201 protein-coding genes, 1 tRNA gene and 26 pseudogenes (2 of these 228 only partly in view) are annotated in these 229084 nt (G+C 65.8%); 94 read left to right on the forward strand and 134 right to left on the reverse strand.

The features are described 5' to 3' along the window. From KZO24_RS22930 to KZO24_RS22945, 4 genes are all read left to right on the forward strand, one after another. Window positions 1-1691, forward strand: the 3' portion of a protein-coding gene (locus KZO24_RS22930; RefSeq protein WP_486487274.1) for a DUF6519 domain-containing protein. 103 nt of this gene lie to the left of the window's left edge; 1691 of the gene's 1794 nt are visible here — the last part of the coding sequence; the start codon falls outside the window, past its left edge; the stop codon is at window positions 1689-1691. Next, window positions 1655-1894, forward strand: coding sequence for a hypothetical protein (locus KZO24_RS22935; protein ID WP_486487275.1), 240 nt, complete (start codon window positions 1655-1657; stop codon window positions 1892-1894). Before KZO24_RS22930 ends, KZO24_RS22935 begins: the two co-directional genes overlap by 37 nt. Continuing rightward, window positions 1849-2778, forward strand: coding sequence for a hypothetical protein (locus KZO24_RS22940; RefSeq protein ID WP_486487276.1), 930 nt, complete (start codon window positions 1849-1851; stop codon window positions 2776-2778). Before KZO24_RS22935 ends, KZO24_RS22940 begins: the two co-directional genes overlap by 46 nt. 91 nt (window positions 2779-2869) lie before the next feature. Next, complete coding sequence (locus KZO24_RS22945) at window positions 2870-3376, forward strand: hypothetical protein (RefSeq protein WP_486487277.1); 507 nt, start codon at window positions 2870-2872, stop codon at window positions 3374-3376. 41 nt (window positions 3377-3417) lie between these two features. Here KZO24_RS22945 and KZO24_RS22950 read toward each other — a convergent pair whose 3' ends face one another. The 8 genes from KZO24_RS22950 to KZO24_RS22985 form a co-directional block, all read right to left on the reverse strand. Next, window positions 3418-3822: a RidA family protein gene (locus KZO24_RS22950; protein ID WP_008831705.1), complete on the reverse strand. Its 405-nt coding sequence runs from the start codon at window positions 3820-3822 to the stop codon at window positions 3418-3420. A gap of 22 nt (window positions 3823-3844) precedes the next feature. Next, window positions 3845-4336, reverse strand: coding sequence for a VOC family protein (locus tag KZO24_RS22955; protein WP_271184447.1), 492 nt, complete (start codon window positions 4334-4336; stop codon window positions 3845-3847). Window positions 4337-4560: 224 nt separating this feature from the next. Next, on the reverse strand, window positions 4561-5961 hold the full coding sequence (locus tag KZO24_RS22960) for an FAD/NAD(P)-dependent oxidoreductase (RefSeq protein WP_271184446.1): 1401 nt from the start codon (window positions 5959-5961) through the stop codon (window positions 4561-4563). Continuing rightward, window positions 5958-6251, reverse strand: coding sequence for a (2Fe-2S)-binding protein (locus KZO24_RS22965; protein ID WP_271184445.1), 294 nt, complete (start codon window positions 6249-6251; stop codon window positions 5958-5960). The genes KZO24_RS22960 and KZO24_RS22965 overlap by 4 nt, the downstream gene beginning before the upstream one ends. A gap of 11 nt (window positions 6252-6262) precedes the next feature. Continuing rightward, window positions 6263-7477, reverse strand: a complete 1215-nt coding sequence (locus KZO24_RS22970; RefSeq protein ID WP_271184444.1) for an NAD(P)/FAD-dependent oxidoreductase — start codon at window positions 7475-7477, stop codon at window positions 6263-6265. 2 nt (window positions 7478-7479) lie between these two features. Next, on the reverse strand, window positions 7480-8406 hold the full coding sequence (locus KZO24_RS22975) for a dihydrodipicolinate synthase family protein (protein WP_271184443.1): 927 nt from the start codon (window positions 8404-8406) through the stop codon (window positions 7480-7482). Window positions 8407-8633: 227 nt separating this feature from the next. Next, entirely contained in the window at window positions 8634-10088 is a 1455-nt protein-coding gene (locus KZO24_RS22980) for a sodium:solute symporter family protein (RefSeq protein WP_271184442.1), read from the reverse strand. Further along, window positions 10085-10318 (reverse strand): DUF3311 domain-containing protein, encoded by a 234-nt coding sequence (locus KZO24_RS22985; protein ID WP_271184441.1) that lies wholly within the window; start codon window positions 10316-10318, stop codon window positions 10085-10087. Before KZO24_RS22985 ends, KZO24_RS22980 begins: the two co-directional genes overlap by 4 nt. A gap of 20 nt (window positions 10319-10338) precedes the next feature. Between KZO24_RS22985 and KZO24_RS22990 the strand changes: the two genes are divergently transcribed. Next, window positions 10339-10512 (forward strand): hypothetical protein, encoded by a 174-nt coding sequence (locus KZO24_RS22990; protein WP_486487278.1) that lies wholly within the window; start codon window positions 10339-10341, stop codon window positions 10510-10512. 24 nt (window positions 10513-10536) lie between these two features. On the opposite strand, the gene KZO24_RS22995 is transcribed toward KZO24_RS22990, so the two are convergent. The 7 genes and pseudogenes from KZO24_RS22995 to KZO24_RS23025 form a co-directional block, all read right to left on the reverse strand. Continuing rightward, entirely contained in the window at window positions 10537-11454 is a 918-nt protein-coding gene (locus tag KZO24_RS22995; protein WP_155986432.1) for a LysR family transcriptional regulator, read from the reverse strand. 131 nt (window positions 11455-11585) lie between these two features. After that, window positions 11586-13178, reverse strand: coding sequence for a glycoside hydrolase family 3 C-terminal domain-containing protein (locus KZO24_RS23000; RefSeq protein ID WP_486487279.1), 1593 nt, complete (start codon window positions 13176-13178; stop codon window positions 11586-11588). A gap of 47 nt (window positions 13179-13225) precedes the next feature. Next, window positions 13226-14113: a glycoside hydrolase family 3 protein gene (locus KZO24_RS23005; protein ID WP_486487280.1), complete on the reverse strand. Its 888-nt coding sequence runs from the start codon at window positions 14111-14113 to the stop codon at window positions 13226-13228. Window positions 14114-14208: 95 nt separating this feature from the next. Further along, window positions 14209-16437, reverse strand: coding sequence for a TonB-dependent receptor (locus tag KZO24_RS23010; protein ID WP_271184439.1), 2229 nt, complete (start codon window positions 16435-16437; stop codon window positions 14209-14211). A 245-nt stretch (window positions 16438-16682) separates the two neighbouring features. After that, window positions 16683-17729 (reverse strand): helix-turn-helix transcriptional regulator, encoded by a 1047-nt coding sequence (locus KZO24_RS23015; protein WP_486487754.1) that lies wholly within the window; start codon window positions 17727-17729, stop codon window positions 16683-16685. Beyond that, window positions 17726-18688, reverse strand: a complete 963-nt coding sequence (locus KZO24_RS23020; RefSeq protein ID WP_486487281.1) for a winged helix-turn-helix domain-containing protein — start codon at window positions 18686-18688, stop codon at window positions 17726-17728. The genes KZO24_RS23015 and KZO24_RS23020 overlap by 4 nt, the downstream gene beginning before the upstream one ends. A gap of 269 nt (window positions 18689-18957) precedes the next feature. Continuing rightward, window positions 18958-19383 (reverse strand): annotated as a pseudogene (locus tag KZO24_RS23025) (P-loop NTPase family protein); the annotation flags it as partial. Window positions 19384-19609: 226 nt separating this feature from the next. Here KZO24_RS23025 and KZO24_RS23030 point away from each other — a divergent pair. The 3 genes from KZO24_RS23030 (at window position 19610) to KZO24_RS23040 (ending at window position 22839) form a co-directional block, all read left to right on the forward strand. Next, window positions 19610-20506 carry a LysR family transcriptional regulator gene (locus KZO24_RS23030; RefSeq protein WP_430098822.1) on the forward strand — a complete coding sequence of 299 codons (897 nt, stop codon included), beginning with the start codon at window positions 19610-19612 and terminating at the stop codon, window positions 20504-20506. Window positions 20507-20644: 138 nt separating this feature from the next. Beyond that, window positions 20645-22411 carry a M14 family metallopeptidase gene (locus KZO24_RS23035; protein WP_486487282.1) on the forward strand — a complete coding sequence of 589 codons (1767 nt, stop codon included), beginning with the start codon at window positions 20645-20647 and terminating at the stop codon, window positions 22409-22411. Window positions 22412-22572: 161 nt separating this feature from the next. Continuing rightward, the gene (locus KZO24_RS23040) at window positions 22573-22839 is read left to right on the forward strand and encodes a c-type cytochrome (RefSeq protein ID WP_486487283.1); all 267 of its coding nucleotides are present in this window, start codon (window positions 22573-22575) and stop codon (window positions 22837-22839) included. Window positions 22840-22909: 70 nt separating this feature from the next. On the opposite strand, the gene KZO24_RS23045 is transcribed toward KZO24_RS23040, so the two are convergent. After that, window positions 22910-24631: a hydantoinase B/oxoprolinase family protein gene (locus tag KZO24_RS23045; protein WP_486487284.1), complete on the reverse strand. Its 1722-nt coding sequence runs from the start codon at window positions 24629-24631 to the stop codon at window positions 22910-22912. Beyond that, the gene (locus KZO24_RS23050) at window positions 24628-26643 is read right to left on the reverse strand and encodes a hydantoinase/oxoprolinase family protein (RefSeq protein ID WP_486487755.1); all 2016 of its coding nucleotides are present in this window, start codon (window positions 26641-26643) and stop codon (window positions 24628-24630) included. Before KZO24_RS23050 ends, KZO24_RS23045 begins: the two co-directional genes overlap by 4 nt. A 227-nt stretch (window positions 26644-26870) precedes the next feature. On the opposite strand from KZO24_RS23050, the gene KZO24_RS23055 reads away from it, so the two are divergent. Both KZO24_RS23055 and KZO24_RS23060 read left to right on the forward strand, forming a co-directional pair. Further along, on the forward strand, window positions 26871-28187 hold the full coding sequence (locus KZO24_RS23055) for a purine-cytosine permease family protein (protein ID WP_271184432.1): 1317 nt from the start codon (window positions 26871-26873) through the stop codon (window positions 28185-28187). A gap of 11 nt (window positions 28188-28198) precedes the next feature. Next, window positions 28199-28576 carry a nuclear transport factor 2 family protein gene (locus KZO24_RS23060; RefSeq protein WP_271184431.1) on the forward strand — a complete coding sequence of 126 codons (378 nt, stop codon included), beginning with the start codon at window positions 28199-28201 and terminating at the stop codon, window positions 28574-28576. 69 nt (window positions 28577-28645) lie between these two features. Here the strand turns inward: KZO24_RS23060 and KZO24_RS23065 are convergent, their stop codons facing one another. The 11 genes and pseudogenes from KZO24_RS23065 to egtB form a co-directional block, all read right to left on the reverse strand. After that, window positions 28646-29587: a sugar phosphate isomerase/epimerase family protein gene (locus KZO24_RS23065; protein ID WP_271184430.1), complete on the reverse strand. Its 942-nt coding sequence runs from the start codon at window positions 29585-29587 to the stop codon at window positions 28646-28648. Next, window positions 29587-30954, reverse strand: coding sequence for a GMC oxidoreductase (locus KZO24_RS23070; protein WP_486487285.1), 1368 nt, complete (start codon window positions 30952-30954; stop codon window positions 29587-29589). The genes KZO24_RS23065 and KZO24_RS23070 overlap by 1 nt, the downstream gene beginning before the upstream one ends. After that, complete coding sequence (locus KZO24_RS23075) at window positions 30891-31259, reverse strand: FAD-dependent oxidoreductase (RefSeq protein ID WP_486487286.1); 369 nt, start codon at window positions 31257-31259, stop codon at window positions 30891-30893. Before KZO24_RS23075 ends, KZO24_RS23070 begins: the two co-directional genes overlap by 64 nt. Further along, complete coding sequence (locus tag KZO24_RS23080) at window positions 31259-31828, reverse strand: gluconate 2-dehydrogenase subunit 3 family protein (RefSeq protein ID WP_486487287.1); 570 nt, start codon at window positions 31826-31828, stop codon at window positions 31259-31261. The genes KZO24_RS23075 and KZO24_RS23080 overlap by 1 nt, the downstream gene beginning before the upstream one ends. A 69-nt stretch (window positions 31829-31897) precedes the next feature. After that, window positions 31898-32632, reverse strand: coding sequence for a TonB-dependent receptor domain-containing protein (locus KZO24_RS23085; protein ID WP_486487288.1), 735 nt, complete (start codon window positions 32630-32632; stop codon window positions 31898-31900). Continuing rightward, window positions 32569-33339 (reverse strand): annotated as a pseudogene (locus tag KZO24_RS23090) (TonB-dependent receptor domain-containing protein); the annotation flags it as partial. The gene KZO24_RS23085 and the pseudogene KZO24_RS23090, both read right to left, overlap by 64 nt. After that, entirely contained in the window at window positions 33227-33967 is a 741-nt protein-coding gene (locus tag KZO24_RS23095) for a TonB-dependent receptor plug domain-containing protein (protein ID WP_486487289.1), read from the reverse strand. The gene KZO24_RS23095 and the pseudogene KZO24_RS23090, both read right to left, overlap by 113 nt. Window positions 33968-34224: 257 nt before the next feature. Beyond that, window positions 34225-35190: a dihydrodipicolinate synthase family protein gene (locus tag KZO24_RS23100; RefSeq protein WP_271184426.1), complete on the reverse strand. Its 966-nt coding sequence runs from the start codon at window positions 35188-35190 to the stop codon at window positions 34225-34227. Between the two features lie 128 nt (window positions 35191-35318). Beyond that, on the reverse strand, window positions 35319-35657 hold the full coding sequence (locus KZO24_RS23105; protein WP_271184425.1) for a DUF2322 family protein: 339 nt from the start codon (window positions 35655-35657) through the stop codon (window positions 35319-35321). 188 nt (window positions 35658-35845) lie between these two features. Next, entirely contained in the window at window positions 35846-36832 is a 987-nt protein-coding gene (gene egtD / locus KZO24_RS23110) for an L-histidine N(alpha)-methyltransferase (protein ID WP_271184424.1), read from the reverse strand. A 3-nt stretch (window positions 36833-36835) separates the two neighbouring features. Then, entirely contained in the window at window positions 36836-38095 is a 1260-nt protein-coding gene (gene egtB / locus KZO24_RS23115) for an ergothioneine biosynthesis protein EgtB (RefSeq protein ID WP_271184423.1), read from the reverse strand. Window positions 38096-38353: 258 nt separating this feature from the next. On the opposite strand from egtB, the pseudogene KZO24_RS23120 reads away from it, so the two are divergent. The 5 genes and pseudogenes from KZO24_RS23120 (at window position 38354) to KZO24_RS23140 (ending at window position 41484) form a co-directional block, all read left to right on the forward strand. Beyond that, window positions 38354-38910: pseudogene (locus KZO24_RS23120) on the forward strand (peroxiredoxin). A gap of 45 nt (window positions 38911-38955) precedes the next feature. Continuing rightward, the gene (locus KZO24_RS23125) at window positions 38956-39948 is read left to right on the forward strand and encodes a protein-disulfide reductase DsbD family protein (RefSeq protein ID WP_486487290.1); all 993 of its coding nucleotides are present in this window, start codon (window positions 38956-38958) and stop codon (window positions 39946-39948) included. Beyond that, window positions 39864-40211 (forward strand): thioredoxin family protein, encoded by a 348-nt coding sequence (locus KZO24_RS23130; protein WP_486487291.1) that lies wholly within the window; start codon window positions 39864-39866, stop codon window positions 40209-40211. Before KZO24_RS23125 ends, KZO24_RS23130 begins: the two co-directional genes overlap by 85 nt. A 126-nt stretch (window positions 40212-40337) precedes the next feature. Continuing rightward, window positions 40338-40862 (forward strand): RNA polymerase sigma factor, encoded by a 525-nt coding sequence (locus KZO24_RS23135; RefSeq protein ID WP_486487756.1) that lies wholly within the window; start codon window positions 40338-40340, stop codon window positions 40860-40862. After that, window positions 40855-41484 carry an NrsF family protein gene (locus KZO24_RS23140; RefSeq protein ID WP_271184419.1) on the forward strand — a complete coding sequence of 210 codons (630 nt, stop codon included), beginning with the start codon at window positions 40855-40857 and terminating at the stop codon, window positions 41482-41484. The genes KZO24_RS23135 and KZO24_RS23140 overlap by 8 nt, the downstream gene beginning before the upstream one ends. A 50-nt stretch (window positions 41485-41534) precedes the next feature. Here the strand turns inward: KZO24_RS23140 and KZO24_RS23145 are convergent, their stop codons facing one another. Further along, a complete protein-coding gene (locus KZO24_RS23145; protein ID WP_271184418.1) occupies window positions 41535-42464 on the reverse strand; it encodes a LysR family transcriptional regulator in 930 nt (309 codons plus the stop codon). A 122-nt stretch (window positions 42465-42586) separates the two neighbouring features. Between KZO24_RS23145 and KZO24_RS23150 the strand changes: the two genes are divergently transcribed. Continuing rightward, the gene (locus tag KZO24_RS23150; RefSeq protein ID WP_271184417.1) at window positions 42587-43285 is read left to right on the forward strand and encodes a pirin family protein; all 699 of its coding nucleotides are present in this window, start codon (window positions 42587-42589) and stop codon (window positions 43283-43285) included. A gap of 90 nt (window positions 43286-43375) precedes the next feature. On the opposite strand, the gene KZO24_RS23155 is transcribed toward KZO24_RS23150, so the two are convergent. Together KZO24_RS23155 and KZO24_RS23160 are read right to left on the reverse strand one after the other, a co-directional pair. Next, window positions 43376-46150, reverse strand: coding sequence for a bifunctional aconitate hydratase 2/2-methylisocitrate dehydratase (locus KZO24_RS23155; RefSeq protein ID WP_271184416.1), 2775 nt, complete (start codon window positions 46148-46150; stop codon window positions 43376-43378). Window positions 46151-46345: 195 nt separating this feature from the next. After that, complete coding sequence (locus KZO24_RS23160) at window positions 46346-47101, reverse strand: SDR family oxidoreductase (protein WP_271184415.1); 756 nt, start codon at window positions 47099-47101, stop codon at window positions 46346-46348. A gap of 71 nt (window positions 47102-47172) precedes the next feature. Between KZO24_RS23160 and KZO24_RS23165 the strand changes: the two genes are divergently transcribed. Beyond that, window positions 47173-47838 carry a TetR/AcrR family transcriptional regulator gene (locus KZO24_RS23165; RefSeq protein WP_271184414.1) on the forward strand — a complete coding sequence of 222 codons (666 nt, stop codon included), beginning with the start codon at window positions 47173-47175 and terminating at the stop codon, window positions 47836-47838. Here KZO24_RS23165 and KZO24_RS23170 read toward each other — a convergent pair. From KZO24_RS23170 to KZO24_RS23180, 3 genes are all read right to left on the reverse strand, one after another. Then, complete coding sequence (locus KZO24_RS23170) at window positions 47820-48059, reverse strand: hypothetical protein (RefSeq protein WP_271184413.1); 240 nt, start codon at window positions 48057-48059, stop codon at window positions 47820-47822. The two genes, KZO24_RS23165 and KZO24_RS23170, sit on opposite strands and share 19 nt — an antisense overlap. Window positions 48060-48172: 113 nt before the next feature. Then, window positions 48173-48640: a hypothetical protein gene (locus tag KZO24_RS23175; RefSeq protein ID WP_486487292.1), complete on the reverse strand. Its 468-nt coding sequence runs from the start codon at window positions 48638-48640 to the stop codon at window positions 48173-48175. Continuing rightward, entirely contained in the window at window positions 48552-50831 is a 2280-nt protein-coding gene (locus tag KZO24_RS23180; protein ID WP_486487293.1) for a TonB-dependent receptor, read from the reverse strand. The genes KZO24_RS23175 and KZO24_RS23180 overlap by 89 nt, the downstream gene beginning before the upstream one ends. Before the next feature lie 445 nt (window positions 50832-51276). On the opposite strand from KZO24_RS23180, the gene KZO24_RS23185 reads away from it, so the two are divergent. The 10 genes and pseudogenes from KZO24_RS23185 (at window position 51277) to KZO24_RS23230 (ending at window position 61946) form a co-directional block, all read left to right on the forward strand. After that, window positions 51277-51936, forward strand: coding sequence for a hydrolase (locus KZO24_RS23185; protein ID WP_271184411.1), 660 nt, complete (start codon window positions 51277-51279; stop codon window positions 51934-51936). Between the two features lie 120 nt (window positions 51937-52056). After that, entirely contained in the window at window positions 52057-52893 is an 837-nt protein-coding gene (locus tag KZO24_RS23190) for an alpha/beta fold hydrolase (RefSeq protein ID WP_271184410.1), read from the forward strand. A 119-nt stretch (window positions 52894-53012) separates the two neighbouring features. Continuing rightward, a complete protein-coding gene (locus KZO24_RS23195; RefSeq protein ID WP_271184409.1) occupies window positions 53013-53264 on the forward strand; it encodes a DUF1427 family protein in 252 nt (83 codons plus the stop codon). 92 nt (window positions 53265-53356) lie between these two features. After that, entirely contained in the window at window positions 53357-55201 is a 1845-nt protein-coding gene (locus KZO24_RS23200; protein WP_271184408.1) for an amidohydrolase, read from the forward strand. Between the two features lie 155 nt (window positions 55202-55356). Beyond that, entirely contained in the window at window positions 55357-56232 is an 876-nt protein-coding gene (locus tag KZO24_RS23205) for a VOC family protein (RefSeq protein WP_271184407.1), read from the forward strand. A 3-nt stretch (window positions 56233-56235) separates the two neighbouring features. Beyond that, window positions 56236-56693 (forward strand): annotated as a pseudogene (locus tag KZO24_RS23210) (DoxX family protein). A gap of 34 nt (window positions 56694-56727) precedes the next feature. Further along, the gene (locus tag KZO24_RS23215; RefSeq protein ID WP_271184485.1) at window positions 56728-58059 is read left to right on the forward strand and encodes an alginate export family protein; all 1332 of its coding nucleotides are present in this window, start codon (window positions 56728-56730) and stop codon (window positions 58057-58059) included. Window positions 58060-58166: 107 nt separating this feature from the next. After that, a complete protein-coding gene (locus KZO24_RS23220) occupies window positions 58167-58868 on the forward strand; it encodes a YoaK family protein (RefSeq protein ID WP_271184484.1) in 702 nt (233 codons plus the stop codon). Between the two features lie 148 nt (window positions 58869-59016). Then, on the forward strand, window positions 59017-60111 hold the full coding sequence (locus tag KZO24_RS23225; protein WP_486487294.1) for a ligand-binding sensor domain-containing protein: 1095 nt from the start codon (window positions 59017-59019) through the stop codon (window positions 60109-60111). 56 nt (window positions 60112-60167) lie between these two features. Further along, entirely contained in the window at window positions 60168-61946 is a 1779-nt protein-coding gene (locus KZO24_RS23230) for an ATP-binding protein (RefSeq protein WP_486487295.1), read from the forward strand. 108 nt (window positions 61947-62054) lie between these two features. Here the strand turns inward: KZO24_RS23230 and KZO24_RS23235 are convergent, their stop codons facing one another. Then, the gene (locus KZO24_RS23235) at window positions 62055-62687 is read right to left on the reverse strand and encodes a response regulator transcription factor (RefSeq protein ID WP_271184404.1); all 633 of its coding nucleotides are present in this window, start codon (window positions 62685-62687) and stop codon (window positions 62055-62057) included. Window positions 62688-62794: 107 nt separating this feature from the next. Here KZO24_RS23235 and KZO24_RS23240 point away from each other — a divergent pair, with 107 nt between their 5' ends. From KZO24_RS23240 to KZO24_RS23265, 6 genes are all read left to right on the forward strand, one after another. After that, window positions 62795-63451, forward strand: coding sequence for a response regulator transcription factor (locus KZO24_RS23240; protein ID WP_271184403.1), 657 nt, complete (start codon window positions 62795-62797; stop codon window positions 63449-63451). Window positions 63452-63620: 169 nt separating this feature from the next. Further along, window positions 63621-65765, forward strand: a complete 2145-nt coding sequence (locus KZO24_RS23245; RefSeq protein WP_271184402.1) for a TonB-dependent receptor — start codon at window positions 63621-63623, stop codon at window positions 65763-65765. Window positions 65766-65886: 121 nt separating this feature from the next. Continuing rightward, window positions 65887-66561: a DUF1826 domain-containing protein gene (locus tag KZO24_RS23250; RefSeq protein ID WP_271184401.1), complete on the forward strand. Its 675-nt coding sequence runs from the start codon at window positions 65887-65889 to the stop codon at window positions 66559-66561. A 74-nt stretch (window positions 66562-66635) separates the two neighbouring features. Continuing rightward, window positions 66636-68687 carry a TonB-dependent receptor domain-containing protein gene (locus KZO24_RS23255; protein WP_486487296.1) on the forward strand — a complete coding sequence of 684 codons (2052 nt, stop codon included), beginning with the start codon at window positions 66636-66638 and terminating at the stop codon, window positions 68685-68687. Between the two features lie 161 nt (window positions 68688-68848). Further along, complete coding sequence (locus KZO24_RS23260) at window positions 68849-69577, forward strand: GntR family transcriptional regulator (RefSeq protein ID WP_271184399.1); 729 nt, start codon at window positions 68849-68851, stop codon at window positions 69575-69577. Window positions 69578-69664: 87 nt separating this feature from the next. After that, window positions 69665-70084 (forward strand): GlcG/HbpS family heme-binding protein, encoded by a 420-nt coding sequence (locus KZO24_RS23265; RefSeq protein WP_271184398.1) that lies wholly within the window; start codon window positions 69665-69667, stop codon window positions 70082-70084. Between the two features lie 126 nt (window positions 70085-70210). Here the strand turns inward: KZO24_RS23265 and KZO24_RS23270 are convergent, their stop codons facing one another. Beyond that, the gene (locus tag KZO24_RS23270; RefSeq protein ID WP_271184397.1) at window positions 70211-71134 is read right to left on the reverse strand and encodes an SMP-30/gluconolactonase/LRE family protein; all 924 of its coding nucleotides are present in this window, start codon (window positions 71132-71134) and stop codon (window positions 70211-70213) included. A 131-nt stretch (window positions 71135-71265) separates the two neighbouring features. Between KZO24_RS23270 and KZO24_RS23275 the strand changes: the two genes are divergently transcribed. The 7 genes and pseudogenes from KZO24_RS23275 (at window position 71266) to glgX (ending at window position 82509) form a co-directional block, all read left to right on the forward strand. Next, the gene (locus KZO24_RS23275) at window positions 71266-72246 is read left to right on the forward strand and encodes a hydroxyacid dehydrogenase (RefSeq protein WP_486487297.1); all 981 of its coding nucleotides are present in this window, start codon (window positions 71266-71268) and stop codon (window positions 72244-72246) included. Next, the gene (locus KZO24_RS23280) at window positions 72243-72965 is read left to right on the forward strand and encodes a 4-carboxy-4-hydroxy-2-oxoadipate aldolase/oxaloacetate decarboxylase (RefSeq protein ID WP_271184395.1); all 723 of its coding nucleotides are present in this window, start codon (window positions 72243-72245) and stop codon (window positions 72963-72965) included. The genes KZO24_RS23275 and KZO24_RS23280 overlap by 4 nt, the downstream gene beginning before the upstream one ends. 219 nt (window positions 72966-73184) lie before the next feature. Further along, window positions 73185-75614 (forward strand): glycogen/starch/alpha-glucan phosphorylase, encoded by a 2430-nt coding sequence (locus KZO24_RS23285; protein ID WP_271184394.1) that lies wholly within the window; start codon window positions 73185-73187, stop codon window positions 75612-75614. Then, window positions 75611-77785, forward strand: coding sequence for a 1,4-alpha-glucan branching protein GlgB (gene glgB / locus KZO24_RS23290; RefSeq protein WP_271184393.1), 2175 nt, complete (start codon window positions 75611-75613; stop codon window positions 77783-77785). The genes KZO24_RS23285 and glgB overlap by 4 nt, the downstream gene beginning before the upstream one ends. Window positions 77786-77963: 178 nt before the next feature. Next, window positions 77964-79226 carry a glucose-1-phosphate adenylyltransferase gene (gene glgC, locus KZO24_RS23295; RefSeq protein ID WP_008831502.1) on the forward strand — a complete coding sequence of 421 codons (1263 nt, stop codon included), beginning with the start codon at window positions 77964-77966 and terminating at the stop codon, window positions 79224-79226. A 24-nt stretch (window positions 79227-79250) separates the two neighbouring features. After that, window positions 79251-80716 (forward strand): annotated as a pseudogene (glgA, locus tag KZO24_RS23300) (glycogen synthase GlgA). Beyond that, entirely contained in the window at window positions 80713-82509 is a 1797-nt protein-coding gene (gene glgX / locus KZO24_RS23305; protein ID WP_271184391.1) for a glycogen debranching protein GlgX, read from the forward strand. Before glgA ends, glgX begins: the two are co-directional and overlap by 4 nt. A gap of 140 nt (window positions 82510-82649) precedes the next feature. Here glgX and KZO24_RS23310 read toward each other — a convergent pair whose 3' ends face one another. The 11 genes and pseudogenes from KZO24_RS23310 to cpaB form a co-directional block, all read right to left on the reverse strand. Further along, window positions 82650-83678, reverse strand: coding sequence for a response regulator (locus tag KZO24_RS23310; RefSeq protein ID WP_430098798.1), 1029 nt, complete (start codon window positions 83676-83678; stop codon window positions 82650-82652). Window positions 83679-83705: 27 nt separating this feature from the next. Continuing rightward, window positions 83706-84167, reverse strand: coding sequence for an A24 family peptidase (locus KZO24_RS23315; protein WP_271184389.1), 462 nt, complete (start codon window positions 84165-84167; stop codon window positions 83706-83708). Window position 84168: 1 nt separating this feature from the next. Next, the gene (locus tag KZO24_RS23320) at window positions 84169-84609 is read right to left on the reverse strand and encodes a TadE/TadG family type IV pilus assembly protein (RefSeq protein ID WP_370425189.1); all 441 of its coding nucleotides are present in this window, start codon (window positions 84607-84609) and stop codon (window positions 84169-84171) included. A gap of 16 nt (window positions 84610-84625) precedes the next feature. Continuing rightward, entirely contained in the window at window positions 84626-84796 is a 171-nt protein-coding gene (locus KZO24_RS23325) for a Flp family type IVb pilin (protein ID WP_271184388.1), read from the reverse strand. An 81-nt stretch (window positions 84797-84877) separates the two neighbouring features. Further along, entirely contained in the window at window positions 84878-86719 is a 1842-nt protein-coding gene (locus tag KZO24_RS23330; protein WP_271184387.1) for a TadG family pilus assembly protein, read from the reverse strand. Then, on the reverse strand, window positions 86716-87399 hold the full coding sequence (locus tag KZO24_RS23335; RefSeq protein ID WP_271184386.1) for a tetratricopeptide repeat protein: 684 nt from the start codon (window positions 87397-87399) through the stop codon (window positions 86716-86718). Before KZO24_RS23335 ends, KZO24_RS23330 begins: the two co-directional genes overlap by 4 nt. After that, a complete protein-coding gene (locus tag KZO24_RS23340; RefSeq protein WP_271184385.1) occupies window positions 87396-88307 on the reverse strand; it encodes a type II secretion system F family protein in 912 nt (303 codons plus the stop codon). Before KZO24_RS23340 ends, KZO24_RS23335 begins: the two co-directional genes overlap by 4 nt. Then, complete coding sequence (locus KZO24_RS23345) at window positions 88307-89209, reverse strand: type II secretion system F family protein (RefSeq protein ID WP_271184384.1); 903 nt, start codon at window positions 89207-89209, stop codon at window positions 88307-88309. The genes KZO24_RS23340 and KZO24_RS23345 overlap by 1 nt, the downstream gene beginning before the upstream one ends. After that, window positions 89203-90554, reverse strand: a pseudogene (locus KZO24_RS23350) (TadA family conjugal transfer-associated ATPase). The gene KZO24_RS23345 and the pseudogene KZO24_RS23350 overlap by 7 nt, the downstream one beginning before the upstream one ends. After that, the gene (locus KZO24_RS23355; protein ID WP_271184382.1) at window positions 90551-91717 is read right to left on the reverse strand and encodes a CpaE/TadZ family protein; all 1167 of its coding nucleotides are present in this window, start codon (window positions 91715-91717) and stop codon (window positions 90551-90553) included. The pseudogene KZO24_RS23350 and the gene KZO24_RS23355 overlap by 4 nt, the downstream one beginning before the upstream one ends. A 1-nt stretch (window position 91718) precedes the next feature. Beyond that, the gene (gene cpaB, locus KZO24_RS23360; protein ID WP_486487298.1) at window positions 91719-93878 is read right to left on the reverse strand and encodes a Flp pilus assembly protein CpaB; all 2160 of its coding nucleotides are present in this window, start codon (window positions 93876-93878) and stop codon (window positions 91719-91721) included. Window positions 93879-94675: 797 nt separating this feature from the next. Here cpaB and KZO24_RS23365 point away from each other — a divergent pair. Beyond that, window positions 94676-95653 carry a sensor histidine kinase gene (locus KZO24_RS23365; protein WP_271184379.1) on the forward strand — a complete coding sequence of 326 codons (978 nt, stop codon included), beginning with the start codon at window positions 94676-94678 and terminating at the stop codon, window positions 95651-95653. A gap of 7 nt (window positions 95654-95660) precedes the next feature. On the opposite strand, the gene KZO24_RS23370 is transcribed toward KZO24_RS23365, so the two are convergent. From KZO24_RS23370 to KZO24_RS23380, 3 genes are all read right to left on the reverse strand, one after another. Further along, window positions 95661-96524, reverse strand: a complete 864-nt coding sequence (locus KZO24_RS23370) for a sensor histidine kinase (RefSeq protein WP_271184378.1) — start codon at window positions 96522-96524, stop codon at window positions 95661-95663. Continuing rightward, a complete protein-coding gene (locus KZO24_RS23375) occupies window positions 96521-96937 on the reverse strand; it encodes a response regulator (RefSeq protein WP_271184377.1) in 417 nt (138 codons plus the stop codon). The genes KZO24_RS23370 and KZO24_RS23375 overlap by 4 nt, the downstream gene beginning before the upstream one ends. A gap of 506 nt (window positions 96938-97443) precedes the next feature. After that, window positions 97444-98865, reverse strand: coding sequence for a hypothetical protein (locus KZO24_RS23380; RefSeq protein WP_486487299.1), 1422 nt, complete (start codon window positions 98863-98865; stop codon window positions 97444-97446). 35 nt (window positions 98866-98900) lie between these two features. Here KZO24_RS23380 and KZO24_RS23385 point away from each other — a divergent pair, with 35 nt between their 5' ends. Then, complete coding sequence (locus tag KZO24_RS23385) at window positions 98901-99926, forward strand: hypothetical protein (protein ID WP_486487300.1); 1026 nt, start codon at window positions 98901-98903, stop codon at window positions 99924-99926. A gap of 334 nt (window positions 99927-100260) precedes the next feature. On the opposite strand, the gene KZO24_RS23390 is transcribed toward KZO24_RS23385, so the two are convergent. The 6 genes from KZO24_RS23390 to KZO24_RS23415 all read right to left on the reverse strand — a co-directional run bounded on the left by KZO24_RS23390 (window position 100261) and on the right by KZO24_RS23415 (window position 105255). Further along, the gene (locus KZO24_RS23390) at window positions 100261-101256 is read right to left on the reverse strand and encodes a ParB/RepB/Spo0J family partition protein (RefSeq protein ID WP_486487301.1); all 996 of its coding nucleotides are present in this window, start codon (window positions 101254-101256) and stop codon (window positions 100261-100263) included. Window positions 101257-101407: 151 nt separating this feature from the next. Further along, window positions 101408-102337: an autotransporter outer membrane beta-barrel domain-containing protein gene (locus KZO24_RS23395; protein ID WP_486487302.1), complete on the reverse strand. Its 930-nt coding sequence runs from the start codon at window positions 102335-102337 to the stop codon at window positions 101408-101410. Window positions 102338-102935: 598 nt separating this feature from the next. Then, window positions 102936-103496 (reverse strand): 2OG-Fe(II) oxygenase, encoded by a 561-nt coding sequence (locus KZO24_RS23400; RefSeq protein WP_271184372.1) that lies wholly within the window; start codon window positions 103494-103496, stop codon window positions 102936-102938. Window positions 103497-103550: 54 nt separating this feature from the next. Further along, on the reverse strand, window positions 103551-104690 hold the full coding sequence (locus KZO24_RS23405; RefSeq protein WP_486487303.1) for a ShlB/FhaC/HecB family hemolysin secretion/activation protein: 1140 nt from the start codon (window positions 104688-104690) through the stop codon (window positions 103551-103553). 8 nt (window positions 104691-104698) lie between these two features. Continuing rightward, window positions 104699-105013, reverse strand: a complete 315-nt coding sequence (locus KZO24_RS23410; RefSeq protein WP_486487304.1) for a POTRA domain-containing protein — start codon at window positions 105011-105013, stop codon at window positions 104699-104701. Window positions 105014-105015: 2 nt separating this feature from the next. Continuing rightward, a complete protein-coding gene (locus tag KZO24_RS23415; protein ID WP_486487305.1) occupies window positions 105016-105255 on the reverse strand; it encodes a hypothetical protein in 240 nt (79 codons plus the stop codon). Between the two features lie 467 nt (window positions 105256-105722). Between KZO24_RS23415 and KZO24_RS23420 the strand changes: the two genes are divergently transcribed. From KZO24_RS23420 to KZO24_RS23430, 3 genes are all read left to right on the forward strand, one after another. Then, entirely contained in the window at window positions 105723-108017 is a 2295-nt protein-coding gene (locus KZO24_RS23420) for a putative bifunctional diguanylate cyclase/phosphodiesterase (protein ID WP_370424648.1), read from the forward strand. A 176-nt stretch (window positions 108018-108193) separates the two neighbouring features. Next, a complete protein-coding gene (locus KZO24_RS23425; RefSeq protein ID WP_486487306.1) occupies window positions 108194-108439 on the forward strand; it encodes a hypothetical protein in 246 nt (81 codons plus the stop codon). Window positions 108440-108451: 12 nt separating this feature from the next. Then, the gene (locus KZO24_RS23430; protein ID WP_486487307.1) at window positions 108452-108607 is read left to right on the forward strand and encodes an energy transducer TonB family protein; all 156 of its coding nucleotides are present in this window, start codon (window positions 108452-108454) and stop codon (window positions 108605-108607) included. Between the two features lie 25 nt (window positions 108608-108632). Here KZO24_RS23430 and KZO24_RS23435 read toward each other — a convergent pair whose 3' ends face one another. Beyond that, window positions 108633-108893: a hypothetical protein gene (locus KZO24_RS23435; protein ID WP_271184368.1), complete on the reverse strand. Its 261-nt coding sequence runs from the start codon at window positions 108891-108893 to the stop codon at window positions 108633-108635. A 202-nt stretch (window positions 108894-109095) separates the two neighbouring features. On the opposite strand from KZO24_RS23435, the gene KZO24_RS23440 reads away from it, so the two are divergent. After that, window positions 109096-111018 carry a potassium transporter Kup gene (locus KZO24_RS23440; RefSeq protein WP_370424651.1) on the forward strand — a complete coding sequence of 641 codons (1923 nt, stop codon included), beginning with the start codon at window positions 109096-109098 and terminating at the stop codon, window positions 111016-111018. A 15-nt stretch (window positions 111019-111033) separates the two neighbouring features. On the opposite strand, the gene KZO24_RS23445 is transcribed toward KZO24_RS23440, so the two are convergent. The 7 genes and pseudogenes from KZO24_RS23445 to KZO24_RS23475 all read right to left on the reverse strand — a co-directional run bounded on the left by KZO24_RS23445 (window position 111034) and on the right by KZO24_RS23475 (window position 121784). Then, window positions 111034-111729, reverse strand: coding sequence for a response regulator (locus KZO24_RS23445; RefSeq protein WP_036527905.1), 696 nt, complete (start codon window positions 111727-111729; stop codon window positions 111034-111036). Further along, a pseudogene (locus KZO24_RS23450) lies at window positions 111726-114417 on the reverse strand (DUF4118 domain-containing protein). The gene KZO24_RS23445 and the pseudogene KZO24_RS23450 overlap by 4 nt, the downstream one beginning before the upstream one ends. After that, a pseudogene (kdpC, locus tag KZO24_RS23455) lies at window positions 114414-115015 on the reverse strand (potassium-transporting ATPase subunit KdpC). Before kdpC ends, KZO24_RS23450 begins: the two co-directional pseudogenes overlap by 4 nt. 204 nt (window positions 115016-115219) lie before the next feature. Continuing rightward, on the reverse strand, window positions 115220-117256 hold the full coding sequence (gene kdpB, locus KZO24_RS23460; protein ID WP_271184365.1) for a potassium-transporting ATPase subunit KdpB: 2037 nt from the start codon (window positions 117254-117256) through the stop codon (window positions 115220-115222). Between the two features lie 10 nt (window positions 117257-117266). After that, on the reverse strand, window positions 117267-118970 hold the full coding sequence (gene kdpA, locus KZO24_RS23465; protein ID WP_271184364.1) for a potassium-transporting ATPase subunit KdpA: 1704 nt from the start codon (window positions 118968-118970) through the stop codon (window positions 117267-117269). 12 nt (window positions 118971-118982) lie between these two features. Then, window positions 118983-119072 carry a potassium-transporting ATPase subunit F gene (locus KZO24_RS23470; protein WP_008829858.1) on the reverse strand — a complete coding sequence of 30 codons (90 nt, stop codon included), beginning with the start codon at window positions 119070-119072 and terminating at the stop codon, window positions 118983-118985. A gap of 309 nt (window positions 119073-119381) precedes the next feature. Continuing rightward, window positions 119382-121784 (reverse strand): TonB-dependent receptor, encoded by a 2403-nt coding sequence (locus tag KZO24_RS23475; RefSeq protein WP_271184363.1) that lies wholly within the window; start codon window positions 121782-121784, stop codon window positions 119382-119384. Window positions 121785-121966: 182 nt separating this feature from the next. Between KZO24_RS23475 and KZO24_RS23480 the strand changes: the two genes are divergently transcribed. Together KZO24_RS23480 and KZO24_RS23485 are read left to right on the forward strand one after the other, a co-directional pair. After that, window positions 121967-122245 (forward strand): LysR family transcriptional regulator, encoded by a 279-nt coding sequence (locus KZO24_RS23480; RefSeq protein WP_486487308.1) that lies wholly within the window; start codon window positions 121967-121969, stop codon window positions 122243-122245. Window positions 122246-122280: 35 nt separating this feature from the next. Then, window positions 122281-122859: a substrate-binding domain-containing protein gene (locus KZO24_RS23485; RefSeq protein ID WP_486487757.1), complete on the forward strand. Its 579-nt coding sequence runs from the start codon at window positions 122281-122283 to the stop codon at window positions 122857-122859. Window positions 122860-122875: 16 nt separating this feature from the next. On the opposite strand, the gene KZO24_RS23490 is transcribed toward KZO24_RS23485, so the two are convergent. The 3 genes from KZO24_RS23490 to KZO24_RS23500 all read right to left on the reverse strand — a co-directional run bounded on the left by KZO24_RS23490 (window position 122876) and on the right by KZO24_RS23500 (window position 125336). After that, window positions 122876-123940, reverse strand: coding sequence for an LLM class flavin-dependent oxidoreductase (locus KZO24_RS23490; protein ID WP_271184361.1), 1065 nt, complete (start codon window positions 123938-123940; stop codon window positions 122876-122878). Window positions 123941-123946: 6 nt separating this feature from the next. Continuing rightward, window positions 123947-124795 carry an MFS transporter gene (locus tag KZO24_RS23495; protein WP_486487309.1) on the reverse strand — a complete coding sequence of 283 codons (849 nt, stop codon included), beginning with the start codon at window positions 124793-124795 and terminating at the stop codon, window positions 123947-123949. A 61-nt stretch (window positions 124796-124856) separates the two neighbouring features. Next, complete coding sequence (locus KZO24_RS23500; RefSeq protein WP_486487310.1) at window positions 124857-125336, reverse strand: MFS transporter; 480 nt, start codon at window positions 125334-125336, stop codon at window positions 124857-124859. Between the two features lie 131 nt (window positions 125337-125467). Between KZO24_RS23500 and KZO24_RS23505 the strand changes: the two genes are divergently transcribed. From KZO24_RS23505 to KZO24_RS23520, 4 genes are all read left to right on the forward strand, one after another. Next, window positions 125468-126352: a LysR family transcriptional regulator gene (locus KZO24_RS23505; protein ID WP_271184359.1), complete on the forward strand. Its 885-nt coding sequence runs from the start codon at window positions 125468-125470 to the stop codon at window positions 126350-126352. Between the two features lie 107 nt (window positions 126353-126459). Next, entirely contained in the window at window positions 126460-127491 is a 1032-nt protein-coding gene (locus KZO24_RS23510) for an alpha/beta fold hydrolase (protein ID WP_271184358.1), read from the forward strand. Next, window positions 127488-128492: an alpha/beta fold hydrolase gene (locus KZO24_RS23515; protein WP_271184357.1), complete on the forward strand. Its 1005-nt coding sequence runs from the start codon at window positions 127488-127490 to the stop codon at window positions 128490-128492. Before KZO24_RS23510 ends, KZO24_RS23515 begins: the two co-directional genes overlap by 4 nt. A gap of 13 nt (window positions 128493-128505) precedes the next feature. Further along, window positions 128506-129861 carry an LLM class flavin-dependent oxidoreductase gene (locus tag KZO24_RS23520; RefSeq protein WP_486487311.1) on the forward strand — a complete coding sequence of 452 codons (1356 nt, stop codon included), beginning with the start codon at window positions 128506-128508 and terminating at the stop codon, window positions 129859-129861. Here KZO24_RS23520 and KZO24_RS23525 read toward each other — a convergent pair. Next, the gene (locus KZO24_RS23525) at window positions 129858-130256 is read right to left on the reverse strand and encodes a hypothetical protein (RefSeq protein WP_271184355.1); all 399 of its coding nucleotides are present in this window, start codon (window positions 130254-130256) and stop codon (window positions 129858-129860) included. The genes KZO24_RS23520 and KZO24_RS23525 overlap by 4 nt on opposite strands. 118 nt (window positions 130257-130374) lie before the next feature. Between KZO24_RS23525 and KZO24_RS23530 the strand changes: the two are divergent. Continuing rightward, window positions 130375-131036 (forward strand): annotated as a pseudogene (locus KZO24_RS23530) (5'-methylthioadenosine/S-adenosylhomocysteine nucleosidase). Between the two features lie 69 nt (window positions 131037-131105). On the opposite strand, the gene KZO24_RS23535 reads toward KZO24_RS23530, so the two are convergent. From KZO24_RS23535 to KZO24_RS23580, 10 genes and pseudogenes are all read right to left on the reverse strand, one after another. Beyond that, window positions 131106-131558, reverse strand: a complete 453-nt coding sequence (locus KZO24_RS23535; protein ID WP_271184353.1) for an EF-hand domain-containing protein — start codon at window positions 131556-131558, stop codon at window positions 131106-131108. A 29-nt stretch (window positions 131559-131587) separates the two neighbouring features. Then, complete coding sequence (locus tag KZO24_RS23540) at window positions 131588-132379, reverse strand: DUF4198 domain-containing protein (RefSeq protein WP_271184352.1); 792 nt, start codon at window positions 132377-132379, stop codon at window positions 131588-131590. 17 nt (window positions 132380-132396) lie between these two features. Beyond that, the gene (locus tag KZO24_RS23545) at window positions 132397-132618 is read right to left on the reverse strand and encodes an energy transducer TonB family protein (protein WP_486487758.1); all 222 of its coding nucleotides are present in this window, start codon (window positions 132616-132618) and stop codon (window positions 132397-132399) included. After that, window positions 132615-133202, reverse strand: a complete 588-nt coding sequence (locus KZO24_RS23550) for a hypothetical protein (RefSeq protein ID WP_486487312.1) — start codon at window positions 133200-133202, stop codon at window positions 132615-132617. The genes KZO24_RS23545 and KZO24_RS23550 overlap by 4 nt, the downstream gene beginning before the upstream one ends. Window positions 133203-133217: 15 nt before the next feature. Then, complete coding sequence (locus KZO24_RS23555) at window positions 133218-135209, reverse strand: TonB-dependent receptor plug domain-containing protein (RefSeq protein ID WP_271184350.1); 1992 nt, start codon at window positions 135207-135209, stop codon at window positions 133218-133220. 209 nt (window positions 135210-135418) lie between these two features. After that, a complete protein-coding gene (gene ssb / locus KZO24_RS23560) occupies window positions 135419-136021 on the reverse strand; it encodes a single-stranded DNA-binding protein (RefSeq protein WP_486487313.1) in 603 nt (200 codons plus the stop codon). 186 nt (window positions 136022-136207) lie between these two features. Next, complete coding sequence (gene feoB / locus KZO24_RS23565; RefSeq protein ID WP_271184348.1) at window positions 136208-138067, reverse strand: ferrous iron transporter B; 1860 nt, start codon at window positions 138065-138067, stop codon at window positions 136208-136210. Further along, window positions 138064-138303, reverse strand: coding sequence for a FeoA family protein (locus tag KZO24_RS23570; protein WP_271184347.1), 240 nt, complete (start codon window positions 138301-138303; stop codon window positions 138064-138066). The genes feoB and KZO24_RS23570 overlap by 4 nt, the downstream gene beginning before the upstream one ends. A gap of 250 nt (window positions 138304-138553) precedes the next feature. After that, window positions 138554-139209 (reverse strand): annotated as a pseudogene (locus KZO24_RS23575) (COQ9 family protein). Window positions 139210-139220: 11 nt separating this feature from the next. Continuing rightward, window positions 139221-139862: an ankyrin repeat domain-containing protein gene (locus KZO24_RS23580; RefSeq protein ID WP_370424662.1), complete on the reverse strand. Its 642-nt coding sequence runs from the start codon at window positions 139860-139862 to the stop codon at window positions 139221-139223. A gap of 75 nt (window positions 139863-139937) precedes the next feature. Here KZO24_RS23580 and KZO24_RS23585 point away from each other — a divergent pair, with 75 nt between their 5' ends. The 7 genes and pseudogenes from KZO24_RS23585 to KZO24_RS23615 all read left to right on the forward strand — a co-directional run bounded on the left by KZO24_RS23585 (window position 139938) and on the right by KZO24_RS23615 (window position 145383). Further along, window positions 139938-140555 (forward strand): SCO family protein, encoded by a 618-nt coding sequence (locus KZO24_RS23585; RefSeq protein WP_486487314.1) that lies wholly within the window; start codon window positions 139938-139940, stop codon window positions 140553-140555. Then, window positions 140543-141061 (forward strand): YcgN family cysteine cluster protein, encoded by a 519-nt coding sequence (locus tag KZO24_RS23590; protein ID WP_271184345.1) that lies wholly within the window; start codon window positions 140543-140545, stop codon window positions 141059-141061. Before KZO24_RS23585 ends, KZO24_RS23590 begins: the two co-directional genes overlap by 13 nt. Window positions 141062-141066: 5 nt before the next feature. Further along, the gene (locus KZO24_RS23595; protein WP_486487315.1) at window positions 141067-141792 is read left to right on the forward strand and encodes a M48 family metallopeptidase; all 726 of its coding nucleotides are present in this window, start codon (window positions 141067-141069) and stop codon (window positions 141790-141792) included. 77 nt (window positions 141793-141869) lie between these two features. Further along, a complete protein-coding gene (locus tag KZO24_RS23600; protein ID WP_271184344.1) occupies window positions 141870-142310 on the forward strand; it encodes a hypothetical protein in 441 nt (146 codons plus the stop codon). Beyond that, window positions 142307-143293, forward strand: a complete 987-nt coding sequence (ribD, locus tag KZO24_RS23605; protein WP_486487316.1) for a bifunctional diaminohydroxyphosphoribosylaminopyrimidine deaminase/5-amino-6-(5-phosphoribosylamino)uracil reductase RibD — start codon at window positions 142307-142309, stop codon at window positions 143291-143293. The genes KZO24_RS23600 and ribD overlap by 4 nt, the downstream gene beginning before the upstream one ends. A gap of 3 nt (window positions 143294-143296) precedes the next feature. Next, window positions 143297-143915: pseudogene (locus tag KZO24_RS23610) on the forward strand (riboflavin synthase). 142 nt (window positions 143916-144057) lie between these two features. Beyond that, entirely contained in the window at window positions 144058-145383 is a 1326-nt protein-coding gene (locus KZO24_RS23615) for an MFS transporter (protein ID WP_486487317.1), read from the forward strand. On the opposite strand, the gene KZO24_RS23620 is transcribed toward KZO24_RS23615, so the two are convergent. From KZO24_RS23620 to KZO24_RS23635, 4 genes and pseudogenes are all read right to left on the reverse strand, one after another. Continuing rightward, on the reverse strand, window positions 145380-146381 hold the full coding sequence (locus KZO24_RS23620) for a Gfo/Idh/MocA family protein (RefSeq protein ID WP_486487318.1): 1002 nt from the start codon (window positions 146379-146381) through the stop codon (window positions 145380-145382). The two genes, KZO24_RS23615 and KZO24_RS23620, sit on opposite strands and share 4 nt — an antisense overlap. Window positions 146382-146486: 105 nt before the next feature. Next, the gene (locus KZO24_RS23625) at window positions 146487-147029 is read right to left on the reverse strand and encodes a GNAT family N-acetyltransferase (RefSeq protein ID WP_271184339.1); all 543 of its coding nucleotides are present in this window, start codon (window positions 147027-147029) and stop codon (window positions 146487-146489) included. Between the two features lie 2 nt (window positions 147030-147031). Then, entirely contained in the window at window positions 147032-148207 is a 1176-nt protein-coding gene (locus tag KZO24_RS23630; RefSeq protein ID WP_271184338.1) for an amino acid aminotransferase, read from the reverse strand. Window positions 148208-148287: 80 nt separating this feature from the next. Beyond that, window positions 148288-149090: pseudogene (locus tag KZO24_RS23635) on the reverse strand (DUF1134 domain-containing protein). A gap of 279 nt (window positions 149091-149369) precedes the next feature. Here KZO24_RS23635 and KZO24_RS23640 point away from each other — a divergent pair. The 3 genes from KZO24_RS23640 to KZO24_RS23650 all read left to right on the forward strand — a co-directional run bounded on the left by KZO24_RS23640 (window position 149370) and on the right by KZO24_RS23650 (window position 150749). Continuing rightward, window positions 149370-149461: transfer RNA gene (locus KZO24_RS23640), tRNA-Ser, on the forward strand. Between the two features lie 143 nt (window positions 149462-149604). Then, the gene (locus tag KZO24_RS23645; protein WP_271184336.1) at window positions 149605-150024 is read left to right on the forward strand and encodes an Arm DNA-binding domain-containing protein; all 420 of its coding nucleotides are present in this window, start codon (window positions 149605-149607) and stop codon (window positions 150022-150024) included. 74 nt (window positions 150025-150098) lie between these two features. Continuing rightward, complete coding sequence (locus KZO24_RS23650) at window positions 150099-150749, forward strand: tyrosine-type recombinase/integrase (protein ID WP_430098768.1); 651 nt, start codon at window positions 150099-150101, stop codon at window positions 150747-150749. Window positions 150750-150896: 147 nt separating this feature from the next. Here the strand turns inward: KZO24_RS23650 and KZO24_RS23655 are convergent, their stop codons facing one another. Together KZO24_RS23655 and KZO24_RS23660 are read right to left on the reverse strand one after the other, a co-directional pair. Beyond that, window positions 150897-152105, reverse strand: a complete 1209-nt coding sequence (locus KZO24_RS23655) for an LL-diaminopimelate aminotransferase (RefSeq protein WP_271184334.1) — start codon at window positions 152103-152105, stop codon at window positions 150897-150899. A gap of 35 nt (window positions 152106-152140) precedes the next feature. Continuing rightward, entirely contained in the window at window positions 152141-152764 is a 624-nt protein-coding gene (locus tag KZO24_RS23660; protein ID WP_486487759.1) for a DMT family transporter, read from the reverse strand. A gap of 105 nt (window positions 152765-152869) precedes the next feature. On the opposite strand from KZO24_RS23660, the gene KZO24_RS23665 reads away from it, so the two are divergent. Then, complete coding sequence (locus tag KZO24_RS23665; RefSeq protein ID WP_059150834.1) at window positions 152870-154081, forward strand: IS256 family transposase; 1212 nt, start codon at window positions 152870-152872, stop codon at window positions 154079-154081. A gap of 54 nt (window positions 154082-154135) precedes the next feature. On the opposite strand, the pseudogene KZO24_RS23670 reads toward KZO24_RS23665, so the two are convergent. Then, a pseudogene (locus KZO24_RS23670) lies at window positions 154136-154432 on the reverse strand (EamA/RhaT family transporter); the annotation flags it as partial. A gap of 158 nt (window positions 154433-154590) precedes the next feature. Here KZO24_RS23670 and KZO24_RS23675 point away from each other — a divergent pair. After that, window positions 154591-155961: an aminotransferase-like domain-containing protein gene (locus tag KZO24_RS23675; protein WP_370424674.1), complete on the forward strand. Its 1371-nt coding sequence runs from the start codon at window positions 154591-154593 to the stop codon at window positions 155959-155961. Between the two features lie 255 nt (window positions 155962-156216). On the opposite strand, the gene KZO24_RS23680 is transcribed toward KZO24_RS23675, so the two are convergent. From KZO24_RS23680 to KZO24_RS23705, 6 genes and pseudogenes are all read right to left on the reverse strand, one after another. Continuing rightward, complete coding sequence (locus tag KZO24_RS23680; RefSeq protein ID WP_486487319.1) at window positions 156217-156339, reverse strand: hypothetical protein; 123 nt, start codon at window positions 156337-156339, stop codon at window positions 156217-156219. Between the two features lie 191 nt (window positions 156340-156530). Continuing rightward, window positions 156531-156647, reverse strand: a pseudogene (locus KZO24_RS23685) (oxidoreductase); the annotation flags it as partial. Then, window positions 156645-156853, reverse strand: a pseudogene (locus KZO24_RS23690) (oxidoreductase); the annotation flags it as partial. The pseudogenes KZO24_RS23685 and KZO24_RS23690, both read right to left, overlap by 3 nt. Before the next feature lie 128 nt (window positions 156854-156981). Then, window positions 156982-157116 (reverse strand): hypothetical protein, encoded by a 135-nt coding sequence (locus tag KZO24_RS23695; RefSeq protein ID WP_271184330.1) that lies wholly within the window; start codon window positions 157114-157116, stop codon window positions 156982-156984. 10 nt (window positions 157117-157126) lie between these two features. Beyond that, window positions 157127-157420 (reverse strand): putative quinol monooxygenase, encoded by a 294-nt coding sequence (locus KZO24_RS23700; RefSeq protein WP_271184329.1) that lies wholly within the window; start codon window positions 157418-157420, stop codon window positions 157127-157129. 71 nt (window positions 157421-157491) lie between these two features. Beyond that, complete coding sequence (locus tag KZO24_RS23705) at window positions 157492-158292, reverse strand: type 1 glutamine amidotransferase domain-containing protein (RefSeq protein ID WP_271184328.1); 801 nt, start codon at window positions 158290-158292, stop codon at window positions 157492-157494. Between the two features lie 115 nt (window positions 158293-158407). Between KZO24_RS23705 and KZO24_RS23710 the strand changes: the two are divergent. Beyond that, window positions 158408-159315, forward strand: a pseudogene (locus KZO24_RS23710) (LysR family transcriptional regulator). Between the two features lie 520 nt (window positions 159316-159835). Here the strand turns inward: KZO24_RS23710 and KZO24_RS23715 are convergent. Then, on the reverse strand, window positions 159836-160732 hold the full coding sequence (locus KZO24_RS23715) for an AraC family transcriptional regulator (protein ID WP_271184326.1): 897 nt from the start codon (window positions 160730-160732) through the stop codon (window positions 159836-159838). Between the two features lie 189 nt (window positions 160733-160921). Here KZO24_RS23715 and KZO24_RS23720 point away from each other — a divergent pair, with 189 nt between their 5' ends. Next, window positions 160922-161653: an SDR family oxidoreductase gene (locus KZO24_RS23720; RefSeq protein ID WP_271184325.1), complete on the forward strand. Its 732-nt coding sequence runs from the start codon at window positions 160922-160924 to the stop codon at window positions 161651-161653. Between the two features lie 373 nt (window positions 161654-162026). Here KZO24_RS23720 and KZO24_RS23725 read toward each other — a convergent pair whose 3' ends face one another. Next, complete coding sequence (locus KZO24_RS23725; protein WP_271184324.1) at window positions 162027-162863, reverse strand: outer membrane protein; 837 nt, start codon at window positions 162861-162863, stop codon at window positions 162027-162029. A gap of 135 nt (window positions 162864-162998) precedes the next feature. Beyond that, window positions 162999-164734, reverse strand: a pseudogene (locus tag KZO24_RS23730) (cytochrome c biogenesis protein DipZ). Between the two features lie 182 nt (window positions 164735-164916). Between KZO24_RS23730 and msrA the strand changes: the two are divergent. The 5 genes from msrA (at window position 164917) to KZO24_RS23755 (ending at window position 168743) form a co-directional block, all read left to right on the forward strand. Then, entirely contained in the window at window positions 164917-165657 is a 741-nt protein-coding gene (msrA, locus tag KZO24_RS23735) for a peptide-methionine (S)-S-oxide reductase MsrA (RefSeq protein WP_271184479.1), read from the forward strand. 76 nt (window positions 165658-165733) lie between these two features. Then, window positions 165734-166264: a sigma-70 family RNA polymerase sigma factor gene (locus KZO24_RS23740; RefSeq protein WP_486487320.1), complete on the forward strand. Its 531-nt coding sequence runs from the start codon at window positions 165734-165736 to the stop codon at window positions 166262-166264. Beyond that, window positions 166257-166943 carry an anti-sigma factor gene (locus KZO24_RS23745; protein WP_271184321.1) on the forward strand — a complete coding sequence of 229 codons (687 nt, stop codon included), beginning with the start codon at window positions 166257-166259 and terminating at the stop codon, window positions 166941-166943. The genes KZO24_RS23740 and KZO24_RS23745 overlap by 8 nt, the downstream gene beginning before the upstream one ends. An 82-nt stretch (window positions 166944-167025) precedes the next feature. Continuing rightward, window positions 167026-167586 carry a fasciclin domain-containing protein gene (locus tag KZO24_RS23750; RefSeq protein WP_271184320.1) on the forward strand — a complete coding sequence of 187 codons (561 nt, stop codon included), beginning with the start codon at window positions 167026-167028 and terminating at the stop codon, window positions 167584-167586. 322 nt (window positions 167587-167908) lie between these two features. Continuing rightward, window positions 167909-168743 (forward strand): IS5 family transposase gene (locus tag KZO24_RS23755; RefSeq protein WP_037517694.1). Its coding sequence is split into 2 segments (ribosomal slippage): window positions 167909-168664 and window positions 168666-168743, totalling 834 coding nucleotides; the frame shifts between segments, so codons are not numbered across the junction. A 39-nt stretch (window positions 168744-168782) separates the two neighbouring features. Here KZO24_RS23755 and KZO24_RS23760 read toward each other — a convergent pair. Then, the gene (locus tag KZO24_RS23760; protein WP_486487321.1) at window positions 168783-170090 is read right to left on the reverse strand and encodes an IS701 family transposase; all 1308 of its coding nucleotides are present in this window, start codon (window positions 170088-170090) and stop codon (window positions 168783-168785) included. A gap of 173 nt (window positions 170091-170263) precedes the next feature. Here KZO24_RS23760 and KZO24_RS23765 point away from each other — a divergent pair, with 173 nt between their 5' ends. Together KZO24_RS23765 and msrB are read left to right on the forward strand one after the other, a co-directional pair. Beyond that, on the forward strand, window positions 170264-170548 hold the full coding sequence (locus KZO24_RS23765) for a hypothetical protein (RefSeq protein WP_486487322.1): 285 nt from the start codon (window positions 170264-170266) through the stop codon (window positions 170546-170548). 26 nt (window positions 170549-170574) lie between these two features. After that, window positions 170575-170910, forward strand: a pseudogene (gene msrB / locus KZO24_RS23770) (peptide-methionine (R)-S-oxide reductase MsrB); the annotation flags it as partial. Window positions 170911-170928: 18 nt separating this feature from the next. Here the strand turns inward: msrB and KZO24_RS23775 are convergent. Continuing rightward, window positions 170929-171333, reverse strand: a complete 405-nt coding sequence (locus tag KZO24_RS23775; RefSeq protein WP_271184319.1) for a DoxX family protein — start codon at window positions 171331-171333, stop codon at window positions 170929-170931. Window positions 171334-171864: 531 nt separating this feature from the next. Here KZO24_RS23775 and KZO24_RS23780 point away from each other — a divergent pair. Together KZO24_RS23780 and KZO24_RS23785 are read left to right on the forward strand one after the other, a co-directional pair. Further along, window positions 171865-174186, forward strand: coding sequence for a glycosyltransferase family 4 protein (locus tag KZO24_RS23780; RefSeq protein ID WP_271184318.1), 2322 nt, complete (start codon window positions 171865-171867; stop codon window positions 174184-174186). Continuing rightward, a pseudogene (locus KZO24_RS23785) lies at window positions 174173-175482 on the forward strand (glycoside hydrolase family 130 protein). The gene KZO24_RS23780 and the pseudogene KZO24_RS23785 overlap by 14 nt, the downstream one beginning before the upstream one ends. Before the next feature lie 352 nt (window positions 175483-175834). On the opposite strand, the gene KZO24_RS23790 reads toward KZO24_RS23785, so the two are convergent. The 5 genes and pseudogenes from KZO24_RS23790 to KZO24_RS23810 all read right to left on the reverse strand — a co-directional run bounded on the left by KZO24_RS23790 (window position 175835) and on the right by KZO24_RS23810 (window position 182163). Further along, window positions 175835-176371 carry a TonB-dependent receptor gene (locus KZO24_RS23790; RefSeq protein WP_486487323.1) on the reverse strand — a complete coding sequence of 179 codons (537 nt, stop codon included), beginning with the start codon at window positions 176369-176371 and terminating at the stop codon, window positions 175835-175837. 14 nt (window positions 176372-176385) lie between these two features. Further along, window positions 176386-177420: a Ca2+-dependent phosphoinositide-specific phospholipase C gene (locus KZO24_RS23795; protein ID WP_271184315.1), complete on the reverse strand. Its 1035-nt coding sequence runs from the start codon at window positions 177418-177420 to the stop codon at window positions 176386-176388. A 102-nt stretch (window positions 177421-177522) separates the two neighbouring features. Then, window positions 177523-180171 (reverse strand): TonB-dependent receptor, encoded by a 2649-nt coding sequence (locus KZO24_RS23800; RefSeq protein ID WP_271184314.1) that lies wholly within the window; start codon window positions 180169-180171, stop codon window positions 177523-177525. Between the two features lie 96 nt (window positions 180172-180267). Then, window positions 180268-181043 (reverse strand): annotated as a pseudogene (locus tag KZO24_RS23805) (IS5 family transposase). Between the two features lie 275 nt (window positions 181044-181318). Beyond that, a pseudogene (locus KZO24_RS23810) lies at window positions 181319-182163 on the reverse strand (oxidoreductase). A 94-nt stretch (window positions 182164-182257) separates the two neighbouring features. On the opposite strand from KZO24_RS23810, the gene KZO24_RS23815 reads away from it, so the two are divergent. After that, window positions 182258-182803, forward strand: coding sequence for a TetR/AcrR family transcriptional regulator (locus tag KZO24_RS23815; protein ID WP_486487324.1), 546 nt, complete (start codon window positions 182258-182260; stop codon window positions 182801-182803). 251 nt (window positions 182804-183054) lie between these two features. Here KZO24_RS23815 and KZO24_RS23820 read toward each other — a convergent pair. From KZO24_RS23820 to KZO24_RS23845, 6 genes and pseudogenes are all read right to left on the reverse strand, one after another. Further along, window positions 183055-183183 (reverse strand): annotated as a pseudogene (locus KZO24_RS23820) (FecR domain-containing protein); the annotation flags it as partial. Window positions 183184-183241: 58 nt separating this feature from the next. Next, a pseudogene (locus KZO24_RS23825) lies at window positions 183242-184002 on the reverse strand (IS5 family transposase). Between the two features lie 29 nt (window positions 184003-184031). Continuing rightward, complete coding sequence (locus tag KZO24_RS23830; RefSeq protein ID WP_271183675.1) at window positions 184032-184520, reverse strand: FecR/PupR family sigma factor regulator; 489 nt, start codon at window positions 184518-184520, stop codon at window positions 184032-184034. Then, window positions 184513-184908 carry a sigma-70 family RNA polymerase sigma factor gene (locus tag KZO24_RS23835; protein ID WP_271183674.1) on the reverse strand — a complete coding sequence of 132 codons (396 nt, stop codon included), beginning with the start codon at window positions 184906-184908 and terminating at the stop codon, window positions 184513-184515. The genes KZO24_RS23830 and KZO24_RS23835 overlap by 8 nt, the downstream gene beginning before the upstream one ends. Window positions 184909-185113: 205 nt before the next feature. Then, window positions 185114-185557 carry a hypothetical protein gene (locus tag KZO24_RS23840; protein ID WP_486487325.1) on the reverse strand — a complete coding sequence of 148 codons (444 nt, stop codon included), beginning with the start codon at window positions 185555-185557 and terminating at the stop codon, window positions 185114-185116. Further along, a complete protein-coding gene (locus KZO24_RS23845; RefSeq protein WP_486487326.1) occupies window positions 185547-185855 on the reverse strand; it encodes a hypothetical protein in 309 nt (102 codons plus the stop codon). The genes KZO24_RS23840 and KZO24_RS23845 overlap by 11 nt, the downstream gene beginning before the upstream one ends. Before the next feature lie 392 nt (window positions 185856-186247). On the opposite strand from KZO24_RS23845, the pseudogene acpA reads away from it, so the two are divergent. Continuing rightward, window positions 186248-187896, forward strand: a pseudogene (gene acpA / locus KZO24_RS23850) (acid phosphatase). Between the two features lie 36 nt (window positions 187897-187932). On the opposite strand, the gene KZO24_RS23855 reads toward acpA, so the two are convergent. The 7 genes from KZO24_RS23855 to KZO24_RS23885 form a co-directional block, all read right to left on the reverse strand. Continuing rightward, a complete protein-coding gene (locus tag KZO24_RS23855; RefSeq protein ID WP_271183671.1) occupies window positions 187933-189081 on the reverse strand; it encodes a class I SAM-dependent methyltransferase in 1149 nt (382 codons plus the stop codon). Then, window positions 189078-189410, reverse strand: coding sequence for a hypothetical protein (locus KZO24_RS23860; RefSeq protein WP_271183670.1), 333 nt, complete (start codon window positions 189408-189410; stop codon window positions 189078-189080). Before KZO24_RS23860 ends, KZO24_RS23855 begins: the two co-directional genes overlap by 4 nt. Before the next feature lie 23 nt (window positions 189411-189433). After that, window positions 189434-190801 (reverse strand): MFS transporter, encoded by a 1368-nt coding sequence (locus KZO24_RS23865; RefSeq protein ID WP_271183669.1) that lies wholly within the window; start codon window positions 190799-190801, stop codon window positions 189434-189436. Window positions 190802-190864: 63 nt separating this feature from the next. Further along, window positions 190865-191413, reverse strand: coding sequence for a hypothetical protein (locus KZO24_RS23870; protein ID WP_486487327.1), 549 nt, complete (start codon window positions 191411-191413; stop codon window positions 190865-190867). 14 nt (window positions 191414-191427) lie between these two features. Further along, window positions 191428-192285, reverse strand: coding sequence for a phytanoyl-CoA dioxygenase family protein (locus KZO24_RS23875; protein ID WP_486487328.1), 858 nt, complete (start codon window positions 192283-192285; stop codon window positions 191428-191430). A gap of 13 nt (window positions 192286-192298) precedes the next feature. Beyond that, complete coding sequence (locus tag KZO24_RS23880; protein WP_271183666.1) at window positions 192299-193381, reverse strand: DUF3089 domain-containing protein; 1083 nt, start codon at window positions 193379-193381, stop codon at window positions 192299-192301. A 137-nt stretch (window positions 193382-193518) separates the two neighbouring features. Beyond that, the gene (locus KZO24_RS23885; protein WP_271183665.1) at window positions 193519-194445 is read right to left on the reverse strand and encodes a LysR family transcriptional regulator; all 927 of its coding nucleotides are present in this window, start codon (window positions 194443-194445) and stop codon (window positions 193519-193521) included. 189 nt (window positions 194446-194634) lie between these two features. Between KZO24_RS23885 and KZO24_RS23890 the strand changes: the two are divergent. Then, a pseudogene (locus KZO24_RS23890) lies at window positions 194635-194877 on the forward strand (LLM class flavin-dependent oxidoreductase); the annotation flags it as partial. Here KZO24_RS23890 and KZO24_RS23895 read toward each other — a convergent pair. Then, window positions 194817-195017 carry a hypothetical protein gene (locus tag KZO24_RS23895; RefSeq protein WP_486487774.1) on the reverse strand — a complete coding sequence of 67 codons (201 nt, stop codon included), beginning with the start codon at window positions 195015-195017 and terminating at the stop codon, window positions 194817-194819. The pseudogene KZO24_RS23890 and the gene KZO24_RS23895 sit on opposite strands and share 61 nt — an antisense overlap. On the opposite strand from KZO24_RS23895, the gene KZO24_RS23900 reads away from it, so the two are divergent. The 5 genes from KZO24_RS23900 to KZO24_RS23920 all read left to right on the forward strand — a co-directional run bounded on the left by KZO24_RS23900 (window position 194973) and on the right by KZO24_RS23920 (window position 198660). Continuing rightward, window positions 194973-195800 carry an LLM class flavin-dependent oxidoreductase gene (locus KZO24_RS23900; protein ID WP_486487760.1) on the forward strand — a complete coding sequence of 276 codons (828 nt, stop codon included), beginning with the start codon at window positions 194973-194975 and terminating at the stop codon, window positions 195798-195800. The two genes, KZO24_RS23895 and KZO24_RS23900, sit on opposite strands and share 45 nt — an antisense overlap. 8 nt (window positions 195801-195808) lie before the next feature. Continuing rightward, window positions 195809-196393: a cupin domain-containing protein gene (locus KZO24_RS23905; protein ID WP_486487329.1), complete on the forward strand. Its 585-nt coding sequence runs from the start codon at window positions 195809-195811 to the stop codon at window positions 196391-196393. Window positions 196394-196418: 25 nt separating this feature from the next. Next, window positions 196419-196709: a DUF1330 domain-containing protein gene (locus KZO24_RS23910; RefSeq protein WP_036527016.1), complete on the forward strand. Its 291-nt coding sequence runs from the start codon at window positions 196419-196421 to the stop codon at window positions 196707-196709. A 312-nt stretch (window positions 196710-197021) separates the two neighbouring features. Next, window positions 197022-197411: a c-type cytochrome gene (locus tag KZO24_RS23915; RefSeq protein ID WP_271183662.1), complete on the forward strand. Its 390-nt coding sequence runs from the start codon at window positions 197022-197024 to the stop codon at window positions 197409-197411. A 52-nt stretch (window positions 197412-197463) separates the two neighbouring features. Next, a complete protein-coding gene (locus KZO24_RS23920) occupies window positions 197464-198660 on the forward strand; it encodes an MFS transporter (protein WP_486487330.1) in 1197 nt (398 codons plus the stop codon). Here the strand turns inward: KZO24_RS23920 and KZO24_RS23925 are convergent. Further along, window positions 198646-199545: a LytTR family DNA-binding domain-containing protein gene (locus tag KZO24_RS23925; protein WP_081799074.1), complete on the reverse strand. Its 900-nt coding sequence runs from the start codon at window positions 199543-199545 to the stop codon at window positions 198646-198648. The genes KZO24_RS23920 and KZO24_RS23925 overlap by 15 nt on opposite strands. Before the next feature lie 229 nt (window positions 199546-199774). On the opposite strand from KZO24_RS23925, the gene KZO24_RS23930 reads away from it, so the two are divergent. The 3 genes from KZO24_RS23930 to KZO24_RS23940 all read left to right on the forward strand — a co-directional run bounded on the left by KZO24_RS23930 (window position 199775) and on the right by KZO24_RS23940 (window position 203550). Further along, the gene (locus KZO24_RS23930) at window positions 199775-200146 is read left to right on the forward strand and encodes an FAD-dependent oxidoreductase (protein ID WP_486487331.1); all 372 of its coding nucleotides are present in this window, start codon (window positions 199775-199777) and stop codon (window positions 200144-200146) included. A gap of 62 nt (window positions 200147-200208) precedes the next feature. Further along, window positions 200209-201231 (forward strand): flavin monoamine oxidase family protein, encoded by a 1023-nt coding sequence (locus KZO24_RS23935; protein WP_486487332.1) that lies wholly within the window; start codon window positions 200209-200211, stop codon window positions 201229-201231. A gap of 126 nt (window positions 201232-201357) precedes the next feature. After that, window positions 201358-203550, forward strand: a complete 2193-nt coding sequence (locus KZO24_RS23940; RefSeq protein ID WP_430098747.1) for a TonB-dependent receptor — start codon at window positions 201358-201360, stop codon at window positions 203548-203550. Between the two features lie 141 nt (window positions 203551-203691). On the opposite strand, the gene KZO24_RS23945 is transcribed toward KZO24_RS23940, so the two are convergent. From KZO24_RS23945 to KZO24_RS23970, 6 genes and pseudogenes are all read right to left on the reverse strand, one after another. Continuing rightward, window positions 203692-204696, reverse strand: a complete 1005-nt coding sequence (locus tag KZO24_RS23945) for a zinc-binding dehydrogenase (RefSeq protein ID WP_271183658.1) — start codon at window positions 204694-204696, stop codon at window positions 203692-203694. Beyond that, window positions 204696-206315 (reverse strand): FAD-binding oxidoreductase, encoded by a 1620-nt coding sequence (locus KZO24_RS23950; RefSeq protein ID WP_271183657.1) that lies wholly within the window; start codon window positions 206313-206315, stop codon window positions 204696-204698. The genes KZO24_RS23945 and KZO24_RS23950 overlap by 1 nt, the downstream gene beginning before the upstream one ends. A 36-nt stretch (window positions 206316-206351) precedes the next feature. Further along, window positions 206352-206600 carry a hypothetical protein gene (locus KZO24_RS23955; protein WP_486487333.1) on the reverse strand — a complete coding sequence of 83 codons (249 nt, stop codon included), beginning with the start codon at window positions 206598-206600 and terminating at the stop codon, window positions 206352-206354. A gap of 140 nt (window positions 206601-206740) precedes the next feature. Next, a pseudogene (locus KZO24_RS23960) lies at window positions 206741-207748 on the reverse strand (FAD-dependent oxidoreductase); the annotation flags it as partial. A 38-nt stretch (window positions 207749-207786) separates the two neighbouring features. After that, a complete protein-coding gene (locus KZO24_RS23965) occupies window positions 207787-208146 on the reverse strand; it encodes a hypothetical protein (protein WP_271183655.1) in 360 nt (119 codons plus the stop codon). Further along, window positions 208146-209357: a class I SAM-dependent methyltransferase gene (locus KZO24_RS23970; RefSeq protein WP_486487334.1), complete on the reverse strand. Its 1212-nt coding sequence runs from the start codon at window positions 209355-209357 to the stop codon at window positions 208146-208148. Before KZO24_RS23970 ends, KZO24_RS23965 begins: the two co-directional genes overlap by 1 nt. Window positions 209358-209435: 78 nt before the next feature. On the opposite strand from KZO24_RS23970, the gene KZO24_RS23975 reads away from it, so the two are divergent. Both KZO24_RS23975 and KZO24_RS23980 read left to right on the forward strand, forming a co-directional pair. Next, window positions 209436-209744 (forward strand): REDY-like protein HapK, encoded by a 309-nt coding sequence (locus tag KZO24_RS23975; protein WP_271183653.1) that lies wholly within the window; start codon window positions 209436-209438, stop codon window positions 209742-209744. Continuing rightward, the gene (locus tag KZO24_RS23980; protein WP_271183652.1) at window positions 209741-210565 is read left to right on the forward strand and encodes an SDR family NAD(P)-dependent oxidoreductase; all 825 of its coding nucleotides are present in this window, start codon (window positions 209741-209743) and stop codon (window positions 210563-210565) included. The genes KZO24_RS23975 and KZO24_RS23980 overlap by 4 nt, the downstream gene beginning before the upstream one ends. Window positions 210566-210785: 220 nt before the next feature. Here KZO24_RS23980 and KZO24_RS23985 read toward each other — a convergent pair whose 3' ends face one another. The 5 genes from KZO24_RS23985 to KZO24_RS24005 form a co-directional block, all read right to left on the reverse strand. Beyond that, window positions 210786-212162, reverse strand: coding sequence for an MmgE/PrpD family protein (locus KZO24_RS23985; RefSeq protein WP_271183651.1), 1377 nt, complete (start codon window positions 212160-212162; stop codon window positions 210786-210788). Next, window positions 212162-213178: a zinc-dependent alcohol dehydrogenase family protein gene (locus tag KZO24_RS23990; RefSeq protein WP_486487335.1), complete on the reverse strand. Its 1017-nt coding sequence runs from the start codon at window positions 213176-213178 to the stop codon at window positions 212162-212164. Before KZO24_RS23990 ends, KZO24_RS23985 begins: the two co-directional genes overlap by 1 nt. A gap of 86 nt (window positions 213179-213264) precedes the next feature. Continuing rightward, the gene (locus KZO24_RS23995; protein ID WP_271183649.1) at window positions 213265-214026 is read right to left on the reverse strand and encodes a GntR family transcriptional regulator; all 762 of its coding nucleotides are present in this window, start codon (window positions 214024-214026) and stop codon (window positions 213265-213267) included. A gap of 294 nt (window positions 214027-214320) precedes the next feature. After that, window positions 214321-216576: a TonB-dependent receptor gene (locus tag KZO24_RS24000; protein WP_486487336.1), complete on the reverse strand. Its 2256-nt coding sequence runs from the start codon at window positions 216574-216576 to the stop codon at window positions 214321-214323. 187 nt (window positions 216577-216763) lie between these two features. Next, entirely contained in the window at window positions 216764-217957 is a 1194-nt protein-coding gene (locus tag KZO24_RS24005) for an MFS transporter (RefSeq protein ID WP_486487337.1), read from the reverse strand. 153 nt (window positions 217958-218110) lie between these two features. Between KZO24_RS24005 and KZO24_RS24010 the strand changes: the two genes are divergently transcribed. The 5 genes from KZO24_RS24010 (at window position 218111) to KZO24_RS24030 (ending at window position 223524) form a co-directional block, all read left to right on the forward strand. Beyond that, window positions 218111-219184 (forward strand): alpha/beta hydrolase, encoded by a 1074-nt coding sequence (locus KZO24_RS24010; RefSeq protein ID WP_486487338.1) that lies wholly within the window; start codon window positions 218111-218113, stop codon window positions 219182-219184. 67 nt (window positions 219185-219251) lie between these two features. Beyond that, a complete protein-coding gene (locus tag KZO24_RS24015; protein ID WP_486487339.1) occupies window positions 219252-219776 on the forward strand; it encodes a hypothetical protein in 525 nt (174 codons plus the stop codon). Then, complete coding sequence (locus KZO24_RS24020; RefSeq protein ID WP_486487340.1) at window positions 219773-221101, forward strand: MFS transporter; 1329 nt, start codon at window positions 219773-219775, stop codon at window positions 221099-221101. Before KZO24_RS24015 ends, KZO24_RS24020 begins: the two co-directional genes overlap by 4 nt. A gap of 1 nt (window position 221102) precedes the next feature. Continuing rightward, complete coding sequence (locus KZO24_RS24025) at window positions 221103-222695, forward strand: FAD-binding oxidoreductase (RefSeq protein ID WP_271184094.1); 1593 nt, start codon at window positions 221103-221105, stop codon at window positions 222693-222695. Between the two features lie 7 nt (window positions 222696-222702). Beyond that, on the forward strand, window positions 222703-223524 hold the full coding sequence (locus KZO24_RS24030; protein ID WP_271184095.1) for a cupin domain-containing protein: 822 nt from the start codon (window positions 222703-222705) through the stop codon (window positions 223522-223524). A 125-nt stretch (window positions 223525-223649) separates the two neighbouring features. Here the strand turns inward: KZO24_RS24030 and KZO24_RS24035 are convergent, their stop codons facing one another. The 7 genes from KZO24_RS24035 to KZO24_RS24065 all read right to left on the reverse strand — a co-directional run. Continuing rightward, window positions 223650-224378 (reverse strand): DUF3108 domain-containing protein, encoded by a 729-nt coding sequence (locus tag KZO24_RS24035; RefSeq protein ID WP_271184096.1) that lies wholly within the window; start codon window positions 224376-224378, stop codon window positions 223650-223652. 24 nt (window positions 224379-224402) lie between these two features. After that, complete coding sequence (locus tag KZO24_RS24040) at window positions 224403-224669, reverse strand: hypothetical protein (RefSeq protein WP_486487341.1); 267 nt, start codon at window positions 224667-224669, stop codon at window positions 224403-224405. A gap of 410 nt (window positions 224670-225079) precedes the next feature. Continuing rightward, window positions 225080-225919, reverse strand: a complete 840-nt coding sequence (locus KZO24_RS24045; protein ID WP_271184097.1) for an alpha/beta fold hydrolase — start codon at window positions 225917-225919, stop codon at window positions 225080-225082. A 24-nt stretch (window positions 225920-225943) separates the two neighbouring features. Beyond that, complete coding sequence (locus tag KZO24_RS24050; RefSeq protein WP_271184098.1) at window positions 225944-226840, reverse strand: VOC family protein; 897 nt, start codon at window positions 226838-226840, stop codon at window positions 225944-225946. A gap of 91 nt (window positions 226841-226931) precedes the next feature. Continuing rightward, window positions 226932-227546, reverse strand: a complete 615-nt coding sequence (gene leuD / locus KZO24_RS24055; protein WP_271184099.1) for a 3-isopropylmalate dehydratase small subunit — start codon at window positions 227544-227546, stop codon at window positions 226932-226934. Continuing rightward, complete coding sequence (locus KZO24_RS24060; RefSeq protein ID WP_271184100.1) at window positions 227543-228943, reverse strand: 3-isopropylmalate dehydratase large subunit; 1401 nt, start codon at window positions 228941-228943, stop codon at window positions 227543-227545. The genes leuD and KZO24_RS24060 overlap by 4 nt, the downstream gene beginning before the upstream one ends. Continuing rightward, window positions 228940-229084 carry the 3' end of a CaiB/BaiF CoA transferase family protein gene (locus KZO24_RS24065; protein WP_271184101.1) on the reverse strand. The gene runs 1100 nt beyond the window's last position, so only the last 145 of its 1245 coding nucleotides appear in the window; its start codon lies beyond the right edge, outside the window; it ends in the stop codon at window positions 228940-228942. Before KZO24_RS24065 ends, KZO24_RS24060 begins: the two co-directional genes overlap by 4 nt.

A 229084-nucleotide genomic window follows, 5' to 3' on the forward strand; every position in this document is an offset into this window, starting at 1 on the left:
CCAGCGCGATCCAGCTCCACCGCGACAGGCGCACCGCCGCAGACCTGATCGGCCCATCCGGCGCGCCGCAGGGCGATGCCGGGTTCGCGATCACCGTCGAGGCGGCAGGCAAGCTGGGGGTCGGCGCGGGCACGCTCTACGTCGACGGCGTGCGCTGCATGAACCCCGGCAAGTTCCTTCACGACGCGCAGCCCTTCCTGCCTGCCGGAGCGCCGGTCTTCGTCACGGCGGACGGCAGCCGCTCGGCCAGCCCGGCGGACGGGCGCTACATCGCCTTCGTCGACGTCTGGCACCGCCACGTCACCGCGATCGAGGACGATGAACTCGTCGAGGAAGCGCTGGGCGTGGATACCACGACGCGGCTGCAGGTGGTCGAGCAGGTCGGTTTCCTTCGGGCAGGCGATGCGGGCGACGGCGCGGTGACCTGCGACGCGGCGGTGCCGGGGTGGACCTCCTTCATCCAGCGCCCGAACGGCACGATCGCCGCGCGCGGCAAGCCCGCCGACACCGAGGCCAACCCTTGCGCCTTTCCCGAGACCGCAGGCTATCAGCGGCTCGAAAACCACCTCTACCGCGTCGAGATCCACAAGCCCGGCACGGCAGGCGGAGGGGCGACCTTCAAGTGGTCGCGCGACAATGCTGCCTTCGCCACGCGCTGGCTGGAAAGCAATGGCGATACCCTGACCCTCGCCGAGACCGGCCGCGACGCGGTAAGCGGCCTGAGCCCCGGCCAGTGGATCGAACTGATCGACGACGACGCCGAACTTGCCGGCCGCCCCGGAACGCTGGTGCGCATCGTCAGCCTGACCGGCAACCGCGTCCGGCTCGACGCGCCGACTGCCGACGGGCCGATCGCGATCAACTCCTTCGGTCGCAATCCCAAGGTCCGCGCGTGGGATTCGCCCGGTGCCGTTGCCATCACCGTGCCCGGCACCAACGACGGTTTCCTGCCGCTGGAAAGCGGGCTGGAGGTCGCCTTCCTCGCCGGGGGCGCCTATCGCTCGGGCGACTGGTGGGTGATCCCTGCCCGCAGCGGCAGCGGGATCGACTGGCCCGAGAGCAGCGGTGTCCCCGCACAGCAGTCACCGCAGGGCATCGAACATGCCTATGCCCGCCTCGCCGTGCTCGACTGCACCGGCGGCGCGTGGACTTTCGTGGGCGACTGCCGCCCTCTGTTCCCGCCGCTTACCCGGATGCGCCAGTTGGCGCTACTCGGCGGCGACGGGCAGGAGGCAATGCCCGATCCGACCCAGCCGACGCGCCTGTGTCCCCTCGCCGACCTGCTGCGCGTCGGCGTGTTTCGCGGGACCACGCCGGTCCAGAATGCCCGCGTACGCTTCAAGGTGCTGACGGGCAGCGGGGGCTCAACGTCATTCCGCCCGCGAGCGGCTTCTCCAGCGTCATCGCCCTCACCGACGACAAAGGTGAGGCGACCGTCGCCTGGGCACTCGACGCCGCTACCGCGACCCAGCAGGTCCGCGCCGAACTCATCGATTCCACCGATGCGCGGGTGGGCCTTGCCGTCACCTTCGGGGCCAGCCTCTCCACCGCCGCGCGCGTGTCCTACGACCCGGCGGCCACGCCCAGCCTCGCCGGGATCGTCACCGTCCAGCGCGCGATCGAGGAACTGGCCAATCGGGTCGGCGGCGGCTGCGTGGAAGTCACGCTCTCGCCCGGCACCGACTGGGTGAAGACCCTCAGCGAACTGCCCAAAGGCGAGGACGTCACCATCTGCTTCCGGCAGGGCCGGTTCGAGACCGGGGAGCCGGTGATCCTGACCGGCCTCGGCCACGTCGTCATCCACGGCGGCGGAGCGGCCAGCCAGGTGCTGTGCAGCGAGGGGAGAGCGTGCTGGAGTTCATCGACTGCGCCAGCCTCTCGATGCGCGAGCTGACCGTCGCCGCGACCGCCGATCTCCTCGACCACAAGCCCCGCCGCCGGGGCGCGATCACCGCCATCGGGGTCGATACCGTGACGCTCGAGGACCTGACCGTCACGTGCGGCACCGCGCGCGGAAACGAGCGGACCTGCGTGACCGTGTCCGGCACGCAGCGCGACGGCAAGCCCGTTCCGGTCAGCTTCGTGCGGATCGTCGATTGCGCCTTCACTTGCGGCTTCGGGCAGGACGGCGTGCTGGTCACCGACGCCATCGACTCCGTTATCGAGGGCAACCGCCTGCGCGTCTCGCCCCTGCCGGAGCCGTTCACGCTGGAGGAACTCGCCGCCGATCCGCGTCGCCACGGGATGCTGGCAAGGCACCTTGCCCGCGACTTCACCCCGGCCGAGACGCGCACGCCGGTGCCGGGCAATGCAGTCCTCGTCGGACCATACGCGGTGAGCATGGCCTCGATGGTCGAGGCCCCCGAATGGCGCAAGCTGGTCGCCGCCGAACCGCCCGCCGCCGCCGACACGGCCAGCGCCGACGCGGTGCAAGCCTACATGCGCCGCCTGACCGACAAGGCGCTGGCGGACACTTCCGCCACGTCCGCCTTCCGCGCGCCCGCCGACCGCGTGCGCAAGGTCATGGGGCGACAGACCGGCATCCAGCTATCGCCCGAACTGCTCGGCGACCTCATCCGCGGCGGCGAGATGACGGTGGCCGAGGCACCGAAACCCGCTGCCACGGACAGCAAGGGCCTGATCACCATTCCCGCCGGGCAATGGCGCGTCGCCTTCGAGATCCGAGATCGATCAGGAAACCTGGATCCGCATCGCCCGCGAATTCGCGCAGGAGATCACCGCGGAAACCGAGGAGCGCACCTGGGACGCTATCGCTGACCTGACCCGCCGCTTCGTCACCGATCCCGACCTGCGCGCCAAGTTCCCCGCCGTCGCGGCGTGGTTCGAGCGACTGCGCAAAGGTCTCGGCGTGGTCGGCGGACAGGCGATCGTCGTCGCCGGTGGCCAGGGGCGTACAACCCGCATCGCCCGCAACGACATCGCCGCCTTCCTCGAAGGCGCCCACGTCGCGCTGGCCCGCGAGGGCGACGGCCCCGGGGACCACCGGGACTTCGCCAGCGTCGCCGTCATCGCCAACCGCATGGCGCTGCGCCTGCCGGTCGAGTACTTGTGGGGCGGTCACGGCATCTACGTGGGCAATGCCGCGCAGGTGCGGGTGAACGAGAACGAACTGGACTTCGCCCCCGGCAACGACCGCCGCTTCCACGAGGGCATCCGTATCTGGGGCTGGCTCGGGCGGTTCCTGCACGCCAATGCCAACGCCATCACGCTGGCCCGCATCGGCATCCGCGTGGTCTCCGAAGGCAAGCCGCAGGACGAGACGGTGCAGTGGCTCGCGGCGGACAACCTCGCCGTGGGGGCGGGGGTCTGTGTCGAGGCGCCGGGCTGGATGCGGCTGCGGGACAACGTGCCGTGATGATCGTCGTCCCGGACTTGCTCCGGGACGACGAGTGCACCTTACTTCACCGTAGCGATGGCCTCTATCTCGATCAGGAACTCGGGCATCGCCAGCGCCGAGACACCGACCACGGTGTTCGAGGCGGGCACCACATCACCGTAGAACGCGCCCAGTTCCGGCCCGATCGCGGCCAGCATCGAGACGTCGTAGTTCACGATGAAGGTACGCAGGCGCAGCACCGCTTCAGGGCCGACGCCCTGCGAAGCCAGCACGTCCTTGATGTTCGCCAGCGCCTGACGCGCCTGAAGGCCCACGTCCGATCCGCCGACCACGTTGTAGTCCTTGTCCCAGGCCACCTGGCCCGAGAGGTGCAGGGTGCCGGTCGCCTCGTCGAGCGTGGCGTGCGAGAAACCGTACTGGACGCTGGGATAGAGCGTCTCGGGATTGATGCGGGTGCTGGTCATGGCAGGCTCCTGTCAGAAAAGGTCAGTCGACGATCTCGAGCTGGTGGCCCCAGGGGTCGAGAATATAGAGGTTCTTCTTGCCCGCCAGCGGACCCTCGGTGATGTCGATGGTCTCCATCGGCGTGCAGCCATGAGCGGCGAGATAGGCCTTGGCCTTCTCCACATCGTCCACCTTGATGCCGAGGTGATGCCCGCCCGCGTCGCAGTTGCGCGGCAGGGTCGCGGAGCGATCGGCGGGCTTGTCGTACTGGACGAGCTGGAAGTTGAGGTTCGCCGTCAGCTTGAGCATGATGAGCGTCAGGCAGGCGCCGGGCACGTTGACGTGGCTTTCCATCCAGTCGCGGCCGTCCTCGCCCACCGGGATCTGCGCGGCGTCGAGCGGGCCCATGCGGAACAGTTCGGTGGCGCCGAAGACGTCCTTGTACCACTGCGCGACGATGTCGGCATCGGCCACGGTCCAGGATACGTGATCGGCCTCGATGAAGATGGGGCGGTCGGACGCGGCGTCGGTCATGGGAATCTCCGGCTGGGAAGCGGCCAGCCTACGCCGCACGAGTGTTCCGGCAATGGCGTGGACTGAGCGAAGATGTTGCGATGGACGCAACGTAAGCAGAATCAGATCCTACGCATCCCCAAACGTCGTCATTGCGAGCGCAGCGAAGCAATCCAGGGCGGCCTCATACTGCCCTGGATTGCTTCGCTGCGCTCGCAATGACGGCGTGTGGGCCGCGAGGTGCTCTATGCCGCGCCTTCCAGCAAGTCCGCCACCGACACCGCGCGTGCCGGGAAACGCGGGCGGAAGCCGGTCACCTCGGCTTCTCGGCAGCCCCGCGCCGAGGCGATGCGGCGCACCAGCGCATGTTCGCAGGTCCGCCCCTGGCACAGCCCCATGCCCGCCCGGCAGCGCAGCTTGATCGCGCTTGCCCCGAACGAGGGACCGACTTCCAAGGCATCGGCAATCGCGCGATCGACAGTCCCGGCGGAAATGTCCTCGCACCGGCAGAGCAGGGTTTCCGGTTCCGGCTCCGGCAGCCATGGGCGGGGATCGGCGACCCCGCGCAGAAGATCGATGAAGCCCTGCATCGCCTGTCGCTCGGCCTGAGGCTTGCGTATAGCCGCAGCCGCTTCCTCGGCCGACAGAGCGCCCGCGTCCTGCGCGATGGCCACCCCCGCCAACGCGCCCTCGGCCATCGCCGCATCGCTGCCCGCGACACCGGTAGTCTCGCCCGCGACGTAGAGGCCCGGCACGGTCGAACGCATGGCTTCGTCATGGATGGCTTCCCAGCCTCCGGCGGGGTCGGACCAGCGTACCTCGGCGCCGATCTGGCGGATCAGGTCGGCTTGCGGCAGGAAGCCGTAGCACATCGCGGCGACGTCGCAGGCGATGCTTTCGCCGTTGCTGAAGACGATGCGCTCCACCGCGTCGGTGCCTTCGCAGCGCAAGGCCTGCGCGCCGTAGCGGACCGGCACTCCGGCCCGGCGCAGCGCCATGATCCCGGCGGCAGCGGCTAGCAACGGGCCGGGCGTCCGCAGCGCGCGCGGCAGATGCGCCAGCGCCGTGCGCGCCATGGCGGCAAAGGGCTGCGCGAAGCAGACGGCGGCGACTTCACCGCCTGCCTCGACGATCTGCTGCGCGAGGACGATCATCAGCGGATGGGTGCCGAACAGGACGATCCGTTGGCCGGGCAGCACTTGTTGCGCTTTGATGAGCGTCTGCACCGCGCCCGCGCTCATGACGCCGGGCAGCGTCCAGCCCGGCAGCGCCACCGGCATGTCGTAGCAGCCCCCAGCCACCAGCACCCGCCGCGCCCGCACCTGTTCGATACCGCCCGCCGTGCCCGAGAGGGTCAGCGCGAAACCCTCGCCATCAGGCATGACGCCCAGCACCGAGCGACCGCCCAGCCACTGCAGCCGCGCGTCGCCGCTCACCCGGTCGAGCAGTGCGCGGCCCTTGCGATAAGGCGCGCCGCCGAGCCATCCGGGGACGGAGAACGTCGCGGGAGGCTGGCGCAGGATCTGGCCGCCGGGCCGCTGCTGCTCGTCGATCACGCATATCGAGAGGCCCGCCGCCAGCGTGCGCTCCGCAGCAGCCAGGCCCGCCGGGCCACCGCCGACGATGGCGATGTCGTAAGTGCTCATGCTTCCGGCCTTTCGGTGCGGATGCGCAGGCCCGGCTCTACGGGCACGAGGCAGCCGCGCAGGCGCCGCCATGGCGCATCCCCGCGCGCGACCCAGACGGTGCATTCACTACAGGTGCCCATGTTGCAGAACATCCCCCGCGCCTGTCCCGAACGGTCGTCACGAAAGCGCGGCGCGGTCGAGAGCACGGCGACGGCCACCGTCTCGCCGGGATGTGCCATGACCGGCGCGCCGTCGAGTTCCACCGCGACCGGCGCGGGCCGGGTGACGCCCTGTTCGACGCGCTTCACGCCAGCCTCTTTCATGGAAGCACCGCGAAGGCATCGAGGTGTGCGAAGCGGCGCGGCGTGAACATCGTCAGTTCCTCCGGCGCGGCGCCTTCCGCGATCGTGCGCGCGAGCAGCCGCGCCAGCACCGGGCCAAGCGTGAACAGCGATCCGCCCGCCGCGACGAACAGCCCCGGCGCGGCGGCAACCTCACCGACGATCGGAAGCTGGTCGGCGGAAATGCAGGTGGTGCCGGTCCATGTCCGCAGCAAGGAGCGCTCGGCCAGCCCCGGCATGACCCGCGCGCCGACGTCCAGGTTGGCGCGCAAGTTGGCAGGCTCGACGATCGCGGGGCGGTCGAGATCAGGGGTGCCGTCGGCGCGCTTCGCAAGGCGTGAGGGCCAGCCGCCGCCGATCAGCAAGTTGCCGTCCTCGGTCTGCTTCATCGACAGCCGCCGCCCGACGTGCTGGATGAGGAAGGGCAGCACCGGCTCGGTGCGGTCGGTCACGCTCATCATCAGCGGCGCAGGATAGAGCGGCACGTTGAGGCCCAGCAGCCCGGCAAGGCGCGGCACCCAATGCCCCGCCGCCAGCAGCACGCGCGGCGTGTTCACCGTGATCTCGCCGTCGGGTCCGTGCAGCGTGGCACGGTAGGTCCGGTCGCGCTGCATCGAGAGTCCGGCAAGCGCGGTGCCCGTCTGCACCACCGCCCCCTGCCCCCGCGCGCCATCGGCGAAGGCATCGACGAGGGTGCGCGGGTTGGCATGGCCTTCGTCCTCCAGCCAGGCGGCTCCGGCAAGGTTGGGGGACAGTGCGGAGGCCTTATGGTGCAGTTGGGTGCCGCTGAGTACCCGTGTTTGCAGCCCCAGTTCGTTCTCGCGGGCCACCTTGAAGGCGAGGAGGTCCATCTCCGCCTCGGTCTCGGCCACCATCAGCCCGCCGTGCATGGCGACGTCGAGGGGGCGGCCGAGCATGTTCTCGATGCCCTTCCACTCCTCGATCGCGAGGCGGTTGAGCGAGACGATGCGCGCGCCGTCGGCGGCGGCCTTCTCGCCCTGTTCGAGGAAGCGCCGCTCGATCTGGAAGTGCAGCGAGCCCGCGTTCTGCCCGGAGGCACCCGAATTGAGGTGCCCCCGCTCAGCCAGCAAGGCCTTGAATCCCAAGCGGGAAAGGTGCCAGGCCGTAGCGCAGCCGACGAGTCCGCCGCCGACGATCAGGATATCGCAGTGGGTCGTCGTCGGCATGCTCATGGTCAGAGCATATCGAGCTTTCGCAGCGTCTCGGCAATGCTTTCGCGGTCCTTGCCGGTGACGCCGATCAGCGGCTTGCGCACCGGACCGCCGGGCAGGCCCATAGTATCGAGCGCGGCCTTGAGGATCGCCGGGCCGGAACCGAAGCGGCCGACGAGGTCCGGCGTATACCATTCCTCCATCAGCACCCGGTCCTTGCGCCCGCATTCACGCGCACCCTCGATGTCGCCGGCCCACAGCTTGTCGTAGAAGCCGGTCTGGTTGCGGCCGAGCACGCCACCCGCGCCCATCGTGCCATCGCCGCCGTGGACGCGCAGCATCGTCAGGCCCAGTTCGTCCATCGGGTAGCCGAATACGCGGACCTGCTCGCCCAGCGCGAAGACGGTGTCCATGAAGTGCGTGAAGCGCGGGGTGGACTGCTTGATGGCGACGATCGCGTCGATGTCGGCAAGGCGGCGCAGCGTCTCCAGCGGCATGTCGATGCCGGTGCCCGGAGGCCAGTTGTAGACGCAGATCGGCAGGTCGATGGCGGCGCCGACTTCCTCGTAGAACGCCACGATCTCGTTCGGTAGCGGACGCACGTAAGGCGGCGGGGTGATCAGCACGCCCTCGAAACCGGCCTCTGCGGCGGCCTGCGCATAAGCAATCGTCTCGCGCGCGGTGAAGCTGGAGCAGCCCGCGATGAGCGGCACCTTCTTCGCCATCTGGGCACCCGCCAGCGCGAACAGGCGCTTGCGCTCGTCGGGGCGCATGCTGGTCCATTCGCCGGTGGTTCCGGCGAGCACAAGGCCGTGCATGCCCTGATCGACGAGCCACTCCAGCAGCAGGCCGAGGCCCTTTTCGTCGAGCGTGTCCTCGTCGATGAAGGGGGTCGTGATGGCGGGAATATAGCCCTGCCAGTTCACCCGTGACCGCTTGCTGACCGTCATTGCTTCGTCCTTGTTCCTGACCTGCGGAAATTCCTGCTGCAGCGGCGCGATCTTTGTCCCGCTCTCTGCCTTCAGACGATCGATGCCAGCGGGGTTGTTTTCCAACAATGGCGCGCATCGGGCGAAAACGTTGCGCTGGCTGCAACGTCGGACATGGCCCGGACACGAAGACGCCGCGCCCGGTCGGAACCGGACGCGGCGTTGTCTTGCGCCTCAGTCGCCTGTCGTCAGGCGGGTTGAGCGACGAGCACCTTGCGCGGGCTTGCCAGAGACAGGCCCACGGTGACCGCGGCATTGGCGACCAGCGCGACGAGGCCGATCTCCCAGTGCGGGAACCATGCGGCGGCAAGGCTCGACAGCGCGGGCACCCAGAGTACCGCATAGCCCGTCAGCAATCCGCACAGGACGGCGGCGGCGCTCGTGCGGCGCAGCAGGAAGGCGCAGTAGACGCCCGGCGCCAGCATACCGATCGCTGCATAGGCGGACAGGCCGATCTCGACCAGCGAGCCGCTCGCACCCAAAGTCAGGTAAAGCGCGATCGCGGCGAACACGACCATGGCGAGGCGCGAGACCAGCAGTTCGGTGCGGTCGTCTATGGTCGGCACCAGCGGGCGCACGATGTTGCGGCCAAAGATCGACCCGCAGGTCAGCAGCAGCACCGAGCCGGGCACAAGCGCCAGCAGCGAGGCCGTCCCCGCCAGCACGCCGAGCATCCACGCCGGATAGCGCTGCTCCACGAAGGCCAGCAGCAGCGCATTGGGGTCGCCGCCGGGGGCCTTGGTCCCGGCCAGCAGCGCCGCGAAGCCGAGCAGGATGATGAAGAAATACGAGAGCGAGTAGATCGGCTGGAACACCGCGTTGCGCCGGATCGTCGTGCCGCTGTCGGCCGAGTAGCACAGCTGGAACATGTGCGGGAAGATGTACGTCCCCAGCGCCACGTTGATCGCCGAGGTCACCAGCCAGGTCACGTCGAGGCCGAGTTCGGGCTTGAGACCGGGGAAGCGGGTGGCCTGCGGGAAACGCTCGCCGACGGTGCGGAAGACGTCGAGCACCGAAGCCTCGCCCACCACGTTCGCGACGGTCCAGGCCAGCACGATCACCACGATCAGCATCAGCACGTCCTTCACGCCCGCGGCGAAGGCGGCGGAGCGCAGGCCCGCGAGGAACACGAAGAGCAGCATCAGCACGACCGAAAAGCCCGCCGCCGCGCCCTGGCTCACCCACGGCCCTGCGGCGAGGCGCACCACCAGAGTCAGCGCGGTGACCTGGATCTGCACGTAGACCACCAGCGCGATCAGCCCCGCCGCCGCCACGCAGACGCCCAGCCAGCGCGCCTGATAGCGGTGCGCGAAGAAGTCCGCCTGCGTGACAAGGCCGTGGCGCCGCCCATAGGCATGGATCATCGGCGTCAGCCAATAGCCCAGCGCCGCCGACAGCGAGACCGAGCAGAACGCCAGATAGGCAGGCGCGCCATAGGCCCAGGCAAAGCCCGAAATACCGAGCACGGCGAAGGTCGTGTAGATCTCACCGGCGTTGAGGAACCAGAACACCAGCGTACCCAGCTTGCGGCCACCAAGCGCCCATTCCTCCATGGTCTGCGCGCGCTTCTGCTTGCGGCGGCCATAGAGCATCGATCCGGCGACGGTGCCGCACACGATCAGCAGGATGAGCGAGAGGATCATGCCCCGCCCTTCCTGTTGCGCGTGTCGAGCATGAAGCGCAGGCCCAGAACGGCGGTGGCGAAGAGGATGCCCGCCATCTGCCAGACCATCCCGAACGGCAGGCCCAGCGGTGCCCACTCGACGCCGTTGGCCCATGGCGCGAAGCCCAGTTGCCACACGAACGGCAGCAACAGCAGCAGGTCGGCGCGCGACAGGCCGGTGTCTTCGGGGTCGTCGGTCGGGTCAGTCATCAGTGCTCTCGGATGTTGCAATGAGCAGCGTGGACGCCGTCAACGTTGCATTCAATGACGAGATCAATGCTCGAAACGTTGCGAAAAACGAAACGCCGACCCGTATGATTACCTTCCACCCATCTCGTCATTGCGAGCGTAGCGAAGCACTCCAGGGCGATCTACTGCCCTGGATTGCTTCGCTGCGCTCGTGATGACGATCCGAAGGTAACCTGACATCACCGTTCCCGCCCCACCGGCCGGTTCCACTGCCGCAGCTGCGCCTCGATACGCTTGAGCAGACGCAGCGGGGCGCCTTCCAGCTGGCGGCCGGAGCGCAGGACGAGGCTGGTGGTGGTTTCCTCGATGCTGTCGTCGGCAATCGGCACGCTGACCATCGCGCCCTCGGTAAGTTCGGACCATACGGAAATCTGCGGCAGGATGGCAACGGCGATCCCGGCGCGCACCATGTCCTGCATGACGTGGATCGAGTTGGAGGTGATCGCGGGCTGGAAATAGGTCTTCGAATTGGCCTCGGCCGCGCTCAGGATCTGGCGGATGCGGAAGTGGGCGGGCGGCAGCACCAGCGGCACTTGCGCCAATTGGGCAATGGTGACGCTCGGCTGTGCGGCCAGCGGGTTGTCCGGCAGCATGATCGCCATCAGTGGCTGCGCAATCACCGAGCGGACGTGGATCTTCATGTCGTTCGGGGTCGAGAAGACGAGGCCGAAATGCGCCTCGTCATCCGCGATCATGCGCAGGATCTCGGTTGTGGAGCCGGTGAGGATCTCCAGCCGGATCAGCGGGTTCGCCTGCGAGAACTGGCTGACGATCGAGGTAAAGCTCTGCCCCGCGAAGCCGTCGCCGATCGCCGCAGTCACTTGGCCCGTCCGGACCGAGCGCAGTTCCTCCAGCTTGGCACGCAGCGCCTCGCGGTCGGCCAACTGGTTGCGGTAGTGGGCGATCACGATCTCGCCCGCATGGGTCAGTCGCACGCCGCGCCGCCCCTTCTCTATCAGGGCGAGGCCGTACTGGCTCTCCAGCTGCGCGATCTGGCGGCTGATCGAGGACGGCGCGACGTTGAGCCTATCCCCCGCCGCGCGCATCGATCCGGCGCTGAGCGCTTCCAGCAGGTATCGCATTCCGGCTTCGGACAAATCGAACTCCTTTGGGACTCGCACACCGCTCGTCATTGCGAGCCCCGAAGGGGCGCGGCAATCCAGGGCAGCACTACACCGCTATGGATTGCTTCGCTGCGCTCGCAATGACGAAGCCAGTCCCTAGCAGGTCACCGCGCCGGATCGAAGTCCTTGCCCAGCGGCAGGTCGCGCGAGCTGGAACCGATCTGGACGCGGTAGCTGCCCTTGGCCAGTTGCCAGTCGTGCGCGGTCTCGTCCCAGTAGGACAGCGCGCGGCGGTCCAGCGGGAATTCGACCGTGGCCGACTTGCCCGGCTGCAGCGAGACGCGCGCGAAGCCCTTTAAATGCCGCGGCGGTTCGTTGGCGGCGGCGGGCATCGAGACGTAAAGCTGCGCCACTTCGTCGCCAGCGACCTTGCCGGTGTTGCGCACGGTGGCACGCACCGACCAACCATCGCCCGATTTCGCCAGCTTCAGCCCGCTGTAGGCGAAGCGGGTGTAGGACAGACCGTGGCCGAAGGGATAGAGCGGCGCGATGCCCTTGGCGTCGTACCAGCGGTAGCCGACGAGAATGCCTTCGTCATAGCGCGCGGTGGTGCCGATGCCGGGGTAGCGGGCGGGCTGGTCGGCGGGGCCGTTGACCTCGTCCGCCGGGAAGGTAACGGGCAGCTTGCCCGAGGGGTTGGCCTTGCCGGTCAGCAGCGCGGCGATGGAATCGGCCGCTTGCTCGCCCGGATACCAGGCGGCGAGGATGCCCGCGACCTTGTCGCGCCACGGCATCAGCACCGGGCCGACGGTGTGGAGCACGACGACGGTGTTGGGGTTGGCCGCAGCGACCGCCTCGACCAGCGCGTCCTGATCGCCCGGCAGCTTGAGATCGGTGCGATCCGCGCCTTCGGAAACGTGATCGGCGACGAAGACCACAGCCACTTCCGCCTTCTTCGCGGCGGCGACCGCCTCGTCGATCAGCGTCGAATCCGGCGCCTGCCAGCCGAGGCGCAACTCGTTGGCCGAGAGCGTCGGCGCGTTGGAATAATCAAGCTGCAGCGCCACGCGCTTGCCCGCTTCGAGCCAGACGGTGCCGTGAGTGGCAAGGCGGAAGCTCTGCTTGGGCACGTAGGCCACGCGCTTGCCGTCGATCAGCAGCGCGATCTCGCCGCCGCCGTTGAGCGAGAAGCGATAAGTGCCGGTCTTCGGCGGCACGAAGCCCGCCGTCCAGCACGCCGACCACAATGAGGGCAAGCCCTGCACGCCCGCCTTGGGACCGGCCTCGGCGTAGTCGATCGACGCTTCCTTGCGGGTGACGAGCGGCTCGCCCTTCCAGTCGGGCGAGGCGTAGTAACGCGCCGTCAGGCCCTCGAAGGCCGAGGCCGGCATGGCGGGCAGCGGCGCGATGCCAAGGGTGCCGCGCGCATATGTCACGCTCGCCTTGTCGCCGAGCGCCGCCTTGATCGCATCGACCGGGGCCTTGAGCGTGCCGACGTCCTCGGTCTTCACGAAACCGCCGTAGCGTTCGGACGTCTGGACGTTCGCGCCCGCATCGTCGCCGATCACGGCGATAGTCTTCGCCTTCAGGGGCAGTACGCCGCGCTCGTTGCGCAGCAACACGGTGCCTTCCTCGGCGATCTTTTCCGAGAGAACGAGGTGCGCCGGATCGCGCACGTTCGCATTGGCGTCGGCCGCCGCGATCGGATGATCGACGAGGCCGAGGCGGAACATCGGGGTGACGATGCGCTTCACCATGCCGTCGATGTCGGCCTGCGTGATGGCGCCGCTCGCCCGCGCGGCTTTCAGTTCCTTGACCCCGTAGAACTCCGCGAACCCGAAGGGCTGACGCCGCCGGGCATGGAAATGTCCAGCCCCGCCTTCACCGAGGGCGCGGTGGAGCGGTGGGCGAAGTACCAGTCGGCAACGACGAACCCGTCGAAGCCCCAGCGCTTGAGATTGCCCAGCGTGCCGGGGTTCTCGCAGGCGTACTCACCGTTGACGCGGTTGTACGCGCACATGATCGAGCCGGCCTTGCCCTGCTTCACCACCGCCTCGAAGCCGGGGTAGTAGATCTCGCGAAGCGCGCGCTCGGGGACGATGGCGTCCACCGCCTCGTAGGCGGGACCGTCGCCCAGACGCAGCCATTCCTGGTTGTTCGCCGCGAAGTGCTTGGGCGTGGCGATCAGGCCGAGCGACTGGATACCGCCGGTGATCGCGGTGCCCAGTTGCGCGGTCAGGTAGGGGTCCTCACTCAGCGTCTCGGCAAGGCGGCCCCACTTGGGGGTGCGGATGATGTTGATGGTGGGGGCGAGCACCACGTTGCGCCCCTTGCCCGCGTGCTCGGCGCCCAGCGCCTTGCCGTAGGCGGTCATCAGGTCGCGGTCGAAGGTCGCCGCGCCCATGACGGGGGCGGGGAACTGCGTCACGCCCTTCATGCCGTTGCCGACGCCCGCCGGGCCATCGCCCATGCACAGGCGCGGCAGGCCGAGGCGGGCGATGCCGCTGATGTGGCCGACGCAGGCGTTGACGCCGGTGCCGTTGGCATCAAGCTCGGTATCGCCCTGAAGGAGCTTCAGCTTCTCGTCGTCCGTCATCGCCGCGACCACCAGCTCCGCCCGCTGTTCGGGCGTGCGGGCGGCGTCCAGCCACGGCTTGTCGGCCGGGGCTGCGAAGGCGGGAGCGGTCGCCACGGCACAAAACGCGATCCCGGAGAGCAAGGCTCTCCGGGATGCGACTGCCGTACGGTGCGACCCGAGGACGAACTTCGAGACAGCAGAGGTCATGATCAGAACTTCACCATTCCCGACAGGCTGACGGTGCGCGGACGGTTCATGTAGTAGCCCAGCGGGTACACGCCCGGGACGATCTCGTTGTAGTTGATCGTGGTCTGGTCGTTGAACAGGTTGGTGACGTTGAGGTTCACCTGCCACGGACCCTTGCTGATGCCGGCGTGCATGCCGACCAGCCAGTAGGAGTCGAGTGGCTGGTAGTTGTCGATGGTCGGGTTGAACTTGGTCGCCATCGAACCCTGATAGCTCACGTCCGCACCGAAGGAAGCGTCCACGCCCAGCGCGTCCACGAAAGTGGTGTAGTTGACGCTGCCCGCGCCGGTGAATTCCGGCACGTAGGGGATGCGGTCGCCCTTGTTGCCGGTGCCCGCGACGGGGTTGTCCTGCGCCAGCTTGGCGGTGTTGTAGTTACCCGACAGGTTGATCTGCAGGCCCGGGACCGGACGCGCATCGAGCGTCATTTCGATGCCCTTGACCTCGGCTTTGCCGCCGTTGCCGGTGTAGCCGAACGACACGGTGCCGTCGGTCGCCTGCTGCGAGACCTGAATGTCCGACCAATCGATGTAGTAGACTGCGCCGTTCAGGAACAGCTTGCGGTCGAGCAGCGTGGTCTTCACGCCCCACTCGTAGGACCACAGCGAGTCCGAGCCGTAACCGTCGGGGATGACGACGTTGGCGATGGCGGCGGCGGTCTGGTCGTTGGTGCCGCCCGAGCGGTAGCCCTGCGCGACCTGAACGTAGGTGTTGACCTGATCGCTCAGCTTGTACGCCAGATTGAAGCGGCCGATCAGGCCGTTGTCCTTGGTGTGCAGCACCGGACCGGCGCCCGCGCCGGTGCCGCCGCCGAACGCGACGTTGGCGACCGACTGCTGCTCAAGCTTGAAGTCGAACAGGCGGCCGCCTGCGGTGAAGGTCAGGTCCGGCACGATCTCGTAGCTGAGTTCGCCGAACAGCGCGCGTTCCTTGATGCGGGTGTCGACGGTGCGGTCGAGCAGCATGTCGGCATCGGCGGGCAGGTTGCCGTTTACGTCAGCCTTGGGCCACGAGCTGTTGAAGAAGCGGTTCTCGTTCTGGAAGAAGCCGCCGACGAGGATCTGGAACGGACCGTCGAAGTCGGACGCGAAGCGCAGTTCGCCGCTGTCCACCCGGCGGTGCTTGTCCTGCTTCAGAGCGCTGCGGCCGGTGGTGTCGTGCGGCAGGCCAAGGAACGCCTGCGCCGCCAGCGAGGCGTCGCGCACGAAGCTGGTGTCACGCACGAAGCGCGAGACGGTGCCGGTGAACGTGCCGAAGGGCTGCTTGTAGTTGACGGTCGCGTTGTAGATTTCGCTCTTGTCGCTGTAGGGCGCGCGCACTTCGTCGGCCTGATAGTTCGAGGGCAGCGCGTTGCCGTCGTAATCCAGCTTGTTGTAGAAGTTCTTCGCGTCCTGATGGACGTCCTGATACATCGCGGTGAGGTCTACCGTCAGGTCGGGCGTTGCCTGCAGGCGGGCGGTCAGGCGGCCGGCCTTGCTCTTTTCGGCATTGGCGCCCTTCTCGAAGCGGTTGTCGATCCAGCCCGGCAGGTCGGCATAGAAGCCCGACGCCCGCACGGCGAGGACGCCGGGGATGACCGGCAGGTTGACGGCGCCGTCGGTCTGCATGCCCAGCGATGCGCCCTTGGTGGCGCGCAGGGCCGACTGGACGTAACCGTTTACGCCGCCGTCGGGATCGGCCTTCTTGGTGATGTAGCGGATCGTGCCCGCCATCGAGCTGGCGCCGAAGGTGGTGCCCTGCGGGCCTTTCAGCACTTCGACGCGGTCGATGTCGAACAGCTTGATGTCGGGAGCCTGGCCGCCACCGTCCTGCGCGTTCTCGCCGGTGATGACGGTCTCGTCGAGGTACATGCCCACGGTGCTGGCACCGGCCGAGTTGACGCCGCGAATGACGTAGCGCTTGTCGCCGGGGCCTTCGTCCTGAACCGACAGGGCCGGAATCGCGTGGTAGAAGTCCGCGAAATCGACCGCACCCTTGTCCTTCAGCGCGTCGCCGCCCAGCGCCTGCACGGCGATCGGGGTATCCTGAACGGTCGAGGACGTACGCTTGGAAGCGGTGACGACGATGTCGCCGCCGGTGCCCTCAGCGGCCGTCGCTGCGTCCTGCGCGAGTGCAGGCACGGCGCAGAGCGCGGTGCCGGCCATCATGCCGGTTACGAAAAGCTTCAGCGCAGTGCTCGTCTCGATCTTCATGGAACCCCTTTCAACCCGATTGTGCTTTAACCGGCGCGACAGCAAGTGTCCCCGCATCGCCGGATGACAGAAACGTCACACGAGCGCGGTTGCCCTTCAATGCAGCCAATCCGTGAGGTTCGTTGCGATGAGCGCAACGCTGTATCCGCCTGTTGCCCGATAATTTCGCGTAATAGCACGGAGTTATGCCAGTAATCGTTTACACGAATACCCACATCCAGACCCGCACCCATCGACGGCGGCTCTCAGGTCGCGACGCCGCGACGCTGGGCTTCGACGACCGCTTCGGAGCGCTTGTTGACGCCCAGTTTGCGGTAGATATTGGCAAGGTGGAACTTGACCGCGCTGGCCGACAGCCCCAGCTCGCGCGCGATCGCCTTGGTGGACTGGCGCTGCGTCAGGCAATGGAGCACCTGCAATTCGCGCGGGACGAAGGCCACCCCGCCGTCCGCGTCCTGCGTGCGGGCCGCGATCGCACGCCCGAGGGCGGCGCAGAACCCCCGCGTGCCGCGCCCCGCCGAGCGATAGGCCGGCGCCGCCTTCATCGCCTCCAGCACCATCAGCAGGACCGGGCCGTGCTCGGCAAAGGGCTGCACGATCTCCTCGGCCTCGGCCAGAGCGACCGCCTTTCGAAGGCTCTGCACCGCCTCTGCCACGTGATCGTCGCCGAATGCGCCCACCGCCGAAAGCAGCAGCGCGCGGATCGCCGTGATCCGCCGCCCGGATGCGCCCGCCTGCTCCTGCAACCGGGCAACGATGCCGCCAAGACGGGCATGGTCCCCGGCTTCCAGCGCCTCGCGCCCGTCCAGGAGGGCCGTCTCGTCGCTCTCGCGCCAGGCGATCCAGTTCGGCGTGACGAGGTTGGCGGCTACATCACGCGAGCGCCAGCCTTGCGCACCGCCCGCGTCGTCCGCGACGATGCCCGCGCGCAGGATGCGGCAATACCGCTCGATGTCGCTGAGGCCGCGCCCGCGCATCAACCGGATCGCCCGGTCGAGCAAGCCCAGCGCGCGGTCCTCCTCCCCTGCCGCCAGAGCGGCCCGTGTGCCGACGCGGTAGCCGATGACGAAGGCATCGGGCCAGCCGTCGCAAGCCTCAAGATCGCGCAACGCGGCATCGACCCGGTCGAACAGACCATCGGCGTGGCCATGCTCGAACTCCACTTCGCACAGGACGCATTCGGCCACGGCCATCAGGCCCGCATCGTCCGGCATGGCGCGCGTGATCAGCACCTGCGCCTCGGTCGCCAGCGCCGCCGCCCGCTCCAGCCGCCCGCCCGCCAGCGCGATCATGCCGTCCACCAGCAGCGCGGAGCCCAGACCGTAATAGCTCGTCGCCCGTTCATACTTGGCGCGGGAAATCTCGATCTGGTCCTGGGCCAGCGCGATCTCCCCCGGCGCAGGTAGTGCAGGCTGCGCAAGGCGTAGACGAAAGCCGCGTTGGTCAGGTCGTTGGTGTAGGTCGACCAGAAATATCCTTCCGAAAGCTGCGCCTCGGTCAGCTCGGTATGGGCGTGGAACGCCAGAACGTGCTGGGCGATGACGAAATCGGTATAGACGCGCGAGAGCGACGGCGACTGGTAGGCCATGTCCTCGCTCAACATCTCGCGCGCGGATTCGAGCAGTCGCCGCGCTTCGGGAAAGCGCCCTTCCTTCATCGCCACGACTGCCTGCGTGATGCGGATCTGCCCCGATTGCTCGGCGGCTTCGGGGCTCAGCTGCGCCATCGCCGAGCGCAGGCGGTTGTAGCCCGAGGCGCGCAGCAGTTCGGTGCTGGTGAAAGTCTCGAAGGCCATGCGCGCAAGGCCGTGGTCTCCGGTATCCTGCACCAGCGCGATCGCCGCTTCCGGCGCGCGGCGCTCGGCATGATGGAGCAGCGCCTGCCGGTATGCCCGGTCCCTGCGGGCAGGCTCACCGCGCTCCAGCTGGCGCAAGGCGAAGGCGCGCAGCAGCGGATGGAGCGAGAAACCGCCGCCCGCTCCGCGCCTGACCTGCCCGAGCGGTGCCAGCGTGGCGATCTCGTCGAGGACCGGATAGGCCGGCAACGGCGCGGCGATGTGCGGCAGCAGCCGCGCGTCCACCCTCTCGAGCATTGCAGTCTGCGCCAGCAAATCGCGGGTCGTGGCCGAAAGGCCCTGCCAGATGCCTTCCCGGATCGCCGCTTCCAGCAAGCCGCCGGCATGATCGAGCAGCCGGTCGGCGTCCGCTTCCCCGGTGACAACGCTGCGACGACCGCCTCGGCCAGCGGCCACCCTTGCGCGATGCCCTGGCCCAACACCTCATCCGCATCGAACAGCAGCGCCCCGGGATCGAGCGTGCGCACGAGATGCGGCGAGCGCAGTTCGGCCAGCATCGCCGCATTGGGCCGGCGCGAGATCAACCAGACCTGCAGTTCGGTCCCGGTCCAGTGCACCAGTTCTCCCAGCACTTTGCCAAGCGGCCCCGGCTCCAGCGCACCGGCATCGACCACCAGCACCTGATCGCCGCGCCCGCGAAGGACGGCCCGAATGCGATCGAACGCCGTCTCGCCCGGATGACCGAGCGCCTCCGCCAGCGTCTGCCGAAAGGCGTCCTCGTCCCGCAGATGCGCGGGATGCAGGCCCAGCCAGCGGAACTGCCGCTGCACCGCCCCGCGAGCCAGCGCGTAGTTGGCGATCAGGGTCGTCTTGCCGAGGCCGGTGGGGCCGTAGACCTGCAGCACCCGCTCCGTCCCAGCGGGTTCGATCAGCTTGGCCAGCCGCCCCAGACGTACTTCCACGGTAAAAGGCGTCGGCGGGACCGGGAGAGGAGAAAGCTCCGGGGAGGGAGGCCGATTTTCGACACGCGCTGTCGCGGATACGTCATCCGGCGGCGTTAGAGGGCTGACGCGCCCCGATGCGGTCATGCCGTCCCGCCCGACGACGGCCGGGCCGTTCCGAGGACTGACGTTCCGGAGGTTTCGGGCCATGAGAGGGAGCACACAGGCTTTCGCATGTGCGAAAGGCTAACGTCTTTGGCGCTTCCCGCGCAAGCCCCGCGAATGCGCTGCCATACGCCGGACAGCGCCAAAGCGCAGGGCCTACTGGCCGAATCTGCACGATCCTGTCCATTTCCCGCAGGTGCCAGACGGCAGCCCTCGGTTATCCTCCTTCCTGTTGCCCGAGGGTGGTGGAAGGGTCTGCACGAAGATGTTGATGGACGTGGCGATGCGCTATTTCTACGAGGCGGCGAGCCAGGGCTCGATGCGCCTCGCCAGCGAGAAGCTGGGGGTGGCGGTCTCCTCGATCAGCCGCCAGATCGTGCAGCTCGAAGGCTATCTCGGCGTCAACCTGATCGAGAAGGGTCGCCGCTCGGTGAAGCTGACCGAGGCGGGACAGCTCACTTACGACTTCCACCGCACCCACATCGCCGAGTTGGACGCGCTGCGCTCGCGCATCCAGGACTTGCGCGGGGTGCGCAAGGGCTCGATCCGGCTGGCGGTGGGCGAAGGGTTCCTGACCAGCGCCTTCTTCCAGACCATCGACGCCTTCCACAAGAAGAACCCCGGCCTGCACATCGACACCCACGTCGGCTCCACCAGCGAGATCGTGCGGATGGTAGAGGAGGACGAGGTGCATGTCGGCCTCGTCCTGCAGATCGAACCGGAGCCCAAGGTGCGCGTGCGCCTGTCGGTGGCGCAGCCGCTGATGATCCTGGTCCATCCCTCGCACCCGCTCACGCGCAAGAACCAGGTGTCGATCGCCGACCTGTCGCAGCATGACTTGTGCCTGCCGCCCAAGGGCTTTCGCATCCGCCAGATCCTCAGCCACATGGAGGCCGCCGCAGGCGCTTATCTCGAACCGGCGCAGACGACTTCGTCGATCGTGATGATGCGTGATCTCGCCTGCGAGGGCCGCTTTGCGACGGTGCTGCCGCAGATCGCCGCCTTCGGCGAGATCGCCAGCCGCCGCCTGATCGCCATCCCCTTCGCCGAGACCGAGGCGGAGCCGGTATCCGTCCACCTCATCACCCGCCTCGGCCGCCAGCTGGAAGGCGCGCCGGCCAAGCTGCTGACGGTTCTCGAAGCGAAGATGCGCAGCTGGACGCATTGAGTCTGTCAGGAAATTCGCCTGCGGCGAATTTCGCGGCACCGGCCCACGCCCCGCTCAACCGAACCCCCACGCAACGTCTTGTGCCCGCGCACGCAACGAACGGGCGGTAGCGTGTTGCCGACCTGTGAAAGGAAGACGATGAAGCCCGCCTACTGGCCGCCGGAGCGCCGCGCCCCCTCCCCCGTGCAGCCCTGGACCGGGCCGAGCGAAGCACTGATCCGCCAGCCGTCCGACCCCTGGGTGACTCCGGCCGAGATCGACGATCTCCAGACCACGCCGACGTACGAGGAGACCCGCGCGTTCCTCGTCCGGCTGTCGGAGGCCTCGCCGCTGATCCGGCTCTACGAATACGGCACTTCCGCCGAAGGGCGGCCGCTCACGCTGGTCATCGCCAGCACCGATCTCGACCGCGCCGCTGCGGCTCCGGACGGAGAAGGCCCGGTCCGCGTCTTCACCGAATGCGGCATCCACCCCGGCGAGATCGACGGCAAGGACGCCGGCCTCATGCTGCTGCGCGACATCGCGGTGGGCGGCAAGGCGGACCTGCTGGACGGCTGCGACTGGTACTTCGTGCCGGTGCTCAATCCCGACGGGCACGAGCGCCGCTCGGTCTACGCGCGCCCCAACCAGCGCGGGCCCGAGGAACAGGGCTGGCGCGCCTCGGCGCAGGGGCTGAACCTCAACCGCGATTTCGTCAAGGCGCATTCGCCGGAAATCCGCGCGATCATCAAGCTGCTGGGCTGCATCGATCCCGACCTGTTCATCGACCTGCACGTCACCGACGGCCTCGATTACCAGTACGACATCACTTACGGTTTCCAGGAAGCCCGCTACTCCGCCTCGCCCGAACTGAGCGCCTGGCTGGAGGACAGCTACCGCCCGCTGGTCGATGCGCACATGCGCGCCCTGGGGCACCTGCCCGGTCCGCTGATCCTTGCCGCCGACGATCGCCGGCCCGAACTCGGGCTGATGCTGCCCGCGTTCCCGCCGCGTTTTTCGCATGGTTACGGCGACATTCGCCACATCGCCACGGTGCTGGTGGAGAACCACTCGCTCAAGCCGGTGCGCCAGCGCGTTTTGGGCACGTATGCGCTGCTTGAGGCGTCGTTGAGTGCCGCTAGGTGCCGCTCGGTGCCGCTGCGCGCCGCCTCCCGCGCCGACCGGGAACGCCGCGTGGCGGAGCCGGTCCTCACCTGGGACATGGCGCCCGAGCCGGTGCGGACCACGATGTTCCACCCGATCGCCTCGGAATTCTACGATTCCCCGGCAAGCGGTGCGCGCGAAGTACGCTGGCTCGGCACACCGCTTCCCGCACTCGAAACCCCCGTTCTGGGCTCGATTCCGGGCCAGACGATCGCCCGCCCACGCGGCTACTGGGTGCCCGCCAGCGAGTTCGACGTGCTCGACCGCCTGCGCGCCCACGGCATCGCGATGGAGATCGCCGAGGCATGGACCGAGGTGGAAGTGGACATGCTGCGCCTCGCGGATCTGGAGATGGCGGGCGGTGTCTCCGAACGCCGGATCGTCCTGAAGGCCAGCGTCGCAGGCGTCGAGCGGCGCGTCGAGAAATTCGCCCCGGGATCGGCTTTTGTGACTACGGATCAAAGGCTTGGCGATCTGGCGATCCACATGCTTGAGCCAGTCTGCGCCGATTCACTGTTCGCGCAAGGCTACGTCGCGGGCATGCTCGACCCCGTCGAATACCTCGAAGCCTACGTCATCGCGCCAATGGCCGACGAGATGCTGGCGACCGACCCCGACCTCAGCGCGGAATTCCACGCGAAACTGGCTTCGGACAACGCCTTCGCCGCCGACCCGATGGCGCGGCTGAAGTGGTTCTATCTGCGTTCACCCTACCGCGACGAACGTCACATGCTCTACCCCGTGGCACGCTGCCCCGCGTGACCGCCTCCCCGGACCATGACCCGGAAAAACCGTGAGGAAACAACAGTGAAGACTTTCCCCATCGCCGCAGCGGCACTGGCCGCCGCCGGTGCGCTTGCCGCCGCCCCCGCCTTCGCCGCCCCGCCCCCGCCGGCGCGCAGGTCTTCGCACGCAGCTGCGCGATGTGCCATACGACCAATACGGGCGGCGCCAACAAGCTGGGCCCTAACCTCGCAGGCGTTTCGGGCCGAAAGGCGGGCAGCATCCCCGGTTTCCGCTACTCGCCGGCGATGGCCAAGGCCGGCGTGACCTGGAATGCCAAGACGCTCGATGCTTTCCTGGCGAAGCCCTCCGGCATGGTGCCCGGCAATCGCATGGGCTTTGCCGGGGTCAAGGATCCGGCGCAGCGCGCCGCGCTGGTGGCGTACTTGGCCTCGCTGCCGAAGTAACCCTCTGCCGAAACACAAAAAGGCCCGCCGGAGCGATCCGGCGGGCCTTTGCTTTGCGTCGTCCGAACCCTCAGCCCCCGCGCAGAGCCTCGGTCGCAGCCACATCGACGGCGCTGCCGACGATCGCCACCTTGTACAGTTCCCGCGCCGCCTCGACGGAGACGTAGCCGTCGAGCACGTCGTCCAGCACCGCCGCCGGATCGCGCTCGGTCGCAAGGCCGTAGCCCGCGCCGCCCGCACCGCGCGCGATGGCGCGATCGCCGATCGCCACCGGCATGCGGTAGGTGCCCACGCGCTTTTCGGCATCGGTGCCCGCGCGCACGATCAACTCGTTCGTCTCGGGCTGCGCGCCGCCGCCCAGCGACCACGGCTTTTCCTTCGAACGCTTGGTGATCGACAGGAACTCGCCGTCCTGCGTGAAGCGGATCAGGCGCTCGGTGCCCATGCCGCCGCGGCGCTTGCCGGCGCCGCCCGGATCGGGCTTGATCTCGAACTGCTCCATCATCATGCCGGTCTTCATCTCGATGACCTCGATCGGCGTGTTACGCACGAGGCTGCCCGAGATGTGGTTGGTGGCATTGATGCCGTCGAACTCGGCGCTGCCGCCCCAGCCCACCGGCTCGTTGTTCGAAACCGCGTACATCGACTTGGTGACCGGATCGGTGCCGATCATCATGAAGCCCAGCGTGTCGCCGCCCGAACAGGCCGCGATGCGTTCGGGCATGCCCTGCGCCAGCGCCTTGTAGACCAGTTCCAGCGCGAGGTGCGCAGGCCACTGGGTGAAGGTGGCGGCGGGGTACACCGCGTGGAACAGGTTGCCTTCGGGCGCGATCACCTTGAGTGCACGGAACGAGCCCGCATTGTTGCGCTGCGAGGCGGAGGTCAGCGATTTCAGCACGAACTTGCAGATCGTCTCGGTCAGGCCGATCGGGATGTTGATCGGGCCCGGCACCGCCGGGGAGGAGCCGGAGAAGTCGCAGGTGAGGCCCTCCTCGTCGATGGTGACCTTGACGTGGATCGGCACCGGATCGTCGCTGATGCCGTCGTCGTCGACCACATCGCCCGCTTCCCAGGTGCCGCGCGGCAGGTCGGCCAGCGCGCGGCGGACCAGCGCTTCGCTCGCTACCTTGATGCGGCCTACCGCCTCATCGAAGGCGGGGCGACCGAACTTGCCGAGGATCGCGTTCAGGCGCTCGACGCCGGTGCGGGTAGCCGCGACCTGCGCATCAAGGTCGCCCATCACCGGCCCGGGCATGCGCGAATTGAACTTGATGATGTCGATGATGTCCTTCACCGGCGCGCCATCCTTGTAGATGCGGGTGCCGGGGAAGATCAGGCCTTCCTGGTGCATGTCGGTGGAATCGAGCACGTAGCCCGGATCCTTGGCGCCAAGGTCCATCCAGTGCGCGCGGATGCAGGTATAGGCAAAGGGCCTGTCCTCGCCGTCGGCGAAGACCGGCGCGAACAACGTAGCATCCAGCGCATGCGCCGAATTCCAGTACGGGTAGTTCATGATGAAGATGTCGCCGGGGCGCATCGTCTCCGCGCCCGCGAACTCCACGCCCTTGCGGATTGCGTAGTCGTTGGCGCCCAGGAAGAATGCGAGGCCCGGCGCGTCCGAAATCAGTTCCAGATCGGCGTCGTAGATCGAGATGCCGAAGTCCAGCACCTCGTAGATCACCGGGTTGAACGCGGTGCGGATCAACGTGCGGCGCATCTCCTCGGCGGCGGAGACGAGGTAGCTGCGGATGACCTCTACGGTCGCGCCATCAAGCTTCGTTTCGGTGCTCATGCGGACTTCCTGCGAACGATGAGGTGGCCGTGCGGATCGACGGCGACGGTCTGGTCGGAATGGATGACGGTGGTGGTGGTGCCTTCCTCGACGATCGCGGGGCCGTCGAAGGTGTGGCCCGCGCCCAGCAGCTTGCGATCGTAGACCGCAAACGGGGTGCGCTCGCGGCGGGCGAAGCAGAACGCCTCGCGCGCGCCGATCTGCGCGTCCGACGCCGGGCCGGTGGCCTCGGGCACGATCGGCAGGGTGGGCTTGGGCATGACCGCGCTGGCGCGCACGCGCAGCGTCACGATCTGAACCGGCGCGGCGATGGCGTGGCCGTAGCGCTCGCGGTGGAGGTCGTCGAAGCGGGCGCGCAGCGAGGCGAGATCCTCACCCTCGGGCAGTTCGATCTCCAGCGCGTGTTCCTGCCCGGCATAGCGGCATTCGACGAGGCGCAGGAAGCGGCGCTCGGTCTGGGTGCCGCTCTGCCCTTCAAGCTGCGCGCGCGCGTCCTCGATGAGCGTCGCGAACGCCTCTTCCACCGGGCCCTGCGCCTCGGGTTCGAGCAGGCGCAGCTGGGTCAGCGCGACGTCGGTGACGATATCCGACATCAGCATGCCCCAGGCCGAGAACACGGCCGGGTTCTGCGGCACGATCAGTTCGGCGTTCATCACCTCGCGGGCGATCAGCGGAGCGATCAGCGGCCCGGCGCCGCCGAAGGCGAGCATCGAGAAGTCGCGCGGATCGCGGCCGCGCTCGACAGTGATCTCGCGGATGGCACCGGCGGTACGGGCGACGAGAACGTCGAAAATGCCCGCCGCCGCGCGGTCGATATCGATGCCGAGCGGCCCGGCAACGCGGTCCTGCATGCCCTGCCTCGCGGCGGGAACGTCGAGGTCGACGGTACCGCCCAGGAACGTCGAGGGATCGAGGAAGCCCAGGATCAGCGCCGCGTCGGTGGTGGTCGGCTCGTTGCCGCCGCGACCGTAGGCGATCGGGCCGGGCTGCGAACCGGCGCTCTGCGGGCCGACTTGCAATAGCCCTTCCTGCACCCAGGCGATCGAGCCGCCGCCCGCGCCGATGCAGCGGATGTCGAAGATCGGGATCAGCGCGGGGAGGTCGGCCAGCGGCGCCTCGTGCATCACCAGCGGCTCGCCGTCCTCGATGACAGCGGCGTCCAGCGAGGTGCCGCCGTAATCCAGCGTCAGCACCCGGTCGCGGCCGATCGCCTTGGCCAGCTGGCCCGCGCCGATGAGACCGCCGGCAGGGCCGGACAGCACGGTGTAGATCGGCGCCTGCCGCGCGGTCTGCGCGGTCATCGCCCCGCCTGCCGAACGCATGATCAGCAGCTTGCCGCAGAACCCGTTCTCGACAAGCCCGTTCTCAAGACGGCCGACGTAATCGTTGAAGATCGGGTTGATGTAGGCATCGACCACGGCGGTCGCGGTACGCTCGTACTCGCGGTATTCGCGGGTGATCGCGCTGGAAGCGGAGACCGCCAGCTGCGGATAGGCTTCGCGGATGACTTCGGCGGCGCGCGCCTCATGCACCGGGTTGCGGTAGCTGTGCAGGAAGCAGATCGCGACCGAACGGATGCCCGCCTCGACCAGCTTGCCCGCAGCGTCCAGCACGGCGGCTTCGTCGAGCGGTTCCACCTCGTTGCCGTGCGCATCAATGCGGCCGCCGACGCCGAAGCGGTGGCGGCGCTTCACGATGCTCGCCTCGCGCTGGTAACGGTAGTCGTACATCGAGGCGGCTGGAACGTCGGCGCGGCCGATCTCGAACACGTCGCGGAAGCCCGCATTGGTGATGATGCCGGTCTCGACCCCGCGCCGTTCGATTACCGCGTTGAGGCCCAGAGTGGTGCCGTGGACGAACAGTTCGGTGTCGTTCAGTGACACGCCGAGGCGGTCGAGCGCGGCCAGAACGCCGCGCACCGGTTCGTCAGGGGTGGTCGATGCCTTGGCGAGCCTTGTCGTTCCCGTTTCGGAATCGAACAGGATCAGAATCCACGAATGTCCCGCCGATATCGACGGCGACGCGAAATCTCTTCATGCACTGCTTTCCCGGATGTGAATCCCTGAACTCGCCGCCGATGATATTGCGCAAACGGCACAAGTCTTCGCGAAGTCATTGCATCACGCGCAAGACCCGCCCTCTCCCCTTTGCCCTGCCCGATACGTCTGACACCATTGAGCCATACCCGCCCTTCCGCCGCGCCTCCCCGTGGCGGCGGGCACTGGAGACATTTTCGATAATGAAGCTGCTGCGCAAGATCGCCGGGATCGTCGAACGCAATCCCGAACGCCCGCCCCAAGAGGGGGAACTGCGCCGCTGGCCGTTCCTGACGATGGTGCTGATCGGCGTCTCGATCTCCGTCCCGTTCTTCGCGTTCGGTGGACAGCTGGGCCAGCATGCGAACTTCACCACCGTCGCCATCGGCGTGATCCTGGGCAGCGCGCTGCTGGGCCTGTGGGGCGTGCTGACCGGCTATGTCGGTCTCGTCGCCCGCCTGCCCACCGCAATGATCATCCAGCGCACTTTCGGGCGGCGCGGGTCGATGGCGATCGTGGGCATGATGGTGCTGACCTCGTTCTGCTGGTTCGGTCTGCAGACGCAAATCCTCGTCAAGAGCCTCGCGGCGATCCTGCGCACCCAGCTGGCCTATGAACTGGACGAGCGGATCGGCGTCGTCCTCGTCGGCGCGCTGATCGCCTCGACGGCGGTGATCGGGGTCAAGGCGATGGGCAAGGTCGCCGTGGTCAGCGTGCCGCTGCTGCTGATGGCGACGCTGGTACCGCTGGCGATCGGGCTGGACCGGCACGGCATGGCGGGACTTTTCGCTGCTCGCCCGATCACAGAGCCGATGGGGCTTGGAATGATCGTCTCGGTGGTCGTCGGCGCCGAAGTGTTCGGCTGCTCGATCAACCCCGACCTGAGCCGCTTCCTGAAGACCGCGGGGGACAATGCGACGGCGATGACGATCAACTACGCCATCGCCTTTCCGCTGCTGCTGATCCTCGCCGCCGCGCTCGGTACGCTCTACGGCAACGCCGATCTCGTCGCGACGATGCTGGCGGCGGGCATCGCGCTGCCGGGCACGCTGATCATCATCCTCGCCACCTGGACCAGCAACGACAAGAACCTCTACGCCTCGGCGCTGGCGCTTTCGGCGCTGTTCCCGAAGGTTGAGCGCTGGCAACTGGCGGTCGTCGCGGGCGTGCTGGGCACCTGCCTCGCCGCGGCCGACATCCTTGGCCACTTCATCGTCTGGCTGACTTTCATGGGCCTGCTGATCGCGCCGATGTCGGGCGCCTATGTCGCCGACTTCCTGATGAAGCGCAGCCGCTACACCGACGCCAATGCACCGATCCCGGCGTTCCGCGCCGCGCCGCTGATGGCATGGGTGTTCGGCATAGCAGTCGGCGTGGCGGCGCTGCCGCGCGCGAACGTCGGCCTCGGCCTGTTCGAGATCACCCATGCCCCCACCGTCGATGCCCTGCTGGCGGCGATGGTCTTCCTCTTCGTGGCCGACCGGGTGACCGGCTCGCGCCCCGCCGCAGCCCTTACCTGAACGGAGCTTTCATGACCGATACCCTCAGCCCCATCACCCGCATGTTCGACTGGTGGAACGGGGCCTTCCGCGAACACGCCTTTACGCCCGACGCCTTTGCGGCGCACTACACCGACGATGCCCAGTTCATCGTCGACGGCGGCGTGCGCGGCACCGGCCCCGAAGCCATCTGCGCCCACTTCGCCCGAATTCGCGAGCGTTGCGATGCGGTCGAACTGGTCACCCCTGTGATCGCGACGCTCGCCGACGAGACACAGGGCTTCGTGCAATATCGCTGCACCTTCACCGCCAAAGGCAAGTCCGGTTCCGAAGTCTGCATGGCCCATGCCCGGTTCCGCGACGGCAAGATCGCCCGCTTCGAGGTCATCGGACGGCCCGAAGCCAGCTGATCGGCATCAAAAAGGCCCGGCCGCTTCATGCGACCGGGCCTTTTCTTATTTCATTATCCCGCTGGCAGGTCACATCAGCGGCGCGAGGTACTTCTGGGCATCCGCTGCGGTGCGTAGCGGGTCGGTGGGCACGTCGTATTCCACGAAGAAGTGCTCGACCCCCGCCTTCTCCGCAGCCGGAATGATGCGGCGAAAGTCCACCAGACCCGTGCCCGGATCGCGCACGCTGCCATCGGCGGCGACGTCCTTCATGTGGACCATCCGGAACCGGCCGGGATGGCGCTTGAAGTAGGCCACGGGATCGACGCCCGCCTTGGTCGCCCACGCAAGGTCGAGTTCGAACTTCAGTTTGTCGGGGTCGGTGCCTTCGATGATCAGGTCGTAGGGGACGTCGGAGCCGACCTTTTTGAATTCCTGATCATGATTGTGGTACGCCAGCTGGAACCCGCGATCGTGAGCAGCCTGCGCGGCGCGGTTCAGCGCGGCGATGAGTTGCTTGATCTGCTCCAGCGACTGCAGCTGCGAGGGCCAGCTGATCTGCCACACGATGTACTTCTGGCCGAGCGGCCGGGCCTGCTTGGCGCAGGCGTCGATCAGGCCCTCGACCTGATCGAAGTCGAACGCCTCGATGAACTTGCGCTCGAAGGTGGCGCGGTCGATGCGGCCCGCCACGCCATCGTCGAACACTTCGTACAAGCCCGGCGGCATGATGTGCTGAGAGGGCGAAACGAGGCCGTTGCGATCGAAGACCTCGCGGACGAAAGCCGGGTCGCGGCCGAAGCTGCCGAGCGTCTCGACCTCGCGGTATCCCATCTTCGCGACCTTCGCCACGGTGCCCTCGAAGTCGGCATCCAGCAGCGTCATCAGGGTGTAGAGCTGGATGCCCAGCGGCCGCTTCGGCGGGCGGGCAAAGGCGCCGGCGCCGCCCAGCATGGAGCCTGCCGCCAGCCCAGTCGCCAACAGGGCCGTACCGCCCAGCAGGCCACGGCGGGAAAGGGCGAAGTCGGTCATCACAGCACTCCTTGCTTCATCTGGTCGGCCGCGAAGGCGGCAGCGCGCGCTGTCAGCGCCATGTAGGTCAGCGACGGGTTCTGCGCGGCCGAAGCGGTCATGCAGGCGCCGTCCGTCACGAACACGTTCGCCGCGTCATGGCACTGGTTGCGCGCGTTGAGAACCGCCTGCGCCGGATCGTCGCCCATTCGCGCGGTGCCCATCTCGTGAATGGCGAGGCCACCCGGCCCGAGGGTATCGCCGACCATGATGTCGGTAGCCCCGGCGGCCTCCAGCATGGCTTTCGCCTCTGCGGCCATGTCCCTGGCCATCGCCAGTTCGTTCTCGTGCCAGTGGAATTCGACGTGCAGCTGCGGACGGCCCCAGTTGTCGGTCTGGCTGGAGAGCGTAGCGCGGTTGTCGGCATAAGGCATGCATTCGCCCATGCCGCCGATGAACATCTGCCACGGCCCCGGCTGGCGCAGACGGTGCTTGAGCGACAGGCCGATGTCGTCGCCCTCTCCTCCCCGCGTCCACATCTGGCGCGAGGCGCTGCCCTGGTAGCCGTAGCCGCGCCGGAACTGCCGGTCGCTGCCGTCGAGGTTCTGGAAGCGCGGGATGTAGATGCCGCTCGGCCGGTTGCCCATCGGCATCCGGTCGGTGAAGCCGGGGATCGTCGCCAGACCGAATGGTCCCATGACGTGATCCATCAGGTAGCGGCCGAGTGCGTCGGAACGGTTCGCGAAGCTGCGTCCGGTCTGCGTATCGAGGGAATTGAGCAGGATCTGCGTCGACCCCAGCGTCGAGGCATTGAGGAACACCACCCGCGCCGAAACGGTGCTGCGCGTGCGGCTTTTCGCGTCGATGATCCGCACGCCGGTGACGCGGTTCGTCGCCGGATCGTGGATGAGCGAGTCCACCACCACGTCAGTCATCACCTTGAGCCGCCCGGTCGCCTTCGCGGCCGGAAGCGTCGAACTTTCGCTGCTGAAGTAGGAACCGGTGGAGCAGCCCCGGATGCACGGGCCGCAGTAGTGGCACGGCTGGCGGTCGCCGATCGGCTGGGTCAGCACGGCGCTGCGTTCGTTGATGATCGGGCGCCCGCCGAACTTCGCGGCAACCGCACCCTTCACGTGCTCCTCCACGCAGTTCATGCCGTGCGGGGGCATGAACTCGCCGTCGGGCAGAGAGGGAATGCCGTCCGCATCGCCGTTGACGCCGATGAAGCGCTCTACGTGCGAATACCACGGCGCAAGGTCATCGTAGCCGATCGGCCACGGAATGCCGTGGCCGTCCTTGCCCGCTTCGGAGAAGTTGAGCGGGCTCAGCCGAAAGGAAGCGCGCCCCCAGGTGATGGAGCGCCCCCGAGGTGATAGCCGCGTATCCACGCGAAGTCCGCCTCGGGTGCGGTCTCGTAGGGGTTTTCGGCATCATTGACGAACCAGTGTTCGTTAGCGTCCGAAAGTCCCGCCATGCGCGACTGGACCTTGTAGTCGCGCTGATAGCGGTGGCGGTCGCCGAAGCCGCGATAGGGCAGCTCGTAAGGGGCGAGGTGCTCGGTGACGTAGTCGCTGGTAGGATCGACGTCGCGGCCACGCTCCAGCAACAGCACAGAGAAGCCGCGCTCAGTCAGTTCCTTCGCGGCCCAGCCGCCCGAAATGCCCGAGCCGACGACGATGACGTCTGCGTCCATCAGGCGCCCGCTCCGTTCGCAAGGCTCATCGAAATTCCCCAGACGTAGAGAGAGGGCGCCTTATCGTCGGCGCCCAGTGCCGCGCAGGCGTCGTAGGCGCCGGGCACGAGGTTGAGATCAAGCTCCTGGCTCGCGCCGATCTCGCTGGTGTAATAGCCGTAGACGGTCAGTTTGCGCAGCGTCGGCGCCTTGAAGCGCGTGCCGTCGTAGAGCGTGACCACCGGATCGCCCCCGGCAGCGAAGGCGGCCAGCACGAGATCGAGTTCGGCGTCGCAGCGGCGGCGCTCCCCGACGTTCATCCAGTGCTGGTGCATCAGTTCGATGAAACCAGTCACTCCCGCATCCTTGGCGCCGGACGTGTCGTCGGCAGGGATGACGAGGTCCACCAGCCGCTCCAGCGCTGCGTGGCGCTCAGGCGGAAACGGCGTGTAGGTCGGTGGCGGCGGCACCGAAAGGGCTGCATCGCCACCGCCCATCATGTGCCCGGCATGCTCTGCCATGCCCTGCGCCATCGCCGGCGTGCTGAACGCGGCGGCGGCGATCCACTTCAGAATGTCCCTGCGGTGCAATGCCTTGCCTTATATACTGTGACCCGAACGAACCGGGCCGGTGGGGGCACCCCCACCGGCCCTGTCCGATCAGAACTTCACGCCGACCTCGACGCCGTACTGGCGCGGGCTGTTGTAGCTGGCAAGCGTCGAGGTCCCCAGTGCGTGGGGTCCGACCGCCATCGGCGTTCTCTCGTTGCTGAGATTGCGGCCGATCGCGGAGAGCGACCACATGCCCTTCTGCAGCGTAACCTTGGCGTTGAAGAACGTCTTCGGCCCGGTCTCCAGCGAGTTCTGGACGTCCCAGTAGACGTTGCCGCGATGCGACATGTCACCATGCGCGACAAGCTTCAAATCGTCGGTCAGATCGGCTTCGTAGTCGATGCCGAGCTGCGCCGTGAAGCGGTAGATCTGCGGGATTACGTTGTTGTGATAAGCGTCCTGATCCTCGGGCACGAAGTTCTTGATCTTCACATCCGAGTAACCGACCGAGCCGTTGATGCTGAGCCCGCGCGTCGGCCGGATCGACAGCTCGGCTTCTGCACCCATCACTTGCGTCTTTCCGATGTTGGAGATGGCAGTGTAGATACCGTCACCCTCCAGCACGCGCGAGGTGGAGAACTGCTGCCCCTTGAAGTCGGTGTAGAACAAGGCGCCGTTCAAGGTCATCAGGCTGCCGCCAAAGTTGCTCTTGAACCCGGCTTCGAAGTTGTCGGCCGTTTCGGGGCGTAATACAACAGCGTTTCGGCGCTGCTGCTGGGGTTGAACCCGCCCTTGCGATAACCGCGCGAGTAGGTCGCATAAGTGAACAGGTCCGGGCTCCATTTGTAGGAGACAGATGCCTTGCCCTGCGGCTCGCTGAACTTCTGCTTGAGGATCTGGCCGCTCAGGCGATCGAAGTAGGACTGGTTTTCCCAGTCGTAGCGGAAGCCGCCGGTCAGTTCGAGGCGGTCGGTCAGTTCGTAGGACGCCTGACCGAACAATGCGAACGTCTCATAGTGCCTCAGGCTGTCGTTCAGGCCCGGCGTGCCGCCGACAGGACCGTAGCTGCTCTGATAATCGCGCTTTTCGTCCTGGTAATAGCCGCCGACGTTCCACTTGAACGGCCCTTCGCCGGTCGAAGTCAGGCGCAGTTCCTGCGACCAGGTCGTATCGACGAAGTGCACGGTCTGCGTATAGGCATCGACCGCCGTGAAATCGCCATCCGCCGTGGTGTAGTCGCGCCCGCGCGAATAGGCGGTGACGGAGGTGAGCGTCGCCCCGCCAAGTGCCCAGTCGCTTTTCAGCGAATAGCCGCGCAGCTTGGTCTTCACGATGCCCGCCTGGTTCTCGCTCGGATCGGGGATGGTATCCTTGAAGTCCACATCCGGCACCGGGGCCAGCCAAAGGCCGCCGGTCTTGCTATCGGTCGTCGTGGCGCTAAGGGCGAAAGTCAGGTCTTCGGTCGGCGTGAACAGCAGTTGCGCGCGCGTGGTCAGGCCCTTGCCGAAATCGACGTTCTTCGGATCTCGCCAGATTCTTGATGAGGCCATCGGTATCGTAAGCCGATGCGCCGACCGAGAAGTACAGCTTATCCTTGATGATCGGACCGGACAATCCGACCAGACCGCGCTTTTCGTCACCGTTGAAATACTGGAACGAAGCGTTTCCGGTGTATTCGTTGGTCGGCTTGCGCGTCACGATGTTGATGGCGCCCGCGATCGCGCCGCCGCCGTAGAGCGTGCCCTGCGGACCGCGCAGGATTTCGATCTGCTGGACGTTGACGAGGTCCTGCTGGAAGAACATCTGGCCCGGCTGGACGACACCGTCGACGACGGTGGCGAAGGGAAACTCGCCGTCACGGCCGAGCGTGGTGAAACCACGGAACGACACGGTCTTGTAGCCCGGATAGAGGCCGTCGAGCACGACGAGGTTCGGGGTCAGGCGCACCGCGTCCTGCAGCGTGCGCAAGTCGGCATTACCGATCTTCGCGGCCGTCACGACGCTGATCGGGTCGGCGACGGTTTGCGCGGTCTCGTTGCGCTTGCGGGCGGTGACGGTGATCTCGTTCGGCGCGCTCGGCTCGTCGGCGGTCTGGGCCATGGCGGGCGCGGAGAAGGCGGCGAACGCCCCGGAGACCAGTCCGGCACAAACCAGCGCCTTGGTCGAAATGGCAGTCATGTATCGTGTCTTCATGGATCAAACCCTCATGCGCTGAAAGGCCGGGCGCCACCGCGAAAATGCGATAACGCGCCAACTGACTTCCTCCTGGTTGCCTGCATTCGTGCCGCGCTCGTTCCGGCGCGGTGCTCTTGTCTTCTCTGCGGGCCTTGCGGCCGGTCCTGATGCTTCCATTTCAGCCCGGTGCGATCAATGCGATCGCCATCCCGGTTTCATTGTCGCTGACGCAAATTAGCGCCCGCGATCGCCGCGAAATATCAGCCCACGCCCTCCATCGCCCGCTGCACGCCTGGCGTGTCACCCAGGCAGCCGAGCCCGGCAAGCGTAGCCGCGATGCGCCCGGCGTCCGCGGCGCTCACGTCCTGGAACGGCGAACGCACCCGCCCGCCGGGGACGCCGCGCGCATTGAGCGCCGCCTTGAGGATGGCGGCGGCGGAACCGAAGCGCCCGACCAGCGAAGGTGTGAACCATTCGCGCATGATGACGCGATCCTTCGCCCCGCAGGCAAGCGCCCGGTCGAAGTCGCCCTGCCATGCCAGGTTGTAGAAATCCGGCTGGTTGTGGCCCAGCACACCGCCCGCGCCCATCGTTCCGTCCGCATCGTGCAACCGCACCATCGTGAGGCCCACTTCGTCCAGCGGCAGGCCGAACACGCGGACCTCGCCGTGAAGCGCGAAAAAGGTCGCCATGAAATGCGCCATGTCACCCGTCGAATGCTTGATCGCTACCACCGCGTCGAGAGCGGCGATGCGCTCCAGCAGCGGCAGGGACATGTCGATCCCGGTGCCCGGCGGCCAGTTGTAGACGCAGATCGGCAGGCGACTGTGCCGCGCGATCGTCGTGTAGAAAGCAAGGATGTCCTCGTCGCCGGGCCGCGCATAAGGCGGCGGCGTCACCAGCGCGCCGGAGAACCCGGCGGCATGGGCCTGCTCGATGTGCGCCAGCACTTCCGCAGGCGTATAGGCGCTGCATCCCGCGATCAGCGGCAGCCGCTTGCCCATCTGCGCGCCCGCCGCCGCGAACAGCGCATGGCGTTCGCCGGCGTCTAGGCTGAACCACTCGCCGGTCGTCCCCGCGACGACCAGCCCGTGCATGCCTTCCCCATGAAGCCATTCGAGCAGAGTGCCGAGAGCATCGAAGTCGAGGTTGCGCTGGTCGTCGAACGGGGTCGTGATCGCCGGGAGGTATCCCTTCCAGCCAACTCGGTCACGCTTGCAGGCCACGAATGCTCCTTCCAGTAGTACGGCGGGTCATCTGACCTGCCGCACCCTGGTCGTAGCCGGGCGTTGCACCGTTCGCCGAAAACTTGTGTGCGCGCGCCGCAATCAAGCAGCCAGTGCGCACTGCGCCCTCAACCGAGCGGCTGGGGTATAACTTCGATGGCAAGCGTGCCGCCGCCCGCCGCGACTTCCAGAAGACGGTCGATGTTGGGATGCGCGCCGGGGCGGTTGCGGGCATCGGCAGTGTGCTCGGCGAATACGTCGAGGCCATGCTCCGCCGCGCGGGCGTCGAGCGTGCCGAACGACTGCTTGAGGTACTGGTAGACCGCGAGCGAACCCTGCTTGCCCGGCTGATTCTCGATGCTGGCGACCACCGCGCCGTCAATCCCGACGAGATCGATGCGATCCACCCCCGCGATCGGCGGAAGCTGCTGCAGATTTTCCTTGAACGTCGGGCCGGCCTGAATCATCGAATTGGGTTCCTGTGCTGGTTGCCCGGGCTGGAAGCCCGTGCTGCTCCTGCGCCCCTAGCACCGTGCACCGACATCGGCCAACTGGGATGCCGGCCCAGGCACGCGAGACCGCCCCGCCCCCCGTTGAGGCAGCTCGGACCGTGACTTCGCCTTAAACTGGCAACGCGCTCAGCCCGTTTCCACCGTCAGGCGGTGAGGTCATCGCCGATCGCGCGGGCGAGGATGACCATGAACTTGTCATCCGCATCGCCGAAGCCCTGCAGCGGTTCCCAGCCCCCTGCCAGCAGCAGCGTGTCGGCGCTGCGCGGATCGTACTTGTGGCTGTTTTCGGTGTGGATCGTCTCGCCCGCCGCCATCGTGAAAGAGCGACCGCAGACCTCGAAATCGATGTCGCGCGTCGCCGCGATGTGCATCTCGATCCGGGCGCGATCGTCGTTCCAGACCGCCCGGTGCGCAACCCCGTCACGCGGAATCGTGCCGCCAAGCTCCTGGTTGATGCGCTCCGCCAGATTGAGGTTGAACGCCGCCGTCACGCCTTGCGCATCGTCGTAGGCGCGGACGAGTTCCGCCTCCGCCTTGATGCGGTCGAAGCCGATCAACAACAGGCTGCCCGCGCCCAGCGTCTCGCGCATCGAACGCAGCAAGTCGGCGGCCGCCATCGGCTCCATGTTGCCGATCGTGGAGCCGGGAAAGAAGCCCAGGCGCCGATGATCGCCCACTTCGGCGGGCAGCGCGGTGGGCACGCTGAAGTCCGCCTCGACCGGGTGGATCGGCAGGTCGGGATAGCGCGCCGCCAGCGCCTCGCAGGATTCGGAAAGGAATGTACCCGAAATGTCGATCGGCACGTAAGCGGCGGTCCAGATCGCATCGAGCAGCAACGGCGTCTTGGTCGCGCTGCCCGCGCCGAACTCCACGACGACGTGATGCCGTGATCCGACCATGCGCCCGATCCGCGTGGCGTGGGCCATGAGGATGCCGGTCTCGACGCGGGTAGGATAGTATTCGGGCAGCCGCGTGATCTCCTCGAACAACTGGCTGCCGCGATGGTCGTAGAACCAGCGCGCCGGGATCGCCTTGCGCGGCTGCGAGAGGCCGGTCAGCACGTCGCGGCGGAACTGCGCGCGCAGGGCATCGCGGGAGGTATCGATCAGTTCGCGGACGGCGGTGGCCATGGTCTACAAGTCCTTAGCGAGGCGCACGCCGGTGAACTGCCAGCGCTTGTCGGGGGGAAAGAAATTGCGGTACGTGGCGCGCGAGTGCCCGCGCGGCGTTGCGCAGCTGGCGCCCTTGAGCACGCACTGCCCGGACATGAACTTGCCGTTGTACTCACCCACCGCGCCCGCCGCAGGGCGGAAGCGCGGATACGGCAGGTAGGCGGAGCGGGTCCATTGCCAGCAGTCCCCGAACAGCCCGGGCGAACCTTGGGGGTGGATTCCGAACGCTCCGGCCCCCGCGTCGAGTTGGACGCCAACCGACGGATCATGCCCCGCCGCCGCGACTTCCCATTCGAATTCGGTCGGCAGGCGGTGCCCCGCCCAGGTGGCGAAGGCGTCGGCCTCATAGAACGAGACATGCGCAACCGGCGCATCGGGCAGGATCGGCTGGAGACCGGACAGCGTGAAGGCCATGTCCTCGCGCCAGTAGAGCGGCGCCGTCAGCCCCTCTGCATTGATCCAGGCCCACCCGTCCGACAGCCACAGCGCCGGGTTGCGATAGCCGCCGTCGGCAACGAACTCCGCCCATTCGCGGTTCGTCACGAGACGACGGGCAAGAGCGAAAGGTTCGAGCAGCACCTCATGCGCCGGGCCTTCGTTGTCGAACGCGAAGCCAGCTTCCCCGCCGCCATGGCCGATCCGATGAAGGCCGCCTTCGTGCCGGTGCCAGTCCATCGGCACGGCGGACGCCGTCCCGCTCTCCGGCGCGCGCGGATAGGCATAGGCGGGAGCCAGGGGGTTCAGCGAAAGCGCATGCTTCAGGTCGGTGAGCAGCAGTTCCTGATGCTGTTGCTCGTGGTTGAGCCCCAATGCGATCAGTTCGGCAAGATCGGCGCGATGCAAAAGCAGTTCCACATGCGCATCGACATGAGCGCGGTAGGCCAGCACCTCGTCCAGCGCGGGTCGCGAGAGCATCCCGCGCTGCGGGCGCGCGTGGCGCGGCCCTTCCGCCTCGTAATAGGAATTGAACAGGAAAGGCCAGGCGTCGTCGAAAAGCCTGTAGCCGGGCAGGTGGTCGCGCAGCACGAAAGTTTCGAAGAACCACGTCGTATGCGCCAGATGCCACTTCGCCGGAGAAGCGTCCGGCATGGACTGAATGGTGGCGTCGGCATCGGACAGCGGCGCGACAAGCGCCTCGGTAAGACCGCGGACCATAGCGAACCGGGCTGCCTGGCATGAAGCTGAGGCCACCGGGGGCGAACGGTCGGTCATGGAGGCCATGCCGCTCTAACGACCGGTGCCGTCAGCGGATGCATGACGAAACGAATATTGCGACGAATTGCGCTCGCCCGCATTTGATCCGGGACGAGCGGCGCCGGTCGGAGAATGAATACGCAGCAGAGCCGCGCCGTTAAAAAAGCGGCGAGCAAATTTCCGGACCGCAACTTTTTGCCACCCACCAGCGAACAGCGATGGGAAGGCGCTCGATCAGAGCGCTTTCGCCTTGAACCCGTTGGAGCCCCCGTTGGAGCAGAGCCGATGAAAATCCGGAAGAATTTCGCCTTGTCGCTGGCCGTTGGTCTATTCATGGCCGCCGTGCCGAGCCAGAGCTTCGCCGCCCTGCCGCAAGGCGCGAAAGCCCCCGACTTCACCCTGAACGCCGCGCTGGGGGCAAGCCCTTCGATCTCTCGCTGGCCAAGGCGCTGAAGAAGGGGCCGGTCGTGCTTTACTTCTTCCCCGCCGCCTTCACGTCCGGCTGCACGGTCGAGGCGCACCTCTTCGCCGAAGCGACCGGCGATTTCAAGAAGCTGGGCGCCAGCGTGATCGGCGTGACCGCGGGCAATGTCGAACGTGTCGCCGAATTCTCGAAGTCGGAATGCCGCAACCAGTTCGCCGTCGCCGCCGACCCGAACGCCAAGGTCGCCGCCAAGTTCGACGCGACGATGCAGGGCGGCAAGCAGACGATTTCCAACCGTACCTCGTTCGTGATCGCCCCCAACGGGACGATCCTGCTCAGCTACACCGACATGAACCCGCAGGCCCACATCGAGAAGACGATGGCGGCAGTGCGCGCATGGAAAGCCAAGCACGGCTGACCTTTTCCCCACGATCGATCCTTCCCGTCGCCAAGAGGCCCCGTCATGCTTGTTGCCCTGTTGTCCGCCTTCCTCGGCGGGCTGATCCTCAACCTGATGCCCTGCGTCTTTCCGATCATCTCGCTGAAAGCGTTCGGGCTGGCCCGCCAGGGCGGCGATCCGCAGCGGATGCGGCATGAGGGGCTGGCGTTCCTCGGTGGAACCCTGCTGGCGATGCTGGCCCTCGCCGGCACGCTGATCGCCCTGCGTGCCGGCGGGCAGGCGGTGGGCTGGGGCTTCCAGCTCCAGTCCCCGCTCGTGGTCGCCGTGCTGGTGCTGGTGCTGCTGGGTTCGGCGCTCAACCTTGCCGGTCTCTTCGAGTTCGGCCTGGGCCTGCAGCGCATGGGCCAGACGCTCGACGGGAAGGACGGGATGCTGGGTGCGGCGCTCACCGGCGCGCTGGCCGTGGTGGTGGCGACGCCCTGCGCCGGACCGTTCATGGCAGGGGCCATCGGCTTCGCGCTCGTCCAGCCGCCGCTGGCCGCGCTCGCCATCTTTGCGGCGCTGGGCCTGGGCGTGGCCGCGCCCTTCACGGCGCTGTCCTTCAGCCCGGCGCTGGCGAGGCGCCTCCCGCGACCCGGAGCATGGATGACGACGCTAAAGCATGCGCTGGCCTTTCCGATGCTGGCCGCCGCCGCATGGCTGCTATGGGTGCTGGCACAGCAGACCGGAAGTGCGGGCCTGGCCCTGATGCTGGGTTGCGCCCTGCTGCTGGCCTTCACATGCTGGATCTACGGCATGGCGCAAAGGCGCGCGATGGCCGGTCGCCCCGCCCCTGTCCTGCAAGGGCTCACGATCGCAGGCGCGGCGGCGATCGCGGCGCTCTGCGCCCTGCCGGGCAATGCGCTGCGGGCCTCTCCCCGGCCGCGCAGATGCAGGCATCCGCTGGCAGCATACGGACCGACATCGCGCCGGTGCCCTGGTCGCCTGAAGCGGTCGCGAAGGCGCGGGCGGCCGGTCACGCGGTCTTCGTCGATTTCTCGGCCGAATGGTGCCTGACCTGCAAGGTCAACGAAAAGGCAGTGCTTTCCACCGCCGCTTTCAAGGACGGCATCGCGCGCACCGGCACCACCTACATGGTGGCGGACTCCACCAACTATGATGCGCGGATCGAACAGGCTATGATGGAACTGGGCCGCTCCGGGCTGCCGCTCTACCTCGTCTATCCGGCCAAGGGCGGCGATCCGGTGATATTGCCGCAAGTGCTGGACACGAAGACCACGCTCGATGCACTGCAGGCCGCGTCCGGCAAGAAGGTTTGACGAGACGATGCATACGATCCCGCCCGTTCATCCCGGAAGCCGCGTGGCCCCTGAGTGAACGATACACTGTCGTCGGAGAAGGTGGCGCCGGAGAATGCCGCGCCGCAGGATGCATGGCCCGCCCTCATGCGGCGGGCGCAGGACGGCGACCAGCGCGCCTACCGGCTGGTCCTGCGCGCGCTGGTGCCGGTCGTTCGGGTCAGGGTGCGCCGCCGCATCTTCGACGACGCGCTGGCCGAGGACGTCGTGCAGGACGTGCTGATGACGCTGCATCGCCTGCGCCATACCTATGATCCGGCGCTGCCGCTGCTGCCGTGGGTCTCGGCCATCGTCTCGGCAAGGGCGGTGGATGCGCTGCGGCGGCAGGGTAGGTCGCGCGGAAGGGAGATCAACCGGGACGAAACCCTTTCCGGCACCGTCGATCCCGGCGCTGCGGCGGCTTTCGACGCCATCGGCGCCGAACGGGAACTCGCGGGGATGCTCAACATCCTGCCCGATCGCCAGCGCCAGATGATCGAGCTGGTGAAGCTGCAGGAGATGACGCTCGATGCCGCCGCGCAGGAAAGCCGGCTCTCCGTCTCCGCCGTAAAGTCCTTGCTGCACCGCGCGATCACCAGACTGCGCGAACATGGAAAGCAGACACATGGTTGACCATGACACCCTTATCGACACGCTTTGCGACGAGGCAGCGCCGGTACGGCGCGTGGCTCCGGCCTGGCGCCGGGCGCTCGGCTGGACCCCGGTTGCGCTGGGCGTCGGCTGGCTCATGACGCAACTGCTCCATCGCGCCAGCACCGACTGGACCGGCCCCCTTGCCGGGGTCGCGGCCGCGAACATCCTGCTTTCGCTTGGCCTGGGGATCGCCGCGCTCATGGCCGCCCTGTCGGTCAGCGTGCCGGGCCGGGTCGCGCGGGTAAGCGGCTGGTTCGTGGCCTGCCTCGCTATGTGGTTGGGACTGGCAGTCTATAGCATCGGCATAGCCCGCCATCCCGTCGGGCAGCTGGGCCACGGCAGCTACTGCTTCACCTTCGTGCTGGTCGCCGGAGCCCCCATGATCGCGGTCACCGTGCTCGCGCTGCGCCGCACGCGGTCGCTCCATCCGGTCCGTTCCCTGACGTTCGCCGGGGCGGGAGCGGCATTTTTGTCGTTCGGACTGCTGGCGTTCTGCCACCCGATTGCGATGTCGGCGATCGACTTCGCCGGCCATCTCGCCGCCGGCATACTGCTCGGCGCACTGACCATTGCGATCGGCCGCAAGGCGATCGCGGCCTGAGAAATACTCGCGTATGCAGCGCATAATACCCGGCTTGACGAAGGCGTCCGTCAGAGGTCGCCCAATCCCTCCATTTCACGGTCATCCCGGCCAAGAGTGACGAAGCTGTCCAGAAGCCAGCTCGCCGCTGGCCCTGGTGGCGTATCACGCCGCCATATCCCCGAGAAGCGGTACGTGCCTCCGACATGGTCCGGCATAGCCAGCCGCACGAGCGTCCCGGCTACGAGATCGGCCTCGATCATCGGCAGCGGCATGTTCCCCCAGCCTATTCCCTGCCGCAACAGGGCGTGCTTTGCGCCTAGGTCGGCCAGGCGCCAGGTCTTGGGACTGAATACCGAATAATCGCTGCCCTCGGTGAAACGGGAGCGGTCCGTCAGCACCAGCTGCGTATAGTCCCGGCCTGCTCCCGGCGCGATTGCCATCATGCGACCGAGTGGATGGTCGGGAGCCGCCACAGGCACCATCGGCACAGACCCTGCCGAGCGGCTGTCGATGCCTTCGACCCCGGCGGACAATGGCCCGGACAGCCCGACCACGGCCTCCTTGTCCAACACCAGGGCGGTAACCGCGCCGAGCGCCTCGACATGGAGACGAAGCTGCACCGTGGGGAAGGTCGTGGCGAAATCGCGCAACACCTGACCGACCCGCTCGGCAGGCAGCATGACATCGACCGCCAGGTTCACCTCCGCCTCGAGCCCGTCGAGCATGCCCTTCACCTTGGCGCGCAGCCCGTCCACACCCTGCGAAATCGCCTTTGCTTCGGCCAGCACCGCACGGCCCTGTTCGGTCAGTTGCGGCCGCCGGGTGCCCTCGCGCTCGAACAGCATGACGCCAAGCTGCACCTCCAGATTGGCGATCCCGTAGCTGATAACCGAGACCGCGCGATTGAGCTTGCGTCCCGCCCCCGCGAAACTGCCGACTTCCACGACGGTCAGGAAGATCGTCAACTGATCGAGCGTCGGCGTGCCTGGATTACTCACTTTTCCATTTCCTCGAAAAGAACGATGGGTTTTATCTATCTGAACGGAAAAGATCGCAACCCATACAAAAGGCTCAACGAAGCGGCCCCTCTCACTCACCGCCGCTTTACCGGAGACCCAAGATGATCGAACTGCGTCCCTTCGACAGCCTCGGCGGCGCCAATCATGGCTGGCTCGACGCCAAGCATCACTTTTCTTTCGCCGACTACCACGATCCGGCCCGCATGCACTGGGGGAACCTGCGCGTGTGGAACGACGACGCCATCGCGCCGAAGACCGGCTTCCCGCCCCACCCCCATCGCGACATGGAAATCATCACCTATGTTCGCGAAGGCGCGATCACTCACGAGGACAGCCTGGGCAACAAGGGTCGCACCGAAGCGGGCGACGTCCAGGTCATGAGTGCGGGCACCGGCGTGCGTCACTCCGAATACAACCTCGAGGACGTGACGACGAAGATCTTCCAGATTTGGATCCTGCCCACTCGCAACGGCGAAGCCCCAAGCTGGGGCGCAAGACCCTTCCCCAAGGGTGAGCGTGCCGGGCACTTCGAGACGCTGGCCTCGGGCTACGAAGGTGACGGCGACGCCCTGCCGATACGCACCGATGCACGTATCGTCGCCGCGACGCTGCAAGCTGGCGAGACGGCCGAGTACCCGATCGGTGCCAACCGCAAGGCCTATCTGGTCCCTGCGACCGGCGCGGTGGAGATCGAGGACGTGCGCGTCAATGCCCGCGACGGCGCTGCAATCCGTGACATCGACGTAATTCGTGTCACCGCCATCGAAGACAGCGAAATCGTCCTCGTCGACGCTGCCTGAGACGATCGCTCGAGAAAGTTCGCCTCAAAATGAAAATGGCGGCGCATGCAGAGTGCATACGCCGCCATTTTCTCAACCGGTCCGTTTCGGTCAGGCGGCGGTTGCGGCCTGCTGCGGCGCGAACTTGGTCAGGTCGATGCCTTCGACGGCCGCCTTGTACTCGTCCGCGCTCGGCGTACGGCCGAGGATGGTCGAGAGCACGACCACCGGGGTCGAGGCGAGCAGCGATTCGCCCTTCTTCTCTGCGGTGTCCTCGACGACGCGGCCCTGGAACAGGCGGGTCGAAGTGGCGAGGACGGTGTCGCCCTTCGCGGCCTTCTCCTGGTTGCCCATGCACAGGTTGCAGCCCGGGCGCTCGAGATAGAGGATGTTCTCGTACGCGGTGCGGTTGGCGGTCTTCGGGTTGATGTCGTCGAATTCGAAGCCCGAGTACTTCTGGAGGATTTCCCAGTCGCCCTCGGCCTTGAGTTCGTCGACGATGTTGTAGGTCGGCGGGGCGACGACGAGCGGCGCCTTGAATTCGACCTTGCCCTCGGTCTTCTCGATGTTCTTGAGCATCTGGGCGATGATCTTCATGTCGCCCTTGTGCACCATGCACGAGCCGACGAAGCCGAGGTCCACCTTCTTGGTGCCGCCGTAGTACGAGACCGGGCGGATCGTGTCGTGGGTGTAGCGCTTGGAGACGTCCGGGTTGTTGACGTCCGGGTCGGCGATCATCGGTTCATCGATGATGTCGAGGTCCACGACCACCTCGGCGAAGTACTTGGCCGAAGCGTCCGGCGACAGCGCCGGCTTCTCGCCCGAGCGGATCTCGGCGATGCGGGCGTCGGCCTTGGCGATCAGGCCCGCAAGGGTGCCTGCCGCGTTCTCCATGCCCTTGTCGATCATGATCTGGATGCGCGACTTGGCGATTTCCAGCGAGCCGATCAGGGTCTCTTCGTCCGAGATGCAGATCGAGGCCTTGGCCTTCATCTCCGCGGTCCAGTCGGTGAAGGTGAAGGCCTGGTCGGCCAGCAGCGTGCCGATGTGGACTTCGATGATGCGGCCCTGGAACACGTTCTCGCCCGCGCACTGTGCCAGCATCTGCTGCTGGGTAGCATGGACGACGTCGCGGAAGTCCATGTGGGGCTGCATCTTGCCCTTGAAGGTCACCTTGACCGACTGCGGGATCGGCATGGTCGCTTCACCGGTGGCCAGCGCCAGCGCGACGGTGCCCGAGTCCGCACCGAAGGCGACGCCCTTCGACATGCGGGTGTGGCTGTCGCCGCCGATGATGATCGCCCAGTCGTCCACGGTGATGTCGTTGAGCACCTTGTGGATCACGTCGGTCATCGCGTGATAAACGCCCTTCGGGTCGCGCGCGGTGATGAGGCCGAAGTTGTTCATGAAGGACATGAGCTTCGGGATGTTCACCTGGGCCTTCTTGTCCCACACCGAGGCGGTGTGGCAGCCCGACTGGTAGGCACCATCGACCAGCGGCGAGATGACGGTGGCCGCCATCGCTTCCAGTTCCTGCGCGGTCATCAGGCCGGTGGTGTCCTGCGAACCGACAATGTTCACCTTGACGCGCACGTCCGAACCCGCGTGCAGGACCTTGCCCGGGGTGACGCCGACGGCGTTGCGGTTGAAGATCTTCTCGACCGCGGTCAGGCCCTGGCCCTCGACCGTGATTTCCTTGTTCGGCGCGAACACGGTGGGTGCCTCGACGCCCAGCGTTTCGGCGGCGAAGGTCTGGAGCTTCTTGCCGAAGACGATGGCGTAGGAGCTGCCCGCCTTCATGAACTCCATCTTCTGCGGGGTGAAGGCGGCGGCGACGTCGACCAGTTCGTTGCCGGCCTCGTCGGTCAGCTTCTTGTTCTTGACGTCGATCTTGAGGATCGTGCCGGTCTCGACCGAGAACTTCTCTTCAAGCACCGGGTTGCCGTCGTTGTTGAGGATCGGCTTGCCGTCCTCGCCGATCTGCTTGACCCAGTTCTTGAGGTTGATGCCGATGCCGCCGGTCACGTCCACGGTGGTCGCGAAGATCGGCGAGATGCCGTTGGTGCCCGCGACGACGGGGGCGTAGTTGACGAAGGGAACGTAGGGGCTGGACTGCTTGCCGGTCCACAGCGCCACGTTGTTGACGCCCGACATGCGCGAGGAGCCGACGCCCATCGTGCCCTTCTCGGCGATCATCATCACGCGCTTGCCCGGGTGCGCGGCCTTGAGCGCCACGATCGCCTGCTGGCCTTCGGGCGAGATCATGCACTGGCCGTGCAGTTCGCGGTCCGAGCGCGAGTGCGCCTGGTTGCCCGGCGAGAGCAGGTCGGTCGAGATGTCGCCTTCACCGGCGATGAAGGTGACGACTTCGATCTCGTCCTCGACGTCGGGCAGCTTGGTGAAGAATTCGGCCTTGGCGTAGCTTTCCAGCACGCCCTTCGCCACGGCGTTGCCGGCCAGAAGCGCGTCACGCAGGCGGAACATGTCGGCGTCGTAGAGGAACACTTGGGTCTTGAGCACTTCGCCCGCCTCGGCGGCGATGGCCGCGTCATCGCCGAGCGCGATGTCGAGCAGCACCGAGATCGAAGGACCGCCCTTCATGTGCGAGAGCAGTTCGAGCGCGAAAGCCGGGGTGATTTCGGCGACGGTGGCTTCGCCGAGGATGATCTTCTTGAGGAACGCCGCCTTCACGCCGGCCGCGCTGGTGGTGCCGGGAAGCGTGTTGTAGATGAAGAACTTGAGAGCGTCGGCGCGGTATTCGCTGCCGGTATCCTCGATGAGGGTGATGATTTCCGCGATGAGCGCGCCGTCGTCGATCGGCTTGGGCGCGAGCCCCTGATTTTTCCTGCTTTCGATTTCGGCGAGGTAATCTAGGTATAGGCTCATCGTGATCCCTACGTCATGGAGTGGGCGGGAGCCACCATGACAGGTATCGTTGACCGGCCTAGTGGCTGATGGCGCCCCGGTACGCCAACCGGGGCCGACTGGCAAGGCACCGAATGCCTAGGAAAACGGCATTTTCAAATCTGCTTCAAATCTGGGTGAAGCAACTCGAAGAATGCCCGCTCCCGCCCGATTCGCCTATTCCCCGTTTGCCCAGGCCAGGGCATCGGCGCCCGCCGGCAGCACCAAAGGGCAATCCGCATCGGTCGCGGCGCGGTAGACCGCCTCCGCCACGTCCCGCGCCGTGGTGACCGGGCCTTGCCCCGCGCTCTGCATCATCGCCAGCGTCTCGCCCGCGAATGGCGCGTAAGCCTCCGGAAAACCGCCCGCTGCGGCGATCTGCTCCTGCGCCGTCGCCGCGAAGGCGGTCGAGGGGGCCATGCCGGGCATGACGGTCCGGGCCTTGATCCCGAACTGCGCCAGTTCGAGAGCGATCGATTCCGTCAGCGCATTCATCGCCGCCTTGCTCGCGCGGTAGACCGAAAGCAGCGGCAGAGGCTTGTAGAGCGAACTGGAACTGACGTTGACGATCATGCCGGAGCGCCGCTCGCGCATGCCGGGCAGGACCGCCTGCATCATCGCGATCGTGCCGAACAGGTTCGTCTCGAAGATGCCGCGCACCGTGTCCAGCGACGTGCCCTCGAGCGCATTGAGCCAGCCTATGCCCGCGTTGTTGACGAGCACGTCGATCGGCCCGGCCTGCGCCACGGCATCGGCGATGCTGGCCGGATCGGTGACGTCGAGCGCCAGCACCTGCATCCTCTCGGACACGGGCAGGGTGCTGGCGGCGGGATTGCGCATGGTCGCGGCGACATGCCAGCCCTCTGCGTGGAAATACTCGGCAATGTCGCGGCCGAACCCGGTCGAACTGCCGGTAACGAGAACTCGGTTCATCATGAAGCTCCTTGCGGGGAAGGTTGGGAGACCCCAAGATATGAACGATCCTTCAGTTTCGGAATTCGCATATGAACCGTCCCGCACCCGACCTTCTCAAGCCCCGGAAAACCCCGCAACAGGCGCGCTCTGCCGTGACGATCGAGGCGATCCACGTCGCCACCATTCAGGTTTTGCTGGCGGACGGAGTCGGGCGGCTGACGACCACGCGGGTCGCCGAGCGCGCCGGGGTGTCGGTGGGCACGATGTACCAGTATTACCCGCATAAGCAGGCGCTGCTGTTCGCCCTCGTCGAGCGCCAGTTCGCGATGATCGAAAGCGCGATGCGGGACGCGGCCGAGCGCCTTGCCGGAAGCGACCTGGAGACGATCGCCAACGGCCTCGCCATCGCCTGGCTCGATGCCAAGATGGCGGACCGGGTCGCATCGCGGGCCATCTACGGCATAGCGGCCGAGTTCGACATGTCGCAGCACATGAAAAGAGCCGCGACATGCATGACGGGGATGATCGAGGACCTGCTGGCCGCCGCTCCCGGTGCGAAGTTCGCGGACCCGGCCTCGGCCGCATTCATGCTCGCGGCGCTGCTGGGGGGATCAGTGCGCGTGGTCATGGAGGCGGAAGGCTCCGAAGAAGCCTTCGCCTGCCTGCGGCGGGAACTGCCCCGGGCCTGCCACGCCTATCTGATAGCGGCCGGTGCGGGCGTGGCGGACATTATGGATCAGGCCGTAGGCGGATAGGGATGATGTCCGAAGACCCACTGCGGCCGGGGCGAACTATTGGTTTCAATCAAAAGGACCTGCGCCTCCCTGCCCTGCATGCCGATCTGGTGCGCGGCGTCGATCGCGCGGTTGAGCGCGGCCTTCTGGCTGGCGAAGACGTCGAGAGCGACCCCGTGCAGGCTGACGGCCCATTCGAGACCGCGACGGAAAACATGGAAATCGTTGCGGGACGTGGGCATCCGAGCTTCCTTTCGCATATTTTCGATCGAAACCCAGCCGCGCGACTGCGACGGGATGACGATCTGAGATATTCTCAAGTTATTTGATTGAGAATATCTGTCAAGCCCATCTCTCAGAAGATGCGCCGCAGCGACAGCAGGATCGTGCGACCCATCGGATCGAGATAATCGCGCTGGTAGGCGTAAGGCGTCGCGCCGGTGTCGTCGGTGACCTTCTGCCGCTGGTTGAACAGGTTCTCCACCCACAGGCTCACCCGCGTGCCCCGTGCCCAGTCTTTACCCCGGAAGCGGTTCTGGAGATTGGCGAACACACGCAGGTCCACCGTCGCCAGCGAGGCGAAATGCAGGTTGCCCGAGGCCGAGCTGCTGCCGGTGACGTCCGCCGAACTCTGCCAGTTGCCCTCCAAACGCAGGCCGAGGCCGTTGTCGATCAGGCCGAGGCTGCCCTGCACCTTGTGACGCGGCGTGGACGAGCCGGTGATCGTGCCGCCGTCAAGCAGGTCGATCGTCGGCCCGCCCTCGGTCAGCTGGACGTCCTGACGCAGCACCCAGGTGTGGTAGAGCGAGGCGAGCAGGCGCACGCCGTTGTCGCCGCCTCCGCCGAAGCCCCTGCCGCCGGGACCGCGCGGACCACCTCCGAAGCCGCCCGGACCGCCGCCGGGACCTTCTCCCGGGGAGGCCCCATGCCGTCAGGCGGCGGACCCATGCCATCGGGCGGTCCCCTGCCCTCGTCGAAGCCCCGATCGCCCGGCGGTCGGCCGAAGCCCGGATCTCGGCGCCGCGCTCCCGATCGCCGTTGACGGTGATTTCGTTGCCGGTGCCGTCTTCGGGGCTGTGCCCATCGGCCGGACGCTCCTCGCCGGCGGGCGGTGCGGGCGGTGTCTCTCCGCCGGTTTCGGCCCGGCCGCCCGGCCCTCGCCTGCCCCACGTACCCGCAGGCGGGCGCGGCGGACGCGTAGGCTTGCGCAGCTGCGCCGAAAGGTTGAAGCCCCAGCGCACCTGCTCGCTGCGCTGGCGGTAGACGTTGACCGGCCGCGCATCGACCGAGAGCAGATTGCCGTCCTCGTCGCGGATGAAGCGATCGGGATAGGCGTCCTCGACCGCCTGCGTCACGCCGCCCAGCGATAGCACCGCGTTGCGGTTGCGGCTGTTGACGTAAGTGGCGCTGAAATTGAGCTTGGGCGTGCTCATCACTTGCGCGTTGAGCCCCAGCTTGAAACTGCGACGGTCGTCGGCCTTGAGGTTCGGGTTGCCGCCGGTGATCGCCGTCACCAGCACGGTCTGGCCGGTCACGTAGTCGTAGATGCGCTGGTTGCTGGTGGTCACCGTCGGATCGCCAAGATTGGCGACGGTGGGCGCGCTGCGGTCCTGGTTCATCGCCGCGATCACCGTGATCCCGTCACGCGGGCGCCAGTTGAGGCCATAGCCGAAAGTCGCAAGGCTGCCGTAGTCGGACACTTGCGTCACCCCCGCATTGAGGTTGACGCTGAGCGTCCCGATCGCGCCGAGCACGCCCCTGCTGCGGCTGGTGAGCGGAATGTCGACGCTCAGGCGCGCGCTGCCGTTGGTGCGATCGGCATCGCCGCTGCTCGCCATGCCGTCCCGCACGCTCGTGGAGGACTGTGCGGTGAAATCGCCCCCCAGCTTCAGGCTGACGCCAAGGTCGCCGGCGGGCAGCGGCAGCACCTTGCCCGAGACGAGCATGCTGGCGCTGCCGGTGTCGGAGTTCGACTTCGCGCGATTGACGATCATGTTCCCCAGCAGCGCGGGCGAAAGCGTACCATAGGGATCGACGCCCGCAGTCCCCGCATCGAGGGCATCCTGCAGCATCGTCACGTCATAGCCGTTGTCGGCCCGCGTGTCCGATCCTGAATGTGCGTAGCTGCCGATCACCGAGAGCTTCCAGCGGGTCGAAAGATCGACGTTGACCGTGCCGCCCGCCGAGACACCGCCGCTATTCACCGCCTTGCGCAGCGGGTCCTGCGACAGATAGCGGGTGAACGTGTTCTCGGTGCCGTCCGCATAGGGGCTGTCCGCCGGGACCGTCAGCTCCCCGGTCGCCAGTCCATCGAGCGAACGGCTGGTCTGGTATGTCCCCTTGACGTTGAACGAGGCCGTCGCGTTCGAACTCAACTGATGCGCGAGGCTGGCGCCCAGCGCATAGCTGAGGGTCGATGCCTGGACGGTGCGGTAGTCGCTCTCGCCCGGAATCGAAGCAACGGGGGTGACGGTGCTGTCCGGATCGGCGGTGATGTCGCGGTCGCTTTCGCGGATCGCGGCCTGGCTGGTGGCCTTGCCGGTGATGTTGAGCCGGTCGTTGTCGCGGATCTTGGTATAGGTGAAAGCCCCCGTGCCCTGCCCGCCGCCGCCCTCGCCCGACATGCCGCCGCCCAGGTTCACGACCTTGGACTGGAAGCGCCGCTTGAGGATGATGTTCACGACCTTGGACTGCGCGTCGTAGCCGTATTTAATCGCGACTTCCTCGGGCAGGATATCCACGCGCAGCACGGATTCCACCGGCAGGTCACCGACTTCGTTGACGCCCGAAACGCGCTTGCCGTTGACCAGCACCACCGGCCCGCTCGAGGCATCGCGCCCGGCGATGCTGGTGGTCTGGTCGGCCAGTTCGTCGAGCAGTTCGGCGATGGAATCGACCCCGTAGGAGGCGATCTCGGCCTGGCCCAGCTTGTTCTCCGGCGGAATGTCGCCGATCACAGCGCCCGGCAGGGCTTGGCCGGTAACGACGATGTCATCCCCGTCGCCGGAACTCACCTGAGCCGGCGCTCCCCGCCCGTCTGAGCAGCCTGCTGCTGCGCCTCGGCTCCCTGCGGCGCCATGATCGCAGCGGAGGTCAGGAGGGCGCCGAATGCGCGGTGACGGAGCGGGATGGGAGACGCGAATGTCATGCCATCCGGCTACGACTACGATCGCACGCAGCCCATCCGCAAATCGTGAGAAATTGTAATCAGGCGTCGCAGCGACCGACCCCCGAACCGAAGCTATCCCCTCGATAGGGTGTAATACGAAGGGTTGGTTTCGACCCGCGGCGGTTCCGCCCATAAGCCTTTCCCAAGCCGGCCATAACCGACCTGATCCATTTCCACTTTTCAATTCTATCGAAAACTTGGATCGATTTTATACGCCTTTCTGAAAACATGGCTTGGCTTCAGAATGCATCTCGACGGGCAAGGACGCCCAGCAACAGGAGGACTTACCAATGACGATCACCGCCACAGCCACCCCCGGAAAGTCGCTGATCTCGCCCGACAATCACGCGCTCGTCCTGATCGATTTCCAGTCGCAGATGAGCTTCGCGACCAAGTCGATCGCGCCCGAACTGCTGCGCAACAACGCTGCGCTGATCTCGCGCGGGGCCAAGTCGTTCAACGTTCCCACCATCCTCACCACCGTCGCCGAGAAGAGCTTCTCCGGCCCGATGTTCGACGAGATCACCGACGCCTTCCCGGGCCAGGAACTGCTCGACCGCACCAGCATGAACACCTGGGAAGACGAAGCCGTGATCTGCGAAATCAACCGCATCGGCAAGCAGCGCATCGTCTTCGCAGGGCTCTGGACCTCGGTGTGCATCGTCGGCCCGGTGGCATCGGCGATCGAGCAGGGCTTCGAGGCCTACGTCATCACCGACGCCTGCGGCGACATCTCGGAAGAAGCGCATGAGCGCGCCGTGGCCCGCATGATCCAGCTTGGCGCCGTGCCGATGACCTCGCTGCAGTACCTGCTCGAACTGCAGCGCGACTGGGCGCGCACCGAGACCTACGACAGCACCACCGGCATCGCGAAGGTCTGGGGCGGCGCTTACGGCCTGGGCATCAAGTACGCCAAGACCATGTTCGGCGCGTCCGAAGGCGGTCACTGATCTGAGTTCGGAGCCGGCGGTTCGTCTCCCCCGACTCTCATCGGGCCGCCGGTTCCACCCTTATGCGCACCTTGTGGTACCTTTGAGTGCCGTTGTGCACCTTTCATGGAGTTATTCGACATGGCCTATGTAACTACTTCTGATGGCGTGGAAATCTTCTACAAGGACTGGGGTCCGAAGGATGCGCAGCCCATCGTCTTCCACCACGGCTGGCCGCTCTCGTCGGACGACTGGGACGCGCAGATGCTCTACTTCCTGTCGAAGGGCTTCCGCGTCGTCGCCCATGACCGCCGCGGCCACGGCCGCTCCGCACAGGTCAGCGAGGGTCACGACATGGACCACTACGCCGCCGACGCCGCCGTGGTGATGGAGCGCCTCGACCTTCGTAATGCCGTCCACATCGGTCACTCGACCGGCGGCGGTGAAGTGGCCGCTTACGTCGCGCGCTACGGCATCCCACAGGGCCGCGTCGCCAAGGCCGTACTGGTCAGCGCCGTGCCGCCGATCATGCTCAAGACCGAAGCGTATCCGGGCGGGTTGCCGATCGAGGTGTTCGACGGGTTGCGCGCCGGCCTTGCCGCCAATCGCGCGCAGTTCTTCCGCGATGTCGCCGCAGGCCCCTTCTACGGCTTCAATCGCGAAGGCGCCGAGGTGAAGAGCGCCGTCATCGACAACTGGTGGCGCCAGGGCATGATGGGCAGCGCCAAGGCCCATTATGACGGCATCAAGGCCTTCTCCGAAACCGACCAGACCGAAGACCTGAAGGCGATCACCGTCCCCACCCTCGTCCTGCACGGCGATGACGATCAGGTCGTGCCCTACAAAAACGCCGGTGTGCTGCAGGCCGAGATCCTGCCGAATGCGACGCTCAAGATCTACGAGGGCTTCTCGCACGGCATGCTCACGGTGAACGCCGAGACCATCAACCCCGATCTGCTCGCCTTCGTGCAGGGCTGATATCTCCCCGTTCGTCATTGCGAGCGAAGCGAAGCAACCCAGGGCGACCCACGCAGCGCTGGATTGCCGCGGGCCTTCGGCCCTCGCAATGACGAACTGTGGGGAAAAGGAGACTCCCGATGAAAGCCTACCTTCTCTCCATCGCCGCCGGGTTGCTGGTGGGTGTCGTCTACAGTCTCCTCGGCGTCCGTTCGCCTGCGCCGCCGATGATCGCGCTGGTCGGCCTGCTGGGAATCCTGCTCGGCGAGCAGATCGTGCCGCTGGCGAGCCGGTTCGTGACGAAAAACAACGTCGCGCAGTTCGTCATAACCGAGTGCCGCGATCACGTCCTCGGCCGCCTGCCGGGCGACGCCGATAAGCACGACGCATGATCTCGCGTCGCCACACGTTTCTGGGAGCCGCCGCCGCGTCGCTCCTGCCTCAAACTCTCGCGGCCCGAGCGGGTCGAACCAAGGATACGAGCATGACCGACACGATCATCATCAACGCCAAGGTGACAACCCTCGACCGTGAGAACCCGCAGGCGCAAGCGGTGGCGATCCGGGGCGGCAAGTTCCTCGCCGTCGGCAGCGAGCAGGAAGTCCGCGCTGCCGCGCCCGAAGCGACCGTGATCGACGCCAAGGGACACCGCCTGATCCCCGGCCTAATCGACAGCCACATGCACATCATCCGCGGCGGCCTCAACTTCAACATGGAGCTGCGCTGGGACGGCGTGACCAGCCTGTCCGAAGCGATGGCGATGCTCAAGAAGCAAGTCGACAACACCCCCGCCCCGCAATGGGTGCGCGTGGTCGGCGGCTTCACCGAGCACCAGTTCGCCGAAAAGCGCCTGCCCACGATTCAGGAACTGAACGCCGTCGCCCCCGACACGCCGGTGTTCATCCTGCACCTCTACGACCGCGCGCTGCTCAACGCCGCTGCCCTTCGCGTGGTGGGCTACACCAAGGACACGCCCAACCCGCCGGGCGGCGAGATCATGCGCGACAGCCAGGGCAACCCCACCGGCCTGCTGCTGGCCCAGCCCAATGCGACAATCCTCTATTCGACGCTGGCCAAGGGCCCCAAGCTGCCGCCCGAATACCAGCTCAATTCCACCCGCCACTTCATGCGCGAGGTCAACGCGCTGGGCGTGACCGGCGTAATCGACGCAGGCGGCGGCTTCCAGAACTATCCCGACGACTACGACATCATCGAGAAGCTGCATCAGGACGACCAACTTACGGTCCGCATCAGCTACAACCTGTTCACCCAGAAGCCGAAGGAGGAACTCGCCGACTTCGCCGGGTGGGCCAAGCAGGTCACGCCGGGCCAGGGCGACGACACCTATCGCCACAACGGCGCGGGCGAGATGCTCGTCTATTCCGCCGCCGACTTCGAGGACTTCCGCCAGCCCCGCCCGGACATGGCGCCGAGCATGGAGGGCGACCTCGAACCCGTCATCCGCCTGCTCGCCGAGAACCGCTGGCCCTGGCGCCTCCACGCTACCTATGACGAGACGATCGGCCGCGCGCTCGACGTCTACGAGAAGGTCAACGCCGATATCCCGCTGCAGGGCATCAACTGGTTCTTCGACCACGCCGAAACCATCAGCGACCGCAATATCGACCGTATCGCGGCGCTTGGCGGCGGGATCGCCGTGCAGCACCGGATGGCCTATCAGGGCGAATACTTCGTCGAACGCTACGGCGCCAAGGCGGCCGAGCGCACCCCGCCGATCGCCCGCATGATCGCCGCCGGCATCCCGGTGGGCGCAGGCACCGACGCCACCCGCGTCGCCAGCTACAACCCGTGGGTTTCGCTCTCGTGGCTAGTGACGGGGCGCACCGTGGGCGGCCTTTCGCTCTATCGCGGCGACAACCGCGTCAGCCGCGAGAAGGCGCTGCGCATGTGGACGCACGAGAACACTTGGTTCTCCACCGAAGTGGGCAAGAAGGGCCAGATCAAGGCGGGCCAGCTGGCCGACCTCGCGCTGCTGTCCGACGACTACTTCGCGGTGCCGGATAACGAGATCGTCCACATCCGCTCGATCCTGACGATGCTGGGCGGCAAGGTGGTTCACGGCGACGGCGACTTCGCCCCGCTCGCCCCCGAATTGCCGCGCCCGATGCCGGATTGGTCGCCGGTCGCGACGTTCGGCGGCTACTACCAGACGCCCGAAGCGAAGCAGAAGCTGGCCTCGGCCTGTGGCTGCGCCAGCAGCTGCGGCGTCCATGGTCACGACCACGCCGCGGCGCTGGGGGCCAACGTCCCCGCCGCCGATGTCCAGACGTTCTGGGGATCGCTCGGCTGCGGCTGCTGGGCCGTCTAAGCCGAAGCGTAGTTTTCCAGAATATCGAACAGACCGGACGATTTTATTCGGATCGTTGGGAGTTCGATCACGCCGTAAACCGTTCTGGACCGGCCGCTGAAGCACAGACGGACCGGTTCCTGACGATGATGAAACTCGCCCCCAAGGAGCCCCCGATGAAGCGCTTCACCTTCCTGATCGCCGCCGCCGTCCTCGCCTCGGCCCCGGCCTATGCCGCCGAGACCGCCGATTATGCGGTCGGCGCGCAGTACGACACCACCCACGTCTACGTGCCGCAGGAGCAGTTCGACACCTTCGTTTCCAGCTTCGTCGCCACTTTCGGCGGCACCACCAGCAAGCAGGGCGAATTCCAGGTGACGCCCACCAAGAGCCTCACCAAGTCGCAGCTGGTGCTGACGCCTTCGGGCACCGTCTCGGTGTTCGGCTTCAAGACGCCGATCCCCTATCCCTTCGGCGACGAGCGCACCGGCTACCTCGTCACCGACATCGACGCGGCGGTGGCCTCGGCCGTGAAGCACGGCGCGGTACGCCGCATCGCCACCTTCCCCGATCCCATCGGCCGCGATTCGGTGGTGCAATGGCCGGGCGGCGTGAACATGCAGATCTACTGGCACACCGCCAAGCCGAACTACGCGCCGCTCGCCAGCGTGCCCGAGAACCGTGTCTACCTGACGCCCGACGCCGCCGATGCCTTCGTCAAGAGCTGGACCGGCTACGCCCACGGCAGGATCACCGCCGACGACAAGACCGCCTCCGGCGCCGAGATCGGCGAGCCCGGCAAGACCGTGCGCCGCGTCTCGATCGAGAGCGGCTACGGCAAGATGGTGGTCTTCGTCTCGGACGGCCAGTTGCCCTGGCCCTATGGCCGCGACATGACCGGCTATGCGGTGAGCGACCTTTCCGCCACGCTGGCGAAAGCCACGGCGGCGGGCGTCGAGACCCTCGTGGCGCCGTTCGAAGTGGGCAAGCGCCAGACCGCCATCGTGCGCTTCCCCGGCGGCTACGTCGCCGAGATCCATCAGGGAGCCTGAGCCATGGCCAGCCTGCCCCCGATGAACCGCACGCCTTCATTCGTCGGGGCAGTGCTGGACTTCACTCCCACCGCCTTCCTCGCCCGCCTCGCGCTGGTGAGCGCCTACCTCGTAGGCGGCGTGACCAAGCTGGGCGACTGGCCCTCGGCGCTGGCGGAGCAGGCCCACTTCGGCCTGACCCCGCCCGCGCTGTGGGCGGCGCTGACCATCGCGGTCGAACTGGTCGGCGCGTTCCTTGTTCTGGCTGGGGGCTGATCCTCTCGGGCCGTCTGGTCTGGCTGGGTGCGGGGATGCTCGGCGTGTTCACGTTCTTCGCCGCGCTGGTGGCGAACGCCTTCTGGAGCATGCCCGAAGGACCGGAGCGCTTCGGCGCGATGAACGCCTTCTTCGAGCACATGGGCCTCGTCGGCGGCTTCGTGCTGGTCGCGGTGCTGGCGCGCAGGGGGCAGTCAGGTGCCTAGGCTTTGCAGCCTCGCTTCGCTTGCGGCAACGGCGGTGGGCGCGCTGCTCCCCCACACCGCCCTTGCCGCGCCGAAGGAAGCATGGGAAGCCCCGACCCTCACGATCACCCGCTACGACGAGGACTGGTCCGACCTCGAAAGCGCCGAAAAGCGCGGTCATCACTGGACCGGCCCGTTCAAGAATATCCCGCTGGGAGACGATGCCTGGCTCTCCACCGGCATCGAACTGCGCGCCCGCAGCGAGAACTACGAAAACAACCTGTGGGGCAGCGCCGACGCGCCGAACGACAGCTACGTCTGGCTGCGCGCGCTGCCTTACGCGGACCTCCACGTCGGCAAGCTTCGCGCCTTCGCCCAGCCGATCCTCGCCACCTCGGTCAGCGTCGCGCCCTCGCCCGGGCCGGTGGACGGCACCGGCGTGGACCTGCTGCAAGGCTTCGTCGAGGCCGACTTCGGCCCCGTCACCCTGCGCGCCGGGCGGCAGATGCTCTCGCTCGGCACCGAGCGGCTGGTCGGCACGCGCTACGGCCCCAACGTGCCGCTGGCCTTCGACGGGCTCCGCGCCAACGTGACGGCCGGGACGGCGAAAGTCAGCCTGCTGGCGGTGCGTCCCGTCCAGCCCGGCAAGGGCAGCTTCGACGACCGCACCTCGTCGCAGAAGGCGCTGTGGGGCGCTTATGCCGCGATGCCCGAACTGGACCTCTACTACCTCGGCTACCGCAACGACGCGGCGCGCTGGGGTGGAACTCAGGGCGGCGAGACGCGCCACACCCTCGGCGCGCGGTGGCACGCGAAGCGCGGCGACTGGCACTGGAACGTCGAGGGCGCCTACCAGTTCGGCCGCTTTGCTGGCGGTTCGATTTCCGCCTGGACGGTCGGCACCGAGTTCGGCCGCGCCTTCCCCGACCTGCCGCTCTCGCCCGACCTGACATTGCGCGCCAATGTGGTGAGCGGCGACCATAACGCCGCCGACACCCGCCTCGGCACCTTCAATGCGCTGTTTCCCAAGGGCAAGTACTTCGGCGAACTCTCGCCGGTCGGCCCGTACAACATCATGAACCTGCACCCGGCGATCGGCCTGCAACTGGCGCCGACCGTCTCGGCAGGCGTCGCGGCGGCGGCCTACTGGCGCCAGTCGCTGGACGACGGGATCTACGACATCCCCGGCAACCTCGTGCGCGCCGCCGGAGACAGTCGCGCACGCTTCATCGGCAAGGAAGTAGAAGCCACGCTGGCCTGGCAGGCGACGGCGGAACTTGAACTGTCGATGTCGGTCTCCGCCTTCGCGCCCGGCGCCTTCATCCGCGACACGGGCAGCGCCAGGACCATCCGGATGCTGGGCCTCGAAAGCAATTTCCGGTTCTGATGGTCTTTTCGAGATCATCGAACGAAACGACGCACTTTATTCCAATAACCCGGCAGGTCTTCGCCCGGTAGACCGTCTGCATCACTCAGGAGATCGCCCCCGTGTCTATCCAAACCTCTACGCCCGCACCCAAGTCCGGCCTGCTTCCCTGCCTGCTCCTGCTGCTTTCGGCCACGACCGGCCTTGTCGACGCAGCCTCGGTGCTGGGGCTGGGCAAGGTCTTCACCGCCAACATGACCGGCAACGTCGTGTTCCTCGGCTTTGCCGCTGCGGGGACGCCGGGGTTCAAGGTCATCCCTTCGGTGCTGGCGCTTCTCGCGTTCATGGCGGGGGCCTGGGGCGCCGGGCACCTCGCCCGTGCGCATGTCGAGCGGGCGCTCGGGCGCTGGCTGATGTGGGCCGCCGTGGTCGAGGCCGCGCTGCTGTGGATCGCCGCGCTGATCGCGCTCGACATCGACGTCGCCGCGCAGGCACCCAAGGCGGGCGTGATGGCGGTGATCGCCCTGACCGGCTTCGCGATGGGCCTGCGCAACGCCACCGTGCGCCAGCTCAAGGTGCCGGACCTGACGACCACGGTGCTGACCCTCACCATCACCGGCATCGCCGCCGATCAGGTGGGCAGACGCACGCCCAACTTCGCCCGCCGCTTCGGCGCGGTGCTCTCGATCTTCGCGGGCGCGGCGGTAGGCGCGCTGCTGCTTATGCACGGCGGACTGGCCCTGCCGCTGGCTCTGGCCGGAGCCATCGTGCTGGGCGGCACGCTGCTATTCCTGCGCGACCCCGCCGCCACCATGCCGCACCGGCCCTGACAACACCTCGTCATTGCGAGCGCAGCGAAGCAATCCAGGGCGGTTCAAGACTGCCCTGGATTGCTTCGCTGCGCTCGCAATGACGAAGATGGGAAGACAAACGAAAGGTTACCTTGTCGCCCGCGCGGGCGCATGCAATGCGCGGGCGATGCGTCCCGTCCGTGTCGCCCGCCCGCTTTTCCGCGCCATCGCCGCCCTCGTCGGCGCGAGCCTCTGCGCGCCCGCGCTGCTGGCCTCTCCCGCAACCGAGATCCCCGGCTACGCCAGCCGCTACTGGTCGCTGGCGGACGGCGCCCCGCCCGATATCCGCGCCATCGCCCGCACCCGCGACGGGTTCCTGTGGCTCGGCTCGGGCGACGGGCTCTACCGCTTCGACGGATTGAACTTCCTGCGCGTCGAGCCCGAGGACTTCGACAACTTCCGCGCCCGGCAGGTCACCGCGCTGGCTGCAGGGCCGGACGGCAGCCTATGGGTGGGCTATGCCTTCGGCGGCATCGCCCGGCTCAGGGATGGGCACTTGCGCGGCGCCAACCCGGAAAAGCCGCGCGGGCGCATCACCGACATCATCGCCGCGCCTGACGGCTCGATCTGGGTTTCTACCTGGAGCGGCTTCGGCTCGCAGCTGCGCCATTGGGTGAACGGCCGCTGGGACGTGATCGACGTCGACGGCCCGCTGCTGCGCATGTACCGCCAGAGCAACGGCGCCATCTGGATCGCCTCCAATCCCGACTTGCGCCGTCTGGCCCCCGGCAGCCGCAAGCTGGAAACGGTGCCCGCGCTCATGAACCTCGGCCCCGCCTTCCGCGAGGACCGCACCGGCGCGATGTGGTTCTATTCGAGCGACGGCCTCCAGCGCCTGACCGCGAAGGGTTTCGCGCAAACCGACGTCGGTTTCGGCGAGCCGCTGAACGGCGGCGACGGCTGGCGCGAGATGCTGTTCGACGACGATGACCTGCTGTGGATCGCAGGCAATGCCTCGGGCCTCGCGACAGTACCACGCGGCGCGCTGAGCATGGACCACGCGCAGACCTACCCCGTCGGCATGTTCACCCTGATGCGCGACGGCGAGGGCACCATCTGGGGCGGCGCGCCGGACGGCCTGCACCGCTTCGTACGCACCCCGGTCGTGCGCTACGCCGCGATCAAGGGAGTGCGCACCGGCATCGCCACCGGCCCGGACGGCTCTTCTACATCGGCGGGGACGAGGGCCTCTACCGCATCGTCGACGGCAAGGCGCAGCTGATCCTGCGTTCGGGGCTGGTTTCCGAGGTCTGCTCGGTTTCGGGCGTCGGTGCCTATGTGCTCACGTACAAGAACGAATATCTCGTGCGCGGCGCCGCCGTGACGCGGATCGTCGGTCCGCTGGAGCATGAGCGCCAGTTCGCCCAGGCCTGCGCCTCCGATCCGCAGGGGCGGCTGTGGGAATCGGTATCGGCCTCCGGCATGTTCCGGCTCGACGGCACCCGCTGGACCAAGGACGAGAGCCTCCCGCCCGCGACGACCTTCATCGCGCCGGGTCCAGCCACCTTCATCGTCAACCAGCCGCTGCGCCTGCTTGCCCGCGTCCATGACGGCAAGACCACGCCCATCTGGCCCGAAGGCGACGGCGCAGGCAGCAAGGGCGGCGTCGGCTTCGTGCGCATGCTCAAGCAGATGGACGGCGAAACATGGATCGGCGGCGAGGCGGGTCTCGCCCGCTACGACGGCCGCCGCGCGCAGCAGCTGAGCGCGCGGACGTATCCGTGGCTGGCAGGGGTGATGGGCATCGTGCGCGTCGCCGGACATTACTGGCTGATATCGTCAGGCGGCATCATCCGCGTGGCCGAGGCGGACCTCGATGCCGCCTTCGCGAAGCCCGGCACGCCGATCCCGCTCGCCCGCTTCGGCCAGAGCGGCGTGATCCGCGCACGCACCGAATCCTACTCCGCCAACGATGCCGCCGTCGATGCGCAGGGACGCCTATGGTTCGTCACCAGCACCGGAGTAGTGCAGGTGGCCCCCTCGCGCATCGCCCCGCTCAAAGCCGACATGCCGATCGCGGTGACCGCGCTGGAAGTGGACGGCCATGCTTATCCGCTCGCAAACACGCACCTGCCTGCGGGCACCACGCGCGTCAGCCTGTCCTACGTCGGCCTCGGCCTCGCCGATGCGGAGAACAACCGCTATCGCTACCGGCTCGACGGGATGGACGAGAACTGGGTGGAGGCGCAGGGGCGCCGCCGCGTCGATTACGCAGGGCTCGGTCCGGGCACCTACCGTTTCCACGTCACCGCCGCCACCGGCGACGGGCCGTGGGCGAAGCGGGAAGCGACCGCCACTTTCGTCATCGCCCCGCATTTCTGGCAGACCGCATGGTTCCGCCTTGCCGTGCTGGCAGGCGCGGTGCTCGGTGGCTACGCGCTGTTTCGCTGGCGCATGCGCGCCGCCATGCAGTCCCTGCGCGACCGCATCGAGGAACGCGTGGCCGAACGCGAGCGCATCGCACAGGACCTGCACGATACGCTGCTACAGGGCTTCCAGGGCCTGATGCTGCGCTTCCAGACGGTGCTGCACCTGACCACGCCGGGCACCCCCGCCCACACCGCCATCGAGGAAGCGCTGGAGCGTGCCGACGACGTCCTGCTCCATGGCCGCGAGCGCGTGCGGGGCCTGCGCGAGGATGCCGAGCCCAAATGCATCGCCGAAACCCTGCGCGCCTGCGCCGCACGCGTGGTGGGCGATACCCTGCCGTGGGAGGTCAAGGTCGACGGCCCCGAGCGGCTGGTCGGCGCTCCGGTCGCCGAGGAACTGGAACTCGCGGTGGGCGAAGCGCTGGCCAATGCGGTCAAGCATGCCCGGGCGGGCATGGTGCGGGTGGAGATCCACCACGGCCGCGACCGGCTTTCGCTGCGGGTGGTGGACGACGGCGTCGGCCTGCCCGAAGACGTACGCGCGGCCGGTGGGCGCGCGGGGCACTTCGGCCTCACTGGCATGCGCGAGCGGATCGAGCGGCTGGGCGGCGCCTTCGCGATCGCCAATGCGGCGGGACAGGGCACCTCGATCCGGCTGAGCCTGCCCGCGAAGATCGCGTATCGGTGATGGCTTTGCCCGCACCTCTTTCGTCATTGCGAGCGAAGCGAAGCAATCCAGGGCGGTTTACCTGGCCCTGGATTGCTTCGCTTCGCTCGCAATGACGAGGGGGAGAATCTAAAGCTCGATCAGCCCGTTGCGCACGGCGATCGCCACCGCATGCGTGCGGTCCATCGCGCCGAGCCGCGCGAAGATCGCCTTCATATAGCCTTTCACCGTGTCCTCGGACAGTGACAGCCGCGCCGCGATCTGCTTGTTGGAATTGCCCGCCGCCGCCAGTTCCAGAACGTCGCTCTCGCGCGCGGTCAGGCGCTTGGCCTCGCGGTCGGCGGCGCCGAACACCTGGCGATCGAAGTGCGTGCCGCCCCGATGGACCGAGCGGATCGCATCGAGCAGTTCGGTCCTCAGGCTGTTCTTGAGCAGGTAGCCGGAAGCTCCCGCCTTGATCGCCTGCGTGGCGCGGCCATCGCCCGAATAGGTCGTGAGCACCAGGATGCGCGCCTCGGGAAATTCGGCGAGGATGCGCGTCATCGCCTCCACCCCATCGACGTTGGGCATCTGCAAGTCGAGCAGCAGGATATCGGGGCGCGCCTCGCGATAGATGCGCACCGCCGCCTCGCCGTCCTCGCCCACCGCGATCAGTTCCAGATCGGGCTGGGTCGCGAAGACGGCGATGATGCCGTCGCGCAGCAGCGGGTGGTCATCGACCACGGCGATGCGGATAGTGGCCTGAAAATCGCTGTTGTCCATGTGATGCGTGTAATCCGGCAGGGCGCTCGGGGGAAAGCCCCCGAAAGAGGGGATTGCCGGTTGTGTGCACTTTGCATCATTCCCGCTCCGCCAGAAGGAGTTGAGCAATGATCCATCCCACCAACCAGCCGACGCGCAATCCCGCCGACGACCACGCCCGCCCCGGCAAGGTTCTGATCGTCGATGACGACGGCGAGGCCCGGTCGAGGCTGCACGCCCTGCTGGACGCGGAGGGCCATGTCGTCGAGACTTTCGCCTGGGCTGGAGCCTTGCTCGACGCGGCGCTGCCCGAAGCGCCGTGCTGCATCGTCGCGGAGGTACGCATGCCCACCATCGACGGCCTCGAACTGATTGAGCGCCTCAAGGGCCGCGGCGAGCCCATTCCCGTCATTTTCCTGACCGACGATGCCGACGTGCCGCTCTCGGTACGGGCGATCAAAGCGGGGGCGGTGGACTTTCTGCCCCGCCCCTATGACGAGCACGACCTGCTGGGCGCCGTCGAGCACGCGCTGGAAATCGACACCGAGCGGCGCTCGGTCGCTCGGCGAAATCAGGCCATTTCGCAACGTTTCGGCACCCTCACCCCACGCGAGCGGCAGGTTATGGAGGGCGTCGTACGCGGGTTGATGAACAAGCAGATCGCCTGGGAACTGGAGATCAGCGAGATCACCGTCAAGCTCCACCGCTCCAGCCTGATGCGCAAGATGGCCCTGCGCTCGGTGCCCGACCTGGTTCGAGCCTCACTTTCGATGGCCGGGTTCTAGGGTCGGAATCCGGGCTCGGGCTCCCGGCAAGAACACCGATCGGCAATCTTCCGGAAATGATGTTGTAACATCTCCTGAAATCCATTAGGTGCGGTGCGTCATCGTCCTTCGGGTCGCCCGTTGACGAGCAGAGATACGTTACATCATGTCCTTTCAGGAACCCAACCGAATGAAACTCCAGCTTCTCTCCGGCTGCGCATTGGCTGTTCTCGCCTCCCCTGCCATCGCCCAGACGCAACCGGCGCCTACGCAGACCGCCAGTTCGGGCACCGACACCTATCATCAGTCGGCAGGGTCGGAGATCGTCGTGACCGGCGTGCTGTCCACCCGCCGCCAGGACATGTTGTCGAGCGTCGCGGTAGTGCAGGGCAAAGATCTGGCGCAGGCGATGCGTCCCTCGATCGGCGAGACCCTGGAGCATCAACCCGGTGTCTCGGCCACGTCCTTCGGCCCCAGCGCCTCGCGTCCAGTGCTGCGCGGTCTTCAGGGCGAGCGCGTGCGCGTGCTGACCAACGGCCTCGGTTCGATCGACGTCTCCAACACGTCCGTCGATCACGCCGCCGTCGTCAATCCGCTGCTGGCAGAGCGCATTGAGGTGCTGCGTGGGCCGCAGTCGCTGCTGTACGGTTCATCGGCGATCGGCGGCGTCGTGAACGTGATCGACAAGCGGATTCCCACTTCGGTCCCGGACGAGGCGGTCCATGTCGATGCCATGGGCACTTATGGATCTGCCGCCAATGAGCGCTCGGGCTCGGCCTCGGTGGACGTACCCCTGAGCAACGGCCCCGACGGCGGCTGGGTCGCCCATGCCGACGGCAGCTACCTGAAGAGCGACAACGTGCGGATCGGCGGCCACGCCCTCACCCCGGCGCTGCGCGAACAGGCCCTCGCAACGAGCCTGCTGCCTGCCGAAGAGCCGGCAGATGGCGAGGAAACGATCGACTACGCCGCCAACGCTGCCGTGAAAGGCAAGCTGCCGAATTCGGCGTCGAAGACTTGGACAGCCGGGGCCGGCCTTGCCTACATCGGCACCGGCGGCAACATCGGCGTGTCGTACAGCCACTACGACAGCCTTTACGGCGTACCGATCCGCTTCGCCACCCAGCCGGGCGACGAACAGGAGGCGCCCCGCCTCAGCCTGAAGCAGGACCGCATCGACATGCGCGCCGAACTCGACGGCGACGGCAATGTGCTGGACAAGGTATCGCTGCGCCTCGGTTATGCCGATTACACGCACGCCGAACTGGAGGAAGACGGTTCGGTCGGCACCGCGTTCTACAACAAGGGCATGGAAGGCCGCCTCGAATTCACGCAGGCGAAGCACGGCGCCTGGCACGGCGTCACCGGCCTGCAGTTCTACAACCGTGACTTCAACGTCATCGGCGACGAAGCCTTCCTGCCCAAGAACACCACCACGCAGGTCGGCCTCTTCACGCTCCAGCAGCTTGACTACGGCGCGCTCAAGTTCGAGGCCGGTGGCCGCTACGAGCACACCTATCTGTCCGCGAGCCCCCTGAGCGATCAGGAACAGTTCTTCGACGGCAGCCGCAGCTACGATGCGTTCTCCGGCTCGCTGGGCGCATCCTACGGCCTCAGCGACAACTGGCGCGTCGGCCTCAACCTTTCGCACACGGAACGCGCACCGGCGGCGGAGGAAATCTTCGCCAATGGCCCGCACGCAGGCACACAGGCCTACGAGGTCGGCAACCCCGACTTCAAACTGGAGAAGGCCAACAGCATCGAGGCGATCCTGCGCGGCAGCGGCGAGAACTACACCTTCGAGGCATCGGCCTATCACACCTGGTTCTCGAATTTCATTTACGAGGACCTGACTGGCGCGGAAGAGGATGGCCTTCCCGTCTACCAGTTCCGCCAGACCGACGCGCGTTACTACGGCTTCGAGGCGCAGGGGTCATTCACCCTCGCCCGGTTCGGCGACGGCAAGGTGGTGGCCGATGCGCTGGGCGACTATGTCCACGCCCAGATCAGCGGCGTCGGCCCCGCGCCGCGCATACCGCCGCTGCGCGTTCTGGGCGGGCTGAGCTATCAGGCGCCCAAGTTCGACATCCGCGGCGAAGTAGAGCGCGTCACCAAGCAGGACCGCACGTCCGAATTCGAGACGAGCACGCCGGGCTACACTATGGTCAACGCCGAAGTGAACATCCGTCCCTGGGGCAACGAACGTCCACTCAGCTTCGCCTTGTCGGCGAACAACATCTTCGACGTCGTGGCACGCCGGGCATCGTCGTTCCTCAAGGACTATTCGATGCTCGCCGGGCGGGACATACGCGTCAGCGCGCGGGTCAGCTTCTAAAAACCGGCTTCCGACGGATCACCTTCCGGGGCGACGGCCACGTCGCCCCGGAAAACCGGTCAGGCATCGGGAACGACCGCCGGCCTGAACCGAGAGACCAGGGGTCACGCACATCCCAGCCATGAACATTCCTGTCTCGCCCGGCGCCGACGAAAGCGCAATGCCCTGCGGTTCTTTGTCGCACCCACGAGCGGCATGGATCGCGGCCGAAATCCCGCTGGTGCTGGACTGCATCCACGACGAGGCCGTCCACCTCGCCTTGTGGCAGCGCGCGCGGCCGGCGTCGCTCGACTGGCTCGATGCGCTCGACCTCGACGAAATCGACGATCTGCAGGAGACTTTTCCGGTCGTAGACCTGACTGTGTCCATCCCCGCCGCGCTGCGGGATGCGGGCTACCCGGACGATGGGCGCGCCGCCACGCTTGCAGAAGAGATCAGCACCCAGGCACGCCTGTTCGCCCGCATCATGCAAAGCGACGCAGTCCGCATGCGGCTGGAGATCGTCGAGACCGATGCCTGCCGCAAGTTCCACATGGACAACGTCCGGGCGCGGATGATCATACCCCTTACCGAACCCGGCACGGAGTGGATCGAAGTGGCCTGTGGACAAGACGCATCCGTCAGGCGATTGCGTGCAGGGGACGTCGGACTGTTCAAGGGCCGTATCTGGGCTCAAGAACCGGCGATCCTCCATCGCTCGCCGCCGATCGCCGGAACGGGCATATCACGCCTGCTGCTGGTTCTGGATCTGCCCTTCCCGGCCCTCCCGTCGCCGATGCCGCCGGAAACTTTTTGAAATATAAATCTTATGTTATATCATCTCATTATGATCTAACGGCCACCCCTCAAGCCTAGAGGGGACAATTCGGCATGAAACACGGAATACTTCTGGCCTCGGTCGCAACCGCTTGCATCGTCGCTCCGGCGGCCCTCGCGCAATCGACTAAGGCGCACCGCGCCGATGACATCGTGGTCACGGCGACGGCGCTGCAGCAGCGCGCGGACGAGACCGTCACGCCGGTCCTGACGCTGGGCGGAGACGAGCTTGTCCACCGCCGTCAGGCGACGCTGGGAGAGACGCTGGCCGGGCAGCCCGGCGTCAACTTCGACAACTTCGGCGGCGGTGCGAGCCGCCCGGTCATCCGCGGCCAGACCGCGCCGCGCGTGCAGGTCCTGTCCGACGCCTCGCAGATCCAGGACGCCTCGCAGGTCTCTCCGGATCATGCGGTCGTGGCCGAGCCGCTGCTGATGCGCGGAATCGAGGTTCTGCGCGGACCGGCGACGCTGCTTTACGGCGGCGGTGCGATCGGCGGCGCGGTTAACGTGCTCGACAGCAGGATTCCCACGGCCCTGCCGGCCAATGGCGTCGCAGCGGTCGCGGAAGCGCGTCTCGGCACGGCGGACAACGAACAGTCACTGGTGGGCGGCATGACCGGCGCCATCGGCAACTTCGCCGTTCGCGTGGAAGGCGTCGCCCGTTCCAGCGACGACTATCGCGTTCCCTCGCGCTTCGGCGACCGTCGCGTCGACGGCTCCTACAACGACACCTCGACGTGGTCCGTCGGCGGCGCCTGGGTCGGCGAGCGGGGATATATCGGCGCAGCCTATACCCGGCAGGCCAGCGAATACGGACTGCCCGGCCACAGCCACGACTACGAGGACTGCCACCCGCACGGCGCCAGCCTCCACTGCGGCGGCCACGATGACCACGCCGATCACGATGATGGCCACGATCACGACCACGACCACGACGAAGAGGGCCATGACGAAGTGCCCTACGTGCGCCTGCGCAGCGAGCAGATCGACATCCGCAGCGACTACGAAGAGCCGCTTCCCGGTTTCGAGCGGGTGCGCTTCCGCGCGGGCATGACCACGTACCGCCACGAGGAACTGGAACATGACGAGGTCGCGACGACTTTCCGCAACAAGGCGCACGATGTCCGCCTTGAACTGACGCACAAGCCGCTGGCGGGACTTCGCGGCACTTTCGGCGTCCAGCACGCCCGGAGCGACTTCAGCGCCATCGGCACCGAGGCCTATCTGCCCGAGAGCAAGACGACGAACACCGGTCTGTTCCTCTTCGAAACGCTCCAGTTCGGTCCCGTCCGCTTCGAAGGCGCCGTGCGGCAGGAGTGGCAGAGGATCGAGACGACGCTGAACCGCCGCGCCGAGCACAATCCGTTCTCGCTCTCCGGCGCGGCAATCTGGGAAGCCGGCAACGGTTATTCGGTCGCGCTCTCGCTCGCCCGGTCGCAACGTGCGCCGATGGCACAGGAACTGTTCGCGCGCGGCGTGCACCTTGCGACCAATACCTATGAACTGGGCGACGCGACGCTGGGCAAGGAAACGGCACACTCCATCGACGTGACCCTTCGCAAGTCGCTGGGCGACACGCACTTCACGCTGGGCGCCTATCACCAGGACTTCGACGGTTACATCTACGCCGAGACGCTGGACCGCTTCGAGGACTTCCGCCTCATCAGGTACACCGCGCACGACGCCACCTTCACCGGCATCGACGGCGAGGTCCACCATCAGTTCTCGCCGACCATCGGGCTTGCCGTTTTCGGCGATTACGTGCGCGCGAAGTTCAAGGATGAAGGCGGTAACCTGCCGCGCATCCCAGCGGGACGTCTCGGCGCGCGCGGCGACGTCGCGGTGGCGGGCTTCGCCGTGAACGCCGAATACTTTCGCGTCTTCGAGCAGAGCCGCATCTCCTCCTACGAGACGCGCACGCCGGGTTACGACATGGTCAACGCCACAGTCTCCTACAAGCTGGCTCTCGGCGAGCAGTCGGCCGAACTCTATGTGCGCGGCACCAACCTGACGAATGCCCTCGCCTTCAACCACGCATCCTTCATCAAGGACGCCTCCCCGCTACGCGGGCGCAACGTGGTGTTCGGCCTGCGAACCATGTTCTGATCCCGAAAGACAGGGAGGACGGCGCAGGGAGGACGGCGCGGCGACGTCTACGCCGTCCTCCCTTCGCGACTTCATCTCTCTTGAGCGCCGTCACGTACCTCTTTGCGCCCCCTTCGTAACGGTCTATGCCGCTGATCGTATCCAAAACGCGAAGCGACGCCATGACCAGAGACCTTACCGTTCCCCAGGGCGTCGCCAGCCAGCGCGTCGCCGATATTCTAGCCGAACGTATCCTATCGGGAGCACTGCCTCCCGGTGCACGGATCAAGCAGGACGAACTGGCAGACGAACTGGCCACCAGCCGCATTCCGGTGCGCGATGCCTTGCGCATCCTCGAGGCGCGCGGGCTGGTCACCATGCGCGCGAATGCGGGCGCGCGGGTCACCAGCCTGACGCGCCGCGACCTCGAGGTGTCTTACGAAATCCGCGAAAGGATAGAGCCGCTGCTCCTTGCCGACAGCGTCCCGCACCTGACCGAAGCCGACCTCGCCGACTTGCGCGCCGTCATGGAGCGCAACGAGCAGACCGCCGACATCGACGAAGCGATCGCGCTCGGCCGCGAATTCCACTGGATCACCTATCGCCGCCACTCGACGCCATTGCTCGCGCAGATCGTCGAGCGGGTCTGGGACACGACGCAAAGCTATCGCCGCGCCTACATGAAGCTGGCGATGTCAGGGGCAGCGGCGAGCGCCACGCCGGGAACGAAGAGCCCGGGTGGACGCACGCACGATCTGGAGCACCAGCTGCTCTACGACGCCATCGCCAAGCGCGAGGTCGAGACCGCTCAGGCCGCCCTCGTCATGCACATCCGCCGCACCCGCACCAGCTTGCTGCGCTACGGGCACCTGATCGGCGACGGCGGGGCGATACCGCTCGCGGCGGAGTAGGCAGGCGCTTGTAAAAGCCGCGCAGGACGGGCAGGCAGGGGCCGCCTTCCCCAAGGTTCGCCCACCGATTCAGGAGAACCTGTGCGCATGATTACCCTCGACCAGTCCCGCAGCCTTATCGCCGCCACTCGTGCCAAGGGGCGCGAAATGGGGCTCAATCCGCTGACCGTCGTGGTGCTCGACGCCGGCGGCCACCTCGTCGCCATGGAGCGCGAGGACGGCTCGGGCTACGGCCGCCCCGACATTGCCGCGGGCAAGGCGGCGGGCGCGCTGGCGATGGGCGTGTCCAGCCGCAAGCTCGGCGACATGGCGGCGGAACGCCCGCAATTCATGGCGGCGCTGTCGGCCGCGTGGCACGGCAAGCTGATCCCGGCGGCAGGCGGCGTGTTGATCCGCGACGAAGCAGGCGTGCTGCTCGGCGCGGTCGGCGTGAGCGGCGACCTCTCGGACAAGGATGAGGAAGCGGCCTTCGCGGGCATTGCAGCGGCAGGCCTGACAGCCGCCTAATTCCTCCCCGAGCTTGTCTCGGGGAGGTGGCAGCCCGTCAGGGCCGACGGAGGGGAATGTTCGAACTCTCCCTCCACCACCGACTACGTCGGCGGTCCCCCTCCCGAGCAAGCTCGGGGAGGATCTTTAAATCGTTGCCTCGTAGATCTCCCGCCCGGCTACCGGCATCTCGACCTTGTAGACCGTCCCCGTGCTCGATTCCGTGAAGAACAACCACCTGTTCCCAGGCCCGCCGTAGGCCGCGTTGGTGGTGTAGCGCCCTTCCGGAACATCGATCCGCAGCATCGGCTCGCCCCGGTCGGAGAACAGCCACACCGCGCCGAAGCCCACATGGCAGACGACGAGGTTGTCGTTCTCGTCGATGGTCAGCCCGTCCGGGCCGGAGCCGCCGGAAAGCTGGATATAGGTCCCGACCTTGGAGATCACCTCGCCGTCATTGACGAGAGGACAACGCCACACCGCATTGGCGCGCGTCACGGCAAGGTAAAGCGCGGTCTCCGCCTTGTTGAGCACGAGGCCGTTGGGGCTGGGAATCCCGTCCAGCATCAGTTCCAGCCGTCCGGTCCCGGCGCGGACGCGGAACAGGCGGCCGTTGGGGTTCTGCCAGCCAGACTGGCCCTGATCGGTGAACCAGATGTCGCCGTTCTTCGCGATCGTCAGGTCGTTGCAGCCCAGGAACGGTTCGAGCAGATAGCGGTCGAACCACGTCTCCGCCTTGCCGCTGGCAGGGTCGCAGATGACCATGCCCTTGTGGTGATCGGCCACCAGCAGGCGTCCGTCGCTCAGGAATTTCATGCCGTTGGGCTGGCCATCGTACTCGAAGCCGACTTCACATTCACCGTCCGGGCTGATCCGGAACAGCCGTCCCCAGGGAATGTCGGTGACCCACAGGTTGCCCGCCGCATCGAAGACCGGCCCTTCGAGGAACACCGGCGCGGCGGCGCCGTGAAGCTGGACCTGCGCCCACTGCGTGCTTTCGCCGAAGCGGCGAAACTTGTCGGGAATACGGCAGAACACTTCCGCGGTGACGGCGGGCGGGGCGGCGAACATCGTCCTCTCCTTCGATTGATCGCCCGGACGGGAAGTGCCCGGATCGGATACATATTATAAGTCGCCAACCGTATTGCAGCTTGACCGTAAGCTAAAGGCCTTTCACCGTCAGGCCCTCCAAAATCGCCCCGATGGTATACATCAAGAACAATGCCCAAGGACACTCCCACCCCTCCCGAGAGCGCGTCTGCATCGTCGATCCGATCCATCCGTCAGGAGTGGAGCGCATCGCGGCGGCGCATGATGTCATCGGACTCGACGATCCCAGCGTGGCCGAAACGACCGTGCTCGTCATCCGCACCAGCCCGCTGGGGCCGGATATCTTCGGCGCGATGCGCGGCCTCAAGGCCATCGTGAAGCATGGCGCGGGTGTGGACAACATCGCCATTCCTGCCGCTACCCAGCAAGGGGTGATGGTCGCCAACACGCCGGGCGGCAACAACTCCACCGCCGTGGCAGAGGGCTCGGTTTCGCTGATGCTCGGCCTGCTGCGCCGCACGCGCGACATGGATGCCCTCGTGCGCGAGGGGCGCTGGGACGAACGTTGGGGCATCCGCCTCGGCGACCTCACCGGTGCCCGCGTCGGTCTGATCGGCTTCGGCCGGATCGCCCGGCAAGTCGCCAAGATCTGCGGCGCCGGGTTCGGGTGTGAGGTGCTGGCCTTTGATCCTGTGGTGTCCGATGCTGAAGTGCGCGCCGCAGGTGTCGAACCGGCAGACCTGACGGGCGTGCTCGGCTGCGACATCGTATCCATTCACGTGCCCCTGACCGAGGGCACCCGCAACCTCATCGATACCGTCGAGCTGGGCATGATGAAGCCGCACGCGCTGCTGGTGAACTGCTCTCGCGGAGGGATCGTCAACGAGGCAGCGCTGGCCGAGGCGCTGCGCTGCGGCCAGATCGCGGGCGCGGGTATCGACGTGTTCGAGGCCGAACCGCCCGCTGCCGACCACCCGTTGTTCGGCCTCTCCAACTGCCTGCTCTCGCCCCACGTCGCGGGCGTGACCGAGGCGGGGATGAAGGACATGGCGCTTCATGTCGCCGCCGTCATCGACACCGTCAGCCGGGGCGAAGTCCCCGCCACCCTGCTCAACCCGGAGGTTCTGCCGTGACCGCGCCCACCAAGTCCGTGATCTATGCCAGGGTGCACCGCCCCGACCCGGCGCTCATCGCCCGCGCCGCGAAGTTCGGCATCGCCGACCTGCACGAAGGCCTTGGCGAGATCGCCGGGCGCATGTGCCTGATGAGCCCGGCCATGGTCCCCATCGCGCCCGGCCAGAAGGTCTGCGGTCCGGCGGTGACGGCGTGGAATTTCCCGGGCGATAACCTCGCCATCCATGCCGCACTTTATACCGCCGAGGCGGGCGACGTGCTGGTCCTGACCAACGGTGGCGGGCATCAGGGCGCGCTGTGGGGCGACGTCGCTTGCACGTTCGCGCAGAAGAAGGGCCTCGTCGGCACCGTCGTCCATGGCGCCACGCGCGACGTCGATGCGATCCGGGACCTCGGCTATCCGGTCTGGTCTACCGCCGTCTCTCCCGAACACCCCAAGAAGCGCGGCCCGGCTGCGGTCAACGTGCCGATCGTGGTCGATAGCGTGCTGGTGGAGCCGGGCGACCTGATCGTCGGCGATTCGGACGGCGTTCTGGTGATCCCGCGCGCGCTGCTGGAACTGGCCGTCACGAATGCCGAGGCCCGCGCAGCCAACGAGGTCGAGTTCCGCCGCCGTATCGGCGAGGGCGAAGTGCTGTTCGACGTCCTCGGCATGCGCAAGCTGGTCGCCGACCTCGGCATCGAGATCAAGGACTGCACCTGGGAGGAGGACCGCTAGGTCCATGCAGGAGGCCGGGGCTGCCTTGCGCGGCTCCGGTCTTTCCCGGGCAGGAAAATCATTGCCGCACTGCACAATCTCTCTTGCCGCATCGCAAGCCTGTGCTAGCCATTACTCCTTAGGAACGGGAAGGGGGCGTCGCCTTCGTCCTGGCATCAACCGGCCCGTCCCGTCGAGCCGTATTCGGTACGTCGGCATGGCCTGCTATGGAGTGTGCTCATGGCCAGCGAACCCGTGTCCGACATCAAGCAAGACGCCGTCTCGCAGATGGAAAAGGACATCCTGCGCGTCCTGCGTCGCCGCATCGGCAAGGATCAGCGCGCGGCCAAGCAGCATGACTGGTACGCATCCTCGATCCTGACCTTGCGCGATCACATCATCGACGCGTGGATCGAATCGACCCAGCGGACGTACGAGGCGGGCGGCAAGCGCGTCTACTACCTCTCGATGGAGTTCCTGATCGGTCGCCTGCTGCGCGACGCGCTCTCGAACCTGGGCGTCACGCGCGACATGGAGAAGGCCCTCGCTTCCTTCGGCCTCGACCTTGCCGAACTGGAGGAGTTGGAGCCCGACGCGGCGCTCGGCAACGGCGGCCTCGGGCGTCTGGCGGCGTGCTTCATGGAGAGCCTCGCGACGCTCGACATTCCGGCTTACGGCTACGGCATCCGCTACGTGAACGGCATGTTCCGCCAGCGCATCGACGACGGCTGGCAGGTCGAACTGCCCGAGACATGGCTCGCTCACGGCAACCCGTGGGAGTTCGAGCGGCTGGAGAGCACCTACCGCATCGGCTTCGGCGGTGAGGTAATCGCCAAGGGCGACGGTGTCATGTGGAACGCGGCCGAGGAAGTGGACGCCACCGCCGTCGATACCCCGGTGGTCGGCTGGCGCGGCAAGCGCGTCAACACGCTGCGGCTGTGGACCGCCAACCCGATCGACCCGCTGAAGCTCGACGCCTTTAACGCCGGCGACCACTTCGGCGCGCTGGCGGAGAAGGTGCGGGCCGAGGCGCTGGTGCGCGTGCTCTATCCGGCCGACTCCAGCCCGGCGGGCCAGGAGCTTCGGCTGCGGCAGGAGTATTTCTTCACCGCCGCCTCGATCCAGGACATCGTGCGCCGCCACGTCCAGTACGAGGGCGATATCCGCACCCTGCCGGACAAGGCCGCGATCCAGCTCAACGACACGCATCCCTCGGTCGCCGTCGCCGAACTGATGCGCGTTCTGGTCGACCTCGAAGGGCTGGAGTTCAACGAGGCGTGGGAGGTCACCAAGAAGACCATCTCCTACACCAACCACACCCTTCTGCCCGAGGCGCTGGAAACCTGGCCGCTGCCGCTGTTCGAGCGCCTGCTGCCGCGCCACATGCAGATCATCTACGCGATCAACAGCCGCGTCCTGCGCGAAGCGCGCAAGGCGGGCCTGACCGACGCGCAGATCGCCGCGATCAGCCTCATCGACGAGAGCGGGGAGCGCCGCGTGCGCATGGCGAACCTCGCGTTCGTGGGCGCGCACTCGATCAACGGCGTCGCCGCGCTGCATACCGATCTGATGAAAGAGACGGTCTTCGCCGATCTCCACGCGCTCTACCCGAGCCGGATCAACAACAAGACCAACGGCGTCACCCCGCGCCGCTGGCTGCAGCAGTGCAATCCCGGGCTCACCAAGGTCATCAGGGACGCCATCGGCCCTGAATTCCTGGACGACGCGGCGAAGCTGTCCGACCTCAACGCGCTGGCGGACGACGCCGCGCTGGGTGAGCGCATCGCGGAGGTCAAGCGATCGAACAAGGTCGCGCTGGCGGACTACATCAAGCGCACGATGGGCATCCGCCTCGATCCCGACGCGATGTTCGACGTCCAGATCAAGCGCATCCACGAATACAAACGCCAGCTGCTCAACCTGATCGAGACGGTCGCGCTCTACGACCAGATCCGCAGCCACCCGGAGCGCGACTGGGTGCCGCGCGTCAAGATCTTCGGCGGCAAGGCCGCGTCGAGCTATCACAACGCCAAGCTCATCATCAAGCTGGCGAACGACATCGCCCGGCGCATCAATTCCGACCCCTCGGTGGGCGGGCTGCTCAAGGTCGTCTACGTGCCCAACTACAATGTCAGCCTGGCCGAGCGGATCATCCCCGCCGCCGACCTGTCGGAGCAGATCTCGACCGCGGGCATGGAAGCCTCGGGCACGGGCAACATGAAATTCGCCCTCAACGGCGCGCTGACGATCGGCACGCTCGACGGCGCCAACGTCGAGATCAAGGAGCACGTCGGCGACGAGAACATCGTCATCTTCGGCCTGACCGCCGAGGAAGTCGCCGCCAAGCGTGCCGAGGGCTACAACCCCCGCGCCATCATCGAGGAATCGCGCGAACTGGGGCAGGCCCTGTCGGCCATCGCCTCGGGCGTGTTCTCGCACGACGATCCGCACCGCTACGAAGGGCTGGTCAACGGCATCTACGAGCATGACTGGTTCATGTGCGCCGCCGATTTCGACAGCTACACCGCCGCCCAGCGCGAAGTCGACGCGCGGTGGGAGAACAAGGCGGGCTGGCGCGCCTCGGCAATCCGGAACATCGCCAACGTCGGTTGGTTCTCCTCGGACCGTACTATCTCCGAGTACGCCAAGGACATCTGGAAAGTTCTGTGAAGCCAACGGAAAGCGCTCTCGAATCCCTGCTTCTAGGAACCAACGCAGATCCGTTCTCGCTGCTCGGCACCCATGCCGGGCCGGACGGGACGCACCTGAGGGCGATCCTTCCGGGCGCCGAGACCGTCGAGGCGTTCAGCCTCGACGGACACTGGCTCGGCAAGCTCGACAAGGTCGATCCGCGCTATCTCTTCGAAGGGCGGCTACGTATCAAGCCGCAGCCGATCCGCTACCGCTGCACAGCGCACGGGCATGACTGGCTTGTAACCGACCCATATACCTTCGGCCCGGTGCTCGGCCCGGTGGACGACCTGCTGATCGCGCAAGGCACGCATTACCGCCTGTTCGACAAGCTGGGCGCGCACCTGATCGAGCATGAGGGCGCGCACGGCGTCCACTTCGCGGTCTGGGCGCCCAACGCCCGGCAGGTCAGCGTGGTGGGCGACTTCAACGACTGGGACGCCAAGCGCCACGTCATGCGCGCCCGCGCCGATATCGGCGTGTGGGAAATCTTCATCCCCGACATCGGCGATTACCGCGCCTACAAGTACCACGTGGTCGGCGCCGACGGCATGGTGCAGCCGCTGAAAGCCGATCCCTTCGCCTTCATGTCGGAAATCCGGCCGGACAACGCCTCGGTCACCGCCGTCCCGGCCAAGCTCGACTGGGGCGACAAGGCCCACCGCGAGCACTGGGCCACCGTCGACGCCCGCAAGGTGCCGGTCTCGATCTACGAGGTCCACCCCGGTTCGTGGAAGCGCGACCGCTGGAACTGGTTCCTCGACTGGGATGCGCTGGCCGACGAACTGATCCCCTACGTGGTCGAGATGGGCTTTACCCATATCGAGTTCCTGCCGATCAGCGAGCACCCCTACGATCCTTCGTGGGGTTACCAGACGACCGGCCTCTACGCCCCGACTTCGCGCTTCGGGGAACCTGCCGGCTTCGCCCGCTTCGTCGACGGCGCGCACCGGGCGGGCATCGGCGTCCTGCTCGACTGGGTGCCCGCGCACTTCCCCAAGGACGAGCACGGCCTCTGCCGCTTCGACGGCACCGCGCTTTACGAACACGCCGACCCGAAGCTGGGCCAGCAGCCCGACTGGGGCACGCTGATCTACAACTTCGGCCGCCGCGAGGTCGCCAGCTTCCTGCTCAACAACGCGCTGTTCTGGGCCGAGCGCTACCACGTCGACGGGCTGCGCGTGGATGCCGTCGCCTCGATGCTCTACCGCGACTACTCGCGCAAGGCGGGCGAGTGGATCGCCAATCAGGACGGTGGCCGCGAGAACTGGGAGGCGGTGGAATTCCTGCGCGAAGTCAACCGCGCCGTCTACCGCGAGCACCCCGGCTTCATGACCATCGCCGAGGAATCGACGGCATGGCCCGGCGTCACCCAGCCCGCCTACGAAGGCGACGGCAAGGGGCGCGAGACCGCGCTGGGCTTCGGGTTCAAGTGGAACATGGGCTTCATGCACGACACGCTGCGCTACATGGCGCGCGATTCCGTGCATCGGAAGTATCACCATGAAGACCTGACCTTCGGCCTCGTCTACGCCTTCTCGGAAAACTACGTCCTGCCGCTCAGCCATGACGAAGTGGTTCACGGCAAGGGCTCGTTGCTGGGCAAGATGAGCGGCGACGACTGGCAGAAGTTCGCGAACCTGCGCGCCTACTACGCCTTCATGTGGGCCTATCCGGGCAAGAAGCTGCTGTTCATGGGGCAGGAATTCGCCCAGCGCCGCGAATGGAGCGAGGAGCGCGCGCTGGACTGGGACTTGCGCGATGCCCCCGCGCACGAAGGCGTGCGCAATCTGGTGAAGGACCTCAACCGCCTCTATCGCACCAAGCCCGCGCTTCACGCAGGGGATTGCGATCCCGAGGGCTTCGAGTGGCTGATCGTCGACGACAAGGAGAACTGCGTCTTCGCCTGGCTGCGCAAGGCACCGGGGGCCAAGCCCATCGCGGTGATCGCCAACATGACGCCCACGATGCGCGTCGGGTATCGCATCCCCCTGCCGATCGACGGCAAGTGGAGCGAAGTGCTCAACAGCGATTCCGTCCACTACGGCGGCACCGGCAAGGGCAACCTCGGTCAGGTGAAGGCGTTGGACGGGCAGGCGACGGTAACCTTGCCGCCATTGGCCACGATCATGCTCGAATACGCCGGATAAGACGATGAACCCGCCTCACCTGTTCGTCATTGCGAGCGCAGCGAAGCAATCCAGGGCGACGCAAAACCGCCCTGGATTGCTTCGCTGCGCTCGCAATGACGAACGATGGTGGTGACGGGACACCCTGAATTACCTCATCAAGTTTCCAATCAGACACATAACTACGGAGAGACATAAAATGAGACCAGCTTCCGGCTCGCCGCTCGCGCGCGATGCCATGGCCTATGTCCTGGCCGGCGGACGAGGCAGCCGCCTGAGGGAGCTGACCGACAATCGCGCCAAGCCCGCCGTCTACTTCGGCGGCAAGGCCCGGATCATCGACTTCGCGCTGTCGAACGCGATCAACTCGGGCATCCGCCGCATCGGCGTCGCCACGCAGTACAAGGCGCATAGCCTGATCCGCCACATGCAGCGCGCGTGGAACTTCATGCGCCCCGAGCGTAACGAGAGCTTCGACATCCTCCCCGCCAGCCAGCGCATTTCGGAGCTGCTGTGGTACGAGGGCACCGCCGATGCGGTTTACCAGAACATCGACATCATCCAGCCGCACGCGCCCAAGTACATGGTGATCCTGGCGGGCGACCACGTCTACAAGATGGACTACGAGCTGATGCTGCAGGAGCACGTCAACTCGGGTGCGGACGTGACCGTGGGCTGCCTCGTCGTGCCGCGCATGGAGGCGGTGGCCTTCGGCGTCATGCACGTCGATGCCGAGGACCGCATCACCGCCTTCGTCGAGAAACCCGCCGATCCGCCGGGCATTCCGGGGCAGGAGGACATGGCGCTGGCCTCTATGGGCATCTACGTGTTCAACACGGATTTCCTGTTCGAGCAGCTGCGCCGCGACGCCGCCGACCCCGACAGCAAGCGCGATTTCGGCGGCGACATCATCCCCTACATCGTCAAGCACGGCAAGGCGCAGGCCCACCGCTTCACCAACAGCTGCATCCGTGCGGCCGAGGAGATCGAGGAATACTGGCGCGACGCGGGCACCCTCGACGCCTATTTCGACGCCAACCTCGACCTGACGGACACCGTGCCCAAGCTCGACATGTACGACCGCGAATGGCCGATCTGGTCGGACTCGGTGGTCGCCGCGCCGGCCAAGTTCGTCCATGACGAAGACGGGCGGCGGGGCCATGCGATCTCGTCGCTGATCTCGAACGACTGCATCGTCTCGGGCGCTCTCGCCCGGCGCTCTCTGCTGATGACGGGCGTGAAGATGGGCAGCTTCTCCAGCGTGGAAGAGGGCGTGATCCTGCCCTACTGCAACATCGGCCGCAGCGCCCAGCTCAAGCGCGTGATCGTCGATTCCGGCGTGCGCATCCCCGAGGGGCTGGTCGTCGGCGAGGACCCCGAACTCGACGCCCGCCGCTTCCGCCGCACCGAGAACGGCGTATGCCTGATCACCAAGCCGATGATCGACCGGCTGGGCCTGTGATGGTGAAACTGTGATGGTGAAACCGTGACCTCGCTGAAAGTCCTGTCCGTTGCCTCCGAGGCGGTGCCGCTGGTCAAGACCGGCGGCCTTGCCGACGTCGCGGGCGCGCTGCCCGGCGCCCTCGCCCCGCACGGGGTGGAGATGACCACGCTGCTGCCCGGCTACCCCTCGGTGCTGGCGGCGTTGGGACGACGGCCCAAGGTGGTCTACGCATGGGACGCGCTGCTCGGCACCCCGGCGCGGCTGCTGGCGGGCACCTTGCCCGATGGCCACCCGCTGCTGGTGCTCGATGCCCCCGCTCTCTATTCGCGGGAGGGAGGCCCTTACTCCGACGCTGCCGGGATCGACTGGGCGGACAACTGGCAGCGCTTCGCCGCTCTCGGAAAAGCCGCTGCCGAGATCGCAGGCGGGGTGATCGTCAAGCGGGGCAAGCCACAGGGCTTCGATGTTCTCCATGCGCACGACTGGCAGACCGCTATGGCGCCCGCATACCTGCGTTACGTGCCGCTGAGTGCCGCTGAGTGCCGTTCGGTCATCACCATCCACAACATGGCTTTTCAGGGTTGGTTCGCGCCGGAAGTCTTTGATCGCATTGAACTTCCTGAGAGCGCTTGGGCACTCGACGGGGTCGAATACCACGGCGGCTTGGGAATGCTGAAAGCGGGCCTCTCCAGCGCCGATGCGATCACCACCGTCAGCCCCACATATGCCCGCGAAATCCGCTCCACCGTGTTCGGAATGGGCCTCGAAGGCCTGATCGTGGAGCGCGGCGGCGCGGTTCACGGCATCCTCAACGGCATCGACGCAAACGTGTGGAATCCGGCTTCCGACGCGGCTTTGGCGGCCCCCTACAGCCACCGCACGCTGGACAAACGCCGCGCCAACAAACGCGCCCTGGAGGCCGAATTCGGCCTCGACGAAGGCGACGGCCCGATCTTCATCGTCGTTACCCGCCTGACCTGGCAGAAGGGTATGGACGTCCTCCCGGACGTCCTCGACCACCTCGTCGGAATCGGCGGAAGACTTGCACTTCTGGGCTCCGGTGACGCTGCGCTGGAGCGCGCCCTGATCGAAGGCGCCGCCCGCCATCCCGGCCGCGTCGGCATCCGCATCGGCTACGACGAGGCGCTGTCCCACCGCATGCAGGCGGGCGGCGACGCGATCCTCATCCCCTCGCGCTTCGAGCCTTGCGGCCTGACGCAGCTCTACGGCCTTGCCTATGGCTGCCTGCCGGTCGTCGCCCGCACCGGGGGCTGGCGGACACCGTGATCGACGCGAATCCGGCCGCTCTGGCCGCAGGCTGCGCCACCGGCGTCCAGTTCGACGGCGTCGACTACGATGCCCTCGCCGCCGCGATCACCCGCACCGTCCAGCTTCACGCCCAGCCCGAAGTGTGGGAACGCCTCCAGAAGAATGCGATGAAAAGCGACTTTTCATGGCAGGCCAGCGGCAAGGCCTACGCCGACCTCTATCGCACGCTGGCGGCATGAAGCCCCTCGGCGCCCGGGTGGAGGCGGGCGAAACCTGCTTTACCGTGCGCTCTCCCCGGGCCGAGGCGCTCTGGCTCTGCCTCTTCGACGGAGAACGGGAAACCCGCCATCGAATGGTGAGAACTGCCGCAGACTGGACGCTCACGCTGCCAGGCGACCTTTCCGGCACGCATTACGGCTATCGCGCGGAGGGCCGCTGGGCACCAATGGAAGGGCATTGGTTCGATCCGGCCAAGCTGCTTGTGGACCCCTATGCCGTCGAGCTCGACCGCCGCTTCGTGCAGAGCCCGCGCCTCGCTGCGTTGGGGGAAGATACCGCCGACATCGTTCCGCGCGCAGTCGTCCCCGAGCCTAACCCTGCCGGACCAACAGAAGCACCCCGCTTCGCGCGCGGCGGGCTAATCTACGAGCTTAACGTCCGCGCTTTCACGATGCTTCACCCCGAAGTGCCCGAGCCCTTACGCGGGACCGTAGCCGCACTCGCGCATCCGGCCGTTCTGGCGCACTTCGTCAAGCTCAACGTCACCGCCGTGGAACTGATGCCAATCGTCGCCTGGGTCGACGAACGGCACCTGCCTCCGCTTGGACTGGTCAATTCGTGGGGTTACAACCCGGTCGCAATGATGGCGCTCGATCCCGGCCTCTGCCCCGGTGGCGTAGAAGAATTGCGCCGGACCGTTGCGGCGCTCCATGACGCGGGGATCGGCGTGTTGCTGGATCTTGTGTTCAACCACTCCGGCGAGAGCGATATTCACGGCGGCGTCCTGTCGTTGCGCGGTCTTGATGATGCAATGTATGCGCACGCCCCCAGCGGTCAGCTCATCAACGATACCGGTTGCGGGAACACACTCGATTTCGCCAATCCCGCCGTGCGGCGGCTGACGCTCGACACGATGCGGCATTTCGTCGAACGTTGCGGCATCGACGGGTTTCGTTTCGACCTCGCTCCGATCATGGCCCGCGGCCCCGGCTTCGATCCCGCCGCGCCGATCTTCGCCGAGATTGCCCGCGACCCGGTGCTCGGCGACCGGGTCCTGATCGCCGAACCCTGGGACATTGGCCCCGGCGGCTATCAGCTCGGGCAGTTCCCCGCCACCTGGCTCGAGTGGAACGACCGTTTTCGCGACGACGTGCGCCGCTTCTGGAAAGGCGACACCGCCATCGGCATACTGGCCACGCGCCTTGCGGGATCAACCGACATCTTCGGCCCGCAATCGCCGGCCGAAGGCTGTCGCTCGATCAACTTCCTCGCAGCGCATGACGGGTTCACACTGGCCGATACGGTGGCGTACGAGCATCGCCACAACGAGGCTAACGGCGAGGACAACCGCGACGGCCACGGTGAGAACTTCAGCTGGAACAACGGCGTCGAAGGGGCGACCGAGGATCTGACGATCGCACAGGCCCGGCGTCGCGATCTCGAAGCCCTGCTTGGCACCCTGTTCGCATCGACAGGTACGATAATGCTGACCGCCGGGGATGAGTTCGGACGCACCCAGTACGGCAACAATAACGCCTATTGTCAGGACAACGCGATCGGCTGGATCGACTGGGAAGCCCGCGACAAAGGACTGGAAGACCATGTCGTCACCTTGTCCGCCGCAAGAGCGGCCAGACGCGCGCTGTTCGAGCGGTTCCCCGAACCGGTAGTCTGGCAGACCCGCGATGGCGACCCGATGAGCGTCGAGGATTGGGAACATCCGGACGCCGACTGGCTGGGTTGCAAGTCGAACGCCGGAGATTTCGGCTTTACTATTGACCGTGCGACAAGGCACGTCAGCATCGCCATCTGAGAGCCGAACCGTGGTACGTTCAGCCGACGCTGCCATCCTGCGGCAATTCGCGACCTGACTGCGTCGGCGAAACTTTTCTAAATTATTGTTTTAACGTATTTTCTGATACATTAAATAATTCCGCCTGATGAGAAAATGCTCTAGCCCCCGCTGCGCAGTTGCTCCGTCAGATAGTTCATCAGTGGTTGCTCGAACCTGGAGTTGATGACCAGGAAATGTCGGCGCTTGTCCTGCTCATCCGGCAGTCGGCATAGGACGTCCTCATCGACCAGGCGGCGGACCAGACGGAGAGCCGTGCTCATCGGGGCGCCGGAAGCGATGCAGGCACTGGATACCGACACACGCCTCGCCTCGATCTTGGCCAGCAGCAGATCGAGCAGCATCGCCCAGGTCGGATCGCCGAAGAGTTCACCGCCGCCGATCTCCCGCCGCTTGCTTTCCTTGCGCAGCAGATCCTTGATGAACTGGCGCAAGTGGACTGGCTCCACGGCCTCGGCGCTGACTGGGGGAACGCTGCTTTCCGCCGCTCGATCGCGAAACGCCGGAGGCACGGGCTCATCGATCAGCCCCGCCAGACGTTGCAATTCGCCGCTAAGCTGCGACATCCTGTCCAGCAGCACCTTGCGTTCGCCAACAGCCTCGGGAAGCCCCTGCACGCGCTGAAGGGCACGACGCAGATCGACGGGGCTGATCGGCTTTTCCAGAAAGTCTGCAGCCGAAGCACGCATCGCGTCGATGGCTACGTCCTTGGTGGCATGGCCCGTCGCGATGATGAAGCGCAACTGGCGCTCATGCTCTTCAGCGTAAAGCGAAAGCTCGCGAATCAAGGCGATGCCGTCCAACCCGGGCAAGTTGTAGTCGACGATCGCGATCGAAATGTCATGCGCTCGAAACAGCGTCTGCGCTTCATCCGCGTTCGAAGCGACGAAAGGCTCGTATCCCATCTGCCGCAGCGCGAAGGCGCATTCCATGCCCCAGTCGGTATCGTCATCGACGACAAGTACCGGCGATACCTGCCGAAACACGCCGGCTTCCATTGCCGAGGGAATTTCAGACATACGCGTTGCTCCTTGCGAGATCTCCGCACCGTCGTCTTCTGATTCAGTAGTCTGTGGACCAAGAAGCGCCCCAATGCGTATCCGCCAATTCTTCGGCATCGCTTCTTCCAATTCCGTTATTTTCTACAGAACGCCCTGTCACATTCCCGGCAGATGTTGTTGCATGGCAACCGACACGATTGCTACCGCTAAAATTGCCGATGCATCAGGCCGCCGTCGCACGGCGCCCGCTTTCTGGAATGCCGCCAGGGCGAAAAGGGTAAGTAGCGCCACCGTGACCATGGCGAAGGTTCCGGCAAGGCCAAGCCACGTCGCCCCTGCCGCCAGTAGCTTGATCTGGCCTCCGGTGAGCACGCGAGCGCCGGTATATGCCCGCAGCAGAGCCACCGCGAGACTCGCGACCGCCAGGCTTCCTGCGCCTGCCGCGCAGGCCCGGACCAGTCCTGGAACGCCGCCGAAAGCCGTGGCTCCAAGCAATCCGAACGTGGCCAGCACGATATAGAGCCAGTCCGGCGTGGTCCTTCCCTCCCAGGGAAGGACCACTACCGGGATCAGTGCGAGCAGTAGAAAGGCAAGATAGAAATATCCTGCAGCTTCCATATCAGTATCCTCCGTTGGTCACCGTCACGTTGGCTTCGACGTTGCTGTCGGGAAGCGGCACGAAGGCTCCGTACTTCATGATCGGACTCCCGCTCATGTCGTAGCGCACCTCCACCCGGAACGTGCCGCTGGTATCGCCCACCCCCGCTGTGATCTGCGGCTGCGACTTGCCGCCAAGCAGCGACCCGTAATTGTCGATCACCGCCTGCGCACGGTCCTGCGCGAGCGTGACCCGCTCGCTGAGGGACAGGCCGGCGACTGCCGCCCTCGCCCCCTCGGCCGCCGCCTGCCTCACGCCGATCAGCGCCGTGAAGTAGATCGAATAGACGATCACTCCGAACACCAGGGCAAGCAGCGCCGGAGCTAGGAGGGCGAACTCCAGCGCCGCTAGGCCCTTTTCGCACTTCAGCAGTCGGAGCGGTGTCCTTGCCGTCATGCGCATGGCACAACCTCCCCGATCAGGTCTGGTTGAACAGGTTGGTGAACGCGGCCGAGAGGTCGTCGTTGAACTGCGAACCAATCGCGACGATCGCGGCCACTACGATGCCGCCCAGCACCGCGTATTCAACTGCAGTCAGGCCGCGCTCATCGGTGCGCAGGCGGGTCACGAGATTAAGGATCGAATTCATCATAGTTACACTCCCCATTTCCCTCCGTGTTGAAGAGGCGACCGGGGAGCGGAGGGGCTCCCATGGCGCCATGCATTGCGATTAGATCAGCACCGGCACTCCGCAGCGCACACCGCCCACCCAAAAGGTGCCGTGACCCAGCTGTATGCCGAGGGCCACGAGGACATTGGTGAGCAGCGGATCGACGACGGCGGTGACGATGCCGGTCACGGGCTGGGTGACGGCCGGGATCAACTGGCTGTCGAGCAGCGGCTGTACCAGCGAGCAAAGCCCGAGCAGACAGTTGATCTCCAGCCCGCCCGGCCCCGTGAGACTGTTGACGAGACCCTGCACGGTATTGCCTACGCGCGCGCCGTTGAGCACCGATTGCGGGATACCGGCCCGAGTGGGACCGCCGATCGTGCCCGGCCCGAAGACCAGCGTGTTACCCTGGGGTTCGCCGCCCAGCACCGGCTCAGCGATCGCGCGGCCCTTGATCGTCACGTCGACGAGTTGGGTCAGCAGCGGCAGTTTGATCGGGATACCTGCGTGTACGATCTCGGTCTTGGTAATATCCGATGCCTTGATCGGCAGCAGCGGCTTATCCATCGCCCAGCCCGGCATGTCGCCGATATAGGCGCTGACAAGCGCCGAGTGGCCGACGACGCGCACCGTGGTGTTCGTCTGCTGGTCCACCCCCGGCGCGCAGTCGATGCGGTCGATCGAACCGTCGGCCGACTGGATGTCGATGATCACCGGAACGTTCGCGCGCGCAATGTTAAGCGGCAGGTTGAGCAACGTCACCTGTACCTTGAGCCGCAGCATCGAGGTGCCCACCTCGGTCTCACCTGCCGGGCCAAACGAAAAGCGCGGACGGTTGACCGGCCCCGACGCTGCGGCGGCAATCGTCACCTGGCTGCCGGTCAGCAGTGGCGGAGGGGACACGGCGGCGATGACCTGCGAAAGATCGAGCGCGGCGGGATCGTCCTGCACCGCGTAGCTGATCAACTGGTAGGCATTGAGTCCCGCACGGAGCGCAGGCGCCACGTCCGCTTCGCCCACCTTCATGTTGCGCCACACGCCGACCTTGAACAGTCCCCGCAGCGGCACCCGGTGGCCGCCCGGCACGAAGCTGTTGAAGGCGTTCAGGGCATTGCGCGTATCGCCCGGGCCAGCCGCCTCGGCCGCGGCCGCGACGATGTCGCGCAAGTCGTAAGTCCCCTTGACGAGATCGCCGTAAGTACCGGTGAAGCCCGAACGCTCGGCCAATTCGTCGAAGAACAGCCCGGCATCGACATTGCCGCCGAGCAGCGCCTCGATCTGCGATGAAGACAAGTTCAGCGAGATGCCGAGCAGGCCGCCAAGCACGCCGTTGACCGCGTGCAGCAGCCCGCCGACGCCCATGGTACTGACGTCGAGCAGGCCGGATGTGGCAGAAATCCCGGCCTCGTCGATGCGCGCCGCGCTGGCGGTGGCGGCGAGCTCGGGAATCGGGCTCATGTCCCCCAGCACACCGGTCAGGAACTGGCGGCTACCCTTGCTCGTGGTCACGCGGACTGCATTGGGGCGCACCGCGCTGCCGGCACAATCGGCAGGCAGGGCGCCCGGAAGGAAGAAGCGCGAACCGGCGTTGTCCGCCGCTTTTCTGTCGTCGTTCGCGCAGTAGTAACCGATTTCGACGTTGCGAATTACCGAAGGATCGTAACCGTTGTGCTGAAGGTAAGTCTCGGCCAGCGAGCGGGCATCATCCGGCCGCATGGAAGCCGCAAGTGCTGCCGCCTCGGTCGCAATGCGCAGTTCGCGATTGCCGCTGTAGTAAAGCGCTACATCGAGCGCGAGACCGGCCGAGAGGAGCAGGGGCACGCCCAGCACGGCCACGGCGGGCGCCACCACGCCGCGCTCGTCCCGCCGCAGACGGCGGATGGTTGCTCTTAGACGGCTCATGACCCGGCCACCTTGATGCCGCTGCCTGCCGCCGCGATCCGCGCTGCCTCGCCCGCCACCTGCTGGCGCAGCTGCGACTTGGCCTTGGTGTCCGTCATGCCGGAAAGCAGCGCGTCAGCTTCGCCCAGCCGCCCGTTGAGAGTGAGCGCGAGGATGAGGTTGTTGCGCACCACTTCATCACCCGGCGCAAGGTCGTGAGCCGCGCGCAGCGTCTCGACCGCCTCGGCGGTCTGCCCAGCGCGCAGGCGCGCATAGCCAAGTGCATTGGTGATGAAGGCATCGGCGGGGCTGGCCTGCGACGCCGCCGCGTATTGCGTCACCGCCTGCGGCCACTGTCCTTCGGCGGCCAGCACATGGCCCCGCACGGCAAGCGCGGCGCCGCTGCGATCGTTACCCGGAATGCGCCCCAGCGCCGTGCGCGCGGCATCGACTTGCCCGAGGTCCAGCAGGCAGTTGACGCGCAGGACACGGGCCTGCGGATCGTCGGGATGCTTGCGGTCGAAATCGTCGAGATAGGCCAGCGCGGCGCGGGCACGGCCGTCCGCGCGCGCCTGCTGGATCAGCGTCAGGTACAAGGTGCGGGTGGAGGTTTCCTCCTGCACTTCGGCAGCGCGATCGGCTGCGAAAGCGGGGCCGGCGGCGAAAAGGAACACAGTCGCGGGCAGCAGATGACGGATCATTTCCCGGAACTCCGCAGCGTGTCGAGGATAGCGGCGACCGGCGGTCCCGCCAGGACGATGAAGAGCGCAGGCATGAAGAATACCAGCATGAGCACGACCATGCGCACGGTGATCTTGCCGATGGCCTCGCGGGCGCGGGCGACGCGGCGCTGCGAGAACTCCCGGATGTATTCGCGCAGGGCAGGCACCAGTTCCATGCCCTGGAACAGCGACTGGCGGAACAGCGCCGCCAGTTCGCGCGCCCCGCTGACGCCGACGCGCGTGGCCCAGCGGTCGAATGCGACCTGATAGTCCTGCCCTCGGTCGAGGTCCTCGACCAGCATGGCCACCAGCCGGGCGTGGTTGGGCACTGCCACCTGCTCGTCGCGGGCGATGCCGCGGAAGCACTGGTCGAGCGAGACACCGCTTTCCAGCATCATTAGCATGAGGTCGAGCAGGAACGGGAATTCCGCCGTCAGCACCCGCTCACGCGATGCCGCGCGCATCTGCAGCGCGTATTTGGCACCGATATAGGTAAGCCCGGTCAGTGCGAAAGTCGGGAAGATCGGCTTGAGCGGATTGCCGGTGACCACAAAGCAGGTCGCCATCGATGCGACCATGACCGCCAGCGTCGCACCCAGACGCAGCGCCACGAATACGTCGAGCGCGCCTGGCTCGAAATAGCCCGCCGCGCGCAGGCGCTTCTCGATCTCAGCCTTGTCGCGCCCTTGCGCCAGCAGCGCGCGGGGTGCGCGCATCGTGCGCCAGTTGCGCCCTGCGGCGGCGGCGCCCGAGGTCCCGGACGTCGCCCGGCCATCGACCCGCGCCCGCAACCGTGCGTCGGTCTGCAACCAGCGCAGCCCGATCAGCGCCACGGCAAGGCCCGAGACGGCCGCGATGAGCGAGATCGAGGCGAGGAACCCGGCCATCAGAACGACAGCCTCATCATCCGGCGGATTATCATGATGCCGATGAATTCCAGCCCGATCGCGACCATCGACATGTTGCGCCCGCGCGGATCGGAGATGAAGAAATCGATGTAGGCCCGGTTCATCGCCACCAGCAGCGTCATCGCCAGCAGCGGCATCGCGATCAGCACCCGCGCGCTGACTTTCGCTTCCGACGTCGCAGCCTGCAGATCGCGGCGGATGCGAACGCGCTCACGCAGGATATTGGCAAGGTTGCCGAATACCGTCGCGATCGATCCGCCGTAGCGCAAGTTCGTGCGGATGGCCGCGGCGATCATCGAGACTTCCGGAATCTGCAAACGGTCGGCGAGGTGCTGCACGGTTTCCGCGACCGGAGCACCCATCGCCAGGCGCCGCCCGACCGGCGCGAAGTAGCTGGCCACCGCCTCGGGCGCATCCGCCAGCGCGCGCGTCAGGGCCTGAGAGAGCGAATTGCCCACCGACTGAAGCTGGCGCACCCCGTCGAGATAGAGCGGCAACGCTTCGGTCAGCGCGTCCACGCGCTTGCGCGCGCGGCCCTTCAGCCAGGACAGCGCCAGCATCGGCACGCCCACGATCAGCACCAGTGCAGCGGCAGGGCCGAACAGCAGCAGCACGATAAGCGTGAGCACCAACATGACGCCGATCAGGGTCTGGAGCGCAGGCACCGTCAGTTCGACCTGCGCCTGCGCGAGCAGTGGCGCAATGCGCTCAGGCACCGTCACCGCCACCAGCGGCCGGACGATTATCTTCCCGGGCGAAGCGATGGCCTCCAGCCGGCGGTCGAGCGTCACGCGGTCCCGCATGCGCTGGGCAAACCACTGCCACGCAACCGCGCCGACGATCAGCAGCGCCAGCAGGAGATAGGCGCCGCCCTTCACCATGCCGGGCCATCCTTGTCCACGACCGGGCTGGCGTAGTCCTTGAGCCGCGCGGCATGGTAGGGGCGCGGTGACAAGGTACGGTGCAGCCCCTCGCCCGACATCGGCGGCTGCTCCTCGAAATGGAACAGTTCGTTGAGCGTATAGGCCTCGCCCTCCACGCCAGTCACTTCGGCGACCGAGGTAATCCGGCGCGAACCGTTGGCGAGGCGCTGGATGTTGACGATCGCGTGGATCGAATTGGCGACGAAGCGGCGAACCGCGCGCACGTCGTTCTGCTGGCCCGCGAAGCCGAGCAACATCTCCAGACGGGAGAGCGCATCGCGCGGCGTGTTGGCGTGCAGCGTCGCCATCGAGCCGTCATGACCGGTGGACATCGCCTGCAGCATTTCCACCGCCTCTACCCCGCGCACTTCGCCCAGGATGATGCGGTCGGGACGCATGCGCAGCGCATTGCGCACGAGGTCGCGCGCGCTGACCTCGCGGCTGCCATCGACGTTGGGGGGCGAGTTTCGAGGCGAACGACGTGCTCCTGCCGCAACTGCAGTTCGGCCGCGTCCTCGATGGTGACGAGACGTTCCTTGTTGCTGATGCAGCTCGACAGCACGTTGAGCAGGGTCGACTTGCCCGCGCCGGTGCCACCGCAGATCAGGATGTTGAGCCGCGAGCGCACGGCGCTGGTCAGGAACGCGGCCATCGCCGGGCTCATCACGCCGCCCGCGACGCAGTCCTCGATGCTCAGCGCCTGGAGCCGGAACTTGCGGATCGAAACCAGCGGGCCGTCGAGCGCGATCGGCGGGATGACGATGTTGACGCGCGAACCGTCGGCGAGGCGTGCATCGACGAAAGGCGTCGCCTCGTCCACGCGGCGGCCGATCGGGCCGACGATGCGCTGGATGATGTTCATCAGGTGGGCATCGTCGCGGAAACGGGTCTCGACCCGCTCAAGGATGCCCGCGCGCTCGGCGTATATGGTGTTGGCGCCATTGACGATGATGTCGTCGATGCTCGCATCGCGAAGCAAAGGCGCGAGCGGGCCGAGGCCGACCACTTCGTCCTCGATATCCTCGATCAGCAGCAACCGCTCGGCGCTGTTGAGCGCAAGCTGGCCGCGGCGGCTGCGGCTGCTGATGACCTGCTCGATCTCCTGGCGCAGCGTGCGTCGGTCGAGGGATTCGGCGGTGATGCCCTGCGTCTCGAGCTGCTCGATCACTTGCGCGCAGGTGAGTGCCTTGACCGCCTGATAGCTGTCGCTCATCCGCTGAGCGGCCGGCTGCGCGATCGGCGCCTTACGCCGAGGCTCGGTCAGCGCCTCCTCGGGCACGAAGTCGTTGGTGAGCAGGCTCATGCGCTACGCTCCACCGAACGCAGGATGGCGCGGCGCATGCGGTCGATGCCGAAGTTCGTGCTCTTGGCCTGCGTCGAAATCCCGCAGGCGCGGCGGATCGCCTGGGCATAGCTGCCCCCGTCGCGCTCCATCATCAGCGGACGGCCCGCGTTGAGCGCGTTGCTCTGGCTCACATGGTCCACCGGCACGCCGAGCACGGTGTCGATGTCGAGCGTATCGGCGATACGGCGACCGTCGAGCAGGATGCGCGGGTCGTGCTCCCACACCAGCAACCGCAGCCGCTGCGCACTCGCAGTGTCCATTGCCACGCGGTCGAGCAGGCGGCGGGTGGAGTCGAGTTCACGGATCGACTGGCTGCAGACCACCTCGACGCTCTGCGCCTGCGAGGCGAGTTCGCGCAGCAGGCCGCCGTTGCGCAGCGATCCACCGCACAGAACGACATGGCCGCAACTGGTGCGCAGAAGCTGGATCAGCCCGACGATGTCGGCCGGACCGATGCCGACCGGCTCCGCGCCGGTGCCGCCGTCGAGCGTCAGCAGCGACAGGCCGGAGCGCTCGTGATGGGCCAGTGCATCGCCGAGCAGGCTGGCATCCATGCGGTCGATGTCGGATATGGCCGAAGCGATCCCGTAATCCACCTTGAGGTCGAGATAGGCTTCGGCCGTGCTGGTCGGCAGGGTGCAGTCGATCAGCAACGTCGAAGTGCCATCGAGGCAATGCGCCAGTGCCATGTCGGTCGCCACCACGGCCGTTGCATCGCGGTCGGTGCCGAGGACCAATGTGAAGCGCCCGAGCCGCCCGTGGCTCGTCAACGACGTGTTGAGCACGCGCGAGAGGATCTCGCTGACTTCCGCCGCCACCGCGCCGCGCGGCATCACGTCGGCCGCACCCGAGCGGATCGCCTGGAGCACGTGGCCCGCGTACATGTCCTCGGTCGCCAGCACGATCGAACGTCCGGCCGCCGCCTGCGAGACCTCGGCGATGACCGAGGCCATGGCCCGCTCTGCCGGGATCGAGGCGTGGTCGATGACGACGATGCCGGGCCCTTCGAACTCGGCGCCGTCCAGCGACTGCACCATTTCGACCGCCACGTGCGCGCCCATCGCGTCGGAGATTCGCTGCGCGAGGGCGCGGTCGATGGAAAGAAGATGGATGCGTGCCATGTCAGCGCCTCACCACGCCAAAAGTCCGGATGCCTTGTTCGACACCGTCGTTGCCGACGATCATCTGCCCTATGCTGGGATCCACGGGATTATTGGCGGTCGCCAGCATCGGCTTCACCGCCTCCGGCTCTACCAGCCGGGGCGTGGCGACGATGATCAGTTCCTGACGCTCCTTCTGGTTCTGCTGCCGCTTGAAGAAGGCGCCCAGCACCGGCAGGTCACCGAGGAACGGCACCTTATCCTTGGTCACGGAACTGTTCGAATAGTTGAGCCCGGCGATCACGAAGCTCTGGCCGCTGCCCAGTTCCACCGTCGTCTCGGTCGAACGGCGGCGGATGCCTGGCACCGTATAGCCCTGCAGCTGGACGCCGTTGTTGTAATCAAGCTCGCTGACTTCGGGCGCCAGCTTCAAGACGATGCTATTCTCGCTCAGGACATAGGGCGTCACCGATAGGCGCACGCCGAATTCCTTGTACTGGATGGAGATTGTGTTGCCGTTGCCGCCGGTCGATTGCGGTACAGGCACGGGAAACTCGCCGCCCGCCAGGAAGCTCGCCTTCTCGCCCGAGCGCACCAGCAGCGTCGGCTGCGCCAGAAGCTGCGAAAGCCCGTTCGAGGACAATGCGGAAAGCACCGCGCCGATGCCGCGGTTGCGGCTGCTCAGAAACAAGTTGAACGCGCTCTGGATCGGCGCCGAGGCATCGATGCTGAGACCGGGCGTTGCATTACCGCTCGCCCCCGAGCCGTTGAACGAATAGCCGTTGAGGCTGCTCGACGGGATCAGCGCGCCCTGAATGTCGCCCGAGAGCTTGGCGAAGCTGAAGCCAAGCGCCTTGAGCGTCGAGGAGGATACCGCCGCGAACTGGACGTCGACGGCGACCACCTTCTCGCCTGCACGCAGCGGTCCGTTGGCGCTCGCATACGTGGGGGCCGGCGGATCGACGTGGAACTGCGTCTCCCCGATCATCGAGCCATCCGCCGCGTAGACGCTGAGCGCCGCGTCGCCTGCCCCCTGCCCGCTGACCCGCAACGACTGCGAGGTCGGCGCAGAGACGGCAATCACGTTGTCGCGGTTGACCTCGATGCGAGCGATCGAGCGGGTGAAGCGCAGGGTCTGCGCCTCGTCGATCTGAAGCGTACGTTGATCCTGCGCGCTTGCGATAGCCGGCGCCATCGCGGCGACGCAGGCCAGCAGGCCGCTTGCATACTGCGCCCTCATTGTGCGCCACTCCCCGAATAGATCGTTTCGCGATTGCTGCCGACCACCAGCTCGATCGCATGGGGGCGGGAGCGCGGCGTGGCTGTACCGTCCTGGCAGGAGGCGCTGCCGCCGCGCGAGGGGAGGCGCGGCGGCAAACGCCGGCGTCGGCCTTGCCGCCGCCGAAGGAGCCTCGAGAATGGATGCGACCTGCGCCGTCGCGACTTCCTGCTTGTCCTCGGGATTGCGCAGCGAGAGGTAGAGCGCGCCGGTGCTCTTCGCGAGCGAGAGTTCGGACACCTGCTGCGGATCGAGAGCCAGCGTTAGGTTGCGCGCGGGAGGCGGAGGCGCGGATACCGCGCCCGTCACCCCGTCCTTGACCGGAGCACCGACGACGACTTCGCCCACCGCCAGCACCGGCACCATCTGCAACAGCGTGGTAGACCGGCTGCGGCCGTTGCCACGCGCGCCTGCAATCGCATCCTCGCCGGGATAGACCACCTGGACATCGACCCGGTCGCCCGGACGGACGAGGCCGGCCACTGCGATCTCCGCGGTCGTGTCGATGCTGATCGCGCGCATGCCGACCGGCACGCGGATCGCCAGCTTGCCTTCCTGCTGCAGCGCCTCGCGCGGGATCGGAGTATTGGCCCGGATGTCGCGGGTAGCAACCCGGCCGACGACTTCGGCGGGGGTAGCCGCGCCGGGAACACGGGAGGGGTCGAGAGAGGCATTGCGGATCATGTCCGCCGTGATCGTCTCTCCGATCTTCACGTCGCGCGTGGCAACAGCGAGGATGGCACCTTCAGCCTGCGTCGATCCCGCTGCCAGCCCCCGCACCGGCCCCGACGCGCCGCGCGGGGTGGCCGAACGCCCCAGTTCCCTGACACCCAGGAAACCGAACGTTGCGGCCGCAACGAGCCCGACAGTGATCGTCAGCTTCGCTTTTGAACCCAGGCGCATGCAATTCCCTTTGCCATTGCGCTTACGCAAACGGAGTGCTGCCCCTGCACCCCGCGAAAATTGTGAACCGTTCCTTGCCGGGACAGGTTCACTTCCATTTGTGAATGGTAACCTGTGCCGAATTCAGTCCATCATGGAGAAGGAGCCGATGCGAGGGGATCGGCATGCCCGGATTTCCGCAGTTGGTCGCTCCCTGCAGGCCTGCGCACAAGTGCGCGGTGCAACATCCCTGTAATTCGGGAGATCGCCCGCAATGGATGAACAGGAAGTAACCCTCACTTCGGTTCTTTTCGTGACTTGCGCCGATAGTCGAGGCAATAGGAACACATGTTCAAGACCGTCCTGACCGACCATGCTCCGACACATCGTCGTCAAGGACATTGCGGGACTCTGCAAACGAATTCCTCAACAGAGGCTTGGACTTGCTTGCATGAGGGGGCAGGAACCGAAACGCCGATCGCGCTTCCCGACCCTCACTATGACGATGAGGCACACATTGTGAACAACGCAGCATCAAAGAGGGGCACCCAGTGATCCCCGTTCAGGAAGCGATCGGCGACAACGCGAAGGCACACGCGGACGAACGAGATACCAAACGGTCCCGCAAGGCCCGCAGATGGAGCGACGGGACCCGTCTCTACGCCGCGACAACGGCGCTGGCAGCGCTGACCCTTGGGCTCGTCGCACCCCATTCGCCCGGCGCCGGGGTGATCTCAGCCGCGTCTTCAGGCGCGTTATACGTCTTGCACAGGCCGCGCCTGTCGCTCGTGACAGCAGTGTTATTGGCGATCGGAGCCTTGCCGGCTGGCGAAGCCGCGGGATCGCCGATATTCTGGGCAGACCTCGTGCTGGTGTCCTGCGCGGCGCTGCTGCCCCGGCGACTGACGACGACATTGCTGCGCGTTCCCCGCTGGTCGTGGCCTGCTGCCATGACGGTGGGAGCCTTGTGTCTGTTTGCCTACTTCTTCGCAGGGCCGATTCTTGGCCCTACGCTGGGTATTCTTTCCGCATTATGCGCGGCGTTCATCGGCGCAGGAATTGCCCGTCATCTTGCAATGGTCGATGCAAGGCTCCTTGCATGGGGCGAAGGCGGCATGGCCGAAGTCACCCGCGATCTCCTTCTCGGCCGCATCGCCAGCGGGATGCTGCACGACCTTGCCCAACCGCTGAACGTCATATCGATGGCAAACGCCAACATGGACTACATCGTCAGCCATCTCGACATCGATGAGGTCAACCGCCAGCAGATCCACGAGCGCGTGGCCCGTATCGCCACCCATACCGAAGGCGCCGCCCACATCCTCAGCCTGTTCCGCTGGTTCGGCCGAGACGGTCGCGAAGGCGACGGCGCGCTGACCGTCCAAAACGCACTGGAATGCGCGATCGCGACCACTCGATCCAACGTGCGACACCACGGAGTTGCAGTCCACTTGCGCGGGACGGGCCTCGATTACCTCGTACCCGGACAGTACGGTGCGCTGCAGATGATGGCGGTAGCGGCTCTGCTCAGCGCTTTTTCCAGCTTCTTCGGCAAGGACGGAAGCAAGCACAAAGGCGAAGTCCTGCTCAACGCGAGCATCACGCCCGCCCACGTCGTGATTACCGTCGATTGCATGGACGAGAACGCGAACCCCATGCCCGCGCGCACGATCGACGGCGCCACACTCTGGCTGGTCGAACAGGTCGCGCAGGAAGCATCGAGCGAATTTCGCTGCGTGCTACATAACCGTAAACCGCTGCGCTTCGTAATCCGCCTCGGCCGCGACGACATCTGATCGGGTATCAGCCTACCACCAATAGCGGCAGTTCGATCTTCACGCACGCGCCTTCGACATCGCCCGGCGACAGTTCGACGACGCCGCCGATCTTGCCCAGCACCTGGCGGCAGATGTGCAGGCCCAGGCCCGTTCCATTACGTGGTTTGGTAGTGAAGAACTGCTGGAAGGCGGCCCTTGCCTGCTCTCGCGACAGTCCGGCCCCGTTGTCGGAAATTATGCAACGCAGTGCCTCTCCCTCGATCGAGAGACGGATCGCAATGCGTCCCACACCCCGCCAGCCCGCCTCCCGGCGCGCTTCGATGCTCTCCGCCGCGTTGCGCAGAATGTTGACGAGCACCTGTTCCGCCTCGATCTGGCACAAGCCGACGTTCGCGGGAACCGGCGTCCGGCATTGCTCGACCCTGATGTTGGCCTTCTCGAACAGTGGTCTCAGGAACCGCACCGCATCGCGGGCAGCCACACCGAAGTCTGCGCTGACCACGCCCCTGCTGTTGCCGGAGGCATAATCCAGCGTATGATCGATGATCGTCTGCGCCCTCTGCACCTGCTCGGCGATCCGTTCGATCGCCTTGGCGAGTTGTGGCTGCATACCATCGTTGCGCTCGAGCAGTAGACGCAGGTTTTCGTTGGCGATCGCGATGGAAAATAGTGGCTGGCGCAGTTCATGCGCCAGTTCCGAACTTTGCTCACCAAGATCGGCAAGACGCGCCTTGGCGGCGATCGTCTCGAACAATTGCTCGACACCGGCCGGGTCGATCCCGCAACCGGCCCGATGCGCAGTGCCGTCCGTGTCACGGCAAAGCTGGCTTGTCGGCGTGCATCGGCCCCAGTTCTCGACATCGCGCTGGGTGATCTCGTTCGGTTTCATTCGAAGCCTTCCGCGTTTTCATGCACTTCATTGCCGGCGTCGAGCATAGCGGTGAGCGTACTGATGAGCAGTTGCGGCTGCACCGGCTTGGTGAGCACCAGATGATGTGGCAACGCCAGGTCGGGGTCCGGACGAAGCTGATCGCCGGTTATGAAAAGATAGCGAAATTCACGCTCGCTCAACTCGGCATGCGCACGAATACGCGATACGATCGACAATCCGGACTCGCCCCCTAACCGCACGTCGCAAGCCAACACACGGATCGACGCGTGACGTTCGAGCATCACCATCGCCTGATCGAGATCCTCGACGCCGACGGCGCATATGTCATGCAGCGCCATGAACGTCAGCAGTTCCTCGACGATCGCGCTCACGTCGTCGATCAGCAATACCAAAGCTTGATCGTTTCCCATCAGCTTCTCTCACCTGAAGCCCGAACATCATCGGCCCGGGTCTAATTACATTCACTTAGGTGGCATTACGTTTCCAAATCAATAACGAGCCATAAACATTGTTAGAAATCGAAAAGTTATCACCAGACCCATGATAGCGGCGCTTCCGCTACCTGCTTAAGCACAACTGCGATATGAAGTCGCTCGCAGTGCATGGCCAAAGCGACGCGCCGGCGAGCGCGCTGCAATCGATGGAAAAGTGCCGTGTTCGAGGCATTCGATGGCGCCTTCGACCATCGCTGCTGCGGCGAATGCATGTTCGTCTTCAAGCATCCGTTGCGCGGTATGCAGCAATTCGCGTGCTGACTGTTGCCCATTAGTTCTCATCACAAGGTCCTTCTCTTTTATTCGGCAGTTAGAGGGGACGACCCACGGCAAGGGCCGTCCCCTCCCCCACCTCGTTATCCGAGGTCGGGCTGCGGCGTGTCCAACCAGGGGAGGGCAACAAGGCGGTGGACACGCCGGCCTCAGTTCAGTTGCCCGTGCCGCCCCCAGCAGCCCCCGACCAGTCCAGTGACCGGAGCGAGGACGGTGCCAGTGCCTGTACCGGACCCGGTGGCGCCCACTAAGCTGCCCACGACCCCGGTTACGGGAGCGAGCAGGCCTGCTGCGCCCGAGCCGCCGGTGCCAGTGCCTCCGAGCAAACCGCCGACCACTCCGGTTACCGGAGCAAGGACATCGCCCGTGCCGCCGCCGCCAGTCACGCCGCCGAGAAGACCCCCGACCACGCCAGTCACCGGAGCAAGGACATCGCCCGTGCCGCCGCCGCCAGTCACGCCGCCGAGAAGACCCCCGACCACGCCAGTCACCGGAGCAAGGACATCGCCCGTGCCGCCGCCGCCAGTCACGCCGCCGAGAAGACCCCCGACCACGCCAGTCACCGGAGCAAGGACATCGCCCGTGCCGCCGCCGCCAGTCACGCCGCCGAGAAGACCCCCGACCACGCCAGTCACCGGAGCAAGGACATCGCCCGTGCCGCCGCCGCCAGTCACGCCGCCGAGAAGACCCCCGACCACGCCGGTCACCGGAGCAAGGACGGTCCCGCCCGTCTCGCCGGAGCCAACGCCGCCGATGACTTGGCCCAGCGTCCCGTTCAGCGTGTCAAGCACCGGAGAGGCAACGGCATCCACCACGCTCGTAACCGGAGCCACTACCGGGGCCAGCCCGTTCGTGACCTGCGTTACGCCGGCCCCTACCTGCGCACCGAGCAGCGAACCGGCAAGGTTGCCCACCGGAGCAAGACCTTGCGCCACGCCTGCCGCCGTCGTCGGGATGGTGACGTCAAGGATGCTGCCATCCGCCAGCACGTCGGCCGTCACGAGTTGCCCGGATACGAGCCCCGGGTTTTCAGACAATACGTTGACACCTGCCAGAGTGCCGCTCGTACTTGGCCCGGTCAGGACATTGTTGCCAAGGTCCAGGCCGACCAGCGGTCCGGTGTAAGTCGGTGCCGTGCCGGAGCCGCCACCCGGCAGAGTGCCGGTAATGCCATCAACCAACCCTCCGAGTTGCCCGGTGAGAGGGCCAAGCAGGCCGTTCTGTCCCACGACCGGAGCCAGTACCGCATCGACCGTACCAAGTATCGGCGTCGTCACCTGGCTAACGGTCGAAGTCACCACCGCCACCGTCGGGGACAGCCCGTTGGTGACTTGCGTCACCGTCGAGCCCACCTGCTGACCGAGCAGCGCGCCAGCCAACGAGCCCACAGGGGCCAGAGCCTCTTGCGTTTGCTGAGTAGTGGTCGGCAACGCAACGTTGACGATATGGCCGTCACCGGTGAGCACATCGACGGCGATGGTACCGCCATTGCCGGTGGCGACGTCAGGAGCCACGTTCACGTCGATCAGCGTGCCCGAACCACTCGGCCCGAGGATGGGCGTGCCACCCACTCCGACACCAGCCACGGGACCGGTGTAGCTGCCGGATGGACCGGTCGGACCGCCAGGGCCAGTCGGACCGCCAGGGCCAGTCGGACCGCCGGGGCCGGTCGGGCCGCCAGGACCAGTCGGGCCGCCAGGGCCGGTCGGGCCGCCAGGGCCGGTCGGGCCGCCAGGGCCGGTCGGGCCGCCAGGGCCGGTCGGGCCGCCAGGACCAGTCGGGCCGCCAGGACCAGTCGGGCCGCCAGGACCAGTCGGGCCGCCAGGACCAGTCGGGCCGCCAGGACCAGTCGGGCCGCCAGGACCAGTCGGGCCGCCAGGACCAGTCGGGCCGCCAGGACCAGTCGGGCCGCCAGGACCAGTCGGGCCGCCAGGACCAGTCGGGCCGCCAGGACCAGTCGGGCCGCCAGGACCAGTCGGGCCGCCAGGACCAGTCGGGCCGCCAGGACCAGTCGGGCCGCCAGGACCAGTCGGGCCGCCAGGACCAGTCGGGCCGCCAGGACCAGTCGGGCCGCCAGGACCAGTCGGGCCGCCAGGACCAGTCGGGCCGCCAGGACCAGTCGGGCCGCCAGGACCAGTCGGGCCGCCAGGACCAGTCGGGCCGCCAGGACCAGTCGGGCCGCCAGGACCAGTCGGGCCGCCAGGACCAGTCGGGCCGCCAGGACCAGTCGGGCCGCCAGGACCAGTCGGGCCGCCAGGACCAGTCGGGCCGCCAGGACCAGTCGGGCCGCCAGGACCAGTCGGGCCGCCAGGACCAGTCGGGCCGCCAGGACCAGTCGGGCCGCCAGGACCAGTCGGGCCGCCAGGACCAGTCGGGCCGCCAGGACCAGTCGGGCCGCCAGGACCAGTCGGGCCGCCAGGACCAGTCGGGCCGCCAGGACCAGTCGGGCCGCCAGGACCAGTCGGGCCGGACGGATCACTTGGACCGGTTGGGCCGCTCGGGCCTGACGGCGTGCCACCGCCGCCAGCACCGACACGGAACCCGACGCCATCGGCGCAGGCTCCCAGCAGAAGAAGGGGAATGGCGCTCGCACACAGCAATATGTGCCTTGTCGATTTGCGCTGCTTACTAAGCGGCATCTTGTTGTCCTCCATAAAATGCCCAGTCCGCAAAGGCTAAAGGACTGTCGTGGAAGACATCGCGCTCAGAAGAAGCCGCCCCGGCTAGAGGCTCAAACGGGCACCTCCAGCTTATCCGGCTCGTTTTCGCAAACAGCTGTGCATGCCTGGGAAAACGGCTCGCGAGAAAAGCACCGGACGGTGCATCGCCCTCGAAATCTGGCAAGAACCCGGAAAAAGCAAAGGCTCGCGAGCAAAATCCGCTTTGCGCGCGAGCCGGGAGATGGAGCCGAAATGACGGTTATTTATATCCGCATCCACGCTCGGCGGATACGAGAGCGCCGCAACTCAGTCTGCTGCGGCTTCGATCTCGCGGGCGACTCGAGAGCGGCTGTCCAGAACGGCTTCTCGGACGATCGCCAACACCTGATCGAGATCGGTATCGGGCGTCAGGGTCAGTTCGACCGCAAGGCCGTCCTTGACCGACCTTACCCGCCCGACCCGCGCATCGCCCACCAGCAGTACGGTTTCGCTCCCCTGCGACGTGGAGCCTTCTCCCGCTGCATGCTTCAGACGAGACAGGACCGTCGCGGCCGAGATCATCTTCTCGCCCGCCGCCGCGAAGCGTTGCTGTTCATGCCCGATGGCCCGCGCGGCGACCAGCACGCGCTCGCGCTGCTCGCCACGACGCAGCAACGGGGTCAACACTTCGGAATGGCGCACACGCAGTTCTTCGCGCGTGGCGAAGGCATCGACGACCTCGTCCGGCATCTGCGCGAGCGACAGCAGGCGGCTGAGCTGGCTGTTGGAAAGGTTCAGAGCCTCGGCCATGCGCGACTGGACACCGCCGTAGAAGCGATCGACCGCACTCTGGTAACTGCGCGCGCGATCCAGCTCCGTGATATCCTGCCGCTCACGGTTCTCGATGTCCGCAAGGCGGAAGGCTTCCTCGTCGCTCAGGTCGACGATCATCGCATTGAGGCGGATCTCGGGGCGGCCATTGTGATTCAGCCAGTCCACACAGAACCGGCGCCGGCTGCCGACCAGCAGTTCGTAGGGACAATCCGCCCCCGGAGCGTTGTGACGGACGAGTACCGGAATGCGGTTCCCGTCTTCCTGCGCAATCGATTCTATGAGTGAACGGCAGCTTTCGGCCGAAAGTCCAGGCACGTCGCGTGGATTGCCATCCCATACCGAACAGTCGGATGGACGGATGGAAATCGCCGTACGCCCCCTTGATCCTCCCTGCGCGACGCCGGCCAGCCGCTGATCGAGGCGTGAAAGTTCCTCGCTTTCGAAGCGCAAAGCCTCTGCCGGTTCCGGTTCATAGGATAGCGTCGTCAATATATCCCGAACAAAGCTCCCCACCGTGCGTCCCCTTCCTTGCTATGATCCACTGGATCGAGCCCAGGCCGAACATAGCGAAAGGAATGGCTCCGCCGCCCGGCGAACTAGGTTCGGATCGGCTCTATTTCCTCGCGAAAAGACTGCGATTTCAGAAGCGGTGATTGGCCGTTATCGCGAAACCATGGATGCGGCGGTCGTTGGCGAACTCGCCGGAATAGGACAGTCGAAGCGCCGTCCGCTCGCCGTACACCGCACTGATCCCGGCTCCTACGACTGCGCCATCACGATCGTAGCGGGTGGACGGTAGCGTGAAGATCGGCGTGCCGCCCTGCAGGAAGATCGCCTCGATCCGGCTTTCCGGCCGCGACCGCAGTTCCCGCTGCCACTGCGCCTCGACGCTGGGGCGCAAGGTCCATGCCCCCTTCCGGAGCGATGCGGAAGCCCGCATCCCCAGACTGCTGCGCACCGATTCCGTCTTGAACTTGGCAACGGCAAGTGAAGCCGGCCCACCACTTTCGACGAAGCCGCCGAGATCAGCATAGCGATAGTGAAGCCCGGCGAAAGGTTGCGCCCGAAGGACGCCGAGCTTGAAGATGCCTCCGGCCTCTACCGTGGCCGCGGCGTTGTCGCCGTTTGGCCCGGACTGCAGCCGGTCGCTGAAGCCAGTGAAACTGACTTGGCGTCTCAACTGATACCAGCTGCGGGTATAGCCCGCCGTGGCATCCACATAATAACGTCCATTGGTATAGCTGGCGTAAGGCGTGACGTTGGCATTGAACAGCGTGCTGCGAGGTTGCTGGCTGCGATCCAGGTTCGCATCGATGCCATCAATCCCGATCGACGTGCCCAGGATCAATCCCGGCACCGGCGAAATGTCGAAACCCGCCCGGATCGAGCGGCTGTCGAAATTGGCGCGCGGCCGATCCGGCCTTGCGTGATAGTCGCCTTGTTTGAGGCCGTAGCTGACCATCACATTGATCGTGCGGTCACCACTTACCGGCACTCCTGGCGAAGCATCGAGTGCAAACTCGCGACGCTGCGCCAGGTAGCCGCGGATTTCCCGGTCGGTTGCGTCCATGGACTGGATCGAGAGCCGAGGCATAAGCCGATAAGGCGCCGCACCGAGTTGCCCGAGCGCTTCGGCCCGAGCACTCGCATCGGGGAGCGCATCAATCGCATCAAGGATGCCTGCATACCCCGCCGCTGCCGACGGTGCGAGGGCATCGAGGGCTGCACCGACCGCCGCCTGACCCGGTGTAGTGCCGTCAGCCTCATAACTCTGCGCGAAAGCAGGTGCGGAATGCACGCCGAGTGCAACGGCGCATACCGCAAGACCAATCGCAAGGCGCATCGTCGAGCCGGATTTTGAATGCTGCAAGTTTGTTTCCTCCGCCGTTATCGCAAAGCTCCGAGTGCCTTGCGCTTTCCGTCTGGTGTCAGGCTTTATGATGTTACGTCCGTGAGGCATCTGGCCAGTCGAACTGCCCTCGCTGCGAAGGCTTCCTACGAGAGCGCCGCCTCGATGGCTTTTCAGGTAAGCAGCCCCGTGTTGCGTGCCGTCCGGAGTGCCTGCACCTCTTCCCGGCCTGCAGGATCCATGCGAGAAGACCTTTTGCGAGGCATTGCGCGGCGAAGCAGAGGAAAGGGCCGATTCGGACCCAGTCTCGCCCGCGACGTCAGCGCCAGTTCGGGCCTTCAACCCAGGTTACGAGGCTTCGGCGCAAGCCGTCGGTCACCGGCAGTACCCGGTGCTGCAGGAAGGAGGGAAAGATCAAGACACTGCCCCTTCCGGCGAAGGTCTCACCTGGGCTCTGGATGCCGAAGAACTCAAATTCGCCGCCCTTGTAGTCGTCCGGTGCCGACAATTGCACCACGACTGAAAGCTTGCGCGCATATGGGCGTGTTGATTCCAGCCACACGTCCTGATGCCAATCGTAGTGTCCGTTGTTAGTGGCACGATATTCGGTGAACTGGATTTCGTACGGCGCATCGATATCGACGCCGAAGTTGGTGCGGTTCGATGAACGGACGAGGTTCATGAGCCGCACGACGATGTCGCGCTCCTGAATCGCGTCCAGCCAGCGGATCGTCGAACTACGGTAGCTTTGATCGCTGCGAAGGGTATCGGAGAATCCGATCGTAGCATTGGCCTCAGGATACTTTCGTGCGCGTGCGAGTATCTTGTCGCACTCAGCCGGCGACAGCGCGCCGGACCAGGCCTCCCAAACATTCTGCATGAATAGCCCCTATTCTGGCCTTGCGCCTTTTTGCGTATACGCAAAAGCGGGAAATCAGAGTGTCCGGGACACGCTGAAGAAGAACCGCGCCTTGCTGCTCATCCCATCGAATGGTTTCTTGACGGGGACAGCAACCTGACCTGTCGCGGTCCAGCCCTTCAGGGGCGTCACGCGAATGCCTCCACCCGCCGACGCGAGCGAGTAGTCACGGCCCGGCAGATTGTAGACAGGACGCGCAAGCGAACGCGCAAGTGCGGCATCGGTATACGCAAAAAATGTTAGCGCTCTCGCGCTCGACTTGCTGCCAAGCGCTCGCCAGGATAGTTCTGCGGATCCGGAAACCGCCCTGTCAGCGGTGAGAAATCCGTCGCGGTAGGCAAGGCCCGCTCCTTCTCCGCCAAGTACGACACGTTCGGTCGTCGGCAATCGATCGGGACTATATTGACCTCGCAAACTGATCTTGGCGGCAAACCTGGGATCGAGTTCCTTCACGAAAGTCGCCTGAAGGTTAGCCTTGCGGAACGCCACCCGGGAATATCCCGAGATCGCCCGGGCCCCCAAGCCGCCAAGGCCGTGGCTTAGAGAGAGCGAGACGCCGTAGCCGCTCGTCTTCCCGATCGCGGACCAACTCGCACCCAGACGCGCGGCGCGCGTACGGAACCCGCCGAATGCGGTATCGAGGTAATAATTGTCGCTGTTCGTGCCATCAAGCGAGGCTGTCAGCGTCAGGTTGCGCTTATAGCTGCGAACCAGCGGATGACTGACGACGATGCCGAGTTGCTTGGCCTCGCCCAAAATGTCGAGATCGCGCGTCCGGGTCCGCACGTAAGCGCCTGTAAGGCCCACTGTGGTACCGCTCGATCCAATGGGAGTCTGGTGGCTCGCCGAGTAGAATTGATAGCGGTGCGGCTGAAGGGGAACGTAACCCGACAGGCGCGTGCTGTCGCCCTCACGGAGCAGACCGTTGAATGCCACTGCAGCCTGCGCCTGCGCTCCGGTGGTGACGTTGAAGACGCCGCGATTGTTGAGGTTGACGGTGATCTCGACCTGCTTGCGACGCACATCGAGATCGAGCGCGAGTTCGCCTGGCTTCGCCGTGCCGCGCAGCTTCGCCTCTACCGTCTGGCCGGGAATGTCACGCAGCAAAGACAGCGTTCGCTCGATCGTCGACTTGTGCGTCGGCGTGTCCCGCATGAGGCGCTTTATATGGGCGTCGATGAGCCGCTTGGGTGTACTGCTGGTTTCCCCGCCAGAGCATATTGTACGATCCGCCCCTCAAGCACCTGAACCGTCAGCACGCCGTCCGCCGCCGATTGCGCGGGAATGCTCACGGCATAGAACGCAATGTCACTGCTCGCGTAAGCTGCGCTGACCGCGTTCGCGAGCTTCTGCAATGCGTCCCGGTCTAACGGCCCACCGACGAAGGGACCCGTTGCGGCGTCGAGTTTCCTGCGATCGAGAGTAGCGCCAAGGTAGCGGACCTCCTTGAGCGCCACGGTGCTGGCTGCGGTGTCCACGCTTACAGGCGCGGAGGAAGTTCCGCCGGCGGCGCGGCGCGCGGGATCGCGGGGTCCTGTCGATCGAGTCGGTCCCTGTCGATGGTCGGCGACTGATTGAGCGCCTTGGAGCCCTGTGCCAGCGAAGGCTGAGCCGCAATCGTGAGGGCCGCACCTACGACGAGCAGGGCGCGACGGATTGCTCCGGAGGTCCGGAACCTGCGCATCGCGCCGTCGCGCGCGTTCTCGGGAATTGCCCTCATGATCTTCGATTGCCTGATTTTGCCCGCATAGCGAGCGAGTTGCCCGGCATCAGGTTACGAAGCCATCGCCGCCGTTCATCTCAAATCGAAGCCGTTTCGAGGGTATCGGGCACGCAAGGCGCCTTGTCAGCGTGTCGTCTGGCGACGGAGTACCGTCCGGGTCACCCAGAAAAGCGGCCTGCCCCATGGAAAACCGCTGCGATGGTTACGCAAACACCGCTGGCGGACGCAACCCAGGGCCTTGCTATGGCATCTTCAAGGTAGCGTCGGATCGGTTGCGATCCCGGGCGCTAATTGCCGCTACGTCGGGTTACGGAGACCAATAAACCGCAAATTTTACCATCAGAACTTCGCGGATCGATACGTAGGGCGTGCATGCTTTTCATCGCACTGACAAGCATTTACTTACCGCTAACCTTTACAACCTTATCGCCGTGGCTGGAACAGAGAGGCCTGACGCGAGCAAGATGCTGTCCAAGGATACAACCCTGACAAGCGCGGCAACCTCCGCGAGCACCTTTACCGATGGTCGAGCCTGGCTTGCGATCGCGGCGGCCTGGACCGGTTTCGCAACGAGCTTCCGGAAGGCGATTATGCATGCGCTGGCCGCGGCGGCCTTGGCGCTTATGCTGTCAGGAAAGGTCTCTTCGACAGCGATCATGGCATGGCTGACCCTGGCGGCGCTCGCGCCGCTGCTCGACAGCCGGCTAAACCGTACACGGCACCGGCCTTCGCCCGGCTGGCTATCATCACATGCCGGGACGATACTCTCTGCAGTGCCGTGGGCCTTGCCCTTGTGGGCTTTCGGATCGCAGGCAGGCATGGAAACGGCGACGCAGTTGTGGGCGGTGCTCGCTCTGTTGATGGCAGCATCGGTTTCGCGTGCAACCGCAACGCCGGGAGCAGCTCTCATCTTCTGCGGCATCGTGGGCAATTCCAGTGCGGCCTGGTTCCTGCTCGCATCCGATCCGGCCATGGCCACGATCGCACTGCTGTTCGTCGCGATCACATCCGCAGCCATCGTGGAACGAAAACGCGCCTCTGCTGCTTCGAAAGTCGGCGGAAAAGCCGACGGACAACCGGTCCGCAGTGCCGATGCCGCGGCATCGGCGCAATGCGAGTTCGGACAAGACGGTGCACACTGGCATTGGCAAACCGATGTGTCCCTGCGCCTCCTTGGCGTTTCGCCGCGCTTTGCGCTCGCAGCGGGACGCGATCCCTCCGATCTGGAAGGCATCTCATTTCGCAGGCTGATCGCGGGAGCGTGTGTCGGGGACACTCCTCCGGCTTGCGCCGAACTCGCCGAGCGCATGAAACGTCGCGAAAACATCTGCGACCTTGCCATCAAGGTCAGTACCGGCGGACGAACCCAGTGGTGGAAATTGTCAGCTCAACCGCATTACTGCGAGGATAGGTTCGTAGGCTATCGCGGAACCGGATGCGATGTAACCGAAGGCCGGGAAAATCTCGAAACAATGAACCGCATGGCCCGGTATGACTCTCTGACGGGACTACCGAACCGGGCGATGGTCACCGAAGCGCTGGCATCTGCACTTGATCGCACCGCGCAGCGGCAGCGCAATGCCTGCGCATTCCTTATGATCGATCTCGATAGGTTCAAGGCGGTGAACGACACGCTCGGCCACGATGTCGGCGATACTCTGCTGGTGCGCGTTGCCGAAAGGCTGAGGGAGCAGATCGCCGACAGCGACCTGTGCGGCCGTTTCAGTGGCGATGCCTTCGCGGTAGTCGTTCCTGATGCATCCAACCTCGACCGGGTCAGACTTTTGATCCGGCGGATCACGGATCGGCTGATCCAACCCTACGAGATCGGGCATCATACGGTATTCGTGGGCGCTTCCGTAGGCTGGGCCGTGGGGCCGCACGACGGTGCAAACGCCGAGATGATGATGCGCAATGCCGACCTTGCACTTTACCGCGCCAAGGAGGCCCGCGGCAATTCGCACTGCCGCTACGAGCGCAGCTTCCACGCGCACGCCGAAGAACGTCGCAAGCTGGAGATAGCCTTGCGGGGCGCCATGAAGCACAACGAACTGCACCTCGTGTTCCAGCCCGTGGTCGATGCGCAGTCGGAAGCGATAACCAGTTTCGAGGCACTGCTGCGCTGGCGAAACGCAGAGTATGGCACAGTCAGCCCGGAAAAGTTCATCCCTCTCGCGGAAGAGACACGCCTCATCATTCCCATCGGGGAATGGGTATTACGCGAAGCCTGCAAGGCGGCGGCCGGTTGGCCGGGGGACGTACGCATCGCAGTAAACGTGTCTGGCGAGCAGTTGCTGGACCCGAACTTCGTCACGAACATCGTCAGTGCCCTTGCGGCAAGCGGCCTAGCTCCCGAACGTCTCGAGATCGAGGTTACCGAAAGCATCTTCCTGAGCGACGCGACGCGGGCCTGTACCGCTTTAGAGCACGTCATGGCGCTGGGATGTACGGTGGCGCTGGACGATTTCGGCACCGGCTATTCGTCACTGGGCTACTTGCGCAACATACGCTTCTCCACGATCAAGCTCGATCGATCGTTCGTTCAGGGCGCCGCTGGCGGAAACAGGGAATGCCTTGCGATCCTGCGCGCAGTGGTGACCCTGGCGGACAGTCTGGGCATCAGCACCACCGCGGAAGGGGTCGAAACCCGCCGGGATGTCGACCTCGTAAGGGCTCTCGGTTGCAGCAAGATCCAGGGGTACTATTTCGGGAAGCCGCAGGATGCGCCTGCGGCACGGTCGATGTTCGAGATGTCCTGATACGCCCGACTGCTTCGACTCTTTGTGAGATTGGTTCGCAACAACTGCTCTCCTAGTCCGCGCGGCATGGATCACCCACCCGCGAACAGAATGGAACCCAGGACGCGGGATGCTCTGAGCCTTTTGCTGGAAGAATCGTCCCGCTCTCATCCGCTATGCCGTGACGATCGTGGGCGATGTCGGTCTGGCCTAAGACATCGTCCAGAACGCCTGACGTCGAGAGACAAGAGGCCAGGCCACAGCCGGAGCGGGAAATTCCGCGCCAGCCGATGGTCGTGCTCGCCGCCGGACCGGCCAACGAGCCCCTCGCCTCCGAGCTGGCGGAAATCGTCGATCCCGGCTCGACTGGGAGGCATCGGTCCTCGCTCACCTGGAGCGCTTCCGCCGCTATCCGCGCCCGTGCCCACGCGGCCCGGCAATAGGGCGCGGTGCAAGTGCGCTTCACGATGAACCGCGCAAGGTTCGTCCTGTCCTGCGCGATCGTGCGCAAGTCCGGCTCATTCATGCTCGATCAGGCGGCGCTCGACACGCTGCGGCGCGCGCAGCCCTGCCCGCCATTCCTGCGGGACGTCTGGATACCGTGGAACTGACCGTGCCGATCGAGTTCGATCTCCGCTAGGCCGTAGCCGACCAGCGCCCGGGGACCATCACCTGCTTCCACAAGGCCGGCCCCGCGAACAGCAGGGCATCGCCCACGACCATGAGCACGACGACGATCGCGCACAGGCCAAGATCGGCAAGGCTGGCCGGTGCGGGCGGATGGGCATGCACCCGCGTGTACAGCACGCGCACCGTCAGCGCCGCGAGCGTCAGGACAGCGAAGCCGCAGACGCGCAAGCCCATCTGCGCCGCCAGAGTTTCATGCCAACGGATCATATGTCACCTCCCTTGAGGAGGCGCTTCAACTACGCACCTTCGCATAGCAATTCGAGAGGGGAACCTGTGGCTTGGCATTGAGATTGCATAAGATCGCGGCGGAATTTGCGCCGGGAAAACGCAAATCATATGCCGATCATATGCGTTCGGCACCTTGCCGATATGGAGATCAAATGCGGTTCCATGGCATGGGCATCGGGCAATGCAACCAAGGGGTCATGACTTGAGCAGCGATCAGACCGGTGCGATTTCGGGCCACGGCAGCGGACCTCACGGGCGGCTGCCGACGCTCGCGCTCGGTGCGCTGGGCGTGGTGTTCGGGGATATCGGCACGTCCCCGCTCTATGCGCTCAAGGAGAGCTTCGTCGGGCACCATCCGCTGGCCGTGGACCACGCGCACATCTTCGGCGTGCTCTCGCTGATCTTCTGGACGATGACGCTGATCGTGACGTTCAAGTACGTCTTCATCGTCATGCGCGCCGACAACGAGGGCGAAGGCGGCTCGATGGCCCTCCTCGCGCTGATCGGGCGGAGCCTGGGCGAAACGCGCTGGACGCCGGTGATCGCGATGCTGGGCGTGATCGCGACCGCGCTGTTCTATGGCGATGCGATCATCACCCCCGCCATCTCCGTGTTGTCGGCGGTCGAGGGGCTTACCGTCGTGGAGACGTCGCTGGGCGAACTGGTGCTGCCGATCGCGATCGTCATCCTCCTCGGCCTGTTCCTGATTCAGAAGCACGGCACCGAGCGGGTCGGCGCATTCTTCGGGCCGGTCATGGCGGTGTACTTCGTTGTTCTCGCGGTGCTGGGCGTGACCAACATCATCGTCCATCCTCAGATCATCGGCATCGTCAACCCGTACTGGGCCTGGCACTTCTTCGCGCTCGATCCCAGGCTGGCGTTCCTCGCGCTGGGGTCGGTGGTGCTGGCGGTGACCGGCGCGGAGGCGCTCTATGCCGACATGGGGCATTTCGGCCGCAAGGCCATCAGCATCGCCTGGCTCTACGCCGCGCTGCCCTGCCTCATGCTCAACTACATGGGACAGGGCGCTCTGCTGCTCGACCATCCCGAGGCGGCGAGCAATCCCTTCTTCCTGCTCGCCCCGGAATGGGCACGACTGCCGCTAGTGATCCTCGCGACGCTGGCCACCGTCATCGCCAGCCAGGCGGTGATTTCGGGCGCGTTCTCGATCACCCGCCAGGCGGTGCAGCTCGGCTTCCTGCCGAGGCTGCGCATCCTCCACACCAGCGCTTCGGCGGAGGGGCAGGTCTACGTACCGATCGTCAACTGGGCGCTGCTGGTCTTCGTCGTCCTGCTGGTGCTCTCGTTCCGCTCATCGGGCAGTCTGGCGGCGGCTTACGGCATCGCGGTGACGGGGACGATGGTGATCACCGCCTGCATGCTGGGCGTCCTGACCTTCAGCGTCTGGCGCTGGCCGCCGGTGGTGGCGGGGACTGTCACCGGACTGTTCCTGATCATCGACGGCGCCTACTTCCTGTCGAACGCGACGAAGATCCCCGACGGCGGCTGGTTCCCGCTGCTGGTCGCCGCGATCGTCTTCGTAATGCTCACCACGTGGTCCACGGGCCGCAAGGTCATGCGCCGCTATCTTGCAGAAGGGGCCATCGACCTCGACCTGTTCATCAAGTCCACGGCGGGATCGGTACGCCGCGTCGCGGGTACGGCCGTCTTCCTCTCCTCCACCAGCGAAGGTGTGCCGCCCGCGCTGCTTCACAACGTCAAGCACAACAAGGTGTTGCACGAGCGCATCGTCATCCTCACGGTGACGACCGAAGCGGTGCCGTCGATGCCGGAGGAAGGCCGCATCACCATCGCCGATCACGGCGCGAACTTCTACCGCATGCGCCTGCGCCACGGCTTCCTCGAGGACGTGGACATTCCCGCCTCGCTCAAGGCCGTCACCACCTGCGGCGCGCCGTTCGGGTCGATGGACACCAGCTACTTCCTCAGCCGCCAGACCCTGATCGCCTCCGAGAAGCCCGGCATGGCGCTCTGGCGCGAGAAGCTCTTCGCGTGGATGATCCGCAATGCGGCGACGCCGATGGAGTTCTTCAACCTGCCGACGAACCGTGTCGTCGAACTCGGCTCGCAAGTGGAGATCTGAGAGCCCGCGCGCCCGTCACTCCGGCGACACGTGCAGGCGATAGCCCACGCCGATCTCGTTGCCGATGATTTGCGGGCGCTGCGGATCGTCCTCCAGCTTCTGCCGCAGGCTGCGCACCAGCACGCGCAGGTATTCGACGTGCCGCTCGTTCTCGGACGGCCAGACCTGCATCATGATCTGGTGGTGCGTGATGACTCGCCCCGGATGCTGCGCCAGTTGCGCGACCACGGCATATTCCTTGGGCGTGAGGTGCACTTCCCTGCCCGCCTTGGTGATGCGCCGCTCCATCAGGTCGATCGACACGTCACCCGCAGTCACGGCCGACACGCCGCCGCCCCGCGCCATCCGGTGCCGCAGCGCCACGCGCAGGCGCGCCAGCAGTTCGTCAGTGTCGAACGGCTTGGTCAGGTAATCGTCCGCCCCCAGATCCAGCGCCGCCACCTTTTCGTCCGTGGCATCGCGCGCCGAGACGATGATCAGCGTCGCATCGGTCTCCTTCTTGATCAGCGGCACCAGTTCCAGCCCGTCACGATCGGGCAGGCCAAGGTCCAGCAGCACGAGATCTGGGCGCTCCTCGCGCAGGCGCTCCATCGTCTCGCGCGCGTTGCCTGCCTCGACCGTCGCATAGTCGGCCCTTCCGAGCGCCGTCTGGATCAGGCGCCGGATATGCGGCTCGTCATCGACGATGAGCACCTTGTGGCGGGTCTTCATGGCATGTCCTCATTGTCGAGGTGCCGGATGATCAGCGCCTCGGGAATACGGATGGTGAAGCAGGCGCCGAAGGGGTCCTCGGCGTTGGCGGCCTCGACCGAAAGGCCCATGGCCTCGGCGAAACCCTTGACGATGGCGAGGCCGAGCCCGGTGCCATGGCGCACCCGGTCGGAGCCTTCGAGCCGGGTGAACGTCTCGAACACGCGCTTTTCCTGACCCGGCGGAATGCCCGGCCCCCGATCGATCACCGACAACCGCAAGGCGCCCGGCGAACGACGGCAGCGCACCAGGATCGGCGTCCCGGGTTCGCCATAGCGCCCGGCATTGTCGAGCAGGTTGATCAGGCAATGGTGCAGCAGCACCGGATCAAGCCGCACCAATGGTATGTCCGGCGCAATGTCGAGGTCGATCTGCCTCCCTTGCAGCGCACCCCGGGTATCGTGGACGGCACTGGCAACCGCGTCGAACAGGTCGGTCGCTTCGGGCTTCATCGGCAGCGCGCCCGCCTCGACGCGGGCCATGTCGAGCAGGTTGGCGACGAAGCGGTTGAGGCGCTGCGCCTCGGCATCGATGGTCTCGACGAGGTCGGGCGACGGGTGCGTCCTGAACTCCTGCGCCGCCGTCAGGATCGTGGTGAGCGGCGTGCGCAAGTCATGGCTGACCGACGAGAGCAACGCCGCGCGTAGCCGGTCGCGCTCGCCCACGGCTTGCGCCTTGAGGTTCTCCTCCTCCAGCGCCATGCGGTCGAAGGCGATCGACGCCTGATCGAGCAGGCTCATCAGCAGCGGCACTTCGTCCGAGCGCACCGGGTCGCCGGCATCCTCGCGCGCGATGCCGAGAACGGCCATCACGCCCCGGCCCGATGCGGCGGACGCACGCAGCGGGTGAAATAGCCAGTCGGAGGCGGTCAGCGTCGCCGAGCCGCGCCCGGCGGGCTGCTCATTATCGATCGCCCATTGTGCGGCGGCCAGTTCGATCTGATCCATCCGGTCCTCGGGCGGATAGGCGGCGGCGAGGTCCGGGCCTGCCAGCGAGGGCAGCAGCAGCACCGCGCGCACGTCGAGCAGACGGGCGACTTCGGCGCAGATCGCCTGCATCAGCTCGTCCTGCGTGGCTGCCGCCGTCAACTGGCGCGAGAAGCTGGCAAGCGCGGCGTTCTGGCGTGCGCTGGCGCCCGCGAGGTCGGCCTGCGCGCGGACCCGCGCGGCGAACTGGCTGGTGACCACCGCCACGCCCAGCAGCACCAGGATCGAGATCACGTTCTCGGGATTGGCGACGGTCAGCGTGCCGGTCGGCGGCAGGAAGAAGAAGTTGTAGGCGAGGCTGGAGGCCAGCCCCGCGAACAGCCCCGCCCGCAGCGAGAGCGAGGCCGCCGCGAACATCACCGGGATCAGGTAGAGCAGCGCGATGTTGCCAAGGTCGATCACCTCGACCAGCAGACGGCCGAGCACGGTCATTGCCGCGACCATCAGCAGCGCCCCCAGGTAATGCCCCGGATGGCCCCATTGCCCCCATCGTTGACCTCGCCTTCTTTCGGGCTTGCGGCCACTGTCAACCGGCTCGCCCGAAGGCAGGACGTGCACGGCGACGTCGCCGATCGTGCGCACCAGCCGGTCCACCACCGAGCCGTGCCGCGCCTCGAACCACCATGAGCGGTGCGACTTGCCGATGACGATCTGCGTCGCGCGCGCATCCTTTGCGAAGCCGCCCAGCCCCTCGACGACGCCCGCCGCCGGGATGCTGGCGGTGGAGGCGCCGAGGCGCGAGGCCAGTGCGAGGGTATCGGCCAGCTGTCGGCGCTCGCCATCGGAGAAGTGCTGGTCGCGCCGGGTCTCGATGTGCACGGCGGTCCAAGGCGCGCGCAAGGCGTCGGCCATGCGCTTGCCCGCCCGCACCAGTCCGGCGGCATGAGGGTGCTCGCTGACGGCGACGACGATGCGTTCGCCCACCGCGAAGCTGCCCGCCAGCGCATGGGCGCGCACGTGCTCCAGCATCTGCGCGTCCACCGCCTGCGCCGCACGGCGCAGCGCCAGTTCGCGCAGCGCGGTGAGGTTGGACTTGGAGAAGAAGTGCCCCAGCGCGCGCGTCGCCTCGTGCGGCACGTAGACCTTGCCGTCCCTGAGCCGCTCGATCAGTTCGTCGGGCGGAATGTCGACGACTTCGATCTCGGCCTGTTCGAGTATCGAGATCGGGCACCGTCTCGCGCACGCGGACGCGGGTGAACGAGGCGACCACATCGTTCAGGCTCTCGACGTGCTGGATGTTGAGCGTGGAACAGACGTCGATCCCGGCGTCGAGCAATTCCTCGACGTCCTGATAGCGCTTGGGATGGCGGCTGCCGGGTGCGTTGGTGTGCGCGAGTTCATCGACCAGCACCAAGGCCGGCGCTCGGGCGAGGATGGCGTCGATGTCCATCTCGCCCAGCGTGTGACCGACGTGGTCCACCGTGCGGCGGGCGACGATCTCGTGGCCCTCGACCAGCGCCCCGGTCTCTCGCCGCCCGTGCGTTTCCACGACACCGACGACCACGTCCACCCCCGCCGCGCGGCGCTGGTGGCCTTCGGTCAACATCTCCCAGGTCTTGCCGACGCCGGGCGCGGCGCCGAGAAAGATCTTGAGACGGCCGCGACCCTCCCGCGCGGCGGCGCGCAGGAGGGCTTCGGGCGATGGGCGTTCAGGCTCGTTCACCGGACCGGCTTAGCGCGCAATGCATCCAGTCGTCGATTGAGTTCGAACACGTTGACGCGGCGTTCGCCGATGAAGCCGAGCACTGGCTCCTCGATGCTGCCCGCGACGAGGCGGCGCAGCGCGTCGGGTTCGAACCCGCGCGCGCGGGCCACGCGGTCCACCTGATACAAGGCCGCCTCGGGGCTGATATCGGGGTCGAGCCCCGAGGCGGAGGTGGTCACCAGGTCGGACGGAACGGGACGCCCTGGTGTCGCAGCCTGCATGCGTTGGAGATCGGCCTGCACCCGGTCGTGCAGCGCCTGTGAGGCGGGGCCGAGGTTGGACCCGGAGGAGGCAAGGCCGTCGTAGCCCCCTGATCGGAAGCGCCCGCCGCCGAAGGCCGGGTGTTGAAGTAGCGCTCCGAAGTGAAGGCCTGCCCGACCACGGTGGAGCCGATCACCCTGCCGCTTTCGGTGACGAGGCTGCCATTCGCCTGACGCGGGAACAGCGCTTGCCCGATCCCGGTCATCGCCAGCGGATAGGCAAGGCCGAGCAGAATGGCGAATAGCCCGGTCATCACGAGCGCGGGGCGCAGCGAGCTTGAAATATCGTTGGTCATTTGTCTGTCTCCTGTGAGCCTGCGCTTCGCCTCGGGGGCTTCGACAAGCTCAGCCTGAGCGGTGTTGAGAGGTTTACCCTTTTTCCCCGTCATTCCCGCGAAGGCGGGGACCCATCTGATGGCCGTGCGATCGGCTACTTCAGGAGATGGGTTCCCGCCTTCGCGGGAATGACGGGAAAGAGAAGGTTCAGTTCGCCGTCATCCTCACGCCAGTCCCAGCCCGCCGACCGCGAGATCGATGAGCTTGATGCCGACGAACGGCGCGATCAGCCCGCCAAGGCCGTAGACCGCGAGGTTGCGCGCCAGCAGCGGTCCCGCGCCCATCGGCTTGTACGTGACGCCGCGCAGCGCCAGCGGCACGAGGCAGGGGATGATGAGCGCGTTGAAGATGATCGCCGAAAGGATCGCGCTCTGCGGGCTCGACAGGCCCATCACGTTGAGCACGCCGAGGCCGGGGTAGAGCGCCACGAACATTGCCGGGATGATCGCGAAGTACTTGGCCACGTCGTTCGCCACCGAGAACGTCGTCAGCGCGCCGCGCGTCATCAGCAGTTGCTTGCCGAGGCCGACGACCTCGATCAGCTTGGTCGGGTCGCTGTCGAGGTCGACCATGTTGCCCGCCTCGCGCGCGGCCTGGGTGCCGGTGTTCATGGCGACGCCGACGTCCGCCTGCGCCAGCGCGGGGGCGTCGTTGGTGCCGTCGCCGCACATGGCGACGAGGCGGCCGCCCTGCTGTTCCTTGCGGATCAGCGCCAGCTTGTCCTCCGGCGTGGCTTCGGCGAGGAAGTCGTCCACCCCCGATTCCGCCGCGATCGAGGCGGCCGTCAGCGGGTTGTCGCCGGTTATCATGACGGTGCGGATGCCCATCGCGCGCAATTCGCCGAAGCGCTCGCGGATGCCCGCCTTGACGATATCCTTGAGGAAGATCGCGCCCAGCAGCCTGCCATCGACCGCAACCGCCAGCGGCGTGCCGCCCGCGCGGCCGATCTCGTCGGCGATGCGGCGCAGTTCGGTGGCGGCGGCAGTCGCGCCCGCGCCGGGATTGGCGGCAAGGATCGCCTGAACCGCGCCCTTCTGGATGATCCTCCCGCCGGTGTTCACGCCGGAGATGCGGGTCTGCGCGGTGAAGGGGATGACCTCGGCGCCCTCGGGAAGCACCGTCGCGGTCTGGCCGAACTTCTCGCGCGCCAGCACGACGATCGAGCGGCCCTCGGGCGTCTCGTCGGCAAGGCTGGCGACCAGCGCGGCTTCGGCAAGTTCGCTCATGCCCACGCCGCCCACCGTGCGGAACTCGCTGGCCTGACGGTCGCCGACGGTGATGGTGCCGGTCTTGTCGAGCAACAGCACGTCGATGTCGCCCGCTGCCTCCACCGCGCGGCCGGACTTCGCCAGCACGTTGAAGCGCACCAGCCGGTCCATGCCCGCGATGCCGATGGCCGAGAGTAGCGCCGCGATCGTCGTCGGGATCAGCGTGATGAGCAGCGCCGCGAGGATCGCCACCGGCACCGCGCCGCCCGCATAGCTGGCAAAGCCGGGGATGGTGGCGACGGCGATCAGGAAGATGATGGTCAGGCCCACCAGCAGCAGGGTCAGGGCGATCTCGTTGGGGGTCTTCTGGCGCTCGGCGCCTTCGACCAGCGCGATCATGCGGTCGAGGAAGCCCTGTCCCGGATTGACGGTGACGCGCACGCGGATCTCGTCTGAGATGACGCGGGTGCCCGCCGTCACCGCTGAGCGGTCACCGCCCGCCTCGCGGATGACGGGCGCGCTCTCGCCGGTGATCGCGGCCTCGTTGACCGAGGCGACACCGGCGACGACTTCGCCGTCCGAGGGGATGAGGTCGCCGGTCTGGACGAGGACGACGTCGTCCTTTTTCAGCAGGCTGGCGGGGACGGAGTCGTAGCGGCTACCGTCACCCTTCAGCCGCTTGGCAGTGAGTTCCGCCTTGGTCGCGCGCAAGCTGGCGGCCTGCGCCTTGCCGCGCCCTTCGGCCAGCGCCTCGGCGAACGTGCCGAACAGGACGGTCAACCAGAGCCACAGCACCAGCTGGATCTTGAACCCGGCGTCGAGGCCGTCGCGGCCGACGATGAGCAGCACCGTCAGCAGCACCGCGACGACGGCGGTGGTGAACATCACCGGGTTGCGGATCAGTTCCTTCGGATTGAGCTTGCGGAAGGCATCGCCGATCGCCGGAACGATCAGGTCTGCGGTGAACAGGGATTTGGTTTGCGATCGGGACATCGTCAGGTCCTCAGAAAAGCTGGCCACGGATCATCGCGAGATGATCGGCGACAGGGCCAAGGGCGAGGCTGGGAAGGAAGGTCAGGCCGCCCACGATCAGGACGATGCCGATCAGCAGGCCGGTCCACAGCAGCCCGGTGGTGGGGAAACTGCCCGCCGTCTCCGGCGTGTACCTTTTGGCGGCGAGGCTGCCCGCGATCGCCAGCATCGGCACGATGACGAAGAACCGGCCGAGCCACATGGCGACGCCCAGCATGCCGTTGTAGAACGGCGTGCCCGCACTCAGCCCCGCGAAGGCCGAGCCGTTGTTGCCTACGGCGCTGGTGAAGGCGTAGAGGATCTCGGAGAACCCGTGCGGCCCCTTGTTGAGCGGCCCGGCAAGGCCCGCAGGCAGCACCGAGGCCACGGCGGTCATGCCCAGGATCACCAGCGGCAGCACCGCGATCGCCAGCACCGCCAGCTTGACCTCGCGGCTCTCGATCTTCTTGCCGACATACTCGGGCGTGCGGCCCACCATCAGCCCCGCCACGAAGACGGCAAGGATAGCGAACAGCAGGAACCCGTAGATCCCTGCGCCGACGCCGCCGACGACGACTTCGCCAAGCTGCATGTTGAACAGCGGGATCATGCCGCCCAGCGCCGTGAAGCTGTCATGCATGGCATTGACCGCGCCGCAGCTCGCCGCCGTGGTGACGACCGAGAACAGCGCCGAGGCGACCACGCCGAAGCGGACTTCCTTGCCCTCCATGTTGCCCCCGGCGACGCCGAGGTGATGGAGCACCGGATTGCCCACCGCTTCCTGCCAGTAGACCACGGCGGTGCCGATCAGGAAGATCGTCATCATCGCCGCCAGGATCGCCCAGCCCTGGCGGGTATTGCCCACCGCCTTGCCGAAGCACCAGGTCATGCCGGTGCCGATCACGAAAATCGACAGCATCTGGACGAAGTTGGTCAGCACGTCCGGGTTCTCGAAGGGGTGAGCGGAATTGGCGTTGAAGAAGCCGCCGCCGTTGGTGCCCAGCATCTTGATCGCCTCCTGCGAGGCGACGGGGCCGAGCGCGAGCGTCTGCTTCACGCCTTCCAGCGTCGAGACGTCGACCGATGCCGCCAGCGTCTGCGGCACGCCCGCCGCAATCAGGTACAGCGTGTAGACCACGCAGGCGGGCAGCAGCAGGTAGAGCGTCACGCGCGTAATGTCGGCCCAGAAGTTGCCGATTCCGGTAGCGCTGCGGCGCGCGAACCCACGGAACAGCGCGAAGGCCAGCGCGATCCCGGTGGCCGCCGAGAGGAAGTTATGGATCGTCAGCGCGAACATCTGCGACAGGTTGCTCATCACCGCCTCGCCCACGTACCACTGCCAGTTGGTATTGGTGGTGAAGCTGACGGCGGTGTTGAACGCCCCGTCCGCGCCGATGCCCGCATAGCCGAGGCCGTTGAGCGGCAACACGCCTTGCAGGCGCAGCACCGCATAAGTCAGGAGCAGCAGCACGGCGTTGAACACCAGCATGTGCACCGCGTAGCGATGCCACGGCTGGTCCTCGTCCGGGTTAATGCCTGACAGCTTGTAGAAGCCGCGCTCTACGGGTCCGAGCACACGATGAAGCGGCGTGCGGCGGCCCTCGTACAGCGCGTGGAGCCACAGCCCCATAGGTTTGGTGAGCGCCAGCAGAACGCCGACGAAAGCTGCGATATACAGCCATCCCTGGAAGGTCATGACGGCGCCCCCTCAGAACCGCTCGGGCCGTGCGAGCACGGCAACGAGATAGACGAGAAGGCCGAGTGCGGTGAAACCCGCCAGCCACAGATCGATGGTCATGTCGGTCGCGCCCCTCACGCCTTGTTGCACAGGCCGACGTAGCCGAGACTGGCCGCCAGCAACGCGAGGGTCAGGCCGATCCAGAGGATGTCCTGCATGGGTAATGCTCCTGCAAGCTCGCCTCGCAAAGGCTGCGGGACGAGTCGAATGCAGCAGAGCCATTAGGATGGTGCGGCGTTGGAATTCGAGACGAACAAATCCGCGGCCGCATAGTATTTGCGTATGATCTGCGGATTTTCGCTGAAAAAGCGACGTCCGGAAGCGATAGCTCGCTCCCGGACGGCTTTCGATCATGCCATGTTCGAAAGATCAGAACCCGAAGCGCACGCGGATGCCGCCGTTGCGCTTGACCGGCATCGACAGCACCACCGCATTGCCGCCGAGCAGGCTCGTCGTCGTCTGGACGCCGGTGTAGCTCTTGTCTTTGAACACGTTGTTGACGAAGAACTGCACGTCGAGATGCTCGCTGCTAATACCGGTGCGCACGTTCACCTTGTTGGCATCGCCGATCCACGAGATGTTCTCGTACGTCGTGTAGATGCGGCTGCGGTGTGCATAGTCGCCGCGCAGGAACCAGCGGTAGCCGTCGCCGATGTCGACGCCGTATTCCGCGCCGACGTTGCTGGTGAACACCGGAGCCGCAGGGTTCTGCGCGCCCGCCGCCACCGTCGAGTTGCCGGTGATCGCCACGCACGAGGCGCAGGGGATCGAAGTGTCCAGCTCGACCTTGTTGTACCCGGCGTTGAAGTTGAGCGACAGCGCATGGGTCACCTTGAGGTTACCCTCGATTTCGGCGCCCTTCACCGTGCTCCTGCCGGTGTTCTGGGTCACGCCGACGCCGATGTCGCTGGCGCCCGGGGTGGCGTTGGGGACCTGGATGCTGTTGGTGATCGCCTGGTCCTTCCACTTGGCGTAGAAGACCGCCGCGCTGAAGGAGAACACATCCGCCACGGTGCCCTTCAGGCCCAGTTCGTAGTTGTCGATGACGGCCGGCTTGTAGATGTTGGTGACCGAGGCGCGCTCTTCCAGATAAGCGCGCTGAGCGGCGGTCAGCGGCAGGACCGAGAGGTTGAAGCCGCCCTTGTTCATCCCGCGCGAATAGGTCGCGTAGCCCATGAGGTCCGGCGTGAACTTGTACTGCGCGGACACGCGGGGCACGAAGCGCTTGTACTTGCCGCTGGTGCGCAGGGTCTGCGGGTTGCGGAAGTAGACCTTCAGCTCCTCCTCGATGTAGCGCCCTTCGGCGTTCAGCGTGAAACGCGGCGAGAAGTCGTAGGACACGCTGCCGAACACGCTCTTGTCGACGAGCGTATTGAGCGAGCCGTCGCCGAACACCTGGATCGTATTGGGATAGAGCGCGACCGTATAACTGCGGTTGCTGACCTTGAAGTAGTTGGCGCCCACCATCCAGCGCAGCGGCTGGTTCGCGCCGGAAGTGACCCGGAACTCCTGGCTGACGGCGCGCTCCTTGTACATCGCCATGGTCGGGTAGTTGATGAACGGATCGCCCACGAAACCGGGGATCGTCGATACCGTGGTGTTGGGAATGCCGCTGGTATCGCGCCCGTCGAGGTCCTGATTGCTCTGGAAACGGGTCTTGTTGTAGCCGGTCAGCGACGAGAGCACGATGTCGGTGCCGGGGATCGTGAAGTCCACCGCAAGGTTCGTCACGATCTCGCGGCGCTCCAGACCCGCGTGGTCGTTGATCGCCTTGTAGGTCGGGTTCAGGCGTCCCAGCGAGTTGTTGACGACCTGGTCGATGAACGCAGGCGTCGCCGGGTTCTGGCCCATCTGGCTGGTTGGGAACTGCGGGATCTTGCCGCAGTAGAAGTTGTTCACGTTGGTCGGCGCGGCGCCCGCGTTGCAGTTGAAGGTGTTGACCGGCAGACGGCTGGAGAAGCCCGCCGCGCCCGCGCCGTCATGGTCCTCCAGATACATGCCGAAAGCCTTGAGGCGCAGGCCGTCGAACGGCTTGATCACCAGCGTGCCGTTGATCGTCTCGGTCTGCTGCGCACCGAGGCGGCTGCCGTCGTAGGGGTTGGTGTACTGCCCGTCGAAGCCGTAGCGGCGCCCGCCGATGCGCAGGCCGATGGCGTCCTTGACGATCGGCAACTCGACGCTCGCCTTGATGTCATAGAGCGAATAGCTGCCCGCAGTGCCGTCGAAGTTCCACCGGAACGCATCGCCCGGATCACGCGTCACCACGTTGATCGCGCCCGCGAAGGACTGGCGGCCGAAGGCGGCGCTCTGCGGACCTTTGAGCACTTCGACACGCGACACTTCGTTGCCGAGGTTGTTGATGACGTCGAAGTTGACCGGCGTACCGTCGAGAAACACCGAGACGGTCGGGTTCAGCGGATCGGCGATGCCGCGGATGACGATCTGGCTGTAGCTGCGGTCGACGCGGCCCGAACTGGTCTGCTGCGCATAGAGGCCCGGCGTGAAGGCCTGCAGGTCCAGCACGTTGTTGACGTTGAGCTTGGCGAGGTTGGCCGCCGTCATGACCGACAGCGTCACCGGGGTCTCCAGCAGCGACTCCTCGCGGCGACGGGCGGTGACCATGATCACCCCGCCGTCGGTGCCCGCTTCGGCCTGCGGAGCGGACGGCGCAACCGGGGTTTCCTGGGCCTGCGCGGCAGGCGCAGTGGCCATGACGAGCATGAGCGCGGTGCAGCATGCACCAAAGTCATAGCATTTCGATTTCGAACGCATCTTGGTATTCTCCCTGTTTTCGGAATTTGCGTGTCAATGAACTTCGATTCATTGCACGACTTCGGAACGGAAGTTTTCAGGATAAAATCGGATATTCAATTGAATTTGGGTTGTCCGCCCATAACCATCAGTTATGAAACTGCAGAGGCCGGACCCCTGAGTCCCGCCGCCCGGAGAGCACGATGGACCTTCGCCAGCTGCGCCACCTGATCGCCATCATCGAGGAGCGTTCGTTCTCGGCCGCGGCCAAGGCGGTGCACCTCACCCAGCCTGCCCTGACGCGCAGCATGAACGCCCTCGAAGCGAGCGTTGGAACGCCGCTTCTGGTGCGCAGAAACAACGGAATTGAGCCGACTTCGGCAGGTTCCGTGCTTTACGAATACGCCAACCTGCTGACCGCCACAGCGGACAATGCCAGGGCCGACATCGCCCGGCTGGCGAAGGGTCTGGGGGTGCGCTGAACGTCGGAATCGGCACACATCTGGCCGACCTCGCACTGCCGAAAATCCTCTCGGAGTTCGCGCGGCGCTATCCCCACCTGTCGATCAATCTGAAGATCGGGATGATCGAGGATCTGGTGCCGATGGTGCTGGAGGGCAGGGTCGAACTGATCGCCAGCATGGTCCCGACGGACCGCATGCAGGCAGGCATCGCCTATGAGCGACTTTTTACTACAACAACCCATTTATATGCAGCACAACTGCACCACCTATGCGCCATAGATGATGCCATTACTTTTGAACAATTGACGCGCGAGCGCTGGGTTTATTTAAACTGCCTCCACGCGGATCTCGACATGAATCGCTTCTTCGCCAATGGCGGCATGGGCTTTCCCGATCAGGTTTTCCGCACCGATTCCCCAAGGATGATGCGCGCAATGATCGAGGACGAAGGCTGCCTCGGCATCATGCCGGACGACTACATGAGCGGCGCCCGGGCGCAGGCGCTGCGAGTAGAGGGCATGCCCGTCCCGCGCGCGACCGGGCTGCTCTACCGCCCCGATATTCCGCTGCGTCCGATCGTCATGGAATTCGCCAACCTGCTGCGCCGCGAACTTTCCAAACCTCCGGGATGAGTGCGCGCGCACCGGCTCAGGCGGCCAGCGCGGCGAAAGCGCGCAGGCGCGGCACCAGGTGCTCGCCAAGGTGCAGGACGTCGGCGATCGGATCGAAGCCGCTGATCAGGAAGCGGTTCACGCCAAGCCGGTGATAGGCGAGCAGGCTGGCGGCGACCGAGTCCGGCGTGCCGACGATCGTGCTGGCGGCCTTCTGGAACCCGGTGGCGCGGGCGATGCCCACCCAGAGCCGCTCGTCCAGCACGTCGCCTTCGCGGGCGCGCGCTTCGGCCAGTTCGTTCTTGCCGAGGACGCCGGGCTGACCGCCCTTTTGCGCCATGTCCTCGACGCCCCGGCGCACGTCCTCCAGCACCGCCTGCGCCTTGTCCCATGCCTCGCCCTCGGTACGGCCGACGATGATCCGGGTGGACATGCAGAAATCGACTGTCCGACCGGCCTTACGCGCCTCTTGACGTACCGATGCGATCAGTGCGGCGCTGGGTTCCAGCCGGTCTATGCCGAAGGCGTAGACGTCGGCGTGCTGCCCCGCGACTTCCAGTGCGCGCGGGGACTGGCCGCCGAAGAACACCGGGATGCCGCCCGCCTGCACCGGCACCACTTCGGAGCGCGCGCCGCGCAAGGTATAGAACGTGCCGTCGTGATCGAACCGCTCGCCGCTCCATGTCCTGCGCAGCAGCGGAATATATTCAGCACTGCGGGCGTGACGTTCGTCGCGGGTTAGGAAATCGCCGTCGGCCTGCGTCTCGGTGTCGCTGGGGGCGGAGATGACATGGACGCCCACCCGCCCCTCGCTCAGCCGGTCGAGCGTGGCGAACTGGCGCGCGGCCAGCGTCGGCGCGACGAAGCCGGGGCGGTGCGCGATCATGAACCTGAGCCGTTTGGTGATCCCGGCAAGGTGCGTGGCGAAGACCACGCCGTCGGGCCACGTCGCCGCCTGCGCGATCAGCACGCGGTCGAAGTCCGCCGCCTCGAACGCGGCGGCGAGGCGGGCGATGAAGTCGGGCTCGACGATGCCCATCGGACGCGGGTTCGCCTCCGAGGATTCGCGATGGTTGAAAGTCCCGATGATCTCGATCGACATGACGCGTCAGTTTTCCTCGTGCGGCGCGGGCGCCGGTTCAGCCAAATTCTCAGCAGGCATCCGGTAGAACAGGAGCAGGACGATCCCGGCCACTTGCGCGACCGCCGGGATCGCCGCCATCGACAGGCGCACCGCCTCGCGCGCGGCCTCGCTCTGCACCAGCGCGGCGCCGGTCCCGGAACGGTAGCCGCTCGCCTGCAGGAACAGTCCGACGAGGAACGGCGCGAGGGCGAAGGCGGCCTTCTGGAAGAACTCGAAGAAAGCGGCGTAGAGCCCCTCCTTGCGCAGCCCGCTGCGGCGCACCCCGAAGGCGATGGTGTCCGGCAACATGGACAGCGTCATCAGCAGCGTTCCCGTCGTCGCGAAACCGGCAAAGCCGCCGCGCAGCAGGAACAGGGCATCGCCCTCGGCCGGGGAGGCCGCGAGCCAGCTCAGGCTGATCGCGGCCGAAAGCACCAGCGCCGCCGCGCAGATCACCGGCTTGGGCGCGAAGCGGGCGATCTGGCGCCAGACGGGCACGCTCATGGTGCCGACCACGCCGCTCGCCAGCGCGAACTGCGCCATGCCGGTCTCTCCGCGCGCAAGGATGTCGCGCATGAAGAACAGCCCGGTCGCGCCCACCGCCGCCGAGGCGATGAAGCCGCAGAACTTGACGCCCAGCAGGACGATGAACGGGCGGTTGGCGAAAAGCTGCGCGAACCCGGCGAGTGCGGAGCCGCGCTCATGCTCGACAGGGTGCTCGCGCAGGCCACCCGTCGCGACGACCGCGACGGCCATGCTCACGAAGATGAAGGCGGCCATGCAATAGCCCATCCGCGCGAAGGCATCGGCGGAACTGCCGCCCCACGCGATCATCGCCGGGGCCAACGCTCCCCCGCCAGCGCGGCAAGCTGGATGAAGAACGTCCGCCAGGCCATCAGCGAGGTCCGCTCCTGCGGGCTGTCGGTGATCTCGGCGGGCATCGCGGAAGAGGAATCGCGAAAGCAGAATAGCCGGTGAAGGTCAGCAGCAGCGCGCCCATCACCATGACCGCCTGCGAACCGCCCGCCCCGCTGCCCGAGAACAGCCAGGCCATGCCGAGGCCGCTCAGCAAGGCACCCGCCGCCATCCACGGTCGCCGCCGTCCCCAGCGGCTGCGGGTACGATCGCTGCCCTGTCCGATCAGCAGGTCGGCGATGCCGTCGTAGATCCGCCCGGCCAGCATGAACGAGCCCGCGAGGGCGGGGTCCATCCCGGTCGCGGTCACCAGGTAATACATCAGGATGACGTTGACGACGTAGAGCACGGTCGTGCTGCCCGCCGAACCGAACGCCCAGCCCACTTTGGTCGTGATCGGTATGCGCCTGGTGCCGCCAGGTACACCTTGAGTGCCGTTGAGTGCCGCTATTTCGGTCAAGAGCGCCCCCGCCTCACAGGTCCGCCACGGACTGCCTACCAGCCGGAGACTACGGACACGGCGCTGGCCCGGGAAATCGAAAGCACGGCTTCTTCCATGCACAAAACGTATGCTCGAGGAATCGGAAGACCATGCAGATCCGGCAATTGCGACACTTCCTGGCGGCGGTGGAGACGGGCTCGATGACCCTCGCCTCGACCGCGCAGAACATCACGCAACCCACGCTTTCGCGCAGTATCCGCACGCTGGAGGAGCAGCTCGGCGTCGACCTGTTCGAGCGCGGCCATCGCGGCGTCCTGCCCACCCGATACGGGGAATTGCTGGCGGCCCATGCCCGCTCGATCCTCCACGGCTTCGACCAGGCGATCGAGGATGTCGGCGCCATGCGGGCGGGCGGTTTGGGCCATGTCCGCCTCGGCATCGGCTCCACCGCGACCGACCCGCGCATTGCGCAGGCCTGCGCGGAAATGGCGGTTTCGGCGGAAAACATCACGCTTTCGCTGGACTTCGACGTGCCCGAGACGCAGTTCGCGCGGCTGCGGCGCGGGGAACTCGATGCGATCATCGACACTTTGCGCCCCGACCTCGACAGCGGCGACCTCAACTTCCGGCCGCTCACCCGGCTCGACCTGGTGCTCGTCGCGCGACGCAGGCACCCGATCCTCGAACGCGGCGTGATGCCTGCGCGAGAACTGGCCCGCTGGCCCTGGGCGATCTTCAACCAGCCCAATGCCGAGGCATTCTACCGCGGACTTCTGGGGCTGGAGGACGAGGACCACAACATCCGCGTCCGCAGTTCCTCGCCCGCGATGCTGCGGCAGTTGCTGCTCCACGCCGACCTGATCGGCCTGATGGCCCGTACCGAGATCGCCGACTGCCTAGCCGACGGGCGATTGCAGGAAGTCTCCGCCGACATGCGCCGCGTCGAGGCGACGCTTTGCGTCATCACCCGGCGGCGGACCTACATGAGCGGCGCCCTGCGCGTGGTGATCAAGCGGCTGCACGAGGCGCTGTGAGAGCCATCTCCCATACGATTTGGGCATGACTGCGCGCGCGCTTTCGATTGGGCGATGACCGGTGCCCTCCGCATAGTCCGGGGCATGAAGGCGGGGAAACACGGGACATGCTGAAACGTCCGGTCATGGCCGGGATCGCGGCGCTGACACTGCTTGCAGTGGGGTTCGGCGCCTTCGCCCTCGCTGCGCGGACGGGCGCCTTCGCCATTTCGCTGGAGGATTTGCGCCACCGCTACCAGACCGCGCATTCCCGCTACGTGTCGCTAGACGGGGTGCAACTTCACATCGACGACCGGGGCTCCGGGCCTGTCATCATGCTCATCCACGGGCACTACCAGTCGCTGCGTATCTGGGATGCCTGGGCGCAGCGGCTCGCCAGCGACCACCGCGTGATCCGCATCGACATGCCGCCTTACGGCCTCTCCGGCCCCGACCGCACCGGCCAGTACAGCCCCCGCCGCGTCGAGCAGCTGATCGCCCTCCTAGCCCGGCACGAACACCTGAAGCGCTTCAGTATCGGCGGCATCTCTACCGGCAGCGCGATCGCCATGCGCTATACGCTGGCGCATCCCGATCAGGTGGAAAGCCTTATCCTGGTGAACGCGCCGCTGGTGCCGATCCCACCCGGCTTGCAGCCGAAGACCTCGGCCATGCTGGGCTTTCTGGAGAACACCCTGTTCCGGCCGATTTACCGGCCCAAGGCGTTCTACCGCTACCTCCTGAACCGCCTGATCGCCAACAAGTCCGTCCTCACCGACGATCTGGTGCAGCAGACCTACGACATGCACCGCAAGCCCGGCAATGGGGCGACGCTGGACCAGTTCACCAGCGCCCTGCGCTTTGAAGCGAGCGATTACGGCAAGCGATCGCAGACGACCGCGCAGCAGCTGGGCTCGGTCCGCGTACCGACGCTCGTGCTTTGGGGCGGGGCCGGGTCCATGCTCCCGGTTTCGGTGGGCTGCGAGGTGACACGCACGGTCGGCGCCTCCCGCCGGCTAATGGTCAGTTTTCCCGGTACAGGCCATTTCCTGCCGATCGAGGCTCCGCACGCCGCCGAGGACATCGCCTGGTTCCTCGATGCCGACAGCGGCAAGGCCGCCCGTCCGCCTGCCGGCACAGTACAGGACTGCACACGATGAAACACGCCGTGCTCGGCGCGTTCTGCGCGCTCTCGCTCACGATCGCCCCCGTCTGCGCGCAGGAAACCATCGCCAGCCCCGACCCGATCCCGGTCGCCGAACTGGAAAGCCGCTACCGCCTTCCGCAATCGAAGTTCATCGACCTGCTCGGCACGCGCATCCACTATGTCGATGTCGGCTCCGGCCCCGTACTGGTCCTCACGCATGGGTCGAGTTCGTCGCTGCGCACGTTCGCGCCCATGATCGAGCGTCTGAGCCGCCGCTACCGCGTGATCGCGTGGGATGAGCCGAACATGGGCCTGTCGGGCGCCCCGCCACGTGTACTCTACGACCGCCCGCTCTATCCCGTACTGGTGCTGGAGGCGCTGCTTGAGACCCTCAAGGTCGAACGCGCCAACCTTGCCGGGGTATCGAGCGGCGGTGCAATCTCGTTCTACTACGCGGCGCGCAATCCGGGGCGGGTCGAGCGGTTGATCCTGTCCAACACGCCCACCGGCCGCGCGGACGGCAAAGGCATGGCGCTCAGCGCCGCGCTGGCGAGGGAAATCGCCGCCTCCACTCCGGCCACCGGACGCAAGAGCAAGATCTTCCGCCCGCGCTCCTACTGGCGGGCCTACTTCGATTTCTACACCGGAGAGCCCGGCCGCGCGGACGACCGGCTCGTCGACGAATACTACGACATGAACCGCCGCCCCGCCGCGCCCGACAGGCTGGCCATCGTCGCAGCGCTCGACGATCCGGCGCTGACCGCCGACGCGTTGGCGAAGGTGACTGCGCCGGTGCTGCTTGTCTGGGGCGCCCGCGATCCGGTCCTGCCGGTCGAGAGTGCAGCGGTCCTCCGCGATGCTCTGGTCCATGCTCAGGTATCGACGCTGATCCTGCCGGACGTGGGACATTATCCGCCGCTGGAAGTGCCGGGTCGCTTCGCCGACATCCTCGACAGCTTCCTCTTCGACGTTACCCCCTACCGGCCAGTCGCGCCGGACCCTGCCAAGCGGTGAGGCGCGCACATCCATGACCGACGACACGACCGAATTCTTCGGCATCCTGCACTGGAACGACTATTCCGAAGCCAGGCCGAGGCCCTTCGACGAAGTGGATTCCGAGTTCATCGCAGCCTGCGCCCGCGCTCATGAGGACGCAGGGTTCGATCGCGTGCTCATCGCCAACTCGGCCCATCGGCCTGACAGCCTGCCCATAGCGACATGGGCAGCGGCAGCGACCTGCAGGCTCGGCTTCATGATCGCGCACCGACCCGGCTTCATCGCGCCGACAATGGCCGCGCGCATGTTCGCCATCCTCGACCGGATGAGCGGCGGGCGCTGCGGTGTCCACATCATCACCGGTGCCGACGATCAAGAACTCCACGCGGACGGCGATTACAGTACCAAGGACGACCGCTATCGCCGCAGCCACGAATACGTCGAAGTCATGCGCAAGGTCTGGTCGAGCCAGGCGCCTTTCGATCACGAGGGGGAATTCTACCAGGTGGAGGGCGCCTTCTCCCACGTTCGGCCGGAAAAGGGCATCCCGGTCTTCTGGGGTGGCAGTTCGCCAGCCTCGATCGAGTACGGGACGCGCGCGGCGGACGTCTATGCGTTCCCCGGCTTCCCTGCCGCCGCCCTGAAGGAGCCCGCGCGCGACGTGCTGTCCCGCGCCCGCGCGATCGGCCGTTCACCGGCCCTGCTCACCTCCCTGCGCGTCCTCGTCGCCGACACTCCGGCGCAGGCGTGGGAACGCGCCCATGCCATTCAGGACCGGTTGATCGAGGAAGTCGTCGATAACGGCCGCTTCCCGACCAATCCGGGTGAAGGCCGCCGGGCGGCAATCGACCGGGCCAGGCAAGCCGCCAACGAGAATGCGCTGGAGGGTTTGCTCTGGGCAGGCATCACCCGCGTTCCCATCGGTCGGCCGGCGTTGGGATGCCTGGTGGGCAGCCACGATCAGGTCGCGGATGCGCTGATGGAATACCGGGAAGCCGGGTTCTCCCGGTTCATCGTCAGCGGCTATGACCCGATCCCCGACGCCCGCCTGTTCGGCGCAGAACTGATCCCCGGGTTTGCGCACGCGCAAAGGCGCGATAGCCGGAACAAAGGCCGATCCCGTCCCTTCCTCCTGCAAAGGAGACAGAAATATGCTCGGCAAGATTTTGGGTGCAGTCGCAGGAGTCAGGTAGCGCAACACGTGCGCGGTATCGACGGCACCGGCGGTGCGGTCCTCGGCGTAGCCGCGACGAGCGTGCTGCGACGACTGGGGCCGGTCGGACTCGTTGCCGCGGCGGTGGGCGGCTACGCGCTCAAGAAGCACATGGAAAAGCGGGAAGCCAGGAAAGCACCGGTCGCACCCAAGGCCGCACCCGGAAAATCCTAGGCCGGGCCGGCCGCGCGGTGGTACTCGCTCGCCGCCTGCGGGTCCTGCACGTCATAGGCGAACCACGCCTTCCGCCCGTAGTCATAGACCTGCACCAGCCCATCCTCGACCCGGGCTGCGAAGAACGTGGATGAGGCGCGATCGTAGCCTTTGACTTGCGCGCCATCGATCTCGACCGACACGAAATTCTTGTCCCCGGCGTCGTGGATTTCCGGCAGCGTACCGCCGAATTTTACACTCCGGGCGCCGTCGAACCCCTGTAAACGGCCGTCGCGGAACTCGGCGGCGATCTGCAGGTCGCGGCCAAGAGAATGGTCGTAGAGTCCGGCAACCTTCTTGCCGGTCAGGGCGGCGAAGGCGATCGCAGCGATCATCGAACGGGTATGTGCTAGCATGATGAATGCCTGACACGTCGCGGCTACTGAAATCAAGGTGGCCTGCGACAAGCCGATTGCGCGCCGGCGTCACCTTTGCGAAAGATCGCGCCGCTACGGCAGGAATCAGGGCCGGGCGATGCAGGAGCAAGTTGTGAAGCCGACGTCGATAGCGGGAATGCAGGTGCTGTTCGTCATGGCCATCGACCATGAGTACGGCCCGCATCTCAGGGCGCGGATGACGCCGCTGATGACCGGCGTAGGTCCCGTCGAGGCCGCCATCGCGGCGACCGCGTGCCTGCAGCGTCTGGAGGCCTCGGGGCAATTGCCCGATCTGGTCGTGACCCTGGGCTCTGCCGGATCGCGGCGCTGCCGGATGGGGAAGTCTACCAGATCGAAAGCGTGTCATGGCGCGACATGGACGCATCGCGCCTCGGCTTCGCAAGGGGCGTCACACCGTTCGCCGACCATCCGGCAGTTCTGCAGTTGCCCGTGCTGCTCCCCGACCTGCCCCGCGCCTCGCTCTCGACCGGCGGCGATGTCATAGGCGGCGAAGACTATGCGCGGATCGACGCCGACCTCGTCGACATGGAGACTTACGCAGTGCTGCGCGCATGCCAGCGGTTCGGCGTGCCGATGATCGGCCTGCGCGGTGTCTCGGACGGCGCGGACGAACTGGAGGGCATGTCGGGCTGGACCGAACTGCTCGCGCTGCTGGACGAGCGGCTGGCGATCGCACTCGACAAGCTGACGGAGGCGCTTGAGCGCGGATTGGCGGATAGCCTTACCGCCGACGCCTGATCGTCGCCGAACTTACCTTCGTCATTCCCGCCTTCGCGGGGATGACGAAAGTGTTTTATACGCTCAGTATCAATACGAACCCGAAGTGTCGGTCGCATCGACGATGCCGTCGCCGTTGGTGTCGAGCCGCTCGAACATCCGCTCGCCCGAAGCATTGAACTCTTCCAGCGTCAGGTTGCCGTCCTTGTCGGTATCGAGCACGCCGAAGCGCACGTGGGCCTGCTTGACTTGGCCGTCCGGTGCCGGTTTGTCCTTGCTGAAGCGGCCGGTGAACTCGCCGACGTAGTCCGCCTCGCTGACCTTGCCGTCGCCATCGAGGTCGAAGGTGCGATACTTGGCGGCACGGGCAGCGGCGAACTCGGCGGCGGTGACGCGGCCGTCGTGATCGGCGTCGTTCTCGCGCAGGAAGGCTTCCTTGCCGTGGCCGGGCGCGGCGCGGCGCTCTTCGGTAGACTGGGCAAGCGCGCCCTGGCTGGCTGTGAGGGCGAGAACGAGCCCTGCGATAAAGTGAGTCTTGGTCATGGTCTTCTCCGTTGAACTGGAAATCGGGATCACTCTTCGACCTGGAACGTAAGCGAGGTCGTGTAGCTGCGCTCGTCGGTGCCGGAGCCGGCGGGCGCCTCGGCGCGGTGGCGGGTCATCAGGACGTATGTGCCGGGGCGGTCGAACGTGATGACGGCCTTGCCCTGCGCGTCGGTCCTGACCTGACGGTGGCTGACCGCCTCCTCATAGTCCGCGCCGCCCCGGTCCAGCTCCAGTTCCTGCGCGGCCATCGGCTTGCCGTCGAACAGTACATTGAGCGTGAACGGGGTGTCGAGATAGAGTTCGCTGGGATGCGTCACCGGCTGGATGCGCAGGCGCCCGATCGCGACGTCGACGGGCGCACGGGTCGGCTGCTTCTTGGAGACATAGGCGTCGGCGACGGTCTCGGTCTGGCTGGTGCGGACTTGCGTGGCTTCCTTGGGCACTTCGCCGTGGACCGGCTGCCACTTGCCGCCGACCAGCGCGCTCTTGCCCACCCGGCCGAGACGCACGCCCGTGGTGAAGCGATAAGTCCCCTCGGCATCGAGCGCACTTTCCAGCACCACCATCTGCTTGAGCGGGGTGATCGACTGGAAGCTGCCGCGCGATCCGTCCGGCAGGATGACGTGATAGTCGCTGGCATCGACCGGCACTTCGGGACGGAAGAACTTCTCGCCGAAAGCCGATTCCACCGTCACCATCTTCTCGGTATTGCCCGCGAAGAACTTGGGCAGGAGGTAGGAGGTGTGGGCGAGCGCGGCGCCGGGAGCGATGCTGACGGCGCACAACAGCGCGGCGAGCCTTACGGGAAGTCTGGTCATGGTCGAAGCGGTCCTCATCATTGTCCGGTGATCTCGAAAGTGAAGGTGTGCGCCTCGCCGTCCGGCGGGCGCGGGAAAGGCGATGCCCGGCGGACCAGAGCCATCGCCTCGTGATCGAAGCGCGAGGTGCCTGATGTGCGCGCCACGCGGATCGCGCGCGCGGCGCCGCCGGGCTCGACGGTGAAGGCGATCAGTGCCTCGCCGGCGCCGATGGTGTTGCCGCGCTGGTAGCGTTTCAGATGCTGGTAGACGCGGCCGCTGAAATTGCTGACGGCGGAATTGCCCGCCTGATCGGTGTTGCCGCCGCCGCTGCCGCCCTTCCCTGAGCCTCCGCCGCGCTTTCCGCCGCCCGCGCCTGCGGACCGGGTGCAGTGGCGGCCGGAGTGACGAACGCGGCTGCGGGGATCAGCTTGGCCACAGGCAACTGCCGCGTCGTCGTCGCGGCCGCACCTTCACCCGTGCGCCCCTGCCCGCCGCCGCCTGCCTGCGCCGCCGGTTGCGGCAGGGGCTGCGCAGCGGGCCGAGCCTCTGCGACTATCGCCGGCGACGGAACTTCGGCAGGCGGCGTCACCGTGCGTTCCCGAGGCTGTTGTGCCTCGGCCAGCGGCTGCATCTTCGGGCCGGGTCCGCCCTCGCGCATGGACAGATCGATGCTGACGAGGCGGGAACGGGTGCCCCCTTCCACCAGCACCGTCTCGCCCCAGGTGAAGACCAGCAGGGCCGCCACGATCGCGTGCGCGGTGACCGAGGCGGCCATGGCGTTCAGGTCGATCCGCGCAAACGGACCTGTCCCGAATTCGGATCTGCCCATCCAGTAAGCCATGTCCGCCTCGCCCCCTTAGAACATTTTCGAGAGGGCGGCCTTGAAGTTGCGCCCCACCGCCGGGCGCGTAGACAGCGCCGACTGGTAATAAGTGTCGAAGATGTTCTCGACGCTCAGGCGCAGCGCGACGTTCTCGAAGATGCCGCCGCTCGGCGTGATCGTGGCGCGCAGGTTGTGGACGTCGAAGCCCTCGTGCTCGGTGCCGTTGATGTCGAGGTCTTCGGCGAGGGTCGTTTCCCAGCGCACGTCCAGCAGCTTGCCGAAGCGCTTGCCCGCCGAAAGCATGTAGGTCTTCTGCGGCAGGTTGGTCCAGTCGTCGATCACGCCGGTGGTGCGCAAGCGCTGGCCGTCCGGGATAGTCGCGTTGAAGTCGAAGTAGATCCCGCTCGCGGTGGCGTAGGATGCCTCGATCTCGAAGCCGTCGAGATAGACCTCGCGCACGCCCGAGTAGGCAGTGTTGTCGGTCAGCTCGGTGTCGTAGTAGTTGACCTTGATCGCAAGGTGATCGCCCTTGCCGAGCAGATCGGTGCGGTCGAACGAACCGCCCGCTTCCCAGGTCCGGCTCTTTTCCGGCTGGTTCATGTAGGTGGCGTTGTCGAGGTCGTCGATGATCGGCATGTTGCGCGTGCGCGCCCAGCTTCCGAACGCGGCGAGACCGAAAGGCAGCTCGTAGCGGGCCGAGACGCCGCCCATCCACGCCTCGTTGTTGTAGGAAACCGGCGTGCCGGTGCGGTTGGACTTGACGTTCGAGGTCTCCCAGCGGATCGCCGGGCTCAGCGTGAAGCCCTTGAACAGGCCGATCTCGTCCACTGCGAAGGCGGCCATGCGGTTGTCGGTGCCGCCCGGCGCACTGTTGGCGTCAGCCCGCTTCTTGTGAATGTACTCGACGCCGAAGTGCAGGTTGTGGCGGATCGGCCCGGTCGAGAACAGCGCGGCGTTCTTGAGCGTGATCTTCGAGGTCTCGTAACGGTGGTCGGCATCGAGCACCGGCGAGATCGCGACGCCCACGGCGCTCTGGTCGATCTCCTGATTGGCGTACGTGTACAGCAGCTGGAGATTGACCGCGTCGTTATCGACCGGCTTGTAGCCGTAGGATACCGTCAGCACCTGGCTCTTGGTGTCGCGGTCGACGTTGCCGAAGATACCCGCCGTAGTGCCGAAGCTGTCGTAGGGGACGTCGCGGTCGCTGGTGGTGGTCTGGTTGAAGCTGGCGGCGATGGTGTGGGCATTGTCGGCGCCGAAGTGGAACGCGCCTTTCACCAGGAAGCTGGGCAGATCGAAGCTGCTGTTGCCGATGTCATCGCCGTGGCCGTCCTGCTGCGTGCTCTGGGTCCGCCAGGTGTAGTTCGCGAGGAACTCGAACTGCTCGGTCGGCATTGCCGCGACGGTGGTGGAGGTCGCGAAGCCGTTGCCGTTGGTCTGGCCCGAAACCGTCTGGCTGGCGGTGATGCCGGTCTTGCCGTGGAGGACGGTGGCCGCATCGTTGGTTTCCAGCAGGACGACACCGCCGATGATCCCCGAGCCCCACTCGAAGCTGCCCACGGTGCCGCGGATCACCTGCGCCCGCTTGTAGAGCAGCGGGTCGGTGAACAGCTGCGTGCCGACGCGGTAGATCTCTTCCGAGCCCGTGGTGGCGCCGTCGACGACGAAAGCGACCTTCTGGTCGGTGCCATAGGTGCCGTTGGCGCCGAAGCCGCGGATGTTGATGCCAGAGCCGATCGGGGTCGATCCGTTGATGAGCGTGACGCCGGGCACGGAGTCCAGCAGTTCGGCGATGGTGGAGGCCTGGCGGTCCTCGATCTCCTTGCGGTCGATCACGGTGATCGGCGTCGCGGTGTCGGTCTGGATGGCGCGGGTGCTCTCGCCGATATCGATGGTGCCGAGGAATTCACCGGCCTGCGTGTTCTTGTCGGTGGCGGCAGCGTCCTGCGCGTGGGCCGGAGCGGCGACGAAGAAGGCAATGGCGGACACCCCGCCAAGCGCGCGGGCGGCAAAACTACGAAGCATAATTGTTTCCCCTTCGCTAATGCGAATCGTATGCATTAGCAGAAAGGCCAATTGCGCAGCTTGACTGTTACGTAAAGGACTTTTTGCGGATTTCGTCCGGTGGCCCCGGAAAGATCGCGAAGGGCATGACGAAACCGCCCCGGAAGCGGCGTGCTTCCGAGGCGGTCTGTAAGAACTGTCAGCTTCTCGCCGCGTGCGGCGAAAGACGGTCAGAACGGGATGTCGTCGTCGAGGTCGTCGCCGAAGCCGCCGCCGGAACCGCCGGACGAGCCGCCCGAGGAACCGCCGGTGCGGCCCCATTCGCTGCCGCCCGAAGCGCCACCGGAGGAACCGCCGCCCCATTCGTCACCGCCGCGCGATGCTCCGCCCGAGCGCTGGCCGCCGCCGAAGCCGCCGCCAGAGGAACCACCCTCGCTCCAGCCGCCACCGCCGCTGCGCTGGCCACCGCCGCCGCCGCCCGGCGCACCGTCGAGCATGGTCAGCACGCCGCCGACGCCGCCGACCGAGACTTCGGTGGTGTAGCGGTCGTTGCCGTTCTGGTCCTGCCACTTGCGGGTGCGCAGCTGGCCTTCGATGTAGACCTTCGAGCCCTTGCGCAGGAACCGCTCGGCGACGCCGACGAGGCCGTCGGACTGGAGCACGACCGAGTGCCATTCGGTACGCTCCTTGCGCTCGCCGGTGGCGCGGTCCTTCCAGCTTTCGGAGGTCGCGATGCGCAGATTGGCGATGCGGCCGCCGTTCTGAAACGACTTGACCTCGGGGTCGGCCCCCAGGTTGCCGACGATGATGACCTTGTTGACGCTGCCTGCCATGCGGGAATCGCTTTCGTTTCAGAATCTGGCGGACGGGTTAGCCCAAGCCGGGGCACCGATGCGAGTCCGGCAGACCGCCTTTTCTACAATTGTAACTGTCATTGCGAGCGAAGCGAAGCAATCCAGGGCGGTGTAAGGCTGCCCTGGATTGCTTCGCTTCGCTCGCAATGACGAAGTGAAAGCGCGCTACAGCCCCGCCGCCACCGCGACCCAGTACGTCGCACCCGCCGCGATGTAAGCCAGCCCGAACAGGTACGCGAGCATGAACGTCGGCCACTTCCAGCCGTTGGTCTCGCGCCGGGTCACCGCGATCGTCGACATGCACTGCGGCGCGAACACGAACCATGCCAGGAACGCCAGCGCCATCGGCAGGGTCCAGCGCCGCTTGAGCTGGTCGCCGAGTTCGAGCGCCTGCTCGTCCTCGTTGTCGCCCGCATCGACCGCGTAGGTCGTCGCCAGCGAGGACACCGCAACTTCGCGCGCGGCCATCGCCGGGATCAGCGCGAGCGCCATGTCGCGGTTGAAACCGATCGGCTCGACCACGAAGGCGAGGCCGTTCGCCACCTTGCCCGCGATCGAGGCATCGACTTGGCTCTCGCCCGGGCCGGCCTTCGGGAAGTTGAGCATGACCCACAGCACGACCGTGACCATGAAGATGATCGTGCCCGCGCGGCGCAGGAAGATCCACGCGCGCTGCCACAGGCCGATCGCCATGTCCTTGAGGCGCGGCATCTGGTACTTGGGCAGCTCCATGATGAAGCCCGAAGCGGCGCCCTTGGTCATCGAGCTGCGCAGCGCCAGCGCCACCGCCATGGCCCCGACCACGCCCACGACATAGAGCGTGAACAGCACCAGCCCCTGCAGGCCGATCCCGCCCCACACGCTGGTATGCGGGATAAACGCGGCGATGATCACCGCATAGACCGGCAGGCGCGCCGAGCAGGTCATCAGCGGCGCGATCAGGATCGTCGTCAACCGGTCCTTGGGGTCGGTGATCGAGCGCGTCGCCATGATGCCCGGAATGGCGCAGGCGAAGCTGGAGAGCAGCGGGATGAAGCTGCGGCCGGACAGGCCCACGCTTGCCATCATGCGGTCCATCAGGAACGCGGCGCGGGCCATGTAGCCCGATGCCTCCATGGCGAGGATGAAGGCGAAGAGGATGACGATCTGCGGCAGGAACACGATCACCGAGCCGACGCCCGCGATCACGCCGTCCGTCAGCAGGTCGCGCAGCAGGCTTGGCGGAAGCGCGGCCTTGACGCCGTCGTGCAGCGCACTGACGCCCGCATCCAGCGCATCGGCGAACGGAGTCGCCCAGGCGAACACCGCCTGGAACACCACGAAAAGGATTGCCAGCAGGATCACCGGCCCGACCCACGGGTTCAGCAGCAGCTGGTCCAGCTTGGCGTGAAGACGGTGGCGCTTGGATTCCGAAAGGATCGCCGCATCCGCCATGGCATGCGCGGCGACGCGGCGTTCGGTCTGTCCGAGGGCGGTCAGGCCCGGCCCCGGATGCCGCTCGCCCGCGTTCGCAATCGCCTCGCCCAGTTCGGCAAGGCCGCGGCGGCGCACCGCGACGGTCGGGATCACCGGCACGCCCAGTTCCTCGGCCAGCACTGCGGCGTCGAGGACGAGGCCGTCACGCTCCGCCAGATCGACCATGTTGAGCGCGACGACGGTGGGCTTGCCCAGCGCCAGCAGTTCCTGCGCGAAGACGAGGTGCTGCTCGAGGTTCGATGCGTCGAGCACCACCACCAGCACGTCGGGCGCGGCTTCGCCGGGGAAGTGCCCGGCGATGACCTTGGCGGTCACTTCCTCGTCCGGGCTGGTCGGGTCGAGGCCGTAGGCGCCGGGAAGGTCGGTCATCTCCACCGGCTCGCCGGTCGGCAGGACGAAGCGGCCCGACTTGCGTTCCACGGTAACGCCGGGATAATTGGCGATCTTCTGGCGCGCGCCGGTCAGCGCATTGAACAGCGCGCTCTTGCCCGCATTGGGGTTGCCGACGAGCGCGACCCGCCTGTTACCTTCAGGGCGTTGACGGCTCACAGTTCCTCGACCTCCATCGCGGCGGCATGGGCGCGGCGCACGGCCACGGTCATGCGGCCCACGGTAATGGCGATAGGGTCGCGCCCGCCCAGGATGCCGCGATGCGACACCGCGATCCTGGCGCCCTCCTCCAAGCCCAGGGCGCGGAGCCTGCGCGCCTCTTCCTGGACGAGCGCGGGCCAGTGCACGGCGACGATGCGCGCGAACCGGCCGATAGGAAGCATATCGAGAGTCATGCTGGCGCGGTGCCAGATAACACCCTTAATTGCAACCGGATCGCAATAGCGAAAGTATGGGTTTTAGCGGGGGCAAGAATTTGAAACGAAGCCAACCCCGCCGCCAACCACCGTTCGTCATTGCGAGCGCAGCGAAGCAATCCAGGGCAGTCTTGAGCCGCCCTGGATTGCTTCGCTGCGCTCGCAATGACGAACGGTTGTGTAGACTGGTGGCACGGAAGGTGGAGCGCAGACTGCGCGCCACTCCCTTTTACCGTGCCGGGTAGCGCATGCGGCCGAGCAGGCGGGTCATGCTAAACCGCTCGTCGGGCTTGCGCAGCAGCTGCGACTTGGCCTTCTCGAAGCGCATGATCCCGGCGATGCGGCGGTCGAGGAAGGCGCGCGTCTCGGCCTTGTCCTCGCTGGTGTCACGCGCGAAGGCGTGGAGCGTGGCCGCATAGATGCCGCCCAGGATCGCGCGCTTGGTGTAATGGTTGTAGTCGGTCGCGGTATCGCCCGCGAGCCGCCACATGGCATCGGCGCTGCGCCAGCCCAGCCGCGTGGATGCGGCGATGTTCTGCGGCATCGCCATGATCGTCAGCGCCCGCAGCAGCGCTTCCTCGCGCCCCGCCACGGCCTCCAGCCGCGCCCAGACGAGGCGGCGGATACGCTCGCGGATCGAAAGGTTCGACAACGCGCCCCTCCGACGGACGCGGTCATCGTCGCATCGACATGCCCAATCCACGCGGAGATCATCGCCATCGCCCCGTCGCGGAAGGCATAAGCCGCCAGCGCCGGATCGACACCCGCCGAAGCCGCGGCCGAAGCGACCGCATCGGCAGTCCAGCCGTCGAACACGGCGGCATCGGCCACCAGCGGAGCCAGTTGCAGGCGCAGTTCGTCGAGCGAGGCGGCTTCTTGCGTCATTTCCAACGTCCTCAGAAGGTCGGGCCGTAGACCGGCTTGGCGGTCTTCGCGCCCTTCTTGCCATAAGTCTCGATGACCGACATCAGCTGCGCGCTGCCGCCTTCGATCTTGGCATAGTCCCGCGCGCTGCGGCCCGAATTGTCGGAGCGGTCGGGATTGGCGCCCGCTTCGAGCAGCGCCTTGGTCAGTTGCAGGTCCTTGCGGTGGACGGCGAAGATCAGCGGTGTCTCGCCCGCGTCGTTCGAGGTGTCGGGGCTGGCCTTCTGGTCGAGCAAAAGCTGCGCGCCCTCGCGCCAGCCGAGGTTCACCGCCAGTTCCAGTGCGCTGCGCCCGCGATCGTCGGTGGCGTTGACGTTGGCGCCCTTGGCGATGAGGTAGCTGAGCCAGGTCAGGTCGCGGCGCGCGGTGACGATGTGCAGCGCGCCTTCGCCGGTGGTGACGTCCTTGGCGTTGATGATCTGGGAGGACTTCATGATCGCCTCCTCGACCTTGTCGCCTTCCTTCTTCTTAACCGCTTCGAGGAACTTGTACCCTTCCGAGAAGTCGGCGCGGGCGGGCGAGGTCATCAGCAGGCTCATCGCGAACACGGGAACAGCCACCTTGAGGACCATGCGAGAAAGGCCCACAACGCGGCGTATCGTCATCTTCAGCACTTCTAACGTCCTTCCACCACAGGTCTTTACGCGCGCCCCGCCATCCGCGCCTTGCATGGAGGCGTCTAGCAGGTCATGAGCGTGGGCGCCATGACATACCTTGCACGTCGTCTCGCTCCCCTTGCACTCGTATTGCTGGCGGGGCTGCCGCTTTCCGCCTGCTCGAAGCAGCCTGCGGCCGAGCGTCCGCCGCTCGAGGGCGCGGCCATCGGCGGGCCGTTCACGCTGGTGGACAAGGACAACAAGCCGGTCACCTGGGACAGCTTCAAGGGCCGCTGGCAGATCGTCTACTTCGGCTACACCTTCTGCCCCGACGTCTGCCCGCTCGACATGCAGGAAACGATGCGCGGCTTCGCCGAATTTGCGAAGCGCGAACCGGCCAAGGCGGCGAAAGTGCAGCCGATCTTCATCACCGTCGATCCGCAGCGCGACACGCCCGAGATCGTCGGCCAGTGGACCTCGGCGTTCGGCCCGAAGCTGCTCGGCCTCACCGGCACGCCGCAGCAGATCGAAAGTGCTGCCAAGGCCTTCGCGATCTACTACAAGAAGGGCTCCGACACGCCCGGCGGCTACCTGATGGATCACGTTCGCATCACCTACCTGTTCGACCCCGACGGCAAGCCGATTGCCATGCTGCCCTCCGACCAGGGCCGCAAGGCGGTCGAGGCCGAGCTTGAAAAGTGGGTGAAGTGAGCGGCCAGAAGCCCTTCTGGGAACTGCCCCTCGACCGCCTGACCCGCGATGAGTGGGAGGCCCTGTGCGACGGCTGCGGTCAATGCTGCCTGCACAAGGTCGAGGACGAGGACACCGGCGAGATCTACCACACCAATGTCGCCTGCAAGCTGCTCAACCTCAAGACCGCGCAGTGCAGCGACTATGCCAACCGCCGCAGCTTCGTGCCCGACTGCCTGAAGCTGACGCCCGAGAGCGCGGGTCGCTACGCATGGCTGCCGCCGAGCTGCGCCTACCGCCTGCGTGCCGACGGCGACCCGCTGCCCGAATGGCACTACCTCGTCAGCGGCAGCCGAGACACGGTGCACGAGGCGGGCATCTCAGTGGCAGGCAAGGTGATCTCGGAGACGGTGGCCGGGCCGCTCGAACAGCACATCGTCTGGCCCTACGGCGACGAGGATGGGGAGGAGTGGGAGGTCGAGGACGGCGGCGCGCCGTGGGACGTCCTGCCGGAGCAAAAGCGCTGAATGCGATGCTCGACTGGCTGAGGCGCGATCCGCGCGAAGAGCTGGTCGTCGAGGTCGGTGACCGCGCCCTTCCCGTGGTGGTCCGCCACCTCGACCGCGCCCGCCGGATGACCATGCGCCTTGCGCCCGACGGCAGCGAGGTGCGCATCTCCGTCCCGCGCTGGACCCGCACGGCCGAGGCGGTCGCCTTCGCCCGGAGCCGCCGCGACTGGCTGGCGAAGCAGCTCGCCGCCCTCCCCGCCGCCGCGCCGATGGCGGACGGAACCACGATCACCTTCCGGGGCGACGCCCTCGCCGTGGTCCACGACATCACCGCGCCGCGACGCCCGGTCGTCGACGACGGCGAACTGCGCCTCGGCGGCCCTGCCGATCCGCTTGCCCCGCGCGTCCTGCGCTGGCTGCAGACGGAGGCGAAGGACCTCCTCGCCGCCGACCTCGCCGAATATTGCGAGCGCGCCGCCCAGCCCTGCCCCGCCCTCGGCCTGTCGAGCGCGCAGCGGCGCTGGGGTTCCTGCGCGCATGACGGGACGATCCGGATCAACTGGCGGCTGATCATGGCGCCCGATCCGGTGCGCCGCTCGGTAGTCGCACACGAGGTTGCCCACCTCGTCCACTTCGATCACTCTCCCGCGTTCCATCATGTCCTCAAGACGATCTTCGAGGGGTCGATCCATGAGGCTAATCGGTGGCTCAAGGCGCATGGCCGGTCGCTCTATGTGCCGTTTGGGTAGCGTTGGGTGCCGTTAGGGCCTACATGGGTGCCATGTTGAAGCGCAGTGGAATCTGGAAAGACGCAAACCCGACCGGGATGGTCGCGGATTTCAAGCTGGTCTGGAAGCAGGCCGGACACAACCGCTGGCGCATCGCGGCGGTGTCGGCCGCCTGCACTTTCGGCGTTTTCTATCTGATGTTTACGCAGGAAGGCAGCGCCCCGCACCCGCCGCCGAAGGTCACCTGGATCTCCGTCCTCAAGGAACACCGCACCGACGCCGAGATCGAAGCGGAAAACATCGCCAACCAGAAAGCCAAGGAAGCTTACGCCCGCGAAATAGCGCGCCGCGACAAGGACGTACGCGAACTCTACAAGACGATCGGCCGCTATTCCGGCATGGACGTCGACAAGATCGCGCGCGAAGCCGACGCCGAGGAAGCCGCCAAGGCCAAGGCCGATCGCGAGCGGATCGAACAGAATCTGAAGGCAGGCGGCATCGCCAACCCCAAGCTGGCACCGGACGCCGCCCAGCAGTGAACGACAGGGGGAGCGAAGACGCGCGCTGGCTCGCCGCCGCCGCGGCTCTCGCCGCGCGCGCCCGTCCGCTGAGCAGGCCGAATCCGGGCGTCGGCGCGATCATCGTGAAGGCCGGCCGCGTGATTGCGCGCGGCTGGACGCAAGCCGACGGCCGCCCTCACGCCGAAGCCATGGCGCTCGCCGCCGCCGGAGAGGCCGCGCACGGGGGCACCATCTACGTCACCCTCGAACCCTGCGCCCACAAGTCCGAGCGCGGCCCGGCCTGCGCCGACCTCGTCTCGCAGTCTGGCCTCGCCCGCGTGGTGATCGGCTGCATGGACCCCGATCCGCGCACCTCGGGCGCCGGAATCGCCCGCATCCACGCCGCTGGGATCGCGGCCGAATACCTGCCTTCGACGGCCTGCGAGCAGAGCCTTTCCGGCTATCTCACCACCAAGCGCCTCGGCCGTCCCGAGGTGACGCTCAAGCTCGCCCTGTCGCTCGACGGCTGCATCGCACTGGCGAGCGGCGAAAGCCAGTGGATCACCGGCGCCCAAGCCCGCGCCCACACCCACGCCATGCGCGCCCGTGCCGATGCGATCCTTGTCGGCGGCGGCACGTTGAGAGCCGACAATCCCCGCCTCGACGTGCGCCTGCCGGGGCTGGAGGATCGCAGCCCGCAGCGCTGGGTACTGACACGCGGCTCCGCTCCCGAAGGCTGGCATGCACTGCCTTCACCGGACGCCGTCGCCGGGATGGAGGGTGTGCTTCACCTCTTCGTCGAGGGCGGCGCCCATGCCGCGACGGCTTTCCTCGCGGCGGGGCTGGTCGACAGGCTGCTGATCTACCGCGCGCCGGTGCTGCTCGGCGGCAGGCCGGGCCTCGCCGACTTCGGCCTGTCCTCGCTGGCGCAGGCCCATGGCCGCTGGCGGATGATCAAGCGACGGCAGCTTGGCAGCGACACGCTGGAAGTCTACGACGCGCGAAATTCTCACGAAGGCTAGCTCATGTTCACCGGAATCGTCACTGCCGTCGGCACCATCCGCGAAGCCCGCAAGACCGGCGACCTGCGCGCCGTCATCGCCTGCCCCTTTGATCCCGCGGGCATCGCGATGGGCGCCTCGATCGCCTGCTCGGGCGTATGCCTGACCGTGGTGGACAAGGGCGGCGTGGCCGGCGACGCCTGGTTCGCGGTGGATATTTCGGCCGAATCCGTGGCCCGCACCGTCTCCGACCGCTGGCAGGAAGGCCGCCACCTGAACCTTGAGCCGGCACTGAAGCTGGGTGACGAACTGGGCGGTCACATCGTCACCGGCCACGTCGATGGCGTCGGCACCGTGGTCAGCATCGAGCCGGTCGGCGATTCTGCGCCGCTTCGTCATCGCCGCGCCCAGGGAACTGGCCCCCTACCTCGCCCCCAAGGGTTCGATCACCGTCGATGGCATCTCCCTCACCGTCAACGAAGTGAGTGACGAACCGGACGGCACCTGCCACTTCGCCCTGAACATCATCCCCCACACGGCGGAAGTGACCACCATCGGCGCGATGCAAGCAGGGGACGGCGTAAATCTGGAGATCGACGTGCTGGCCCGCTATCTCCAGCGCATGCAGTCGCTGCGGAGCTGATCGGCCTGAAAGGCACGGCAGAGTCACCGCGTGTCGGTGACTCTGCGGGTTTCTCCCGATGATCCGGCGCCCTGCCACTAGGCTGGCGGCTACAGGATCATTTGGAGACAACGGCATGCATGGAGCCGCGCCGCAAGGCGGCTTGCTTCGGACCCGGACCAAGGCGCTCTACAGCTTTGGCAACGTCGGGAACCAGTTGTTCCGCGACGCGCCGATGATCCTCCTGCTTTACTACCTCACCAGCATCGTCGGCATTCCGCCAGCGATCGCGGGCGCGGCGATCTTCGTGCCCAAGGTCATCGTCGGCGCGCTCAGCGACTTCACCGTCGGCGTCGTTTCCGACCGCAACCTCCATCGCTTCGCGCGGCGAAACTGGCTGCTGGTCGGCGCAGTGCTGGCCCCCTTCGCGATGATCGCCACGTTCTTCGTGCCCAACGCCGGGATGAGCACCCAAGTCGGCTACGTCGTCGTCGCCTTCAGCTTCTACATGGTGACCTTCGCCAGCTTCTCCGTGCCGTTCCTTGCGCATTTCTCGGAAATCAGCAGCGATCCGCAGGAGCGCACGGTGCTGATGGCGTGGAAGCACGCCTGGACCGGCGCGGGACTGCTGCTCGGCTCGGCGCTGGTGCCATGGCTCATCCACGAACTGGGTGCCGATCGCGGCGCCTACGTCACCGGCGCGGCGCTGCTGGGCGGGATCACCGCGATCAGCCTCGTCACCGCCTGGAACGCGGTGCGCAAGGTGCAGGTCGTCACGCCTCTCGAGCGCGACCTCTCGCTGCGCGGCCTGCTGGCCACGCTGACCTTCCGCCCGTTCCGCGTCCTGTGCCTTTCCGCCGCCGCCATGACGGTGGCGGCAGGCACCTGCTCGGCGGCGATGGCGTTCTTCATCACCTACAACATGGGGCGGACCGACGCGCTGGTGCAGCTCGGCATCCTTGTCGCCATTGCGGGCTGCGTCGTCATGGCGGTCTCGCCGCTCTGGGTGGCGGCGGCGAAAGTGCTGGGCAAGCGCAACGCGTACCTCGTCGGCGCGCTCGGCCATGTGATCACGCTGATCGTCTGGTCCAATGCCGGCGCCGGGCCGATCTGGGTGACCTATGTGTGCTCGGGCTGCGTCGGGCTGTTCAACTCGGGCTGGGGCCTGATCGCGCTCTCGCTCCTCACCGACGCCATGGCGCAGGCCCGCGCGGAGACCGGGCGCGATACCGCCGGCTCGTTCGCCGCGATCTGGTCGATCATCGAGAAGGCCGGAATCGCGCTCGGCGGCACGCTGATCGCGAGTTCGATCCTGGCGATCGGCGGCTTCGATTCAGCCGCCGCCAAGCGCGGCATCGCCCAGAGCGCCGAGGCCATCGACGCGATCCGCTACGCCTTCGGAATCGTCCCGGCCGCGCTGATGTGCATTGCCGCGCTGATCATCTGGCGCTGCGTCCCCGCACGCGGAGGCGCAGCGCTGGCACACTAGCTATCGTGCTGCGCCGCCGCCACGATCGCACGGTTGAGGCGGGTCTGGCGCAGGGCGGAGGGGTGCAGCACGCTGCGGTTCGGCAGCCCCCTCACCGCCAGAGCGAACTCGCGAAGCTGCGTCGCGAAATAGTGCGTGATCCCGTCGTTGAAGAGCGCATCGTCATCCACCGGTGCTCGCTCGGGCATGACGACGGGCTCGTCGTCGATCCAGAGTTCATCGCCGTTCTCGACGCGCACGGTGGCGTTCTCGAAGTGCGCGACCTTGCGGTTCATCGTGCGCTTCTGGTTGTACGAAACGTGGATAGAGGCGAGCACGTCGTCAGGATAGCGCAGCAGGATCATCGCCTCGTCCTCTGCCGCCCAGTCGGGCTGGAAGCGCGCCGCCTCGACATGGATGCGCAGCGGATCGATCTCGCCGACGACGAGTTGCAGGAAATCGATCGCGTGCGGGGCGAACAGGGTAAGGACCAGTCCTTCCTCGCGCGTGCGGGTCGCCCACCAGGGCGCCTGCGGGCCGTCCCAAAACACGCACATCGAGATGCTGACCCCGCGCAGACGGCCGAACCCGGCGCGGCGGTCCTGCAGCGTACGGACCGCCTCGACATGGCGAAAGGTGTGCCCGGCAGCAAGGACCAGCCCGGTTTCGTCCGCCAGTGCAGCGATCCGCTCGGCATCGGCGACGGTTTCGGAGAACGGCTTCTCGACCAGCACGTTGCGCCCGGCGCGCAAGACCTGCTCCACCTGATCGGCGTGAAGCGCATTGGGCGTACACAGCACCACTGCTTCGACAGCATCCAGCGCCAGCGCCTCTTCCAGCGAGCAGCAGGCATGCTTAGCGCCATACTCGCCGGCGAATTCGGCAGCGCGAGCGGGATCGGGGTCGACCACCGCGACCAGCCGGGCATGCTCCGGGCTGCGGACGATCGCCTTGAGATGCAGCGGCGCGATCCGGCCGCAGCCGACGAGGGCGATCCCGATGGGTCGATCGATTGTCATGCAGGCTCCACGTAACGTCGGTCAGGAAAGACGTGACGAGGCCCATATCTTCACCCGCCGTCCATCACCGCCTGGGCGGTTGATCGACAGGCGGACGATACCCGGTCAGGCCAGCGGGCCTGCCGTGAAACTCTCGCGCGTGATTTCGAAGATGACGTGCTCGACCATCACGCCGCAGCGCTCGTAGCTGCGCGAACGGCCCTCGACCAGACGGCCGCCGATATTCGCCATCGCCTTGCGCGAGATGACGTTGTCCGCGCCCACCTGGAAGATGACACGCTCGAAATGCTGGAGTGCGTGCGCAAGCATCATGCGCTTGAATTCGGCGTTGTACCCGCCGCCCCAGTAGCGGCGTGCCAGGAACGTCCAGCCGATCTCGATTTCGCCGGGTTGCTCGACTTCGGGCGCTCCGTAGCGGGAGGAGCCGACGATTGCGCCGTTCTCCCGATCGAGGATCGCAAGGGCGCCGCCACCCGCCAGCGCCTCGTCGAAGAAGGCGCGGAACACCGGCTCCTGCCAACGATCGTGCGAGGGATGCACGGCCCAGATGTCGGGATCGGACGCGACTGCGAACAGCGCATCCCAATCCGCCTCGACCAAGGGCCGGAGCGTCAGCCGGTCCCCTTCGAGAACCGGCTCACGGTTCATGATCAGGCCGTCACGGCCGCGACGGCGGCGATGAACTGGTCGATGTTGCCGTCGGTCAGACCCGCAACGTTGATGCGGCCCGAAGCGGCAAAGTAGATACCGTATTCCGAACGCATCGCCTGCACCTGCTCCGGGGTGAAGGGGATGATCGAGAACAGGCCGTTCTGCGAACCCACTGGGGTCAGATCGACGCCGCCGGTCTTGCCGGCAGCCTGCAGCTTGGCGCGCACGCCGCGCATGCGCTCGCGCATTTCGTCGAGTTCGGCCAGCCACTGCGCGGTCAGCGCCTCGTCTTCGAGGATCACGCGAACCGCCGCGCCGCCGTGATCTGGCGGCTGCGACCAGTTGGCGCGCGCCAGCGAGTGACCGTTCGACATCACCTTGGCAAGATCGGCCGGATCGGCGACCATTGCGTAGAGCGCGCCGACGCGGTCACGATAGAGGCCGAAGTTCTTGTCGCACGAATAGCAGATCAGCGCTTCGGGCACCGATGCCAGAACGCGGCGCAGGCCGTAGGCATCTTCTTCCATGCCCTGGCCGAGGCCCTGGTAGGCAAGGTCGAGAACCGGCAGGATGGTCGAAGCGGCCAGCAGTCCGGCGATCTCGGACCACTCTGCACGGGTGTAGTCAATCCCTGTCGGGTTGTGGCAGCAGCCGTGCAGCAGGATGGCATCGCCTTCCTGCGCCGTGGCGATCGCGCCGCGCAGGGCGTCCATGTCGGCACCGGCCCCGGTCGCGTGGTTGAATTCGAGGACTTCGAGGCCGAGATCGGCGCAAATCTGGTTATGGTTCGGCCAGCTGGGCTTGCCGACGATGACGCGCTTGTAGCCCGCACGCTTCACCATCGCGAGCGCGAGGCGCAGCGAGCCGGTGCCGCCGGGGGTCTGCATGCCCTCGATCCGGCCGTCCATGGTCGGGTTGGCCTTGCCGAACACGTAGGGCATCAGCTTCTCGACGAAGCCCATGTCACCCTCGGGGCCAAGGTAGGCCTTGGAGTTCTGCTCCTCGACCAGTTTCTTCTCCGCCGCCTTGATCGCGGCGAAGACGGGCGTGTCGCCCTCCGCAGTCTTGTAGACGCCGACACCGAGGTCGATCTTGTCCGCACGCGGATCGTTGTTGTGGAGCTTGATCAGCGCAAGGAGCGCGTCAGCGGGCTGTTGCTTGAGATCGTTGAGCATGGCGGGCGGCCCTTAACCCCGCCCGCCGCTTGACGCAACCACCTAGTTGAAGGGCCGCGTCGATGCGCAATATCGTTGCGTCAGAAGGGCAGCCAACTCTGCTTTTCGGAGAACTTCATGTAGCCGATGTTGGCGCCCAGACGTAGTCCCGCGCCCGCGCGCACGGGAATCAGCACGGTGTTTCCGCGGCGCAGGTAGCTGACGGTAAAGCCGCCCACGAGATAAGCCTGGCCTTCGCCCGCGCCGAACCTGTGGAACAGGTCCTGGCTGTCGTAGAGGTTGTAGACGAGGACGAAGGCATTGCCTGCATTGGCTCCGGCATCGAAGCCGATCGACGGCCCGGTCCAGTAGACGGGACGTTCGCCCTCCACCTTGTGGTGAAGCGTGCCCGAGCCGTAGCGCAGGCCCACGGCGATGGCGCCGCCAGCCTCGCGGCCGATGATATAGGCGTTCGGCTCGCCCTGCTTGGCCAGCAGGTCCTTGATGATGTCCGCAAGACCCTTGGCGCCTTTGCCGAATACACCTTCGGCTGCGCCAATCAGGTCGTCCTCGCGGTAGGTCGAACCATTGTCCTGCGTCGCGACAGCAGGTGCGGCGGGATAAGTCGGCGCGGGCGTGGGAGCAGGATAGGCCGGCTGCCCGCCGTTCCAGTCGGTGGCGGGGGCCCTTCAACAGGCGTGCCGTTACCAGGATCAGTTGCAGGCGGCACCGGCGAATAGGTCGTCCCCCGGTTGAGGTCGCTATCGATCGCAGCGTCGGGATCGACGGTGGTGACTTGCGCTAAGGCCGGCGCAACAGGCATGGCGAGCGCCATAAACGCCGCCGCCAACCCGATGACCGACCTGCGACGCGCGCCCCGGGCAGTGTGCGTGCGATCTTGCATAGAATGACCCTTCATGGCGTGATTACCTTGCGTTCTCCACGCCGATACTGGCGCTTCCACGTTCCCCGCGCCCCATGCACGGTCAAAACTGGTATCATCCCACAAGAATCCACCGCGCATGACCTAGCAATGAACGGACGACGACCCGAGTCGGTTTTGCGGCGGATTGAACTTGAAACATGCGCCGAAGCGAGTGCCGAATAAATCTGCATTCTGGCACTCTTGCCCCCTTGCCGCCCCCGAATGCTCCCGTTATAGGCACCGCTCCAAGCCGCACTCGGAGACGTGGGTGAGTGGCTGAAACCAGCGGTTTGCTAAACCGTCGTGCCCTTAAGGGGGCACCCCGGGTTCGAATCCCGGCGTCTCCGCCACCGGCTTGTATAGCCACATTCGCGACCATCCGATAAAGCCCTGAGAAATCAGGTCTTTCGGGTGCTTCGTGTCCACCCGCATTCATCCCTGTTCGCCTGCAACCGATTCGTCGTGTGGGAAAAAATGTGGGAAGATTTGTGGCATGGGTAAGCTGCCCGCAACCGTTGTAAGAAACGCCACCAAGCCAGGACGCCTGGGGGATGGTGATGGACTTTTTCTCATCATCCAACCCAGTGATACCAAGAGTTGGATGTGCCGGGTTCAGAAGGCTGGTAGCCGCCGCGACTTTGGCGCGGGCAGCGCGGCGAAGGTGTCGATCGCCCAGCCAAGGGAGCGCGCTCGGGAGATTCGGAGCTGGGTGGAGCTGGGCCTCGACCCCGTTTTCGAACGGCGTAAGGCCGAAGGCGTGCCTACCTTCAAGGAGGCCACTGCGGAAGTCCTAGCAGCCCAGCGCAAGACTTGGCGCAATGAGAAGCATGAAGGTCAGTGGCTTCGTACGCTGGAGACATATGTCTTCCCCAAACTAGGCAATGTCCAAGTCTCGGAAATCACCAGCCCATGATCCGCAATGTCCTGGCCGAAATCTGGCTATCCAAGCCTGAGACCGTACGGCGGGTCTGACAGCGTATTGGAGCGGTGCTCGACTGGGCCTTTGCCTCCGGCTTCCGAGAATCAGAGGCACCGATGCATCCGGTGACCAAAAGTCTGCCTAAGCAGCCGAAGAATGAGGGCCGTTTCGCAGCGATGCCCTATAATAATGTACCCGCTTTTGTTGCCAGCCTCAGGACACGAAAGTCATTCAGCCGGATGGCACTCGAGTTTGCAATCCTGTGCGCTTCACGATCGGGGGAGGTTGGCGGCGCGCGGTGGGAGGAATTTGATCTGGAGAACTGCCTCTGGACGGTGCCGAAGAAGCGAATGAAGGCCAACCGCGAGCATGTCATTCCCCTCACGCCGAGCGCAATTCGGATCATAGAAAGAGCAGCCGCCCTCAAACTGGGTGATTGCCCCCTCGTCTTCCCTGGAGCGAAACGGAACACCCCGCTGTTCGACATGACGTTGACGAAGCTTCTGCGTGAAATTAAGGAACCTTACACGGCACATGGTTTCAGGTCGGCATTTCGCGATTGGGTGAGCGAAGAGACTGAGCATCACGGCGAAGTGGCCGAGGCAGCACTTGCTCACGTTGCAAAAGACAAAACTGAAGCTGCGTATCGACGCGGAAACTTGCTCGAAAAGCGCCGATTGCTGATGAATGGCTGGTCAGCCTTTTGCGAGCCGCGCTGACGCACCTTGCCGCGAAGTCGATGTAGCGAACCGTCGCTTGCAGCGAGCGGCCTGACCTCGCCGGCAGCGAACTTTCCCCGTTCTCCAGCAGCCAAATCCACGCTCCCCAGTGCGGTCCGTCCGCCGATGCCTCTGAAGAGCGCCATTTCAGTCTCCCTTGCCAGTGGGCACGTTCACGCCTTTCAACAGAAGATAGCGCTTGATGCTGCGCGCGGCCTGTCGAATTCGCTGCTCGTTCTCGACAAGTGCGATGCGGACATATCCTTCACCCTGTTCGCCATAGCCGACCCCCGCTGCGACAGCCACTTTCGCCTGGGTCAACAGCTCCTTCGAGAATTCGAGGCTGCCCATGTGCCGAAGGGCGGGCGGTAGCGGCGCCCATGCGAACATCGATGCGCTTGGGCTTGGTATCTCCCATCCGCAGCGGGCGAAGCTGTCGACGAGCACGTCGCGTCGCCGATGATAGAGCCGGCGGTTCTTCTCGACAACGTCCTGCGGCCCATTGAGCGCCGCGACGGCGGCAGCCTGGATCGGCGTGAAAGCGCCATAATCGAGATAGGACTTCACCCGCGCCATAGCCGCGATCAGCCTTGGGTTCCCGACAGCGAAGCCGATCCGCCATCCTGCCATGCTGTAGGTCTTGGACAGACTGGTGAACTCGACGGCGACATCCTTCGCGCCCTTCGCCTGCATGATCGATACCGTCGGCTTGCCGTCATAGTACAGCTCCGAATAGGCAAGGTCGCTCAGAACCCACAGGTCGTTCTCCTTCGCGAATGCCACCAGGCGTTCGTAGAAAGCGAGGTCAACAGTCTCCGCCGTCGGGTTGGCGGGATAGTTCGTCACCAGCAGCTTCGGGCGGGGCACGGTGAAACGCATCGCGCGCTCGAGGCTCTCGAAATAGTGCTCGTCCGGCGTGGTCGGCACGCTTCTGATCGTCGCGCCTGCGATGATGAAGCCGAACGTGTGGATCGGATAGGAGGGATTGGGAGCGAGCACGACATCACCCGGCTCGGTGATCGCGGTGGCGAGGCTGGCCAGCCCCTCCTTCGATCCCATCGTGACGATCACCTCCGTCTCGGGATCAAGTTCGACGCCGAAGCGCCGGCCGTAATAATCGGCTTGTGCCCGACGCAGGCCAAGAATGCCCTTTGACTGGGAATAGCCATGGGCATCGGGCTTGCGCGTCACCTCGATCAGCTTCTCAATGACATGATCGGGCGGAGGCAGGTCTGGATTGCCCATGCCGAGATCGATGACATCTTGCCCGGCAGCGCGCGCGGCTGCCCGCATCGCGTTGGTTTCCGCGATTACGTAGGGAGGCAGGCGCTTCATGCGATAGAACTCTTCGGTCATGGCTATGTCTCGTGAATGGACAGATCAGGTATGGATCAGGAGAAGCGCTTCGCACCGGCCACGCAGAGGATGACGATCACGGTCGATGCGATCATCGTCCATGCGACAGGCTCTCCGAGAACCACGCCTGCGAGGAGCAGACCAAGGAAGGGCTGAAGGAGCTGGAGTTGTCCGACGCCGGCGATGCCGCCAACGGCAAGGCCGCGATACCAGAACACGAAACCCAGCATCATCGAGAAGACCGAAACATAAGCGAAGCCGGACCAGGCGCGCCACCCGATGTCGGCCCAGTTCGCCGGCACTGTCGTCATGGCGAAGACGATCATGACCGGTAGCGAGAGGAGCAGAGCCCAACTGATAACCTGCCATCCGCCAAGCCGGCGGGACAGCGCCGCACCTTCAGCATAGCCCAGTCCGCACAGCACAATGGACGCCACCATCAGCAGGTCGCCGGTCAACGAACCGGCTCCACTGTTGTACAAGGCGAAACCGGCCACCGCAGCAGCCCCGATTGTCGAGAAAAACCAGAAGGCAGGTTTGGGGCGTTCGCCACCGCGCAATACGCCGAAGATGGCGGTGGACAGCGGAAGCAATCCCACGAAGACAGTTAGCGTCCGCGCTCGTGGTGTAATTTCCGGTGTAGATTGAGGCGATCGCATGGGTGGGGCATGCCCCACCCATGCGAATTCGATCTCGGTGGCCACCGGGCTCATCGGTAAGGTGGAGTTACCACACTTCACACGCCCACCGAGGAGTTGATCCCGATGACCGACGATAGATTACCGCTTGCCGAGCTGATGGCGAAGACCGGAGATGGAGATTTCCTGCGCACGATCGCCGAGAACGTATTACAGATCATCATGGAGGCCGACGTCGATGGCTTGGTCGGCGCCGGCCGGCACGAGCGTTCCGGCGATCGCACGACCTGGCGCAATGGCTACCGCGACCGCAGTCTCGACACCCGGCTCGGCACGCTCAATCTCAAGATCCCCAAACTGCGGACCGGCGCCTACTTTCCCGGCTTTCTGGAGCCAAGGAAGACCGTCGAGAAGGCGCTGGTCGCGGTGATCCAGGAAGCATGGATCGCCGGCGTCAGCACCCGGCGCGTCGATGAACTGGTGCAGGCGATGGGCATGACTGGCATCTCCAAGTCCTCGGTATCCAAGCTGTGCAAGGACATCGACGAGCGGGTCCACGCCTTCCTCAAGCGGCCGCTCGCCGGCGACTGGCCCTACCTCTGGCTCGATGCTACCTATCTCAAGGTGCGCGAGGGCGGGCGGATCGTCAGTGTCGCCGCGATAATCGCTGTGGCCGTCAACACCGAGGGCAAGCGCGAGATCGTCGGCCTGCACATCGGTCCTTCCGAAGCCGAGCCGTTCTGGTCGAGCTTCCTCAAGGACCTCGTCCGGCGCGGCCTGACCGGCGTGAAGCTGGTCATCTCCGATGCCCACGAGGGGCTCAAGGCGGCGATTACCCGCGTCATGGGCGCGACCTGGCAGCGCTGCCGCGTCCACTTCATGCGCAACGCCCTGGCCTATGTGCCCAAGGGCCAGAATACCGTCGTTGCCGCTGCAATCCGTCAGGTCTTCCTTCAGCCCGACCATGCCGCTGCGACGCAGGTCTGGCGGCAGGTCGCTGATCAGTTGCGCGCCCGCTGGCCAAAGCTCGGCGCTTGCATGGACGATGCCGAGCACGACGTGCTCGCCTACATGACCTTCCCCGAGCAGCACCGGGTCAAGCTCCACAGCACCAATCCGCTGGAACGCCTGAACAAGGAAGTGAAGCGCCGCGCCGATGTGGTCGGCATCTTCCCGAACGAGGACAGCATCATCCGCCTCGTCGGCGCCGTCCTGCTCGAGCAGAATGACGAATACCAGCTCCAGCACCGCTACATGCAGATCGAGGGCATGGCCGCCCTTGCCACACCAATGATCGAGGAGGCACAGCCGCTACAGATTACACCCAAGGCCGCCTGAAAATGCAGCCCAGTGGCCACACCCGATTTTACACCACATTGACGGACGCGACCCGAAGACAACCGAGTGTGCCGCTGTGATGTGCTGGAGAGCAAAACCGGTCAGAAGCGGGAAGCCGAGCACTACGCCGATCGAGACGATGCCGAGCGGCAGCAGGTCGGAGCGCGCGGGCCGTGCTTGCCGGAGTGCCATGAGGACGACCGCGCCAAGCAGCGCCGCGATGACGGCACGCCCCGACGTTACGAACAGCGGCGTGAAGTCCGCGACTGCGAGACGTGTCGCCGGCAGAGACCCGCTAAAGATGATGACGCCCAGGAGGCCGCTGCCCCAACCGGCTGTATTCCGTTCCATAACTCCTCGCTTTCGCGATCCGACTATTCGGAGAGGTCTGGCCAAGACAGAGACAATACAATACAAAAATTGGTAACTGTATGGATATTTTATACCATACAATCAAAAAGCGCATAGCGATGGGTCGGTTGCGCAGCGGAACCAGAACCGAAGAACTCATGGACGCAATCCGTGCGAAGATCGCAAGCCGTGCAATCGGTCCGGGGGATCGGCTGCCCTCCGTCCGAGGATTTGCTGAGACCATGTCCGTGTCTCCATCCACCGTGGTCGAGGCCTATGATCGACTGGCGGCCGAAGGGGTGATCAGTGCACGCCGAGGTTCGGGCTTCTATGTGACGGGAAGCAGCATCTCGCCGATGTCGGTTAGCGAAATGGGGCCACGCCGCGAGCGGGCCGTCGATCCGTTCTGGATTTCCCGCCAATCTCTCGACGCCGATGCTTCCATGGCCAAGCCAGGCTGTGGCTGGCTGCCAACGGACTGGATGCCCCATGCCGCACTCCGCAAGGCATTACGATCACTGGCACGCGGTGAGGATGCACTGCTGACCGAATATGGCAGCACACATGGTTCGCTGGCGCTGCGCCGCCTGCTTCTCGGTCGTTTCGCCGAAGAGGGCATCGACGTGAGCGCTGACCAGGTTCTGCTGACCGGATCCGGCACGCAGGCCATCGATCTGATCTGCCGCTTTCTGCTGCATCCCGGCGACACCGTGCTGGTCGACGACCCCGGCTATTTCAATTTCCAGGCGCTGCTGCGCGCGCACCGTGTGAAGCTGGTCGGTATTCCATTCACGTCCACCGGTCCGGACACCGCGGCATTCGAAGCGGCGCTGATTGCGCATAAGCCAAGGCTCTACATTACCAACTCCGCGCTCCACAATCCAACGGGGGCAAGCATTTCGTATCAAACGGCGCACCGCCTGCTGAGCGCTGCCGGAGCCCATGACCTCACGATCGTGGAAGACGATATCTTCGCCGATTTCGAACCATCGCCGTCGCCGCGTCTCGCGGTCCTCGACGGACTCGACCGGGTGATCCGCATAGGGAGCTTCTCCAAGACCCTCTCCGCGGCCGTGCGCTGTGGTTATATCGCGGCGCGTCGCGACTGGATCGAGGGATTGATTGATCTTCAGGTTGCGACGAGCTTCGGTGGACCTAGCCCAGTGGCAACAGAATTGATCGCCGATGTGCTGGCGGGTGGTAGCTATCGAAAGCATATGGCCGAACTGCGCCAGCGTTTGGCGCAAGCGCGGGACCATACTGCCGCACGTTTGGCGAAGTTGGGAATCATGCCATGGATCATGCCGCGAGGTGGTTTCTATCTATGGTGCCGCCTACCAGATGGCCTCGATTCCGCGGACATCGCCAGACACTGCCTGGAGGCTGGCGTTGTGCTAGCACCTGGCAACGTGTTCAGCGTGTCTCAGTCTGCGGCGCCGTTCATGCGCTTCAACGTGGCGCAATCGGACGATCACCGGGTCGAGCACGCTCTCATTCAAGCATTAGATCAATCAGTCCGACGGGAATGAAACCGCGTGAGCGGCTCGGTCGTTGGAACCTGCCATTCGCATTCTTATCGCGAACGGCAGGTTCATCCCAAGCCCAGCCCATCGCTGCCGCCCCTTAGGAGACGCTCAGAGCCAGAGTTCGGCTCCCCAGGTGCAGACCTTCCGCTCTTCTGGCAGCTCGCGACCAATAAAGGTCATCCTGAAAGAATTTTGTCGCTTCCCGTACTTTCCGCCACGTCAATCGACCTCGACGCGGGCGCCTCAGGATGGCCGGCGTCATGGGGCCGATCTTCGTGGCGGGATCTTGCGGATCGCGATTTTCAGGTCGCGCGCGGCGCCCACGAACTTCGCCGTGAAGGCTTCGGCTATGGGCCGCTCGAGGATGAAGCGCTTGGCCACGAGACAGACCTGACCCGTGTTCTGGAAGCGGAATCGCCGACCTCTTCAGGGTTCTGGTAGGGGCAGCGCGCGATCAGCGCGTCGGTGGCGGGGTCGCGCGATACGGCTTCGGATGCAAAGATCTGGGCGGGGTTGGTCAGTGTGTCGAACATCGTGGGCTCCTAAGAACGGAAGCGGGGCTGCAACGGCTGTCAGAAATTCTGGCGAGTGGGGCGGATGACGATGGCGTTGATGTCGACATCGGCGGGTTGCTCGATCGCATAGGCAATGGCACGCGCGACCGAACTGCCCGGGATCGCCTGCCGGTAGCCCTGGCTGAGCGGCTCGATCTGCGTGCCTTCGCTGACCATGAAGCCTGCGCCGGCGCGCTGGGCATAGTAGCGGGCCATCAGCGCGGTCGGCACGTCTCCGGGCTGGGCGGCGCGCTGGTGGTCTGGGGCGGCAGCACGATGCGGTTGCGCAAGGTGTGCTGGCCGAGCGGGACGGGGGTGAACAGGGCGGGGTGGCGGGTCATCATGATCTCCTCGGAGTGCGTGGATCAGCCGGCGCCTTTTGGCAGGCGCGCGGCATGGCTCCTTCCGGTCCGGCGGCGCGGAACGAAGGTGGCGGTCTGCTGCCGTCTCGTGTGGGATGGTGGCGGGTTTAGCGCCCTGGTTGCAGGCGGTGCGGCAACCCGAAGCGCCATGTCTGCGCCAGAAGTCCGATCATCTGAATTTCCTCTGCGTAGAAGGGCTGCGCGAGCAGCGCGGCGCCGATCCAGTGCTTCAGGTTGCGCATCGGGGCCTCCTCAGGCCGAAACGGGATCGAGGACGAAGGCGGTCCGCTCGGCAAGATCGCTGATCGCGGCCAGATAGGCCTGGAAGTGCGGGGTCGCGCGATGCGCGGCAACCGCGTCCGAGCCGGTGTAGAGCTCGTCCAGAACGAAGCGCGTGGGCTCGCTCTGATCCTGCCAGAGATCATAGCGCAAGTTGCCGGCTTCGGCCCGGCTCGGCGCGAGCATGCCCTCGAGCAGGGTACGGAGCTGGTCGGCAGCGCCGGGACGAGCGGTCAGGACGGCGACGATCTTCACAGGGTTGGTCATATGGGTAATCCTTGATGAATGGGTGCGCGTGGTGGCGCGCATCCGCAGCGCGCCACCTGTCATGCGCGTGCTCATGCGGCCGTCTGCGGGCCGCCGAGCGCCTCGATCATGGCCTTCGCGACTGCGTGGTCGGAGGCCGGGTTCTGGCCGGTGATCAGTTCGCGATCCACGACCACGTTGGCAACGAAATCTTCAGGAGCCGCCGAAACCTCGCCGCTGGCCAGCCGCAGGGCCTTGGGCATGTCGAAGTACAGTTCGCCCTTCAGCAGGTGCTCTTCGGCGATCTTCTCCTCGCTCGCCGAGAAAACCGTCATGCGATAACCCGCATAGATCCAACCCTTAGCGAGGTCGGTCGCCCTAGCGTCATCGCCCTCGATCAGGGCGGCCCTGTACGCTGCCGGGTCGGCCAGGGCGGCGACCACCGCGACGGGACCATGGCAGAGCAGCCCGGTCGGCTTGGCCGCCGCATGGAAGTGGCGCAGAATGGCGCCCGCCTCGCAGTCCTGCATCAGATCAACCGCCGGAGCATGGCCGCCCGGGACAAAGACGCCTGCAAATTCGTCCAGACCCTGTCCGATGACCGAGGCGAGGGTGTGGACCTCGTTCATGGCGGGGTCCTCGGCAAAGAAGTGCCGTGCGCGCTCATACGCGGCTTGGTCGCCCCCGAAATGCTGCACCGTATCCGATGCTTCGTCGATGTGCGGCTTGGTGCCGTCGGGCGTAGCGAGCACGACATCGTAGCCGGCCTCGATCAGCGCCATCGCGGGCACCACTGTCTCGTTCAGGTACTGGCCAATCGTGGCAGAGCCGCCGCCGCGCAGCTCGATCTGCGTGGCGTTGGATCCGAGGAAGAGCACTTTCGCATTGGTCATCTGAGTCTCCATTGTCTCACCGCATTTGCTGCGGACGAGTGAAAGGTGGCCCTATTCGACATATTCCAGAAGTTTATTATTCTGATTTCAGTTATACGCTCTAGAGTATGTCTGTATGCGATACGACCTCAACCTGCTCCCTATCTTTGTTGCCCTGATGGAAGAGCGGAGCGTGACGCGCGCGGCCGAGCGCGTCGGGATGACGCAGCCGGCGCTGTCCAACGCGCTCTCGCGGCTGCGCCTGATGCTGCAGGATCAGCTTTTCATCCGCGAGCGTTACGGGATCCAGCCCACCGCCGTCGCGCTGGAACTCGCGCCCGCGATCGCCGATGCGCTGGCGAAGCTCGATGATGCTGTACTGGGCCAGCAGGGCTTCGATCCCGCCAAGGCCGAGCGGGTTTTCACGATAGCGCCCAATGGTTATGTCGAGTTCGTGCTTGTCCCCGCCATCGTCGCCCGGCTCCAGCAGGTGGCGCCCTGCATCAAGCTGCGGCTGACACCCTATGGCAACGATCTGGTCGAGACCGGTGTCGTATCAGGCACCACTGCGCTGGTGCTCGGCCGCATCGTCGATCCTCCCGACAATCTCGTCGTCCAGCATCTGATGGACGAGAGCCTTGCCTGTGCCGTGCGGGCGGACCATCCCACCGTGGGCGACGCGATGACGCGCGAGCAGTTCGAGGCGCTCAAGCACGTCAACATCATACCGCCGGGGCGAATGCGCGCGGGCCTGTTCCAGGCGCTCGCGCAGCAGCAGCTCAAGCGCGAGGTGGCGATTTCGGTGACCAACTTCTTCGCGGTCGCTGAGATGGTGGCCGTCACCGACTATTGCGCGACACTGCCGTCACTGATTTGCCGGCGACTACGACAGGATTCCCGCTTGAAAATTCTTACCGCGCCGGTGGATCTAGGTACGTTTCCCGTCGAAATGGCCTGGCATGTGCGATACCGACAGGATCCGGCGCACCGCTGGCTGCGGGGCTGGTCGCGGAGATCGTGCGGGAACTGTCGGCTTCGGATTGATTGCGCCGAGCGTGCCACTTCCAACCTTTTTAAAGGGACCGCCGATCGTGCGAGTGTCGGCTCTTCGCCGAAGCCGACACTCGCCGACCAAGGCGAAAATGACGGCACTGCCCCACGATGCCGCCTACGCAATCGACCCAACGCAGATACTAGGCTTTCATTTCGAAACTCCAAAGTGCCAACCGTCAGCTATATCTCGCGGCTGTCGCTCGGAATTGTGCAATGGCGCCATCGGCAGGAGCCGCTCGCTGTGAGGGCAGCGGAGCTTTGTTCTCTGGCGTATGATCCCGAACATTCTCTCTGTCCCGATGTCGCACCCGATGTCTCGCCAAGGGGGACATAAGATGCGGACGGTTCGCAATGCTCGGAGAGCGGAACCTATGTTGCAAGCGACGACGAGCAGCGAGTGCTGTCGATCCAGTCTTTGGCGCTCTCCAAGCGCGTCATTGCCCCTGAAACGATGCGGATCACAGCTGGGCAAGTATCGTCGCCCCGCATCGAACCGAACTACGCCTCGCCCTCAAATCGCCATAGCCATCTGCGGCATTGCCCTTAACCGCTCCACGTCGCGGACAGGTGGGGCGCCGAAGAGGCGACGATATTCGCGGCTGAACTGGGAAGGACTGTCATAGCCAACGCGGAAGCCCGCCTCTGCCGCATCAAGCCGGCCGGCTAGCATCAGCGCCCGCGCTTCCTGCAACCGCAACTGCTTTTGATATTGCAGCGGAGTCATGGCGGTGGCGCGGCGGAAATGATCATGGAAGCTCGACAGGCTCATGCCGGCAAGGGCGGCAAGATGTGGTCCGCTGAATGGTTCGCGGAAATGGGTCTTGAGCCAGGCGATCGCTTTGGCCAGCTGGCTGGTGCGGCTTTCGCCGCTCGCTATCGCGCGCAGGATGCCCGCGCCCGGCCCGGTCATCAGCCGCACCAGCAATTCCCGCTCGATAAGCGGCGCGAGCAGCGGCGCGTTCGCCGGATCGCCGAGCAGCGCCGTCAACCGCGTCGCCGCGTCAATCAGTTCAGGTGTCATCGGATGCAGCGTCATCCCGCCCCTCTCCTCCGTGCCTGCCGGCAGAGGCGGCAGGGTTAACGCGATCTCCGACAACAGGGCGGGGTCGAGATAGAGGCAGAAGCAGAGATAAGGCGCGTCCGCGCTCGCCTGCGTCACAGCGCCTGTGATGGGCAGGTCGAGTGAGGCGACGAGATAGCTGGCAGGGCCATAGTTGATCACCGCATCGCCCAGCAGCACGCGCTTGCTGCCCTGCGCGATGATGCACAGCGCCGGACGCTGCACCATATGCACCGACTCGCCACCCCGGCCCGAGCGGACCAGCGTGAGCCGAGCGATGGGCGTCTCGATGATACCGTCTCGCTCGGCGTATCGGGCAATCTGCTGAGCCAGTTCTTGATGCGCCATCAGCGCCTCTCCTAAAGCAGTCGGTACGATCAGCCTACACGGCTGATAGAGACCGATCCAGCGCGGCGCTATAAATCTGGAATATCGTGCAATCAACCCGGATGACCGTTCTACCTCCTTCCGACCAGATAGCGCCATCTAAGGGGCATCGGATCGATGGTTCGGTCTGTCTGAACGGGAGTGACTATCATGGCCATAGAGGACAAGGTCATCGCGATTACCGGCGCCAGCAGCGGCATCGGCGAAGGCACGGCGCGGCTCCTGGCGGCGCGCGGCGCGAAGCTGATGCTGGGCGCACGCCGCACCGACCGGCTCGCAGCGCTGGCGGAGGAGTTGAACGCAGCGGGAGGCACAGTCGCCTTCCGGTCACTCGATGTCACCGACCGCGGCGATTTCGAGGCGTTCATCGCCGCGACCGAAGCCGAATATGGCCGCGTTGATGTGCTGGTCAACAATGCGGGGCTGATGCCGCTGTCGCGCTTCGACAGCCTGAAGGTTGACGAATGGGACCGTATGATCGACGTCAACATCCGCGGTGTCCTGCACGGCATAGCCGCCGCCCTCCCCCGCTTCAAAAGCCAGGGCAGCGGCCAGTTCGTCAACATTTCTTCGATCGGTGGCTATGCCGTGTGGCCGACCTGCGGCGTCTACAGCGCGACAAAATATGCAGTGCGCGCCATCTCGGAGGCGCTGCGCATGGAGCATGACGACATTCGCGTCACCATCATCGCGCCGGGCGTCGTGGAATCGGAACTGGCCCACACGATCACCGATCCGGTCGCGGCGCAGGCCATGGTCGATTTCCGCTCCATCGCGCTCACCCCGGACGCGATCGCGCGCGCCATCGCCTATGCAGTGGAGCAGCCGGCGGATGTGGACGTTAATACGTTGATCGTCCGGCCGGTTCGCTCAACAATCTGACGAGGATGGGGGGCATGCGCATATTGCCCCGATAACCCGGCAGCAGCCAAGGTCCTATGCGCTCCTGAATTTCTCGAAGCCTCTAGAGGATAAAGGCGGCCAAACGGTGCAACCTCTCGAATTATTAATACAAAGCTGACTGCCCAAAATGGCGCTCGATCTGGCGCTCGCCCTTGTCCGAACCGCCCCTTCTCGGACTCTCAGCGGTCACTTTTCGTTATCCAGTTGCGGACGTGCAGCTTCCCCTTTTCTGAAGGCCCAAGACTGCCCGTAAGGAACTTCGAGTTTAAAGCCCGGACGTTTGGCGGTGTGACCAATGAGGGCAATTGCGAGGTGGAGCAAGATGTTCGCAACTGCCCTCAGGTCAGCGCGATCAGAAGCGGAAGCTGCTGGTCACCATGACGCTCTGGGTGTCGAACTTGTCGCCACGATTGATGCTGGCTCCGCCCGAAGGGGTAATGCGGAAGGGATTGGTCGCAGGCGCCGTGCCGGCACCGACATCGACACGGTAATCGCCGGCATTGTAGCGGGTATAGAGATAGCGCGCACCGATCGAGAAGTTCTGCGCGACCTTGGCTTCAACGCCGCCACCGACGTTCCAGCCCCAGGCATCTTCCTTGCGGTTCACTTCCGTAAAGCTGTTCGCCCCGTTGCTGGTGGTGAAGCTGTTGCTCACCTTGGCGTAGGACAGGCCGCCCGTCACATAGGGCATGATGCCGCTGCGCGTTGTCACGCCGAGCCGGGCACGCAGATTGCCGTTCCAGTCGATCTGACGGCGCATGGTGTAGTAGGCAGGCGTCGTCGAATATTCGCTCACGGCATCGTCGATGTACGTCTTGCCCGCTTCGGCGACCACGCCCGCGACGATGCTGCCGAACTGCCGGTCGTACCCGACATGGCCCATCCAGCTCAGCGCATCCTTGTCGCCCCGGCAGCCGCTGGCCGGTGTCGAACCACGCGCTGCGCCGCCGCACGTGCCTGGTGAGAACGCGTTTGCGCCGGTGGTCGTCGTGACCGTGTCGTTGAAGGTGCCGTCGGCATTGGTGTCGAAGCGAAGATGCTCGTTGTTGTCGCTCTTCTGGAACGTGTAGCCGATCGAGCCGCCGACATACGGGCCGCTCCAGTCCACCGCGTCCCCGTCCTGCGCAAAAGCTGGCGCGGTAAGAGCGAGCGCCATCACGCCCAACGGCGCAAAGTACAGTGCCCTCATGGAAATCCTCCTTATCAGACGGCCAACTCAGCCGCTGTCGGAAGGGCAAACTGCGAGGGCCAAAGTTTGGTTGCGCCGGCTTACCATGACGTTTTGTTGCCCATGTGCCATTGTGTGCACAGCCGATGGCACGCCTCAGCCGAACGTGAATGCGTAGGCCTGAACGCCCGGGTCGAGGAACTCGATCGCGAAAGTCCGCTCCGCCATGCCGCCTTGCATCCTGACCAGCTGGTAGAGCCGCTGGCTCTCGACCGCTCCGTTACCGCTGGCATCGACGTCGGCGCCATGGTCGGCTCCGGGGGCCTTGCCGTCGATGGTCACGCGGAACCGTACCCGCTGCCCCGACCGGGTCGGGCCGAGCACAAGGTGCAGGTCGCGCGCATAAAAGCGATAGACGATGCGGCCTCCGGCGGCCTCGAGCGAAGCCTGTTCGCGCCCGACCGTCCATGTGCCGCCGAGTGCCCAGTCGTCCCTGCGCGGTGATGCAGGGACCGCGTAGTCGTGACGAGTATCGCGCACGAGACCGCCCGGCGAGACGAACCGTTGCGCCTTTCCATAGCCGAGATAGGTTTCCGGCGATCGCGCCTTGCCCTGCCCCGCAGCGGCTCCGGTTCCGGTCGCCGACACGGTGACGGTCCCGGAATTACCCACCGCGTTTCCATTCTCTGCCAGCAAGCGCTGGATCACCCTCTCCGACTGCGCATAATCGCCTTCGCCGAAATGGTGGTAACGGATGCGGCCCTTGCCATCGATGAAGTAGTGGGCGGGCCAGTAGCGGTTGCGGAACGCGCGCCAGACGGCATGGTCGTTATCGATCGCGACCGGATAGGCGATGTCGAGGTCGTGCACCGCCTTGCGGACATTGGCGGGGTCCTTCTCGAACGCGAACTCGGGCGTGTGGACGCCGATGACGACCAGCCCCTGGTCCCGGTACTTCTCCGCCCAGGCCCGCACGTAGGGCAGCGAGCGCAGGCAGTTGATGCAGCTGTAGGTCCAGAAATCGACCAGAACGACTTTCCCGCGCAGCAACTGCGGGGTCAGCGGCGGCGAGTTGATCCACTCACCGGCCCCAGCGAGCGAGGGGACCGGGCCTTCGTCGGCCAGTCGTCCGCCTTTGCCCATCGCAGCTGAAGGCATGGCATCATCCGGATGGAACCGGTCGAGCAGGCCCTGCTCGAAACGCGTGGTGCCTGACAGCGAGAGCCGCGTCAGCAGTCCGGTATCCAGCCCCAGCGCGATCGCGGCGACGCCGATCAGCACGGCGACGCCCAGAACCTTGCGGATCCGCTCGCCCACGCCGATCGAGCGCTTCATCGCGGCGAAGACCTTGCCGCCCACCAGCAAGGCCAGAGCCAGCGAAGTCGCGGCGCCTGCCGCGTAAGCCAGCAACAGCAGGCTCGTATGCGCGCTTGCGCCCTGCAGCGCGGCTCCGGTGAGGACGAGCCCCAGCACGGGCCCCGCGCAAGGCGCCCACAGCAGGCCGGTGGCGACGCCCAGCAGGAGCGAGGCAAAGAAACTCGATGCGCCGTGATCCGCCCGGTCAGCGGATTGGGATAGCCTTCCGCCCAACGCCACCAGCGGACGCGTCGCCCGGTCGGCAAGCGCGGGATACAGCAGCAGCAGCCCGAAGGCGGCAAGCACGACAAGCGCCGCGATCCGGCCATAGGCATTCGCCTGGACCGCCCATCCTCCCCGACCGCCGCCAGCGTCGCTACGGCGGCAAAGGTCATCGCCATGCCCAGCAGCAACGGCAGGCCGCTACGCAGGAACGGCCTGTCGGCGCGCGCGAAGACGAAAGGCAGCACAGGCAGGATGCATGGGCTGATGATCGTCAGCACACCGCCCAGGTAAGCCAGCAGAAAAAGGATCATTGGTATCGCCGCCTTGCCGCAGATGCCGAAGCGCGCGGCGCTCCGATGCGTCGGCGGATTCGGTATTGCGGTCCATAGACGCTTGCGCACCATAATGATCCATGAATGACGGCGGCATGCATCCTTCCGCCAGCTTGCATCGTATATTCACGCAGGAACCACGAAGCCGGAAAGCCTTGTTCATGAAGCGTATCGCCAGCATCGCCATGCTCGTTGTTACCGTCACTGCAGGTATGGCGGGAGCGACGGCGCTCATGCGCAAGAACAGCGCTCAAGCCGCCCCGACGCAGGCCGTATTCCGCATCCAGGCACCGACATTCCAGGCCTCGGAGGTAGGCAAGCGCGAAACCGCCGTCTTCGCGGGCGGATGCTTCTGGGGCGTTCAGGGCGTATATCAGCATGTCCGGGGCGTGAGCAGCGCGGTATCGGGCTATGCGGGAGGCGATCGGGAAAACGCGAAATACGCCGTAGTTTCACGCGGGAGCACGGGCCATGCCGAGGCAGTGAAGGTGACGTACGACCCCCGGCAGGTCAGCTACGGACAATTACTGCACGTATTCTTCTCGGTGATCGCGGACCCCACGATGCTCAATGCGCAGGGACCGGATCGCGGCACCCAGTATCGCAGCGCGCTGTTCCCCCAGTCGCCGGGACAGCGCGAGACCGCGGAGCGATATATTGCCCAACTCGGCAAGGCAGGTGCCTGGAAGCGCCCCATCGTCACGCGCGTGGAGCCGTTTAAGGGCTTCTACCCAGCGGAAGCCTACCATCAGGACTACCTGACCCTGCACCCGGATTCGGCCTATATCCGCCGCAACGACCTGCCGAAGGTCACCGCGCTTAAAGCGACGTTCCCGGCGCTCTATCGCAGCAATCCCGTTCTCGTGTCCGGGCCGGGCACAAGTTCTGCGAAGGATCGTTGATCCTTCGGCGTAGCAGGGACGAGACCGGCGAATGCATGAAGCGAGTTCTGCCTCACGGTCGGAAAACCGGGCACTTTTGGTCTCGGCGATCCATCTCGCCGCCAGCGGCGATGCGGCCGGATTGCGCAATGTCTATGACCTCACCTCCGCCAAGCTATTCGGTATTTGCCTTCGCATCTGCGCGGACCGGGAAGCGGCGGAGGATGTGCTACAGGATGTCTACGTGAAGGTCTGGAGACGGGCGGCGTCATTCGACGCCTCTCGGGCCAGTCCCGTAAGTTGGCTCGCCACGATCGCGCGCAACGCCGCCGTCGACTGGCGCCGAGCCGAACATCGCCATGACGCCATGCCCGATAAAGCGATGGCCGCAATCGCGGACGATGCGCCGCTCGCCGATGCGCTGATGGAAGGCGATGAGGAAAGGCGCAGGCTGCTTGTCTGCCTCGAAGGCCTTCCCAGCGAGCAGTCCAGCGCCATCCGCAGCGCGTTCCTTCAGGGCTTTACCTACCAGCAGTTGGCGGAACGCAGCGATACGCCGCTCGGCACGGTCAAGAGCTGGATCCGGCGCGGCATGCTCAGGCTTAAGGATTGCCTGGGCCATGGTTGACGCAGCCGAGGAACAGGATCGCGGTGCTCTCGCCGCTGAACTCGCGCTGGGGCTGCTGGAAGGAGCCGAGCGAGCGCAGGCCTTGCGCTTGTGCCTATCCGATCCGGTCTTTGCACGCGAGGTGGAAGGATGGACCACAAGGCTATCTCCTTTACTCGATACGCTCCCGCCCGTCCTGCCTTCGTCCCGGGTCTGGCATACGGTAGCGGCGCGCATCGGAGCCGCCCCGGAGGCGCCAAGCCTGAACCGACTGCATGCTTGGCGAGCGGGTGCGCTGATGTCTGGAGCCGTCGCGGCAGCGCTCGCCCTATTCATCGTACTGCGCCCGGTCGAGCCGACTGCACGCATGCCAATGGCCGTCTCGCAGCTAAAGGGGACCGATGAGGCGCAAGTTCTCGCCATCAGCTACGACCCGCGGAAAGGCATCCTGCAGGTCGGCTCGCAGGCGGAGCCCGGCGACGGCAAGCGCGCCGAGCTATGGGTCATCCCGCAGGACGGCGTCCCGCGCTCGCTGGGAATGATGGCGCACCAGGGAGGCGCCATTCCCGTCGATCCCGCAATGCGCCCGCTTATTGCTGCGGGAGCGACGCTAGCCGTTACTATGGAAGATCCCGCCACCGCGCCCCATGCCGCGCCGAGCAGCCTGCCGGTGATGACGGGAAAAATCTCGATGATCTGATTTCTCCTGCATCCGGACCGGCATGCGCTCCGTATCTTCGGGGCATTCCATCCAAAGGAGTGCGCGAAAGAGGATCCCTGACATGCAAGCATTATCCCGCAAGTTCGCCTCCGGCCTGGCCGCCGCCCTGTTGCTCAGCGGCGGCGTAGCCATTGCGGCCAAGAACCCGATGGTGGGCGGCGCCGCGATGTATTCGACCAAGGACATCGTCGACAACGCCGTCAACTCCAGGGACCACACCACCCTCGTCGCCGCGGTTAAGGCTGCTGGGCTCGTCGATACGCTGAAGGGCCCCGGTCCGTTCACCGTCTTCGCGCCCACCAACGCCGCTTTCGCCAAGCTGCCCAAGGGCACCCTGGATTCGCTGCTCAAGCCTGAAAACAAGGCGATGCTGACGAAAGTGCTGACCTACCACGTCGTCGCGGGCCGCGTGACCGCCGCCGACATCGCCGCCAACGCCAAGGCCCATGGCGGCAAGGCCATGCTGACGACGGTAGAGGGCGAGAAGCTGACCGCCTGGAAAGACAAGGCCGGAGCCTGGTGGCTAACCGATGCCAAGAGCGGCAAGGCGAAGATCACCATCGCCAACGTCATGCAATCAAACGGTGTCATCCACGTGGTCGACACCGTGCTGATGCCCTGACCACGATTTCAACGACACATGGGGCTTGTGGGCCGTTGGCCCGCCGCCCCATGTATCTCCTGCATACTTTCAAGCGACAGGATTTTCGCGGCCATGACTTCGAGCTTTTTTCCTTGGACCGCCGCGCCTTCACGTCGGCGGGGTTCGTTGCAGGCGCGATTGCACTGACAGTTGGACCATCTGTCGGCGCTCCGGCGGCAAGTCTCCGCCTGCCGGACGCGGAATGGCGCCGACGCCTATCCCCTCAGAGCCTGCCCCAAAAGTTGTTGAGCAATACCAGTATGTTGTGATTCAGTCCGTCCTGCGAGAGATGGAGTGATCAATGACATGGACTGGTATTGCCCGGCAGGAGCATAGCCGGAAAGGATTGCGCTATTCCAGCGATATGACGGACCGGGAGTGGGAATTGGCGGCACCGTTCATCCCGCCAGCCAAGCGCGGAGGTCGTCGTCGGACGACAGATATGCGCGAAGTAGTGAATGCCTTGCTTTACATAGCAGCCAGCGGCTGCGCTTGGCGGCTTCTGCCCAAATGCTTTCCGCCGGTCTCGACTGTGCAGCGCTATTTCTACGCTTGGCGCAACACCGGTTTGCTCGAAGCCATGAACACGATGCTGGTGTTGAACCTGCGCGAGATCGAAGGGCGCGAAGCCTCGCCGAGCGCCGGTGTGATCGACAGCCAGTCAGTTAAAACCACCGAAAGCGGCGGCCCTTGCGGGTATGACGCGGGCAAGAAGATCAAGGGCCGCAAGCGGCATATCCTGACCGACACCTGCGGCTTTCTCATCTTTATCCTCGTCCACACCGCCGACATCCAGGACCGCGACGGTGCCGTCGATGTCCTAAAGGCCGTGCGGAAACGCTTCCCGTGGCTGCGGCATGTTTTTGCCGATGGGGGCTATGCCGGCAACAAGCTCCGTACTGCCCTTGCCGGATCAGGGGCTTGGACGATCGAGATCATAAAGCGTTCGGACAAGGCGAAGGGCTTCCAGGTTCTCCCGCGGCGGTGGGTCGTCGAACGCACCTTCGCATGGCTTGGCCGATGCCGCCGCCTCGCCAAGGATTGGGAAACTACCATCAGAATCCTCCACGGCATGGATAACGATAGCCTCCATCCGCATGCTCACCCGCAGAACTGCAAGGTATTGCTACGCTTGAGAAACTTCTGAGTCAGGCACTCAGCTCGACTTTGTACGATCAGGTAGCGAAGCATAGTGCCTGAGCCATGCGTTTTAGGCGGGTTGTGGGAATATAGTGCGGTTCTGGGTGCGGCGGGGAGTGTTGATTAATGTCGCCGACCCAGAGTTGGAGACGGACAGCTCCGATGGCATCACTGAATGTCAGGTTGGTTTTTCGATACCAGGCGGCGGAATAAGGGGTGCTTTTAATGGTCAACAGATCGCAGGCCCATAGCGATATTAGGCTGTAGAGACCCAGCAGCGCCGGCGTGGTTCGCGTTATGGCTTTGTCGGTCCACTGGCGCTGTGTTTCGACACCAAGGTGAGCGCGGGTTTCTGCAAAGGTGACCTCGATCTGCCATCGGCGGACGTAGAGGGCGATTATCTCGGCGGGCTCGAGGGTGATGTCGGTACTGAAGAAGGCCTGCGGGTCGCGCTTTGCGTCAGGATCGCGAACCAGGACCCAGCGAACCGGCAAGACCGGGGTGCCGGGCCTGTACCATAGGGCGATGTCAGATGTGATCTCGAGCGTCTTGCCGCCCGCATGGCCATACCAGGCAGAGACGAGAATGCTGGTCCAGCGTGTCGCCGGGTTGGCGAGGAGCGTCTTGAGTTTTGGTAGTGCTCGCCCTTTCTGTGCGGGGCGCCCCATCGTGCGTGCCGTTCGCCTCGCAGGCTGTGCAAACAAGTTGGCATCGAGCCGCAGGCGGCTGATGAGTGTGGCCCGGCGAACAATTGCATGTGCCAGTTCGTGGACAGCAAAGCTGCTGTCGCCAATGAAGATGATCCGCCGACCCGGCAGCCAGCGAGACAGCTGCAACGCGCCCTGCCGGGCCCAGTCCGTCAGCAATTTATGACGACAGCCGCGTTGACGGTTCGATCGTTCCGAAGGAGCGAGCAACGTCAAGACTGGCAGCGCCTTGATCAGGCGGGTCCATGACACCGGGGTGAGCACCATAAAGCTGAGCCAGCGCAGTCCGCTAGCTTTGACGAAATGGCCGTGACTGGAGCGGACCGGGTCGCGGTAGATACCCCGTGCGGTGATCCGGCGCCCCCATCGCCGCTCAATGGTGTCGTCCATACCGATGACCACAGGACCATCGGGGACGATCCGCTCGACCACAATGCCCAGTAAACGCCTGGCAACGGCGCGGGAGCTCCAGCGGGCGCGGTTGAGGATCTGGTGATAGGTTGCAAAGTTGGCAGCATCGGCCCGGCCGGTCACACGCAGGCAAGACGTGACGGTCCGTTTGCCCGTGGCCAGCAGCCCCCCATCACAAGAACAAGTACATGCTCCCAACTGGGAGCCGTAAAGCAGGGACGCCATGCCTGCAGCCATTGGCGCAGGATCTGGGGGACGGGATCGCCGATCACGGCCTTGTTCTGGTCCAACATCCCATGCTTCGAATCCTGACTGAAGCACGTTGCAACGCTTAGGCTGTTGCCATGCGGTGAGGTGACTCGAATATGCTGTGACCTGACGGCGACAATGGATGCACCATGAAAGACGAGGAAATCATTCTGCGCATCGAAACGTTCGACGCGGCCAACGGCGGCGGCGTCGGATGGTATGAGAACAAAGGCGCTTACCATCTCTATCTGCTGGCAACCGAGGCACCCATCGCCCACCTCAAGCCTGTCGGCACGCGTGACGAAGTCAGGCTCGGCTACTGGTCACACCAGCGAAAATGGGAAGATATCGATGATATGGGCGGATGCGTCTTGCCCCTCGATCAAGCACTCGACCACGTCGCTGAAAACAGCATCTTCTGGACTTGGACCTGATCAAAAACGTACAAAGTCGAGCTCAGGCCTATGCGGTGCTGCGACAGGGGAGTACCGAGCGTCCCTATTCGAGCCCGCTCCTCAAGGAACACCGCAAGGGTCGCTTCCTGTGCGCGGGCTGCGACCTGCCCTTGTTTTCGTCCACTACCAAGTTCGATAGCGGAACGGGGTGGCCCAGTTTCTGGAACCATTTCCCGAGCGCCCTGAAGATCGTTACCGATCGCTCCATGGGCATGGTTCGCAGGGAGGTGCGTTGCGCCCGCTGCGACGGGCACCTCGGCCACGTCTTCGACGATGGGCCACCCCCTACCGGACTGCGTTACTGCATGAATGGCGCTGCGCTGGCATTCCGGTCCGCCTGACGCGCGCCACCGGGATGGTCAGGTGCGTGGCCGGAAAGGCCAGGTCGTGACGCTCGTCGCCCATAACGGCCACCAGATAAGCACCGGCTGTAAGGCAAGGCGTGGTAAGTGGTAGGCCAGTCCCAGTCCGTAGCCCGGCTTCGCAAGGTCGAGCAGCATGTGCTGGACATTCGCCGGCCAGACGCACAGGGTGTAAGCGGCGATCCCCCACGCCGCCGCAGCGCGAAGCCGAGGCTTCCAAGGCTGCCCGATTCCCGCGGCACCGGCGATCTCGGCAAGACCGGTCAGCATGACGACTAAGGCAGGCGCAGGAACCCAATCCGGGATGATCGCGACGAATGGTGCCGAGATCGCCAAATGTAGCGTGCCAGCTACGGCATAGAGTATCGCCAGCACTACACAGGAATATCTACGGGCTCTCATGTTTGCAGGATCGTACAATCCACCAAATTAGTCACGAGTGGCGTTGTCTAAACGGCGATGCGATAGTTGCTCGGCAGCCACTCCCGCACCCGACCCTTATCGGTCGTTCGGAGGCGATTTTTCGCTGCCCAGGTACGGGCGGACAGCTTTCCGTTTTTAGCAAGGCGCGGAAATAACTTCCTTGAGGCGCGGTGATCGTCGGACTCTGAGGGTTTATCGGACTTCGGTTTGGGGAATTCGGCATCAGGTGGCAGTCGTTGGCGGACAGAACTGCAGCGTGGCGGATTCCTCGCATAGCTAGGCCCTCGCTATTAGTTCTGGCAGACGAACCAGATTGTACGCCGCAACGGTCAGCGTGAAGTTCCATTTTACGCGGTCTTGCCCTCGATGCCAGGTCTTGCACTTGTTTCTGGCTTCCCATCATTCCGGATCGCACATGCATCGGACCGTCTCATTTTGCAGCGCGGCATGAAACTGAATCGACGCCGGTGACTTGAGGAGAGGTGTTCATTTCTCGTTCAAGGTCTGCACATGGTACGCTTGCCGTTTTCCCAAGACCCTGAGTTCGGGCGCGAAGTCGCTGACATCCATTCCATCTTCGAGGCTAGTGGCACAAAACCTCAAAAACAGATGCGTGTGGCACTTGTAGGCAATTTCGTCCCTCGCAAATGCGGTATCGCCACGTTCACGACCGACGTATTTGAGAAGCTTTGCGAATTTCATCGGGAAATCGCGGTGGACGTTTATGCGCTGGATGATTCGGAAAGCCCTCTTGAATATACGGACGTAGCGGACACCATCGCGCGCAGCGATCCGCAGGATTATGCCCGCGTCGCCCGCCGGATCAACGAGTCCGGGGTAGATGCAGTTTGGCTTCAGCACGAGTACGGCATCTTCGGCGGGCGTGACGGCGAGATGGTCATTCAGTTCGTCGATCTGCTGGCCGCACCTTTGGTGCTTACCCTCCACACGGTGCTGGGAGAGCCTTCCGCGCGCCAGGGCCGCATCCTGCGCCATCTCGTGACCCGCGCCTCGCGTATCATGGTGATGTCGCGTCACTCGCGCGACTTGCTCGAGAGTGAATACGGCGCACCGCCAGGCATTCTGGAAGTTATCGACCACGGCGCGCCAGACCGGCCATTCGGCCGCCAGGAAGAATTCAAGTCGATGCTGGGCTTGTCAGGCCGCAAGGTGCTCATGACATTCGGACTGCTTGGCCCCGGCAAGGGGCTGGAACACGCGATCCGCTCACTCCCCGCGATAGTGGCACGCCACCCCGAGGCGCTCTACCGCATCGTCGGCGCAACCCACCCGAACCTTGTTGCCGAGGAAGGCGAGGCCTATCGCGACAAGCTCATAGCCTTGGCCGAACATCTCGGTGTCGCCGATTACATCATTTGGGACAACCGCTTCCTCGACACGCCTGAATTACTCGACCAATTGGAAGCGTGTGACATTTACCTCACGCCCTATCCGGGGCTGGAGCAATCCACATCCGGAACTCTGAGCTACGCGGTGGCGCTGGGCAAGGCTGTCATCTCAACGCCCTATGTCCATGCGCGCGAACTGCTTGCGCAGGATGTCGGCCGGCTGATCCGCCCGCGCTCGAGCGAAGCCATTGCCGAAGCCGTCAATGCCCTGCTCGACGCGCCGGAAGCGATGGCCGCCATGCAACGACGTGCCTACGGCCGCGGGCGCGCCACGATCTGGCCGCAGTTCGCCGAGGCCTCCGCGCGTTTGGTCGCTCGCGCGGTCGCGCCCCAGCGGGCGGCGCCGCCAGCCACCGCCATTCCGGGGCTCGCCGCAGTGCTGGCGATGAGCGATGCGACAGGCATGCTCCAGCATTCGATCGGCGTGGTTCCAGACCGCCGCCACGGCTACTGCCTCGACGACAATGCCCGCGCGCTCATGCTGATGAACGTGGCGCAGGGTCTGTCCGCAGCGGAGCGGATGAAGTGGACGCTCACCTATGCCGCCTTCGTGCAATCCGCCTGGAATCCAGATCTCGGGCGTTTTCGAAACTTCATGCGGTTCGACCGCAGTTGGTGCGAGGATGAAGGCTCCGAGGACTCGAATGGGCGGGCGATCTGGACACTGGGCGAGACTTATGCGTGCGCACCCGATGACGGCGTCGCTGACTGGGCGCTTCATCTCTACGACGATGTGAACAAGAACATGGCGCCACTGGGATCACCCCGAGCAATCGCTTTTGCCATGCTTGGCGCCTGCGCCGTACTGCGCCGCGATCCGGAGCACCGCGCCTCCCGCGATGCTGCCGCGCGCGGCGGCGACATCCTGATGCGTCTTCTGGGCGAAGGGCGGCGGCCGGACTGGGCGTGGTTCGAAGCCGTGATCGGCTACGACAATCCGCGCCTGCCGCAGGCCCTGATCGAAGCCGGCGCATTGCTGGGGCAGGAACACTGGACCGACGCAGGACTGGAAACGCTGGAATGGATATGTGCCCAGCAGGTCTCGGCGAAGCGCCAGTTCCGGCCAATCGGCTCGGAAAGCTTCCATAAGGAGCACAATTACCTGCCTTTCGACCAGCAGCCGCTGGAAGCGCAGGCGGCGATCGAGGCTGCGGGCTCGGCATGGCGCGTAACCGGCAACACATTCTGGCGCGAGCATGCGATGATGGCATGGCGGTGGTTCTTCGGCGACAATGACCGGGGTGCGATCCTTGCTGACATTGCGACGGGGCGTTGCCGGGATGGGGTAACTCCGCGCGGTGCCAACGCGAATTGCGGTGCGGAATCGATACTGGCCTTTCAGTTGTCGCATTATGCGCTTATGGAAATGCTCCCTCTGTCCACCCCGCTCCCGCGGGAAGGAGGAATGCTTGAACCGGCCTGAAAATGTTTGGTCTGAGCCGCTTCGTATCTTCGAGACGCGTCTGCACGCCGATCCGGCGCGCGTGGTTATACGCCCCTTCCATCTCGGCTGGCAGGCGAAGAATGCGCCCGGAGGTCGGGCGCTGGCCCTGGTGGATGACATCGCCGCGCTCACCGAGGAGCGCGCTGCGCTAGAGTACGAGCGCGTGCTGCGCGACTTCAAGGAACGCCACTGGCAGACCGAAAGGATTTTCGCCTGCCGCTTCGATGAAGTGGCAAGCAACCTTGGCCTCGATCCCTCCCTGTTCTCGGAAACCAAGCAGCGGCTGATCGGCTCGTATTTCTGCCATGAGTATACCTTCGCCGCAGCTGCGCTCATGAATCCGTCGATCGTCCCTTCCCCCGACCAGACAGGACTGCATGGCGGCTGCGTGCGCTTCATCATGAGCCTGCGCGCGGTGGGCGAAGGCCACATCAGCTCGATCGCCTTTCGCGAGGGTATCGCGGAATGCAGTGGCGATTTCCGGCTCTGGCCCCAGGCCGCCTTCGCGACATCGGTGGAACTTGACGAGGAAGACCAGTTCGATGCCGACTGTTCGGTGTCGGTCCACCGCCACACGGAATCGAGCCTGTCCAACACGGTGATCTTCCCGATAACCGAGCAGCAGCGCGGCGGCCTGGAGGATCTGCGCCTGGTGCGCTTCGATCATGGCGGCGGCGATTTCGAATGGGTCGGTACCTACACCGCCTATTCCGGCAGTTCGATCCGGTCGGAATTGCTGCGCACCCGTGATTTCCAGCGTTTCGATCTCGAACCGATCCGGGGAAGGCGGGCCGCAACAAGGGCATGGCCCTGTTCCCTAAGAAGATCGACGGACAATTCGCCATGGTCGGGCGGCAGGACGGCAAGAACCTGTTCCTGCTCAAATCGGACACCATCGATACGTGGGACGACGAGGGCGTGTTGCTGATGGAGCCCAAGTACCCCTGGGAATTCATCCAGATCGGCAATTGCGGCAGCCCGATCCCGATCGATGAAGGCTGGCTGATGTTCACGCACGGAGTCGGCGCCATGCGCAAGTATGCCCTCGGCTGTGCGCTGCTCGATCGTAGCGACCCCAGTAAGGTGCTCGCTCGTACGCCCGAGCCGGTGCTCACGGCGGAAAATGCGGACCGTTCGGGTTACGTGCCCAATGTCATTTACACTTGCGGCGCGCTCAAGGTCGAGGATCGGTTGCTGATCCCCTATGGAATATCCGACAGTACCGTGGGCTTTGCGACCTGTTCGATAGAATCCCTGCTTGCGATGATGGAGTGAACTGGGAAACAGGCGAGGACGTTGTTCGAAAAGGCGAACTTCAAGTAATCAGTGCGCCGATACAGCGCCAGTGCGAACCAACCGGAACGATTGGTAGCATCGCTTAATGAGGGAATGTCGGCTATCCAATATTCAACCGAAATCGGCGGGTCGAAGATCCCAAATTCAGTCGTGCAGGTCGATGGGAGCGAGGACCTGCTGAACGGCAGGTTCTGTGAAAAACATCTGCGAGACCAAACGACTTGAACGGGTGCAAGCAAGTATTCTGCCGTCGACCCTTCTAAGTCCCTCAGCACCACAATTTCGTTCACTACGTTCGGACCGTCCGCTACTCCGGCGGGTGTCGACAAAACTAGGCCCTCTGTAGCATGCCAGATGCATGGCTAAATTTGCCGCTGATCGGGAAGCAGCATGAGGCCGGGGCGATTGGCCGACACGCTGCGCTGAGAGGACAGGATGCCCTCGATATCCTGGTATTGGTATGCTGCAACGAGAGCGCCGCTGCTCCAGATCTTTCCTGCGACGAGGCCGTATTGCTGGCGCCAGCCGGCTCCGTCAGTGGCGCCCCCAGATCGGCGCGGGCTTCCACACCGTCAAAGTCGCGCCGCAGGATGACATTGACGACGCCCGCCACCGCGTCGGCCCCGTAGATCTCGGAGGCGCCATCGGGGACGACCTCCATTCTCTCGACGATGCCAAGCGGTATCGCGGAGATATCGAGGCCTTGCCGCGATCCGGCACAGGCAGCGCGGCGCGCAGATCCCGTGCCGCATGACCAGCACGGCCTGTCCGTCACCAGATCGGGACGAACCGGTTCACGCGCCGCCGCCGGCTGGACCAGCCCGACTGCTGCTAATGCCGGAACGGCGAACTTGCGCCAGCCTTTCATCTCAGCCTTTCATCTCAGGGCTTGATCGTACAGGCGCTGGTCACGCGTACCGGATTGCAGCGCGCCATGGCACCGTCCGGCAGGGTCACGCTGAAGTGCAGGCCAAGCGGATCGGGTGCGCCCGGATAATAATCCGTGCTCACCGCTTGTGCGCCGCTTTGCTCCGCCGCCTGTGTCTTGGCGAAGTCATGAGCCCGCGCCTCGACCGTGTTGGCGTCGGTGCGGGTGCGGATGATCACGCCGGATTTCACCCAATCACGGATCTTCGCCCCGTCTACGAGCGGATCCTGCACGATCTGGATCGCGCTTTCCGCCTCGCCATCGGGATACCAGCCGAACATCGCCCGGCCGCGCAGCGAAGGATGGCCCGAACGGTAAGCGTCCGAAACGGCACTGCGCACATCGAACAGGACGTAGATGCGTCCTCGCGCTGCCTTGAGGGTCGGCCAGCCGGTGGTCTTCACCGCCTGGGCCAGAGTGGCGGCCTTGCCGCGCACCTCGTCAGGCGTGATGAGCCGCTTGCCGGGCAGCGCCTTGCGGATTTCCGCGTCGAGTGCATCGAGCAGTCCCGCATCGTCGAGCGGTAGGGGCTGCGTGAGGCCGTGCGTGTTGGGCGTGTCGGCGGCATTGAGGGTTATCATGATCGGCAGATGGCCGGGATGCGCGCGCGACCAGGCATCTACTTCGCCAAGACACCGGATTAGTGTGGCGCAGACGACGTGATAGTCGACATCGGGGATATGCTGGACCTTGAAGCCCTGCTTCAGCATCGCCGCCTGATCGAAGCCATCCTCACGTGCGTGCGCCCGTTCGGCGTCCGAAAGCAGCGCCTCGCCCTTCGGGTGGGCAAACCGGCCACCCTTGGGGTCCGCGAATATGTCGATTTCCAGCTGCCGGACGCCTGCGTCGAGCTGGGCGCTCAGCGGCAGATGGTAATAGTCCAGCGCCTCGGCCATCTTCGGATCGCGGCGGCGCAGTTCAGCCATGATAGCGGCTGGAATGCGCGTCTTGTAGCTGTTGTGCGAACCAATGACCTGAATGTCATTCATCCGCAGTGCTTCGCCCTCACCCGCAGAGGCCGGGGAGGCCGAAGCCCCCGAACGCTAGTGCCGCCAGCAGGATTGCGGTGCTTTTTGCCCTGACGCCGCGCATCAGAATTCGGCCCGCGCGCCGAACAGGATCGTGCGGCCGTAATCGTTGATGTCGCCGTAGCGGATCGGCAGGTCGTTGTAGGTGTACTGGCGGGCCTTGGCGATGTTGATCGCTTCCAGGCTGAGCGTCACGTTGCTGGTCAGGCGATAGGCCAGCGAGCCGTCGAGCGAGCCGAACGAGGCGGTGTAGGTCGGCGCCTGCGTGGTGCTGCCAGTGCCGGACAGATAACGGTCGCGCCAGACGTAGGACAGGCGGGTCGAAACCGGACCCTTCTCGAAGAAGCCGACCACGTTGAAGCTGTTCTTCGACAGGCCGATCATCTCGTCCTTGATAACGCGCGAACCGGCGGTGTAGTTCGCCTTGACCGAGGTGCGGGTGTACGACGCCTGGAAGCCCAGGCCGTCGAACGGCTGCGGCAGGAAGGTGAATACCTGCTGGTAGGCGGCCTCGAAGCCGTAGACCTTGGCGTCGCCGCCGTTGACCTGCGTGCTCAACTGCACCGTGCCGCGGCCCGGAATGTCGATCGGCACGTTCTGCTGGGTGATGTAGTCATCCATCGCCTTGTAGAACACCGCGCCGGTGAGCGAGCCGGACTTGTTGAAGTACCATTCCAGCGAACCGTCGAACTGCGTGGCGAGGAACGGCACGAGGTCCGGGTTGCCGCCACTGGCGGTCGGCGCGTCGGTCGAGATGGTGATGCGCGGGGCGCTGTCGGTCACGTTCGGACGGGTCAGTACGCGGCTGGCGCTAAGGCGACCGATGAACGACGGCGTCAGTTCGGCGCGCAAGTTGAAGCTGGGCAGGACGTTGTTGAACGTCTTGGGATAGCTCACCGGGGTGATCGTGTTGCCGGTGCGCAAGTTGCCGCTGGCGATCTGATCGGTGTGGACATAGCGCAGGCCCACGTTGCCGGTGATCGAAACCGAACCCAGCGAGAAGTCGTAGTCCGCACGCACATAGGCGCTCAGAATCTTCTCGGTGGTGCGGAACGAAGCGGCGAGGTCGGCCGGGGTCAGCGCCGAATTTTCGACATCCGAAGTGAAGAACGCATCCAGATAGGCGCTGGTCACCGGCACCAGGAAGTTGCGCGGGATGTTGCCGCCAAGGCCGCCGAGGTAATCGTCGAACGGCAGCTGCTCGTAGGCGCCCGAACCGAGGCTCGACAGCGGCGTGCCCGCCACGGGGTTCACGATGAAGTCGCGGCGCGAATAGTCGCGCTTGCGGAACTGATACTCGCCGCCGACCGCGATCTTCGAGAGGAAGCCGTCGAAATCGTGCGCCACGTCGCCGCGGGCGTAGAAGTTCCAGTCCTTGCTGTTCTTGGGCGCGATGTTGAACTGGTACAGCTGGTAATTGGCGGGGTTGGTCGGATCGACGGTGGTGTTGAAGTCCGGCACTTCCTTGTAGCCGCGCGTCGCATCGTACGTCAGCGGCGCGAAGAACATCGCGCGGCTGCGCACGGTGCCGACGTCGTAGCTGGGGTGATAGCTGTGCGCGTAGGACCAGTTCACCGTTCCCGCGACATGCCAGTCGTCATGGTCCCACGTCTGGCGCAGGCCGACGTTGAACAAGTCGTGGCGGTTGAGGCTGTACTCGCGCGAGGCCATGAAGCGCACGTCGTTGATCGTCGCCTTCACCACGGTATCACCGTCGATCACGGTGCTGCCCGGCACGATGGTCGGGCGGTGACCGGCGACGCTGGTGTCGTCGGGATAGATGTCGAGGCCGAACTCGTCGTAAGCCACGTCGAGGCGGGTGGCGAGGACGTTCAGCGTCGTCGTCATCTCCGGGTTCGGGCGCCACTGCATCGACAGCATGCCCGAAAGACGCTCGCGCTTTTCGGTCTCGACCGTGGCGCGGGTGCGGGTGGGCAGGTAGAGCCCGGTCTGGCCCAGCTGCGAGGCGAAGCGGTCCTTGTACCAGCCGGCGTTGTACCAGCGGTCGTTGCGCACGTCCTTGGCCCAGTACTGGGCACCGACGAGGATGCCGAAGGTGTCGTCCTTGTTGACCCAGCTGGTGATGAGCGTAGCGTTCGGCTTAACCTTGCCGGTCTGCTCGGTATACGTGCCGCGCAAGTTGAGCGTGGTCTTGGTGCCGACGTCGAAGGGCTCGAAGGTCTTGACGTTGATGTTGCCGCCCAGCGCGCCCTCGGTCATGTCGCCGGTGGGCGTCTTTACCACGTCAATGCTGGAGGTGAACTCGGCAGGGAGCATCTCGAAGCGGAACTGGCGACCGGCGGCGCCGCCGTTCTCGATCACTTCGTTCACCGCCACCGGGCTGCCGTTCAGCAGGGTGTTCTGGAACTGCGGGCCAAGGCCACGAACGCTGACGTTCAGGCCTTCACCGCGCGGACGGGTGATGGCGACGCCGGTGACCAGCTGCAGCGCTTCAGCGACGTTCTGGGTGGGGAACTTGCCGATGTCGGTCGAATTGATCGAGTCCACCTGGTACGACGCGGTGCGCTTCGCCTCGGTCGCGGCGCGCAGGCTGCGAGCGTAACTGCCGGTGACAACGATGTCCTCGCCGTTGATTTCGCCTGCCGTTGCTGACGTCGGTGCCGGTATCGTCTGGGCCGAAGCCGAAGCGGCGACGCAGGCGAACAGGATTACCGACGCTGACGACGCCAGCGCACGCTTGGTGATACGCATTGAGATTTGCCCCGAAATGAATGAATTCGTTTGCAGGGGCAGCCACTAGGCGGCGAGAATGACAGTTCCGCGTCCCGGCCATGACGATTCGATGAATTATGATATAAATGAGAAATATTTCTCTTTGTAGCTAAGGCTCAGGACTGATTGATTGATCCAGAAGGTGATGGTTGCGGCAATGCAGATAGCGGAAATGATGGTGCGCGCGCATTGGTCGTAGCGAGTATGGATGCGGTGCCAATCCGTGAGCCTGGCGAACATGTTCTCGATTCTGCGGCGTTGGCGATTGAGCATAGCATCATGTGTTATAGGGACCTTTCGGTTCCTCTTTGACGGGATGCAGGCGGTGATGTCTGCGCTCTGCGAGCGCCTTGCGGAACCAGTCGGTACATAGCCTCAGTCGCCGAGCAGAGCTTTGGCGTGAGGCAAGGCGTCGAGCATCAAGGCAGCGCCTTTGAAGTCGCTCATCTGTCCCTCGCTGAGCAGCATGATCAACGGCATGCCTCTGCCGTCGCATACGATATTGGAACTTGAAGTTCAGGCCGCCTCTGGTGCGTCCGATACTTCGGGGGAACAGCCCCTTTTTGAGTAGGCTGGCGGCTGTTCGGTGCGCTTTCAAATGGGTAGCATTGATCATTAACTGGTCGGGCTTGCCGCCCTGCGCCGAAAGGGCGGCGACGATCTTTAAATACCCCGAGGCGGCTCCAACGAACAAAGCGATTGTAGATCGTCTTGGGTGGACCATAGTCGGCAGGAGCATCGCGCCATCGCAAGCCGTTCCTGATAACAAAGACGATGCCGCTGATGATCCGGCGATCATCCACTCGTGGCAAGCCGTGCGACGGCGGAGAATACGGCTCGATCCGGCGCATCTGCGCCTCCGAAAGTCAGATCAGATCACTTATCGCAACGCCTCCTTGCGCCACCATTAAATCAACCGATCTTCTGCTCTGCAAAACATTTTAATAGCTCCTGAGCCTAGATAAGTGATGCCGGAGCAGAACGGGGAGTAATCCGGCCATGACGCGCGAACATTTAGGCCGCCAGCGGAATGCGGGCAGGCTGCCGAGCGTATGCACCCTGCTCAAGGGCGCTATTCAAAACATCGTCTATCTCTTTCGCTTAGGGGACGATCGGTCCTTAACGGTCAGAGCACAAAGCTAGTGGACTGCGACAGCCCGCGCCACTGCGCGATTTCCGCTTCCATGCCGTCAAGTTTGCTTCGGACGAGGTCCAGCGCATCGTGCCCCAGAAACAGGCGCGTCGGCGGGGCTGGCGCCTCCACCAGCGCCAGCAAAGCCCGCGCCGCACGCGCCGGATCGCCGGGCTGGTGCCCGCTTTTGGCCTGACGCGCTACCCGGATAGGGTCCATGATCGCGTCATAGTCGGCAATGCTGCGCGGAGCGCGGTCCATCGACCGCCCGGCCCAGTCGGTGCGGAACTGGCCGGGCGCCAGAGCCGTCACCCGGATGCCGAAGGGCGCTACTTCCTTACCCAGCGCTTCGGAAATCCCTCCAACGCGAACTTGCTTCCGCAATAGAAGCTGATGCCGGGCATGGTAATGAACCCGCCCATCGACGTCACGTTGATGATATGGCCGCGCCGCCGCTCGCGCATGCCGGGCAAGAGCGCCTTGATCATTGCCACGGGGCCGAAAACATTAGCGGCGAACTGGCGTTGCAGGTCGTCCATCGACGATTCCTCCAGCGCCCCCTCATGGCCATAGCCGGCATTGTTGACGAGCACATCGATCGGTCCGACCCGCTGCTCTGCAGCCGCCACCATGTCCGCAACCGCGTCCAGATGCGTCACGTCCAGCAACAACGGATGCGTCCGGCCGGGCGCAAGCGCCGCAAAGCTCTCGGCATCGGCGGGTGTCCGCACAGTGCCGATGACGACATGATCGGCGCCCAGCGCGCCCTCGGCAAAGGCCCGGCCCAGACCCGAACTGACGCCGGTGATCAGGAAAGTCTTTGGGATGGCTACTGACATGGCTTACTCCATGATTCGAACATCAACTATATCATGATATATTTATTGAGATGACGTCCATCAAGCCCCCTCGACCGGTTCGCGTGGTGAACCGGTGCGCAATCGAGTCATCGATGCGGCCGAGCACCTGCTGCGCGATGGCAAAGCGGAATTTTCCATGCGTGATCTGGCGACGGAAGCGGGTGTCAGTTTCGCCACACCGTTCAACCAATTCGGCAGCAAGGCCGCGATCATGCATGCCCTGTCGGCGCGGCGGATCGCAACCGCGACCCAGAGGTTCGCGGACAAGCCCCGCCTTGACAATGCCGGCCAGCGCGTTTTGCTGGCGGTTGCCACGATGGTTGAGTTGATGTTGGAAGAACCGCGTGTGAACCGCGCGGTGATGGGATGGCTCGGCACGTCGGGGCCGACACATGGCGAAGTGCTGGCGCAGTCCACCGCCCTATGGACCCTGGCGCTCGGGACGGGCGAGGGCCTGAGCGAGAACGGACAGGATCAAGCGCTACCGGCTTTGGCAAGGCACCTGGCCTTCGCCTTTCGCGGCGTGTTGTCCTTCTGGACTGCTGGCGAACTACCGGACGAGGAACTCGCAGCCAATGCCCGCAACGTGGCCAGCGCCTTGCTGAAGTTGCCCAGCTGAATGACTGACCGGCTAAACGTCAGCGCCGCAAAGCGCGCCTGCCCCAGCCGCAGCGGCGCCGCGCTGTAGCGGCCGAGGCGCTCGACCGCACGCCCGAGCGGCATTACCCGCGCATCGAGCCAGTCGCTCTGCCAGTCCCCTGCAGCCGGATCGAACGTGCCGTGGCCGGTGATCGCCGATGCCCCGACCATGGCCCATTGCCGGGCCGGAACCACCAGCCCAGATGCGGCCTCGAGCCCGACTTTGCCCGAGAAGACCCGCAACTCGCTGCCGTCGCCGCTGTGATCGACGCTGAAGCTGGTGCCGAGCGCGGTCATGCGGGCCTGCGACGTGTGTACCTCGAAGGGGCGCTCCGGATCGTGCCGAACGTCGTATCGCGTGGCGGCCCCGCGCGAAGTCTACAGCCACGCGCGAGGACGCATCTAGGGCGTAGACTCATTACCCGTTGCACCAGAGACGTGCGCAAATGAGCTTGATGGCCGCGAGATAGTTGGCAGCGTCCTTGTCGTATCGCGTGGCGATGCCCCGGAACTGCTTGATCCGATTAAAGAAGCGCTCGACGAGATTACGCTGGCGGTAGAGCCATGACGAGAAGCCGAAGCGCTGCTTACGGTTGGAGCGGTTGGGAATGTTGGCCCAGATGTTTCGGGCCGCCGCCGCCTCGCGAATGGTGGTGCTGTCATAGCCCTTGTCGCCGAGCAGGGTAGCGCCCTCGGGGATGGCCTCTATCAGCGCTTCAGCTTCGCACGCATCATGGACCTGCCCACCCGTCAGTCGCAGGCCGACAGGACGTCCATCAGCGTCGACAAAAGCGTGGAGTTTGGTCGTAAGGCCGCCCCGGGAACGTCCCATGCCATGATCGCTGCATTCCCCTTTTTGCCCGTCGCACCGTGCTGGTGGACGCGCATGCAAGTAGAATCGATCATCACCAACTCGCCGTTGAAACCGGCGGAAACCGCCGCCAACAATCGGTCCCACACTCCGGCCTTTCGTCAGCGGATGAACCGGTTGTAGCAGGTCGTCGATGGACCATAGCGCTCAGGGACCTCTGCCCACGGCGCACCAGAACGGAAACGCGAGAGTATCCCGTTCAGCACCCGGCGGTCATCGACGCGGGGTACTCCACGCGGCTTGTTGGGCAGCAACGGCTCGATGATGAGCCATTCCTTGTCCGTCAGTTCATACCGCCGCCGCGTCATACGCCCTCCGTTTCCGAAGGCCGTCTGAATCACGCCAAGGCCGACAACTCAACCCGATTTATGAGTTCACGCCCTAGTGACAGCCCCGAACCGTCGGGCAGCACCAGCCGACGCCGTTGCCCTACCGCACTGGCAAAGCGCTCGGCGCTTGCCGAAGCCTTATCGCCCGCGCGACCGAGAAGCCAGTATCCGGCCGCAGGCAACGCGATCGCACCCGCAATCCCGGCCGCGATAGCCTGTCGGCGCGCGAGCATCGGCTTGCCCTTGCGCCACGCCCCGGGCCATCGCACCGCAGCGGGACGGGTCGAAGGCAGGGCAAGCCCCTCGGCGCCGTCCTCGAGCGCATCGACCAACGCGGTATCGCCCATCATCCGGGCCATCCGCGCGAAGGCGCGCGCATTGTCGGGCGAGGCGTCCAGCCATGCCTTCAGTTCCTGCCGATCGGGCGCGGTCAGTTCGTCGAGCCGATCCACCCAGTCGGCGGCGGTTTCCCGTATCGGGGCCTTGCGTTCATCCATGCCTGTCGTGCCCTTCACTCTCCCCATCGAGGTCGTCTTCGAGTGCCAGCGCGAGGTCGGCCATCGCCCGCACCAGGTGCTTTTTCACCGCCTCCACGCTGAGGCCGAGTTCCCCGGCGATCTCCTGCCGCGAACGGCCGTCCATAAGCCGCATCCGAAACACCGCGCGCCGCGCCGGGGTCAGCCGTGCCAGCGCCGTCTCGAAGCGTTCGTAGCGCTGACGATAATCCAGTACTTCGTCGGCGAGCGGCAGGCTGCACATGAGGTCCAGCATATCGACATCGCCGATCCGCTGTGCCTTGCGCGCGCCCGCAATGATGACCGAGTCCGCAACCCGATAGGCATAGGCGAGCGGATGCTCGATCGCCTGCCGCCGCTCCTGCTCCATGACCCTGATTCCTGCACCACGCCCTCCAAGCCGTCCGGATCGCGCACGCGCTTGCGGACATAGCTGCGCAGCCGTTCCATGCCGCCCAGCAGGGAATTGCCGGCCTTGCTCATCAGCATTGCGCGGCTCTCCTCCGGCGGCTGAAACCTCCGCGCCGCCCCTGCAGAGCGTACAAGGCCCCCGGCGGGGCAGGACCGCGACGAAATCAGTAGGCATAGCGCATCCCCAGCGCGACCGTCCGGCCGCTGCGCGTGCGCGCGAGCAGACGTTTGGCGGTGCGGTCGGTATATTGCTCGATCGGCGTATCGGTGATGTTGCGCGCCTCGACCGAAGGCTGCAGGCCGGGGCGCAGCATGGCATGGGCCGCGAAGTCGATCGTCGTGCTCCCCGGATCCGCGTACCGATATTGCCGTTGTTGCCCACTCCGTCGCGATACGTGCCGCGATAGGCTAGGGCGACGCGCGCATCCCAGCCGTTTCCGGTGTAGTAAGAGCGTGGCGTTGCCCGACCAGCGCGAAAGGTCGATCAGCGGCAGCGACACGGCGGTATCGTCGTAGATCACTTCGCTGTGGCCCGAGGCGAAAGTCGCATTCGCCTGCACGCCGAGCCCGTCGAACGAGGCGGGCAGAAACCGCAGGTCACGCTGCACCGCCGCCTCGACACCGAGGATCGAGGCTCCTGAGCCATTGAGCGGACGCACCACGTTGTAGAGCGTATCGGCATCGGCCGGGATAGAGGAACGCCGTCGGCAACCCGGTCTGCGAATAAGGCATCAGCGTGGTGGCCGAGGTGATGAACGGATCCATCCGCTTGTAGAACGCCCCTAGCGAGGCATAGCCGTCACGGCCCATGTAATGCTCTACAGCAAGGTCCAGCGCCGTCGCGGTGCAGGGGCGCGGCGATGGGTTGCCGGTCTCCACCGTGCCGCCGAACGGGGTAGAGTTCACCGACGCCGGTGCGCGCAAGTCGGAGACATCGGGCTGGTTGACATCGCGGATGCGCCGCAGCGTAAGATCCCGTGCGACGGTCGGCGGGGGAGAGCGGCCGGCAGCGGAAACGGGGACAGAAAAAAGTTGTGAAAGTTCAAAGGCTTATTTATTACATTTTTGCCACATTGTGATTTTAAAATATACATTTAAATAAATATCTTAATATTCTCGATAAATATTATAACAAGAGAAATAAAAACTAACTGACAATCTACGCATTAATTTTGAAATTCACCTCAATCGAGCATAAGCGTTCACGCGATTCAAACGCTGACGCACTTGTCGGATTTGCGATTGACGAAGCCCCTTGCCTCGGCCCAGACGACAGGCAAAGTCGCACTACCGAGGACATCCATGACCAAGCCCGAATCCCCCGCCCGGGTTCGCTCAATCCCGATCGCCGCCAGTTCCTCGAAGGGCTTGCCGTCCTTGGCGCAGCCACGGCGGCAGGTGCTCCCGCCGCCGAAGCTCGCACGACCAAAGCCGCGTCGCACGGTGCGGTCAGCGACGCCCGGCTGCGCGAAGCGATCGATACGGTCGTGGTGATCTACGCGGAGAACCGCAGCTTCAACAACCTCTTCGCCGATTTCCCCGGCCTCCAGCAGCCGCTGTCGAAAGTCCCGGCCGAGCGCTCTGCCCAGCGCGACCGCGATGGCAAGCCGTTCGAGACATTGCCGACGATCTGGGAAGGCCTCGTTCCCGACAGGCAGGTGGTCGAGCATACCGAGTACCTGATCGGCCCCGACGACCTCGCCCCCTGCCCAATGCCCCCTTCGCGCTGAAGACCAAGGAGGGTGACCCTCTTCCGCATGGCGTCGTGACCCGCGACCTTGTCCATGCGTTCTACAACAACCAGATGCAGATCAATGGCGGGCGCAACGACGGCTTCGTCGCCTGGGGCGACAGCGGCGCGCTGGTCATGGGTCACTATGGCGACAGCCGCGCACAGTTGCGCCTCTGGCAGGTGGCGCGTGAGTTCACCTTGTGCGACAACTTCTTCATGGGCGCTTTCGGCGGCTCGTTCCTGAACCACCAGTACCTGATCGCGGCGCGTCCGCCCTTCTACACCGATGCGGACAAGAGCCCCGCCGCACGCAAGATCGCCCAGGTCGAAGGCGATGACCCCACCGGAATCCGACTGAAGCTGGAAGCGCGCAGTCCCGCCAGCGCGATGGACGGTCCGCCGAAATTCGTCCCCAACACGTTGTCGCCGGATTTCTGGGCGGTGAACACGATGCTGCCGCCTTACACCCCCACCTACCTGCCCGACCCGGAAAAGCCCGGCTATGCGGACTGGTCCAACGGCAGCACGCTGATCCCGCAGGATCACCGGACCATCGGCGACATGCTCTCCGCGCGCGACATCGGCTGGGCCTGGTATGCTGGTGGGTGGAATTCAGCGCTCGGCAAGGACGCTTCGTTCCCCGCCCGGCCCAACCTGCAGCCGCATCACCAGCCGTTCAACTATTATTCCCGCTTCGCCCCCGGCACGAAAGACCGCGAGGAGCACCTGCGCGACGCGGGCGAGGGCAGCACCGCGCGCACCAACCGCTTCCTCGCCGATGCCGAGGCGGGCCGCCTGCCGCCCGTCAGCTTCTACAAGCCGCAGGGCAACCTCAACATGCACGCGGGCTATTCCGACATCGACGCGGGCGACCGTCATATCGCCGCAGTCATCGACGCCCTGCGCGCCAGCCCGCAGTGGGAGCGTATGATGATCGTCGTCACTTTCGACGAGAACGGCGGCTGGTGGGACCACGTCGCCCCGCCCAAGGGCGACCGCTGGGGACCGGGCACCCGTATCCCGGCCATCGTCATCTCGCCGCGTGCCCGCAAGGACTTTGTGGATCACACGATCTACGACACCGGATCGATCGCCCGCTTCCTCACCCGTCGCTTCGGGCTCGCCAAGCTGCCGGGTCTGGCGATGCGCGAAGAGGCGATGCGCGCGGCCGGCGGCGTCGCTCCGGGAGACCTGACCGGAGCGCTCGATCTCTGATCGGAGCGCCGGTCAGGCCCCGGTTCAGGCCCTGCTTCAGGCCACTCCGGAAGCGACGAACCACGAACGGAACACGCCTTCGCTCTCCGGCCCGTACCGGAACGGACCGCTGCGCGCCGCCGGGCTGGTCGCCTGATAGCCGGTCTCTACCGAGGAAAACCCGGCCGCCTCGAACAGCGAGCGATAATCCGCGCTGAGCGCACCGCGCCAGTTCGGCTCGTTGTTGTACTGCGCTTCCAGTTCGCCTGACAGTTCGACCCATGCATCGGAATTGTCGTGCAGCAGCGGCACCTCGAGGTGGACCGCGACGCCGCCCGGACGCAGCAGGCGGCGGCTTTCGGCAATGATCGCCATCGTCGCGGCCTGCGACGTTTCGTGGAACATCACACAGCTGAACACGAGGTCGAAGCTGCCGTCCTCGAAGTCGGTCTTCTCCGCGCTCTGCTGCGAGAAGTGGACGCCCGCGCCCAGATGCTCGGCGCGGGCATGGGCGTAGCGCAACATCGATGCGCCGACGTCGATGCCGTGGACTTCGGCGCCCGGGAAGCAGGTCGCGGCGGGCACCGTGCTGGTGCCGATGCCGCAGCCCATGTCGAGGATGCGTCCGGGGTTCAGGTCCGGGAAGCGGGTGAGGACGTGCGCCATCGCGGTCTGCCCGCGCAAGTCGTTGAGCATGCCGCCGTTGCGTCCGAGCATGTAGACCGCGCCGCCGCGATCCATCATCGCGCCCTGCAGGATCGAGCCGTCATCGTGCGCATTACCGCCCGGCATCAGGTGAATGTCGCCGCGCCGGATGTAGTCAGGCACCGCGAAGTCAGGATCTGTGCGCACCGAACCCAGCGGCGCCTCGATCGCGGCGAGGTCTTCGAGGTCGCCCGCCTGCCGCTCGACGCTGGCGGCAACGCTGGACCACAGCTGGCGCTGCGATTCCCGCTTGAGCGAGAGCCAGGTCGAGAAGCTCTCATGCTGCCCCATGCGTTCGCGCAAGGCGGCGGCGGTGTTGTTGGCACCGGCGCTGGCCTTCTGCTCAGCGGCGGCGATGCGGGCCTGCACCGGCTCGATCTGGCTCATGACGTAGAGCTTGAGATCGCGCACGAAAAGCTGTTCGGCCAGTTCGTCATGGCTCGGTACCGCGATCAGCGGGTGGTCGAGCTGGGCACGGCGTTCGGACATCTGTTCGCTCACGGCAGGGTCTCCTCGGCAGGGGCGTTCATTGCGGCCAGTTCCGCCTCGGCGGCTTCGCGCAAGGGGCGGAAGACCTTGTCGAGCGTGGCCTTGCGCAGACCTTCGCGCTGCGCGGCGGCCTCCGCATCGGGTTCGAAAGCATCGACAGCACCCGCGGGCAACGTGCCCGAGGCGGCCAGAAGCCGCTCGGCAGCGTCGAGGCGGGCGCGCAGCACGGTCACTTCCGAAGTCAGGCCGACGATCATCGCCAGCAGTTGCTCGTCCATCGGTCGGCTGCCGTCGATGGCGTCGAGCCGGTTGGGCGTGCGGGGCAGGGATTTACGCGTCATGACTCGGGGAAGCTCTTTTTGCGTCAGTTGGACTGTACTCCGACTGGCTGCAACGTCGAGGCGGGCGGCTCAACCGCATCCTCGGCTGTCTCCGGCAGGCGATAACGCAGCATGATGATGCTGGCGATCACGGCGGCGAGCGCGGGCACCAGCGAGACGGTGACCATGATGCCGGTTTTGACGCTCGCGGGCTGCTCCTCCGCCCCGGCGCCGGTGGAGGAAACGAAGCCGGTCCAGCTCATGATCGTGCTGAACAGGAAGATGCCGAACGCCGACGTGCCCTTCTCCACCATGACGAAGACGCCCGCGAGCATGCCTGCGCGGTTCTCGCCCTGGATGCGGCGGGAATAGTCCATGGTGTCGGTCAGCACGGTGTAGAGGCCGAGGAACACCCCGCCGCTCGCCGTGCCGGACAAGGCGCAGGCGATGTAGATGAGCGGGAAGGGCGAACCCGACGGGATCAGTGCCCAGACGGTGTAGGCCACCGCGCACAGGCTGCCTGCGCTTACCAGAGCGTTGCGGCGCCCGAAACGGCTGGCCATGCGGACCCACAACATCTGCGAGATCACCATCATCGCCGTCTGCACGGCGAAGATCGTGCCGAGCGCGGTGTCGGTGACGTGCAGGACGTGGCGGGTGTAATAGGGGATCGCGGTGATATGGACCGCAAGGCCCGAGAACAGGATCAGCTTGAAGCCCATCAGGCACAGGAACGGCTTGTTGGACCACAGCGCCGCCCATGTCGCCGCGAACGATCCGGTGGGCTTCTTCTCCGCCTCTACCGGGTGGCGCTCCTTGAGCAGCAGGAACGCGGCGATCCCGCCGAGCGCGATGGCAATGCCCAGCACCAGCGCGACATGACCGTGCCCCGCGCGGTCGCTCCCCAGCCGCGCCAGCAGGAACGGCGCCGCCGAGGTCGCCGCGAAGCTGCCGAGCGAGGAGCCATAGACGCTGAAGGTCATCAGCCGCGAACGGGCGTGGAAATCGTCCGTGATCGCGCGCCCGATCGCCAGATAGGGGATGCGAAACATGGTGTAGGCGGTCGAGTAGAGCAGCAGCGTGAAGCCCACGTAGAGCCACATGTTGTCACCCTGCAGCCCGCCCGGCACATTGAAGAGCAGGATCATCGACAGGCCTGCCAGCAACCCACCGCCTAGCAGGTAGGGCCGGAACTGGCCGAAGCGCGTGCGGGTACGGTCGCCGATGTAGCCCATCAGCGGATCGGTCATCGCATCGTAGATCTTCGCCGCGACGGTCAGCATCCCGGCCAGCGCGATGGCGAGGCCGAGCGAGTCAGTCATGAATCGCAGGTGCAGCAGCCCTACGGCGCTCACCAGCGCGGCGGAAGTGAACGAGCCGATCGCCCATCCGATGTACGCGCTCTTCTTCATTCCGGCACCTCCGTGAATGGTCTCGACCTGCATGATGCCGTCACTGGTCGGTCCACACCCTGGTCATGTCCGAGCTGCCGACCTTGGGGCAGCCCTCCCTGGGCAGCTGGACCGCGACCATGAACGAGCCTTCCGGGCCGGACTTCGAGATGTGCCCCTCCCCGTGCAATCCTCAGCATAGGCGAGGTCGCCGTGCTTCAGTTCGTACTCGGTGCCGTCGTGCAGACCGATGATCATGGAGCCGAACAGCGGGATCAGCAGGGTCGGGTTGTTGGCGACATGGAAGCCGAAGCCCGCATTGGGCTGCGAACCGCCAAGGGTCACGCGAAAAGCCGTGCGGCGCAGCAGCGTGGCGATCTCCTGCCCGCGCGGCTCCACCACGTCGAGCTGTTCGGCGCGGGTGAGGCCGTCCGGGCCGGAGTAGAGGTGGAACACCCGCTTGATCCACGGCATCGGATCGCCGGTGCCCTTGAATTCCATCGGGAAGCCCTGTCCCGGCAGCGGCTTGACCGCTGCGGGAGCCTCGGCCGCATCGGCGTAATGGGACAAGCCCATCATCGCCATCAACATGCCGCCACCGGCAAGGAAATCGCGCTTGCTGTGCGTCGTCATCGCGGGCGATCTCCTCAGGCGGCTTCGCGGCGGGCGGGAGCGAAAGCGCGAGGCTCGCTCTCGGGACGCTGCCAGATCAGCGGCAGGTTCTCGCTGGGGGCGGGGTGGACGCCCTCGGGCTGGGCAAGGACGTCGACGCCCGGCACCGGGGTCAGGCCCTCGCGCGGGCACCAGTAGCTGTCGTCGCCGATCATGCGCATGGCAAGGCCGGTGCGCGCGAGGGTGTCGGGATCGTTGCCCTTGGAATAGTGCGGGATATCGACGTGGAACAGCACCGCGTCGCCCGGCTCCAGATCCCAGGTGACGAAGCGGAACGGGAAGTCCGGATTGTCCCGCTCGGCCTGGAAATCGGGAAAGCGGAAGGTGCCGTCACCCGCCGGGCCGAAGCGCGATCCGGTTTCGATGCAGAACTTGTGATAGCCCGCGACGAACTCGATCTGGCCGTTCTCCCTGTTCACCGGCGAAAGCGCGACCCACAGGTTCGGGATCATCGTGCCGGTGAAGGGCCAGAGGTGGTCGGCGTGCCACTGCATGATCGAGGGCGAGAGCGGCGGCTTGCGGAACAGGTGATCGTGGAACATCTGCACGTTGTCCGCGCCGATCACCCGGCCGACGATCTCGCCTGCGGGCGAGTTGAAGACGAAGTCGCGGAACGGGCCGGGCTTGCGCCACAAGTGCGCGACCGAGATCATCGCCCCGTGCGAGGGGCCGGTCTGGCCGTAGGCCTCGGGATCGCTCTCAACCGCGCGCGCCGCTTCCTGCATCTTCGCGATCCATTCGGCGTCGAACATCTGGCGCAGGCAGACCACGCCGTCGCGGGCGTAGTCGTCGATGTCCTGCTGCGTGACGGGATTGAGAGGTTCCTTGTTCATCGTCTTTCTCTTCTCAATTTGCGGAGGGCCGGGGTGTTGATGGCCGGGGATGGGCTGCAAGCCATGCGCGGGCGCGCAGGATCGCGTTCTGGCGCACGTCCTCGTAGAAAAGGCCGAGGTCGTGGTAATGCATGCTGTCTCCCGGCAGCGGCTTGAGGCCAAGCGCGGGATCGGGATCGACCACTAGCAGCCCACGTTCGCACTTCGCGGAGACGGCGTGGGGAACGATGGCCTTGATGGCGCTCTCGTCAGGCGCGCCGGGAACGGCACCCTTCGCGGCATCGCGCGGGGCGGCGGGCTGCGAGCGGTCGAAGGTCAGCGGATTGATGCACAGGATCGTCGGATCGGCGCCCTGCGGCAGCACCGTGCGGTTGTAGGCTTCCGCGAAGGACGCCGTTTTCGCAAGGTCGGCGCTGGGCAGGATCGAACTCCAGTGCACCACGCAGCCGATGCTGTCGGGCTTGTCGCACATCTTCAGCTTCGAGTCCGGCCGGTCGTACTTCGACGCAGGGAAGGTGATGCCGACGTCATACGCCGCCACCATGCGCGCGGCGAGCGGCTTGCCGTCGATCTCCTCGTCCAGCAGCCGCTCGAGATGCGCGGCGCCCTGGCTGTGGCCCACGAGGATGAAGGGGCGGCCCTTGTTGTAGTGGTCGAGGTAATAGCGGAACGCGCGCTTCACGTCGCCATAAGCGAGCGCGAAGGCATCCTCGCGGATCTTGCCGCCTTCCTTCTGCGCGCCGCTGGTCGCCTGGCGATAGCGCGGGGCGAAGACGCGGCAGCAGCCGTTGAACACCCCGCCCTGCCGCGCGATAACGCTGCCGTCGGTCCAGGCGTTAGTCGCCTTGTCCGACACCGGCTGGTTGTAGCGATCCATCGAGCGATCGGTGGTCGGGTGGATGTAGAACACGTCGACCGGCAGGTTCTGCCGCGCCGTCGATCCCGGCGCGACCGCTGCGGCGGCGCCCTCGTTCCGGCCGTCAGCGGCCCAGCTGGATGCGCGGGCGTAGTTTGGGGCGGGTGGTACTTGCGCCATGAGAGGCGCGGCTGAGGCAAGGCCGGCGATGGCCGTCAGGATTCGGAATAGAGGCTTCACGTCCGCTCGTTCTCTTGTCTGAAGAGGAGATGGAGCCGGGATTCGGAAGGCCTCGCCGATCCGTCACGACCCCTTCAACCTGATCGGACGAAAGCGGGTTGAAAAGCTTACAAATCTCGGCAGGCGATAGAGTTTCCTTATACTGCCGCGGTCAGGGCGCGATCGCTCCGGTACGACTGGCGAAGTTGCGACGCGAACCGCCGTACCGATGCGCTCTTGTAGCTGCCATGCACGCTGAGCAGGCCCAGGGCGGGCGCCTCTACCCGCGTGTCGGGTACGCGGCAAAGCGTCCCGGCCTCCAGCTCGGCCGCGACGAGGTCGTCCGGCAGCATGCCCAGTAAGCCGCCATCGAGCACGAGAGAGCGGATCAGGCTGATCGAACTGGAGCGAACCGCCGCCTTGGCAGGCGTCATGCCCAGATGCTGGAGCATGGCGAGCAGGCCCTTGGCCTCATCCTGATCGGGCGCGAGGTTGGGCACCGCGACTTGCGCCCAGTCATGCGGGGCGAGCGGCTGGCCGGAAGCGATCTCGTCGAAAATGCGGTGATCGGGTCGCGCGAAGACCGAGTAGAACTGGCGGACCAAAAGATCGAAGTCGAACTCCTCATCCTCCGGATCGACGTTTGCGTTGGCGCAAAAGGCAAGGTCGATCTCGCCCTGCCGCAGCCGCTCGTGCAGTTCGGAACTGTAGCCCTCGACAATGCGCAGGGCGACGTCGGGGTCGGTTTCGCGGAATTTCGCGACGATGCGGGAGAACTGCGCGTTCACCATCACCGGGTGGACGCCCAGCTCGATGATCTGCGCGCGGCTGCTGCGCTCTACTTCGGCGAGCAGGCGATTCTGCTCGCTGACGATCAGGCGGGCGCGCACGATCAGGCGCTCGCACGCCTCGGTCGGCTTGATGCCGCGCGGGCCGCGAATGAACAGCGAAAGGTTGAGGCTTTCCTCGAGCTGGCGGATGCTCCAGGTCAGCGCGGGCTGCGACATTCCGAACAGTTTCGCGGCCTTGCGAAAGCTGCCGGACTCGTAGACCGCGATCATACGCTCGAGTTTGGCGATGTTCATTGCTGCCTCCTTCGTGGCGTGGAGGCGGACGATCGATCAAGCCTATAAAGAAGAGTAATAGATAATTTGGATTATCCGCCCTGCGAGCGGATGGCACGGCATGGGTTCACCCACCTTGCGGCCGCGCCCAGTGTGACCGGTGCCGAAACAGGGCGCCGCTGCCGCGCGCCGCCCTTACGGAGCCGTCCCATGTCGCTAGAAATCCTTGGAGTCCTGCTCCACCGCAACGCATCGGAGATCAGCCGCGGCGGCGGCCCCGCGTTCGATGTCGACATGATCGAGAAGATGGCCCGCGCCTTCGACGAGAACGACTTCGACCGCGTCCTGATCCTGCAGAACTCCTTCGCGCCCGATCCTTTCGCGATCGCCAACTATGCGGCGGCAGTGACGGAAAAGCTGGCCTTCATGGTCGCCCACCGCCCCGGATTCATCGCGCCGACCATGGCCGCGCGGATGTTCGCGACGCTCGACAACCTCAGCGGCGGCCGCGCCGGGTCCACGTCATCACCGGCGCCAACGACACCGAACTGGAGTGCGACGGAGACTTCCACACCAAGGAGGAACGCTACCACCGCAGCGCCGAGTACGTCGAAATCATGCGCAAGGTGTGGTCCAGCGGCACCCCGGTGGACCATAACGGCACCTACTACCGGTTCAACAGCGCCTTGTCGGAACTCAAACCAGTCAATGGCGCCATTCCGGTGTACTGGGGCGGCTCCTCGCCGCTGGCGCTGGAGAAGGGCGCCGAAGTCGCGGACGTCTACGCCATCGGCGGCCTCAAGCCGCTCGACCAGATGGCGGGCACCGTCGCGCAGATCCGCGATGCCTGGGGGCGCACCGGCCGCCCTGTCCGCATCCAGACTTCGGTGCGCGTGATCATCGGCGAGACCGAGGACGCCGCGTGGAAGGCCGCCGCCGATGTCGTCGAGGCGCTGCGCGAAACCGCGCTCGAACAGCAGCGCAAGATCGCCGGCAGTGACGAGGCGCTGAGCACCGGCATGCGCCTCGACCCCAAGCTGGCCACCACCAAGGGCGGTTCTGGCCGAGAGGAGCTGGAGGCGATCGCGGGCGGCATGGACCTGCTCGACAAGCGGTTGTGGACCGGGATCACCAAGGCGTCGGTCAGCTTCTCGACGCCGATGCTGCCGCCCGCGCTGGTGGGCACCGCCGAGCAGGTCGCCGATGCGATGATGGACTATTACGCGATGGGCATCACCGGCTTCCTGATGCGCGGCTTCGATCTCTACGGCGACATCGCCCTGCACGGCCGGGAACTGATCCCCACGCTGCGCCGCCTCGCCGCCGAGCACGACGCCCGCGTCGGCCAGACCCAGCCCCAGAACCAGCCGGCGTGAGGACCGTCATGAAGCGCTTCATCCCCATCCTTGCAGCAGCGTTCCTCTCGGGCGCCTGTTCCGCCGCCGACCGCCCCGCCCCCACACCGCCGCCGGTCTCGCCGCTATCGCCGGGGGCCGAGGCGTTCCGCGTGCTTCACATGTACGGCGGCGACGACGGCGGATCCCACCTCGAGATCAAGGACCTGCCGCGCACCGGCGGCGTCCCCGGCAAGAGCGTCCAGACCCGCCTCTACGCCACCGACGTGGAGATCGGCGACGCGCTGCCCGGCGACTTCATCGACTATCACGGCGTATCGACGCCGCGCTTCCTGATCGTCCTGTCGGGCCAGCTGGAAGTCGGCTTCGGCGACGGATCGAAGCACGTACTGTCCAAAGGCGACATCGTGCTCGCCGACGACGTGACCGGACGCGGCCACACCTCGCGCACCATCGGCACCGAGCCGGTGCGCATCCTCACGGTGCGGTTGCCCAAGGAAAACAGCTTCCAGCCCAAGCTCAATCCGTGCCCTGAAGGCGTACCTGCCGAGCAGTGCGTCAGCGCCCGCCTCACCGGCCGGCAAACGGGCGCACCGCCCTCCGACAAGAAGTAACCCACACCAAACCTAAGGAATCGACGTGGCAGCATATATCGTAGCAACCGTGGTCATCACCGACGCCGAGAAGTTCGGCGCCTACGTAAAGGCCATCGCCGGTCTCAGCGAAAAGCACGGCGGCGAATACCTCGTGCGCGGCAAGGTGAGCGAAGTGCTCGAAGGCGACGTCAATCCCGACGAGCGCGTGGTCGTCTCGCGCTTCGAGACCGAGGAAGCCGCCCTCGCCTATGCCAAGAGCCCGGAATACAAGGCCGGTGCGGCGCTGCGCGAAGGCGCGGGCACCGTGCAGACGCGCCTGATCATCGCTCCCTGAGAGTTTGAGTAGAAAATGCCCGATTGGGCATTTTCTACACGGCACCGGCCCACGCCCCCACCCGACCACCCAACGGTAGTATCCTGCGGGTGGCCGGGTGGGGAGTGGGCCGGTGCCGCGAAATTCGCCTGCAGCGAATTTTCAAACGGAAACCGCGAAGGCCGTCCGCATCGCGGGCGGCCTTCGCATTTGGTTCATCGGCAGGCGGATAGAATATCGGCGAACCATCCGACCTACACAGTGATCAGCTATATGGATCATGCGCGGGTAGTGATTTTACGAGGTACACGAGAGATGAAAGCGCTTCGCGGCTTGGCCGCAACTCTTCCGCTTACAGGTCTGGCCATGACCATGAGCCTGTTCGTGGCCATAGCCCCCGCCTCGGCCCAGACGGCGAATGCACAGGCGGGCAAGCGCCTGTTCATGCGCTGCCAGGCCTGCCACTCGACGGCAGCGGGCCAGCCCAACAAGGTCGGTCCCAACCTCAACGGTTTCATCGGCAAGAAGGCTGCGAGCCGCCCTGGCTTCCGCTATTCGCCTGCTCTGACCAAGAGCAGCGTCAAGTGGGACGACAAGTCGCTCAACGCCTGGCTTGAACGGCCGAGCAAGCTGGTTCCCGGCACCACCATGGCTTTCCCCGGCATCGCCAAGCCGGAAGATCGCGCCGCCCTGATCGCCTGGCTCAAGACCGCGACGAAGTGAGAGACGCGGTGAGGCCGGCGGCCGACGCCCGCGACGGCGAATTCGCCCGGGGATGGAAGATCGTGCTGGCCGCCACCCTTGGTGTCGGCCTCGGCCTTTCCCCCATGCCGGTCTACACCCTGGGGATGCTGGCCCCCAGCTTTCAGCCGCCTTCGGGTGGTCGATCGCCGAGGTCATGGGCGTCATGTCCGTCACGACCCTCACCGTAGTGCTCTCCGCGCCGCTGACCGGGGCGCTCACCAACCGGTTCGGCGCGCGAGGCGTCGCGCTGTGCTCGGTGATATTGTTCGGCCTTGGCGTGCTGTCGCTGGCGCTGTCCTCCGGGTCGATCCTCGGCTTCTACCTCACCTGGGGCTTCATCGCGCTGGGCGGCGCGGGAACGCTGCCGATCACCTGGACCCGCCTCGTCAACGAGCACTTCCAGCGCAACAAGGGCCTTGCCCTCGGCTTGGCGATGATGGGCTCGGGGCTGTTCGGCATCTTCGCCAAGCCTTACGTGCGCTGGCTCATCGAGCAATGGGGCTGGCGCGGCGCCTTCGTCGGGCTGGGCCTGCTACCGCTGGTGCTGGCCCTGCCCGCCGCCTTCATCTGGTTCCGCGCGCCCAAATCCCGCGTGGATGAACCCGCCGCCGCCCCCGTCCCGATGGGCGGCATGACGACCGCGCAGGCGGTGCGCGACTGGCGCTTCTGGCTGCTGGCCGTGGCGCTGGTGCCGATCTCCTTCGCGCTCGGCGGTGCGGTCCCCAACATGGAAGGCATCCTGCGCGCCGGGAAGCTGGATAGCGGCACGATCGCCTCGCTGACGCCGCTCATCGGCCTGTCCGCGATCATCGGACGGCTCGTCGGCGGCTGGCTGCTCGACCGCTTCTGGGCGCCGATGATCGGCACCATCCTGCTCGCCCTGCCCGGCCTGTCCTATTGGAGCCTCATGGGCGGGACCATCGATCCGCAGGCGGCGGGCATCTCGATCTTCCTGATCGGCTTCGCGCTGGGCATCGAGTACGATTTCATCGCCTTCATCGTCGCCCGCTATTTCGGGATGAAGCACTACGGCACGATCTACGGCTGGCTCTACATCCCCTTCGCGATCGGCGCCGGGTTCGCCGCGCCGGTGTTCGGGCACGATTTCGACGTCAACGGCACTTACGTCCTGTCGCTGAGCTGTTCGGCGATAGCCTTGCTGACCTGCGCCGGGGCGCTACTCCTGCTCGGCCCCTACCGCACGTTCGAGGCGTCAGAACGCCCCTGAAGGAACGAGCCCTGATGGTGCAGCCTGCAGGAAGCCTGCCTGCTGCACCGTCTGGCGAAACGACCGGCTGACCGGTACTTCCAGCCCGTCCCGCAGCACCAGCCGGGGCGCGCCTGCACTGCCTGCCACCCGGACCACCGCGCCCGAGGCTACCCAGAAGCTGCGGTGGACCTGCAGGCCCCGCCCGCCCAGTTCGCTGACCGCCTGCGACAGGCGATAGAGGATCAGCGCATTGCCCGCGCTGGTGTGGACGCGCAGGTAATGTTGCTCGGCCGAGAGCGCGAGCACTTCGCCGCGCAGGGTCACCGGCACTTTCGTCATGAACGGCAGCACGCTCTCGACGCTGCTGGGTGCGTGGCCTGTCTCGATGCTCGGCCGGTAGCCGTAGCAGGGCATCTTCCAGAAGTGGAAGAGCATCAGGTTGATCAGCGGCCACTCGATATAGCCGTAGATGTGCGTCTTGAAGAACAGCACCGCATCCAGCCGGATCTGCGGCATCGGGCGCGTCATCGGCAAGTCCGGGAACATGCCGAGATAAGCGTGCACCCATAGCTTGAGCGCCATGTCGGACGGCAGCGAAGCCACCACCACCCCGACCATCAGCGTCGCCCAGAGCGGCATCCCCGCGCCGCGCAGCGGCCGGGCCAGCGCGCGGGTAACGATGTCGTTCGCCCACCAGCCGCACATCGACAGCCCGATCCAGAACGCGATCGCATGTTCCTTGGGCCAGGCGACCGTGCGCCCCGCTTGAGGCCATCCAGCGACGAAGCCGAGGAACACCGGCACCCCGATGAAGTGGACGCAGAGCTGGCGCGGATTGAGGCCGAGCAGCAGCGGCTCGTCCGAAAGCCAGAAACCCCTCGTGAACATGCGGTGACCTGCCATGCCGAATCCCCGTATCGCTGCCTCACTGCCGAAACGGCGCGATCCCGTGGATTTGCGGGCCTCGACTCCGTTCGTGCAACACGAATGACGTTCGTGAAGGCCCGTCCGCGCATCAATGGCGTTCAGGAATTTTGATCGCCTGCCGGGAACGCTTGATTGCACGGCGCCCGCCCGGCCCATCACCCTGCCTGCCAGAACACCGTCCCATGACACGGCCAGGGAGGCCCCTTTGACACGCGAACTTTCCCGTCGGACCCTGCTCGCCACCGGCATGGTGGCTGCGGCCGCCGCCTACTTGCCCCGCATGGCCTTCGCCGCCGAGAAGACCGACGTGGTGGTCATCGGCGCCGGTCTCGCCGGGCTCAATGCGGCGCTGCTACTCGCCGAAAATGGCTGCCGTGTGACGGTGCTCGAAGCCGGGAGGCGCATCGGCGGCCGCGTCTTCACCTCGACCGAGATCGAAGGCCATCCCGAGCACGGCGCATCACAGATCGGCCGTTCCTACGCCCGCGTCCTCGACCGCTGCGAAGCGCTGGGGTCAAGCTGGCGCAAGGCTCCAACATCTACGACAACTACGCGATCTCCCTCGACGGGCAGCTGATCCGACCGGGACAGTGGGAGAACCACCCGCTGAACAGGACGGTCGGCGCGGAGCGCGGCGTCGTGCCTTTCGCGCTCGGCAGCTACTACCTCGCCAAGACCTACCCGTGGAACACGATGGACGGCTGGGCCTCACCCGAGGCTCTGGCGAACTACGACGTTTCCGAGGCCGACTACCTGCGCCGCGTGGGCGCATCGCCCGCCGCGCTCGACCTCGTCGCGCGCGGCTATGGCGACGGCGATCTCGATGCGATTTCCGCGTTGACGCTCATGCAGGAAATGGGCCGCGCCAAGTTCGAGGGGAACGGCGTGCCGACCTCGGCCAAGCAGGACCGGTTCCAGCAGGCCTCGTTCCTGTCCTACCGCATCCTCGGCGGGTCCTCGCGCCTGACCGATGCCATGGCCGATGCCCTCAAGGGCGCGGTGCTGACCGGCAAGCAGGTCACCGCCATCGACATGACGGACACCGGCGCGACGGTCACCTGCGGCGACGGGTCCAGCTACAAGGCGGACTACGTTGTCTCCGCCCTGCCCTTCACCGCACTGCGCAAGGTCGCGGTCACGCCTGCGCTCACCGGCGGGCAGGCGGACGCGGTCAAGCTCATGCCCTACAGCGGCCAGAACCAGGTCTGGCTGCGCGTCAAGGCGCCTTACTGGGAGCAGGACGGCATCGAGGGCTCGATGTGGACCGACGGCCCGGTCAGCCTGCTGCGCCAGTCGATCGCGCCCGACGGCTCACGCGACAGCGCCGTCGCCATCACCAGCGGCGTCAAGGGCGACGCGCTCGACCGCATCCCTGCCAAGGAGCGCGGCGAATATGTCCTCTCCGAACTGGCGCGGATGCGGCCCTCGACCAAGGGCAAGCTGGAAGTGCTCGGCGTCTTCTCGTGGAAGCTCGACCCGCTGATCCACGGCTGCCGCCACGGCTATCATCCGGGCCAGATGAAGGCCTTCCGCCCGACGATGGCCCAGCCGCACGCCCGGATGCACTTCGCGGGCGAGCACACCCGCCTGATGGAAGTGGGCATGGAATCGGCAATGGAAACCGGAGAGCGCGCCGCGCTCGAAATCCTCGACCGCATCTGAAGCCGACCGACAGACCGAATTTCCGACCGTCCGCAAGGGCGGCGGAAAGACACACGCGCCGGGCGCCAGAACCCGGCCAGAAAACGACGCAGACGGAACAAGGTTCAGCACCAAGGGGGAAGTACCATGATGAATGCCAGGATCCTGCTAGCCGCAGGAGTATCGCTCGCCACGCTCGTCCCGGCCGTGGCCCATGCGCAAGTCGAGGACATCGTCGTCACCGCGCGCAAGGAAAAGGAAACGCTGCAGGAGGTGCCGATCTCGGTCGCCGCCTTCGACCAGGACATGATCGCGCGCTACGACATTTCCGACCTCGAGGACATCGCCAAGCGCACGCCGAACTTTACCTTCTCCAACAACCTCGGCATGTTCGGCGGTGTCCCGGTGATCCGCGGCATCGGCGCGCCGCGCACCGGCAGCAACGCCTCGGTCGGCCTGTTCATCGACGGCGTCGACACCGGCAACGCGGGCGGCATCAGCCTGCAGTCCTTCGACGTCGAGCGCATCGAAGTCGTGCGCGGCCCGCAGAGCACCCAGTTCGGGCGCGGCGTGCTGGCCGGCGCGATCAACTACGTCTCGCGCCGCCCCAACCTCGACAAGATCGAGGCCGAATTCGGCGGCGAGATCGCGGAATACGGCCTGTACCGCGTGGAAAGCCGCGTCAGCGGCCCGGTCGCGGATGGCCTGGCGTTCTCGCTCGCCGCGCAGCGCCGCAGCTTCGACGGTTTCTATAACGACGCCAACACCGGCGACGACATGGGCAATTCGGACAGCACCGCCGTGGTCGGCGGCATCCGCGCGCAGTTCGGTGCCGAGAAGCAGGCCGAACTCTACGTCCGCCTCGCCTACAGCGACGAACACATCGGCCAGCCCGCCTGGCATCAGGTGGCGACCAACACCCAGACCGGCACGCTCGCCAGCCAGCGCTGGTACGTCGGCACGCTGAAGGGCGATCCCGACAAGCTGGGCAGCAACGCCGCCGATTACGGCAACATCGACCTCAAGTATTACCGCGCCGCCGCGCACTTCAACTACGACTTCGGCGGCGCCGCATTCTCGTCGATCTCCGCCTACAACCGCAGCCACCAGCTGCAGGATGTGGACTCTGATTTCACCGCCAACCCCGACCTGATTTCGGGCTCGACCCTGCTCGGCAACTTCCGCAGCGCGCTCGACGTCCATGTCGAGGATTTCAGCCAGGAACTGCGCCTGCAGTCATCGGGCACCGGTCCGTTCAAGTGGCTGATCGGCGGCTACTTCCGCAAAGAAAACTACTCCAGCGACGACTACTCCCCGACCGCCGCGCAAGGCTCGTCCAGTGTGCTGGCCCCGACGCCCAACGTACTCACGCGCGATACGAAGACTTACGGCGTGTTCGGCTCGCTCAGCTACGAGATCACGCCCGGCCTGACGGTGTCGCAGGAACTGCGCTATTCGCAGGACAAGATCTTCGAAACCTCGCAGCCGCGCGCGGCGATGACCGCAGGTTCCTTCGGCGCGACGTTCAGGAACTGGCTGCCGCGCACCATCGTCGAGTGGCAGGCGACGCCCGACCACATGCTCTACGCCAGCGTCGCCAAGGGCAACAAGCCGGGCGGCTTCAACAACGCGGCGGGCACCGGCTTCAGCGCCGTGCCGGACGAGTACATCGCCTATGATGAAGAGCAGATGTGGAGCTACGAAGCGGGCTTCAAGACCGCTTGGTTCGACCGCAAGCTGACCTTCAACGCCTCGGTCTTCCATCTCGAATGGTCGGACATCCAGGTCAACTCGCAAGTCACCGTCAACGGCTATCCGGTGGGCATCACGCTCAACGGCGGCAAGGCGCGCGGCACCGGCGCCGAGATGGACTTCCACTTCCAGCCCAACCCCGGCTGGGAAGTCTACGGCGGCCTCGGCTATGCGCCTATCCGCATCCTCGACTACGTGGATACCCGCGTGCGCAATGCCGGGATCACGACCGACGGCAAGGACCAGCTCGCGGGCAGTCCCGACTGGACCGGCAATGCGGGCGTGATCCACAACATCGAACTGGAGGACGTGGGCACCCTGTTCCTGCAGGGCGACGTCAGCTACCGCAGCACCACGTACGCCACCGAGGCGAACCTGGCGGAGACCGGCTCGAAGACCACGGTGGACGTACAGGTCGGCCTGCGCCGCCCCGGCATCCGCGCCTCGCTCTATGTGAACAACCTGCTGGACGACAAGGCGGTGCAATCGGCCCGCGCTTACGTGAACCCGACCAATTACGCGCGCAGCTTCATCGTGCAGCTGCCCAACCGCCGACAGGTCGGCCTGCGGCTATCGCTGAAGTACTGAGAAGGATCACCCGGATCGGCCGAGCGCCGGTCCGGGAAAGCCGGGTCGATCGGCCCTCTAGAGAGATACCCGCGTCTCGCGAGGAAAGGTCGGCCCGGCCCCTGCTCGTCATTGCGAGCGTAGCGAAGCAATGACGAAGTGCTATCGCAAGTCCACGATGACCTTGCCCATCGAGCGGCCCGAAAGCAGGCGCTCCACGGCATCGAACACGCCGGGCAGGCCGAGGAAGCGCTCCTCGTCGAAGCACACCTTCAGCTTGCCTTGGTTATACAGCGTGAACACGTCGTCGCGCGCGGGCGGCCAGAACTCGGCCAGCAGCCCGTTCATAAAGCCGCGCACCGAAGCCCCCTTGTAGTAGAGCTTGTGCGCGATGCGCGGGGCGGTGACGATCTCCGGCCTCCCTTCGAGGTCAGAGGCCGCGCCGCCGACGACCACGCGTCCATGCGGCGCGACGTTGTCGAGGAAGGCGTCGAAGATCTCGCCCGAAACCGTGTCGATCGCCACATCCAGCCGATTGGGATATTCGCGCGCCAGCACTTCCGGCACCGACTCCGAACGATAGTCGATCACCCGTGCCGCGCCGAGGCTGCGCGCGAATTCGGATTTCACCGGCCCGCCGCAGACCGCCACGACCTCGCAGCCCTTGAGCGCCGCAAGCTGGACGATCAGGTGGCCGAGACCGCCCGCAGCGGCGGAAATCGCCACGACATCTCCCGGCTTCGCCTGCCCCACATGGAACAGCGCCATCCACGCCGACACCCCGGTTGAGGCGAGCGCCAGCCACTCGGGGCTGTCGTCCGCCACTTTCACGAAGTGGCCCTGCGGCGCGATGTTGTACTGGCGATAACCGCCGGGGAAGCGCGTGGTCACCACGGCGTCACCGGGGGCAAAGTCGGTCACGCCCTCGCCCACTGCCTCGACCACGCCCAGCGCCTCCACGCCGGTCAGGGTCGGCAGGCCGATCTTCACGTAGTCCACCGCGTTGCGGGCAATTTGCGTATCGAAGATGCCGTTCACGCCCGCGTACCGATTGCGCACACGCAATTCGCCCGGCGCCGGATCGCGCAAGTCGAGGTCGACGATGCGCGCCGCCTCGCGGAAACTCTCGCCGAACTGGGCGAGCTGGACCGCCTGATAGGTAGCCATCAGGCCTGGCCTTCCGGGAAGCCAAGCACGCCGGGGTTGAACAGGCCCTTGGGGTCAAGGTGCGCCTTGAGATTGTCGAGCAGCGCGGTGAACGCCGGATCGCGGCTCTCGCGGTAGGGGTAGGTGCGGCCGATCTGGAAGTGCCCGGTGCCGTAGCGCGCGCAGATTTCGACCACGCCTTTGCGCAGGAACTTTACCGCCTCGGTCGCCGCCGGGTTCTCCGGCCGCTGTGTCAGGCGCGCGACGTGCGAGGCTTCCATCGACTGCTCGTGGATCGGGCGCCAGCCGGTCGGCCAGAAGAACACCGGCTCGATGATCAGCGCGTTGCTGGCCATCGCCGTGAACAGGAAGCCGGTGTGGATCTCGTGCTCGGTGAAGAGCGCGGCGTTCTCGGCGTAGAACTTCTGGATTTCGTTGAAGATCTGCGGCGCAGTGGACAGCGGGCAGACGCCGTGGACCGGAATCCACGCCTCACCCGTCGGGCCGACCATCGAGTTCAGCGGCGGGAAGGGGTTGGCGCGAATGATCTTCGCGATCGAATTCTCGATCTCCGTGCCCTCGAACTGGCGGGCGATGCGGCGCGCCTCGGCCATGTCGAACGCCACCGCGTCCTTCGAGCGTCCCTCGGCAATGACGTGGAGCGGATAGTCGCCCTTGGGGATGAAGTTGCGCCCGCCGAGCGCCACCTTGGCGGCCGAGAGCAGGCCCTTGCCCAGCGACTTCTCCTTGCCGATCACCGCGCCCAGCGTCTTCACATCGGACAGCAGCGACATGCGCTTCATGCGCACTTCGGTAAGGCCGGGGTCGAAGGCGCACATCTCGCAAGCGATGCCCGCCCGCGTCATCTCGCCCATAGCTTCCAGCAGCTTCTCGCCGCTGGGGAAGGAGAACGAGGCGTAATCCTCATGCGCGGGCGCGGTGATAAGGCGGAAGGTGACTTCGGCCTTGATGCCCAGCGTGCCGCAATCGCCGCAGAAGATACCCGCCAGATCGGGGCCGAAGTGGCGGTAGAACGGGTGCTCGCCGCCTTGGCCGCGCGCACCGGTGCGGATCACCTCGCCGGTGCCGGTGACAACGGTGAGTGCGACGACGCTCTCGCTGCTGGTGCCGTACTGGCTGGCGCCGAACATCGCGTTGAGCTGCGAAAGCCCGCCGCCGATGGTCGAGATCAGGCCCGACATCGGCCCCCAGAACGGCGTGCGCAGCCCTTCCTTGGCGAGCGCCTCGTTCAGCTGAATCCAGCTGACGCCCGCCTGCACCGTCACCGTCATGTCGCCGCGATTGACCTCGATCACGCGGTTCATCCGCAGCGTGTCGATAGAGACGGTGCGGTCGTTGGCGGGGACATAGGCCGAAGTGTAGCTCATCCCCGCGCCGCGCGGCGCGGCCGAGCAGCCCGCATCGCCGATGACCTTGACGACCTCGGCCAGTTCCTCGGTGGTGGCCGGAGCGACGATCAGTGCGACGACGTCGTCCGCGCGCGACCAGACGTCCTCGCTGTGCAGCTTGCGCTTCGCCTCGTCGATAGTGACGTTGTCGGCCCCGACGATCGCGGCGAGGCGTTCGGCCAGTGCCGAGGTTGCGGTCGGTTCGGAAAGCGTTGCGCTCAGCGGGTCCATCGTCGTGCTCCGGTGATTAATCTTGATTTACTGCTGTCAGGTTGGATTGATCACGCAAAGAGCCGCAGGACGACCCTCCGCTCTGCGATCATCGGCCCGCTGCGATCGCTGCTGCGCCCTCCCGGACAGCCTGCCGAGGGTCACGGCGGTGCACAGGCCCATCGCCGGGAGGTAGCCCCATGACGACGGCCCCGAGACGCTTCGCGCCGCGCCGCCGCCCGCGAAAAGGTTGGGCAAAGCCGAGCCGTCCTCGCGCAGAACCCGCGCATTACGGTCGATTTGCAAGCCCCCTGCGTATGATAGATCGCGCCGACGACCTTGAATGCACCCAGCGCGCCCGAGGGCGGAAGCTCGTCCCCCCAGACGCGGCCCTGCGCATCGGGGCGCCCTTCGGCCTGCGCCTGACGGGCCTCTTCGAGCGAGGCGGCCAGCGCCTGCGGATCGACGCCGATGCGCTGCGCCAGAGCCTCTACGCTCTCCCCGCGCCGGGCGGCATTGAGTTCGGTCAGCGCCTTGGTGTCGGGCTGGTAGGCGTTGCGGCGCTCGATCTCTTCGTCGAAAATCACCCAGACGTGGCCGCCGGGCTGCGCCATGACGGGGTGGACCATCCCGGCGATGTCCTCCTTCTCGTCCACAAAGCGCAAGCCGTTGATATTGACTAGGATCGCACCGTCGATGACAAAGCCTGGCGGTACACTGATACCTTGCGGTTCAGTCAGCATCGCATAGCCCTGAAAGGCACTCAAGTCGCCCACAGCGGCACCTAGCGACACTCCAAGGCGGATACCGTCGCCCCGGCTGCCCTCGTGACCGTTGTTCCGGGCATCAGCCATCTCGGGTATGTACTGGCGCAGCATTGCGTGGTTTCCGGCGAAGCCGCCGCTGGCGATGACGAGCGCCTTGCACCCCACCCGCTCGCGCTCACCGCCGGGCCGTTCGATCTCGACGCCGAGCACGCGGCCCTCGTCGTCGGCGATCACGTCGACCACTTTGGCCGGGTTGAGCACCATCACCCCGGCGTCGGCGACCTTCTGGTGCAGCAGTTCCAGCAGGTCCTGCCCGGCATGGCCCGGCCAGCCGTGGACGCGCATCCGGGTGTTGCCGTAGGCCGGACGGAAGCCGGTATCGAGTTCGAGCGGCACGCCATGAATCCCGACCAGCCAGTCCAGCGTCGGGCCGGAGCCATAGGCCAAAGCATGCGCGATCTCGGGGTCGGTCTGGCCTTTCGTCTTGGCGAGAATGTCGGCGAAGAAAGTGTCGCCGTCATCCTGCTCGCCCGCCGCGGCCTGCTGCTTCGTGCCGGCCGCACAGAACACGCCCATCGACATGCCGGTGGTGCCCATCGGCCGCGCGTCGGCTTCGACGAGGAGCACTTCGGCGCCCGCATCGCTGGCCGCCAGCGCAGCGGTGGCCCCGCAGGCGCCGCCGCCCATGACGAGGACGTCGACGGTGAATTCAAATTCCGTCCCGATCACGATTCTGCGCCAACCTCTACCGCCACGTCTTCCGAGGCGATGTCGTCCGGGCGGCCGACCGCCTCGTTCTCCTGCTGCACGATGCGCAGGATGCGGGCGATGTACTCCTGGTTCCACAGCGCACGCTCGGTGGCGGCGGCGCGGTCGGGCACGAAGGCGTCGATCTCGCCTTGCGAGAGCACGCCCTTCTCCAGCAGCAGCCGTTCGAGCGTGTCGGTGCGCTGGCGGCTTACCGCCAGTTCCTGAGCGATCGACATAGTGATGGCGAGGACACGCTCGACTTCGGCGTCGAGGAAATAGGGGCGCTTGCCGGCAGGCTTGGCACCCGCGCCGCGCAGGGCATCGGCGATGGACATCAGACGGTTGCTCCGATCACGTGCCAGGCCGCCTTGCGGCCGTAGTCTTCCTTGTCGTCGTCGGCGGCGTCGGGGAACAGGTCGCGGTCGACCACCGCCGTCACCCCGCCGTGGATCAGCTGGTCACGCTCGAACCCGGCCGCGATCATCTCCGCGTCGAGGTCCATTTCGTGCATCCGGCTCCAGAACGGCTCGTTGTTGTAGTAGGCGTCCCAGTCGCGCATGGCCTGCTCGAACAGCGGCATCTCGGGCGCGTACTGCGGCTGCTCGACGTGCAGGACGATGCCGCCCGGCTTCAGTAGGCGGCGCGTCTCGGCCATGATCCGGCGCAGCGATCCGGTGGACAGTTCGTGCAGGAACATCGTCGTCTGGATCCAGTCGAAGCTGGCGTCGGGGAAGATCGAAAGGTCCTCGCCACTCGCCTGCACGAAGCGCACGTTGTCGACGCCAAGCGACTTGGCGCGGCCCAGACCATAACGCAGCACCGGCGCGCCGAGGTCCACGATGGTCATCTCCGCCTCGGGGAAAGCCTGCGCCAGCGGCAGGCTGGAATGGCCCACGGTGCCGCCGATCTCCAGAATCTGCCTGGGCTGGAAGTCCGGCAGGTTGCGCTTCACCCAGCGCGCGACGGCATGGCCGCCGCCGTCCGAATACTTGCCGAGCAACCCGCTGGTGGTGACGAACCCGGCGTGATCGTAGTTCGCGCCATTGGTCACGTCGCCGGGGAAGTATTCGGTGTGATAACTGCCCGGCATGCAGTGATGATCGACCGCCGAGACATAACGCGGCTGCTGCAATGCCGGATCGAGCTTGAGCCGATCGTCGCCCTCGGTCAGTTCGCGGGCCTTCTCGGCCAGTTGCTCGGACTGGCGCAGCGCGGTCCAGCGACCGGCCTGCTGGCGCTGCTCCATCGTCATGCGGCGCATCGCCGACCAGGTCTGGAACGCGGGGTCCGCCAGCAGTGCCTTGCGCGCTTCGTGGCGGTTGGCGATCGGGCGGCCTTCGGCGGCTTCAAACGCAGGCACGACCCGCTTCTCGTAAGCCTGCTTGACGCCGGGCACGACATTGGCCGCCAGGTGGCGATTCATCTGCGCGAGGAAGTTGATCCGCTCGATCTCGTCATGACTGGTCTGCGGAAACAGCGCGTGACGGCCGATGACACGGTAGTCGGGCGGGCCATCGTAATCGGCAGCCGGGTCATTTCTGGACATGGTCAACCCTCGCGTTATATGTCATGCTTATATATCAAATAACAGGTAGCTTGGCTCACCTCAAGGAGGAGATTACCCGTGACTCGCATCATCGTGCTGCTGAACCTCAAGCCCGGAAAGAGCGTCGCCGATTATGAACGCTGGGCGGAGACTACCGATCTGCCGACCGTGAACGGCCTGAAGTCCGTCTCCAATTTCGAGGTGCTGCGCACGGCGGGCCTGCTGGGCGGCGGCACCGCGCCCTACCAGTACGTCGAGATCATCGACGTGGCCGACATGGACCTGTTCGGCGAGGAAACCTCGACCGAGGCCATGGGCAAGGTCGCCGCCGAGTTCCAGGACTGGGCCGACCCGATCTTCATCATGACCGAGAAGCTGGGCTCATGAGCGGCCGCTTCGACGGCAAGGTCGCGGTCGTAACCGGCTCGGGCCGTGCGGGCGGGCTTGGTGAGGGCATCGCTCGCCGCCTCGCCGCCGAGGGCGCGACGGTGGTGATCTCCGACATCGGCGCCCCCGCCGACGCGGCGACGCCGGGTTCGATGACCGGGTCCAGCGCCGAGATGGACGCCATCGCCGCATCGCTGCCGAAGGCTTCGACCTTCCCCTGCGACGTGCGCAATCCCGAACAGGTTCGCGCGCTGGCCCGCCATGCGGTGGACACCCACGGCTCGCTCGACATCTGGGTGAACAACGCAGGGATCGGCTATATCATGAAGCCGATGATGGAGGTCTCTGCCGACGAATGGCGCGCGGTGATCGACGTCAACCTGACCGGCGCATGGTACGGCCTGCAGGCAGCGGCAGAGATCATGATCGCGCAAGGAAAAGGCGGCCGCGTCGTCAACATCGCCAGCCAGGCAGCGAAGTCCGGGTTCATGCATGCGCAGGCTTACACCGCCTCGAAGCACGGCCTCGTCGGGCTGGTGCGCTCGGCCTCGATCGAGCTGGGCGCGCACGGCATCACCGTTAACAACGTGTGCCCGAACCACGTCACCACCGGGCTCGGCAAGTGGCAGAACGAGCATTTCGCTGAGGTGCAGGGCATCTCGGTGGAGGAATACCTCGCCAACATGGCCGCGCGCATCCCGATGGGCCGCCCCGGCATGCCTGAGGACACCGCCGCCGCCGTGGCCTTCCTGTGCTCGGACGAGGCGATCTACATCACCGGCGAGAGCATGAACGTCTCGGGCGGTGAGGAGCCGCATTGACCCTGCCGTCGTCCCGGACTTGATCCGGGACCGCTGGCCGTGAACCACCCAGCTTGCGTTGGAGCGGTTCCCGGTCGGGGCCGAGCAGGATGCAGCCGTGCTTTTCTATCCTCGTCATTCCCGCGAAGGCGCGACCCCATCTCGTGAAGGTTCCGATGACGCGGTCATCAGTTGGGTCCCCGCCTTCGCGGGGATGACGGCGGTTTTTGGGCAAGCTGGCTTAGCCCAGCAACTTCGCCAACACTTGCGCCACATCACCGTCCGCATCCAGCCGCCCGACCAGCGCGTGCAGCTGTGGCACCAGCGCCGCATCCAGCCCGCCGAACGCGAAGCACTTGCCCGCCTTCTCCAGTTGCTGCTCCAGCGTCAAAGGCCACTCCGGCGCGCCGAGTTGCCGGGCGACATCGACGCGGAAAGACCGCCCGTCCACCAGCCGCACATGCGCAAAAGCCGGTACGAAAGCCGCAAGATCGGCGTTGTCGTCCGCAACGACGATGATTTTCTCCGCAATCGCCGTCAAAACCGGATCGCCCAGCCGCGCGGGCGTGAAGGCATCGAGGCCCACGTCACCCTCGGTCAGAACCACCGCGCCGAGCCACGCGAAGCACAGCCGCGCATAGGCGACCGTCATGTCCGCCTGCGGACGGCGCCCGACCAGCCGGTGAATCAAAGGCGGCGCGTGGTATTCCAGCGCTTCCAGATTGTCCGCCGTCACTCCATGCCCGGCCATCAGCGTCTTGAGGGCGACGATCGCCCCTTGCGCCGCGCGGCCGGTGGGGAACGGTTTCCAGCTGACTTCCTCGACGCGCCAGACTTTGCCCAGCTTGTCGAGTTCGGGCTCCAGCACCGGGTCGTTCTCGAACAGCGCCATGTAGCCGAACGGCCCGCCGATCGCGCCTGCGGGCGAGGGCACTCCGGCGCAGGCAAGATCGAACGCCTCGACCGCCGAGCGCGCCGCGCCCGCCACCTGCAGCGCCAGCGTGGGCTTGCCCTCGATGTGCGACTGCATCGTCCCGCTCGCCAGTGCGAGGGCGTGGCCGAAGGCACGATAGGCGACTTCCGGCTCTACCCGGCGCAGGCGCGACAGCGCGGCGACGCAGCCGAATATCCCCGCCGTCGCCGGGCGGAAGAACTTGAGCGGCCCCTTCACCGCCACGCCCAGCGTCGCCACCACATCGATCCCGGCGATTACGGCGGCGAGGAAATCCGCGCCGCTCGCCGGAGCACGCCCGGCCTCGGCCAGCAGCGCCGCGCAGACGGTCGCCATCGGGTGGGCGACCGCCGGCTCATGCACGCAGTCGTATTCCTGCGAGTGGATCTGGTAGGCGTTGACGTAAGCCGCGTAAGGCGCGGGCAGGCGCAGATCCGGTGCGCCCAGCACCATGCCCTCGCCCGCAGCCCCGCCGGTCCAGATCTGCGCGGCCTTGCGGATTTCTTCGGCGTAGATGGCGGAATACCCCGCCACGCCGACCGCAAGGCTGTCGAACAGGAAGGCACGCGCAGCTGCCTGCGCCGAGGCGGGCAGCGCCGCCCACTCGACGGACAGCGCATGATCGGCGAGGCGGGCGGCGGGGTCGGCCATGGTCGCTGGAGTCATCAGGCGACCTGGATCATCACCTTGCCGAAGTGATCGCCCGAGTGGAGGTAGGCGTAGGCATCGGCGGCCTCGTCGAAGCCGAACACCTTGTTGACCACCGGCTCCATTCCGTTGATCGCGATCGCATTGACCAGCCGCTGCAGCATCGCACGGCCGCCCGCGGCGATACCGTGGATCGCGAGGTTCTTGCCGATGATCGTGCCGAAGTTGGGCAGCGGATCGCTGACGGTCCCGCCCAGCGCGCCGATGATGGCGATGCGCCCGTTCGGGGCCGCCGCCGCGATCGATTGGCGCAGAGTGGCAAGGCCGCCGGTCTCGACGACGATGTCCGCGCCGTTGCCGAGCGCGGCGAACACAGTCTTGTCCCAGTCCCCATCGCTACGATAGTTCACCGTCACGTCGGCACCGAGCGCGCGGGCCTGCTCCAGCTTCTCGTCGCTGGACGAAGTGATGGCGACGCGCGCGCCGCACATGCGGGCGATCTGCAGCGCCATGATCGAAACGCCGCCGGTGCCGAGCGCGAGCACGCTGTCGCCCGCCTTGACCTTGCCGACCTCGACGATCGCGTTCCACGCGGTCAGCGCCGCGCCGGACAGCGCCGCGACCTGGCGGTCGGTGAGCAGATCCGGCACCTTCACCAGCGCATGGGCCGGGACCAGCACGTATTCGGCCAGCCAGCCGTCATGGGTCACGCCAAGGTCGTGGCCGAAGTAGGCAGGCGAGAACGGACCGTCGGTCCAACTGACGAAATGCGGCGCGGTGACGCGCTGGCCGATCTCGACCCCGGCGACGCCTTCACCCAGACCCGCCACTTCGCCGACACCGTCCGAAACCGGCACGCGGTCTTCGGGACGCGGCGCGCCGTACTTGCTGGAGACGATGAGCAGGTCGCGATGGTTGAGCGACACCGCGCGCACCTTGACGAGAACCTGACCGGGGCCGGGCTGCGGCACGTCCCTGGTCACTGCGGTCAGCGAGGCGATGCCCTGCTGCGAACCGATCGTATAGGCCTTCACGATACCCCCAAGCGTTGAATGATGCTTTTTGTATCGTAACTATAACAATATCGGTGCGCAAGCGCGCTATGACCGAATTGGGTCGCTCAATTGACCGCGTAGCGGGTTCCGTGAAGATCGAGCCGGATCGTGAACTTGTCCGAGCGGTAATGCGCGAAAGTCAGCAGGAAGGGCCGCTCGTTCGCATCGTAGCTGGTGCGGCTGATCCGCAGCAGCGCGGCGAGCGGGGCGATCTCCAGCGCCTGCGCCAGTTGCGGGTCGGCCTGCAGTGCGCCGATGGTCTGGTCCGCATGGACCGCCTTGTACCCGGCATTGGCCAGCAATTGCAGGATCGGCCCCTTGGCAAGATTGCCCGGCGTGATCAGCGGCGCCAGATCGCCCGGCACGTAGCTGACGACGTAGCCGATCGGCATCCCGTCGAGATAGCGGATGCGGACCGCACGGATGACATCCTGCCCCGCATCGACCTGCAGGGCTGCGGCGATGGTGGGGTTGGGCTTCTCGCGGTTGACCTCGATCACGTTGACGGTGGTGCCGCTGCCCAGCGCCATCAGCGAGTCCATCGCCTGATCGATGTCCGCCTCGATCGGCTTTGCGGGCGACTTGAAGATCACCGTGGTGCCCAGCCGCCGCTTGCGCTCGACATAGCGCTGCTCAGCCAGTTCGTTGAGCACCCTGCGTGCGGTGATCCGCGACACGCCGAAGAGTTCGGCCAGTTCGTGCTCGGTCGGCATGGCACTGCCGAAAGGGCGCTGACCGCTCAGGATCTCGTCACGCAGTTGCAGGTAGATCTGATAATAGAGCGGCACTGCAGCGTCGCGATCGACCACCCCGATACTCCCGAACATTCAAGACTGCACCCGCGCGAACTGCGCGAGCCTGATCGTCAAACCTCGCGTAGATAAGTCAATTGCCCGCGCAACGGCAAATTCGGCAGGCGAAAAAGTCGGGCACGAAAAACGGGCACCGAAGCGCCCCTTGCTGATCACCTAATTTGGAAATCCGCAAAGGGCGGATTTCGCGGCACCGGCCCACACCCCACCCGACCTCCCATCAAGGATACACTAGTGGGAGGTCGGGTGGGGTGTGGGCCGGTGCCGCGAGGAAAATGCCCCTCAGGGCATTTTCCCTAAGGACTCTCCTCAGAACTTGAACCAGACGCTGCCGGTGAACCGACGCGGATCGCCGGGGAACAGCGAGAGGAAGTTCGCCGTGATCGTCTCCTGCTTGGTCAGGTTGGTCACGCCGAACGACGCGCCGAAGCTGCCGTCGGTCTTCTCGTACGAGACCTTGAGGTCCACGAAGTCCTCGCGCGGGGCCGCCGCCGTGTTCAGCACGGCGATATAATACGAGGAATTGTGCCGGTACGAGCCGATCAGCTTGATGTCGCCGTCCAGCGCGTCGACCGGGATCGTGTACGTCGCACCGCCGGTGAACTGGAAGGTCGGCGTGCGCACCGGTCGGGTGTCGGTGGAGATCTGCAGTGCCTGCGACACGCCCGGCAGGATCACGACCGACGAATACTCGCCATGCGACAGCGAGCCGTTGGCGAAGAACTCGAAGTTGCGCACCGGCGCGAAGACCGTCTCGAACTCCAGACCGTAATCGACCAGCGTACCGGCATTGCGCGCGAGGCTGACGATCACCGTCTCACCCGGCGGGACGATGCCCGAGGTGATCTGCAGGTTCTTGGTGCGGGCGTAGTAGCCGTTTAGGTTGATGCGCACCTTGCGGTCGAACAGTTCCGACTTCACGCCGCCTTCATACGACCACGTCACTTCCGGCTCGAACGCCAGCACGCGGGTCGCGACGGCGGCGTTGCCGTTCCAGCCGCCCGACTTGAAGCCGTTCGTCGCCGAAGCATAGAGCATGACCGAGGGCGAGAGCTTGTAGTTGATCGCGAAGCGCGGGGTCACGCGGTTCTGCGTCAACTTGAGCGGAATGCCCGCCGCGCGCACGTCGGCGCTGTTGAAGCCGAAGCCGGGGAAACGTTCAGGATCGAAGTAATCGATGCTCTTCTTCTCGTAGGTGTAGCGCGCACCCACGGTGACGGTCAGGTCGGGCACGACCTCGTAGTCACCCTGGAGGTAGCCGGCGACAGTCTCCACCTGCTGGCGGAAATGGCGATCCTGCAGGAGATTGAACGCGGTAGCCGTCGCCGAACCCTGGAAGTCGGCCGAAGCGAGATGGTTCACTTCGCGCAGGTAGAACACGCCGGCAACGTACTTCAGCTTGTCGTCGAATGCTTCGCCGGTCCACTTCAGTTCGGTCGAAACCTGATGGTTCCTGATCTTGTCGGCCAGGATGTAGGCGGCGTAGACGTTGGTGGTCGTGCCGTTGTAATTGTTGATGTAGCCCTGCTCCTGCTCGCGATAGCCCGCGATCAGTTCGAGGTTGCCGGCATCGGTGTTCCAGTTGACGTCAGCGGTCGTCGCGTAGCTGTCGGTCAGCGAGCAGTTGCCGGTCACCGTGGTCAGCAGGATGTTGACCGGGTCGCCCTTGCAGTTGCCTTCGGGCAGGGCATTGCGGGTGTTGTAGAAATCCGGCGTGGTCGTCGTCTTGTAGCGATCCGACGCGCCCGGCGCGGCGTAGACGCCAAGGTAGGTGCCGGTGTTGCGGGTATATTCGCCCGACAGGTCGATGGTCAGGTCGTCGGTCGGCAGGAAGCGCACGTCGCCGCGGAAGCCGTAGTTGCGCTCGCCGTTGAGGCGGTCGCCGGTGGTGACGTTCTTGAGGTAGCCCTTGTCGTAGACGTAGTAGGCGGACCACTTCGTCAGCACGCGCTCGCTCACCGGCAGGTCCACGGTGGTCTTGGCGGTGACGCGGTCATAGGAGCCGTAAGTCGCCTCGAACTTGGCGCCCATCCGGTCCGACGGCTTCTTCATGATCACCGAGACGGCGCCGCCGGTGGTGTTGCGGCCGAACAGCGTGCCCTGCGGCCCGCGCAGCACTTCCACGCGATCGACGTCGAAGAACTGGTAGTTGTTGGCGTTCTGGCGCGCGACGTAGACGTTGTCGACATACGTGCCGACCGGCGGATCGAAAGTCGCGACCGACTGGCTGTTGCCGAGGCCGCGCAGGTAGTAGGCGTTGGCGGTGCCCAGCCCTGCGTTGTGCGTGGCGATCATGCCCGGCACCATCTGCGCGGTCTTGATCGCGTCGTTCAGGTTGAGGTTGCGGATCATCTCTTCGCTGAAGGCGGTGACGGCGACCGGGACGTCCTGCAGACGCTCGGGACGGCGCTGCGCGGTGACAATGATGTCGCTGCCGAGATTTCCACTTGCCTGCGGCGCATCAGTGGCCTGCGCGTCCTGTGCATGGGCCGTGGTGGCGGTGATGGCTAGCAGTGCGACTGCACCCAGAGCGCGCGCACGAATACACCTCGTCAGATCAAGCATGACGACTCCTCATTGTCCTGAACCTGGAACCTTGGAACGCGGGCGCATCCTGCCGCCGCCGCTGCGATCTTTATTTGTTATGCATTGATGACATAATAGATTGCGCTTTATGTCAACCCGCCAAATCGATCTCGTGTCGATTTACCTCGGCGCTGGGGCACGGAAGTCACAGGCGTCGATAATATCGTTATTTTTCCGACAGTTTTGGATAAGCGCCCATGGCGAGGAGCAGTACGGCGCCGACAACCAGACAGGCCGAGCCCGACCTCAGGGCAATCGTGTAATCGCCAATCCTGTCGAAGACATATCCAAAGACGACCGGCCCCAGACCGCCCGCGAAAGCGATGACGGCATAGAAGCATCCATAGATCGCCCCGTAGTGATGCTGCCCGAAGAAGCGGCTGATCAGGTAGGCGAGCAGGTCGAATTCGAACCCCGCACCGAACCCGAGCGAGATCACGGCCAGCGTCGCGATAAGCGGCGACAGCGCCGAACTCGTCAGCAGCCAGCAGCCAATTGCCGGGAACGCGAGGATCACGAGGGCGATCAGCGGCGCCCAGAAACGGTCGAGCAGCCAGCCGCCGATCAGTCTCCCGGCGATGACCGAAAGCCCGAAGGCGGCGGTGATCTCGCCGATCTGCGGGAGCGTGAAAGCGCGGGTCTTGAGGATGTTCTCAAGGTTGGGCGTCGGCGCGGTGAGGGCGAAGGCGATGAACAGGAAGGCCCCCGCCATGATCCACAGCCGCCGGTCGCGCGCCGCCTCGGCCAGCGTCAGGCCGGGCTGGATGACCTCCTCCGCGGCTTCGACCGGCTTGGCCGAAGCCGCCGCGCCCCGCGCCATCTCGCGGAACAGCAACGCCACCACGGGCACGCCGACGACGATGGGGAGGCAGCCGACCACAACGACCGCAGTGCGCCAGCCATGCGTCTCAATCAGGTGGGCGCAGAGCGGCTTGATGATGAATCCGGTGATGCCGGTGCCGCAACTCGCAAGGCCCAGCGCCATGCCGCGCCACTTGTCGAACCATTGCGTCACCACCCGCGTCCACGTCGCGGACAGGGTGCCGACGCCGAGCACCGCCATGATTACCCATTGCGCATAGTACAAAGTCAGCGACCCGTTGCTGAGTGCGAGGCTCATGAAAGAGAGCCCGAACAGCGGCAGCGAGACGAGCGCCACGGGCCGCGCGCCGAACCGGTCGATGGCGATCCCGGCGAGCGGGCTGGCGATCATGACGACGCCCGACTGCACCGTGATGCTGGCCATCAGCGCCGCGAAGCTCCAGCCGAATTCGGCGGAAAGCTGCGGGGCGAGCATGCCGATCGTGTAGAACGGGATCGGGCTCAGCCCCAGCGCCACCCCGACCATCGCGGCGACCACCACCGCCCACCCTCGCGGGTCGTCGGGTCGGGGGCAGGCCGCGAAAAGTCACTCTGGCGCATCTTCACTCGGTTCGATCTCCGGGCTGGACAACCCGATTTTTATCGATCACGAATAGATATATGTCTATATCAAAATGAGGGTCGCAGCGTCATGTCCTCCCGGCAACCTATCGCCGCCGCCCCATCCTTGAGGATCGCCCGGCACTACGTCGACGTCCGGGGACGGCGCGTTCATCTGCGCGAGGCAGGGCAAGGCAAGCCTGTCGTCCTGCTGCACGATTCGCCGCGATCCTCGCGCCTGCATCTGGGTACGATGCGGCTGCTGGCGCCGCATTTCCGGGTCTTCGCGCTCGACACGCCGGGTTATGGCAATTCCGACCCGCTCGGCGTCGATGCGCCCACGATCGGCGACTTCGCGGCGGCGCTGGGTGATGCGCTGGAGGTCCTTGGCCTAGCCGATGCGCCGATCTACGCGACCCATACCAGCGCCAAGATCGCGCTGGAATATGCGGCCTCTTCGGGGCGTCCGCCCGCATTGATCCTCGACGGACTGTCGTTCCCCGAAGCGCTGGCACCGGCTGCCTTCGTCGATGCCTACATGCGCCCTTTCACCATCGACGCGCATGGCGCCTACATCGCCGCGGAGTGGACCCGCACGCGCGACATGCTGCGCTGGTTCCCGTGGTTCGCGACGACTGCCGCCAGCCGCATGGCAATGGAAACGCCTTCGCCCGAATGGATCGAACAGTACACCATCGACTTGTTCAGCGCCGGGCCGAACTACTCCGGCGCCTATGCCGCCGCGATGCGCTACGATTGCGGCCCGGCCCTCCGGGCGATCACGGTGCCGACCTTGGTGGCCGCGCGCCGCGATGACGTGCTCTACGGCTACCTCGACCGCATTCCGGTGACGCAGAACCCGGCCCTCAGCATCGAACGCCTCGAAAGCGACCGGACGGCATGGGGCGAATGGCTGCTGGCCCGCCTTACTGATGCGTCGGCATCGGATGTGCCTGTCACCGCGCCTTCCTCCACCGGCTATGTCGAGCACGAAGAGGGCCAGATTCATGTCCGGTGCCGTGGACCGGAGGGTGGCCGTCCTGTGCTCATCCTTGAAGCATCCTCCACGCTGTCCGCGATGCAGTGGCAGGACGCCCTTTGCGCCACGCACGATACCGTAGTCCCCGACCTGCCCGGTTTCGGCGAGATCCGAGGCGCTGGATGATCCCTCGGCCGCCGGCTACCTCGCGGCGCTGACGACGCTTGCCGCCCAACTCGGCCGCAAGGTGGACGTGCTGGCGATCGGCCCCGCCTCCTACCTCGCGCTCGCCTTTGCCGAGGCACGGCCGGACATGGTCGGGCAGCTAGTCCTCGACGGTGCGCCCGAAAGGCCCGCCGATCCCGCAGCCCTGTGCCCGCCGCTGGCCTTCGACATAGCCGGAGGACACCTCCACCGCGCCTGGCACATGCTGCGCGACGGGCAAGTGCAGTGGCCCTGGCATTCGGGCACGATCGCAGCGCAGCGCAAGACCGAGCCCACCCTCGACGGCGAGGCGCTGCATCGCGCGTTGCTGGGCGTCATCAAGCAGCCCGCGCACTACGGCGACGCCATGAACGCCGCGCTGTCGATTGCCGACACCCAGCCCGTCACCCGATGCCCGATGCTGGTGTTCACGCGCGAGCACGACCCGTTCTACGCCGCCGCACCGCGCCTCGGCCATGCGACGACCGACCGCCCCGATACCATCACCGAAGCCGCCGTAGTGGTCGCCCAGTTCCTCACCCCGGCGATCGCCGAAACGGAGAGCGCGGCGTGACGCCAGGAGCGCCGCAGGACGTCTGGCCGGCGCGGAGATACGCCTGGTACGTGATCGCACTGCTGACGCTGGCCTATGCGCTGGCGATCCTCGACCGCGTCTCCATCGCCCTTCTGATCGAGCCGCTGGAGCGCAGCCTCCACCTCAGCGACACGCAGTTCGGTCTGCTGCAGGGCATGGCCTTCAGCATGGTCTACAGCCTGCTCGGTCTGCCGCTGGGCATGCTCTGCGACCGTTCACGCCGCGTGCCGGTGCTGGTCAGGGGCCTCGCGGTGTGGAGCCTCGCGACGATCTGCTGCTCCTTCGCCTCCAACTTCGAGCAACTGTTCCTTGCCCGCATGATGGTCGGCTTAGGGGAGGCGGCGCTGGTGCCGGTCGCGACCTCGCTCATCGCCGACTACTTCGCGCCGACCGAGCGCCCGCGCGCTTACGGCGTGTTCGTAGTCGGCAGCTCGATCGGCACGGCAGCGGCGATGGCGCTGAGCGGGTTGTTCATCCGCTGGGCCGACGCGCTCATCGCGGGGCTGCCTTCGCTGTTCGGGTCGCACATGCCCTGGCAGATCGTCTTCATCCTTTGTGGACTGCCCGGTCTCGTCCTCGCCCTCATCATCCTGGCGAGCGTGCGCGAACCTTCGCGCAAGGGCCTCGATACGCAAGTCACCAGCATCAGCCTGCGGCCGATCCTGAGCCTGTTTGCGCAGCGCCCGGTAGCCTACGGCTGCTTCCTGATCGGCACGGTCATGAACCTTGTCTGCGTCTATGCCATCGTCGGGTGGTTCCCCGCGCTGTTCATCCGCGCGCACGGCTGGGACGCGGCGCATACCGGCTATGCACTGGGCGCCGTGGGCTTTCCGGTAAGCGCCTTTGCAGCCGTGAACAGCGGCTGGGTGATCGCGTGGCTGCTGAAGCGCGGCCACCGCGACGCGCCGGTACTGGCGGCGATGGGCTGTGCGGCCTCAATGGTGCTGTTCGGCACCGCCGCCTGCCTCGTGCCGTCAGGCTGGATGGCGCTGGTGTTCTACGCGCTCAATGCGCTGTTCCTGAACTGGAACATCTCGGGCGTCTATTCGGGCATCTCCGCGATGACGCCCAACCGGCTGCGCGGGCAGGTCATGGCGATCCACACGATCTGCTCGGGCCTGATCGCGCTGACGGCGGGCAACTTCATCGTCGGGTTCCTGTCCGACACCGTCTTCACCGGCCCGGGCGGCATAGCCTGGGCGCTGGGCATCGTCTTCTTCGGCTGCGGCACGGCCGCCGCGCTCACGCTGGCCGTGGGACGCGGCGCGTTCCGCGAGGCCGTGATCGCGAATGAGAGGGAATAGTATGGCTTTCGCAAACACGATCGACGACGCGCTGGAACGCGACCTTTCCGCGATCCTCGGACCCGAGGGACTGCTGAGCGACGAGGCATCGAGCGAGCTACACTCCTCCGACCTGCTCGGACGCGCCGGGCGGTGCCGTCTGGTGATCCGGCCGGACAATCAGGATCAGCTCGTCGAAGCCGTGCGCCGCATCGCGCCGACCGGAATGCCGCTGATGCCGCGCGGCGGCGGCCTCACTTATGTCGGTGGCTACGTCGGGAGCGGGGCCGAATGGGTCGCGGTGGACCTGCGGCGCATGAACCGCATCCTCTCCATCGACGAGGAAGACATGGTCGTCACCGTCGAGCCGGGCGTGACATGGCTGCAGCTATACGAGGCGCTGCAGGAGAAGGGCCTGCGCCTGCCGTTCTTCGGTACGTTCTCGGGCCGGGGCGCGACGGTGGGCGGTGGGCTCTCCAACGGCGCGCTTTTCCTCGGCACCGCGCGCTACGGCACTTCGGCGGACATCGTGCTCGGGCTGGAGGTCGTCACGGCGGATGGCGCGGTCGTCCACACCGGGCAGAAGGCAGTGGCGAATGCGCCCAAGCCCTTCCTGCGCAGTTTCGGCCCGGACACCACCGGGCTGTTCATCCACGACGCGGGCGCGCTGGGCATCAAGTGCAAGGCCAGCCTGCGCATGATCCGCAAGCCCGCGCATACCGACTTCCTCTCGTTCGGCTTCCCCGACCGTGACGCCGCCATCGCCGCGATCTGCGAGATCGGGCGCGCTGAACTGGCCGAGGACGCCTATGTCATGGACCCGGACAAGACGCGGCAAGCACTCGCCGCCCCGTCCGACCTGATCCGCGACGTAAAGACGCTGGGCAAGGTCGTGGCGCAGGAACAGGGCTTGCTGCGCGGCCTCAAGGCCGGTGCCAAGCTGGCACTGGCCGGGCGCGACTTCATCGAGGAGGGCTGCTTCTCGCTGCACCTCGTCCTTGCCGGTCGCAGCCGCGCGGGCGTGGACGAGGACATCGCCGCCGCTCGCCAGATCGCGGCGAAGCTGGGCGGCAGGGAACTGCCCAACTCCATCCCCAAGGCCGGGCGGGCGGAGATGTTCTCGCCCCTCGACGCGGTGCTGGGGGCGACGGGAGACCGCTGGGTCGCGCTCAACGGCAAGGTGCCGCACAGCCAGGCCAAGGCTCTGGTGGACGATCTGGAGCAGTTGCTGGCAGATAATGCCGATGCGCTGCGCGAGAGCGGCGTGGTCGTCTCACGCCTGATCACGATCATGGGCAACCATGCCTTCAGCTACGAGCCGGTATTCAACTGGCACGACGAATGGCTGCCGATGCACGAGGCGACCCTGAGCGCCAAGGCCCTGCGCGATCTGCCCCGCCCTCCCGCCAACGAAGCGGCGCGGGCGCTGGTCATGCGGCTGCGGCAGGAGATCGTCGCGGTGTTCGCGCGCCATGGTGCGGCCTCAAACCAGATCGGGCGGACATATCCTTATGCCTCGATCCTGCGGCCGGAAGCGCGCGCTTTGCTGGAAGGGGTGAAACGCACGCTCGACCCGGACATGCGCATGAACCCCGGCGCGCTGGAACTGGGTTGAAGCAACGATGGCCCGGCCTCACATCGAGTTCATCCAGACCCAGAACGTCGACTGGCGCAAGCGTCCGGACGGCGTTCTGGAGAAACTACTCAGCCACGATCCGCTGAGCACCGACGCCACGCTGATCGTGCGGCTGCCGTCCGGTTTTGTGTCGGGGCCACGCACGGCCGGGGAGCCCGGCTTCGAATACTTCGTGCTGGACGGCACCGTGACGGTGGACGAACTGCCCTGCGCCCGACATGCCTACGGCTTCATCCCGCAAGGCAGCGGCCTCGGTGCTGTTTCGTCGCAGGACGGCGCGACGCTGCTGGTCTTCCGGCACGCGCTCGACGATCCGAATGCTATCGCGGAATGTGCCGAGGCGATCGCCATCGATACGGCGCGGATGCCTTGGGATACCTCTACCTACGATCCGAAACTCGGGCACCTGCGGCTTGCCCGCAAGGTGCTGCGGCTCGGCCCGAACGACAGTGGGCGCACCTTCCTGCTCACCGGTCTGCCGCACGGCGTGCCGGAGGAATCCCATCTCCCCACCGAGACGCACCACCACTGCGAGGAAGCCTTCATGCTGCAGGGCGAGATGTGGGCGCCCGAAGGCCGCATGCGGCAGGGGGCCTACTTCTTCCGCCCGCCAGGGATCGTCCACGGACCGCACGTCTCGGAAACCGGGTTTCTGCAGATCATGCGCTCGCCGGGCTCGAACCGGGTGGTGAACCAGTGGTCGGACGATCTCAAGCCGCTGCCGATCGGGGCGGCCTATGCGCCCGTGGTGCCGGAGGGAATACCCGCCGAATGGCTGCGCCCGCTGGATGACGCTCCGGTGTATTAAGGCCGATGGGGCTTCGACAAGCTCAGCCTGAGCGGAGTTGAGAGGTTTGATCCCCGCTCAGGCTGAGCTTGTCGAAGCCCCGGCGGCGTGGCGCGGCGACATCAGCCGCCGCGCCCCACACCCAATCAGCTGCGCTCGAACTCGACCAGTTCGTACCAGGTCTGCATGTAGCCGCCGACGCCACCCTGCACGAAGACCGCATCGTCGTCCGCCGTCACCCACACGTCGTAGTCGGGGTGGCCGCCGTTGGTCGTGGCCATGCCGCCGTCCGGATCGGTGAACTTGTAGTGGAAGCAGTCGAAAGTGCCCGCCTTCACCGTCAACGTCTCCTCGCCCACGTAAGCGAGGTGGATATTGACCTCCGAGACCATCGGCGGCGTCGCGCCGCGGTGGTCGGGCGAGGGCAGGAACGTGCGGAACGAACGGGTGTGCGGCCCGCGCGAACGATCCATCTTCTTGGTGATATAGGCATCGCCCGCGATCGGGTGGGTGCCGAAGCCATCGAACTCGCCTTCGATCTTCACCTTCTGCGACAGGCGGCCGATCGAGGGCCCGTAGCTCTCGCACTCGACATAGCCGTCGCGGATCATGAACAGGCCCGAGCCCATGAACTCGTCGCCGATGGTCAGGCGCACGAAGCAGTCCATCGGCATGTCGTTCTCGTCGAGCGAATACGTGATGTCGCGAAGCACGGTGGGTGCCGGCTCGTCGATCTCGCAGATCGCGCGCATGGAGCGCTTGCCATCGCTATGGACGGTGAACACGAAGTCCTCGCGCCCGCGCTCCTGCCCTTCGCGCCCGGGTTTGCGCGAGGTGTAGAGGATCTTGCCGGTGATTCTCCGGTGCTGCTGCATGAGTCTATCTCCTTGAAGGGGGCCTTAAACAGGGGTGGCGATGCCGAGGAAGCTGGCGGTCAGGACCAGCACCCAGATGGTGATGACGCTGATCCGCGCACGGCCGTTGACTTGCGCGATCACGCGGTCGCTTTCGGGCGTCGGGCCGTGGTCACGCATCTGCACGATGGCTCCAAACAGCGGCACCAGCTGGCGACGCACCAGCAGCCCGAGCGCGACGCAGGTGCCGAGAACGAGGCACTTGAGCGCGATGAACAGCGGCAGTTCGATCTCCTTGGAGAGCGCCAGCATCGCCGTGGCCCAGAGCGCGAAGACGACGACGTAACGGATCGCAAGATCGATCTTCTTGTAGGTCGCACCGGCCGGGCCGTGCTTGAGATGGACGATCCACGCCAGCGCCAGCCGAGGCGAGGCCCACGACCCAGGCCGCGATCACCCATGCGTCGGCGATCTCCACCCAGCCGCGCTGCCAGACCAGCGTAAAGCCGGTGGGGAAGGCCATGATCAGCGCGGTGCGCGGCGCCATGTCGATGTTGTTGAGGATTTTGAGCGCCATCATCCGCTCGGCCACGGAGCGCTTGGGATCGACCATGAAAGTCGAACCGTAGAAGGCGCCAAGGTCACCCCCGAGCCAGTAGACCGGAATGAGGACATGCAGCAGGACAAGAAGCGATGCGCCGATCACGGTGTTGTTCTCTCTCTTATTGGGCGGATGCGAAGAAGGCCTGCATCGCGCTGAGGCGACCGGAGGCGAAGGCGGGATCGTCGAAGCGCGCCAGTTCGACATAGCTGCCGGTGGGCACCACGGCGGACAAGTCGCGCGTCTGGTCGATCAGCGGGTCGTTCTCACCCGCCAGCAACAGCGCCGGGCGCGTCAGCAGGGGCAGGCGGTCGAAGCCGTTCCAGCGGAACGCGGCGCGGTAGTTGAAATGGTAGGTATCGTGCGCCTTCATCACCTCGGTCGCCCAGGCGTGAAGGTCCGCGGGCGCACCCATGCCGTTGTCGCGGCGACCGGCACGGGTGCGGTTGTACCACGGGAAGAACATGTACTGGTCGCGGCAGAACTGGAACAGGTTGACCAGATAGGCGCCGTTGATGTCCGGCTCGAACGGGAAGGCGTAGTTGGCGAGGATGTCTTCCAGTTCCTCGGCCGTGAAGGTGCTGACCCCGTCGAGCACCACGCCGCGTACGCGGTCGGGCGCGAGGATCGCCAGTTCGGCCGCGATGCAGGCGCCGGTATGCGAACCGTAAAGGTCCACCCGCTCCAGCCCCATCGCGTCGAGGAAGCCGAGCATAGCCTCGGCCAGCCGGACCACGGTGGTTTCCTCGCGGGCCAGGGCGGGGCTGTCGCCATTGCCGGGCGTATCGGGTGCGATGACGTGGCGCGTGACGCCGAGGTCCTCGATCAGCCGCACCAGCTGGCGCGAGCTGCCCGGCGAGGCGTGAAGCATGACCAGCGGCAGGTCTTCGCTTGCGCCCGCATGGCGGTAGTGGATCTGGCCGTGCGCAACATCGGCGAACCCGCGCTTCACGATCGTCATGGCATTCCCCTCAGGATTTGGGCGTCAGAGGACGCGGCCGCCTTCGATCACCTCCAGCAACGCGCCATCGGGCATGCGCAGCAGGCCGACTTTCGCGCCGTTGTAGAGCGCCCCTTCGCGGACCTCGGGACGCACGGCCCAGTGGCCTTCGAGACGGGCGAAGTCGGGCACGTTTATGGTGCAGATCGACACACCCGGCGGCAGCGCGCCTTCCACTTGCGGGCGCGCCGTCGCGGCCTGCGGATACTGGTCGAGTTCGAGGAACGTCTCGCCCTCGTACTTCGCGGTGACCAGCGCCACCTTCTCGCCTTCCGGCAGGTCGAAGGCGAGCGAGATCATCGAATAGTGGATCGAGACCGGGTCGATCATGTCGAAGCCCAGCACGTCGCGTACCCAGTCGATCGAGGCCTGCAAGTCCGAGCAGGCAAGCACGAGGATGAATGGCCGATCGACCAGCGAGCGCGGCGTCGGCAACCCGTGTTCCGCACCATTGACGCGGATTTCGGTGAGGTAGACCGTCTCGAGGTCCGGTCCGCGCACCTGCATCGGCTTGACGGTGGGGAAGCCGTCGAGCGGCTTGGGCGGGCCGATCACCTCGAAGTCGGGCGAGGCCAGCATGCGCTCGTTGACGGCCTCGACGTCGGTGACGCAGATCTCGATCGCGGCCCAGCCGTAAGTGCGGATCGGCGCATAGTCCGGCACCGCGTCGCCTTCGACGAAGCGCAGGAACACGTCCGAACCCGAAGCCGGGCGCATCAGCACGTAGGCTTTGCCCGCGCTGGCAGGCGCCTGCCACAGCGCGGCGAGGTCTTTGCTGACGACGCCCTGCTCGACCACCGAGTAGTCGAGCCAGCGTGCATAGCGCTCCGCCACTTCGGCGACGTTGCTGACGGTATGGGTGGCGCAGCGCAGGAGTGTCATGAGCCCTCGATCCTGATAGGCCCCGGAGGGCTCTTTTGCCGATATTGATATAGCATTATATCAATTAGCAAGCGGAAATCGTGGCTGGCCGTCAGTCGGCCAGATATATCCACGGGCGCACGGCGGCGTCGCGGGCGAAGAAGCCCTCGATCTCGGCGCGGTGGCGCAGGGTGAGTTCGATGGCGTCCGCGCCCTCGATCAGCATCGTGCGCGCCTCGTCCTCCATGGAGAACGGGAACACCGCAAGGCCCATGCGAACTTCGCATGACGGCATGTCGATCGTGACCGGGGTGCCGTCCGCGAAACCCGCAGCGATCGCCTCCACCGCCTCGCGCGGGAGGACGATGGGGGCGATGCCGTTGCGGATGCAGTTGCCCTGGAAGATCGGGCTGAACGACGGCGCGATGACGACGCGGAAGCCGTACTCGGCCAGCGCCCATACCGCATGTTCGCGGCTTGAACCGCAGCCGAAGTTGGAGCCGCCGAGCAGGATCTGCGCGCCCTTGCTCTCCGGCTGGTTGAGCACGAAAGCCGGATCGATCTCGCGCCCGCCGATGGCGGTGTAACGCCAGCCCGCAAAGAGGCCGTCGGCAAGGCCGTCCTTCGACACCGAGCGCATCTCGCGCGAGGGGATGATCGCGTCGGTGTCGATGTTGTCGCGCAGCAGCGGCACCGCCCTGGATTCAAGCGTGACGAGCGGGGTCATGCCGCGATCTCCGAAACCAGAGCGATGCGCCCGGCGATGGCCGAAGCCGCTACCGTCTCGGGCGAGGCCAGATGGGTGCGCGTGTTCGGCCCCTGTCGGCTCTCGAAATTGCGGTTCGTGGAACTGATCACGCGCGCTTCCGGGGCAAAGCTCTCGCCGCCCGCGAAGAAGCACATCGAGCAACCCGCCTCGCGCCATTCGAACCCGGCATCGAGGAAGACTTCGTGCAGTCCCTCGGCCTCGGCGGCAGCCTTGACCTGGGTGGAGCCCGGCACGCAGATCGCCTTGACGCCCTCGGCGACCTTACGTCCCTTGAGGATCGCGGCGGCGCGGCGCAAGTCGGAGATGCGGCTGTTGGTACACGATCCGATGAACGCCGCATCGATCGGCAGGCCCTCGACCGGCTCGCCCGGCGTCACCGCCATGTACTCGACCGCGCGCTGCTGGTCTGCCTTGCTCAAGGCATCGGCCGGAACCGGCGCGCCCAGCGGGGCTGCGTGCTGCGGGCTGTTCCCCCATGTCACCATCGGGCGGACTTCGGCGGCATCGAAGCGATGCTCGGTCGCGAAGACCGCACCGTCGTCGCTGTAAAGCGCGCGCCATGCGGCGATCGCCTGCTCGCGAACCTCGCCCTTGGGCGCATAAGGCCGGCCTTCGAGCCAGTCGAACGTCTTGTCGTCCGGCGCGATCACTGCGCCCGCACAAGCCATCTCGGTCGCCATGTTGCACAGCGTCATGCGCGCTTCCATGTCCAGCGCACGCACCGCGCTCCCTGCGAACTCGATGATATGCCCCTTCGCCCCGTTCGAGCCGAGCGCGGCAATCAGGTGCAGCGCGAGATCCTTGGCCGTGACGCCCTCCCCCAGCACACCGTCGATGGTCACGCGCATGTCCGGCGGGCGGTTCATGCGCAGCGTCATCGTCGCCAGCACATGCTCCGCCTCCGACGAACCGATGCCCCACGCAAGGCCACCGAAGGCCCCTTGCGTGCAGGTATGGCTGTCCGGGCAGACAAGGATCGCGCCGGGCAGGATGATCCCCTGCTCGGGCGAGACGACGTGGACGATGCCCTGCCGCGGGTCGTCGATGTCAAACAGGGTGATGCCATGGCGCTTCGCGCTCTCGCGCGTCGAGACGATGAAGGCGGTGCCGGTCGGCATCAGCGTCTTGTCGGTGCGGCCGGGGAACGTATCGACGATGTGGTCCATCGTCGCGAACACGCGCGAGGGGTGCATGACCGTGCGGCCCGCTTCCTCCAGCGATTTCAGCGCGACGCCGCCGGTCCGCTCGTGCAGCAGCAGGCGGTCGATGGCGATCACTTCCGCGCCGCTTTCCAGCGTCATGACGCGGTGCGCGCTCCAGATCTTCTCGGCGAGCGTGAGCGGCCCTTCAGTCATTTCGCCGCGCTATCCGCCGGTTCGCGAAGCCCCTCGATCGCACCCGAGGCGAGCAGCGCTTCGATCTCGTCCGCGCCGAAGCCCCAGCCGCCGAGCACGTCCTCACTGTCTTCACCGGGCGAGCGCAGGTCATGGCGCACG

Source organism: Novosphingobium sp. NFX11 (assembly GCF_057376415.1).

Coding starts and splice junctions, on each gene's coding strand:
- KZO24_RS22950 (WP_008831705.1), bottom strand. CDS start 3,822: ATGACCAGCACCCGCATCAATCCCGAGACGCTCTATCCCAGCGTCCAG.
- KZO24_RS22955 (WP_271184447.1), bottom strand. CDS start 4,336: ATGACCGACGCCGCGTCCGACCGCCCCATCTTCATCGAGGCCGATCAC.
- KZO24_RS22960 (WP_271184446.1), bottom strand. CDS start 5,961: ATGAGCACTTACGACATCGCCATCGTCGGCGGTGGCCCGGCGGGCCTG.
- KZO24_RS22970 (WP_271184444.1), bottom strand. CDS start 7,477: ATGAGCATGCCGACGACGACCCACTGCGATATCCTGATCGTCGGCGGC.
- KZO24_RS22975 (WP_271184443.1), bottom strand. CDS start 8,406: ATGACGGTCAGCAAGCGGTCACGGGTGAACTGGCAGGGCTATATTCCC.
- KZO24_RS22980 (WP_271184442.1), bottom strand. CDS start 10,088: ATGATCCTCTCGCTCATCCTGCTGATCGTGTGCGGCACCGTCGCCGGA.
- KZO24_RS22985 (WP_271184441.1), bottom strand. CDS start 10,318: ATGACTGACCCGACCGACGACCCCGAAGACACCGGCCTGTCGCGCGCC.
- KZO24_RS22990 (WP_486487278.1), top strand. CDS start 10,339: ATGAGCAGCGTGGACGCCGTCAACGTTGCATTCAATGACGAGATCAAT.
- KZO24_RS23000 (WP_486487279.1), bottom strand. CDS start 13,178: ATGGTGAAGCGCATCGTCACCCCGATGTTCCGCCTCGGCCTCGTCGAT.
- KZO24_RS23010 (WP_271184439.1), bottom strand. CDS start 16,437: ATGAAGATCGAGACGAGCACTGCGCTGAAGCTTTTCGTAACCGGCATG.
- KZO24_RS23015 (WP_486487754.1), bottom strand. CDS start 17,729: ATGATCGCGCTGGCGGGCGGGCGGCTGGAGCGGGCGGCGGCGCTGGCG.
- KZO24_RS23030 (WP_430098822.1), top strand. CDS start 19,610: ATGGACGTGGCGATGCGCTATTTCTACGAGGCGGCGAGCCAGGGCTCG.
- KZO24_RS23035 (WP_486487282.1), top strand. CDS start 20,645: ATGAAGCCCGCCTACTGGCCGCCGGAGCGCCGCGCCCCCTCCCCCGTG.
- KZO24_RS23040 (WP_486487283.1), top strand. CDS start 22,573: ATGTGCCATACGACCAATACGGGCGGCGCCAACAAGCTGGGCCCTAAC.
- KZO24_RS23045 (WP_486487284.1), bottom strand. CDS start 24,631: ATGAGCACCGAAACGAAGCTTGATGGCGCGACCGTAGAGGTCATCCGC.
- KZO24_RS23055 (WP_271184432.1), top strand. CDS start 26,871: ATGAAGCTGCTGCGCAAGATCGCCGGGATCGTCGAACGCAATCCCGAA.
- KZO24_RS23060 (WP_271184431.1), top strand. CDS start 28,199: ATGACCGATACCCTCAGCCCCATCACCCGCATGTTCGACTGGTGGAAC.
- KZO24_RS23065 (WP_271184430.1), bottom strand. CDS start 29,587: ATGACCGACTTCGCCCTTTCCCGCCGTGGCCTGCTGGGCGGTACGGCC.
- KZO24_RS23075 (WP_486487286.1), bottom strand. CDS start 31,259: ATGGACGCAGACGTCATCGTCGTCGGCTCGGGCATTTCGGGCGGCTGG.
- KZO24_RS23085 (WP_486487288.1), bottom strand. CDS start 32,632: ATGGAGCCCGGACCTGTTCACTTATGCGACCTACTCGCGCGGTTATCG.
- KZO24_RS23095 (WP_486487289.1), bottom strand. CDS start 33,967: ATGACTGCCATTTCGACCAAGGCGCTGGTTTGTGCCGGACTGGTCTCC.
- KZO24_RS23105 (WP_271184425.1), bottom strand. CDS start 35,657: ATGATTCAGGCCGGCCCGACGTTCAAGGAAAATCTGCAGCAGCTTCCG.
- egtD (WP_271184424.1), bottom strand. CDS start 36,832: ATGGCCACCGCCGTCCGCGAACTGATCGATACCTCCCGCGATGCCCTG.
- egtB (WP_271184423.1), bottom strand. CDS start 38,095: ATGGCCTCCATGACCGACCGTTCGCCCCCGGTGGCCTCAGCTTCATGC.
- KZO24_RS23125 (WP_486487290.1), top strand. CDS start 38,956: ATGCTTGTTGCCCTGTTGTCCGCCTTCCTCGGCGGGCTGATCCTCAAC.
- KZO24_RS23135 (WP_486487756.1), top strand. CDS start 40,338: ATGCGGCGGGCGCAGGACGGCGACCAGCGCGCCTACCGGCTGGTCCTG.
- KZO24_RS23140 (WP_271184419.1), top strand. CDS start 40,855: ATGGTTGACCATGACACCCTTATCGACACGCTTTGCGACGAGGCAGCG.
- KZO24_RS23150 (WP_271184417.1), top strand. CDS start 42,587: ATGATCGAACTGCGTCCCTTCGACAGCCTCGGCGGCGCCAATCATGGC.
- KZO24_RS23155 (WP_271184416.1), bottom strand. CDS start 46,150: ATGAGCCTATACCTAGATTACCTCGCCGAAATCGAAAGCAGGAAAAAT.
- KZO24_RS23160 (WP_271184415.1), bottom strand. CDS start 47,101: ATGAACCGAGTTCTCGTTACCGGCAGTTCGACCGGGTTCGGCCGCGAC.
- KZO24_RS23165 (WP_271184414.1), top strand. CDS start 47,173: ATGAACCGTCCCGCACCCGACCTTCTCAAGCCCCGGAAAACCCCGCAA.
- KZO24_RS23170 (WP_271184413.1), bottom strand. CDS start 48,059: ATGCCCACGTCCCGCAACGATTTCCATGTTTTCCGTCGCGGTCTCGAA.
- KZO24_RS23185 (WP_271184411.1), top strand. CDS start 51,277: ATGACGATCACCGCCACAGCCACCCCCGGAAAGTCGCTGATCTCGCCC.
- KZO24_RS23190 (WP_271184410.1), top strand. CDS start 52,057: ATGGCCTATGTAACTACTTCTGATGGCGTGGAAATCTTCTACAAGGAC.
- KZO24_RS23195 (WP_271184409.1), top strand. CDS start 53,013: ATGAAAGCCTACCTTCTCTCCATCGCCGCCGGGTTGCTGGTGGGTGTC.
- KZO24_RS23200 (WP_271184408.1), top strand. CDS start 53,357: ATGACCGACACGATCATCATCAACGCCAAGGTGACAACCCTCGACCGT.
- KZO24_RS23205 (WP_271184407.1), top strand. CDS start 55,357: ATGAAGCGCTTCACCTTCCTGATCGCCGCCGCCGTCCTCGCCTCGGCC.
- KZO24_RS23225 (WP_486487294.1), top strand. CDS start 59,017: ATGCGTCCCGTCCGTGTCGCCCGCCCGCTTTTCCGCGCCATCGCCGCC.
- KZO24_RS23235 (WP_271184404.1), bottom strand. CDS start 62,687: ATGGACAACAGCGATTTTCAGGCCACTATCCGCATCGCCGTGGTCGAT.
- KZO24_RS23240 (WP_271184403.1), top strand. CDS start 62,795: ATGATCCATCCCACCAACCAGCCGACGCGCAATCCCGCCGACGACCAC.
- KZO24_RS23245 (WP_271184402.1), top strand. CDS start 63,621: ATGAAACTCCAGCTTCTCTCCGGCTGCGCATTGGCTGTTCTCGCCTCC.
- KZO24_RS23250 (WP_271184401.1), top strand. CDS start 65,887: ATGAACATTCCTGTCTCGCCCGGCGCCGACGAAAGCGCAATGCCCTGC.
- KZO24_RS23255 (WP_486487296.1), top strand. CDS start 66,636: ATGAAACACGGAATACTTCTGGCCTCGGTCGCAACCGCTTGCATCGTC.
- KZO24_RS23260 (WP_271184399.1), top strand. CDS start 68,849: ATGACCAGAGACCTTACCGTTCCCCAGGGCGTCGCCAGCCAGCGCGTC.
- KZO24_RS23265 (WP_271184398.1), top strand. CDS start 69,665: ATGATTACCCTCGACCAGTCCCGCAGCCTTATCGCCGCCACTCGTGCC.
- KZO24_RS23270 (WP_271184397.1), bottom strand. CDS start 71,134: ATGTTCGCCGCCCCGCCCGCCGTCACCGCGGAAGTGTTCTGCCGTATT.
- KZO24_RS23275 (WP_486487297.1), top strand. CDS start 71,266: ATGGTATACATCAAGAACAATGCCCAAGGACACTCCCACCCCTCCCGA.
- KZO24_RS23285 (WP_271184394.1), top strand. CDS start 73,185: ATGGCCAGCGAACCCGTGTCCGACATCAAGCAAGACGCCGTCTCGCAG.
- glgC (WP_008831502.1), top strand. CDS start 77,964: ATGAGACCAGCTTCCGGCTCGCCGCTCGCGCGCGATGCCATGGCCTAT.
- glgX (WP_271184391.1), top strand. CDS start 80,713: ATGAAGCCCCTCGGCGCCCGGGTGGAGGCGGGCGAAACCTGCTTTACC.
- KZO24_RS23315 (WP_271184389.1), bottom strand. CDS start 84,167: ATGGAAGCTGCAGGATATTTCTATCTTGCCTTTCTACTGCTCGCACTG.
- KZO24_RS23320 (WP_370425189.1), bottom strand. CDS start 84,609: ATGCGCATGACGGCAAGGACACCGCTCCGACTGCTGAAGTGCGAAAAG.
- KZO24_RS23325 (WP_271184388.1), bottom strand. CDS start 84,796: ATGAATTCGATCCTTAATCTCGTGACCCGCCTGCGCACCGATGAGCGC.
- KZO24_RS23330 (WP_271184387.1), bottom strand. CDS start 86,719: ATGAGCCGTCTAAGAGCAACCATCCGCCGTCTGCGGCGGGACGAGCGC.
- KZO24_RS23335 (WP_271184386.1), bottom strand. CDS start 87,399: ATGATCCGTCATCTGCTGCCCGCGACTGTGTTCCTTTTCGCCGCCGGC.
- KZO24_RS23340 (WP_271184385.1), bottom strand. CDS start 88,307: ATGGCCGGGTTCCTCGCCTCGATCTCGCTCATCGCGGCCGTCTCGGGC.
- KZO24_RS23345 (WP_271184384.1), bottom strand. CDS start 89,209: ATGGTGAAGGGCGGCGCCTATCTCCTGCTGGCGCTGCTGATCGTCGGC.
- KZO24_RS23355 (WP_271184382.1), bottom strand. CDS start 91,717: ATGGCACGCATCCATCTTCTTTCCATCGACCGCGCCCTCGCGCAGCGA.
- cpaB (WP_486487298.1), bottom strand. CDS start 93,878: ATGCGCCTGGGTTCAAAAGCGAAGCTGACGATCACTGTCGGGCTCGTT.
- KZO24_RS23370 (WP_271184378.1), bottom strand. CDS start 96,524: ATGAAACCGAACGAGATCACCCAGCGCGATGTCGAGAACTGGGGCCGA.
- KZO24_RS23375 (WP_271184377.1), bottom strand. CDS start 96,937: ATGGGAAACGATCAAGCTTTGGTATTGCTGATCGACGACGTGAGCGCG.
- KZO24_RS23385 (WP_486487300.1), top strand. CDS start 98,901: ATGGACCGGTCGGACCGCCAGGGCCAGTCGGACCGCCAGGGCCAGTCG.
- KZO24_RS23395 (WP_486487302.1), bottom strand. CDS start 102,337: ATGGACGCAACCGACCGGGAAATCCGCGGCTACCTGGCGCAGCGTCGC.
- KZO24_RS23400 (WP_271184372.1), bottom strand. CDS start 103,496: ATGCAGAATGTTTGGGAGGCCTGGTCCGGCGCGCTGTCGCCGGCTGAG.
- KZO24_RS23405 (WP_486487303.1), bottom strand. CDS start 104,690: ATGCGGGACACGCCGACGCACAAGTCGACGATCGAGCGAACGCTGTCT.
- KZO24_RS23415 (WP_486487305.1), bottom strand. CDS start 105,255: ATGAGGGCAATTCCCGAGAACGCGCGCGACGGCGCGATGCGCAGGTTC.
- KZO24_RS23420 (WP_370424648.1), top strand. CDS start 105,723: ATGCTGTCCAAGGATACAACCCTGACAAGCGCGGCAACCTCCGCGAGC.
- KZO24_RS23425 (WP_486487306.1), top strand. CDS start 108,194: ATGTCGGTCTGGCCTAAGACATCGTCCAGAACGCCTGACGTCGAGAGA.
- KZO24_RS23435 (WP_271184368.1), bottom strand. CDS start 108,893: ATGATCCGTTGGCATGAAACTCTGGCGGCGCAGATGGGCTTGCGCGTC.
- KZO24_RS23440 (WP_370424651.1), top strand. CDS start 109,096: ATGCAACCAAGGGGTCATGACTTGAGCAGCGATCAGACCGGTGCGATT.
- KZO24_RS23445 (WP_036527905.1), bottom strand. CDS start 111,729: ATGAAGACCCGCCACAAGGTGCTCATCGTCGATGACGAGCCGCATATC.
- kdpB (WP_271184365.1), bottom strand. CDS start 117,256: ATGTCCCGATCGCAAACCAAATCCCTGTTCACCGCAGACCTGATCGTT.
- kdpA (WP_271184364.1), bottom strand. CDS start 118,970: ATGACCTTCCAGGGATGGCTGTATATCGCAGCTTTCGTCGGCGTTCTG.
- KZO24_RS23470 (WP_008829858.1), bottom strand. CDS start 119,072: ATGACCATCGATCTGTGGCTGGCGGGTTTCACCGCACTCGGCCTTCTC.
- KZO24_RS23475 (WP_271184363.1), bottom strand. CDS start 121,784: ATGCGTTCGAAATCGAAATGCTATGACTTTGGTGCATGCTGCACCGCG.
- KZO24_RS23480 (WP_486487308.1), top strand. CDS start 121,967: ATGGACCTTCGCCAGCTGCGCCACCTGATCGCCATCATCGAGGAGCGT.
- KZO24_RS23490 (WP_271184361.1), bottom strand. CDS start 123,940: ATGTCGATCGAGATCATCGGGACTTTCAACCATCGCGAATCCTCGGAG.
- KZO24_RS23495 (WP_486487309.1), bottom strand. CDS start 124,795: ATGATCGCGTGGGGCGGCAGTTCCGCCGATGCCTTCGCGCGGATGGGC.
- KZO24_RS23505 (WP_271184359.1), top strand. CDS start 125,468: ATGCAGATCCGGCAATTGCGACACTTCCTGGCGGCGGTGGAGACGGGC.
- KZO24_RS23510 (WP_271184358.1), top strand. CDS start 126,460: ATGCTGAAACGTCCGGTCATGGCCGGGATCGCGGCGCTGACACTGCTT.
- KZO24_RS23515 (WP_271184357.1), top strand. CDS start 127,488: ATGAAACACGCCGTGCTCGGCGCGTTCTGCGCGCTCTCGCTCACGATC.
- KZO24_RS23520 (WP_486487311.1), top strand. CDS start 128,506: ATGACCGACGACACGACCGAATTCTTCGGCATCCTGCACTGGAACGAC.
- KZO24_RS23525 (WP_271184355.1), bottom strand. CDS start 130,256: ATGCTAGCACATACCCGTTCGATGATCGCTGCGATCGCCTTCGCCGCC.
- KZO24_RS23535 (WP_271184353.1), bottom strand. CDS start 131,558: ATGACCAAGACTCACTTTATCGCAGGGCTCGTTCTCGCCCTCACAGCC.
- KZO24_RS23540 (WP_271184352.1), bottom strand. CDS start 132,379: ATGACCAGACTTCCCGTAAGGCTCGCCGCGCTGTTGTGCGCCGTCAGC.
- KZO24_RS23550 (WP_486487312.1), bottom strand. CDS start 133,202: ATGGCTTACTGGATGGGCAGATCCGAATTCGGGACAGGTCCGTTTGCG.
- KZO24_RS23555 (WP_271184350.1), bottom strand. CDS start 135,209: ATGCTTCGTAGTTTTGCCGCCCGCGCGCTTGGCGGGGTGTCCGCCATT.
- ssb (WP_486487313.1), bottom strand. CDS start 136,021: ATGGCAGGCAGCGTCAACAAGGTCATCATCGTCGGCAACCTGGGGGCC.
- KZO24_RS23570 (WP_271184347.1), bottom strand. CDS start 138,303: ATGACTCTCGATATGCTTCCTATCGGCCGGTTCGCGCGCATCGTCGCC.
- KZO24_RS23585 (WP_486487314.1), top strand. CDS start 139,938: ATGAGCGTGGGCGCCATGACATACCTTGCACGTCGTCTCGCTCCCCTT.
- KZO24_RS23595 (WP_486487315.1), top strand. CDS start 141,067: ATGCTCGACTGGCTGAGGCGCGATCCGCGCGAAGAGCTGGTCGTCGAG.
- KZO24_RS23600 (WP_271184344.1), top strand. CDS start 141,870: ATGGTCGCGGATTTCAAGCTGGTCTGGAAGCAGGCCGGACACAACCGC.
- KZO24_RS23620 (WP_486487318.1), bottom strand. CDS start 146,381: ATGACAATCGATCGACCCATCGGGATCGCCCTCGTCGGCTGCGGCCGG.
- KZO24_RS23625 (WP_271184339.1), bottom strand. CDS start 147,029: ATGAACCGTGAGCCGGTTCTCGAAGGGGACCGGCTGACGCTCCGGCCC.
- KZO24_RS23630 (WP_271184338.1), bottom strand. CDS start 148,207: ATGCTCAACGATCTCAAGCAACAGCCCGCTGACGCGCTCCTTGCGCTG.
- KZO24_RS23645 (WP_271184336.1), top strand. CDS start 149,605: ATGGGTAAGCTGCCCGCAACCGTTGTAAGAAACGCCACCAAGCCAGGA.
- KZO24_RS23655 (WP_271184334.1), bottom strand. CDS start 152,105: ATGACCGAAGAGTTCTATCGCATGAAGCGCCTGCCTCCCTACGTAATC.
- KZO24_RS23660 (WP_486487759.1), bottom strand. CDS start 152,764: ATGCGATCGCCTCAATCTACACCGGAAATTACACCACGAGCGCGGACG.
- KZO24_RS23665 (WP_059150834.1), top strand. CDS start 152,870: ATGACCGACGATAGATTACCGCTTGCCGAGCTGATGGCGAAGACCGGA.
- KZO24_RS23675 (WP_370424674.1), top strand. CDS start 154,591: ATGGACGCAATCCGTGCGAAGATCGCAAGCCGTGCAATCGGTCCGGGG.
- KZO24_RS23695 (WP_271184330.1), bottom strand. CDS start 157,116: ATGCGCAACCTGAAGCACTGGATCGGCGCCGCGCTGCTCGCGCAGCCC.
- KZO24_RS23700 (WP_271184329.1), bottom strand. CDS start 157,420: ATGACCAACCCTGTGAAGATCGTCGCCGTCCTGACCGCTCGTCCCGGC.
- KZO24_RS23705 (WP_271184328.1), bottom strand. CDS start 158,292: ATGACCAATGCGAAAGTGCTCTTCCTCGGATCCAACGCCACGCAGATC.
- KZO24_RS23715 (WP_271184326.1), bottom strand. CDS start 160,732: ATGGCGCATCAAGAACTGGCTCAGCAGATTGCCCGATACGCCGAGCGA.
- KZO24_RS23720 (WP_271184325.1), top strand. CDS start 160,922: ATGGCCATAGAGGACAAGGTCATCGCGATTACCGGCGCCAGCAGCGGC.
- KZO24_RS23725 (WP_271184324.1), bottom strand. CDS start 162,863: ATGAGGGCACTGTACTTTGCGCCGTTGGGCGTGATGGCGCTCGCTCTT.
- msrA (WP_271184479.1), top strand. CDS start 164,917: ATGAAGCGTATCGCCAGCATCGCCATGCTCGTTGTTACCGTCACTGCA.
- KZO24_RS23745 (WP_271184321.1), top strand. CDS start 166,257: ATGGTTGACGCAGCCGAGGAACAGGATCGCGGTGCTCTCGCCGCTGAA.
- KZO24_RS23750 (WP_271184320.1), top strand. CDS start 167,026: ATGCAAGCATTATCCCGCAAGTTCGCCTCCGGCCTGGCCGCCGCCCTG.
- KZO24_RS23760 (WP_486487321.1), bottom strand. CDS start 170,090: ATGGCGTCCCTGCTTTACGGCTCCCAGTTGGGAGCATGTACTTGTTCT.
- KZO24_RS23765 (WP_486487322.1), top strand. CDS start 170,264: ATGAAAGACGAGGAAATCATTCTGCGCATCGAAACGTTCGACGCGGCC.
- KZO24_RS23775 (WP_271184319.1), bottom strand. CDS start 171,333: ATGAGAGCCCGTAGATATTCCTGTGTAGTGCTGGCGATACTCTATGCC.
- KZO24_RS23780 (WP_271184318.1), top strand. CDS start 171,865: ATGGTACGCTTGCCGTTTTCCCAAGACCCTGAGTTCGGGCGCGAAGTC.
- KZO24_RS23790 (WP_486487323.1), bottom strand. CDS start 176,371: ATGAAAGGCTGGCGCAAGTTCGCCGTTCCGGCATTAGCAGCAGTCGGG.
- KZO24_RS23795 (WP_271184315.1), bottom strand. CDS start 177,420: ATGAATGACATTCAGGTCATTGGTTCGCACAACAGCTACAAGACGCGC.
- KZO24_RS23800 (WP_271184314.1), bottom strand. CDS start 180,171: ATGCGTATCACCAAGCGTGCGCTGGCGTCGTCAGCGTCGGTAATCCTG.
- KZO24_RS23830 (WP_271183675.1), bottom strand. CDS start 184,520: ATGGATGAACGCAAGGCCCCGATACGGGAAACCGCCGCCGACTGGGTG.
- KZO24_RS23835 (WP_271183674.1), bottom strand. CDS start 184,908: ATGGAGCAGGAGCGGCGGCAGGCGATCGAGCATCCGCTCGCCTATGCC.
- KZO24_RS23860 (WP_271183670.1), bottom strand. CDS start 189,410: ATGACGCGTAAATCCCTGCCCCGCACGCCCAACCGGCTCGACGCCATC.
- KZO24_RS23865 (WP_271183669.1), bottom strand. CDS start 190,801: ATGAAGAAGAGCGCGTACATCGGATGGGCGATCGGCTCGTTCACTTCC.
- KZO24_RS23870 (WP_486487327.1), bottom strand. CDS start 191,413: ATGACGACGCACAGCAAGCGCGATTTCCTTGCCGGTGGCGGCATGTTG.
- KZO24_RS23875 (WP_486487328.1), bottom strand. CDS start 192,285: ATGAACAAGGAACCTCTCAATCCCGTCACGCAGCAGGACATCGACGAC.
- KZO24_RS23885 (WP_271183665.1), bottom strand. CDS start 194,445: ATGAACATCGCCAAACTCGAGCGTATGATCGCGGTCTACGAGTCCGGC.
- KZO24_RS23905 (WP_486487329.1), top strand. CDS start 195,809: ATGAAGCGCTTCATCCCCATCCTTGCAGCAGCGTTCCTCTCGGGCGCC.
- KZO24_RS23920 (WP_486487330.1), top strand. CDS start 197,464: ATGGAAGATCGTGCTGGCCGCCACCCTTGGTGTCGGCCTCGGCCTTTC.
- KZO24_RS23925 (WP_081799074.1), bottom strand. CDS start 199,545: ATGGCAGGTCACCGCATGTTCACGAGGGGTTTCTGGCTTTCGGACGAG.
- KZO24_RS23940 (WP_430098747.1), top strand. CDS start 201,358: ATGATGAATGCCAGGATCCTGCTAGCCGCAGGAGTATCGCTCGCCACG.
- KZO24_RS23945 (WP_271183658.1), bottom strand. CDS start 204,696: ATGGCTACCTATCAGGCGGTCCAGCTCGCCCAGTTCGGCGAGAGTTTC.
- KZO24_RS23950 (WP_271183657.1), bottom strand. CDS start 206,315: ATGGACCCGCTGAGCGCAACGCTTTCCGAACCGACCGCAACCTCGGCA.
- KZO24_RS23965 (WP_271183655.1), bottom strand. CDS start 208,146: ATGTCCATCGCCGATGCCCTGCGCGGCGCGGGTGCCAAGCCTGCCGGC.
- KZO24_RS23970 (WP_486487334.1), bottom strand. CDS start 209,357: ATGTCCAGAAATGACCCGGCTGCCGATTACGATGGCCCGCCCGACTAC.
- KZO24_RS23980 (WP_271183652.1), top strand. CDS start 209,741: ATGAGCGGCCGCTTCGACGGCAAGGTCGCGGTCGTAACCGGCTCGGGC.
- KZO24_RS23985 (WP_271183651.1), bottom strand. CDS start 212,162: ATGACTCCAGCGACCATGGCCGACCCCGCCGCCCGCCTCGCCGATCAT.
- KZO24_RS23995 (WP_271183649.1), bottom strand. CDS start 214,026: ATGTTCGGGAGTATCGGGGTGGTCGATCGCGACGCTGCAGTGCCGCTC.
- KZO24_RS24000 (WP_486487336.1), bottom strand. CDS start 216,576: ATGCTTGATCTGACGAGGTGTATTCGTGCGCGCGCTCTGGGTGCAGTC.
- KZO24_RS24010 (WP_486487338.1), top strand. CDS start 218,111: ATGTCCTCCCGGCAACCTATCGCCGCCGCCCCATCCTTGAGGATCGCC.
- KZO24_RS24025 (WP_271184094.1), top strand. CDS start 221,103: ATGGCTTTCGCAAACACGATCGACGACGCGCTGGAACGCGACCTTTCC.
- KZO24_RS24030 (WP_271184095.1), top strand. CDS start 222,703: ATGGCCCGGCCTCACATCGAGTTCATCCAGACCCAGAACGTCGACTGG.
- KZO24_RS24035 (WP_271184096.1), bottom strand. CDS start 224,378: ATGCAGCAGCACCGGAGAATCACCGGCAAGATCCTCTACACCTCGCGC.
- KZO24_RS24040 (WP_486487341.1), bottom strand. CDS start 224,669: ATGCTGGCGCTCTCCAAGGAGATCGAACTGCCGCTGTTCATCGCGCTC.
- KZO24_RS24045 (WP_271184097.1), bottom strand. CDS start 225,919: ATGACGATCGTGAAGCGCGGGTTCGCCGATGTTGCGCACGGCCAGATC.
- KZO24_RS24050 (WP_271184098.1), bottom strand. CDS start 226,840: ATGACACTCCTGCGCTGCGCCACCCATACCGTCAGCAACGTCGCCGAA.
- leuD (WP_271184099.1), bottom strand. CDS start 227,546: ATGACCCCGCTCGTCACGCTTGAATCCAGGGCGGTGCCGCTGCTGCGC.
- KZO24_RS24060 (WP_271184100.1), bottom strand. CDS start 228,943: ATGACTGAAGGGCCGCTCACGCTCGCCGAGAAGATCTGGAGCGCGCAC.